General features: G+C 56.1%; 202 protein-coding genes, 1 tRNA gene and 2 pseudogenes (2 of these 205 cut by a window edge). 115 read left to right on the forward strand and 90 right to left on the reverse strand.

Translation table 11 applies throughout. The features are described 5' to 3' along the window. Positions 1-228, reverse strand: partial view of a LysR family transcriptional regulator gene (locus F3J29_RS16565; RefSeq protein WP_166867693.1) — the beginning only. It extends 741 nt beyond the left edge of the window; only the first 228 of its 969 coding nucleotides appear in the window; it begins with the start codon at positions 226-228; the stop codon falls past the left edge of the window. 155 nt (positions 229-383) lie between these two features. Here F3J29_RS16565 and F3J29_RS16570 point away from each other — a divergent pair, with 155 nt between their 5' ends. After that, positions 384-1,070: a glutathione S-transferase family protein gene (locus F3J29_RS16570; RefSeq protein ID WP_166867695.1), complete on the forward strand. Its 687-nt coding sequence runs from the start codon at positions 384-386 to the stop codon at positions 1,068-1,070. A 273-nt stretch (positions 1,071-1,343) separates the two neighbouring features. On the opposite strand, the gene eptB is transcribed toward F3J29_RS16570, so the two are convergent. From eptB to F3J29_RS16585, 3 genes are all read right to left on the reverse strand, one after another. Next, positions 1,344-3,026 (reverse strand): kdo(2)-lipid A phosphoethanolamine 7''-transferase, encoded by a 1,683-nt coding sequence (eptB, locus tag F3J29_RS16575; RefSeq protein ID WP_166867696.1) that lies wholly within the window; start codon positions 3,024-3,026, stop codon positions 1,344-1,346. Positions 3,027-3,214: 188 nt separating this feature from the next. Continuing rightward, a complete protein-coding gene (locus F3J29_RS16580; protein ID WP_166867698.1) occupies positions 3,215-4,891 on the reverse strand; it encodes an LTA synthase family protein in 1,677 nt (558 codons plus the stop codon). A 275-nt stretch (positions 4,892-5,166) separates the two neighbouring features. Continuing rightward, positions 5,167-6,375, reverse strand: a complete 1,209-nt coding sequence (locus F3J29_RS16585) for an L-lactate MFS transporter (protein WP_166867700.1) — start codon at positions 6,373-6,375, stop codon at positions 5,167-5,169. A gap of 359 nt (positions 6,376-6,734) precedes the next feature. Between F3J29_RS16585 and tag the strand changes: the two genes are divergently transcribed. Together tag and F3J29_RS16595 are read left to right on the forward strand one after the other, a co-directional pair. Then, positions 6,735-7,298, forward strand: coding sequence for a DNA-3-methyladenine glycosylase I (tag, locus tag F3J29_RS16590; RefSeq protein WP_166867702.1), 564 nt, complete (start codon positions 6,735-6,737; stop codon positions 7,296-7,298). Continuing rightward, a complete protein-coding gene (locus tag F3J29_RS16595; protein ID WP_166867704.1) occupies positions 7,295-7,756 on the forward strand; it encodes an N-acetyltransferase in 462 nt (153 codons plus the stop codon). The genes tag and F3J29_RS16595 overlap by 4 nt, the downstream gene beginning before the upstream one ends. Here F3J29_RS16595 and F3J29_RS16600 read toward each other — a convergent pair. Further along, on the reverse strand, positions 7,704-10,034 hold the full coding sequence (locus tag F3J29_RS16600; protein WP_166867706.1) for a molybdopterin guanine dinucleotide-containing S/N-oxide reductase: 2,331 nt from the start codon (positions 10,032-10,034) through the stop codon (positions 7,704-7,706). The two genes, F3J29_RS16595 and F3J29_RS16600, sit on opposite strands and share 53 nt — an antisense overlap. Positions 10,035-10,188: 154 nt before the next feature. Between F3J29_RS16600 and F3J29_RS16605 the strand changes: the two genes are divergently transcribed. After that, the gene (locus F3J29_RS16605; RefSeq protein ID WP_166867708.1) at positions 10,189-10,851 is read left to right on the forward strand and encodes an OmpA family lipoprotein; all 663 of its coding nucleotides are present in this window, start codon (positions 10,189-10,191) and stop codon (positions 10,849-10,851) included. Positions 10,852-11,021: 170 nt separating this feature from the next. On the opposite strand, the gene bcsG is transcribed toward F3J29_RS16605, so the two are convergent. From bcsG to bcsE, 3 genes are read right to left on the reverse strand one after another with little or no spacing between them, the layout of a single operon-like run. After that, positions 11,022-12,704: a cellulose biosynthesis protein BcsG gene (gene bcsG / locus F3J29_RS16610; protein ID WP_166867710.1), complete on the reverse strand. Its 1,683-nt coding sequence runs from the start codon at positions 12,702-12,704 to the stop codon at positions 11,022-11,024. Beyond that, entirely contained in the window at positions 12,697-12,891 is a 195-nt protein-coding gene (bcsF, locus tag F3J29_RS16615; RefSeq protein ID WP_166867712.1) for a cellulose biosynthesis protein BcsF, read from the reverse strand. Before bcsF ends, bcsG begins: the two co-directional genes overlap by 8 nt. Next, positions 12,888-14,450 (reverse strand): cellulose biosynthesis protein BcsE, encoded by a 1,563-nt coding sequence (gene bcsE, locus F3J29_RS16620; protein WP_166867714.1) that lies wholly within the window; start codon positions 14,448-14,450, stop codon positions 12,888-12,890. The genes bcsF and bcsE overlap by 4 nt, the downstream gene beginning before the upstream one ends. Positions 14,451-14,623: 173 nt before the next feature. Here bcsE and bcsR point away from each other — a divergent pair, with 173 nt between their 5' ends. From bcsR to F3J29_RS16665, 9 genes are all read left to right on the forward strand, one after another. Further along, positions 14,624-14,809 carry a cellulose biosynthesis protein BcsR gene (bcsR, locus tag F3J29_RS16625; RefSeq protein ID WP_038483072.1) on the forward strand — a complete coding sequence of 62 codons (186 nt, stop codon included), beginning with the start codon at positions 14,624-14,626 and terminating at the stop codon, positions 14,807-14,809. A 12-nt stretch (positions 14,810-14,821) separates the two neighbouring features. Beyond that, positions 14,822-15,556: a cellulose biosynthesis protein BcsQ gene (gene bcsQ, locus F3J29_RS16630; protein ID WP_166867716.1), complete on the forward strand. Its 735-nt coding sequence runs from the start codon at positions 14,822-14,824 to the stop codon at positions 15,554-15,556. After that, the gene (bcsA, locus tag F3J29_RS16635; RefSeq protein WP_166867717.1) at positions 15,553-18,162 is read left to right on the forward strand and encodes a UDP-forming cellulose synthase catalytic subunit; all 2,610 of its coding nucleotides are present in this window, start codon (positions 15,553-15,555) and stop codon (positions 18,160-18,162) included. The genes bcsQ and bcsA overlap by 4 nt, the downstream gene beginning before the upstream one ends. Before the next feature lie 139 nt (positions 18,163-18,301). Then, a complete protein-coding gene (bcsB, locus tag F3J29_RS16640; RefSeq protein WP_166867719.1) occupies positions 18,302-20,695 on the forward strand; it encodes a cellulose biosynthesis cyclic di-GMP-binding regulatory protein BcsB in 2,394 nt (797 codons plus the stop codon). Positions 20,696-20,700: 5 nt separating this feature from the next. Beyond that, positions 20,701-21,807, forward strand: a complete 1,107-nt coding sequence (gene bcsZ, locus F3J29_RS16645; RefSeq protein ID WP_166867721.1) for a cellulose synthase complex periplasmic endoglucanase BcsZ — start codon at positions 20,701-20,703, stop codon at positions 21,805-21,807. Beyond that, entirely contained in the window at positions 21,789-25,286 is a 3,498-nt protein-coding gene (bcsC, locus tag F3J29_RS16650; RefSeq protein ID WP_166867723.1) for a cellulose synthase complex outer membrane protein BcsC, read from the forward strand. Before bcsZ ends, bcsC begins: the two co-directional genes overlap by 19 nt. A gap of 202 nt (positions 25,287-25,488) precedes the next feature. Then, positions 25,489-27,474, forward strand: a complete 1,986-nt coding sequence (gene hmsP / locus F3J29_RS16655) for a biofilm formation regulator HmsP (RefSeq protein WP_205246824.1) — start codon at positions 25,489-25,491, stop codon at positions 27,472-27,474. Positions 27,475-27,655: 181 nt separating this feature from the next. Next, positions 27,656-28,942 (forward strand): dicarboxylate/amino acid:cation symporter, encoded by a 1,287-nt coding sequence (locus tag F3J29_RS16660; protein ID WP_166867728.1) that lies wholly within the window; start codon positions 27,656-27,658, stop codon positions 28,940-28,942. A gap of 217 nt (positions 28,943-29,159) precedes the next feature. Continuing rightward, positions 29,160-30,644, forward strand: coding sequence for a M16 family metallopeptidase (locus F3J29_RS16665; RefSeq protein ID WP_166867730.1), 1,485 nt, complete (start codon positions 29,160-29,162; stop codon positions 30,642-30,644). Positions 30,645-30,856: 212 nt separating this feature from the next. On the opposite strand, the gene kdgK is transcribed toward F3J29_RS16665, so the two are convergent. Beyond that, positions 30,857-31,789, reverse strand: coding sequence for a 2-dehydro-3-deoxygluconokinase (gene kdgK / locus F3J29_RS16670; RefSeq protein ID WP_166867732.1), 933 nt, complete (start codon positions 31,787-31,789; stop codon positions 30,857-30,859). A gap of 243 nt (positions 31,790-32,032) precedes the next feature. On the opposite strand from kdgK, the gene pdeH reads away from it, so the two are divergent. After that, entirely contained in the window at positions 32,033-32,806 is a 774-nt protein-coding gene (gene pdeH / locus F3J29_RS16675) for a cyclic-guanylate-specific phosphodiesterase (RefSeq protein WP_166867734.1), read from the forward strand. 65 nt (positions 32,807-32,871) lie between these two features. Continuing rightward, on the forward strand, positions 32,872-34,938 hold the full coding sequence (locus F3J29_RS16680; protein ID WP_166867736.1) for an AsmA family protein: 2,067 nt from the start codon (positions 32,872-32,874) through the stop codon (positions 34,936-34,938). A gap of 227 nt (positions 34,939-35,165) precedes the next feature. Here the strand turns inward: F3J29_RS16680 and F3J29_RS16685 are convergent, their stop codons facing one another. The 4 genes from F3J29_RS16685 to F3J29_RS16700 form a co-directional block, all read right to left on the reverse strand. Beyond that, positions 35,166-36,491, reverse strand: coding sequence for an MFS transporter (locus tag F3J29_RS16685; protein ID WP_039288941.1), 1,326 nt, complete (start codon positions 36,489-36,491; stop codon positions 35,166-35,168). Positions 36,492-36,687: 196 nt separating this feature from the next. Further along, positions 36,688-37,344: a DapH/DapD/GlmU-related protein gene (locus F3J29_RS16690; protein WP_166867738.1), complete on the reverse strand. Its 657-nt coding sequence runs from the start codon at positions 37,342-37,344 to the stop codon at positions 36,688-36,690. A gap of 90 nt (positions 37,345-37,434) precedes the next feature. Further along, complete coding sequence (yhjD, locus tag F3J29_RS16695; protein ID WP_166867740.1) at positions 37,435-38,493, reverse strand: inner membrane protein YhjD; 1,059 nt, start codon at positions 38,491-38,493, stop codon at positions 37,435-37,437. A 55-nt stretch (positions 38,494-38,548) separates the two neighbouring features. After that, positions 38,549-39,448: a LysR family transcriptional regulator gene (locus tag F3J29_RS16700; RefSeq protein WP_166867742.1), complete on the reverse strand. Its 900-nt coding sequence runs from the start codon at positions 39,446-39,448 to the stop codon at positions 38,549-38,551. 119 nt (positions 39,449-39,567) lie between these two features. On the opposite strand from F3J29_RS16700, the gene F3J29_RS16705 reads away from it, so the two are divergent. Then, a complete protein-coding gene (locus F3J29_RS16705; protein WP_166867744.1) occupies positions 39,568-40,326 on the forward strand; it encodes an SDR family NAD(P)-dependent oxidoreductase in 759 nt (252 codons plus the stop codon). A 94-nt stretch (positions 40,327-40,420) separates the two neighbouring features. Here F3J29_RS16705 and yieH read toward each other — a convergent pair whose 3' ends face one another. Further along, on the reverse strand, positions 40,421-41,086 hold the full coding sequence (yieH, locus tag F3J29_RS16710) for a 6-phosphogluconate phosphatase (protein WP_166867746.1): 666 nt from the start codon (positions 41,084-41,086) through the stop codon (positions 40,421-40,423). Positions 41,087-41,254: 168 nt separating this feature from the next. Between yieH and F3J29_RS16715 the strand changes: the two genes are divergently transcribed. Further along, entirely contained in the window at positions 41,255-42,586 is a 1,332-nt protein-coding gene (locus F3J29_RS16715; protein WP_166867748.1) for an NCS2 family permease, read from the forward strand. Positions 42,587-42,645: 59 nt separating this feature from the next. Here the strand turns inward: F3J29_RS16715 and F3J29_RS16720 are convergent, their stop codons facing one another. From F3J29_RS16720 to rpmH, 7 genes are all read right to left on the reverse strand, one after another. Continuing rightward, entirely contained in the window at positions 42,646-43,212 is a 567-nt protein-coding gene (locus F3J29_RS16720; RefSeq protein WP_166867750.1) for an NADPH-dependent FMN reductase, read from the reverse strand. A gap of 17 nt (positions 43,213-43,229) precedes the next feature. Further along, a complete protein-coding gene (locus tag F3J29_RS16725; RefSeq protein WP_166867751.1) occupies positions 43,230-43,988 on the reverse strand; it encodes a 4'-phosphopantetheinyl transferase family protein in 759 nt (252 codons plus the stop codon). 320 nt (positions 43,989-44,308) lie between these two features. Beyond that, positions 44,309-45,673 (reverse strand): tRNA uridine-5-carboxymethylaminomethyl(34) synthesis GTPase MnmE, encoded by a 1,365-nt coding sequence (gene mnmE / locus F3J29_RS16730; protein ID WP_166867753.1) that lies wholly within the window; start codon positions 45,671-45,673, stop codon positions 44,309-44,311. Positions 45,674-45,750: 77 nt separating this feature from the next. Continuing rightward, complete coding sequence (gene yidC, locus F3J29_RS16735; RefSeq protein WP_166867755.1) at positions 45,751-47,394, reverse strand: membrane protein insertase YidC; 1,644 nt, start codon at positions 47,392-47,394, stop codon at positions 45,751-45,753. A 2-nt stretch (positions 47,395-47,396) separates the two neighbouring features. Then, entirely contained in the window at positions 47,397-47,654 is a 258-nt protein-coding gene (yidD, locus tag F3J29_RS16740; protein ID WP_071530513.1) for a membrane protein insertion efficiency factor YidD, read from the reverse strand. Continuing rightward, positions 47,618-47,977 (reverse strand): ribonuclease P protein component, encoded by a 360-nt coding sequence (gene rnpA, locus F3J29_RS16745; protein ID WP_166867757.1) that lies wholly within the window; start codon positions 47,975-47,977, stop codon positions 47,618-47,620. Before rnpA ends, yidD begins: the two co-directional genes overlap by 37 nt. 17 nt (positions 47,978-47,994) lie before the next feature. Beyond that, positions 47,995-48,135 (reverse strand): 50S ribosomal protein L34, encoded by a 141-nt coding sequence (rpmH, locus tag F3J29_RS16750; protein WP_003849659.1) that lies wholly within the window; start codon positions 48,133-48,135, stop codon positions 47,995-47,997. Between the two features lie 592 nt (positions 48,136-48,727). Here rpmH and dnaA point away from each other — a divergent pair. The 13 genes and pseudogenes from dnaA (at position 48,728) to F3J29_RS16815 (ending at position 62,980) form a co-directional block, all read left to right on the forward strand. Next, positions 48,728-50,110 carry a chromosomal replication initiator protein DnaA gene (gene dnaA / locus F3J29_RS16755; RefSeq protein WP_166867759.1) on the forward strand — a complete coding sequence of 461 codons (1,383 nt, stop codon included), beginning with the start codon at positions 48,728-48,730 and terminating at the stop codon, positions 50,108-50,110. Between the two features lie 4 nt (positions 50,111-50,114). Further along, positions 50,115-51,215 carry a DNA polymerase III subunit beta gene (gene dnaN / locus F3J29_RS16760; protein ID WP_038477583.1) on the forward strand — a complete coding sequence of 367 codons (1,101 nt, stop codon included), beginning with the start codon at positions 50,115-50,117 and terminating at the stop codon, positions 51,213-51,215. Further along, positions 51,216-52,289 (forward strand): DNA replication/repair protein RecF, encoded by a 1,074-nt coding sequence (recF, locus tag F3J29_RS16765; protein ID WP_166867761.1) that lies wholly within the window; start codon positions 51,216-51,218, stop codon positions 52,287-52,289. A 28-nt stretch (positions 52,290-52,317) separates the two neighbouring features. Then, positions 52,318-54,732 (forward strand): DNA topoisomerase (ATP-hydrolyzing) subunit B, encoded by a 2,415-nt coding sequence (gene gyrB, locus F3J29_RS16770; protein WP_166867763.1) that lies wholly within the window; start codon positions 52,318-52,320, stop codon positions 54,730-54,732. A gap of 263 nt (positions 54,733-54,995) precedes the next feature. Beyond that, positions 54,996-55,394 (forward strand): YidB family protein, encoded by a 399-nt coding sequence (locus F3J29_RS16775; protein WP_166867765.1) that lies wholly within the window; start codon positions 54,996-54,998, stop codon positions 55,392-55,394. A gap of 148 nt (positions 55,395-55,542) precedes the next feature. Next, complete coding sequence (yidA, locus tag F3J29_RS16780; protein ID WP_166867767.1) at positions 55,543-56,355, forward strand: sugar-phosphatase; 813 nt, start codon at positions 55,543-55,545, stop codon at positions 56,353-56,355. Between the two features lie 227 nt (positions 56,356-56,582). Next, complete coding sequence (gene dgoR / locus F3J29_RS16785; protein ID WP_166867769.1) at positions 56,583-57,272, forward strand: D-galactonate utilization transcriptional regulator DgoR; 690 nt, start codon at positions 56,583-56,585, stop codon at positions 57,270-57,272. After that, positions 57,269-58,153, forward strand: coding sequence for a 2-dehydro-3-deoxygalactonokinase (locus F3J29_RS16790; protein WP_166867771.1), 885 nt, complete (start codon positions 57,269-57,271; stop codon positions 58,151-58,153). The genes dgoR and F3J29_RS16790 overlap by 4 nt, the downstream gene beginning before the upstream one ends. Continuing rightward, positions 58,137-58,754, forward strand: coding sequence for a 2-dehydro-3-deoxy-6-phosphogalactonate aldolase (locus F3J29_RS16795; RefSeq protein WP_166867773.1), 618 nt, complete (start codon positions 58,137-58,139; stop codon positions 58,752-58,754). The genes F3J29_RS16790 and F3J29_RS16795 overlap by 17 nt, the downstream gene beginning before the upstream one ends. Next, positions 58,751-59,899 carry a galactonate dehydratase gene (gene dgoD / locus F3J29_RS16800; RefSeq protein WP_166867775.1) on the forward strand — a complete coding sequence of 383 codons (1,149 nt, stop codon included), beginning with the start codon at positions 58,751-58,753 and terminating at the stop codon, positions 59,897-59,899. Before F3J29_RS16795 ends, dgoD begins: the two co-directional genes overlap by 4 nt. Before the next feature lie 65 nt (positions 59,900-59,964). Beyond that, positions 59,965-61,304, forward strand: a pseudogene (locus F3J29_RS16805) (MFS transporter). A 52-nt stretch (positions 61,305-61,356) separates the two neighbouring features. Further along, positions 61,357-61,443: pseudogene (locus F3J29_RS16810) on the forward strand (family 1 glycosylhydrolase); the annotation flags it as partial. Positions 61,444-61,714: 271 nt separating this feature from the next. Then, positions 61,715-62,980, forward strand: coding sequence for a YidR family protein (locus F3J29_RS16815; RefSeq protein WP_166868103.1), 1,266 nt, complete (start codon positions 61,715-61,717; stop codon positions 62,978-62,980). 5 nt (positions 62,981-62,985) lie between these two features. On the opposite strand, the gene F3J29_RS16820 is transcribed toward F3J29_RS16815, so the two are convergent. After that, the gene (locus F3J29_RS16820; RefSeq protein ID WP_166867779.1) at positions 62,986-63,318 is read right to left on the reverse strand and encodes a YceK/YidQ family lipoprotein; all 333 of its coding nucleotides are present in this window, start codon (positions 63,316-63,318) and stop codon (positions 62,986-62,988) included. Positions 63,319-63,632: 314 nt separating this feature from the next. On the opposite strand from F3J29_RS16820, the gene ibpA reads away from it, so the two are divergent. The 3 genes from ibpA to F3J29_RS16835 all read left to right on the forward strand — a co-directional run bounded on the left by ibpA (position 63,633) and on the right by F3J29_RS16835 (position 66,375). After that, positions 63,633-64,046 (forward strand): small heat shock chaperone IbpA, encoded by a 414-nt coding sequence (gene ibpA / locus F3J29_RS16825; protein WP_166867781.1) that lies wholly within the window; start codon positions 63,633-63,635, stop codon positions 64,044-64,046. Positions 64,047-64,159: 113 nt separating this feature from the next. Further along, a complete protein-coding gene (ibpB, locus tag F3J29_RS16830; protein ID WP_166867783.1) occupies positions 64,160-64,588 on the forward strand; it encodes a small heat shock chaperone IbpB in 429 nt (142 codons plus the stop codon). 128 nt (positions 64,589-64,716) lie between these two features. Beyond that, a complete protein-coding gene (locus F3J29_RS16835) occupies positions 64,717-66,375 on the forward strand; it encodes a putative transporter (RefSeq protein ID WP_166867784.1) in 1,659 nt (552 codons plus the stop codon). Here F3J29_RS16835 and F3J29_RS16840 read toward each other — a convergent pair. Continuing rightward, positions 66,370-67,113 carry a GntR family transcriptional regulator gene (locus F3J29_RS16840; protein ID WP_166867786.1) on the reverse strand — a complete coding sequence of 248 codons (744 nt, stop codon included), beginning with the start codon at positions 67,111-67,113 and terminating at the stop codon, positions 66,370-66,372. The two genes, F3J29_RS16835 and F3J29_RS16840, sit on opposite strands and share 6 nt — an antisense overlap. Positions 67,114-67,337: 224 nt before the next feature. On the opposite strand from F3J29_RS16840, the gene F3J29_RS16845 reads away from it, so the two are divergent. The 6 genes from F3J29_RS16845 to F3J29_RS16870 all read left to right on the forward strand — a co-directional run bounded on the left by F3J29_RS16845 (position 67,338) and on the right by F3J29_RS16870 (position 73,847). Then, positions 67,338-68,960 (forward strand): alpha-glucoside-specific PTS transporter subunit IIBC, encoded by a 1,623-nt coding sequence (locus tag F3J29_RS16845; protein ID WP_166867788.1) that lies wholly within the window; start codon positions 67,338-67,340, stop codon positions 68,958-68,960. Beyond that, complete coding sequence (locus tag F3J29_RS16850; RefSeq protein ID WP_166867790.1) at positions 68,957-70,279, forward strand: 6-phospho-alpha-glucosidase; 1,323 nt, start codon at positions 68,957-68,959, stop codon at positions 70,277-70,279. Before F3J29_RS16845 ends, F3J29_RS16850 begins: the two co-directional genes overlap by 4 nt. Before the next feature lie 208 nt (positions 70,280-70,487). After that, positions 70,488-71,456 (forward strand): cellulase family glycosylhydrolase, encoded by a 969-nt coding sequence (locus F3J29_RS16855; protein WP_166867791.1) that lies wholly within the window; start codon positions 70,488-70,490, stop codon positions 71,454-71,456. 113 nt (positions 71,457-71,569) lie between these two features. Next, positions 71,570-72,334, forward strand: a complete 765-nt coding sequence (locus F3J29_RS16860; RefSeq protein ID WP_166868105.1) for a basic amino acid ABC transporter substrate-binding protein — start codon at positions 71,570-71,572, stop codon at positions 72,332-72,334. Positions 72,335-72,373: 39 nt separating this feature from the next. Further along, positions 72,374-73,138: an amino acid ABC transporter permease gene (locus F3J29_RS16865; RefSeq protein ID WP_008460679.1), complete on the forward strand. Its 765-nt coding sequence runs from the start codon at positions 72,374-72,376 to the stop codon at positions 73,136-73,138. Beyond that, a complete protein-coding gene (locus F3J29_RS16870; protein WP_166868107.1) occupies positions 73,125-73,847 on the forward strand; it encodes an amino acid ABC transporter ATP-binding protein in 723 nt (240 codons plus the stop codon). The genes F3J29_RS16865 and F3J29_RS16870 overlap by 14 nt, the downstream gene beginning before the upstream one ends. 189 nt (positions 73,848-74,036) lie before the next feature. Here the strand turns inward: F3J29_RS16870 and F3J29_RS16875 are convergent, their stop codons facing one another. From F3J29_RS16875 to dsdX, 5 genes are all read right to left on the reverse strand, one after another. After that, positions 74,037-75,020: a nucleoside hydrolase gene (locus tag F3J29_RS16875; protein WP_166867793.1), complete on the reverse strand. Its 984-nt coding sequence runs from the start codon at positions 75,018-75,020 to the stop codon at positions 74,037-74,039. A gap of 1 nt (position 75,021) precedes the next feature. After that, positions 75,022-76,053 (reverse strand): LacI family DNA-binding transcriptional regulator, encoded by a 1,032-nt coding sequence (locus F3J29_RS16880; protein WP_166867794.1) that lies wholly within the window; start codon positions 76,051-76,053, stop codon positions 75,022-75,024. A 91-nt stretch (positions 76,054-76,144) separates the two neighbouring features. Beyond that, positions 76,145-77,539 (reverse strand): MFS transporter, encoded by a 1,395-nt coding sequence (locus F3J29_RS16885; RefSeq protein WP_166867796.1) that lies wholly within the window; start codon positions 77,537-77,539, stop codon positions 76,145-76,147. 314 nt (positions 77,540-77,853) lie between these two features. Then, positions 77,854-79,182: a D-serine ammonia-lyase gene (gene dsdA / locus F3J29_RS16890; RefSeq protein ID WP_166867798.1), complete on the reverse strand. Its 1,329-nt coding sequence runs from the start codon at positions 79,180-79,182 to the stop codon at positions 77,854-77,856. Positions 79,183-79,199: 17 nt separating this feature from the next. After that, positions 79,200-80,537 (reverse strand): D-serine transporter DsdX, encoded by a 1,338-nt coding sequence (dsdX, locus tag F3J29_RS16895; RefSeq protein WP_166867800.1) that lies wholly within the window; start codon positions 80,535-80,537, stop codon positions 79,200-79,202. A gap of 224 nt (positions 80,538-80,761) precedes the next feature. Between dsdX and dsdC the strand changes: the two genes are divergently transcribed. Beyond that, positions 80,762-81,697 (forward strand): DNA-binding transcriptional regulator DsdC, encoded by a 936-nt coding sequence (dsdC, locus tag F3J29_RS16900; RefSeq protein ID WP_166867802.1) that lies wholly within the window; start codon positions 80,762-80,764, stop codon positions 81,695-81,697. Position 81,698: 1 nt separating this feature from the next. Here dsdC and emrD read toward each other — a convergent pair whose 3' ends face one another. Next, positions 81,699-82,883 carry a multidrug efflux MFS transporter EmrD gene (emrD, locus tag F3J29_RS16905; protein WP_166867804.1) on the reverse strand — a complete coding sequence of 395 codons (1,185 nt, stop codon included), beginning with the start codon at positions 82,881-82,883 and terminating at the stop codon, positions 81,699-81,701. Between the two features lie 360 nt (positions 82,884-83,243). On the opposite strand from emrD, the gene fhuE reads away from it, so the two are divergent. After that, positions 83,244-85,409 (forward strand): ferric-rhodotorulic acid/ferric-coprogen receptor FhuE, encoded by a 2,166-nt coding sequence (fhuE, locus tag F3J29_RS16910; RefSeq protein ID WP_166867806.1) that lies wholly within the window; start codon positions 83,244-83,246, stop codon positions 85,407-85,409. Between the two features lie 14 nt (positions 85,410-85,423). Here the strand turns inward: fhuE and F3J29_RS16915 are convergent, their stop codons facing one another. Further along, positions 85,424-86,326: a LysR family transcriptional regulator gene (locus F3J29_RS16915; RefSeq protein WP_166867808.1), complete on the reverse strand. Its 903-nt coding sequence runs from the start codon at positions 86,324-86,326 to the stop codon at positions 85,424-85,426. Between the two features lie 109 nt (positions 86,327-86,435). On the opposite strand from F3J29_RS16915, the gene F3J29_RS16920 reads away from it, so the two are divergent. Further along, positions 86,436-87,215 (forward strand): SDR family oxidoreductase, encoded by a 780-nt coding sequence (locus F3J29_RS16920; protein ID WP_166867810.1) that lies wholly within the window; start codon positions 86,436-86,438, stop codon positions 87,213-87,215. Here the strand turns inward: F3J29_RS16920 and F3J29_RS16925 are convergent. From F3J29_RS16925 to F3J29_RS16935, 3 genes are all read right to left on the reverse strand, one after another. Continuing rightward, positions 87,212-87,490, reverse strand: a complete 279-nt coding sequence (locus F3J29_RS16925; protein WP_154187416.1) for a hypothetical protein — start codon at positions 87,488-87,490, stop codon at positions 87,212-87,214. The genes F3J29_RS16920 and F3J29_RS16925 overlap by 4 nt on opposite strands. Positions 87,491-87,602: 112 nt before the next feature. After that, the gene (locus tag F3J29_RS16930) at positions 87,603-88,385 is read right to left on the reverse strand and encodes a metallophosphoesterase family protein (protein ID WP_166867813.1); all 783 of its coding nucleotides are present in this window, start codon (positions 88,383-88,385) and stop codon (positions 87,603-87,605) included. Then, complete coding sequence (locus tag F3J29_RS16935; protein ID WP_166867815.1) at positions 88,375-89,913, reverse strand: MFS transporter; 1,539 nt, start codon at positions 89,911-89,913, stop codon at positions 88,375-88,377. The genes F3J29_RS16930 and F3J29_RS16935 overlap by 11 nt, the downstream gene beginning before the upstream one ends. A 114-nt stretch (positions 89,914-90,027) precedes the next feature. Here F3J29_RS16935 and F3J29_RS16940 point away from each other — a divergent pair, with 114 nt between their 5' ends. Together F3J29_RS16940 and F3J29_RS16945 are read left to right on the forward strand one after the other, a co-directional pair. Beyond that, a complete protein-coding gene (locus F3J29_RS16940; protein ID WP_166867817.1) occupies positions 90,028-90,921 on the forward strand; it encodes a LysR family transcriptional regulator in 894 nt (297 codons plus the stop codon). 85 nt (positions 90,922-91,006) lie between these two features. Next, positions 91,007-91,618, forward strand: coding sequence for a hypothetical protein (locus F3J29_RS16945; RefSeq protein ID WP_166867819.1), 612 nt, complete (start codon positions 91,007-91,009; stop codon positions 91,616-91,618). Here F3J29_RS16945 and F3J29_RS16950 read toward each other — a convergent pair. Next, positions 91,593-92,531, reverse strand: coding sequence for a LysR family transcriptional regulator (locus tag F3J29_RS16950; RefSeq protein WP_205246828.1), 939 nt, complete (start codon positions 92,529-92,531; stop codon positions 91,593-91,595). The genes F3J29_RS16945 and F3J29_RS16950 overlap by 26 nt on opposite strands. 93 nt (positions 92,532-92,624) lie before the next feature. Between F3J29_RS16950 and F3J29_RS16955 the strand changes: the two genes are divergently transcribed. The 6 genes from F3J29_RS16955 to idnR all read left to right on the forward strand — a co-directional run bounded on the left by F3J29_RS16955 (position 92,625) and on the right by idnR (position 98,694). Continuing rightward, positions 92,625-93,116 carry a GNAT family N-acetyltransferase gene (locus F3J29_RS16955; RefSeq protein WP_166867821.1) on the forward strand — a complete coding sequence of 164 codons (492 nt, stop codon included), beginning with the start codon at positions 92,625-92,627 and terminating at the stop codon, positions 93,114-93,116. A 77-nt stretch (positions 93,117-93,193) separates the two neighbouring features. Then, positions 93,194-93,874, forward strand: coding sequence for an HAD-IA family hydrolase (locus tag F3J29_RS16960; RefSeq protein WP_205246829.1), 681 nt, complete (start codon positions 93,194-93,196; stop codon positions 93,872-93,874). A 422-nt stretch (positions 93,875-94,296) separates the two neighbouring features. Beyond that, positions 94,297-95,328 carry an L-idonate 5-dehydrogenase gene (gene idnD, locus F3J29_RS16965; protein WP_166867823.1) on the forward strand — a complete coding sequence of 344 codons (1,032 nt, stop codon included), beginning with the start codon at positions 94,297-94,299 and terminating at the stop codon, positions 95,326-95,328. A 24-nt stretch (positions 95,329-95,352) separates the two neighbouring features. Further along, positions 95,353-96,117, forward strand: a complete 765-nt coding sequence (gene idnO / locus F3J29_RS16970) for a gluconate 5-dehydrogenase (protein WP_166867824.1) — start codon at positions 95,353-95,355, stop codon at positions 96,115-96,117. Positions 96,118-96,309: 192 nt separating this feature from the next. Next, positions 96,310-97,629: a gluconate:H+ symporter gene (locus F3J29_RS16975; RefSeq protein WP_166867826.1), complete on the forward strand. Its 1,320-nt coding sequence runs from the start codon at positions 96,310-96,312 to the stop codon at positions 97,627-97,629. 66 nt (positions 97,630-97,695) lie between these two features. Next, a complete protein-coding gene (idnR, locus tag F3J29_RS16980; RefSeq protein ID WP_166867828.1) occupies positions 97,696-98,694 on the forward strand; it encodes a DNA-binding transcriptional regulator IdnR in 999 nt (332 codons plus the stop codon). A 101-nt stretch (positions 98,695-98,795) separates the two neighbouring features. On the opposite strand, the gene F3J29_RS16985 is transcribed toward idnR, so the two are convergent. Further along, the gene (locus F3J29_RS16985) at positions 98,796-99,326 is read right to left on the reverse strand and encodes a hypothetical protein (protein ID WP_166867830.1); all 531 of its coding nucleotides are present in this window, start codon (positions 99,324-99,326) and stop codon (positions 98,796-98,798) included. Between the two features lie 132 nt (positions 99,327-99,458). Between F3J29_RS16985 and F3J29_RS16990 the strand changes: the two genes are divergently transcribed. After that, a complete protein-coding gene (locus F3J29_RS16990; RefSeq protein WP_166867832.1) occupies positions 99,459-99,671 on the forward strand; it encodes a toxin-antitoxin system HicB family antitoxin in 213 nt (70 codons plus the stop codon). Positions 99,672-99,901: 230 nt separating this feature from the next. Here F3J29_RS16990 and F3J29_RS16995 read toward each other — a convergent pair whose 3' ends face one another. From F3J29_RS16995 to F3J29_RS17005, 3 genes are all read right to left on the reverse strand, one after another. Further along, complete coding sequence (locus F3J29_RS16995) at positions 99,902-101,416, reverse strand: anti-phage dCTP deaminase (protein WP_166867834.1); 1,515 nt, start codon at positions 101,414-101,416, stop codon at positions 99,902-99,904. 204 nt (positions 101,417-101,620) lie between these two features. After that, positions 101,621-101,715, reverse strand: a tRNA-Sec gene (locus tag F3J29_RS17000). Positions 101,716-101,932: 217 nt separating this feature from the next. Beyond that, positions 101,933-102,268, reverse strand: a complete 336-nt coding sequence (locus tag F3J29_RS17005) for a nuclear transport factor 2 family protein (protein ID WP_166867836.1) — start codon at positions 102,266-102,268, stop codon at positions 101,933-101,935. A 202-nt stretch (positions 102,269-102,470) separates the two neighbouring features. On the opposite strand from F3J29_RS17005, the gene F3J29_RS17010 reads away from it, so the two are divergent. After that, positions 102,471-102,692, forward strand: coding sequence for a YgdI/YgdR family lipoprotein (locus tag F3J29_RS17010; protein WP_008458725.1), 222 nt, complete (start codon positions 102,471-102,473; stop codon positions 102,690-102,692). 51 nt (positions 102,693-102,743) lie between these two features. On the opposite strand, the gene fdhE is transcribed toward F3J29_RS17010, so the two are convergent. The 4 genes from fdhE to fdnG all read right to left on the reverse strand — a co-directional run bounded on the left by fdhE (position 102,744) and on the right by fdnG (position 108,390). After that, positions 102,744-103,673 carry a formate dehydrogenase accessory protein FdhE gene (gene fdhE, locus F3J29_RS17015; RefSeq protein ID WP_166867838.1) on the reverse strand — a complete coding sequence of 310 codons (930 nt, stop codon included), beginning with the start codon at positions 103,671-103,673 and terminating at the stop codon, positions 102,744-102,746. Next, positions 103,670-104,305, reverse strand: a complete 636-nt coding sequence (gene fdoI / locus F3J29_RS17020; RefSeq protein WP_008458721.1) for a formate dehydrogenase cytochrome b556 subunit — start codon at positions 104,303-104,305, stop codon at positions 103,670-103,672. Before fdoI ends, fdhE begins: the two co-directional genes overlap by 4 nt. Beyond that, on the reverse strand, positions 104,302-105,204 hold the full coding sequence (gene fdxH / locus F3J29_RS17025; RefSeq protein WP_166867840.1) for a formate dehydrogenase subunit beta: 903 nt from the start codon (positions 105,202-105,204) through the stop codon (positions 104,302-104,304). The genes fdoI and fdxH overlap by 4 nt, the downstream gene beginning before the upstream one ends. Positions 105,205-105,330: 126 nt before the next feature. Further along, entirely contained in the window at positions 105,331-108,390 is a 3,060-nt protein-coding gene (gene fdnG / locus F3J29_RS17030; protein WP_166867842.1) for a formate dehydrogenase-N subunit alpha, read from the reverse strand. 179 nt (positions 108,391-108,569) lie between these two features. On the opposite strand from fdnG, the gene fdhD reads away from it, so the two are divergent. After that, entirely contained in the window at positions 108,570-109,394 is an 825-nt protein-coding gene (gene fdhD / locus F3J29_RS17035) for a formate dehydrogenase accessory sulfurtransferase FdhD (RefSeq protein WP_166867844.1), read from the forward strand. Positions 109,395-109,397: 3 nt separating this feature from the next. Here fdhD and F3J29_RS17040 read toward each other — a convergent pair whose 3' ends face one another. Both F3J29_RS17040 and F3J29_RS17045 read right to left on the reverse strand, forming a co-directional pair. Next, complete coding sequence (locus F3J29_RS17040; RefSeq protein WP_166867846.1) at positions 109,398-109,694, reverse strand: type II toxin-antitoxin system RelE family toxin; 297 nt, start codon at positions 109,692-109,694, stop codon at positions 109,398-109,400. Next, positions 109,691-109,942 carry a type II toxin-antitoxin system Phd/YefM family antitoxin gene (locus F3J29_RS17045; protein ID WP_166867848.1) on the reverse strand — a complete coding sequence of 84 codons (252 nt, stop codon included), beginning with the start codon at positions 109,940-109,942 and terminating at the stop codon, positions 109,691-109,693. The genes F3J29_RS17040 and F3J29_RS17045 overlap by 4 nt, the downstream gene beginning before the upstream one ends. A gap of 249 nt (positions 109,943-110,191) precedes the next feature. On the opposite strand from F3J29_RS17045, the gene F3J29_RS17050 reads away from it, so the two are divergent. Next, positions 110,192-111,271, forward strand: coding sequence for a type I restriction endonuclease (locus F3J29_RS17050; RefSeq protein WP_166867850.1), 1,080 nt, complete (start codon positions 110,192-110,194; stop codon positions 111,269-111,271). Between the two features lie 90 nt (positions 111,272-111,361). Here F3J29_RS17050 and exaC read toward each other — a convergent pair whose 3' ends face one another. The 5 genes from exaC to F3J29_RS17075 all read right to left on the reverse strand — a co-directional run bounded on the left by exaC (position 111,362) and on the right by F3J29_RS17075 (position 117,893). After that, positions 111,362-112,900 (reverse strand): acetaldehyde dehydrogenase ExaC, encoded by a 1,539-nt coding sequence (gene exaC / locus F3J29_RS17055; RefSeq protein ID WP_166867852.1) that lies wholly within the window; start codon positions 112,898-112,900, stop codon positions 111,362-111,364. 137 nt (positions 112,901-113,037) lie between these two features. Next, entirely contained in the window at positions 113,038-114,873 is a 1,836-nt protein-coding gene (gene selB, locus F3J29_RS17060; RefSeq protein ID WP_166867853.1) for a selenocysteine-specific translation elongation factor, read from the reverse strand. Further along, positions 114,870-116,258, reverse strand: coding sequence for an L-seryl-tRNA(Sec) selenium transferase (gene selA, locus F3J29_RS17065; protein ID WP_166867855.1), 1,389 nt, complete (start codon positions 116,256-116,258; stop codon positions 114,870-114,872). The genes selB and selA overlap by 4 nt, the downstream gene beginning before the upstream one ends. A gap of 70 nt (positions 116,259-116,328) precedes the next feature. After that, a complete protein-coding gene (locus tag F3J29_RS17070; RefSeq protein WP_166867858.1) occupies positions 116,329-116,937 on the reverse strand; it encodes a glutathione S-transferase in 609 nt (202 codons plus the stop codon). Positions 116,938-117,002: 65 nt separating this feature from the next. Further along, on the reverse strand, positions 117,003-117,893 hold the full coding sequence (locus F3J29_RS17075) for a LysR family transcriptional regulator (RefSeq protein ID WP_166867860.1): 891 nt from the start codon (positions 117,891-117,893) through the stop codon (positions 117,003-117,005). A gap of 100 nt (positions 117,894-117,993) precedes the next feature. Here F3J29_RS17075 and F3J29_RS17080 point away from each other — a divergent pair, with 100 nt between their 5' ends. The 7 genes from F3J29_RS17080 (at position 117,994) to F3J29_RS17110 (ending at position 127,189) form a co-directional block, all read left to right on the forward strand. After that, a complete protein-coding gene (locus tag F3J29_RS17080; RefSeq protein ID WP_166867862.1) occupies positions 117,994-118,593 on the forward strand; it encodes an NAD(P)H oxidoreductase in 600 nt (199 codons plus the stop codon). A 466-nt stretch (positions 118,594-119,059) separates the two neighbouring features. Continuing rightward, entirely contained in the window at positions 119,060-120,979 is a 1,920-nt protein-coding gene (locus F3J29_RS17085; protein ID WP_008458694.1) for a PTS mannitol transporter subunit IICBA, read from the forward strand. 160 nt (positions 120,980-121,139) lie between these two features. Continuing rightward, a complete protein-coding gene (gene mtlD / locus F3J29_RS17090) occupies positions 121,140-122,288 on the forward strand; it encodes a mannitol-1-phosphate 5-dehydrogenase (protein WP_166867864.1) in 1,149 nt (382 codons plus the stop codon). A gap of 45 nt (positions 122,289-122,333) precedes the next feature. Continuing rightward, positions 122,334-122,873 carry a mannitol operon repressor MtlR gene (gene mtlR / locus F3J29_RS17095; protein WP_008458691.1) on the forward strand — a complete coding sequence of 180 codons (540 nt, stop codon included), beginning with the start codon at positions 122,334-122,336 and terminating at the stop codon, positions 122,871-122,873. A 71-nt stretch (positions 122,874-122,944) separates the two neighbouring features. Further along, the gene (locus F3J29_RS17100) at positions 122,945-123,307 is read left to right on the forward strand and encodes a YibL family ribosome-associated protein (RefSeq protein ID WP_008458687.1); all 363 of its coding nucleotides are present in this window, start codon (positions 122,945-122,947) and stop codon (positions 123,305-123,307) included. Positions 123,308-123,503: 196 nt separating this feature from the next. Beyond that, on the forward strand, positions 123,504-126,767 hold the full coding sequence (locus tag F3J29_RS17105; protein WP_205246830.1) for an autotransporter family protein: 3,264 nt from the start codon (positions 123,504-123,506) through the stop codon (positions 126,765-126,767). Positions 126,768-126,943: 176 nt separating this feature from the next. Continuing rightward, positions 126,944-127,189 (forward strand): YdgH/BhsA/McbA family protein, encoded by a 246-nt coding sequence (locus F3J29_RS17110; protein ID WP_008458685.1) that lies wholly within the window; start codon positions 126,944-126,946, stop codon positions 127,187-127,189. Positions 127,190-127,232: 43 nt separating this feature from the next. Here the strand turns inward: F3J29_RS17110 and F3J29_RS17115 are convergent, their stop codons facing one another. From F3J29_RS17115 to F3J29_RS17125, 3 genes are all read right to left on the reverse strand, one after another. Beyond that, positions 127,233-127,760, reverse strand: coding sequence for a GNAT family N-acetyltransferase (locus F3J29_RS17115; RefSeq protein WP_166867866.1), 528 nt, complete (start codon positions 127,758-127,760; stop codon positions 127,233-127,235). A gap of 4 nt (positions 127,761-127,764) precedes the next feature. Continuing rightward, the gene (locus F3J29_RS17120) at positions 127,765-128,094 is read right to left on the reverse strand and encodes a DHCW motif cupin fold protein (protein ID WP_166867868.1); all 330 of its coding nucleotides are present in this window, start codon (positions 128,092-128,094) and stop codon (positions 127,765-127,767) included. 89 nt (positions 128,095-128,183) lie between these two features. Beyond that, entirely contained in the window at positions 128,184-128,357 is a 174-nt protein-coding gene (locus tag F3J29_RS17125; protein WP_166867870.1) for a YjiS-like domain-containing protein, read from the reverse strand. 176 nt (positions 128,358-128,533) lie between these two features. On the opposite strand from F3J29_RS17125, the gene F3J29_RS17130 reads away from it, so the two are divergent. Together F3J29_RS17130 and F3J29_RS17135 are read left to right on the forward strand one after the other, a co-directional pair. Beyond that, positions 128,534-129,952, forward strand: coding sequence for an aminotransferase-like domain-containing protein (locus F3J29_RS17130; protein WP_166867872.1), 1,419 nt, complete (start codon positions 128,534-128,536; stop codon positions 129,950-129,952). Between the two features lie 173 nt (positions 129,953-130,125). After that, the gene (locus F3J29_RS17135) at positions 130,126-131,763 is read left to right on the forward strand and encodes an STY4199 family HEPN domain-containing protein (RefSeq protein WP_166867874.1); all 1,638 of its coding nucleotides are present in this window, start codon (positions 130,126-130,128) and stop codon (positions 131,761-131,763) included. 33 nt (positions 131,764-131,796) lie between these two features. Here F3J29_RS17135 and nudI read toward each other — a convergent pair whose 3' ends face one another. Then, positions 131,797-132,222, reverse strand: a complete 426-nt coding sequence (nudI, locus tag F3J29_RS17140) for a nucleoside triphosphatase NudI (protein WP_166867876.1) — start codon at positions 132,220-132,222, stop codon at positions 131,797-131,799. Positions 132,223-132,535: 313 nt separating this feature from the next. Between nudI and F3J29_RS17145 the strand changes: the two genes are divergently transcribed. From F3J29_RS17145 to F3J29_RS17155, 3 genes are read left to right on the forward strand one after another with little or no spacing between them, the layout of a single operon-like run. Further along, positions 132,536-133,387, forward strand: a complete 852-nt coding sequence (locus F3J29_RS17145) for a YPO3983 family protein (protein WP_166867878.1) — start codon at positions 132,536-132,538, stop codon at positions 133,385-133,387. Continuing rightward, positions 133,371-133,829, forward strand: coding sequence for a DUF943 family protein (locus F3J29_RS17150; RefSeq protein ID WP_166867880.1), 459 nt, complete (start codon positions 133,371-133,373; stop codon positions 133,827-133,829). Before F3J29_RS17145 ends, F3J29_RS17150 begins: the two co-directional genes overlap by 17 nt. A 57-nt stretch (positions 133,830-133,886) precedes the next feature. Next, positions 133,887-134,345 (forward strand): DUF943 family protein, encoded by a 459-nt coding sequence (locus F3J29_RS17155; protein WP_166867882.1) that lies wholly within the window; start codon positions 133,887-133,889, stop codon positions 134,343-134,345. Between the two features lie 170 nt (positions 134,346-134,515). On the opposite strand, the gene F3J29_RS17160 is transcribed toward F3J29_RS17155, so the two are convergent. Beyond that, positions 134,516-135,448, reverse strand: a complete 933-nt coding sequence (locus F3J29_RS17160) for an omptin family outer membrane protease (RefSeq protein WP_166867884.1) — start codon at positions 135,446-135,448, stop codon at positions 134,516-134,518. A 512-nt stretch (positions 135,449-135,960) separates the two neighbouring features. Here F3J29_RS17160 and F3J29_RS17165 point away from each other — a divergent pair. Both F3J29_RS17165 and kdoO read left to right on the forward strand, forming a co-directional pair. Beyond that, positions 135,961-136,497: a GNAT family N-acetyltransferase gene (locus F3J29_RS17165; RefSeq protein WP_166867886.1), complete on the forward strand. Its 537-nt coding sequence runs from the start codon at positions 135,961-135,963 to the stop codon at positions 136,495-136,497. Between the two features lie 305 nt (positions 136,498-136,802). Next, entirely contained in the window at positions 136,803-137,696 is an 894-nt protein-coding gene (gene kdoO, locus F3J29_RS17170) for a Kdo hydroxylase KdoO (protein WP_166867888.1), read from the forward strand. Positions 137,697-137,776: 80 nt separating this feature from the next. Here the strand turns inward: kdoO and F3J29_RS17175 are convergent, their stop codons facing one another. The 3 genes from F3J29_RS17175 to F3J29_RS17185 all read right to left on the reverse strand — a co-directional run bounded on the left by F3J29_RS17175 (position 137,777) and on the right by F3J29_RS17185 (position 140,626). Continuing rightward, a complete protein-coding gene (locus tag F3J29_RS17175) occupies positions 137,777-138,157 on the reverse strand; it encodes a hypothetical protein (protein WP_166867890.1) in 381 nt (126 codons plus the stop codon). Positions 138,158-138,289: 132 nt separating this feature from the next. Continuing rightward, positions 138,290-139,642, reverse strand: a complete 1,353-nt coding sequence (gene gorA / locus F3J29_RS17180; protein WP_166867892.1) for a glutathione-disulfide reductase — start codon at positions 139,640-139,642, stop codon at positions 138,290-138,292. Positions 139,643-139,783: 141 nt separating this feature from the next. Continuing rightward, positions 139,784-140,626: a 23S rRNA (adenine(2030)-N(6))-methyltransferase RlmJ gene (locus F3J29_RS17185; RefSeq protein WP_166867894.1), complete on the reverse strand. Its 843-nt coding sequence runs from the start codon at positions 140,624-140,626 to the stop codon at positions 139,784-139,786. Between the two features lie 195 nt (positions 140,627-140,821). Here F3J29_RS17185 and F3J29_RS17190 point away from each other — a divergent pair, with 195 nt between their 5' ends. The 4 genes from F3J29_RS17190 (at position 140,822) to F3J29_RS17205 (ending at position 145,470) form a co-directional block, all read left to right on the forward strand. Next, entirely contained in the window at positions 140,822-142,093 is a 1,272-nt protein-coding gene (locus F3J29_RS17190; RefSeq protein WP_166867896.1) for an acid phosphatase, read from the forward strand. A 153-nt stretch (positions 142,094-142,246) separates the two neighbouring features. Beyond that, on the forward strand, positions 142,247-144,289 hold the full coding sequence (gene prlC / locus F3J29_RS17195; protein ID WP_166867898.1) for an oligopeptidase A: 2,043 nt from the start codon (positions 142,247-142,249) through the stop codon (positions 144,287-144,289). An 8-nt stretch (positions 144,290-144,297) separates the two neighbouring features. Further along, on the forward strand, positions 144,298-145,050 hold the full coding sequence (rsmJ, locus tag F3J29_RS17200; protein ID WP_166867899.1) for a 16S rRNA (guanine(1516)-N(2))-methyltransferase RsmJ: 753 nt from the start codon (positions 144,298-144,300) through the stop codon (positions 145,048-145,050). Positions 145,051-145,131: 81 nt separating this feature from the next. Next, entirely contained in the window at positions 145,132-145,470 is a 339-nt protein-coding gene (locus F3J29_RS17205) for an endonuclease domain-containing protein (protein WP_166867901.1), read from the forward strand. Between the two features lie 114 nt (positions 145,471-145,584). Here the strand turns inward: F3J29_RS17205 and uspA are convergent, their stop codons facing one another. Continuing rightward, positions 145,585-146,022: a universal stress protein UspA gene (gene uspA / locus F3J29_RS17210; RefSeq protein ID WP_039298608.1), complete on the reverse strand. Its 438-nt coding sequence runs from the start codon at positions 146,020-146,022 to the stop codon at positions 145,585-145,587. Between the two features lie 366 nt (positions 146,023-146,388). Here uspA and uspB point away from each other — a divergent pair, with 366 nt between their 5' ends. Beyond that, positions 146,389-146,724 (forward strand): universal stress protein UspB, encoded by a 336-nt coding sequence (uspB, locus tag F3J29_RS17215; protein WP_008458643.1) that lies wholly within the window; start codon positions 146,389-146,391, stop codon positions 146,722-146,724. A gap of 75 nt (positions 146,725-146,799) precedes the next feature. Here uspB and pitA read toward each other — a convergent pair whose 3' ends face one another. Beyond that, positions 146,800-148,296: an inorganic phosphate transporter PitA gene (pitA, locus tag F3J29_RS17220; RefSeq protein WP_008458642.1), complete on the reverse strand. Its 1,497-nt coding sequence runs from the start codon at positions 148,294-148,296 to the stop codon at positions 146,800-146,802. A gap of 229 nt (positions 148,297-148,525) precedes the next feature. Here pitA and F3J29_RS17225 point away from each other — a divergent pair, with 229 nt between their 5' ends. After that, positions 148,526-149,719 (forward strand): BaiN/RdsA family NAD(P)/FAD-dependent oxidoreductase, encoded by a 1,194-nt coding sequence (locus tag F3J29_RS17225; protein ID WP_166867903.1) that lies wholly within the window; start codon positions 148,526-148,528, stop codon positions 149,717-149,719. 70 nt (positions 149,720-149,789) lie between these two features. Beyond that, positions 149,790-150,554, forward strand: coding sequence for a DeoR/GlpR family DNA-binding transcription regulator (locus tag F3J29_RS17230; RefSeq protein WP_166867905.1), 765 nt, complete (start codon positions 149,790-149,792; stop codon positions 150,552-150,554). Positions 150,555-150,584: 30 nt separating this feature from the next. Here F3J29_RS17230 and F3J29_RS17235 read toward each other — a convergent pair whose 3' ends face one another. The 9 genes from F3J29_RS17235 to F3J29_RS17275 form a co-directional block, all read right to left on the reverse strand. Beyond that, positions 150,585-151,391: an HAD-IIB family hydrolase gene (locus F3J29_RS17235; protein WP_166867907.1), complete on the reverse strand. Its 807-nt coding sequence runs from the start codon at positions 151,389-151,391 to the stop codon at positions 150,585-150,587. A 34-nt stretch (positions 151,392-151,425) separates the two neighbouring features. Beyond that, the gene (locus F3J29_RS17240; protein ID WP_353620559.1) at positions 151,426-151,944 is read right to left on the reverse strand and encodes a phosphoribosyltransferase; all 519 of its coding nucleotides are present in this window, start codon (positions 151,942-151,944) and stop codon (positions 151,426-151,428) included. A gap of 168 nt (positions 151,945-152,112) precedes the next feature. Further along, a complete protein-coding gene (locus tag F3J29_RS17245; protein WP_166867909.1) occupies positions 152,113-152,910 on the reverse strand; it encodes an energy transducer TonB in 798 nt (265 codons plus the stop codon). A gap of 133 nt (positions 152,911-153,043) precedes the next feature. Beyond that, on the reverse strand, positions 153,044-154,033 hold the full coding sequence (locus tag F3J29_RS17250) for a FecR domain-containing protein (RefSeq protein WP_166867911.1): 990 nt from the start codon (positions 154,031-154,033) through the stop codon (positions 153,044-153,046). After that, positions 154,033-154,527, reverse strand: coding sequence for a sigma-70 family RNA polymerase sigma factor (locus tag F3J29_RS17255; RefSeq protein ID WP_166867913.1), 495 nt, complete (start codon positions 154,525-154,527; stop codon positions 154,033-154,035). The genes F3J29_RS17250 and F3J29_RS17255 overlap by 1 nt, the downstream gene beginning before the upstream one ends. Before the next feature lie 161 nt (positions 154,528-154,688). Then, entirely contained in the window at positions 154,689-157,241 is a 2,553-nt protein-coding gene (locus F3J29_RS17260) for a TonB-dependent receptor (RefSeq protein WP_166867915.1), read from the reverse strand. Positions 157,242-157,345: 104 nt separating this feature from the next. Further along, positions 157,346-158,356, reverse strand: a complete 1,011-nt coding sequence (locus F3J29_RS17265) for an alcohol dehydrogenase catalytic domain-containing protein (protein ID WP_166867917.1) — start codon at positions 158,354-158,356, stop codon at positions 157,346-157,348. 52 nt (positions 158,357-158,408) lie between these two features. Further along, positions 158,409-158,753, reverse strand: a complete 345-nt coding sequence (locus F3J29_RS17270; RefSeq protein WP_166867919.1) for a carboxymuconolactone decarboxylase family protein — start codon at positions 158,751-158,753, stop codon at positions 158,409-158,411. A 19-nt stretch (positions 158,754-158,772) separates the two neighbouring features. Next, positions 158,773-159,054 carry a hypothetical protein gene (locus tag F3J29_RS17275; protein ID WP_166867921.1) on the reverse strand — a complete coding sequence of 94 codons (282 nt, stop codon included), beginning with the start codon at positions 159,052-159,054 and terminating at the stop codon, positions 158,773-158,775. Positions 159,055-159,340: 286 nt separating this feature from the next. On the opposite strand from F3J29_RS17275, the gene F3J29_RS17280 reads away from it, so the two are divergent. Beyond that, complete coding sequence (locus tag F3J29_RS17280; protein WP_166867923.1) at positions 159,341-160,243, forward strand: DMT family transporter; 903 nt, start codon at positions 159,341-159,343, stop codon at positions 160,241-160,243. 36 nt (positions 160,244-160,279) lie between these two features. On the opposite strand, the gene F3J29_RS17285 is transcribed toward F3J29_RS17280, so the two are convergent. Continuing rightward, entirely contained in the window at positions 160,280-160,885 is a 606-nt protein-coding gene (locus F3J29_RS17285) for an ATP-dependent Clp protease proteolytic subunit (RefSeq protein ID WP_008458618.1), read from the reverse strand. A gap of 19 nt (positions 160,886-160,904) precedes the next feature. Further along, positions 160,905-162,392, reverse strand: a complete 1,488-nt coding sequence (gene pdxR, locus F3J29_RS17290) for a MocR-like pyridoxine biosynthesis transcription factor PdxR (protein WP_166867925.1) — start codon at positions 162,390-162,392, stop codon at positions 160,905-160,907. A 96-nt stretch (positions 162,393-162,488) separates the two neighbouring features. On the opposite strand from pdxR (F3J29_RS17290), the gene F3J29_RS17295 reads away from it, so the two are divergent. After that, the gene (locus F3J29_RS17295; protein WP_166867927.1) at positions 162,489-163,130 is read left to right on the forward strand and encodes an FMN-binding negative transcriptional regulator; all 642 of its coding nucleotides are present in this window, start codon (positions 162,489-162,491) and stop codon (positions 163,128-163,130) included. Positions 163,131-163,136: 6 nt separating this feature from the next. Here the strand turns inward: F3J29_RS17295 and F3J29_RS17300 are convergent, their stop codons facing one another. The 3 genes from F3J29_RS17300 to F3J29_RS17310 all read right to left on the reverse strand — a co-directional run bounded on the left by F3J29_RS17300 (position 163,137) and on the right by F3J29_RS17310 (position 165,612). Further along, complete coding sequence (locus F3J29_RS17300; RefSeq protein WP_166867929.1) at positions 163,137-164,186, reverse strand: AI-2E family transporter; 1,050 nt, start codon at positions 164,184-164,186, stop codon at positions 163,137-163,139. Between the two features lie 130 nt (positions 164,187-164,316). Further along, positions 164,317-164,874: a DcrB family lipoprotein gene (locus tag F3J29_RS17305; protein WP_166867931.1), complete on the reverse strand. Its 558-nt coding sequence runs from the start codon at positions 164,872-164,874 to the stop codon at positions 164,317-164,319. A gap of 72 nt (positions 164,875-164,946) precedes the next feature. Continuing rightward, entirely contained in the window at positions 164,947-165,612 is a 666-nt protein-coding gene (locus F3J29_RS17310) for a 7-cyano-7-deazaguanine/7-aminomethyl-7-deazaguanine transporter (protein WP_034809192.1), read from the reverse strand. Between the two features lie 174 nt (positions 165,613-165,786). Between F3J29_RS17310 and tusA the strand changes: the two genes are divergently transcribed. Then, complete coding sequence (gene tusA, locus F3J29_RS17315; RefSeq protein WP_008458604.1) at positions 165,787-166,032, forward strand: sulfurtransferase TusA; 246 nt, start codon at positions 165,787-165,789, stop codon at positions 166,030-166,032. A 37-nt stretch (positions 166,033-166,069) separates the two neighbouring features. Here the strand turns inward: tusA and zntA are convergent, their stop codons facing one another. Continuing rightward, positions 166,070-168,313, reverse strand: coding sequence for a Zn(II)/Cd(II)/Pb(II) translocating P-type ATPase ZntA (gene zntA / locus F3J29_RS17320; protein WP_502706568.1), 2,244 nt, complete (start codon positions 168,311-168,313; stop codon positions 166,070-166,072). A 154-nt stretch (positions 168,314-168,467) separates the two neighbouring features. Here zntA and F3J29_RS17325 point away from each other — a divergent pair, with 154 nt between their 5' ends. The 3 genes from F3J29_RS17325 to F3J29_RS17335 all read left to right on the forward strand — a co-directional run bounded on the left by F3J29_RS17325 (position 168,468) and on the right by F3J29_RS17335 (position 172,174). Next, positions 168,468-169,514, forward strand: coding sequence for a LacI family DNA-binding transcriptional regulator (locus tag F3J29_RS17325; RefSeq protein WP_166867934.1), 1,047 nt, complete (start codon positions 168,468-168,470; stop codon positions 169,512-169,514). 162 nt (positions 169,515-169,676) lie between these two features. Further along, positions 169,677-170,747, forward strand: a complete 1,071-nt coding sequence (locus F3J29_RS17330; RefSeq protein ID WP_166867936.1) for an SIS domain-containing protein — start codon at positions 169,677-169,679, stop codon at positions 170,745-170,747. Between the two features lie 56 nt (positions 170,748-170,803). After that, positions 170,804-172,174: a PTS transporter subunit EIIC gene (locus tag F3J29_RS17335; RefSeq protein WP_286175425.1), complete on the forward strand. Its 1,371-nt coding sequence runs from the start codon at positions 170,804-170,806 to the stop codon at positions 172,172-172,174. A 2-nt stretch (positions 172,175-172,176) separates the two neighbouring features. Here F3J29_RS17335 and F3J29_RS17340 read toward each other — a convergent pair whose 3' ends face one another. Continuing rightward, positions 172,177-172,803, reverse strand: coding sequence for a lysoplasmalogenase (locus F3J29_RS17340; RefSeq protein WP_166867940.1), 627 nt, complete (start codon positions 172,801-172,803; stop codon positions 172,177-172,179). Positions 172,804-172,924: 121 nt separating this feature from the next. Here F3J29_RS17340 and F3J29_RS17345 point away from each other — a divergent pair, with 121 nt between their 5' ends. After that, complete coding sequence (locus F3J29_RS17345) at positions 172,925-173,296, forward strand: DUF2500 domain-containing protein (protein ID WP_166867942.1); 372 nt, start codon at positions 172,925-172,927, stop codon at positions 173,294-173,296. Here the strand turns inward: F3J29_RS17345 and F3J29_RS17350 are convergent. Both F3J29_RS17350 and rsmD read right to left on the reverse strand, forming a co-directional pair. Beyond that, a complete protein-coding gene (locus tag F3J29_RS17350; protein WP_353620560.1) occupies positions 173,284-173,553 on the reverse strand; it encodes a DUF1145 family protein in 270 nt (89 codons plus the stop codon). The genes F3J29_RS17345 and F3J29_RS17350 overlap by 13 nt on opposite strands. Before the next feature lie 5 nt (positions 173,554-173,558). Beyond that, the gene (rsmD, locus tag F3J29_RS17355) at positions 173,559-174,146 is read right to left on the reverse strand and encodes a 16S rRNA (guanine(966)-N(2))-methyltransferase (protein WP_166867947.1); all 588 of its coding nucleotides are present in this window, start codon (positions 174,144-174,146) and stop codon (positions 173,559-173,561) included. Between the two features lie 181 nt (positions 174,147-174,327). On the opposite strand from rsmD, the gene ftsY reads away from it, so the two are divergent. The 4 genes from ftsY (at position 174,328) to rpoH (ending at position 178,786) form a co-directional block, all read left to right on the forward strand. Beyond that, the gene (gene ftsY / locus F3J29_RS17360; protein WP_166867949.1) at positions 174,328-175,956 is read left to right on the forward strand and encodes a signal recognition particle-docking protein FtsY; all 1,629 of its coding nucleotides are present in this window, start codon (positions 174,328-174,330) and stop codon (positions 175,954-175,956) included. Positions 175,957-175,958: 2 nt separating this feature from the next. Beyond that, positions 175,959-176,627, forward strand: coding sequence for a cell division ATP-binding protein FtsE (gene ftsE, locus F3J29_RS17365; RefSeq protein WP_039288597.1), 669 nt, complete (start codon positions 175,959-175,961; stop codon positions 176,625-176,627). Further along, complete coding sequence (gene ftsX, locus F3J29_RS17370) at positions 176,620-177,675, forward strand: permease-like cell division protein FtsX (protein WP_045784745.1); 1,056 nt, start codon at positions 176,620-176,622, stop codon at positions 177,673-177,675. The genes ftsE and ftsX overlap by 8 nt, the downstream gene beginning before the upstream one ends. 256 nt (positions 177,676-177,931) lie before the next feature. Then, positions 177,932-178,786, forward strand: coding sequence for an RNA polymerase sigma factor RpoH (gene rpoH, locus F3J29_RS17375; RefSeq protein ID WP_008458573.1), 855 nt, complete (start codon positions 177,932-177,934; stop codon positions 178,784-178,786). Between the two features lie 36 nt (positions 178,787-178,822). Here rpoH and pdxR (F3J29_RS17380) read toward each other — a convergent pair whose 3' ends face one another. Further along, on the reverse strand, positions 178,823-180,313 hold the full coding sequence (pdxR, locus tag F3J29_RS17380) for a MocR-like pyridoxine biosynthesis transcription factor PdxR (RefSeq protein ID WP_166867951.1): 1,491 nt from the start codon (positions 180,311-180,313) through the stop codon (positions 178,823-178,825). Between the two features lie 118 nt (positions 180,314-180,431). Between pdxR (F3J29_RS17380) and F3J29_RS17385 the strand changes: the two genes are divergently transcribed. The 3 genes from F3J29_RS17385 to F3J29_RS17395 all read left to right on the forward strand — a co-directional run bounded on the left by F3J29_RS17385 (position 180,432) and on the right by F3J29_RS17395 (position 184,446). Further along, positions 180,432-181,697, forward strand: coding sequence for a 4-aminobutyrate--2-oxoglutarate transaminase (locus F3J29_RS17385; RefSeq protein ID WP_166867953.1), 1,266 nt, complete (start codon positions 180,432-180,434; stop codon positions 181,695-181,697). Positions 181,698-181,840: 143 nt separating this feature from the next. Further along, positions 181,841-183,085, forward strand: a complete 1,245-nt coding sequence (locus F3J29_RS17390; protein ID WP_166867955.1) for an aromatic amino acid transport family protein — start codon at positions 181,841-181,843, stop codon at positions 183,083-183,085. A gap of 257 nt (positions 183,086-183,342) precedes the next feature. Continuing rightward, positions 183,343-184,446, forward strand: coding sequence for a branched-chain amino acid ABC transporter substrate-binding protein (locus F3J29_RS17395; protein WP_071842810.1), 1,104 nt, complete (start codon positions 183,343-183,345; stop codon positions 184,444-184,446). A 413-nt stretch (positions 184,447-184,859) separates the two neighbouring features. Here F3J29_RS17395 and panM read toward each other — a convergent pair whose 3' ends face one another. Beyond that, the gene (gene panM, locus F3J29_RS17400) at positions 184,860-185,240 is read right to left on the reverse strand and encodes an aspartate 1-decarboxylase autocleavage activator PanM (protein WP_166867957.1); all 381 of its coding nucleotides are present in this window, start codon (positions 185,238-185,240) and stop codon (positions 184,860-184,862) included. A 398-nt stretch (positions 185,241-185,638) separates the two neighbouring features. On the opposite strand from panM, the gene livK reads away from it, so the two are divergent. From livK to ugpQ, 10 genes are all read left to right on the forward strand, one after another. Next, complete coding sequence (gene livK / locus F3J29_RS17405; protein WP_039288573.1) at positions 185,639-186,748, forward strand: high-affinity branched-chain amino acid ABC transporter substrate-binding protein LivK; 1,110 nt, start codon at positions 185,639-185,641, stop codon at positions 186,746-186,748. Between the two features lie 170 nt (positions 186,749-186,918). After that, positions 186,919-187,845, forward strand: a complete 927-nt coding sequence (livH, locus tag F3J29_RS17410) for a high-affinity branched-chain amino acid ABC transporter permease LivH (protein WP_166867959.1) — start codon at positions 186,919-186,921, stop codon at positions 187,843-187,845. Continuing rightward, on the forward strand, positions 187,842-189,119 hold the full coding sequence (locus F3J29_RS17415) for a high-affinity branched-chain amino acid ABC transporter permease LivM (protein ID WP_166867961.1): 1,278 nt from the start codon (positions 187,842-187,844) through the stop codon (positions 189,117-189,119). Before livH ends, F3J29_RS17415 begins: the two co-directional genes overlap by 4 nt. Then, positions 189,116-189,883: a high-affinity branched-chain amino acid ABC transporter ATP-binding protein LivG gene (livG, locus tag F3J29_RS17420; RefSeq protein ID WP_166867962.1), complete on the forward strand. Its 768-nt coding sequence runs from the start codon at positions 189,116-189,118 to the stop codon at positions 189,881-189,883. The genes F3J29_RS17415 and livG overlap by 4 nt, the downstream gene beginning before the upstream one ends. A gap of 1 nt (position 189,884) precedes the next feature. Beyond that, complete coding sequence (gene livF / locus F3J29_RS17425; protein ID WP_166867965.1) at positions 189,885-190,598, forward strand: high-affinity branched-chain amino acid ABC transporter ATP-binding protein LivF; 714 nt, start codon at positions 189,885-189,887, stop codon at positions 190,596-190,598. A 274-nt stretch (positions 190,599-190,872) separates the two neighbouring features. After that, positions 190,873-192,189 carry a sn-glycerol-3-phosphate ABC transporter substrate-binding protein UgpB gene (ugpB, locus tag F3J29_RS17430; RefSeq protein WP_166867967.1) on the forward strand — a complete coding sequence of 439 codons (1,317 nt, stop codon included), beginning with the start codon at positions 190,873-190,875 and terminating at the stop codon, positions 192,187-192,189. A gap of 117 nt (positions 192,190-192,306) precedes the next feature. Beyond that, complete coding sequence (gene ugpA / locus F3J29_RS17435) at positions 192,307-193,194, forward strand: sn-glycerol-3-phosphate ABC transporter permease UgpA (RefSeq protein ID WP_008457934.1); 888 nt, start codon at positions 192,307-192,309, stop codon at positions 193,192-193,194. Beyond that, on the forward strand, positions 193,191-194,036 hold the full coding sequence (gene ugpE / locus F3J29_RS17440; RefSeq protein ID WP_008457932.1) for a sn-glycerol-3-phosphate ABC transporter permease UgpE: 846 nt from the start codon (positions 193,191-193,193) through the stop codon (positions 194,034-194,036). Before ugpA ends, ugpE begins: the two co-directional genes overlap by 4 nt. A 9-nt stretch (positions 194,037-194,045) precedes the next feature. Then, positions 194,046-195,116 carry a sn-glycerol-3-phosphate import ATP-binding protein UgpC gene (locus F3J29_RS17445; protein ID WP_008457931.1) on the forward strand — a complete coding sequence of 357 codons (1,071 nt, stop codon included), beginning with the start codon at positions 194,046-194,048 and terminating at the stop codon, positions 195,114-195,116. Continuing rightward, the gene (gene ugpQ / locus F3J29_RS17450; protein WP_166867969.1) at positions 195,113-195,853 is read left to right on the forward strand and encodes a glycerophosphodiester phosphodiesterase; all 741 of its coding nucleotides are present in this window, start codon (positions 195,113-195,115) and stop codon (positions 195,851-195,853) included. The genes F3J29_RS17445 and ugpQ overlap by 4 nt, the downstream gene beginning before the upstream one ends. 4 nt (positions 195,854-195,857) lie before the next feature. Here ugpQ and F3J29_RS17455 read toward each other — a convergent pair whose 3' ends face one another. Then, a complete protein-coding gene (locus F3J29_RS17455; RefSeq protein WP_166867972.1) occupies positions 195,858-196,217 on the reverse strand; it encodes a DUF2756 domain-containing protein in 360 nt (119 codons plus the stop codon). Between the two features lie 121 nt (positions 196,218-196,338). Here F3J29_RS17455 and ggt point away from each other — a divergent pair, with 121 nt between their 5' ends. Beyond that, on the forward strand, positions 196,339-198,081 hold the full coding sequence (gene ggt / locus F3J29_RS17460; protein WP_166867974.1) for a gamma-glutamyltransferase: 1,743 nt from the start codon (positions 196,339-196,341) through the stop codon (positions 198,079-198,081). An 85-nt stretch (positions 198,082-198,166) separates the two neighbouring features. On the opposite strand, the gene F3J29_RS17465 is transcribed toward ggt, so the two are convergent. Then, on the reverse strand, positions 198,167-198,664 hold the full coding sequence (locus F3J29_RS17465; protein WP_166867976.1) for a GNAT family N-acetyltransferase: 498 nt from the start codon (positions 198,662-198,664) through the stop codon (positions 198,167-198,169). Between the two features lie 357 nt (positions 198,665-199,021). Here F3J29_RS17465 and F3J29_RS17470 point away from each other — a divergent pair, with 357 nt between their 5' ends. The 5 genes from F3J29_RS17470 (at position 199,022) to gntU (ending at position 203,989) form a co-directional block, all read left to right on the forward strand. Further along, positions 199,022-200,059 (forward strand): oxidoreductase, encoded by a 1,038-nt coding sequence (locus F3J29_RS17470; RefSeq protein WP_166867978.1) that lies wholly within the window; start codon positions 199,022-199,024, stop codon positions 200,057-200,059. 123 nt (positions 200,060-200,182) lie between these two features. Then, positions 200,183-200,878 carry a pirin family protein gene (locus F3J29_RS17475; RefSeq protein WP_166867980.1) on the forward strand — a complete coding sequence of 232 codons (696 nt, stop codon included), beginning with the start codon at positions 200,183-200,185 and terminating at the stop codon, positions 200,876-200,878. A 94-nt stretch (positions 200,879-200,972) separates the two neighbouring features. Further along, entirely contained in the window at positions 200,973-201,968 is a 996-nt protein-coding gene (gene gntR / locus F3J29_RS17480) for a gluconate operon transcriptional repressor GntR (protein ID WP_008457915.1), read from the forward strand. 150 nt (positions 201,969-202,118) lie between these two features. Continuing rightward, positions 202,119-202,652: a gluconokinase gene (gene gntK / locus F3J29_RS17485; RefSeq protein WP_008457913.1), complete on the forward strand. Its 534-nt coding sequence runs from the start codon at positions 202,119-202,121 to the stop codon at positions 202,650-202,652. Further along, positions 202,649-203,989: a gluconate transporter gene (gene gntU / locus F3J29_RS17490; RefSeq protein ID WP_166867982.1), complete on the forward strand. Its 1,341-nt coding sequence runs from the start codon at positions 202,649-202,651 to the stop codon at positions 203,987-203,989. Before gntK ends, gntU begins: the two co-directional genes overlap by 4 nt. A gap of 88 nt (positions 203,990-204,077) precedes the next feature. On the opposite strand, the gene F3J29_RS17495 is transcribed toward gntU, so the two are convergent. Further along, complete coding sequence (locus F3J29_RS17495) at positions 204,078-204,671, reverse strand: YhgN family NAAT transporter (RefSeq protein WP_008457909.1); 594 nt, start codon at positions 204,669-204,671, stop codon at positions 204,078-204,080. Between the two features lie 174 nt (positions 204,672-204,845). On the opposite strand from F3J29_RS17495, the gene asd reads away from it, so the two are divergent. The 6 genes from asd (at position 204,846) to glgP (ending at position 215,823) form a co-directional block, all read left to right on the forward strand. Beyond that, a complete protein-coding gene (gene asd, locus F3J29_RS17500) occupies positions 204,846-205,952 on the forward strand; it encodes an aspartate-semialdehyde dehydrogenase (protein WP_166867984.1) in 1,107 nt (368 codons plus the stop codon). Positions 205,953-206,213: 261 nt separating this feature from the next. Next, entirely contained in the window at positions 206,214-208,403 is a 2,190-nt protein-coding gene (glgB, locus tag F3J29_RS17505; protein WP_166867986.1) for a 1,4-alpha-glucan branching enzyme, read from the forward strand. Further along, positions 208,400-210,382 carry a glycogen debranching protein GlgX gene (gene glgX, locus F3J29_RS17510; RefSeq protein ID WP_166867987.1) on the forward strand — a complete coding sequence of 661 codons (1,983 nt, stop codon included), beginning with the start codon at positions 208,400-208,402 and terminating at the stop codon, positions 210,380-210,382. Before glgB ends, glgX begins: the two co-directional genes overlap by 4 nt. A 14-nt stretch (positions 210,383-210,396) precedes the next feature. Beyond that, entirely contained in the window at positions 210,397-211,680 is a 1,284-nt protein-coding gene (gene glgC / locus F3J29_RS17515; protein ID WP_166867989.1) for a glucose-1-phosphate adenylyltransferase, read from the forward strand. 111 nt (positions 211,681-211,791) lie between these two features. Next, positions 211,792-213,225, forward strand: coding sequence for a glycogen synthase GlgA (glgA, locus tag F3J29_RS17520; protein ID WP_166867992.1), 1,434 nt, complete (start codon positions 211,792-211,794; stop codon positions 213,223-213,225). Between the two features lie 150 nt (positions 213,226-213,375). Beyond that, positions 213,376-215,823 (forward strand): glycogen phosphorylase, encoded by a 2,448-nt coding sequence (gene glgP / locus F3J29_RS17525; RefSeq protein ID WP_166867994.1) that lies wholly within the window; start codon positions 213,376-213,378, stop codon positions 215,821-215,823. Between the two features lie 193 nt (positions 215,824-216,016). Here the strand turns inward: glgP and F3J29_RS17530 are convergent, their stop codons facing one another. From F3J29_RS17530 to glpE, 3 genes are all read right to left on the reverse strand, one after another. Next, on the reverse strand, positions 216,017-216,775 hold the full coding sequence (locus F3J29_RS17530) for a DeoR/GlpR family transcriptional regulator (protein WP_008457897.1): 759 nt from the start codon (positions 216,773-216,775) through the stop codon (positions 216,017-216,019). Between the two features lie 17 nt (positions 216,776-216,792). Further along, positions 216,793-217,614, reverse strand: coding sequence for a rhomboid family intramembrane serine protease GlpG (glpG, locus tag F3J29_RS17535; protein WP_008457895.1), 822 nt, complete (start codon positions 217,612-217,614; stop codon positions 216,793-216,795). 138 nt (positions 217,615-217,752) lie between these two features. Further along, complete coding sequence (gene glpE, locus F3J29_RS17540; RefSeq protein ID WP_166867995.1) at positions 217,753-218,079, reverse strand: thiosulfate sulfurtransferase GlpE; 327 nt, start codon at positions 218,077-218,079, stop codon at positions 217,753-217,755. Positions 218,080-218,274: 195 nt separating this feature from the next. Here glpE and glpD point away from each other — a divergent pair, with 195 nt between their 5' ends. Then, entirely contained in the window at positions 218,275-219,783 is a 1,509-nt protein-coding gene (glpD, locus tag F3J29_RS17545) for a glycerol-3-phosphate dehydrogenase (protein WP_166867997.1), read from the forward strand. Positions 219,784-219,911: 128 nt separating this feature from the next. Here the strand turns inward: glpD and malT are convergent, their stop codons facing one another. Next, the gene (gene malT / locus F3J29_RS17550) at positions 219,912-222,617 is read right to left on the reverse strand and encodes an HTH-type transcriptional regulator MalT (protein ID WP_166867999.1); all 2,706 of its coding nucleotides are present in this window, start codon (positions 222,615-222,617) and stop codon (positions 219,912-219,914) included. A gap of 421 nt (positions 222,618-223,038) precedes the next feature. On the opposite strand from malT, the gene malP reads away from it, so the two are divergent. Both malP and malQ read left to right on the forward strand, forming a co-directional pair. Further along, complete coding sequence (gene malP / locus F3J29_RS17555; protein WP_166868001.1) at positions 223,039-225,441, forward strand: maltodextrin phosphorylase; 2,403 nt, start codon at positions 223,039-223,041, stop codon at positions 225,439-225,441. Between the two features lie 9 nt (positions 225,442-225,450). Beyond that, entirely contained in the window at positions 225,451-227,529 is a 2,079-nt protein-coding gene (gene malQ / locus F3J29_RS17560; protein WP_166868003.1) for a 4-alpha-glucanotransferase, read from the forward strand. A gap of 66 nt (positions 227,530-227,595) precedes the next feature. Here the strand turns inward: malQ and nfuA are convergent, their stop codons facing one another. Both nfuA and gntX read right to left on the reverse strand, forming a co-directional pair. Next, positions 227,596-228,171 carry a Fe-S biogenesis protein NfuA gene (gene nfuA, locus F3J29_RS17565; protein ID WP_008457887.1) on the reverse strand — a complete coding sequence of 192 codons (576 nt, stop codon included), beginning with the start codon at positions 228,169-228,171 and terminating at the stop codon, positions 227,596-227,598. Between the two features lie 58 nt (positions 228,172-228,229). Continuing rightward, complete coding sequence (gntX, locus tag F3J29_RS17570) at positions 228,230-228,913, reverse strand: DNA utilization protein GntX (protein WP_166868005.1); 684 nt, start codon at positions 228,911-228,913, stop codon at positions 228,230-228,232. Positions 228,914-228,951: 38 nt separating this feature from the next. Between gntX and bioH the strand changes: the two genes are divergently transcribed. Next, entirely contained in the window at positions 228,952-229,725 is a 774-nt protein-coding gene (bioH, locus tag F3J29_RS17575) for a pimeloyl-ACP methyl ester esterase BioH (RefSeq protein ID WP_166868007.1), read from the forward strand. Positions 229,726-229,770: 45 nt separating this feature from the next. Here the strand turns inward: bioH and feoC are convergent, their stop codons facing one another. Then, positions 229,771-230,007 carry a [Fe-S]-dependent transcriptional repressor FeoC gene (gene feoC / locus F3J29_RS17580; RefSeq protein WP_166868009.1) on the reverse strand — a complete coding sequence of 79 codons (237 nt, stop codon included), beginning with the start codon at positions 230,005-230,007 and terminating at the stop codon, positions 229,771-229,773. A 9-nt stretch (positions 230,008-230,016) separates the two neighbouring features. Further along, a protein-coding gene (gene feoB / locus F3J29_RS17585) for a Fe(2+) transporter permease subunit FeoB (RefSeq protein WP_166868012.1) crosses the window boundary here: on the reverse strand, positions 230,017-230,686 show its final stretch. It continues 1,649 nt past the right edge of the window; the window shows 670 of its 2,319 coding nt (coding positions 1,650-2,319); the start codon falls outside the window, past its right edge; it ends in the stop codon at positions 230,017-230,019.

Here is a 230,686-nt window from a genome sequence, read left to right on the forward strand (position 1 = left end):
CCCGGCTGCAGGCTTCGCATGCTCAAACAAGCGCTGCCCGGCCTCAGTTAAGCCAACGCTGCGCGTCGTGCGGGAAAAAAGTGGGGCGCCGATACGCTTTTCCAGACGGCTGACCTGCTGGCTTACTGCAGAGGCCGTTAAGCCCAGGCTCCGAGCCGCTGAGCGAAAACCTTGATGCTCCGCCACGGCAAGAAAAACCGCGATACCGTCCAGTTCAGTTGGATCCATTGTTAAGCCCTGCTGCACAAGTTGAGTACATTGGGTCATATTATCAAACAGTCTGGCCGATGTAATACTCCTCTCGCCTACAGAAAGCGGGCCACTCGATGCGGTGTCTAATCCGTTCCGCGGCCTGTCGTTCAATATAAACAGAAGAGTAAACGATGAAACTATACGATCGCCCCGGTTTCCCTAATCCTGCCCGCATTCGCATTGTTATTGCCGCTAAGTCAATGGAACCTGCCATGGAGTTTGTTTCTGTTGATTTAATTGGCGCTGAACACAAGCAGCCAGTCTTTCTTCTGAAGAACCCCATGGGCGTCTTGCCGGTGCTTGAGCTTGATGATGGCACGCTAATCAGCGAGTGTACGGCTATCACCGAATATCTTGATAATTTTGACAACCAACCGTTATTAACCGGGAAAACGGCCAAGGAAAAAGCGGTTATTCATATGATGCAAAAAAGGGCTGAAGCCTGGGTCATGGATCCGGTTGGCGTTTTTTTCCACTACGCTACGCCGGGGCTGGGTGAAGTCCTTCAGGCTTTTAAAGAACCTGACTGGCATGCCCGCCAGGCATTGGGGCTACGCGCAGGGCAGCAGTTAAAAGCGGGGCTGGAATATTTCGAGCAGTTGCTAACCCGTCAGCCTTTTTTGACCAGCGACACGTTTTCAATGGCCGATATTACGCTTTATTGCGGCCTGACGTTTGCGGATGTGCTTGGTTTAATCGGGGAAGAATTTACGACGTTAAGGGCATGGATCAATCGCGTCGCGGAAATACCGTGCGTGCAGCAGCGCAGCGGCCAACAGTTTGTTTATGACGATCTCAAACGTATGGGATTGGTTTAATTACTTTCCTGAAAATGACCTGCTGCTTTGCCCGGTAGCGCCGCTCACTGTGTCGGTTTACCTGAGCAGTCTGTGCTTATCGGATGAGCGGAAACGCTGCACCGGTTAACGAGCAACTGATTGCTCGCAGGCGTGAGGAAGAGACACCGTTCAATATTGGCCGAGCGTTGGAGCGCGATAGTCAGGTGAATTTGGCCGATATTCATATTTAATTTTCTATTTATAAATAGAGTATCTATGTTAACGCGGCGACATGACGTCGCCGCGTTTTACTTAATTCACGGCTTTATCCGGCACGTGACACCAGTTGTTATTCTCGTTTATGCCGCCGTTGGGCGAGGTATAGCCCAGGCAGCCGAGAATGGTGTCGAACAGCTCAACGTGGCGATGCGGCACCTTCATTGCTGCCTGCTTTTGCAGATGTTTAAAGGCGTCGGCAGCCGTTGGGTTTTCCAGGTATTTATCCGAGGCCCAAACCAGCAGCGGGACGCGGAATTGCTCCGGCGGGGCCATTTTCCGCGGCGTGCCGTGCAGGTGCATGGAGTCGCTGATGGATTCACCGTGGTCGGCGGCGTAGAAGACTATCGCTTTCTTGTCGCGCAGCTGATCGAGCACGCTGTCGATCATCGTATCGACATAAAGCACCGAATTATCAAAGGCGTTAATCAGCATCTCCTTTGAACAGCCTTTGCCAAGATCAATACATTCGGGCGTCCATTTCGCATAGCTGCGCGGGTAGCGCTGGGCATAGGAGAAGTGGGATCCTTTGGTATGCAGAATAATCAGATGCTTGCCGTCAGGATTTTGCTCGAGGGATTGTTTCATTTCGTCCACCAGCAGCATGTCGTCTACCGTTCTGCCGCGATTGCGGGGCTCGGCGGCGATTTGTTCGCGGAAGGCAAGGGTGTCCGGCATGGCGTTTTTGTAGAACCAAATTTCGCTCTGCATGGCGTAAAGGTCGGCACTAAACCCCAGCTGTTTTAAGACCGCGAAAATGTTTTGCTCTTTCAGCGTACGCTGAGGGTTATCTTCTGCCCCGCCTTCACGGACGAACATACAGCGCAGCGAGAGTTTGGTGGCGGTGTCGCAGGACTCTCCGCGGAAGGCGACCAGATTTTTCTCTCTGGCGAGCTTTGGCGTGGTGTCGCGATCATAGCCAAATATCCCCATGTGATCCCAGCGCGTCGTTTCGCCAATAATAAACACCACATAAGCATCGTCCAGCCCAGGAGGCGTCACATAGGTGAACGTTTTCGTGGGATTCATCAGCGAGCCGTTGCCGGTGGATTCGTCGGCATTTGCCCAGGCAAAAAGCCCCAGGGAAGAGACCCAGTTGACCGGCACATACGAGCTGGCCACGACGCCGCCGTAGCTAGCCATATCCGTCGTTGAACCCCGTTCATCGTCGGACTGCATTTCGCCCAGTATGCGCAGCGGCGCCCAAACCAACAGCCCTGCGCAGAGCAGGATAGCAATGTTTTTAACGCGCTGGCCGGGGGTTTTTAACTGCTGAAGCAGCGTGTCTTGCGACCTGTTGACCCAGATAAGAAACAGCGGGATAGCGCTGACAAGCCCCATCCAGAGCGCAAAGTGATAACCCACCACCTCTTTCGAAAGGTCGATATCGGTGGTCATCACCGAGGCAATGATGCCGTAGCCGATCACCACGTTGAAGAAGGTCATGTAGTAGCTGGCCGCCACGGAACAAACCACCACGAAGGAGGCCAGGACTCGCCAGAGATGACGGCCAAAAAGCGACAGCAGGCGTAACAGGAAAAATGTCACCAGCAGGCAAGCGATAAACTCTGCGGCGGCGGCCATACCTTTCCAGGCGATAAAGATCTGGGCACGACTATCAAAACGTTGGTAGAAAACAGAGATATTCAAAAACCAGCCAATGTATACCCCAAGCAAAAGGCACAGCTTTTGCTGGGAGAGTGTTTTTATGTAATTCATTCAGGCATCCAGGCGATATAAAAATATAAGCGCTATTCAGACCGTGGAGTCGTCAGCTAGTTCGGAATGGTTGACGAAACGAAGAGAATTCCTGGGAAGAGGTCAATATTTGAAGGAAGTGGCCGCTTTTTAATAAAAAAACCCCCCTGGCTTGAAGGGGGCTTTTGCAGTCTGCTTAGCAATAAGGATCAGGGTTTCGATGCCGCATGCAGTTCATCGTAAACATAATGCCGGTAGCTATTAAACAGCGTTGTGTCCGGGCAATCATTCAGTCTGCCCTGGCATAAATGGCGCATATCGATATTGGCCTGATAGAACGGCGACACTTTTAGCTGGGCCTGTTCGAGCAACATCCCGCCAAGGAATGCTATGTCGGTGATGGTGCCCAGGTCTGCTACCGGCGGGGCATTATAATTATCCCGTAGGCTGAATTGCGACAGATGGGCCGGATCGTCCTGTTCTGTGGTGTAGCCATTAGCCCAGTCTATGGCTGGCTGGTGGTCGCCAAAGTACATAAACATTGTCGGGCGCTGGCGCTGGTCAACGAACTGGAAGAAGTCAGCCAGCGCGGTTTCTGATTTTTTGATCTTCTCAACATAATGGCTGAATTTCCCGGCGGCATCCTCGTTCTTCATCGCTGAAGTGAGCTGGTAATCATCGGCATGTCCAGCATCATAAGGGCCGTGTTCATACATCGTTAAGGCATAAACAAACACGGGTTTATCGGTGTGATCGGCAAGGAGCTTTTTAACATAGCCCAGGATATCCGCGGTGGGAATGTGCCAAAGGTTATCCGCCAAATCACCCGGGTAGCCCAGTTCCTGCGGCTGAATGATTTTATCCACGCCCATCATGGTGTAGGCGTGGCCGGCGTTATAGGCCGATTTGTTGAATGGCGTCAGAACCACGGTGTAATACCCGTTATCTTGCATTTGCTTGAACAGGCTGTCGTTGACGTGATCAACCGCTGAATAAAACACTGAGTTTTTCATCGCCCCAAAATCATCGCTGCGCATTCCCGTTAAGGCCGCGAACTCTGACAGCCAGGTGCCGCCCCCGAAAGTTTGCACGCGCATCAGCGTGTGGGCCTTCACCTTGCTGTCCTGCTCAAACATAGAAAAGTGCGGCAGGAGTTTAGGATCAGGCACCTTATACAGGCGGGGATCTACCGTCGACTCCTGCAGCAGCAGAACGATATCAGGCCGCACGCTTGCCGATGCGGTCGTCTTGTTATTCAGGGCCGCCGCGCGGGAAACAAATTCCTGAGACGTTGCCTGCGGGAAGGTCGGTGAGTCATAGCTGGCCTGGATGCCGGACAGCGCCAGGTTCGACAGCACGCCGGTGCCGCCAGGCAGTTTGGTGGCCCAGTCGTGCTGATTCTTCAGTACGCTGTGGCTAAGCGTCGACGCCGAACCCAGCATCACGCCGAGGGCAACCAGCGGGGCGATCATCCCTTTACGGCGAGGTACGGCGCGCCAGCTGATGATAAGCGTCAGGATAAGCAGCGCTATCATCGTCGCAACGGCAATGCCGGCGGAGGGATAATGCAGCAGCGTGCCCGCATTGGCCGGATCGGCCATCAGGAAAAAATCGCTAAACAGCAGCTGGTCTTTGTAATAGTGGACCTTAAGCTGGTTACAAAATTGCAGCAGGATCACCAGCAGGCTGCTGGTCCCGACGGCAAAAATGAATCTGGCGGAGAGTAAATACAGTAATCCGCAGGTAAAAATAAAGGCACTTGCCGCGATAACAAGGGGATAGATATCACGCGGTGTATTGCCCGCAATGATGATCAGCGCTGCAATAAGGAGCAATGTGACATAAAGGTATGTCCAGAGCGATTTTCGGCTGGTTTTTTTTACCATGATGCTCGTTTTCTCAGTGGGACTGTTCTGGATAGCAAATGCTGTCTCAGGAGAGACATCCCTCTGCTGGCCTGACGAGTGAAAAGAGGATAAGGCGATGAGAAGGGGGATTATCCTGGCCGGGATAATACCGCTTGTGGTGGAAAAGTCTCCCTAAAGACGGTTATTTCATTGCTACCGTTGTGGTTCTGTTTGAAGAGAGTCAAACGAGGCGGTGATGAACTGCGTTAAGGCCGCCCTGTTCGGCGGCCTTAATATGGAGGTTGCGAGGACTATCAGGCGTGGGCGTGCTGATGATTGAGTACGGTGCGTACCGGCTGGCGAATTGTGGTGGAAATCGCCAGCGACAGAATCAGCAGCGCGAAGATGACGCAGAAGGTCACGTAGAAGCCGCCGAACAGCGAGGCGATGATGGAGCCACAGATGCTGCCGATGCCGAAGCCCAGGTAAATCACGCCGTAGTTTTTGGTCAGGTTGTTCAGACCAAAGAATTCGCTGACCAGCGAAGGATAAACGGTGATGGTGCCGCCAAAGTTAAAGGCAACGCAGGCGATGGCCGCAAAGAAGGTCGCTTCGTTCAGCGGGGCAAACAGCAGGGCCGCCATACCGACCAGAGAAATCACCTGACCAAGGGTTATCACGCGAATACGGGCAATTTTATCGGACAGAATGCCGAGCACCAGGCGGCCGCTCAGGTTAGCAATGGAGATAACGGTTACCGCGTTGGCGGCGGACATAGCATCCAGGTGAACCATGCCCTGTGCGATATCTTTTGCAACGCCGATGACGTACAGGCCGCTCATGCAGGCGGTGAGGAACATCAGCGCCAGCATCCAGTATTGCGGCTGGCGCATTGATTCAGCGAGAGTGAAATCGGTTTTCGCCGCGCCGTTTGCGGATTTAGTTTCCTGCAGCGGAGCATCTTTCATCATGGTGGCGCCGAACAGCACCATCACCATCGCCAGGCCACCCCAAATCATAAAGGTGTTTTCCAGCCCGTAGGCCGCCAGCAGGTGGGTATCAATATATTTAAAACCGAGGCTGCCGAGGCCATAAGCCCCGATGGAGAAGGCAGAAATCAGGCCTTTACGCTCCGGGAACCACTTCACGCAGTTCGACAGCGTCAGCAGGTAGCCAGCGCCGTCCGCCAGGCCAACCAGCACGCCAGCCGTGAGCCAGAGCATCATCAGGTTGTTGGCGTGTGCGGTGAAGAATAACCCTGCACCGAGCAGCACACCCGCCGCCATGGTGACTTTACGCACGCCAAAGCGGTCCTGCAGTTTGCCCGCCACGGAAGAAGAGATGGCGAGGCCGAGGCTTAGCAGGCCAAAGGAGAAGGCGACCTGGCTGATTGGCGCGTCCAGTTTCTGGGACAGCGCGCTGTTGAACAGGCTCCAGGTATAAACGGATCCCAGCGCGAACTGAGTAATGATGGTTCCGATGAGGGTTAACCAGCGAGTACGGTTGTAGGTGGCAGTGTTCATGGCAGATGTCCTGCGAATCTAAGGGAAGTTATCTGCCGCCTACGATAGCGAAGCGCCGTTTATTCCAGGAAAAAACGGCATGAAATGCATGGAGAACGGAATGAAATGCCTCTGGGACGGTATGAATGGCCTTCCCGGTGCACTTTATGTTTTGTTGGTTAGTGCTTGCTATCATTGTGATGTGCGTGTTTGCTGTATATTAAATGTTAAATCATAAATGAGACATAGTTAACACTTTGCAAAATTACCGGTATTGAATGCCCTTTCTTTGATCTCATCCGGGGTTGCGAAATATCCCGGATTCACTATTGTCAGAGGGTAAAATTTCACCGCGTTCGGCAGGTTACAGGGAGAGCAAAATGGAACGTTGTGGCTGGGTCACTCAGGATCCGCTGTATCTGGAGTATCACGACAAAGAATGGGGCGTGCCGGTTACCGACGGGCAGAAGCTCTTTGAGATGATTTGCCTGGAAGGTCAGCAGGCCGGGCTGTCGTGGATTACCGTGTTGAAAAAACGCGAAAATTACCGCCAGCGTTTCAGGAATTTTGACCCCTATGCCGTCGCGTTGATTCAGCCGGAAGAGGTGGATGCGCTGATGCAGGATGCCGGCATTATTCGCCACCGGGGGAAAATCGAGGCGATTATCACCAACGCCCGGGCTTTTCTCGCGATGGAAGCCAACGGCGAGAGCTTCCCGGATTTTGTCTGGGGATTTGTCGACCATACACCTCAAGTGTCACATCCCGCCTTGCTTAGCGAAGTCCCGGCTTTTACGCCGACGTCAGATGCGCTGTCTAAGGCGCTAAAAAAGCGCGGGTTCAAGTTTGTGGGGTCGACAATCTGCTATTCGTTTATGCAAGCCTGCGGCCTGGTCAATGACCATGTAACCAGCTGCTTCTGCCACCCTGATTTTCGCCAATGATCCAGCCTTTTAACATTGGGGAAATGGATGCGCTCATGGCGCTCTGGCTGGAGAGCACTATCGGCGGCCATCCGTTTATCCCGGAAAGCTACTGGTACGAAAGCCTAAACCTGGTGCGCAATGTCTATATCCCTCAGTCAAAAACGTGGGTTTATCTGCACCAGCGGCAGACGGTGGGGTTTATCAGCGTGATGGATCGGCAGTTTATCGGCGCGCTGTTCGTGGCGCCTTCTTTTACCGGGCAGGGGATCGGCGGTGAATTGCTGGAGAAAGTGAAGGCGGAATACCCGGCCTTAAGTCTCGAGGTGTATCAAAAAAATCGCCGGGCGGTGCATTTCTACCACCGCCACGGCTTCCACATTGAGGAGAGCGCGTGGCAGGAAGAAACGCAGCACCCGACGTGGATTATGAACTGGCAGGCGGATCAAACGCCGTCACGACAGGCGCCGGGCCAATAAATTTCTCCGCCCAGACGAGGGAGTTATTTGCCGCGCAGCCGTTGGCCAACCGCGAAGACGGGATATCCATGGTGAGCACGTTCACCGCCCCGTTTTTACACAGTTGGTCTTCATCCAGATCGGGCCACGCGCCCTGATGGATACACACCACGCCAGGCCTGATGCCGTCGGTTACCTGAGCGCCAACCAGCACCTGTCCGCGAGCGTTCCATACCCGCACTAAATCACCGTGAGCGATGCCGCGCGCTTTGGCGTCCTCCGGATGCAGCGTAATAGGCTCTCGCCCGGCAATGGCGTACTGGTCGCGCAGTCCGGCATAGTTCAGCTGGCTGTGCAGGCGATGAGCCGGATGGGAGGAAAGCAGCTGTAGCTGGCCTGAGGCGGCATTGCCCTGCCATTCGTCCGGTGCCAGCCAGCTTGGGTGCGGCGGGCAGTCGTCATAACCAAAGCTGGCGATGCGCTCAGAGTAGATCTCAATCTTACCGCTCGGCGTTTTGAGTGGGTTTGCTGCAGGATCTTCCCGAAAAGCGGCAAAGCGAATAAATTCGGCGTTTTTCGCATTTTCTGGCATTTCTATCAGCTGGTTCGCTGCCCAGAACTCACTGAAATCCGGGAGCTCGATCTGCTGCGTAGCGCCGCGCTGACGGGCGATATCATAGAAAGACGCCAGCCATTCAAGCTCACTTTTCCCTTCGCTGAACCGTGCTTCACCGCCAGATTCCCATCGCTCGCTTAGCTCTGCAAAAATATCAAAGTCGTTCCTTGCTTCTCCCTGCGGGGCGACAACCTGTTTCATGGGGACCAGATGCTGATTGCTGTAATCACCGGTCATCGTCATGTCGTTCCGCTCGAACGAAGTGGTCACCGGCAGAACAATATCGGCGTGTTTTGCCGCTGCGGTCCAGAAGCATTCGGAGATAACGATCAGCTCAGGCTTTTGCCAGGCTGCGGCGAGGCGGTTGGTGTCCTGGTGATGGGTGAAGTTACTGCCGCCGGCCCACCACAGCATACGAATGTCCGGGAAGGTGTGCCGTTGCCCGTTGTGCTGGTAATCCATGCCGGGGTTTTCCAGCGCCTCGACGATGCGCGCCACGGGGATTTTCTCCACGGCATCGGTGCCGCCTTTAAGAGAGCCCTGCAGGGAACCGAGAACCGCTGCGCTGCGGGTCGGGTTGCCGCCGTTGGCAAAGTGGTAGGAAAGACCAAAGCCGCCGCCCGGGGTGCCAATCTGGCCCAGCATGGCGGCCAGCGTGACCAGCATCCAGTGTTTCTGTTCGCCGTACTGCTGGCGCTGCATACCCCAGCCCGCCATCAGCATGGTGCGCTTGCGGCTGAAAAGATCGGCCAGTTTCTCGATGGTTACCGCGGGGATACCGCAGATCTCAGCCGCCCAGGCCGCACTTTTAGGCGTCCCGTCCGTGTTGCCGAGCAGGTAAGCTTCAAATTTGTCGTAGCCATAGGTGCAGCGGGCGAGGAAAGCGGTATCGTGCCTGCCGCGAATGACCAGCGTATGGGCAATGCCGAGCATCAACGCTACGTCGGTCCCCATATGCGGCGCTACCCATTCGGCTCGTTCCCCAAAGAAATCCACTGTTTCAGAGCGCATCGGGTCGATGGCGACGATCGTTTTGCCGCTGTTTTTTAGCTGTTCGAAGAACTTCACGCCCTGTTCGTCGCTGGCATTCCACGCAATTTTTAGCGTGTTAAGCGGGTTCGCGCTCCACAGCACCACGACTTCGCTGTTCTCAAGCAGCAGCGGCCAGCTGGTCTGTTGCTGGTAAACCTCGTTAGAGCCCACTACGTAGGGCATGATCACCTGCGCAGCACCGGTGGAGTAGTCGCCGGAATGCCCGGTATAGCCGCCTGCGAGACTCATGTAGCGCTGAAGCAGCGTGGAGGCTTTGTGCAGCACGCCGTTGGAGCGCCAGCCGTAGGAGCCTGCAAAAATGGCCGACGGGCCGTGGCTCTCGCGAATGCGCTTGTGCTGCTGGTGGATAAGCGCTAGGGCGTCATCCCAGCTGATGCGAACGTAGTCATCTTTGCCGCGAATACCCTGCGGATTATTTGGGGAGGCCAGGAACCCTTTCCGGGCCATAGGAAACGCCACGCGAGCTTTGCTGTGAACCTGGTCGGGCACGGCGCTTTGTAGCGAGTTTTGATGACCGGTTTCAAGCGCGCCGCGAGAGTGGTAAACCCGCTGTCCGTCGGTTTCGACCAGCATGGGGCCCCAGTGTGCGGCAGTGAGGATCTGTTTACGTGCAGGCGATGTATTGGCCAATTTGGGCTCCGCGATGGCAGGTGCTGGGCTCTGTGCCCACGCATTTAGGTTCACTATTCAGAATTCTTACCGGAATTTTCTACACGATTTGCCGTCATAATCAATCGCCGGGCGCATATCCGGCAAAGGATGAATAAGGATAGAAGGAAATAAGATGAAAAAACGCGTCATGATTATGGCCGCCGTCGTGTGTGGCACCTTAGCGGTTTCTGGTTGCACGACCAATCCGTACACCGGCGAAAGCCAGGCTGGAAAATCTGGCATAGGCGCCGGGATTGGTTCGCTGGTTGGGGCGGGCGTGGGGGCACTTTCGTCATCGAAGAAGGATCGCGGCAAGGGCGCGCTGATTGGTGCCGCGGCTGGTGCAGCCCTCGGAGGCGGCGTCGGCTACTACATGGATGTGCAGGAAGCTAAGCTGCGCGACAAAATGCGCGGCACCGGCGTGAGCGTGACCCGCAGCGGCGACAACATCGTGCTGAACATGCCGAACAATGTCACTTTTGACAGCAGTAGCGCCACCCTGAAACCGGCGGGTGCCAATACCCTGACCGGCGTGGCGATGGTGTTGAAAGAGTACCCCAAAACGGCGGTTAACGTGGTCGGCTATACCGACAGCACCGGCAGTAATGCGCTGAATATGCGCCTGTCACAGCAGCGTGCAGACGGCGTAGGAAGTGCGCTGATTACTCAGGGCGTTGAGGCCAGCCGTATTCGCACCACCGGTGCAGGCCCGGCGAACCCGATCGCCAGCAACAGCACCGCGGATGGTAAAGCTCAGAATCGCCGCGTAGAAATTACCCTGAGTCCTTTGGGCTAACGTAATGTCCGGCGGTGGGCCTGGCAGCATCCCGATATGACGTCTTTTTCTTGCAGGGATCCCTCTCGCTGAGGAATTAGGCCTATTGCAGTTGTTGCACAGTATTTTCGATTTTCGCCATAAAAAAACCGGCGCACCAGGCACCGGTTTTTGGTTTTCTAAACACAGAGTTATTGCGGATACGGTACCCAGTCACCCCCGCTCAGGCGGACATAAGGCTTATCCTGGTACTTCAGTACCACGGCCGTTGAGTTTTCCGAAACCGGGGCGGTTTGTGGCAGATTGCTGGTGAGCGCGCTCCAGTCCACCTGGTCGGCAACAAAGTTTTTGCCGTCCACCGAGCGGGAAACCAGCTCTGAAATCGCCAGATAGCTGCTTGGCTGGTTGATTTCAATGGCATCGCCGCTATGCGGGGCTTTCATACCGATGAATTTCACGCCCGCCGGTACGTGGGTGATATCAGGACTCGGGATGTCGCGCAGCCCGGAAACCTGCATTTTATCCCCCTTCAGCGCCGCACCGTGTTCCGGCACAATCACCACCATGACTTTGCGGTTCGACTTCTCAAGCTCGGTCAGGAAGGAATCCAGCTCATCAAACAGCTTCTGCGCACGCGCTTTATAGTCGGCCGTTTTATTGTTGCCCGGGTAATGGTTACCGTCGTGTAGCGGCACCAGGTTGTAGAAGGTCGCCGTGCGCGGGTTCGCGCCGTCATTCTGCTCACCCTGCAGCCAGCGCTGCAGTACGGCGGTGTCGTCGTAGATTGGTGAATTATCAAATGCCAGCAGATCGCTCGGCAGCCCGCTTTGGTCCATCAGCGGAACCTGAATGCCGCCGTTTTCCCGTACTTCTTTCAGGAAGTTACCGAAGACGCCGTTGTGATCCATCATCAGCTGCTGTTTGAAGCCGAGACGCGCCAAATCATCAAACAGATAGCATTGATTGCCAGCAGGCTCATAAAGCCCTTTGTGAGACGACTGTCCGCAGCTTGCCCGGAGCAGGCGGATAGCCGCCGGGCCGCTGTATGACGTCGCTGAGTTGAAGTTTTTGAACAGAATATCAAAGTGTTTCCACAGCGGATGCGAGTCAAGGCCGACGGCCTCGATGTCGGACCATGAGAGGGAGCAAATATTGATAATCAGCAGTTCAAATGGCTGCGCGTCGGCCGGCAGCGCGTCCGGGAATTTGGTCTGCCGCTTGGCTTCGCTGGCGTAGAAGCTGTTCAGCCAGGCGGTAATATTGTCGCTTGTTGGCGGGGCTGTTTGCGCCGGGATATCGCCGGAAGCCGGGGCTGCCGTAGTGGCGGCAGTCGTTGACCCGGAGGTGCCGCTGGCACTGACGGAGGCCGTGGTTTGAGACGTGGAAGGCAGTAAAGAGATAGCCGGGCCGGCCACCGTCAACACGTTGAGCCAGACCAGGATAGCCACGACGAACACCGTGACGCGAAGCCACTGGGAAACAAAAAGCCAGGCAACCAGCAGGACAAACGCCGCGCCGATCATTTGCCAGTTAATAAAGCGGGTTACCAGGTCGAGAAGGTAGTCTGCGCTGAAGCCGACGACCTGCGAGCCCTGGCTCATCATGCTGTCGAGGCCGGGCAGCCAGGTATCGTGCCAGAAAAGGCCGATCCCCACGGGAAGGGCTATCCAGTTACGCAGTTTGTGCAGCTTCAGCGGCGGCAGCGGGAACAACAAAAAGGCAAGAAAGACCAGGTTCGCCAGCGGGTGAAAATTCAGATAGCCGGTCCACAGCAGCCCGAACTTCAGCAGAAAGTAGTAGTTCCAGCCACCCAGGCCACGCCAATACTGCAGAAAATGAGTCGGCGATTTTGCCGATTGAGAGTGATTAGTCATGTTGGTTGTCTGCCCTGGCGGAAGATCGGCGCAGCGTCCCGGCCGGTTTAACATAGCGTGGTTTTAAAAACATTAACCGTACCGCGGCGGTAAAACGGGGAAGCCAGCGGTGAGCGGTGTAGCCCAGCGGAAAAAAAACTATCGCGCAAAGCACGACGAGCTGAATGATGTCAGTGATGTTCATCATTGTGTCTGTTCCCTCGGGGTGTCATCCAGCAGCGTGACAGGCGTGGGCTGTCTGCGCCAGCTATGCCCTTCGCGGCTGGCGTGGCGAACGCTGTTCAGGTCGAGCGTGGCGGCCAGTGGTTTCACCCATTTTTCCGGACGCATGGCCTGCATTTGAAGGATTTCGGCGGCGATTTGGCTGTCTTCAAACCACACCATTCGGTTGGTAAAAATGTCGTTCACCGGCAGTGGGAAAATGTGGTTTAGCGCGGTATCGAGATCGTTAATGCGACAGAAAGAGAGAAACAGCATCAGCCGGTTTTCTCCGATGGTCACGATATCGCCCATGCGGTTTGGGCGGCATAACGTCAGCGCTTGCTCAACGCGCAGTCCCGGCACCGGGCGCAGTGCGACCATCACGCCTTTGCCATCTTCCGGCAGCAGGGCGTTGTTCATTAGCGCGCTGATACCGTTGCAGAAAACGTCCCATTTCTGGTAGCCGCGCAGTTTTAGCGGCTGCATCTGGTCGATCAACACGGTAATGTCTTCCGGGACATGGCGGGTAAACTTCGCACCCTGCACGCTTTCGATCATTGTCAGGCAGCGTGAAAGCGGCGCATTCCACGGAATAATTAGCGTGGCCCCGCAGCCCAGTAAAAGCCGTTCATCGGTGGCTCGCAGGCTGGCCTGGTTTTCTCGCACGATCAGTTTCAGCGCGCTGCCGCGCTGGCGGCGGAGGGCATGAATCTGGCGGGCGATACTGTTGATTTGGCTATTCTGGGTCAGCGAGAAAATAATGGTGGCGGCCTGTGCAGTTCGCGCGGCGTCAAACAGTTGCTCATTGTTTTCAAAGAGCTGCCAGTTTTCCGACAGGGCAGGAGCACCTTCCAGAACAGCAATGTGGCTGAGAACGCGTTTTTCATCGCTGCGCGGCTGAGGCGCGCTTTCGGCATCCTCTACAACCTGCCACGCCCCGTTTTGCCAGTGGACGTTGAGCTGTTGATCGGCAGTAACGCCTTTTTCATTACACCAAAAGGCAATGTCATAGCGATGGATATCGCTTTGCGCCCGCAGGCTGGCAAGCCCGGAAAGACTGCGATGCTCGCTGACTAATAATGAGAATTGTTTGTCATTGTTATTTCCAACATTAACAAAAAGCAGACTGCACTTATTGCGTTTAGTCCATTTTCCCATTAGGGCGAGCCAATGACGTAAGTCCTCTGGGGAAATATTTTCCCAGACGTTATCCGAGCTTAAGAGTATAAAAAAGTAGTTTTCAGGATTAATACTGCACATGAGATCGCGGCGCAGCGCGTTGAGCCCATTGATGGATGAGGGCATGGTAAAAAGGCGTACTTTTTCTGGCCCTTTAGTCGGATCGAGCTTTATGGCTTGCCCAGACTTTGCTGACATCGAAATGACGGCAACCTTTGCCGTCGATTGTTGGGAGGCAACTGTCTGATTAACAATACTTATTGCATCATCCTGACTTTCTGCGTTCAGCCACCACACGCCCCCTGCGGGCATATGATTCAATTCGTTCCATAATGAACGGATGCCAAGCGAAAATATGGGTTCCATGGCGTCCCCTGGAGATAAATTAGTATGTATGTCAGTTTACTAGCGTAAGCTGAGAAAGAAACCTACCATTGAAAATAAACAGCATCAGTTTTAGCATTGTAAAACATTTTTCGTTTTCCAGGCATTTGCCGTTATCACTGCTGACGAAATCTGACCAAGAGATGACAACTAAAATGCAAGATGAAGAGACTGGCAATGCTCAGGAAAACAAGCTTGTTTATGCCTTCCAAAATGATTTTCTGGCGCTGAGTAAAGCATTTTCATTGCCCGAAATAGATTACACCGATATATCGCAGCAGGAACAACTGGCGGCGGCAATTAAACGTTGGCCGTTGCTGGCTGAATTAACGCAACAATAGGGAGTAGGCCTGATGGCTGTCATTGGGTTGCAAGGGCTGCGTGGTGGCGTAGGGACGACGTCTATTACCGCAGCGCTTGGTTGGTCGTTGCAGCAACTTGGGGAATCGGTACTGGTGGTGGATATCTCGCCAGATAACCTGCTGCGCCTGTTTTATAATATTGATTTCGCAGAGCCGAGGGGCTGGGCGCGCGCCATGCTGGATAACGAAGACTGGCATAAATGCGCATGGCGCTATACCAGCCATCTCGACGTGCTACCGTTCGGCCAGCTTAGCCCGGCTGAGCAGGAAACGTTCGACGCGGTGGAAAAAGCCCTTGGCAACTTCAGCCATTTTCTTGCTGACCTGAAAGCGAGCCAGCGATACCAGTGGATATTACTGGACTTGCCCCACGGCTTTAACGCCCTGACCCGCCAGATTTTGGCACAAACCGACAGCGTGGTGACGGTGGTTAAACCGGACACCAACTGCCATATTCGTTTGCACCAGCAGGCTCTGCCTCAGGGGGCGCATCTCCTGGTGAACTATCTGCTGGTAGCCAGTCAGCTCCAGGATGATATTTACCAAATTTGGCTGCAAAGTCAGCGTACGATGATCCCTATTGTTCTTCACCGGGATGAGGCGATGGCCGAAAGTGCGGCGGTAAAACAGCCTCTGGGTGAATACCGTCCGGATTCATTGATTGCCGAGGAAATCATGACGCTTGCCAACTGGTGCCTGTTGAACCTTGCAGGGAAGAAGGCATGAGTCATCTGGCCTCCTGGCTGTTACTCCCTGCTGCCAGCCAGCGGCTGGGTGAGCGTTATCGGACTTTTCGCCGCAATGGGGCCCCGATGCTCAGTGCGATGCTGGGCTGTATCGTGTTGATTCTTGCCTGGGTTTTTCTGCCGCTTGAAGGCCCCCGCTGGCAGCGCATACGCGCCGGACATGACCACTTTTATCCGCATATTAACCCGGACAGGCCGCGTCCGCTGGACGTGGTGCGTTACGGTATTCAAAGCCTGTGGCTGCTGCTCCGCGCCGGCAAGCAAACCGGGCGCCCGCAGGTACGCTCTTTTGGCCGGATGCAGGCCTGGCGTGATAGCTGGCACGGCTGGCTTGATAAACTGCCGGAAAACATTAGCAACCGGACGCAGCATCTCGATGAAAAGAAAGAATTAAGCCATATCAACCACACAACCCGGCGCATCATTCTGGGCGTGATTGTTGTGTTTTCGGCCATTCTTGCTCTGCTTTGTATTACTCAGCCGTTTAACCCGCTGTCACAGTTTATTTTCCTGATGCTGTTGTGGGGCGTGGCCCTGATCGTTCGGCGTTTACCGGGGCGTTTCTCTGCCTTGATGCTGATTGTGCTGTCGCTCACCGTATCCTGTCGCTACATCTGGTGGCGCTACACCTCGACCCTGAACTGGAACGATCCGCTCAGCCTCGTCTTCGGTCTGGGGCTGCTGTTTGCCGAGACCTACGCCTGGCTGGTGCTGGTGATGGGGTATTTCCAGGTGGTGTGGCCGCTTAACCGCCAGCCGGTGCCGATGCCAAAAGACATAAGCACCTGGCCGGTGGTGGATATTTTTGTGCCGACCTACAACGAAGAGTTGCACGTCGTGAAGGGAACAATTTATGCCTCACTGGGCATTGACTGGCCAAAGGACAAGCTGAATATCTGGATTCTGGATGACGGCGGGCGCGACGAGTTTAAGCAGTTTGCCGATATGGTCGGGGTCAATTATATCGCCCGTCCGACGCACGAGCACGCAAAGGCGGGGAACATCAACAACGCGCTGAAGCACGCGAAGGGCGATTTTGTCGCTATCTTCGACTGCGACCACGTGCCCACGCGCTCCTTCCTGCAGCTCACCATGGGTTGGTTCTTCAAAGAACAATCGCTGGCAATGATGCAGACTCCGCACCATTTCTTCTCGCCTGACCCGTTCGAGCGCAACCTGGGGCGTTTCCGTAAAACGCCTAACGAAGGGACACTGTTCTACGGGCTGGTGCAGGACGGGAATGATATGTGGGATGCCACATTCTTCTGCGGCTCTTGTGCGGTGATTCGACGCGGGCCGCTGGATGAAATTGGCGGTATTGCCGTTGAAACCGTGACCGAAGATGCCCACACATCGCTGCGCCTGCACCGGCGGGGTTACACTTCGGCGTATCTGCGTATTCCCCAGGCTGCAGGGCTGGCAACGGAAAGCCTTTCCGCGCACATCGGGCAGCGTATTCGTTGGGCGCGCGGGATGACGCAGATATTCCGTCTCGATAACCCGTTTTTCGGCAAGGGGCTGAAGTTTGCCCAGCGGCTCTGTTATGCCAACGCGATGTTCCATTTCCTGTCGGGGATCCCGCGGCTTATCTTCCTGACGGCGCCGCTGGCGTTTCTGCTGTTACACGCCTATATCATTTACGCCCCGGCCATCATGATTGCGTTGTTTGTTTTGCCGCACATGATCCACGCCAGCCTGACCAACTCCAAAATTCAGGGCAAATATCGTCACTCTTTCTGGAGTGAGATTTACGAAACGGTGCTGGCCTGGTATATCGCTCAGCCTACGCTGGTGGCCTTGTTTAATCCGCACAAAGGGAAGTTCAACGTGACCGCAAAGGGCGGGCTGGTTGAAAACGAATATGTGGATTGGGTCATCACGCGTCCGTACCTGATTTTAGTGCTGATTAACCTGCTGGGCGTTGCCTTTGGGGCATGGCGCTTCTTCTACGGCCCGGAAAACGAAGCGTTAACGGTGGTGGTGAGCCTGCTATGGGTGTTCTACAACTTGATAATACTGGGCGGCGCGGTGGCCGTTTCCGTTGAGAGTAAACAGGTCCGGCGCGCGCATCGCGTTGAAATCGCCATGCCGGCGGCGCTGGCGCGTGAAGATGGCCACCTCTTCCCGTGCACCGTGCATGACTACTCAGACGGCGGGGTAGGGATCAAGATTCATGGCCCTACACAGGTGCTGGAAGGGCAGAAAGTGAATCTTTTGCTGAAGCGTGGGGCACAGGAGTTCTTCTTCCCGGCTCAGGTGATGCGCGTCTTTGGCGATGAAGTCGGCCTGCAGCTGGCGCAAATGACGACCAAACAGCACATCGACTTTATTCAGTGTACTTTTGCCCGCGCCGATACCTGGGCGCTGTGGCAGGACAGTTTCCCTGAGGATAAACCACTGGAAAGTCTGGTGGATATTCTCAAGCTTGGTTTCCGGGGTTACCGGCACCTTGCGGAGTTCGCTCCACCGTCTTTGAAGTTTGTTTTCCACGCGATCACCATGCTGGTGGACTGGATTGTGTCGTTTATTCCGCACAGCCCGACCGCCGAACCAGCAAAACGGCGGACCTTGTCTGCCCTGGCTTAACGAAATTGCTCACCAAAAGGGAAAAAGCGTGGTTTTTCCCTCTTTGTAGCCGGCAACTGAAATCACGAATTGATGTTCTCTGGTGTGTCTTCTTTCGCCTGAGGTTTGTCAACCGATTGATTAATTTGATGATAACGCGATGAAAAGAAAAATATCCTGGTTTTATGCAGCAGCGGTAGGCATCAGCGCCCTGCCTGTTACAGTGGCAAATTCGGCTGACTCGACGCCGGCTCCGACGGTTCCTGCTGTGGCAACAGCAAATCAGGCGGTAGTGACGCCTGCGCCGGGTTCAACCGAGGCGATCGTTCCGGCAACGCCAGCCGATGGTGTCTCTACGGTTGGACAAGTCTTACCGGGTGTTCCTGGTGCAAATGCGCCCATCGTCGCCGAAAATGCGCCTTCTCGCGATGTAAAACTGAATTTTGCACAAATTGCGCCACCGCCGGGCAGCATGGTGTTGACCGGCGTGAACCCGAATGGTGGGGTGGAGTTTGGGATGCGTCGGGATGAAATCGTCTCGAAAGCGCTGCTGAATCTCGAATATACCCCTTCGCCTTCGCTGCTGCCGGTGCAATCACAGCTAAAAGTCTATCTCAACGACGAACTGATGGGCGTTCTGCCGGTGACCAAAGAGCAATTGGGCAAAAAGACCTTCGCTCAGGTGCCGGTTGATCCGCTGTATATCACCGACTTTAACCGCGTGAGGCTGGAGTTTGTCGGCCACTACCGCGACATCTGTGAGAACCCGGCCAGCACTACGCTGTGGATGGACGTTGGGCGTAGCAGTTCGCTGGCGCTAACCTACCAGCGCTTGCCGGTCCAAAACGATCTGTCGCATTTCCCGGTGCCCTTCTTCGATTCGCGAGACGATCGCCCGCTGACGCTGCCTATCGTTTTTGCTGCCAGCCCGGATATTGAGCAGCAGCGTGCCGCTGGGATTGTCGCCTCGTGGTTCGGTTCCCGTACCGCATGGCGTGGGCAGAGTTTCCCGGTGCTCTTCAATCAGTTGCCGACCAGCAACGGGATCGTGTTTGCGACCAACGATAAGCGCCCGGATTTCCTGCGCGACCATCCTGCCGTGAAGGCGCCAACCGTTGAGATGATGAGCCATCCGGATAACCCGTACGTCAAACTGCTGGTGGTGATGGGCCGTGATGATAAAGACCTGGTGCAGGCTGCAAAAGGCATTGCCCAGGGGAATATCCTGTTCCGCGGCAGCAGCGTCACCGTGGATGACGTGAAGCCATTGTTGCCACGTGAACCTTACGATGCGCCAAACTGGGTGAGAACTGACCGTCCGGTGACGCTGGGCGAAATGAAAACTTACCAGGAGCAGCTGCAGTCCAGCGGCCAGGAACCGAGCGCCATTAGCGTGACGATGAATCTGCCGCCCGACCTCTATCTGTTGCGCAGTAACGGCATCGATCTCAATCTGAAATATCGCTACACCGCGCCGGCGATGAAAGACAGCTCGCGCATGGACATTAGCCTGAACAACCAGTTCTTGCAGTCGTTTAATCTGACGCCGAACGAAGAGAACAATAAGCTGCTGCTGCGCCTGCCGGTGCTGCAGGGCCTGCTGGACGGCAAAACGGACGTGTCGATTCCCGCGCTGCGTCTGGGCGCCGCCAACCAGCTGCGCTTTGACTTCTCGTATATGAACCCGATGCCGGGCGGCTCGATAGAGAACTGTATTACGTTCCAGCCGGTCCAAAACCACGTCGTGGTGGAAGATGAGTCAACCATCGACTTCTCGAACTACCACCACTTTATTGCCATGCCTGACCTGCGCACCTTTGCGAATGCGGGGTTCCCATTCAGCCGCATGGCCGATCTTTCGCAAACCATTGTGGTGGTCAACAAAGAGCCTAATCCGGCCCAGGTTACCGCGCTGCTGGATGCGCTCGGCACCATTGGCTCACAAACTGGCTTCCCGGCGCTAAGCGTGAACCTGACGGATGATGGCAGCACCATTCAGGGCAAAGATGCGGATATCATGATCATCGGCACGATTCCACCGACGATGAAAGATGACAAACGTATCGATCTGCTGGTTGAGGCCACGCAAAGCTGGGTGAAAACGCCGGTTCGCCAGACTCCGCTGCTGAACGGCGTTTCCGATCCAAAAGATCGCGCGGCGGATACGCAAACGGAGGTCACCTCCAAAGGTGCCATGGCCGCGATCGTCGGCTTCCAGTCGCCATACAACGACCAGCGCAGCGTTCTTGCTTTACTGGCCGACAGCCCGCGAGGTTACGAGCTGCTGAACAATGCGCTCAACGACAGCGGCAAACGGGCGGCGATTTCCGGGTCGGTAGCGGTGATTCGTGAATCCGGCGTGGATAGCCTGCGCGTCGGCGATATTTACTATGTGGGTCACCTGCCGTGGTTTGAGCGTATCTGGTACGCGCTGTCGAACCATCCGGTTCTGCTGGCTATCTTCGCCGCGATAAGCGTCGTGCTGTTGGCCTGGGTGCTGTGGCGTATCCTGCGCATCCTTAGCCGCCGTCGTATCGATCCGGAAGACGAGTAATTGCGATGAAAATCAGCGCCGCACTGCTGATGGTCGGGCTGATGCTGACAACCGTTTCCGGGCAGGCCGCCTGTAGCTGGCCTGCCTGGGAGCAGTTTAAAGCCAGCTATATCAGCGACCAGGGCCGGGTGATCGATCCCAGCGATGAGCGGAAAATCACCACTTCTGAAGGGCAGAGCTATGCGCTTTTCTTTGCGCTGGCGGCCAACGATCGGGCGATGTTCGACAAGCTGCTGCACTGGACGGAAAACAACCTCGCTCAGGGGGCGCTGAAAGACCATCTTCCCGCCTGGCTGTGGGGCAAAAACGACAAAGATGCGTGGACGGTTTTAGACAGTAACTCCGCCTCCGATGCCGATATGTGGATTGTCTGGAGCCTGCTTGAAGCGGGGCGTCTGTGGCATGAGCCTGCCTATAGCCGCCTCGGTGAAAAGCTGCTGAAGCGCGTGGCGAAAGAGGAAGTGATTAAAATCCCGGGGCTGGGATTTTCGCTGTTGCCGGGGCGAGTGGGGTTTAATCATTCTCCTGACTGGCGGCTGAACTCCAGCTATCTCCCGCCGCAGGTACTGCAGCGCATGGTGCGTTACCGCGGCCCCTGGTCGGCCATGCAGGTGGCAAACCAAAGATTACTGCTCGAAACCGCGCCTAAAGGATTTTCACCCAACTGGGCCGACTGGCATGAAGGCAAAGGCTGGCAGTACCAGACCGACGATGCCCGCTACGGTAGCTATGACTCGATACGCGTTTACCTGTGGGTTGGCATGATGGCCGACGATGACCCGCACAAAGCCGCGTTGCTGAAGGCCTTCCAGCCGATGGCGGATATCACCATCAAGCAAGGTTTCCCGCCGGAAAAAGTCGATGTGCAAACCGGCAGCGTGCAGGGCACTGGCCCGGTGGGGTTTTCCGCCGCCATGCTGCCCTTTTTACAGAATAGCGAAGCACGGGACGTGCAGCGTCAGCGGGTTCAGAGCAATTTCCCCCAGGCCGACGCCTATTACAGCTATGTTTTAACGCTCTTTGGTCAGGGATGGGATCAAAATCGTTTTCGCTTCAATTCTCGGGGTGAATTAATCCCTCGCTGGGGTCAGGTATGCGCAAGTTCTCATTAAGTTTAGTCACTCTCTCATTGGGCATGGCGCTGATGCCGGTGGCTCAGGCCGCGTTGACGCCCCAGCAGCAGCTGCTGGAGCAAGTGAGAATGGGGGAGGCCAGCAAACGCGAAGATATTGTGCGTCAGTCGCTGTCCAGGCTGGAGCTGATGGCGCCGGACGATCCGGACGTGATTGCGGCCCGAATGCGCTATCTGCTTCGACAGGGTGATAACGCAGGGGCGAAAGCACAGCTTGAGCGTCTGGCAAAACTGGCCCCCGGCTCTGCCGAATATAAACAATCCCAGGTTACGTTGATGCTGACCGGCGCGGATGGGCGCCAGCAGCTGCAGCAGGCGCGTTTATTAGCGACCAGCGGACATACCGAAGAGGCGATTGCCGCCTATGAAAAGCTGTTCGACGGCAACCCGCCTGAAGGTGATTTAGCGATCGAATACTGGATGCTGATGGCGAAGCGCCCGGCAACCACCAACCAGGCGATCGATAAACTGAAAGCGCTGAATGCCGCGGCACCGGGGAACGGCGAACTGCGTGGCAATCTGGTGCGGCTGATGTTTGCCAACGGCCGCAGCGCTGAGGCTTATCAGGTGCTTGAGCAAATGGCGAAATCCAACGGCAGCCGGGAAGATGCCGCTGCGTTATGGTATGGCCAAATCAGTAAGTTACCGACAGGGCCACAAAGCGTCGCGGCCCTGCAGCGTTTTCTTAATGTCTTCACCGAAGGTGATACGGTGGCCACCGCGCGTGACAGGCTTGCGCAACAGCAAAAACAGCTGGCGGATCCGGCTTTCCTCGCTCGGGCTAAAGGTCTGGAAGACGTGGGCGGTGGTCGTGGGAATCAGGCTATTCCGCAGCTGAAAGAGGCGTTAAGCTCGAAGCAAAACGACAGCGAAGTGGTTGGCGCGCTGGGGCAGGCTTATTCTCAGCAGGGAAAACGCGCCCTCGCGGTACAGCAGTTTGAGAAAGCCATTCAGATGGACCCGCAAAGCGACAACCGGGGCAAGTGGGACAGCCTGTTAAAAACCAACCGTTACTGGCTGCTGATTGAACAAGGCGATGCTCAGCTCAAAGCCAATAACCCGGATGCCGCGCTGCAAAAGTATCAGCAGGCGCAGAAGGTGGATAACACTGACAGCTACGCTGTGCTAGGATTTGGCGATGTGGCCGTGGCCAAAAAAGATGATGCCGGCGCAGAACGTTATTATCAGCAGGCGCTGCGTATGGATCGTGGTAACAGCAACGCGATTCGTGGCCTGGCGAACGTCTATCGCCGTCAGTCTCCGGCGCGTGCAACGGCGTATATTCAGAGCCTTTCGGCCAGCCAGCGCAAAAGTATTGATGATATTGAACGCAGCCTGACCGGCGAGCGTCTGGAACAGCAGGCTACCGCGCTGGAAAGTCAGGGGCAGTGGGCAAAAGCGGCGGAGATCCAGCGTCAGCGGCTCAAACTCGACCCGGACAGCGTGTGGATAACCTACCGCCTGTCGAACGATCTCTATGCCGCCGGAAAACACAGTGAGGCAGACAGCCTGATGCGTGGCCTGGCCCAGCGTAAGCCCGGCGACCCGGAGCAGGTCTTCGCTTACGGCCTGTATCTTTCAGGCAATAATCACGATGCGGCGGCGCTAAGCCACCTCAATACGCTGCCCAAAGCGCAGTGGACCGACAATATTCATGAGCTTGCTGACCGGCTGCAGTTTAACCAGGTGATGCAAACGGCTAACCGACTGCGGGACAGCGGCAAAGAAAAAGACGCCATTGCGTTGCTTCAGCAGCAGGCGCCGTCCGATCGCGTCGACTTAACGCTGGCCGACTGGGCCGCCGAACGTGGCGATCGCCCCACGGCGAAAGCGCAGTATCAGAAAGTCCTGCAGCGTTCACCCGGCAACGAAGATGCGCTGTTAGGGTTAACCGAGATGCTGATTGCCGAAGGGAATAAACCTCAGGCCCGCGATCTGCTGGCGAAGCTGCAGAAAGCACCGGCGGGTGAAACACCGTCCATCAACACCCAGCGCCGCGTGGCGAACGCCTGGGCGGCGCTGGGCGATAACGAAAAAGCCGCGCAAACCTACGCGCCAATTCTGGTCGCGGCCAAAACCCAGCCGCCGTCTATGGAAAGTGCGCTGGTGATGCGTGATGCCGCGCGTTTCCAGGCCGCAAGCGGCCAGCCGCAGCAGGCGCTGGAGACTTACAAAGACGCTATGGTCTCCTCGGGTATTACCCCGCAGCGCCCGCAGGATAACGACACCTTCACTCGGCTGACCCGCAACGATGAGAAAGATGACTGGCTGAAGCGCGGTGTGCGCAGCGATGCCGCCGATCTTTACCGCCAGCAGGATGTGAACGTGACGCTCGACCACGAATACTGGGGCTCAAGCGGCACGCCGGGTTACTCCGATCTGAAAGCGCATACCACGATGCTGCAAGTGGACGCTCCGCTTAGCGACGGACGCATGTGGTTCCGGACCGATATGGTGAATATGGATGCTGGCTCGTTCAAAGATAACGGGGCGGGCTACAACGAGCGCTGGGGAACCTGTGCGGAGCATACGTGTTTCGGCAGCACCAAACAGCGCGCCAGCGGGGCAAGCCTTGCCGTTGGCTGGAAAAATGATACCTGGCAAACGGATATTGGCACCACGCCGCTGGGCTTTGACGTCGTGGATGTTGTCGGCGGAGTCAGGTACAGCAACGATCTGGGGCCGATTGGCTACACGGTTAATGCGCATCGTCGCCCTATCTCCAGCTCGCTGCTCTCCTTCGGCGGGCAGCGGGATCCGAATACCAATACCGTGTGGGGCGGCGTTCGCGCGACCGGCGGTGGCGTGAGCCTGAGCTACGATAAGGGCGAGGCCAACGGCGTCTGGTCCAGCCTGGATGCAGACACGCTGACCGGTAAAAACGTGGCCGATAACTGGCGCGTACGCTGGATGACGGGCTACTACTACAAGCTGATTAACGAGAATAATCAGCGGCTAACCGTGGGCCTGACCAACATGGTCTGGCACTACCAAAAAGACCTTAGCGACTACTTCCTCGGCCAGGGCGGCTATTACAGCCCGCAAAAATATGTGTCGTTTGCCGTGCCGGTGACCTGGCGTAAACGTACCGAGAATTGGTCCTGGGAACTGGGCGCTTCCGGCTCTTGGTCTTACTCCCATAGCAATGCGGGCCAGCGCTATCCGCTGCGTAACCTCGTGCCAAATAACACTAACCCCTACCCGGAGGATCTCCAGGGCTATCCGGACCGCAACGATCCTTTCTCGGCCAGCAGCAGCAACGGTTTTGGCTACACGGCCAGAGCGCTGGTCGAGCGCCGAATCAGCTCGCACTGGTCAATCGGTGCCGGGATTGATATTCAGCAGGCCAAGGACTACACCCCAAGCCACGCGCTGATTTTCGTTCGCTACTCTATGGCGGGCTGGCAGGGCGATATGGATATGCCGCCGCAGCCGCTGGTGCCTTATGCGGACTTCTGATTAGCGGTGATGCAGGGCGGCGGGTTAGCCCGCCGTTTGCGGTTTTTTGCTCAGAATTCGGCGCAAAGTTGCCCATAAAAGCAGAATTAACCGATTCTCCAGAGGCCAGGATTAAAAAGAGCGGCAATGCAGTATACTCTGCGGGCATAAGAATATCCTGATGCCGGGCGTGGCGCAGGTTAAGCAAAAGCGGAGAGTCAGCTTGCGAGTCAGTCGTTCCCTAACGATAAAACAGATGGCGATGGTGTCAGCCGTGGCCCTGGGGTTTATTTTCATTTTTATCGTCATTCAGCTGTTCCATTTTGTGCAGCAAAACCGCTACGACACCGCCACGCAAATGGAGAAAATCGCCCACTCCGTGCGTCTTCCGCTGTCTGAGGCCATTCTGCGCGCAGACATCCCGCAGGCCGAGGCGATTCTTCATCAGATCCAGCCTTCGGGCATCATCAGCCGGGCCGATGTCGTGCTGCCCAATCAGTTCCAGGCGCTTCGCATTAGCTTTATGCCGGAGCACCAAATCCCGATGCTCATCGCCCGCGTGTTTGAGCTGCCGGTGCAGATTTCCCTGCCGCTTTATTCCCTCGAACGCCCGGCAAACCCGCAGCCGCTGGCTTACCTGGTGCTACAGGCTGATTCCTGGCGCATGTATCGGATTATCGTCAGCACGATTTCCACCCTGCTGACCACCTATTTGCTGCTGGCGCTGATTCTGACCGTGGCGATCAGCTGGTGTATTAACCGGCTGGTGGTGCATCCGATCCGTAAGATTAGCCGTGAGCTGGATAATCTGAATCCTCAGCAAGCGGGTGAGCACCAGCTCACGCTGCCGCCGCTGCACCATGACGATGAGATTGGCATGCTGGTACGCAGTTATAACCGTAATCAGCAGGTTACGCAGCGCCTCCAGCAGCAAATGAACGCATTGAGTACCCATCATCCAGTCACGGAGCTGCCAAATAAGGCGCTGCTGATGGCGCTGCTTGAACAGATGGTGGCGAACGAGAAGCGCGGCGCGTTGATGTTAATCGGGAGCGAAACGCTGCAGGATGCGGCCGGCGTCCTGAACGAAGAGCAGCGTGAGATGCTGCTGCTGACGCTGGTCGAGAAAGTTAAACTCGTGTTGCCGACCAACACAGTTCTGGCCCAGCTGAGTCAGAATGATTTTGGGCTGCTGCTCTATGGCGTCAGCGACCCGTGGAATGCCATGACGCTGGCGCAGAAAATCATGGAAACGCTCAACGCTCGTTTACCCATCCAGGCGCTGCAGCTGAAACCGACCGCCAGCATTGGTATTGCGATGTTCAGGGGAGGTCTCAGCGCTGAACAGATCTATCGCCGGGCAGCTTCGGCAACGCTTGCGGCTCGCCGCTTCGGGAAAAACCAGATTCAGTTCTTCGACCCCGATCAGATGGAAAAGGCCCAGCAGCGTCTGACCGAAGAGCACGATATTTTGAATGCGCTTGAGAAGCATCATTTTGCCGTCTGGCTACAGCCGCAGGTGGATATGCGTGACGGAAGCGTAGTCAGTGCTGAAGTTCTGCTGCGCCAGCGCCAGGCTGACGATAGCTGGAGCCTGCCGGAAGGACTGATTGAGCGCATTGAAGCCTGCGGGCTGATGATCACCGTTGGTAACTGGATCCTCGAGGAGTCCTGTCGCACGCTGTCTGCCTGGCAAAGTAGGGGCGTTACGCTGCCGCTGTGCGTCAATCTTTCTGCGCTCCAGCTGCTGCATGAAGCCATGGTGCCTTCGCTCCTGGAGCTACTCAGACGGTACAGAATCCAGCCCGGCACGCTGATTCTTGAAGTCACCGAGAGCCGCCGCATTGATGATCCGCAGGCGGCGGTCAATATTTTGCGGCCGCTTCGCCAGGCCGGGGTGCGTATTGCGCTGGATGATTTTGGTATGGGCTACGCCAGCCTGCACCATCTGCACCACATGAAAGCGCTGCCGATTGACGTGCTGAAGATAGATAAAAGCTTCATCGAAGGGCTGCCGGAAGATAACGCGATGGTGAGCGTGATTATTGCGATGGCCAGAGCGCTGGATCTGAAAGTGGTGGCTGAAGGCGTGGAGCAAGAAGCCCAGCGCGAGTGGCTGGTGCAGCAGGGCGTGATCTACGCGCAGGGGTTCCTGTATGCCAAAGCGCGCACCCTCGAGCAGTTTGAACGTGAATTTCTTACTGCATAAATGAAAAACAATAGTTACAAATGTTATAAGCTGGATCGGTTCAGTTCATGTTTTTAACAGTTCCGTTAACAAAATCGATCCAGGCCACTTCTGCGTTTTTTTTAGGGTGATATGTTGACTGCCGCAGTCGTACCGGTTCCTGAGCCGGGGCTGCGGTTACTCTCCGTTCAAGGATACTCTAATGAAAACCTCACTCTTCAAAAGTCTGTATTTTCAGGTGCTGACCGCAATTGCCATCGGCATTTTGCTGGGTCACTTTTACCCGGAATTGGGTGCCCAAATGAAACCGTTTGGCGACGCGTTCGTTAAACTGATTAAAATGATTATTGCGCCCGTCATCTTCTGTACCGTGGTGACCGGGATTGCTGGCATGGAAAGCATGAAAGCCGTAGGCCGTACCGGCGCGGTAGCGTTACTTTATTTTGAGATTGTCAGTACTATTGCGCTGATTATCGGGCTGGTTGTGGTCAACGTGCTGCAGCCTGGCGCCGGGATGAACGTGGACCCGGCGACGCTGGATGCCAAAGCGGTTGCGGTTTACGCTGAACAAGCGCAGCAGCAGGGCGTTATTGCCTTCTTGCTCGACGTTATCCCAGGTAGCGTGATTGGCGCGTTTGCCAGCGGTAACATTCTGCAGGTGCTGCTGTTTGCCGTTCTGTTTGGCTTTGCGCTGCATCGCCTGGGCCACAAGGGCCAGATGATCTTTAACGTCATCGAAAGCTTCTCTCAGGTTATCTTCGGCATCATCAATATGATCATGCGTCTGGCGCCAATCGGGGCGTTTGGGGCCATGGCGTTCACCATCGGTAAGTACGGCGTAGGTTCTCTGGTGCAGTTGGGACAGCTGATCGTCTGCTTCTACATTACCTGCCTGCTGTTTGTGATTCTGGTTCTGGGTTCTATCGCCCGCGCTACGGGCTTCAGCATCTTCAAGTTCATCCGCTACATCAAAGAAGAGCTGCTGATTGTGCTGGGGACATCTTCTTCCGAGTCTGTCCTGCCGCGTATGCTCGATAAGATGGAGAAGCTGGGCTGCCGTAAATCCGTTGTAGGCCTGGTCATTCCAACCGGTTACTCCTTCAACCTGGACGGCACCTCGATTTACCTGACTATGGCGGCGGTGTTTATCGCTCAGGCGACCAATAGCCACATGGATATTTTCCATCAGATCACGCTGTTGGTTGTGCTGTTGCTCTCTTCTAAAGGGGCGGCCGGGGTTACCGGCAGCGGCTTCATCGTGCTGGCGGCAACCATTTCTGCGGTAGGCCATTTGCCGGTTGCGGGCCTGGCGCTGATTCTGGGTATTGACCGCTTCATGTCCGAAGCGCGCGCGCTGACCAACCTGGTAGGTAACGGCGTGGCGACCGTCGTTGTCGCGAAATGGGTAAAACAGCTGGACGAAAAGCAGCTTCAGCAGCAGCTGGATAATCCACAATCTGACAAAAAAGTGACCGAAGTCTCTCACTAATCCGACCAATTGCCCGCAGCGACTTGCCCTCGCTGTGGGCGACTCTGCATAATTACCTTCCTAAACATTCAACATTCTCTATTTTTCACTTTCTTACGTGACGTTTTCGCAGAAATGCGGTCAAACGGATTGGTGAAACGTCACCTATGTCGGTCTGCGGACGTCGAATGCCGCGCCGATGTGCTACTTTTAACCAGGATTGTTTTTAGGGGTTCACATGCAGGGCACCAAGATTCGACTTTTAGCTGGCGGGTTGCTATTAGCCGCAACGGCCAGCAACGTGCAGGCAGAAGCGCTCCAGCCGGACCCGGCCTGGCAACAGGGAACGCTTTCTAACGGCTTCCAGTGGCAGGTTTTGGCCACCCCCCAGCGCCCAAGTGACCGCGTTGAAATTCGCCTGATGGTGAATAGCGGGTCGCTCACAGAAACCGCCCAACAAAGCGGTTACAGCCACTTTTTACCGCGCATGCTGCTGACGCAGACCGGCGGTCTGCCGACGAGCCAGGCGCGCTCGTTATGGCACCAAAGCAGCGACCCGGAGCGTCCACTTCCTCCGGCTATCGTCTCCTATGACTTCACGCTGTTTAACTTGAGCTTGCCTAATAACCGCAATGATTTGCTGAAAGAAGCGCTGACGTTTATGTCGACCAATATCGGGTCGCTGGCGGTGACGCCGGCAACCGTCACCGCGGCACTGCATGTGCCGGATATGGTGGCAACCTGGCCGATGAACACCAAAGACAGCTGGTGGCGCTATCGCCTGAAAGGCTCCACGCTGCTTGGCCACGATCCGGCTGATAATCTCAAGCGCCCGGTGGATGCCGCCCAGCTGAAAGCGTTTTACGACAAGTGGTACACCCCGGATGCCATGACCCTGATCGTGGTTGGCAACGTCGATAGCCGTAACGTAGCGGAACAAATCAACAAAACCTTCGGTGAGCTAAAAGGCAAACGCGACACGCCTGCGCCGGTGCCAACGCTTTCCCCGCTTAACCCTGAACCGGTCAGCCTGATGACCGACAGCGTGCGTCAGGACAGGTTGTCCCTGATGTGGGACAACGCCTGGCAGCCGATTCGGGAGTCCGCGGCGCTGCTGCGCTACTGGCGTGCCGATCTGGCCCGTGAAGCGCTATTCTGGAATGTGCAGCAAAGCCTGAGCAAAAACGGCGTTAAAGACCTCAATCTGAGCTTTGATTGCCGCGTGCTTTATCTGCGTGCCCAATGCGGGATCAACATTGAATCCCCGAACGATAAGCTGAACGCCAGTCTTACCAGCGTCGGGCGTGAGCTGTTGAGAGTCCGCGATAAGGGCCTCTCTCAGGAAGAATTCGACGCGCTGATCGCGCAGAAAAAGAATGAGCTGACGAAGCTGTTTGCCACCTACGCGCGCACCGACACCGACGTGCTGATCGGCCAGCGTTTACGTTCGCTGCAGAATCAGGTGGTTGATATTGCGCCGGAGCAGTACCAGAAACTCCGACAGGATTTCCTCGACAGCCTGACCGTGTCGATGCTCAATCAGGATCTGCGTCAGCAGCTGTCTCAGGAGATGTCTATGGTGCTGTTGCAGCCAAAAGGCGAACCTGAGTACAACATGAAGGAACTCAAAGAGACGTGGGATAAGGTGATGGTGCCAGCTGCGCCGCCGCCGGTGACCGACGATCCTAAGCAGGATGTTTCGGATATTCCTCCTGCTTCTTAGCGGTGGGATTGCCCCTCACCCCGACCCTCTCCCCACAGGGGAGAGGGGGAATTCTTGAAGATGTCTTATTGTCGGCCCCTCACCTTTAGTAAGAGGGGGAATTCGCCAGACGCTTTCTTTTTATTCCCCTCCTTTAGCAAGAGGGGAGTTCGTCAGGTGTTTTCTTTTCGTCCCCTCTCGCTTCCAGGGAGAGGGCTAGGGTGAGGGTCATCTTATTTGGGCATTGCATCCAGCGGGATAATCGCCCCGCGATATTGAATCACCGTGCCCGCCGTCAAATGACCGCGCTTCGCGGCTTCTTCCGCCGTACCCCCGGTTAACCGCACTGCCAGATAGCCCGCGCTAAAGGAATCTCCTGCTGCGGTAGTGTCCACGATTTTCTCTTTTGCCAGACGAATTGCCGGTACGTCGAGTAGATCCTCGCCACTCATCGAGACCAGGCAAGACTCAGCGCCTCGTTTGATGACCACTTCTTGTACGCCAGCAGCATGCGTCCGGCGAATCACTTCCTCTGCCGGAGCTGAGCCCCATAGCGCGTCTTCGTCGTCCAGCGTCAGGAACGCAATATCCGTGCAGGCCAGCATTTGCCGGTAAACACGCTGTGTCTCTTGCGGGCTGGCCCATAAGCGCGGCCGATAGTTATTGTCGAAAATGACTTTGCAGCCGTTCGCTCTGGCCTGCTTCAACATCGCGAAAAGCTTCTCCCGGCTGGTGTCATTGAGGATGGCCAGGCTAATGCCGCTCAGATAGAGGTAATCAAACCGGGCCAGCTCCGCGCATATTTCGTCTGAACGCTCGCTTTCCAGCCAGAACCGCGCCGCAGCTTCGTTACGCCAGTAGTAGAACGTCCGCTCGCCGTGGCTATCGGTTTCGATGTAATACAGGCCCGGAAGGCGATGCTCCAGCCGCTGAATCAATGTCGTGTGCAGGCGTTCCCGGCGCCAGGTGTCCAGCATTTGCTGACTAAAGCTGTCCTCGCCGAGCGCGGTGACATAATGCACTTCCAGTGCGCTTTCGCTGACCTGGCGGGCGAGATAAACCGAGGTATTTAACGTATCGCCTCCGAAACCTCGCTGAAGCTGGGCTCCGCTTTGAGACAGTTCGATCATGCATTCGCCGATCACGGCAATTTTCTGAGTGAGCATAAGAGACCCGGTGGTTAAATGAACAAAAACACTGTTTTTTTGCATTCTCCGCCGTGGCGAAAAGTGAGTCAAATATTTTAAAACAGCGTTTCGAAAATGTTTGATGTACGCCAGGTTATTGTGATTGTGACAAAAATCGTTCTGGCGCATTTTGCTGCGAAAGCGAGCATAAAGTTCTCTATTCCGACGCCGATAACCTTTCGACGAGCCATGTAGAGTTATCAGGGCAAACAGGATGTACAGATGAAGTTGAAGCAGATCACTCACCGGCTGCATACGCTTGAGGCGAGCGTTGAAAGTTTGCAGGAGCGACGATTTTGGCTGCAATGCCAGCGGCGCTACACCTTTCAGCCGATTTACAGAACAGACGGGAAATTGATGGCAGTTGAACTGCTGACGGTGGTCACGCATCCGGCTGAGGCAGACGTACGTATCCCGCCTGACCGCTATTTCTCTTCGATCCCCAGCCGCCAGCGTCTTGCGGTGGTGGAAGAACAACTGCGTCTGTTGGAAGCCTGGGAGCAGACCTTTATCGGTCACGGCATCCTGGCGTCGGTTAACGTTGATGGCCCAACTTTGATCGCCATGAAGCAGCATCAGCCGATTCTTGATTTGATCGCCAGGCTGCCGTGGGTACGTTTTGAACTTGTGGAGCATATTAACTTGCCACAGGCGGCAACGCTGGCCGGTATGCATGAGTTTGGCCCGCTCTGGCTTGATGATTTTGGCACTGGTCTGGCTAATTTCTCCGCGTTGAGCGAAGTCCGCTACGACTATATCAAAGTGGCGCGCGAGCTTTTTATCATGCTGCGTAAAAGCGATGAAGGGCGTAATTTGTTTACCATGCTGCTGCAGTTAATGAACCGGTATTGTAAGGGTGTAATTGTGGAAGGCATTGAAACAGTTGAAGAATGGCGAGATGTTCAGTCTTCACCTGCTTATGCTGCCCAGGGTTATTTCCTGTCTCGCCCAGTCCCTTTCGAAAACCTGGAAAACGTTCTGATTCGCCTTCCCTGATGTCGTTTCGGTCACGCTGGACTATCTTTTAGTCAGGCAGACCGGCATCAGGAGAGGTAAGAAGGATGACAAAAACGGGTAAAATTAGTAGCGCAATCGCCGGGATTTTCTTGTTGTTGGTTGTCGTAGCGATCGTGGCGATCGCCACGTTCGACTGGAACCGGCTGAAACCAACCATCAACCAAAAAGTCTCGACGGTGCTGAACCGCCCCTTTGCTATTCGCGGTGATTTAGGGGTGGTTTGGGAACGAAATAAAGACGAGCCCGGCTGGCGTAGTTGGGTGCCGTGGCCGCACGTTCATGCCGAAGATATTCTGCTTGGTAACCCGCCTGACATTCCCGAAGTCACCATGGTTCATCTGCCCGGCGTCGAGGCAACGCTTGCCCCGCTTTCGCTGCTAACCAAAACGGTTTATCTCCCCTGGATTCGCCTGGTTGAGCCGGATGTCCGTATTATCCGCCTGTCGGAAAAAAACAATAACTGGACCTTTAACCTTGCCAGCTCAGGCGACAAAGATCCGAATCAAAAGCCCTCCGGCTGGTCTTTCCGGCTAGACAATATCCTGTTCGATAAAGGCCGGATCGCGGTGGACGACAAGGTCACAAAAGCCGAGCTGACGGTCCTGGTTGATCCTTTGGGTAAGCCGCTGCCGTTCAGCGAAGTGTCCGGCCAGAAACCACAGGGTAAAGATGCGGCGAAAGCGGCAGATTACGTTTTCGGCCTGAAAGTGAATGGCCGCTACAACGGCCAGCCGGTTGAGGGCAGCGGTAAGATTGGCGGTATGCTGGCGCTACGTAGCGAAGGCGATAGCGCATTTCCGGTTCAGGCCGACGTGCGTTCCGGGACGTCGCGAGTGGTCCTGGTTGGCACCGTTAACGATCCGATGCAAATGGGCGGCGTCGATCTCCGGCTCAAGTTCTCCGGCGATTCCCTCGGTAATCTTTACGCGCTAACCGGCGTGCTGCTGCCGGATACGCCTCCGTTTGAAACGGACGGTCACCTGCTGGCAAAAATCGACACGGATAAAGGCTCCGTCTTCCGCTATCAGGATTTTAACGGGCGCATTGGCGACAGTGATATTCACGGCTCCCTGACCTACAGCCAGGGGAAACCCCGGCCTAAACTTGAGGGGGATTTGGTCTCTAAGCAGCTGCGGCTGGCCGATTTAGGGCCGCTGATTGGCGTTGATTCCGGGAAGGGTGCCGAAAAGACGAAAAAAGCCAGACAGCAGCGGGGCGACAGGACGGTGCAGCCAGCCGATAAAGTGCTGCCTTACGATCGCTTTGAAACGGACAAATGGAACGTGATGGACGCCGATGTGCGCTTTAAAGGGCAGCGCATTGAACACAGCGGCACGCTGCCGCTGAGCGACCTCACCACCCACGTGATCCTGAATAACGCTGACCTGCGCCTGCAGCCGCTGAAATTCGGCATGGCGGGCGGCTCCATCAATGCCAACATCCACCTTGAGGGCGATAAAAAGCCGATGCAGGGGAAAGCGGATATTCAGGCGCGTCGTCTGCAGCTGAAGCAGCTTATGCCGAAGGTTGAGTCGATGCAGAAAACGCTGGGCGAGCTGAACGGCGACGCCAATCTGAGCGGACGCGGTAACTCAGTCGCCGCGCTGCTGGGCACCAGTAACGGCAGCCTGAAGCTGTTGATGAACGACGGGCTTATCAGCCGTAACCTGATGGAAATCGTTGGCCTTAACGTGGGTAACTACATTGTCGGCAAGATTTTTGGTGACGATGAGGTGCGGATCAACTGCGCCGCCGCGAATCTGGATTTACGCAACGGGATCGCGACGCCGAGGATTTTTGCCTTCGATACTGAAAACGCGCTGATTAACGTCACCGGGAGCACAAACTTTGCCAGCGAGCGCCTGGATCTGACCATCGATCCGGAGAGCAAAGGGATTCGTATTATTACTCTGCGCTCCCCGCTCTATGTGCGTGGCACATTCAAGAACCCTGATGCGGGCGTGAAGCCGGGGCCATTGATTATCCGTGGTGCAGTGGCTGCCGCGCTTGCCACGCTGGTCGCTCCGGCGGCGGCGTTGGCCGCGCTGATATCGCCTTCTGAAGGGAGCGATAATCAGTGCCGGACGATTTTGGGGCAAATGAAGAAGTGAGTTTGCCCCTCACACCGGCCCTCTCCCCAAAGGGGCGAGGGGGAAAAGAGAAGGCAAAACTGATATTTCCTCTCCTTTTAGCCAGCCTTCCTCTTTCGTCCCAAAGGGGCGAAGGGGAAAAGAAAAGGTCACCAGGGAAGGCAAAACTGATATTCCCTTCCTGTTAGCCAGCTTTCTTCTTTCATCCCCTCTCCCTTTTAGGGAGAGGGTTAGGGTGAGGGTAAAAATTACAGCGACTGATGGCGGGTCTCTTTACTCAGCAGCAGAGCAATCAGCGTCAGTGCCGACATCGCCGCCAGATACACGCCGACATAGAACAGACCATAATTAGCCTGCAGCCATGTGGCGATATACGGTGCGACAGAGGCGCCAAGAATGGACGCGACGTTGTAAGAGAATGACGCGCCGGTGTAGCGGACTTCCGTCGGGAACATCTCCGGCAGCAGTGCACCCATCGGGCCAAAAGTCAGGCCCATCAGGCTCAGGCCAATCAGCAGGTAGGCCATCACCAACGCCTGGTTCCCGGAGCCCAGCAGCGGCGGGAAGACGAACAGCGCAAACAGAATCATCAGGCTGGTGATCACAATCATGCTCTTACGGCGGCCAAAAGCATCCGCCAGGTAACCCGCAATCGGCACCATCACGCCAAAGCCAATCACCGCCATCATCAGCATCCACAGCACCTCATTGCGCGAGAAACCGAGGCCAGCTGGCACAGGCGCGGTGCTGAAGGTCATGGAATAGACCGTCATGATATAGAACAGCGTATAGGTCGCCAGCATGATGAAAGTGCCGAGGATCGTCGCCTTCAAATGTTTGGTCAGCAGCGTGCCCAGCGGGACTTTAACCTGCTTCCCGGCTTTGGCAATCTTCGCGAAAACGGGCGTTTCATGCAGCGAAACGCGGACATAAAGCCCGATAATGACCAGCACCGCAGAGAGAATGAACGGCACGCGCCAGCCCCAGGACATAAATTGCTCGTCGGTCAGCAGCCATGAAAGCAGCAGGAAGGTGCCGTTGGCGAAGAAGAAGCCTATCGGCGCGCCCAACTGCGGGAATGAACCGTACAGCGCGCGTTTGCGCGGCGGGGCGTTCTCGGTCGCCAGCAATGCCGCACCACCCCATTCACCGCCCAGGCCAAGACCCTGGCCAAAACGGGCCAGCGCCAGCAGAAGCGGGGCGAAGATACCGATGCTGGCATAGCCCGGCAGCAGTCCGATGACGACGGTCGAGATCCCCATCGTGAGCAGGGAAGCGACCAGCGTGACTTTGCGACCGACGCGGTCGCCGAAGTGGCCGAAGAGCGCTGAACCAATCGGGCGAGCCACAAAGGCGATGGCGAAAGTGGCGAGGGACTGTAACGTGGCGGCCGTCGGGTCACCCTGCGGGAAGAAGATGTGCGGGAAGACAATCACCGCCGCGGTGGCATAAATGTAGAAGTCGAAGAATTCGATGGCCGTGCCGACCAGCGAAGCGACAACGACTTTTCCGCGTGAGTTTACGGGCGTAGCGTCAGCCCCGGTATCGAGAGTTGTGGCAACGGATGCTTGCATAGATTTTTCTTATTTATGGCGAACGAAAGTCCATTTACGCATAGCAAAAGAAGCATTTCAACGCGCCGCACCGGGCGAAATGGCTCAAAAAACGCGCATTAAGTGGATAATTTTTAAGCCAGCCCGTAATCTTCTATGAAATGCTTCACAAAATTTTCAAAATAGAGAATAAAACTGGTTTTAGGTTAAATAAAAGTTACCAGTTAGATTTATCTGCTGAGTTGGTCGGCTTGTCCCAGCGAGCGCAAAAACTGGCTATCTCACCGGACTGAAACTCCGGCAGGTGCGCCATTAATTTCTCCAGCGGCCAGTCCCACCAGGCGATGCGCCCCAGGCTTTCAGCCACCTCCTGCGGGAAACGGCTGCGAATAGGTTTGGCTGGCACGCCGCCAACGATGGTGTACGGCGGGACATCTTTGCTGACCACCGCGCCCGCGGCCAGTACAGCGCCGTCACCCACCGTCACGCCGGGCAGGACGATAACGCCGTGGCCAATCCACACATCGTTACCAATTATCACCCGGTCCTCGCGGCGATGCGCAAAGAATGAGGTATCCCGGCCAACATCAGTGGCGTAGTACTCGGGGCAGTAGGTAAAGCGGTGCTGTGAGGGGCGATCCATCGGGTGATTGGGGGCGCCAAGTCGAACGTGGTTGGCAATGGCGGTGAATTTACCGATCTCGCTGTCGGCTACGCAGCAGTGTTCCCCGAGGTAGGAGAAGTCGCCGAGGGTGCTGTACTCCAGCACGCTGTTGGCGAGTATTTCACACTGTTCGCCGACGTGTGTTTCGCGCAGGCGAACGCTGGGATCAATAACAGTTTTCTGAAGTTTGGGCACGGAGGCTGTGGTCATGGCATGTTCTCTGGTCGGAGGTTTAGACAAGTGGACCTGCTAACCTGAAGGTCGGCAGGCCACCTATCCTGACCGGAAATCATGACAGGATTATTTATGTGTTTTCCCCGGCATCCTCGGGTCGTCTTTGTATTCTGCGGTGGCAATCCAGGCCGCGCAAAATAGCGTCAGCCGGGCGAAGAAGTAGAAGAAGGCCATCAGCCCCAGCACCGAGCCAAAAGCGGCCCCGGAAGGCGAACTGACGAGCTTCGGCAGACTGTAGGTCATAATGATTTTAATCACCTCAAAGCCGATGGCCGCAATCAGCGTGCCGCGAATGAGCGCCTTACGGCGCGGGCGATGGCGCGGCAGACGCCAGAAGATCCAGAAGAACAGCAGGTAGTTAGCAAAAATCGAAATCGCCAGGCCGACCAGATGCCAGGCCGGCTTTAGCCATTCGATATCGCCCAGATGCAGCAGGCGTATCAGCAGCGTCTGGGCGGAGCCGGAAATAGAGGTGATAGACAGCGTGACGATCAGCGCAATCAGCAGACCAATCAATGAGATAAAATCACGCAGGTATTTTATCCAGAATTTTTCCTGATCCTGCGGGGTGCGTTCCCACTTATCCCGCGACTGAGCGCGCACCGCTTCGCGCAGGTTGCCCATCCAGTTAATGCCGGAGTAAAGCGCAACCAGCAGCCCGACCAGGCCAACGGTGGTGCGCTGTTGAACCGCGGTATTGATGGTGTTTTTCAGCGTGGCGGCAAGCGTCGGGTCGCTGACGTTCTCAAGGATTTTGGCAAAAATATCTTCAAGTAGCGTCGGGTGTGAGGCAAGCACGTAGCCGCCTGCCGCGAAGGCGACCATCATGATGGGGATCAGCGACAGAAACGAGAAGTAAGTAATGGCGGCACCAAACTGGTTTCCAAGCCGATCGTTAAAGCGTTCTGCGGCGCGGAGCAGGTGGGCAACTATCGGCTGCCTGACCGTTTTGTTGACCGCAGATATGGTGCTGTTCACCGCGGCGTTGCTGGTTTTCAGCTTCACCAGGGGTTCATTCTCTGTTGCTTCGCTGTGAGCTTCATCCTGCTGAGTATCGATATTCACTACAGGCTCGTACTCGAGCTCGTGGGTTGGGCGTTTTTCGCGGTTATCCGTCGTCGTCATCGGGTCAATTTTCCTTTTGCTGTGGCAGGATCTTAAGGAAATTATAGCCATAACGCTAATCGACATAGGCTTTGAGTACGCCGCTTAGCCATTCCATAAACAAATGTACCCGCCGGGAGAGGTTGCGGCGATGCGGATAAAGTAGCGAAATCGGCATTGGTTCGGCCCGATACTGGGGCAAAATTTCCACCAGGCTGCCCTCTTTGAGCTGGATTTTCACACCCGCGCGAGGAACCTGAATGATGCCCAGCCCGGCGGCACAGGCGGCCTGGTAGGTTTCCGTGCTGTTAACGGTTATCAGGCCACCGGTTTTCACCCACTGCGTTGTTTTATCCAGCCAGACTTCAAAGCCTTGTGGGCGGGTGCCGAGATTCTGCGCGTAATGCACCATTGCATGCGAAGCCAGGTCGTCCAGGCTTTCGGGATAGCCAAAGCGGCTGAGGTAGTCCGGGCTGGCGCAGTTGATCATGGTAAATTTCCCCAGCGGCCTTGCCACCAGGCCCGAGTCTTTGAGGTGGCCCACGCGCAGCACGCAGTCAAACCCTTCCCGAACAACATCCACCATTCTGTCGCTGCTGCTAAGCTCTAGTTCGATACCGGGGTACTGCTGCAGGAAACCTGGCAGTTTCGGCATGATCAAGCCGCGCGCCAGCGTAACGGGCATATCGACCCTGATGCGCCCGCTGACGCTGGCGGGATCGGTCTGGAACAGGCCGTCGAGTTCATCGAGATTACTTAACAGATCCCGGCAGCGTTCGTAATAGACCATGCCGTCCTGGGTGAGCTGAACCCGGCGAGTGGTGCGGTGCAGCAGGCGTGTGCCGAGTGACGTTTCCAGCGCCTGAACCTGGCGAGAAACGCTGCCCTTCGGCAGCCCAAGCGTGTCTGCGGCGCGGGTAAAGCTCTCCAGCTCCGCAACCCGCACGAAGAGCTGCATTGCGTGTATTTTATCCATCTTATCACCACATTGTTGTTATTAATGAAACAGTGATGCGCATCTGGCCGTATTTATTGATTTTGTATCAGCTAATAAGCTGTATCTCAATGTCCTGACAGCCAAATAAGGGGTTTATCATGAGTCAACGCATTGCTTTAGTGACCGGCGGCAGCCGCGGTTTAGGTAAAAATGCAGCGCTGAAGCTGGCCTCACGCGGCATCGGTATTCTGCTGACCTACAATAGCCAGCGTCAGGAAGCCGAAGATGTTGTGCGTGAAATTGAGCAAAAAGGCGTGAAAGCTGCAGCAATTCAGCTCAACGTCGGTGATTCTTCTACCTTTGCTGGATTTGTTGAGCAGGTGAAAGAAACGCTGCACCGCGTCTGGCAGCGAGATACGTTTGATTATTTATTGAACAATGCGGGGATCGGTCTTGAAGCGTCATTCGCCGAGACCACTGAAGCGCAGTTCGATGAAATAATGAACATCCACCTGAAAGGGCCTTTTTTCCTGACTCAGGGCCTGCTGCCACTGATTAAAGACGGCGGCCGCATTCTGAATGTCTCCACTGGCCTGACCCGCTTCTCGCTGCCGGGTAAAGCCGCCTACGCCACGATGAAAGGGGCGATGGAAGTACTGACTAAGTACCAGGCCAAAGAGCTGGGCTCGCGTGGGATTGCGGTGAATATCATTGCGCCGGGTGCTATCGCTACCGATTTCAGCGGCGGTATTGTGCGCGACAATGAGCATGTGTCTAAGGCGATTGCCGCGCAAACCGCACTGGGGCGCGTAGGGCAGCCGGATGATATCGGCGATGCGATTGCTGCCATTCTTAGCGATGAGACGGGCTGGATGAACGCGCAACGCATTGAAGTGTCCGGCGGGATGTTCCTTTAGTTTTTTGACCCTCTCCCTAAAAGGGAGAGGGGATCGACCGCAGCCTGCTTTCGTGCAGTCGGGCAGCCAGAAAGAAGGGGGTGAGGGGCTGTTCCTACGCCGTGATTTCCCAGCCGCGCGCTTTCCACAAGCCCGGTAGCTCGGCCAAATCGGTAAATGTCGTCACCTTTGGATGGTCGATCGGCTTGTTATGCGGATCGGCACAGAAGTAAAACACCTCCATTCCCGCAGCAATGCCCGACTGCGCCCCTGCCATAGAATCGTCCACCAGAATGCAGCGCTCTACGCCCACCTTCATCTGCTCCGCCGCGTGGAACATCAGAGCCGGGTCCGGCTTCCAGCGCTGAATGTCGTAGCCGCTGTAAAGGGTATCCGGAAAGTAGTTGAGCATTCCGGTTTTGCCGAGAGAGTGCTGCATTTTGCTGACCGGGCCGTTAGACACCACGCACATCGGCTTGTTGATTTGTGCCAGCAGCGTGTTCGCCCCGGCGATGGCCTGAAGTTCGCTGTCAAACAGGCGAGCAACTTCGGCGCGGTAAATCGCTTCCAGCTCGGGCTTAGGCAGGCTGGTGCCGTACTCAGCGTTGATTGTGTCGATAATTTCGTAGAGTTTGACGCCTTTGAATGTTTTGAACACATCATCCAGCGCAAGTTGAATGCCGTATTGCGCAAACATATGTACGTAGGCTTTGGAGCAGATGACCTCGCTGTCGACCAGCGTTCCATCGCAGTCAAAAAACACCGCTTCTATCCGGGACATGCCATTTCCTTTCTCTCAGGTTTAACGTTTACTCTATGCTTTTTGCGCAACGCAATCGATCCCGTTGCGGTAATTTCAGCGAAAAAAGTGGATGATTTGCGTTATCCCCCGCCAATTTTGGTATAGGATAGCGGCGTATTTTTTCCTCTTTTAGTTCGGAAACCGATAATGAGCCAACCACAGTCCACTCCGGAAACAACGCCGGGGCTGCTCGAACGCGCGTTCAAATTACGCGAACACGGTACTAACGCCCGCACCGAGGTGATCGCCGGGTTCACCACCTTCCTGACGATGGTGTACATCGTTTTTGTTAACCCACAGATCCTCGGCGCAGCCGGGATGGATACCCAGGCGGTCTTCGTCACTACCTGCCTGATAGCCGCCTTTGGCAGCATCCTGATGGGTATTTTCGCCAACTTGCCTGTGGCGCTGGCACCGGCGATGGGCCTGAATGCCTTCTTCGCCTTCGTGGTCGTCGGCGCGATGGGCCTGTCCTGGCAAGTCGGCATGGGCGCTATCTTCTGGGGCGCCGTGGGTCTGCTGCTGCTGACGATTTTCCGCGTTCGCTACTGGATGATCGCGAATATTCCGCTTGGTCTGCGTGTCGGCATTACCAGCGGTATCGGCCTGTTTATCGGCATGATGGGGCTGAAAAATGCCGGGATCATTGTCGCCAATAAAGAGACGCTGGTCAGCATCGGGAACCTGACCTCCCACAGCGTGCTGCTGGGGGCGCTGGGCTTCTTTATCATTGCGATTCTCGCTTCCCGTAATATTCACGCGGCGGTGCTGGTTTCTATCGTGGCGACCACGCTGCTGGGCTGGCTGCTGGGCGACGTGCAGTACCACGGCATCGTGTCTGCGCCGCCAAGCGTGAGCAGCGTTGTCGGGCAGGTGGATTTAGCCGGATCGCTGAATCTGGGTCTGGCAGGGGTGATCTTCTCCTTCATGTTGGTGAACCTGTTTGACTCCTCCGGCACCCTGATTGGCGTGACGGACAAAGCCGGATTAACCGACGAGAAGGGCAAGTTTCCGCGCATGAAGCAGGCGCTGTTCGTGGACAGTATCTCTTCCGTTACGGGTTCCTTTTTCGGCACCTCTTCGGTTACCGCCTACATCGAAAGCTCGTCCGGCGTTTCGGTCGGCGGCCGCACTGGCCTGACGGCTATCGTGGTCGGCCTGCTGTTCCTGCTGGTTATCTTCCTGTCACCGCTGGCGGGTATGGTGCCTGCGTATGCGGCCGCAGGGGCGCTGATTTACGTTGGCGTGCTGATGACCTCCAGCCTGGCCCGCGTGAAGTGGGATGACCTGACCGAAGCGGTACCGGCGTTTGTTACCGCCGTAATGATGCCGTTCAGCTTCTCCATTACCGAAGGCATCGCGCTGGGCTTTATTTCCTACTGCGTTATGAAGTTGGGCACCGGCCGCTGGCGCGAGCTGAGCCCGTGCGTGATCATCGTGGCGCTGCTGTTCGTGCTGAAAATTGTGTTCGTTGATTAAAGCCAGACGCTAAAAATAAAAACGCCAGTCATGTGACTGGCGTTTTTTTTGGCCTGGAATCAGGCTTTAACGCGCTTGATGTAATCGCCAAAGGCGGTGAGCTGCCCGGTCAGATGGTCGAGCGTGCTTTGATCCACCACTTCGCCGCTCTGCGGGTCGACTTTGTTCTGAATTACACCGCCCATAAACTCAGGCTTGTTCATCACCATCGCATCCAGGAAAACGAGGATCTGGCGCAGATGATACTGGCAGCGCGCGCCGCCGATAGCGCCCATGGAGCTGGTTTGAATAAGCACAGGCTTGCCGGCGAGCGGCTGCTCAGGCAGGCGAGAAAGCCAGTCGATAGCGTTTTTCAAGCCACCCGGCACGGAATAGTTATATTCAGGCGTCACAATCACTACGCCATCCGCCTGGCGGATTTGCTCAGCAATGGCTTCCACGCTCTGCGGGAAACCGTCTTCCTGCTGAATGTCGGCATCGTACAGCGGGATATCGCCGATGGAAGGCAGGGCATCTATCTGCATGCCTGCCGGGGCGATGTTCGGCAGCGTACGGGCGACCATCGCGTTAAATGAACCCTTACGCAGGCTCCCCAGTAAAGTCACTATCTTCAACGAATCAGACATTGGTACTCCTTTATGTGTCAGGACGTTCGGGAAAATGTGTTATGCGGCGTTGCTGCCTCTGATGATATACCCGTCAGGCGAATGATGCGCGCCTGAGCGCTTCGGCTGCGAGCTTCGGCATCCGGCAGGGCGTTCCAGCCCTGTTGGCCGTCGAATTCCCACAGCTTCAGGCGCTCCACGCCTGGCGCTACGGTACAGCCCCAGATAAGGATATCTTCCGCATCGCTGATAGCTTCAATATGCGGCTCGTTTATGACGCGCAGGCGACCAGAGCCCGGCAATAATTGTAGTGTGCTGAGGCTGGTCTGGGGATTGTCCGTCAATTTCAGAACGCTGCGGCGCAGCGTATGCAGCTGGGTTCGAGCTTCATTGGGATCGTTTTGGTTGTTGATCCAGGTAATTTCGCTGCTGCTGGACTGCGACGGCGGCACAACCGGGGACGGTGCCTGGAAACTGCGGCGGAGCTCCATGTCCAGCCCGCAGCGCCCTTCGGTTGCCAGCAGTACGCCCACCATGTTGCCGGCATAGGCGATGCTGAAATCCGGCAGCTCCGCGTCGGCAAAGCGCGGGCGTCCTGCCGTAGAGGTGATGATTTGCGGCAGGTGCTGGGTGCCATACAACATAAACATCATCTCTGCGACCAGCGTACGCGACGCGAGATAGCGCGTGCGGCGGTGCTCCGGCATCAGGCTGGCTGCGTTAAGAATTTCGTCGTTCAGTCGGGGTGAAGTGAGGTTGGGAGGGTTCAGAGCCCATCTTGCAAAATGCGTCGCCATTTGTCGCTCCTTGATAATGGTCTGTCGATGTCATGCTGCTTCGGGTGGCTGAAACAGCGCTCCGCTTCCGATTCTGAATCTTGTCAGGGATCGAATAGTAGTCTCTGGCTCAATGCGTTGTCATTGATGCTCTTCAATAGAGTGACCTATTTTTTGAGCAATATATTATATATTCAATTCTGGGAAAATTCTTAGTGGTTTGCGTAAGTTGAGCACTTAAAAATGTCGATATGAAGACATCGTCTTGAAATGATGAAGTATTTTAAATGTGAGGAAAATGCCCCGCATCCTGAAGTGTGACGCGGGGCGACGGCAGGGGATTATTTTCCGATACAGAAGCTCGAGAAGATACGCCCTAACAGATCGTCAGAGCTAAATTCGCCGGTGATTTCACTTAAGTTCTGCTGCGCCAGGCGCAGCTCTTCCGCCAGCAGTTCGCCGGCCCAGGCACCCAGCAGCTGGGCTTTGCCCTGTTGCAGGTGGGTCGCAGCTTGCTCAAGCGCCTGTAGATGACGGCGTCGGGCGAGGAAGCCGCCTTCCATATTAGTTTCGAAGCCCATGCTCTCTTTCAGATGCGCGCGCAGCACGTCGACACCTTCCCCGGTACGGGCGGAGAGCCTGACAAGTGAGTGACCATTCACTTCGCTCAGGCCAAGCGTCTCGCCGGTGACGTCGGCTTTGTTGCGCACCACGGTAATCGGCAAACGCTCAGGCAGGCGAGCGATGAAATCAGGCCAAATTGCCGCCGGGTCAACGGCGTCGGTGGTGGTGCCGTCCACCATGAACAACACACGATCGGCTTGCTCAATCTCTTTCCAGGCTCGTTCAATCCCGATGCGTTCAACTTCGTCACTGGCTTCGCGCAGGCCCGCGGTATCAATAATATGCAGCGGCATCCCGTCGATGTGGATATGTTCGCGGAGGACGTCACGCGTAGTGCCAGCAATGTCGGTGACGATAGCCGCCTCACGCCCGGCCAGGGCATTCAACAGGCTGGATTTACCGGCGTTTGGACGCCCGGCGATAACGACTTTCATGCCTTCACGCAGCAGGCTCCCCTGGCGGGCTTCGGCGCGTACCGCATCAAGATCGCCAATGACCTGATGCAGCTGAGCTTCGATTTTACCGTCGGAGAGGAAGTCGATCTCTTCGTCCGGGAAGTCGATAGCCGCCTCCACGTAAATACGCAGGTGAGTCAGCGCTTCCACCAGATGGTTAATACGCGCGGAGAAAGCCCCCTGCAGCGAATTAAGCGCTGAGCGAGCGGCCTGCTCGGAACTGGCATCGATCAGGTCGGCGATCGCCTCCGCCTGCGCCAGGTCGAGCTTATCGTTCAGGAAAGCGCGTTCCGAAAACTCACCGGGCCTGGCGATGCGCAAACCCGGCAGCGCCAGAATGCGTTTGAGCAGCAGGTCGAGGATGACCGGGCCGCCGTGCCCCTGCAGCTCGAGGACATCTTCACCGGTGAAGGAGTTCGGGCCAGGAAACCACAGCGCAATGCCCTGATCCAGCGCGCTACCGTCGGCATCGCGAAACGGAAGATAATCCGCGTAGCGCGGCTTCGGCAGCTTACCGAGCACCGCTTCTGCGACCTCGCGCGCCTGACGGCCGGAAATACGCAGGATACCTACGCCGCCACGCCCCGGCGGAGTAGCCTGGGCAATGATAGTGTCATGATTGCTCATCGTTTATCTCAGACCTTGAATCAAAAAGAAAAAGGCGGTCAACTGACCGCCTTTCGTAAGCTTAATGCCAAATATTATCAGGTCTTTTTCTTGTCGCGGCTATGCAGGCCACGCTTTTCCAGACCGCGATAAATCAGCTGCTGCTGAAGGATGGTCACCAGGTTGCTGACGATATAGTACAGCACCAGACCTGACGGGAACCACAGGAAGAACACGGTGAAGATGACCGGCATAAAGGTCATGATCTTCTGCTGCATCGGGTCGGTTACGGTGGTCGGCGACATCTTCTGGATGAAGAACATCGTGGCGCCCATCAGAATCGGCAGGATGTAGTACGGGTCCTGTGCAGACAGGTCGTGGATCCACAGTGCAAACGGCGCGTGGCGCAGTTCAACGGAGCCCATCAGCATGTAGTACAGCGCCAGGAAGATTGGCATCTGGATGATCAGCGGGAAGCAGCCGCCCAGCGGGTTAACCTTCTCAGCTTTGTACAGCGCCATCATTTCCTGGCTCATACGCTGCTTGTCGTCACCGATACGCTCACGCATGGCCGCCAGTTTTGGCTGCAGCATACGCATTTTGGCCATCGAGGTGTACTGCGCTTTGGTCAGCGGGTACATGATGCCACGAACGATAAAGGTGATAACGATAATGGAGAAGCCCCAGTTACCGATGAAGCTGTGGATAAATTTCAGCAGCTTAAACAGCGGCTGAGAGATGAACCACAGCCAGCCGTAATCTACGGTCAGGTCAAGGTGTGGCGCAACGGCCGCCATTTTGTCCTGAATTTCCGGGCCGACCCAAAGAGTGCTGCCCATCTGAGCCGTCTGGCCTGGCTGCACTACCTGAGAAGCAGATTTGTAGCCAATCGCCGCAACGTCGTTGTTCAGCTTGGTGGTGTAGAAGTTGTTCGCGCCCTGAGTATGCGGCACCCATGCGGTAGCAAAGTACTGCTGTAGCATCGCCACCCAACCGCTGTTGGCGTTGACGTTCAGGTTCTCACCGTCAGCGATGTTGTCGAACTTAACTTTTTCGTATTTCGCGTCCGGAGTGGAGTACGCCGCGCCACGGAAGGTATGCAGCGCAAAGTTGCTGCTGCCGGTATCGCGATGAGAAGGCAGATTGATGGACTGCTTCAGCTGACCAAAGGTTGCCAGCTCCAGCGGTTTCTCGCCCACGTTCTTCACGTTGTAGTCCACACCGACAGAGAACTCACCGCGTTTCAGGGTGAAGGTCTTGGTGAAGGTGTTGCCTGCCGCGTCGGTAAACGTCATCGGCACAACCAGTTCGTTCTGGCCATCCGCCAGGGCGAAGGTATCGGCAGTGACGTTATACAGTGGACGGTCACCGTTCGCCGGGTTATCCGGGCCATCACGACCGGTCAGGCCGCTCTGCGCCTGGTAGATAAATTCAGGCGTGGTTTCCAGCAGTTGGAACGGCTCTGCGGATTTCAGCTCTTTCGGGTAGGTTGGCAACAGCGCTTGTTCTACATCACCACCGCGGGTGTTGATGGTCAGTTCAAGAACGTCAGTTTTAACCGTAATGAGTTTTCCCTGGCCACTGGCCGGCACACCCTGATTAGCGGCGTTACCCTGGCTGTTCGTCGTCTGCGTGGTCTGCTGCACCTGAGGTTGAGGAGCGTGGTCCTGCTCCCAGGCTTGCCAGATCATGAAAGACACGAACAACAAAGCGATGAGAAAAAGATTGCGTTGCGAATCCATCGTTAGTGTTCTCTGGTATCAAAAGGTCCGGGCGGAACGGGATCGTCTCCACCAGGGTTCAAAGGGTGGCATTTTAGTACGCGTTTCATCGTTAACCAACTGCCTTTTAACACACCAAACCTGCGCAAGGCCTCAATTCCGTAGTGAGAACAGGTTGGGGTGAAACGGCAATGCGGCCCGAGAAGCGGACTAATCAGGCGTTGATAGACCCTGATAAGGGCTATCAGGACCCGCGAGCCTGGCGACAATGGCGGCGCCATAACTTTTCCAATGCTTCCGATAAAGCCCGGTTATCCAGGTCGGCAACCCCTTTTTTCGCTACTACCACGAAATCCATTGACGGCAGTTCGTGCTGACGCAGACGGAAGCTTTCACGCGTCAGACGTTTAATCCGATTGCGTTCATGGGCGCGTTTAACGTTTTTCTTAGCGACGGTGAGACCGATACGGGGATGCCCCAGCGTATTCAGGCGGCCGAGAATGGTGATTTGCGGCGTGCCAGCCCGTTGTGGCTGCTGGAAGACGAATGTGAAATGATGGGGAGTTAACAAACGTAACTCCCTGGGAAAAGCTAGCTTAACCACGCAGGGGTTAGCTTTTATTACTTAGAAACGGTCAGACGGGAGCGGCCTTTAGCACGACGACGTGCCAGAACCTGACGACCATTTTTAGTAGCCATACGAGCACGGAAGCCGTGAGAACGGTTGCGCTTCAGTACAGACGGTTGAAAAGTGCGTTTCATGGCGATTTCTACCTAAACTATTAAATTTCACTGGATTTGCGTAACGCCCTACAGGGTCTGCGAACGACTTACGCTTCAGTGTGGCTGATTAAAGAGGCCGGATTGTAATAATTGTACACTCCGGAGTCAATTCAATTCCCTTACTGCTGCGCCCTTTTTGACCCCGAAAAGAGGCCCGGATCTCCGCTGAAGTACAGCGGCATTACGCGACGGGTGGAGAATTATACGGGCTTGCGGCGAAAGCGCAAGGATCCGCGAGGATCTTCATCAGATCTCTTTAGCGATATTTGTGCGCTAGTCATTAAATTTTCCAATATGAGACGGTTATACGCTGCACGTGTGGCAGGATCGATTACACTTAACCCGCTAAAACCGCCCTGTGGATAATTCGTGAAGAATCTGTGAGAAACAGAAGATCTCTGCCGCGCTTTAGGCTATGATCCGCGGTCCCGATCGTGATCCAGCCTTCACCGGGGAAACCGCAAATAGCGGTTCGCGCGCCTCCCACAGCCTGAGAGCGTGTGTCAACAATCATGAATGTATAACTTTCAGTCTTCGTCTTTTTATCGACTTTGTTCGAGTGGAGTCCGCCGTGTCACTTTCGCTTTGGCAGCAGTGTCTTGCCCGATTGCAGGATGAGTTACCAGCCACAGAATTCAGTATGTGGATACGCCCCCTACAGGCGGAACTGAGCGATAACACGCTGGCTTTGTACGCGCCTAACCGTTTCGTGCTCGACTGGGTGCGTGATAAGTACCTTAATAATATCAATGGCCTGCTCAACGATTTCTGCGGCACCGATGCGCCTTTGCTGCGCTTCGAAGTCGGCAGTAAGCCCGTGACGCAGCCCGTTGCAGAGCTGGCTACTACCGCAGCCCCTGCCCAGGTTGCTCGCGCTGCGGCACCGATGCGCCCAAGCTGGGACAATGTGCCCGCACCGGCTGAACCTTCTTACCGTTCTAACGTTAACCTGAAACACACCTTTGATAACTTCGTTGAAGGTAAATCGAACCAGCTGGCCCGTGCAGCGGCACGCCAGGTGGCCGATAATCCAGGCGGCGCGTATAACCCGCTCTTCCTTTATGGCGGTACGGGTTTAGGTAAAACGCACCTTCTACATGCGGTGGGTAACGGCATCATGGCCCGCAAGCCGAATGCTAAAGTGGTGTACATGCATTCCGAGCGCTTTGTTCAGGACATGGTTAAAGCGCTGCAGAACAACGCTATCGAAGAGTTCAAACGCTACTACCGCTCGGTGGATGCGTTGCTTATCGATGACATCCAGTTTTTTGCCAATAAAGAACGTTCGCAGGAAGAGTTTTTCCACACCTTTAATGCCCTGCTGGAAGGGAATCAACAGATCATTCTGACGTCGGATCGCTATCCAAAAGAGATCAACGGCGTGGAGGATCGTTTGAAATCCCGTTTCGGATGGGGGCTGACGGTGGCGATCGAGCCGCCGGAGCTTGAAACCCGCGTGGCGATCCTGATGAAAAAGGCCGACGAGAACGATATCCGTCTGCCTGGAGAAGTGGCCTTCTTTATTGCCAAGCGACTGCGCTCCAACGTTCGAGAACTGGAAGGGGCGCTGAACCGCGTGATTGCCAACGCCAACTTTACAGGCCGGGCGATTACCATCGACTTCGTGCGTGAAGCGCTGCGCGATCTGCTTGCGCTTCAGGAGAAGCTGGTCACTATCGATAATATTCAGAAAACGGTGGCCGAGTATTATAAAATTAAGGTCGCTGACTTGCTGTCCAAGCGTCGCTCCCGTTCCGTTGCCCGCCCGCGCCAGATGGCGATGGCATTGGCAAAAGAGCTGACCAACCATAGCCTGCCGGAAATTGGCGATGCTTTTGGTGGACGCGATCACACCACGGTTTTACATGCCTGCCGCAAGATTGAGCAGCTGCGTGAAGAAAGCCACGATATCAAAGAAGATTTCTCCAATTTAATCAGAACATTATCTTCGTGACGCTATGAAATTTACCGTTGAACGTGAACATTTATTAAAACCGCTGCAGCAGGTAAGTGGTCCCCTCGGAGGCCGCCCGACTCTGCCTATCCTGGGCAACCTGCTGCTGCAGGTGGCTGAAGGTGCACTCTCTTTAACCGGTACCGATCTGGAAATGGAGATGGTGGCGCGCGTGGCGCTGGTACAGCCTCATGAACCTGGGGCCACGACCGTACCGGCACGTAAATTCTTCGATATCTGCCGTGGCCTGCCGGAAGGGGCGGAAATTGCGGTACAGCTGGAGGGTGACCGCATGCTGGTGCGCTCCGGGCGTAGCCGCTTCTCGCTTTCCACGCTGCCGGCGGCGGACTTCCCGAACCTGGACGACTGGCAAAGCGAGGTAGAATTTACCCTGCCGCAGGCGACCATGAAGCGCCTGATCGAAGCCACGCAGTTCTCTATGGCGCATCAGGACGTTCGCTATTATCTGAACGGCATGCTGTTCGAAACCGAAGGCGAAGACCTGCGTACCGTTGCAACGGACGGCCACCGCCTGGCGGTCTGTTCGATGCCGGTTGGGCAGCCTTTGCCAAATCATTCGGTCATCGTGCCGCGTAAAGGCGTGATTGAGCTGATGCGCATGCTCGACGGCGGAGAAACTCCGCTGCGCGTGCAGATCGGCAGCAATAACATTCGCGCCCACGTCGGCGACTTCATCTTTACCTCCAAGCTGGTGGATGGCCGCTTCCCGGACTATCGTCGCGTACTGCCGAAGAACCCGGATAAACACCTCGATGCGGGCTGCGACCTGCTGAAACAGGCGTTTGCCCGTGCGGCGATTCTGTCGAACGAGAAATTCCGCGGCGTGCGCCTGTTCGTCAGCGCAAACCAGCTGAAAATCACGGCAAACAACCCTGAGCAGGAAGAAGCAGAAGAAATTCTGGACGTTTCCTACGACGGTACCGAGATGGAAATCGGCTTCAACGTCAGCTATGTGCTGGACGTGCTGAACGCCCTGAAGTGCGAGAACGTCCGCATTCTGCTGACCGACTCCGTTTCCAGCGTGCAGATTGAAGACGCGGCCAGCCAGGCGGCGGCCTATGTTGTTATGCCAATGAGACTGTAGATGTCACTTACGCGTTTGCTGATTAAAGACTTTCGCAACATCGAAAACGCGGATCTCGCTCTTTCTCCTGGCTTTAATTTTCTGGTCGGTGCTAACGGCAGCGGCAAAACCAGCGTGCTTGAGGCGATTTATACTCTCGGGCACGGCCGCGCTTTTCGCAGCCTGAAAATTGAACGCGTGATCCGCCATGAGCAGGACGCTTTTGTTTTGCACGGGCGGCTTCAGGACGGTGAAAGGGAAACCGCTATCGGCCTGACCAAAGACCGTACCGGTGACAGCAAAGTACGTATTGACGGCAGCGACGGCCACAAAATCGCCGAACTGGCGATGATGATACCGATGCAGTTGATTACCCCTGAGGGGTTTACTTTGCTGGGCGGCGGCCCCAAATACCGTAGAGCTTTCCTTGATTGGGGCTGCTTTCATAATGAACCCGGCTTTTTTGTGGCCTGGAGCAACCTCAAACGCCTGCTGAAGCAACGTAACGCCGCGTTGCGCCAGGTGACACGCTACGCGCAGCTGCGCCCGTGGGATCAGGAGCTGATTCCGCTGGCCGAGCAAATCAGCCGCTGGCGCGCCGACTACAGCGCCGCCATTGCGGAAGATATGGCCGATACCTGCGCACAATTTTTACCGGAATTCGCCCTTAGCTTCTCCTTCCTGCGCGGCTGGGAGAAAGAGAGCGACTATAGCGAAGTGCTGGAGCGCAATTTCGAACGCGACCGGATGCTGACCTATACCGCACACGGCCCGCATAAAGCGGATTTCCGTATTCGCGCCGACGGTGCGCCGGTAGAAGATACGCTCTCGCGCGGGCAGCTTAAATTACTGATGTGCGCCTTACGACTGGCGCAGGGTGAGTTTCTCACCCGGCAGAACGGGCGGCGTTGCCTGTATCTGATAGATGATTTTGCCTCTGAACTGGATGATGCCAGGCGCGGCCTGTTGGCCAGCCGGTTAAAGGCCACGGAGTCACAAGTTTTTGTTAGCGCGATCAGCGCCGAACATGTGATGGATATGGCGGACAAAAATTCAAAGATGTTCGCCGTGGATCAGGGTAAAATAGCGGATTAACCCAAGATTAAATGAGCGAGAAACGTTGATGTCGAATTCTTATGACTCCTCCAGTATCAAAGTCCTTAAGGGACTGGATGCGGTACGTAAGCGCCCGGGCATGTATATCGGCGATACGGACGACGGCACCGGTCTGCACCACATGGTATTTGAGGTCGTGGATAACGCTATCGACGAAGCGCTCGCGGGCCACTGTAAAGACATCGTGGTCACTATCCACGCGGATAACTCCGTCTCGGTAACCGATGATGGCCGTGGTATTCCTACCGGTATTCACCCGGAAGAGGGTGTTTCTGCAGCGCAGGTTATCATGACCGTACTGCACGCTGGCGGTAAGTTTGATGACAACTCCTATAAGGTGTCCGGCGGCCTGCACGGCGTAGGCGTCTCGGTGGTTAACGCCCTGTCCCAGAAGCTTGAGCTGGTCATTCGCCGCGAAGGTAAAGTGCATCAGCAAACCTACATCCACGGTGAGCCTCAGGCTCCGCTGGCAGTGACCGGTGACGCCGATGTGACCGGGACTCAGGTGCGTTTCTGGCCGAGCCATGAAACCTTCACCAACGTAACCGAATTCGAATACGAAATCCTGGCTAAGCGCCTGCGCGAGCTGTCGTTCCTGAACTCTGGCGTGTCTATCCGCCTGATCGACAAGCGCGACGGCAAGCAGGATCACTTCCACTACGAAGGCGGTATCAAGGCGTTTGTTGAGTACCTCAATAAGAACAAAACCCCGATTCACCCGAATGTGTTCTATTTCAGCACTGAAAAAGACGGGATCGGCGTGGAAGTGGCGCTGCAGTGGAACGACGGTTTCCAGGAAAACATCTACTGCTTCACCAACAACATTCCTCAGCGCGACGGCGGGACTCACCTTGCGGGCTTCCGCGCGGCGATGACCCGTACCCTGAACGCCTACATGGACAAAGAAGGCTACAGCAAAAAAGCCAAAGTTAGCGCCACCGGTGACGATGCGCGTGAAGGCCTGATTGCCGTCGTTTCCGTGAAAGTGCCGGATCCGAAGTTCTCTTCCCAGACCAAAGACAAGCTGGTTTCTTCGGAAGTGAAATCCGCAGTTGAGCAGCAGATGAACGAACTGCTGGCCGAATACCTGCTGGAAAACCCGTCTGACGCGAAAATCGTTGTCGGCAAAATTATTGATGCGGCGCGCGCTCGTGAAGCTGCTCGTCGCGCACGTGAAATGACCCGCCGTAAAGGCGCGCTCGACCTGGCTGGCCTGCCTGGTAAGCTGGCGGACTGCCAGGAACGCGACCCGGCGCTGTCTGAACTGTACCTTGTGGAAGGGGACTCTGCGGGCGGCTCTGCAAAACAGGGGCGTAACCGTAAGAACCAGGCGATCCTGCCGCTGAAAGGTAAAATCCTGAACGTTGAGAAGGCGCGCTTTGACAAGATGCTCTCTTCTCAGGAAGTGGCAACGCTTATCACCGCGCTGGGCTGCGGCATTGGCCGTGACGAATACAACCCGGACAAGCTGCGCTACCACAGCATCATCATCATGACCGATGCCGACGTGGATGGTTCGCACATTCGTACGCTGCTGCTGACCTTCTTCTACCGTCAGATGCCGGAAATCGTAGAACGCGGTCACGTCTACATTGCACAGCCGCCGCTGTACAAAGTGAAGAAAGGCAAGCAGGAACAGTACATCAAAGACGATGAGGCGATGGACCAGTACCAGATCGCTATCGCCCTCGATGGTGCGACTCTGCACACCAACGCCAGTGCACCTGCTCTGGCTGGCGAACCACTTGAGAAGCTGGTGGCGGAATACAACACCGCACAGAAAATGATTGGTCGCATGGAGCGTCGTTATCCACGCAACCTGCTGAACAACCTGGTTTATCACCCGACGCTGCAGGTGGCTGACCTGGCCGATGAAGCGAAAGTGACGCAGTGGATTTCTGCACTGACCACGACGCTGAACGAAAAAGAGCAGCACGGCAGCACCTGGAAATACGACATTCACCATAACGGCGAGCTGAACGTGTTTGAGCCGATTGTACGCGTGCGTACTCATGGCGTGGACACCGACTACGTGCTGGAAAAAGAGTTTGTGGAAGGGGGCGAATATGGCCGTCTTTGCGCTCTCGGTGACAAGCTGCGTGGCCTGATTGAAGAAGATGCGTTTATCGAACGCGGCGAACGTCGTCAGCCGGTAACCAGCTTCGAGCAGGCGCTGGAGTGGCTGCAGAAAGAGTCCCGTCGTGGTCTGGCAATCCAGCGTTATAAAGGCCTGGGCGAGATGAACCCGGATCAGCTGTGGGAAACCACCATGGATCCGGACAGCCGCCGTATGCTTCGCGTTACCGTTAAAGACGCGATTGCCGCGGACCAGCTGTTCACCACCCTGATGGGCGATGCGGTTGAACCTCGTCGTGCGTTTATCGAAGAGAACGCCCTGAAAGCGGCGAACATCGATATCTAAGGTAAATTGTTCTAATCCAGGAGCCGTGCTTTTAGCACGGCTTTATCTTTTTGACAAAGAAGGAAAAAGCATGGTTTTTCCATCTTTGTGGTTAGCAGTCGAAAATCAATGAATTGATTTTCCTCGTTTATTTTTTGGTGCTCTCTGGTATCGCATCAATATTTTTGTATCACCATCGTGATGGAGCCGTGCTTTTAGCACGGCTTTTTTTATGGGCGCTATACTTTCCGGTGTCGAATTTCTACATCACAGAGGCAACTCCCATGGGACTTTTTGATCAGGTTGCGGGCTCGCTGCTGAACGGCGACGCCGGTAAATATCAGGCCATTCTAAGTTGGGTTGAGCAGCAGGGCGGGATTCAGGCACTGCTGGACAAGCTGCGTCAGGGCGGCTTAGGCGAAATCGTTTCCTCGTGGCTCAGCAGCAACAGTACAAACCAGTCGCTGAGCGGCGATCAGATAACCCAGGCGCTGGGTTCACCGTCCGTTGCGGCACTGGGGGAAAAACTGGGCGTGGATACCGACTCGGCTTCCGCTTTACTGGCGGAATATTTGCCGAAGGTGATCGACGCGCTGTCGCCAAACGGCGAAGTCACGCCGGAAGCCCATAACGACCTGCTAAGCGCGGGTGTTAACCTGTTGAAAGGTAAGTTGTTCAGCTGACCTTCTTGTTGGCCCCGGCATTCTGTCCGGGGCTTTTAAAAGAGGAGTTTGCCCGCCGCCTCTCATCCCCCTTTTCCCCGGCGTTTGCTGCTGTTTTTTGAGCGGAATCGCGTTAGCATGAGGTAAATCCATTACCTCTGAAGATCCCATGGCCATAAAACTGATTGCAATTGATATGGATGGCACGCTGCTGCTGCCAGACCACACCATTTCCCCGGCGGTAAAACAGGCCGTTGCGGCGGCACGCGAGCGCGGCGTGAACGTCGTCATCTGTACCGGTCGCCCGTTTGCAGGCGTTGAAAGCTACCTGCGTGAGCTGCAGATGGATAAGCCCGGCGACTACTGCATCACCTACAACGGGGCGCTGGTGCAGAAGGCGAGCGACGGCAGCACCGTCGCCCAGACGGCGCTGAACTATGACGACTATCGTTTCCTGGAAAGCCTGTCCCGCGAAGTGGGTTCGCACTTCCACGCGCTGGATCGCCATACCCTTTACACTGCGAACCGCGATATCAGTTACTACACGGTGCATGAGTCCTTTATCGCCAGCATTCCATTGGTGTTCTGCGAAGCGGAAAACATGGATAAAAACGGCGAGTTCCTGAAAGTCATGATGATTGACGAGCCGGCTATTCTCGATGAGGCCATCGCCCGAATCCCGGCCGACGTCTTTGAGCGTTATACGCTGCTGAAAAGCTCCCCTTACTTTCTGGAAATCCTCGACAAGCGCGTCAATAAAGGCACCGGCGTGAAGTCACTGGCGGAGAAACTGGGCATTAAGCCGGAAGAAGTGATGACCATTGGCGACCAGGAAAACGACATCGCAATGCTGGAATACGCCGGCATGGGTGTGGCAATGGACAACGCGACCGACAAAGTGAAAGCCGTCAGCAACTTCGTCACCAAATCTAACCTGGAAGACGGCGTGGCCTACGCTATTGAGAAGTTTGTACTGAACTAACGCGTTCTTCTCTCGCCTGCTGCCCTGGCTCTGCCGGGGCTTTTTTTTATCTTTTCGTTTATGGGTTGTCTATTATGTGATCCATATTGTAGTACAGCATTGATATATTGTACTACATTGGGCGTCATGAAACGGCAGCGGGTTTCACATTTGTACTTCAAAAATGCGGTGAAATTCGGCGGGAGCGGTAAAGTAGCGGGTAAGACTTTGTGAACAAGGAACCCGTCATGACCCTTAATAAAACCGACCGCATCATCGTCACGCTGGGCCAGCAAATCGTTAGTGGTAAATACGCGCCGGGAGCGGCATTACCGGCAGAAGCCGACCTGTGCGAAGAGTTTGAAACTTCGCGCAACATCATTCGGGAAGTGTTTCGCTCGCTAATGGCAAAGCGGCTGATTGAAATGAAACGCTATCGTGGCGCATTTGTTCAGCCCCGTAATCAGTGGAATTACCTCGATACCGAGGTGTTGCAGTGGGTGCTGGCGAACGATTACGACCCGCGCCTTATCGCCGCGATGAGCGAAGTGCGAAATCTGGTTGAACCTGCCATTGCCCGCTGGGCGGCCGAGCGGGCTACATCGAATGACCTGGCGCGGATAGAAGGCGCCCTGAACGATATGGTGGCGAATAACCAAAGCCGCGATGCGTTTAACGAGGCGGATATTCGCTACCACGAAGCGGTCCTGGAGTCCGTGCATAACCCGGTTTTGCAGCAGTTGAGTATTGCTATCAGCTCCCTGCAGCGGGCCGTTTTTGAGCGAACCTGGATGGGGGATGAGGCCAATATGCCGAGGACCCTGCAGGAACATAAAGCGCTGTATGACGCGATCCGTCACCAGGACAGCGCGGCAGCGGAGCAGGCGGCGCTCACCATGATCGCCAGCTCCACTAAACGACTAAAGGACATTACATGACAACTCGCTACATCGCCATTGACTGGGGATCGACCAACCTTCGCGCCTGGCTTTACCAGGGTGAAGCGTGCATCGACAGCCGCAAAAGTACTTCAGGCGTTACGCGCCTGGGCGGCAGATCCCCGGAGGCGGTGTTTAGTGAGATTGTTGCAGGCTGGCGAGACACGCCCACGCCTGTGCTGATGGCCGGTATGGTCGGCAGCAACGCAGGCTGGAAAATTGCTCCGTATCTGCCGTGCCCTGCGCGTTTTGCTACTTTCAGCGAGCAGATGACCGCCGCGGCTGAGCAGGTGTGGATAGTCCCTGGCCTGTGCGTTCAGCGCGAAGACAACCAAAACGTGATGCGCGGCGAAGAAACCCAACTGCTGGGCGCCCGCTCGCTGCAGCCTGCTCCGCTTTACATTATGCCCGGCACCCACTGCAAATGGGTGCAAACAGATGAAGAGTCGGTGCTCGATTTCCGCACCGTCTTGACCGGCGAACTGCATCATCTGCTACTTCAGCATTCCCTGATTGGTACCGGTCTGCCGGAACAGCAGGCCAGCCCCGAGGCGTTTAACGCCGGGCTCGAGCGTGGGATCAATGATGACAACCTGCTGCCGCAGCTCTTTGAGATCCGCGCCGCGCACGTCCTGGGCCAGCTTCCGCGAGAGCAGGTAAGCGACTTCCTTTCCGGGCTGTTGATTGGCAGCGAAGTGGCGACAATGACGCGCCGTTTCGCTTGTCCGGTCGGGCAGCCTGTCACTATTGTTGCCAACCCGGCGCTTAGCGCTCGCTACCAGGTGGCTTTATCTCAGCTCGGCTTTAGCAGCCAGGTGATAGATGGCGACAATGCTTTCCAGGCAGGAATAAGGAGTATTGCAAATGCAGTGGCAAACTAAGCTTCCGCTGATCGCGATTTTACGCGGTATCACCCCGCAGGAGGTTAAGGCGCACGTGGCTGCGCTGCTGGACGCCGGGTTTGATGCGGTGGAAATTCCCCTCAACTCACCGCAGTGGCAGCAAAGCATCGCTTCGATGGTCGCAGAGTTCGGCGATAAAGCGCTGATCGGGGCGGGCACGGTGCTCAAGACGGAGCAAGTGGATGAGCTGGCGGCGATGGGCAGCAAGCTGATGGTCACACCCAACACACAGCCGGATGTGATTCGCCGTGCCGTGGCAAACGGTATGACGGTTTGTGCGGGCTGCGCGACGGCCTCTGAAGCTTTTTCCGCACTGGATGCGGGCGCTCAGACGCTGAAAATTTTCCCTTCTTCTGCCTTCGGGCCGGACTATATCAAGGCGCTGAAAGCCGTGCTTCCGCCGGAGGTGCCGGTGTTTGCCGTCGGGGGCGTCACCCCGGAAAACCTGCACATCTGGCTGCAGGCCGGCTGTGCAGGTGCGGGTCTGGGGAGTGATTTATACCGCGCCGGGCAGCCGGTGAGCCGCACCAGCGAAAGGGCAAAAGCATTTGTTAAAGCGTATCAAGAGGCCGTGCAATGAAAATTACCAAACTGACGACGTACCGTTTACCGCCCCGCTGGATGTTCCTGAAAATTGAAACAGACGAAGGCGTAGTGGGCTGGGGGGAACCGGTTATTGAAGGCCGCGCCCGCAGCGTTGAGGCGGCGGTGCATGAGTTAAGCGAATACCTGATTGGCCAGGATCCTGCCCGCATTAACGACCTGTGGCAGGTGATGTATCGCGGTGGATTTTACCGCGGCGGACCGATTTTGATGAGCGCTATTGCCGGTATCGACCAGGCGCTGTGGGATATTAAAGGTAAGGTGCTCAACGCGCCGGTATGGCAGCTGATGGGCGGCCTGGTACGGGATAAAATTAAAGCCTACAGCTGGGTCGGCGGCGATCGCCCGGCGGATGTGATCGACGGGATTAAATCTTTACGTAAAATTGGTTTTGATACCTTTAAGTTAAACGGCTGCGAGGAGATGGGCATTATTGATAATTCCCGCGCCGTTGATTCTGCGGTAAATACTGTCGCGAAAATTCGAGAAGCCTTCGGCAATGAAATTGAATTTGGTCTTGATTTTCATGGGCGAGTTAGCGCCCCAATGGCGAAAGTATTAATTAAAGAGCTGGAGCCGTATCGCCCCCTGTTTATTGAAGAGCCGGTTCTGGCTGAACAGGCAGAATATTACCCACGGCTGGCCGCACAGACGCATATTCCTATTGCGGCGGGTGAACGTATGTTTTCTCGATTTGAATTCAAACGCGTACTGGAGGCAGGTGGGATTGCTATTCTGCAGCCGGATCTCTCGCATGCAGGTGGCATCACTGAGTGTTACAAAATTGCAGGCATGGCAGAGGCTTACGATGTTTCTCTGGCACCGCACTGCCCGCTGGGGCCGATTGCGCTGGCCGCCTGTTTACACATCGACTTTGTTTCCCACAATGCGGTATTCCAGGAGCAAAGCATGGGCATCCACTATAACAAAGGCGCCGAGCTGCTTGATTTTGTAAAAAATAAAGAAGACTTCAAAATGGACGGCGGTTATTTCCTGCCGTTGATGAAGCCGGGTCTTGGCGTTGAAATTGATGAAGAGCAGGTGATTGCCCGCAGTAAAAACGTTACCGACTGGCGCAACCCTTTATGGCGTCACGCCGACGGTTCCGTGGCTGAATGGTAAAGAAATAACGCCAGACGTCAGCAGTAAACAATAAAACATTATAAACACCCTCTGTATAACAGGGCATGGTGATGAGATTCCCCATGCCATATTTTGGAGACGAAATATCATGGATATTTCTGCAACTGCGGCGAAACCTACGCGCCGCCGTTATTTAACGTTGGTGATGATCTTTATTACGGTGGTGATTTGCTACGTTGACCGCGCCAACCTCGCGGTCGCGTCGGCCCATATTCAGGAAGAGTTTGGCATCACCAAAACGGAAATGGGTTATATCTTCTCGGCCTTTGCCTGGCTTTATACCCTGTGCCAGATCCCGGGCGGCTGGTTTCTCGACCGCGTGGGTTCCCGACTGACCTACTTTATTGCCATCATGGGGTGGTCCGTTGCCACGTTATTCCAGGGGTTTGCGACCGGCCTGATGTCGCTGATTGGCCTGCGTGCGATCACGGGTATTTTTGAAGCGCCGGCGTTCCCGACCAATAACCGTATGGTGACCAGCTGGTTCCCCGAGCGTGAGCGTGCCTCTGCCGTGGGCTTTTACACCTCCGGGCAGTTTGTTGGCCTGGCGTTCCTGACGCCGCTGCTGATCTGGATCCAGGAGATGCTCAGCTGGCACTGGGTGTTTATCGTTACCGGCGGCATTGGCATTATTTGGGCGTTGATCTGGATAAAGGTTTATCAGCCGCCGCGTAAAAGTAAAGGTATTAACGCCGCTGAGCTGGAGTATATCCGTGAGGGTGGTGGTCTGATAGACGGCGATGCGCCGGTTGAGAAAAAGGAGCGCAAGCCGCTGAGTGCCGCCGACTGGAAGCTAGTGTTCCACCGCAAACTGGTGGGCGTCTATCTGGGCCAGTTCGCGGTTGCCTCTACGCTGTGGTTCTTCCTGACCTGGTTCCCTAACTACCTGACGCAGGAAAAAGGCATCACCGCGTTGAAAGCAGGTTTTATGACGACGGTGCCGTTCCTGGCCGCTTTCTTTGGCGTGCTGCTGTCCGGATGGGTTGCCGACCGCCTGGTACGTAAAGGATATTCGCTGGGGATTGCGCGTAAAACGCCGATCATCTGCGGTCTGCTGCTTTCTACCTGCATTATGGCCGCCAACTACACTGAAGATCCGATGTGGATCATGATCCTGATGGCGATTGCCTTCTTCGGCAACGGCTTTGCCTCTATCACGTGGTCACTGGTGTCTTCCCTGGCACCGATGCGCCTGATTGGACTGACGGGAGGCGTGTTTAACTTTGTGGGCGGCCTGGGTGGGATTACCGTGCCACTGGTCGTCGGTTATCTGGCTCAGGGCTACGGATTTGCCCCGGCGCTGGTGTATATCGCGGCGGTTGCTCTGCTGGGCGCACTTTCCTACATCCTGCTGGTGGGAAAAGTGGAAAGGGTTGGTCAATAAGAAAGTCGGGGGCGCCGGGCGCGCTCCCGAACTGTCGGATGCAGGGGGATGTATGAAAGACTGCTTTCCCGAAAAATTTTGGTGGGGTACGGCGACCAGCGCCACGCAGTCAGAGGGGCGAGCTGAGGGCGATGGTAAGGGGGTGTCGCGCCCGGCGAGATCAAAGCGGTGATGGTACCGGATGAGTTTGTCGGTGAGGTTAGCAAGCTGCTGGGGCAGCACGCTGATACCTCTCACATTCGAGTGCTGCCACATTCCGCGATTACGACGTAGGTTTTAAACGGTTCAATCTCCGCCGCGAAAACGATCTGTTCCTTAGCCCGTTTGATATGCGGCAGCCTGGCAAAGTGGAAAGGGCGGGCCAATTCTTTTACCCTGAGGCGTACTCAGCGCTTCAGGGCAAAACCGTGATCAAACAACTCACCTTCGCACCGCGTCATCATCAGCTGACGAACATTAACACTTGGACGCCGGACGGCCAGTGGCTGGCCTTTGACGTACGGCCCTCGGGTGCGTCTTTCACCGGCTCAACTATTGAACGGGTCAATGTTCTGACCGGCGACGTGGAGGTGGTCTATCGCGCCCCTGAAGGCGCGCACGTTGGCGTGGTGACCGTGAACCCACGGCAGCCGGAACGCTATGTCTTTATTCACGGCCCGGAGAACCCGGATGCCGACTGGCACTATGACTTCCACCACCGCCGCGGGGTGGTTGTAGAGCAGGGTCAGGCCAGCAATCTTGATGCAATGGATATCACCTCACCCTATACCCCAGGCGCGCTGCGCGGCGGCAGCCATGTTCACGTCTGGAGTCCGGACGGCAGCCGCCTGAGCTTCACCTACAACGACCACGTTATGCATGAGCTTGATGCGCGTCTCGACCTGCGTAACGTCGGCGTCGCGCTGCCTTTTGGCTCCGTGACGCCAGCCAAACAGCATCCTCGAGAATACGACGGAAGTCATTATTGCGTGCTGGTGAGCCGCACAACGGCAGAGCCTCAGCCCTGCAGCGATGAGATTAACCGCGCCTACGAAGAAGGCTGGGTTGGGGAGCACGGTTACCGGAAGCCAGACGGGCGCATTCAGCGCTGGGCGCTGGCGTTTATCGGCGATACCCGGTCGCTGAGCGGTGAAAAAGTGCCAGAGCTGTTTATCGTAGATCTGCCAGACGAAGCACAGGCTTATCAGCTTGCCGGAGGCGAACCGCTGTGCGGCACCGATACCACGCTGCCCGCACCGCCAAAAGGCGTGATGCAGCGCAGGCTGACCTATACCCACGAGCGCCGTTATCCGGGCCTGGTGAATCAGCCCCGGCACTGGATCCGCAGCAGCCCGGACGGCAGCCAGCTTGCCTTCCTGATGCGCGATGACGGCGGCGTGGTGCAACTCTGGGTTATTTCCCCGAACGGCGGTGAGCCCCGGCAGGTGACCGAGGGGCAACATGGTATTCAGTCGGCCTTTAACTGGCACCCTTCAGGTAAAGCTCTTGGGTTTGTGCAGCAGGGACATGTGGTGCTGTGTGACGCGCAAAGCGGAGCGATGACAACATTAGGTGCAACTGAAGGGGAAGCGCCTTCCGGGGACGCTATCGTCTTTTCCCCAGACGGCAAGCAGGTTGCCTGGATGCAGGACATCGATGGTTTCCGCCAGCTATGGTGTGCGGAAACCGGTCTTTAAGTGGCTCAGTGAGGCAGTTCTGCCGGTGGGATAACGGCGTTGGTGGCCAGATTCTGTTGCTCGCTGGCTTCAACGCGCGATCTCACCGAGTTGTCCTTACGGAACATATCCCACGGTAAAAGCACCGTATCCAGCACGGCAGTAAACGGTAGATCAAGCGCAACCAGTGGTTTTATCGCCCAGCTTGTTTCATCGTCGCCAAGCGTTGCCGCGCTGGCTCGTGTGCCCGGATACAAACCTTCTTTGCCGCCGCTGTGTGACATCATGCTGGAGCAGCCGGTCAGTAATAACAGCCCGCTGCTAAGCACCAGAGTTGGAAACCAGTTTCTCATTATCATTTTGCTGTCATCTTCAATGGTTGGCGGAGTACCAGCCCCAGCGGAGTTATAACACTCGCCTGTGATTTAAAAATGCCCATCGTTCCGCTCTGCGGCGGCTATCGCATATTTTTAACCTTTTATGCTGTTTGCCAGTCTAAGTAAGGAAAGCCGTTCACGCAAAAAATTTGCGTTCAGGCGCCTTGAAAAATTTTAGGCAAGCCACATTTTAATAAGGCAACCAGAGAGAGTACGCCGATTGGGTACTCAGGTTCATGGCCTGTCCAAAGGGAAGGCTTTTACATCTTACTCGCTGATTTCAGGAGCTTTTTATTATGCGTAATTTCGATCTTTCTCCGTTGTACCGTTCCGCCATCGGTTTTGACCGTCTGTTTAATTTGCTGGAAAGCAATCAGAGCCAAAGTAACGGCGGTTACCCTCCGTACAACGTTGAATTAGTGGACGAAAACCACTATCGCATTGCTATCGCCGTTGCCGGTTTCGCCGAAAGCGAACTTGAGATCACTGCCCAGGATAACTTGCTTATCGTCAAAGGGGCACACGCGGGCGAGGAGCAGGAGCGGACTTACCTCTACCAGGGCATTGCCGAACGCAACTTCGAGCGTAAATTCCAGCTGGCGGAAAATATCCACGTCCGTGGCGCAAACCTGGTCAACGGCCTGCTGTACATCAGCCTGGAACGTGAAATTCCAGAATCGATGAAGCCTCGCCGCATCGAAATCAACTAATTCATCGGGTCGCGCCGCGCGCGGCCCGTCATCAAGCTGGCTTGCCGTCAGGGAGCCAATGCCCGTTCGCATGCGGGCAGGTTATTTCTTGCTTCAAAGAAGGAGAAAACACGATGCGTAACTACGATTTATCCCCACTTCTGCGTCAATGGATCGGCTTCGATAAACTGGCCAACGCGCTGCAGTCCAGCGGTGAAAGCCAGGGCTTCCCGCCGTACAACATCGAAAAAAGCGACGATAACCATTACCGCATCACGCTGGCTTTGGCCGGTTTCCGCCAGGAAGATCTTGATATTGAACTGGAAGGTACCCGCCTGAGCGTAAAGGGCACGCCGGTTAAACCGGAAAAAGAGATCAACTGGCTGCATCAGGGGTTGGTCACTCAGCCATTCAGTCTGAGTTTCACCCTGGCCGAGCATATGCAGGTCTCAGGGGCGACGTTCACCAACGGTTTGCTGCACATTGACCTGGTGCGTGAAATTCCTGAAGACGTTGCTCCGCAGCGGATCGCCATTAGCGAACGCCCGGCGCTGAATAGCTAAATAATTTTCTTATATTAAGTATTAAGGCCCCTGAAAATGGGGCCTTTTTTGTGCTCCGCACCCCATTATCCTCCCCGTAGCTCTGCCAGAATCCTTAGTAATAATAATGTTATTCACAGGGATTATATATGAGTGGAATAGCGTTAACCGTCAGCATGCTGGCGCTGGTCGCCGTCGTGGGACTGTGGATCGGCAATATCAAGATCCGCGGAGTGGGGTTCGGTATCGGAGGCGTGCTGTTTGGCGGCATCATTGTCGGCCACTTTGTCAATCAGGCCGGGATTGGCCTGAACGGTGACATGCTGCACTTTATCCAGGAGTTTGGGCTGATCCTGTTTGTTTACACAATAGGCATCCAGGTGGGTCCAGGCTTCTTCTCATCCCTGCGCGTTTCCGGCCTGCGGCTAAATCTGTTCGCTATTTTGATCGTCGTGCTTGGCGCGTTGGTCACCGCCGTGGTCTACAAGCTGTTTGATGTGCCGCTGCCGGTGGTGTTGGGGATCTTCTCCGGTGCCGTCACAAATACTCCGGCGCTGGGCGCCGGGCAGCAGATCCTCACCGATCTCGGTACGCCCGGGCAATTGGTTGACCAAATGGGGATGAGCTACGCGATGGCCTACCCGTTTGGGATTTGCGGCATCCTGCTGACCATGTGGCTGTTACGCATGGCCTTTCGCGTCAGCGTTGACAAAGAAGCGCAGCAGTTTGAGGCCAGCAGCGGCCAAAATCACGCCCGGCTGCACACCATGAATATCTGCATCGCCAACCCAAACCTGAACGGGCTGGCGATTCAGGATGTCCCAGGCCTCAACAGCGACGAGATTATCTGCTCCCGGCTCAAGCGCGGAGAGCTGCTAATGGTGCCTTCCCCGGGGACGATAGTTCAGACCGGCGACCTGTTACACCTGGTTGGGGCAGAAAAGGATCTGCACAAAGCGCTGCTGGTGATCGGCAACGAAGTGGATACCTCGCTTTCCACGCGAGGCACGGATCTGCGCGTGGAGCGCGTCGTGGTAACCAACGAAAAGGTTCTGGGCAAGAAGATCCGCGATCTGCACCTGAAGCAGAAATACGACGTGGTGATTTCGCGCCTTAACCGCGCCGGGGTTGAGCTGGTGGCCAGCAGCAACGCCAGCCTGCAGTTCGGCGACATCCTCAACCTGGTCGGACGCCCCCAATCGATAGACGCGGTTGCGGCAGAAGTCGGTAACGCGCAACACAAGCTGCAGCAGGTGCAAATGCTGCCGGTGTTTATCGGTATCGGGCTTGGCGTGCTGCTGGGATCCATTCCGCTGTTTATCCCCGGTTTCCCGGCGGCGCTGCGCCTTGGGCTGGCCGGCGGGCCGCTGATTATGGCGCTGATCCTCGGGCGCATCGGCAGCATCGGCAAGCTTTACTGGTTTATGCCGCCGAGCGCGAATCTGGCGCTGCGCGAGCTGGGCATCGTCCTGTTTCTGGCGGTGGTCGGGCTTAAGTCCGGCGGAGATTTTATTGACACGCTGCTGGTGGGCGACGGGGTCAGCTGGATTGGCTACGGCATTCTGATCACTGCGGTGCCGCTGATTACCGTCGGCCTGCTTGCTCGCCTGCTGGTGAAGATGAACTACCTGACGCTGTGCGGCATGCTGGCGGGCTCGATGACAGACCCGCCTGCGCTGGCCTTTGCCAACGGGCTACATGCTACCAGCGGAGCCGCCGCGCTTTCTTATGCCACGGTTTACCCGCTGGTGATGTTCCTGCGCATCATTACACCTCAACTGCTGGCGCTGCTGTTCTGGGGGCTATAGCTGACTGCCGTCCGGCTGGCCGGGCGGCACCCTCGAATGATCCCTGCGTAAGTGGTAATCCACCTGATATTCGCTGGCATTTCTGAACATCACCGAATAGTTAAGAAACTCGCCTTTGTCGCTGTAGGAGAGCGAGGTGATGCGCAAAATCGGTGTCGCCTCCGCGATGTTCAGCAGTTTTGCCGTTTTGGCGTCGGCGAGCACCGGCGTCAGCGTTTCATAGTTGCCGCTGATGACAACCTGGCATTCATCTTCGATATAACTGAATTTTGACCCCTCAAGATGGGCCAGGGACAGGTTACGAAAGAGTTTGACCGGCATATAGCTGTCTTCCACCATCAGCGGCTTGCCGCCCACGGCGCGCACGCGGCGGGAGTAATAAATTTTTTCGTCGATCTTAATGCGCAGCAGGCTGGCTATCGCCGGGGGCGCGGGCATCACGTTAAACTCCAGCACCTCGCTCAGAACCTCTTTTCCCTGGCTGCGCATCACTTCCACAAAACCCGTGAGGTTAGTGGTTTCGTGGTGAACATCTTTTTTGGTGACCCAGGTGCCGCTGCCCTGGCGGCGATTAACCAGACCCCAGCCCACAAGCAAATCCACCGCTTTACGAATCGTCATGCGCGACACGCCAAATTCTTCAGCCAGCTTCTTTTCCCCAGGGAGCGGGCTGCCGATGGTGTAGTCGGCGGAGTTAAGCCGCAGCCGTAGCCTGTCGGCAATTGATTTGTAGATCATAGCTGGACATCTCCAGGCATTATCACGCCGTTATATGTCGGTTAATTGTCTAGTTTTAACTCTAAAAGTAGACAACTTTGATCAAATAAAAACCATGAATACGATCACGAATCGCGGCGCCTGACGCGGCGAGCCACCGCCCGCGCTCATATCCTCAGCTTCAGGCCAACTAAAAAAATAAGGCCGCCTCTTACTCTACGAAGTTGTTACATGAGGATTTAAAAATGCTCAGTCAAATACAACGCTTTGGTGGTGCAATGTTTACCCCGGTTTTGCTGTTCCCCTTTGCCGGGATCGTGGTCGGACTTGCCATTATGCTGCGCAACCCGCTGTTTGTTGGCGAAGCACTCACTGCACCTGACACTCTGTTTGCTCAAATTGTTCATATCATCGAGGAAGGCGGCTGGACGGTGTTCCGCAATATGCCGCTGATTTTTGCCGTGGGTTTGCCCATCGGCCTGGCAAAACAGGCTCAGGGACGCGCCTGCCTGGCGGTGCTGGTGAGCTTCTTAACCTGGAACTACTTCATCAACGCGATGGGGATGACGTGGGGGCACTACTTCGGCGTCGACTTTAGCCTCGAACCCACGGCGGGCAGCGGCCTGACGATGATGGCCGGAATTAAAACGCTCGATACCAGCATCATCGGGGCGATCGTTATCTCCGGTATTGTCACCGCGATTCATAACCGCTATTTCGATAAGCCGCTGCCGGTGTTCCTCGGTATTTTTCAGGGCAGCTCTTTTGTGGTGATAGTGGCCTTCCTGGTGATGATCCCCTGCGCCTGGCTGACGCTGCTCGGCTGGCCAAAAGTGCAGCTCGGCATCGAATCGCTGCAGGCGTTTTTACGCGGTGCCGGAGCGCTCGGCGTCTGGGTATACACCTTCCTCGAGCGCATTCTGATCCCCACCGGGCTGCACCACTTCGTCTATGGCCCGTTCATCTTCGGCCCGGCGGCGGTTGAAGGCGGCATTCAGGTGTACTGGGCGCAGCACCTGCAGGCGTTCAGCCAGAGCACCGCTTCGCTAAAATCTCTGTTCCCGGAAGGCGGCTTCGCCCTGCACGGCAACTCGAAGGTGTTTGGTTCGGTGGGTATCGCGCTGGCGCTCTATTACACCGCCTCGCCGCAGAACCGCGTGAAGGTTGCCGGACTGCTGATACCCGCGACGCTGACAGCCATGCTGGTCGGCATCACTGAACCGCTGGAATTTACCTTCCTGTTTATCTCTCCGCTGCTGTTCGCTGTTCACGCCTTCCTGGCCGCCTCGATGGCAACGGTAATGTACATGGCGGGCGTGGTGGGCAACATGGGCGGCGGCCTGCTTGATCAGTTCCTGCCGCAAAACTGGATCCCCATGTTCCATAACCACGCCTCGATGGTCTTTACCCAGATAGGCATCGGCATCGCCTTTACCGGCGCCTACTTCGTGGTTTTCCGCGCCCTGATCCTGCGCTTCAACCTGAAAACGCCGGGTCGGGAAGACAGCGAGATCAAACTCTACAGCAAGGCAGACTACCAGGCCGCACGGCAGCAAACCAGCGCGGCAGTCAGCCAGGATGCAAAACACGGACAGGCGCATGGCTTCCTGCAGGCGCTCGGCGGCGCGGCAAATATTTCCAGCCTGAACAACTGTGCCACCCGACTGCGTATCACGCTCGGCGATATGGCCTTGACCGAAGCCGACGAAGTGTTCAAAGCCCTTGGCGCCCACGGCGTGGTGCGCAGCGGCAACGGTATTCAGGTGATTGTCGGACTGCATGTCCCGCAAATCCGCGACCAGATTGAAACCCTTATCAAAGAGCAAACTTCAGACGAACACCCATCCATGACGGAGGCAGTATCATGAAAAAATTCTCGGTAGTTGTAGCAGGCGGCGGCAGTACTTTTACTCCAGGCATCGTGCTGATGCTGTTGGCTAACCAGAACCGCTTCCCGCTGCGGGCGCTGAAGTTCTACGATAACGACGGCGCGCGTCAGGAAACGATCGCCGAAGCCTGTAAAATCATCCTGAAAGAGCAGGCCCCGGATATCGACTTCAGCTATACCACCGACCCGCAGGAAGCGTTCAGTGACGTGGATTTTGTGATGGCGCACATTCGCGTGGGCAAATATCCGATGCGTGAAAAAGACGAGAAAATCCCGCTGCGCCACGGCGTGCTCGGCCAGGAAACCTGCGGCCCGGGAGGGATAGCTTACGGCATGCGCTCCATCGGTGGCGTGCTGGAGCTGGTGGATTACATGGAAAAATATTCGCCGAATGCCTGGATGCTGAACTACTCCAATCCGGCGGCGATTGTGGCGGAAGCGACCCGGCGCCTGCGCCCAAACTCAAAAATCCTCAATATCTGCGATATGCCTATCGGCATCGAAAGCCGCATGGCGCAGATTGTGGGCCTGAAGGATCGCAAAGAGATGAAGGTGCGTTATTACGGCCTGAATCACTTTGGCTGGTGGACCCACGTTGAAGATAAAGACGGCAATGACTTGATGCCGAAAATTCGCGAATATGTGGCTAAATATGGCTATGTGCCGCCAAAAGACGAGCATGGCACCGAAGCCAGCTGGAACGACACGTTTGCCAAAGCAAAAGACGTCTGGGCGCTTGATCCGGACACGCTGCCGAACACCTACCTGAAATACTACCTGTATCCGGATTACGTGGTGCAGCACTCCAACCCAGAGCGTACCCGGGCGAACGAAGTGATGGATCACCGTGAGAAGCACGTGTTTGGTTCCTGTAACGCCATTATCAGCGCCGGAAAATCCTCCGCGGGCGAGCTGGAAATTGATGAGCATGCTTCTTACATCGTTGACCTTGCTACCGCGATTGCCTTTAACACCCAGGAGCGGATGCTGCTGATTGTGCCGAATAACGGGGCAATCAATAACTTCGATCCGGAGGCGATGGTGGAAATCCCTTGCCTGGTGGGCAAAGACGGACCGGAACCGCTGGTGGTGGGGAACATCCCTCAGTTCCAGAAAGGGTTGATGAGCCAGCAGGTTGCCGTCGAAAAACTGGTGGTGGATGCCTGGGAACACCGCTCTTATCAGAAACTGTGGCAGGCGATCGCGCTGTCGAAAACCGTGCCGAGCGCCTCCGTCGCCAAAGCGATTCTTGATGATTTGATCGAAGCGAATAAAGACTACTGGCCTGAATTGAAATAAGTTTTCTTAGGCTCTTACGGAGCGCGGCGGAGGCGTCGCGCTTTTTTTATGGCAAACGGTCCCGGCATTCTGTTAAAAGAAGCACGATCCTTTCAGGTAATCCTTCACACTCGGCATCACGATTAATTTTTTATTGCAATCCTCACTCCCCGCAAACGGGAAAAGCATGCTAAATATTAGTTTTCCTTCGCTAAGTAACGTGTCGCCGATGTTAAAGCCAACTCTTATTCTGGTTGCCCTCTCTTTCTGTGCCAGTTCGTTTGCTGCGCAGCAGGACGTCTTACCGCCCACCTGGACCAGCCAGCTTGGGGTGGGAATGAACGTTGACTGGGCGGTGACGGAGCGAGGCATTCGTGAATTTGACCCCCTCACGGTGCGTGACTTTCAGCAGCGAGGCTTTGGCCATGTTCGTATTCGCGTGGCGGGGCCGATAACCCATCAGAAACTGGTACATTTACGCCGCATCGTTGATGCCTGCGAGCAGTACCATATCGTACCGGTGATCAGCTACCGGGCAGCGGAGCTGAAAGCGAAGCCGACCGCTGAAAATGCAGAAGATATTGTTGAGTGGTGGACGACCGTGGCGCGCTTTTTTGCCAAAAATGACGACTCGCTGGTGTTCGATATTATCGGGCAGCCGGAGGAGAAGCTCAGCGCCAACCCTCAGTTGCTCAACCAGATTTACGACAAGACCGTGAAGGCGATTCATAAAATCAGCCCTCAGCGCCATATCTTTGTGGCGCCGCGCAACCACGCCTCTCCGGAGGCGCTGGCTACGCTTAAAATTCCCGAATCCCGCCACGGACTGGTCATGGCTGACTGGCACCTGATGCCGGGAGGCCCAAAAAACTGGAACGGCAAGACCTGGAACGGAAAAAACCAGTGGACGACGGGTACGGATGCGGAAAAAGAGGCTATCCACGCCCGCATCGAAACGGCCGTGCACTGGCAGCAGAAAACCGGCCATCTTTCCTGGGTCGGCAACTGGTCTCCTGGCAGTAAACTGCCGGTCGATCAGCAGGTTGCGATGGCGACGTTTGTCGCCTGCGAATTGCAAAAAGCGCAGATTCCGTATGCAGTCAACGGTGATGAAAAATACTACGATGGGGAAGAGGGCGCCTGGCGGCCTGATATGGCGCCAGTGCTGGACGCTATTCTGAAGCCTCAGTGTCAGTAATTATCACTCAGCGCGAATTATCTGTTGCTGCATTTCGGGTAATTATGTATTTTTATGCAAATTAATTGCATAAAAACATCATATATCCAGGGGCTTCTATGTTAACTAAAGCGATGAAATCAGTAGTGGCTGGCGGGTGTTTGCTCGCGGCATTGTTCAGTTCTGCTCAGGCGCTGGCGCAGACCTACGTTGTGGGATCCGGCGGCACTTACCGTCCGTTTGAATACGAAAACAGCCAGAAACAGCTGGAAGGTTTCGATATCGACATCATCAAAGCCATCGCTAAAGCCGAAGGGTTTGATATCAAGCTGGTTAACACGCCGTGGGAAGGTATTTTCGCCACGCTGAACTCCGGCGATCGCGACATCATCATTTCCGGTATCACCATCACCGACAAGCGTAAAGCGATGGTCGATTTCTCCACGCCGTACTTCCCGGCAGAGCAATCCATCGTGGTGCCGACCGACTCTAAAGTCGATTCCGTTACCTCCCTGAAAGGCAAAAAAGTGGGCGTGGTTAACTCCAGCACCGGCGACATTGTTGTGTCCGACGTTTTGGGTAAAAACAGCACCGACATCAAGCGCTTTGACAACACGCCGCTGATGCTGCAGGAACTGACTGAAGACGGTATCGACGCCGCCGTAGGCGACGTGGGCGTGGTGAAATACTACATCAAATCCCACCCGGAAAAACCGCTGAAGCTGGTGCCGGACAGCAAGTTTGAGCGCCAGTACTTCGGCATCGCGGTTGCCAAAGGCAACGCCGAGCTGAAAGGCAAAATCGACGCCGGCCTGAAGAAAATCATCGCCGACGGCACCTACGCTAAAATTTACGCCACCTGGTTCGACAACAACGTTCCAACCCTCCCGGCAGAGTAATTATCAATCGGGGCCGCTCCGGCCCCAAAAAGGACAGGTATGACCGGATTTCGCTGGGAGATAATCTCAGAATACGCGCCGTTGTTTATGCAGGGCGCGCTGATGACCATCAAGTGCACCATTATCTGCGTGATTTTAGGCACCACTTGGGGACTATTGCTGGGGCTTGGCCGTATGGCTCACGCCGATGACGGTCCGTGGAAGCACGTGCTGCGTTATGCCGTGCAGTGGCCGGTGCGCGTTTACGTCAGCGCGTTTCGCGGCACGCCTCTGTTCGTGCAGATCATGGTGGTTCACTTTGCGCTGGTGCCGCTGTTTATCAACCCGCGCGACGGGATTATGATCACCAGCGGAATGATGTCCGTGGACTTTGCCCGCGACCTTCGCTCCGAATACGGCGCATTTCTCTCCTGCGTGGTGGCGATCACCCTCAACGCCGGGGCCTATGTGTCCGAGATTTTCCGCGCCGGTATTCAGTCCATCGACAAAGGGCAGATGGAAGCGTCACGCGCGCTGGGTATGGGCTGGGGCAAAACGATGCGTAAGGTTATCCTGCCGCAGGCGTTCCGCCGCATCCTGCCGCCGCTGGGCAACAACGCGATTGCCATTGTGAAAGACTCGTCGCTGGCGTCCGCCATCGGCCTTGCCGACCTGGCCTACGCGGCGCGTACCGTTTCCGGCGCTTACGCGACTTACTGGGAACCGTACCTGACCATCTCCGTGGTGTACTGGGTGCTGACGTTCCTGCTTTCGCTGCTGGTGCAACATATGGAAAAGAGGTTTGGCAAAAGTGATTCACGTTAAGGATTTACAGAAACAGTTTGGCAAAACCCACGTGCTGCGCGGCATCTCCTGCGATATTGCACCTCAGGAAGTGGTTTGTGTGATTGGCCCTTCCGGCTCCGGCAAAAGTACGTTTTTGCGCTGCCTGAACGCGCTGGAAAAACCGGACGGCGGCGAAGTCGTGGTTAACGGTTTTGCGGTACACGACCCAAAAACTAACCTCAACACGCTGCGCGAAGGCGTGGGCATGGTGTTCCAGCGTTTTAACCTGTTCCCGCACATGACGGTGCTGGAAAACCTGACTATGGCGCCCATGTCACTGAAAGGGCTCTCCAAAGCGGAAGCGGTAAACCGTGCCGAAAAGCTGCTGCAAAAGGTGGGGCTGCTGGACAAAATCGACGCCTGGCCTTCGAGCCTCTCCGGCGGCCAACAGCAGCGCGTGGCGATTGCCCGTGCGCTGGCGATGGAGCCGTCGATTATTCTGTTCGACGAGCCGACGTCGGCGCTGGATCCTGAGCTGGTTGGCGAAGTGCTGGCGGTGATGAAACAGCTGGCGCAGGAGGGGATGACGATGATCATCGTGACCCACGAAATGGGCTTTGCCCGCGAAGTGGCGGACCGGGTGATCTTCATTGACCAGGGCGTGATTCAGGAACAGGGCGTGCCTGCACAGATCTTTAGCGCGCCGCAAAACCCGCGAACTCAGGCCTTCCTCAGCAAAGTACTGTAATAAAGGGCGCTTAAGCGCCCTTTGACGTTGCTGACAAAGAGTGAAAAAGCGTGGTTTTTCCCTCTTTGTGGTTATCAGCCGAAAATCAACGAATTGATTTTCCTGTTTTTTAACGAGTCGTCTGGTGTTTCTTCTATCACCAGAGTTTGTTAGCAGTAATAAAGGGCGCTTAAGCGCCCTTGTTTTTTTTTATGCAAACTGGCGGATATGCCGGTCAATAAGCGCCAGCAGTTTGTGGTTATCCACGGATTGCAGCAGCTTCACCGGCTTGCCCTGCGGCGCGTCAACGTTCACCGCCAGCCGCAAATGTTCCGGGCCATAGCGCAGGGTTCTGCCGCGGCTCAGTCCGTTCAGGCTTACATCCACGTAATCCTCCGTCCAGCTCACCAGCTCCGGCTCAAGCAGCCAGGCGACGGTCAGCACGTCGTGGATCCAGCAGCCCGGCAGGTGACGGGTCTGCATGGAAAAATCCATCCACGGGCGAATGGTATCCACGAGAAAACGGCTCAGGCGGTTATCGCAGGTAGCCAGCGCATCCAAATCGCTATGGGTCATCATGGTTTGGGTCGTCACGTCCATCGGCACCAGAACGATGTTTGCGCCGCTGGTTAGCACGGCGTGTGCGGCTTCCGGATCGACGCCAAAATTAGTGTCCTTCAGGTAGCCGTCAACGTTAAACACGCCGCCCATAATCACAATCTCTTTTACCGCGCTCGCCATCCGCGGATAAAGCTGCAAAGCCAGCGCCACGTTGGTCAGCGGGCCGATGGCAATCAGCGTGATTTCACCGGGATTCGCGCAGATAAGCTCACCCATCTTATGCACCGCCAGCGGGGCCACTTCGGCCAGCATTTTTGGGGCATTAACGTCCTTCCACAGGTGGCGCAGACCCACTTTATCGACTTTGTGATCCAGGTGCTCGCGCCACGGGGCAGAAGGCTCAATCAGCGCACGTGAAGCGCCGCGGGCGACCTCAACGGGCATACCCAGGCGAGCGACTAAATCTGACGCAACGGCGTAGCCCACTTCGCTTGGGGTATTGCCGGACACGGTGGTAATCAGCTCCAGAGAAATCTCCGGCGCCGCCAGCGCCAGGGCAAGGGCCAGACCGTCGTCTACGTTAGCCCCGGCAACGCCGTTACCCGGATCGCAATCGATAATTAAACGCGTCATGTTACTTATCACTTCCTGCTGTCGTGAGGGAGCGGCAGCCGCAGGACTCGCCAATCTCCAGCTCAAAATCGAATTCGTGTTTATGCGGCTGTCCGTCCCACTTTTTCAGCATTTCGATGGCCTTCTTAGCCATCTGCGTGACGGGCTGGCGAACCGTCGTCAAAGAGGGAACGTTGAAGGCCGATTCCAGTGTGCCGTTGAAGCACACCAGGGCCAGGTCTTTCGGCGCGGAGAGCCCGTGTTCAGACAGCGCTCTCAGGCAGCCAAAGGCCTGTTGCTCATTGGTGGCAAACAGCGCCCGAGGCAATTCGCCAGCCAGCATTTTCTTTGTTGCGTCGTAGCCGCCCCGGCGGGTGTAGTCCGTTGAAAAAATCCATTCAGGGCGAACGGCAAGGCCCGCTTCTTCCAGCGCCAGCCGCCAGCCGCTGATACGATCCTGAGTGTTCAGCATCTCCTGCGGCCCGCAAATAATGGCGATATCGCGATAGCCGTGCTCAATCAGATGGCGGGTTGCACGCCGCGCGGCATGCTGCTCATTAACCTGAATTGAGCAAACGTTCAGCTCCGGCTCAACTCTGTCCAGCATCACGCACGGCGTACCGCTGGCCTGGATAAGATCGATGTAAGGGTGCCTGTCGACGCTGGTATAAATCAGCCCGTCAACCTGACGATGTAGCAGGTTATTGATAAGCTCCAGCTCGCGGGCGCGGTCATCGCCGGAGTCGCCCAGCAAGAGCACCCGGCCATCGGCAAAAGCCTCCTGCTGGAGCGCGTGCGCCATGGACGAGATAAACGGGTTGGCAATATTGGGAACGACTAAACCATAGGTGCGCGTGGTGCCGCTGGCCAAAGCCCTGGCAATGCCGTTCGGGCGGTAGCCCGTTTTCTTGATGGCGGCGAGCACGCGCTCACGCGTGGCCTGCGCGACCGGACGCGGGCCGTTGTTAATCACGTAGCTGACGACCGCGACGGAAGTCCCTGCTTCTTTGGCGACTTCAGCGCGGGTAACGCGGTGTACTTGAGGCTTAGTCACTGAATACCTGCTTTATTTGGCTGGCGGGCGATAAACGGAGCCACAGCATAAAGCTTTGCTCCGTAAAAATCGCCGTCAACTCTGTGACAAATCAAATAGCGTCTTCCGGCAGATTGAGGTCGCGACCTCGGGTCTCCGGCGCAAAGAAGGTGGTCACCAGCCCGATGCCCGCCATCACCGCGAAGTAAAGCGCGATTGGCCACCAGTGCCCGGTCCAGGAGAGCAGCGCGGCGGCAATCAGCGGCGCCGTTCCGCCGGAAAGCATCGACCCAAGCTCTTTGGCAAACGCCATCTTGGTATAGCGGTTCGTCACGCCGAAAAGCTCCACGCCCCAGGCGGCCTGTACGCCAAAAATGCCCAGCGAAGCCAGTCCCATGCCGACGACGATGGTTGGAATAACGATCATCGGCTCGCGAGAGTCCAGCAGCATAAAGGCCGGGAAAGCGTAGAGAATCAGCAGCAGGCAGAACCAGCGATAAACGATACGGCGGCCAAAGCGGTCGGAGAGCCAGCCGGCAAAAGGAATAATGGCGAAGCCCAGCACCGAGGCAATCAGCACCGCCAGCGTGGGGACAGATTTATCTACCGCCAGCACTTTGGCGACGTAGCCAATGATAAAACCCTGGGCGAGATAAGAAGGGCCGTTTTCACCAATGCGTAGCCCGACCATGGTCCAGAAGGCGCGGGTCCGCTGCCAGAAGCTGCGCGGATCTTTCTGCTGCCGGGCCAGCCCCTTTTCCAGCACCTGTTTACGCTCGGCTTCCAGCAGCGCTTTTTGACGCTCAAAAACAGGCGTTTCACGCAGATGCTGGCGAATAATCAGGGCAACAGCGGCAATCAACATGCTGCACAGGAACGGAATACGCCAGCCCCAGGCAAGCAGCGTCTCTTTATCCATCTGCAGCACCAGCAGCCAGGTCAGAGAAGCCAGCAGCGTGCCGCTGTTGGAGCCCAGCCCGATAATGGATGACACCAGGCCGCGGCGTTTTACCGGCGCATATTCACCCAGCATCACGGTGCCGCCGGACAGCTCTGCACCCGCACCAAGCCCCTGGGCAAAACGTAGAATAACGAGACAGGTTGGCGCCCAGACGCCAATTTGCGCGTAGCTCGGGATCAGGCCAATCAACGTGGTGGAGCAGCCCATCAGCGCAATCGTTATGACCATCACCATTTTTCTACCGTAGCGGTCGCCAAGCCAGCCAAACAGCAGGGCGCCAATTGGCCGGGCAACAAAGCCCACTGAGTAAGCGGCAAAGCTGGAGAGCAGCGCCATGACGGGCGTGGCATCCGGGAAGAATACATCGCCAAAGATGATCCCGGCCGCCAGGCCATAAAGCGCGAAGTCCGCGTATTCCATCGTGGTACCGAGCCAGCAGGAGAAGGTGGCGCGAATAAAATCACGTTTACCTTCCGGCGTGGCCAGGCGTTCTTCCGCCGCGTGCTGCGCATCGCTCGGGGGAGGGGAAAAAGTGCTTGTCGTCATTAGAGTTCTCACAGAGATCGAACGTTATCTGTTGGCGAAGATGCCATTTTTAATCATTTCCCGCAGTGTATCTACGCGCGTAGATTGATCAAATAATTAAACCGGAAGTGAGAGTAAGGTAACTAAATGACAAAAATATGACGGAAGAAGTGACCCTAACCCTCCCCCGGGAAGGGAGAGGGGACAGAACAGCACTCAGGCCAAAGATGCGGGTTTTCTTCCGCCCCTTATTAGGTGAGGGGCCGATCGGGAGCAAAATATGCCGGGATTTTCTCCCTCGCCCCTTTGGGGAGAGGGTCGGGGTAAGGGGCTAATCAGCGAGCCTTCGCTAAATACTGCGCCATCTCAGCCTCTGGAACCATACCGCCCCCTGTGGCCCAGACCAGGTGCGTCGCGTTATCAAGCTGTTGGGCGCTGAAGCCCTGCAGCTCATGGTAAGACGTCGTCGCGCACACGCGCTGCGGTCCGGCCATTCCCGCCAGGGCCGACGGCTCCAGGCGAATATTTTCTTCTTCCGCCAGCCAGCCGAGCATGTCGTAAAGCGATTGATCGTCCACGGTATAGAAGCCGTCCAGCAGCCTTTGCATTGCTCTGCCGACAAAGCCGGAAGCCCGCCCCACGGCCAGACCGTCGGCGGCAGTCAGGTTATCGATGCCGATATCCTGCACGGAAACCGCATCATGCAGGCCGGTGTAAACGCCCAACAGCATGCAGGGAGAGTGGGTTGGCTCGGCAAAAATACAATGAACGTGGTCGCCGAAGGCCAGCTTCAGCCCAAACGCCACGCCACCGGGGCCGCCGCCAACGCCGCAGGGCAGATAGACGAACAAGGGATGCTGCTCATCAACGGGAATAGCCTGTCGTGAGAATTGGTCTTTCAGCCGTTGCCCGGCGACGGCGTAACCAAGGAACAGCGTGCGGGAATTTTCATCATCGATAAAGAAACAGTTGGCGTTCGCCTCAGCGGCTTTTCGCCCTTGCTCAACGGCGACGCCGTAGTCTTCGGCGTATTCAACCACCTCAACCCCGTGGCTACGCAGTTTGGCTTTTTTCCATTCGCGGGCGTCGGCGGACATATGCACCGTGACGCGGAAGCCAATTCGGGCGCTGATGATCCCAATCGACAGACCCAGGTTGCCGGTAGAACCAACGGCGATGCTGTAGCGGCTGAAAAACTCGCGTAATTCAGGAGAAAGTAACTTGCTGTAGTCATCTTCAGGACTCAGTAGCCCTGCCTCGGTAGCCAGTTTTTCCGCGTGAGTCAGGACTTCATAAATGCCCCCGCGAGCCTTAATTGAGCCAGAAATAGGCAGATGGCTGTCTTTTTTCAGCCACAGTTTGCCGTAGATTTTCTGCCCATTTTCTTTTTCCAGCCGTTTTTGCATTGCCGGAATGGCGGCCAGCTCTGACTCGATAATACCGCTGGTTGCTGCGGTTTCCGGGAAGGCTTGAGCCAGGTAAGGCGCAAAGCGATCCAGCCGGGCGTGCGCTTCTTTCACGTCCTGCTCAGTCAGGTCAACATGCGGTAAGCCCTCGGCAAGGGAGGTTGCTCCCGGGTTAAACCAGGTCGTTTCGTTCAGGGCGATAAGCTCGCTGAGCAGCGGGAATTTTTCGGTTAACGCGTGTAATTCTGTCGATTTCATAACGAGCCTCCTGGCGCTCAGATGATAAAGGAAAGCAGGAATGTGCCAGCCAGTGCAACTAAAGAAGCGATGAATGTCGCCGTGGTGTAGTACTTAAAGGTTTCATGGAGCGTGGCACCGCAATATTGCTTCACCAGCCAGAACAGCGAGTCGGTCACAATGGTGCAGCCGATGGCGCCGGAGCCGATGGCGAGCGTAACAATCTCGGGGCTGACGTTGGGATAGAGCGGCAGCAGCGGGGCAACAATAGCGGTAGCACCCATCATCGCCACCGTGGCGGAACCGACGGCGGCGTGAAGAATAAGGGCAACCAGCCAGGCGAGCAGGATCGGGTGCAGATGCAGGCCGGAAAGACTCAGCGCGAGGCTGTCGGCCATGCCGCTGGCCTTGAGAATGGCGTTAAACGCGCCGCCGGCCCCGATGATCATCAGGATATTCGCAATGGAGCCAAAGCCGGTTTCGGTATGGCTCAGCAGCGTAGTGATACTCATGTTCTGTCGCAGGCCCAGCAGATAATAGGCCACGAAAACGGCGATAAACATGGCGGTAATCGGGTTGCCGATGAACTCCAGCGCGGTATACGCCGTGCTGCCCGGCGTCATATTCAGTTCCGCGAGCGTCTTCGCCAGCATCAGGACAATAGGCAACAGCACGGTAAACAGCGTGGCGCTCAAAGACGGGAGAGAAGCCGCGTCGCGTGTTCGCAGATCCGAAAATTCGGCGGGAACGGATTTAAACGGCAGGCGATTGCCCAGACACTTCAGGAAAAGCGGACCACCCACCAGAGACGCCAGCAGGCCAACCGCTAAGCCATACACAATCACGGTGCCTACGTCGGCGCCGAGTTTATTGGTCACGAACAGCGCCGCCGGGTGCGGCGGCACCACGCAATGAACCGCCATCAGCGCGGTACACAGCGGGATCGCCAGTTTCAGCAAAGAAATGTGGGTCTTTTTGGCGATGGAAAAGGCCAGCGGGATGAGCAGCACCACGCCAACCTCAACGAACAGCGTAATGCCGCAAATCAGGCCGACCAGCACCATAATCACGTCGGCGGAAAGCCAGCGGCAGCGCTGCAGCGCCAGGCCAATGCGCTCGGCGGCACCGGAAACTTCCATCATTTTTCCCAAAATGGTGCCCAGCCCGATGACCGCGGCTAAAAAGCCCAGCGTGCCGCCGATGCCGTTTTCCACCGCGTTAACCATCTCCAGCGGCCCCATTCCCATCATTACGCCGACGAAAAAGCTCGCCAGCAGCAGCGCGAGGAAAGGATGAAGCTTCAGTTTTACGATGGTCAACACGATTAACACGATGCTGGCAAGCAGCGTACCCACCACCCAGATTTGCGATCCCATTAGCCCTTCTCCTGTGCATCATTTGCGGGCTATTGGATAAAAATCCATCCGGGCTGACAAACGATAAAACTGGCCTTTCGCATGAGATGGATTGAATCAAAAGAGTGATTTGTGTCGAAATAAGGCGATGAATTGTGTTTCAGATTCGGTTTTATTCAACTAAATGCTGCTGGTTAGCGGCAGATTTTTTAAACTTGGCCGCGGGAAATGAGAAAGAGGTCACGATGGAAACGTCACGCGAAGGGCGCAATCGGTTATTAAACGGCTGGCAGCTGTCGAAGCTGTACACCTTTGAGGTGGCGGCGCGCCATCAATCTTTTGCGCTAGCGGCGGATGAACTGTCGCTGAGCCCCAGCGCGGTTAGCCACCGGATAAACCAGCTGGAAGACGAGCTGGGGATCCAGCTTTTTGTTCGCTCGCACCGTAAAGTGGAACTGACGCACGAAGGCAAGCGGGTGTTCTGGGCGCTGAAATCTTCTCTGGATACGCTGAATCAGGAGATTTTGGATATCAAAAACCAGGAACTCTCCGGCACGCTGACCGTGTACTCAAGGCCGTCGATTGCCCAGTGCTGGCTGGTGCCCGCGCTGGAGGATTTTACCCAGCGCTACCCCTCTATCTCGCTAACCATTCTGACCGGGAACGACAACCTGAATTTACAGCGCGCAGGTATCGATCTGGCACTCTATTTTGACGATGCGCCTTCCTCGCAGCTGAGCCACCATTTTCTGATGGACGAGGCGATTCTGCCGGTTTGCAGCCCGGAATATGCCCGCCGTTTTGAACTTCATTCCCGGCCTTCTCAACTGCGCCACTGCACTTTGCTGCATGACCGGCAGGCATGGAGCAACGATTCCGGCACCGACGAGTGGTACAGCTGGGCGCAGCAGTTTGGCGTTGAGCTGCCTGCCTCAACGGGCATAGGCTTCGATCGCTCTGACCTGGCGGTGATTGCCGCGATGAACCACGTTGGCGTGGCGATGGGGCGAAAAAGGCTGGTGCAGAAGCGGCTGGCGCGGGGCGAGCTTATCGCCCCCTTTGGGGATAAAGCGTTAAAATGCCATCAGCATTACTACATTTCGACCCTTGCTGGCCGACAATGGCCGAAGATTGATGCTTTTATCAGCTGGCTTAAGGCCCTGGCCGAAGAGGCGAAATAATTTACACCGCCTCGCCATGATGCTGGAAACGCTGCGCCAGCGGCAGCCAGCAGCACAGGATCAGCACGCCCATTGCGGTCATCAGCATGCCGATGCTGTATTGCCCGGTTTGCGGCATCAGCGCGGAGAACCAGGCCATCACGCCGGAGCCGATGTTTTGCAGGCCGCCAACCAGCGCCCCTGCGGTACCGGCGAGGAACGGGAACGGCTCCATCGCGCCGCTGGTCGCCAGCGGGAACAGCATGCCCGCGCCGAAGAAGAACAGCGCCGCAGGCACCAGCAGCGTCCAGATATTCATGATGCCGAACCAGCCGGGGATCCACATCAAAATCCCGGCGAACAGGCAGCTTAATACCGCCTGCCACATCAGGCTGGAAAAACGTACATTCTGGCGGCCCGCGTACCAGGAGCCAAAAAACGCCGCCGGAATGGGCAGAATAAACAGAATGCTGACCACCACGCCATTCAGGCCGAGTACGCCGCCCATCAGTACGCCGGAGCAGGCTTCAAACACCGCCACGCCCGCCAGCCCGCCGACCAGCATCAGCAGATAGCAGTTGAAGGAGATATTGCCGAGCAGCATTTTGTAGCTGCGCATCAGGCGAGGCGGCGCTGCGTTCGCCGGGCGGGTTTCGGGCAGCCAGCGCCACATCGAGAAGGCGACAATGGCACACAACAACAGCAGGAAACCGTAACAGGCCCGCCAGCCCCAGACGCTGTCCAGCATCCCACCAATAACCGGTGCCAGCAGCGGACTTACCAGAATGCCCATGTTCAGCAGGCTGTTGGCCTGGCGTAAATCACCGCCTTCGTAGAGATCGCGCGGCATGGTTCTCGCCATCACGCCCGCGACCCCGGTGCCCATGCCCTGCAGGGCGCTTGCCAGCACCAGAATATGCAAATTCGTAGTAAACAGCGCGCCGAGCGTTGCCAGCATAAAAATCACCATGCCGGCGAGGATCACCGGGCGGCGGCCAATGCGATCGGAAAGCGGGCCATAAAACAGCTGCGACACGCCGTAGGTAAACAAATAGGCCGCCATCACGCGCTGAATCGCGCCGCTGCGCACGCCCATTTCATGAGCCATATCGGGAATAGAAGGAATATAAATCGTCTGTGTCATCTGCCCGACAGCAACCAGCAGAATCAACATCATCAGCAGGTGGATATTGGCTAACTTTCTCATGGCGTCCGATCGTTTACCTGAAAAAAGAGAGAGGCTTCGCAGCGTATTTTGCTGTGTATGTTTTGAAAGCGAGAGGAATCTATCACAACCTATGCAATAAGCCAGATGATGAGGCTGTTTTAACAACAAATTTACGTGTTGGTTTGTAAAGCGAAAGCGGCAATTTTTATTGCCACCAAACGCCCTTTTTTGCCCCGTAACGGTGCAATCTTCGTTAACCCTCAGAGAATTACATTTGTTTACAGGTTAAATACAAATGCGTATATTTCTCATCCGCATTTAATGATGCGCGTCTTTATAAAAATCAAAAAAGTGCCGGCCAGGGAAACCGCCGCAGCACTGCAAAAATGAGGGTTTAACATGGCATTTGTTAACTTCTCCAGGGATCGGTTCACGTTACGGGCAGGCGGCCCATCACTCCTGGCGGCGGCCATTGCGCTGGCGCTGCTGCCTTCTGCGCAGGCAGAAGATACCATCACGGTGAATACTCAGGCGGATAACCCGCTGGCGGGACAGGAACAGGATTACAGCGTCAAAACCACCACCACCGGCACGAAGCTGCTGCTGGTTCCGCGCGATATCCCGCAATCCGTCAGCGTCATCAGCCAGCAGCGTATTCAGGATCAGGATCTGCAAACCATCGGCGAGGTGCTGGATAACACCACCGGCATCAGCACCAGGCTGGTGGACAGCAGCCGGGCGACCTACTTTGCGCGCGGTTTCTTCATCAGCAACTATGCCTATGACGACATGCCCACGCAGGTTAGCGACGTCTGGGACTTCGGCGACACCGGCTCGGATACCGCCGTGTTTGAAAATATTGAAGTGGTGCGCGGCGCGGCGGGGCTGATGAGCGGCAGCGGCAACCCTTCGGCGTACATCAATATGGTGCGCAAGCACGCCGACAGCCGCGAGTTTAAAGGCAACGTGTCCGCCAGCTACGGCAGCTGGGACAAGCAGCGCTATGTGGCCGATCTCTCCGCGCCGCTGAGCGAGTCCGGCAACGTGCGGGGCCGCGTGGTCACCGGCTACCAGGACAACGATACCTGGCTGGATAAAAGCCATTACCGCAAGAAATTTATCTACGGCGTAGTGGATGCCGATTTGACCGATTCCACCACGCTTTCCGTTGGCTACGACTACCAGGAAAGCAATGACGACAGCCCGACCTGGGGCGGCCTGCCCACCTGGTATGCCGACGGCAGCCGGACGCACTTTAGCCGCAGCGCCACCACCGCGCCGGACTGGGCTTACTCCAACAAAGACGCCACCAAAGTGTTCGCCAACCTGGTCCAGCGCTTTGATAACGGCTGGGAAGCGCGTATCAACACGCTGCACGCCGAAACCAACTTCGACTCCAAGCTGATGTACGTCACCGGTTTCCCGGATAAAGTGACCGGCGCGGGCACCAGCGCCTACGGCGGCTGGAACCGGGGCGAGCGTAAACAGGATTCGGTGGATGCGTTTGTGCGCGGCGGCTTTGACCTGTTTGGCCGCCAGCACGAGCTGATGTTCGGCGGCAGCTACAGCCGCCAGCGTAACCACTACGACAACGCCATGCCGAACACCGGCTTGCCTTACGGCGGCATCGCGATGGACAGCTTCTACAGCAGCGTCGCAGACCCGAGCTGGTCAGCCTTCTCGCTGTACAGCAAAGATGTGGTGCGCCAGCAGGCCGCTTACACCGCAGCGCGTTTCTCACTGGCTGACCCGCTGCACCTGATTGTGGGCGCCCGCTATAGCGAATGGGATGCGGACTACAATCCGTCCACCGCGCCGCAAACCAGCCTGAGCAGCAAAAAACACGACGTCACGCCCTATGCGGGGCTGGTTTACGACATCAACGACACCTGGTCGGCCTACACCAGCTACACCTCCATCTTCCAGCCAACCGACAAGCGCGACGTCAACGGTAATTACCTCGACCCAACCACCGGGAAGAGCTACGAAGCGGGCGTGAAAGCGGACTGGTTTAACACGCGCCTGACGACCTCGCTGGCGGTGTTCCGCATCGAACAGGACAACGTTGCCCAGTCGCTCGGCACGCCGGTTAACGGCAACCCTGGTGAAACGGCGTATAAATCCGTGGACGGTACCGTGAGCCGCGGCGTGGAGTTTGAGCTGAACGGCGCGCTGACCGATAACTGGCAGCTGACCTTCGGGGCTTCCCGCTATGTGGCAGACGACAATAACGGCGACGCGGTAAACCCGGACCAGCCGCGCACCACGCTGAAGCTGTTTACCCGCTACCAGCTGCCGATGCTGCCGGAAGTGACCGTGGGCGGCGGTGTGAACTGGCAGAGTAAAACCTGGCAGGATGCCTACGGCCCGAACGGCAACACCCGCATCAAACAGGGCAGCTACGCGCTGGTGGATCTCTTCACCCGTTACCAGGTAACAAAAAACTTCGCCGTGCAGGGCAACATCAACAACCTGTTCGACAAAGAATATGAATCCTGGCTTTCCGACTATGTGGTTTATGGCGCCCCGCGCAGCTTCTCGCTGACGGCAAACTACAGCTTCTAAGCGTTATGGGGAGGTCATTGGCCTCCCTGACTGCTTTCCCGCGCCAGCGCCAGGAAAGCGGCAAGCCCGGCAGAAGGATACCGCCTGCCGGAATAGTAAAGGCAAAGCCCCGGGAAGGGCGGGGTCCATGCTTCCAGCAGGCGCACCAGTTTGCCGGCGCGAATATCATCGGCGACGTTTTGCTCCATGAAAAAGCCCAGTCCGATACCTTCCAGAACCGCCTCCCGCGCCAGCGAGGCTTCGTCCAGCGTCAGCGGTCCCTGCACATCGATTTGCGCGATTTCGCCCTGCTTTTCCAGATGCCAGCGGTAGAGCGAGCCATCCGGCAACCGGACGCGAATACAGGCGTGATTCAGCAAGTCGCCCGGCGTTAACGGCGCGCCGTGCGCCGCCAGATAAACCGGAGACGCGACAACGGCGAAGCGCTGCGGCTGGCCGAGAGAAAGCGCAATCATATCGGCAGGTACCAGCCCGGCTACGCGCACGCCAAGATCGAACCCTTCCGCAACGATATCGACCAGCTTTCCTTCGGTCACCATATCGACCTGCATCTCCGGATAGCGGCGTAAAAACTCAAACACCAGCGACGAAAGTACCTGGCGAGCGGCAAAAGGCGGCGCGTTGATGCGCAGCAGGCCGGACGGCGTATCGCGGTGCGCCCGCACGCTTTCAAGAGCGTCGTTCAGCCCCTGAAGAGACGGGCTAACTCTCTCAATAAACAGCCTCCCGGCCTCCGTCAGCGACACGCTACGGGTGGTGCGGTTAAACAGGCGCACGCCAAGTTCGGCCTCAAACTTTGCCAGCGTATGGCTGAGCGCCGTAGTTGAAACGCCCAGGTCGATAGCCGCCGCGCGGAAAGATCCCCGGCGGGCGATGGCCTGTACGGCTTCGATATCGCCGAGGGCTATGCGCGACATTGTCCCGATTCCTTCATCATTTCATCCCGGTTTGTCCCAATTGTTTAAATTATACCGCGTTCTTAGAGTAGTGATCCGACAGGTAAATCGACTTTCTGGAGAACGTAAAATGACTGACTTTTTGACGCTGAAGGGCAAGAGAGCGCTGGTGACGTCCGGCACGAAGGGCGCAGGCGCGGCGACCGTAGCGCTGTTCCGCGAGCTGGGCGCGCGGGTGATGACCGTGGCTCGGCATGCGGCTGATAATATTCACAACGATGAGTTTGTCGCGGCGGATCTCGCCACGCGTGAGGGCTGCGAGGAGCTGGTAAACGCCGTGCAGGCGCGACTCGGTGGCGTGGATATCATTGTGCATATGCTCGGCGGCTCATCGTCCCCCGCCGGCGGCTACGCGGTGCTGGACGATGAACAGTGGCAGCGCGAGCTGGCGCTTAACCTCTTCCCGGCGGTGCGGCTGGACAGGGCGCTGCTGCCTGGCATGACGGCGCAGGGCTCAGGTGTGATTATCCATGTTTCATCCATTCAGCGGATTTTACCGCTGCCGGAGGCTACGACGGCCTACGCGGCGGCCAAAGCGGCGCTTTCCGCCTACAGCAAAAGCCTGTCGAAAGAGGTTTCTCCGCAGGGCGTGCGAGTGCTGCGCGTGGCGCCGGGCTGGATTGAAACTGAGGCGTCTGTTCGCCTGGCGGAGCGGCTGGCGCTGCAGGCTGGCACGGATTACGAGGGTGGGAAGCAAATCATTATGGATTCGCTGGGCGGGATCCCGCTGGGTCGCCCGGCAAAACCAGAAGAAGTGGCTAATCTGATAGCCTTCCTGGCCTCAGACCGTGCCGCCGCGATCACCGGCACGGAGTACATCATTGACGGCGGAACGGTGCCGACCGTTTAGAAATGCACCGGCTGGCCAAAGCCGTCGCCGCTGTCGGTACTGTTATCCCTGCGCCCTCTGGCTTCGAGCTGGTCGGCGCGGATGCGGTCGCGAATGTCCTGGCGCTGTTCCGGCGTCAGATAGCGGCTGTTGTAGTAGGGATCGGGCCACGGCGAGCGCATAAAGCTGTCGTCCAGCCGCTGCCTGTCCTGGCGATCCATCCCTGAATTGTCCGATGACGAACAGGCGGCCAGCAGCAGCGGAGCCAGCAGAACGAGTGCATATTTAGAGGCCATTTTTCTTCCTGAAGCGGCAAGCAATGAAAGTGAGGCAGTATCGCGCATCCATCTGGTGATGTGCGTTATCTGTCGCCAATATTGCACAGCTTATCACGAAATAGTGAACCGCTCAGAATGCCGACAGCGCCCGCGAACAGGCCATGCCGTGCTGATAAAGCTCGTCTGCGTAAAAGTCAGGTACCTGGCTCTCTTTAATCGCCTGGGCCACGGCGGCGACGTCATAATTTACCGTTTGGATAGCCAGTTTTAACTTCCCGTGATGGTAATGTCCCATCAGCCAGGTGGCCTGCGGTTCGCCGGGTTTTATTCGCCCGACTGCGCCGGTGTTGGCGACGGTAAACCTGCGGCCATCGCTGCGGACCAGCTCGCGAACATCCGCGTAGTGCGTATGCCCGGAAACCATCACGTCGAACTGATGTGCGGTTTGCCACTTCATTAGCTGGCTGCAGGAGAACTGGCGATGCACGTACTCGGACAGCGAATCCGGGCTGGCGTGAACCAGCAGAATTCTGAGCGGCCCGGCGTGAAACGCTCTCGACCGTGGCAGGGCACTGAGCCAGCGGCGATTCTCCTCCGTCAGCGTGCGTTTGCTCAAGGCAATGGCCTGTTCACGAGCCTGTTGCTCTGTCGTGGAGTGTTTGGCGAGCGGCGTGACCGGCTCGTCCATTGCCACGCGGCGGTCGTGGTTGCCCATGACTACCGGAATCGCGCGGTGGCGAAGCAGCGTTATCACTTCGTTGGGCCATGGCGCGAAATCAACCAGATCGCCCAGGCACCAGATTTGCTTGATGTGGTGACGGTCAATGTCCTGCAAAACGGCCTCAAGTGCCGGTAAGTTGGCATGAACATCGCTGAAAAGTGCAAAACGGAAATCAATATCTTTAGCGTTCATTGGGCTGACTCCCGGTGCGGTCCCGCACGGTGAGAACGACAATTAGCGCAACGAAGAAAGCGAACAGCGCGGCGCAAACCAGCATCAGCGAGAAGCCGCTGGCGTAGCTGTGGCGGATGAGCGTGCTTAGCGTCTGAGCCTGTTGCTCCGGCCATAGCGCCAGGGCGCGCTGCACATCTCCGGCCACGACCTGAGTCAAAAAATCGTCCCGTACCGGCAGGTTGTTAGCCTGCATTACGGAGGTCAGCGTATGGCGCGTATGCCCGGCCAGAATCGCCCCCAGCAGCGCAAAACCTTGCAAAATGCCGGAGAACCGCGCCGTGGTGCTGATCCCCGAAGCCATCCCCGCCCGTTCGTGAGGCACGGTGCCCATAATCGCCTTCTGCGTTTCGCCGTTGAGGATGCCGCCACCGCTGCCCAGCACGGCCATACCGGCGATAACCAGCCAGGGCCACTGCGCCAGCACGCCGCCGGCGATAATCAGGTTGCCGACGCCAACCAGCGCTAATCCAGCGGCTAAGATCCAGCGGGCAGCCATACGATGTGCCATCCAGCGAGCCACCATCGGGAAGAACAACATGGCGAGGGCGAACGGCAGCATGCCGACCCCGGACGCCAGCGCGGTTTTCCCCTCGACGTTTTGCAGCATCAGCGGCAGCAGGGAGGTCATCACCTGTGCCGTCGCCGCGTAGGTAAACATGGCCAGCACCGCACCAATAAACGGCAGTGAACGGAACAGGCGAAGATCGAGCATCGGCTGAGTTTTGTAACGTTCGACCAGCGCAAAGAACAGAAAGAACCAGGCTGAGGCGATAAAGCGCCCCATCACTTCGGGGCTTCCCCAGCCGTGCTCCGGGGCGAGGATCAGCGCCCAGGTGAGCGAAAACATGGCGGCGATAAACAGTGAAATACCGTGCACGTCCGGCTTACCGGCGGCTGGATTACGGGACTCTTCTATGGTGCGCAGCACCGCCATCGCCAGTAGCAGGCAAATGGGGATGTTGATGTAGAACGCCCAGCGCCAGCCAAAATAAGCGCTGATGATCCCGCCGGCCAAAGGCGCGAGCACCATGGTGATGCCCATCATGCCGCCCCAGATGGCCCAGGCGCGACCTCTGGCCTGCGGCTCACGGAAAGTGTGGCCGATGATCGCCAGCGCCGGAGCCAGTAAAAAGGCCGAGCCTACGCCCTGCAGCGCGCGGGCAATGTTTAGCATCAGAATGGTGGTAGCCGCCCCGCAGGCGAGCGACGCCAGGGCAAACAAGGCGATGCCGAATAAAAAGATCCGCCGCCTGCCGAAGCGGTCCGCCAGCGAACCGGCGGGCAGCAACAGGGAAGAGAAGCACAGCACGTACGCGCCAATCACCCACTCCATATCGGCAAACGTGGCGTCCAGCCCGCGGGCGATGGTCGGCAGCACGACACCTACGATATTTGTGTCGATGACCGTCATCGCGCAGCCCATGGAGGCAACCAGCAGCACGGTGGTGTCGTTTTTGGCCACGGGCGCGGCCAGCACAGTAGACATAAAAGCTCCGAAAACGCGGGAAAAACACGCTTTAAGCTTCGCGATCCGGGGCGCGGTATTCAATTTCTACGTTCGGCATTATTATTAGTTAATACCTAATAATCAGGAGTAAGCATGGAGCTTCGCCACCTGCGCTATTTTCTCGAAGTTGCCCGAACGCTCCATTTTGGCGCGGCGGCGGAAACGCTGAACATCTCCACGCCGACGCTGTCGGTGCAAATCAGCCAGCTCGAGCGGGAGTTTGGCACGCCGCTATTTTTACGTACCAAAAGGCGCGTGCAGCTGACCCAGGCCGGGGAGATTTTCCGCGAAGAAGCCGAAGCCACGCTGCGGCAGGCTGAATTGACGCGTGAGCGGGTGCTTAGCGCCGCACGCGGCGAGCAGGGCTACATTCGCGTCGGCTACGTGGCGTCTTCGCTTTGGTCGGGCACGCTCAGCGCGGTGATGGGGGCGTTTCGGGGGCGATATCCGGATATCTCTCTTGGCGCACGAGAAGTGCTGATGGACAGCATGGCGGCGGCGCTGGTGGAGGGCAAAATCGACGTTGGGTTTGTGCGCGCCCCGGTTGCGCTGCCATCGGAAGTCGGGCATTTGCTGGTGCAAAGCGACTGTTTTTGCCTGGCGCTCCCCGCTTGCCATCGTCTGGCTTCCCGCACGGAAGCTATCGACCCCGCCGTTCTGGCCGGGGAAAGTTTTATTCTGCCGGAGCAGACTTCCGGCTCACATGAAGTCGCCCGCCGGGGCGGATTTGTGCTCAGCGATGCCATCCGCTCCAGCACGCTGACCGAAGTGCTGGCGCATATCGCGCTGGGCAACGGCATCGCGGTAATCCCGGAGATCATGGCGAAAACCATCGGCGTGCCGGACGTGGTCTACCGCCCGATTGCCGGGGCAGAAATCCCTTCGGCTATCTGGATGCTGTACCGCAAGCGGGAGCGCACGCCGCTGATTAAACGTCTTATCCGCTTTGCAAAAGAGCACGTTTCGGGTGGGTCAGGAAACGTTTGAACACACTCTTTCACCCCTGGGATGCATTTGGCGGTTACGCTTGATCCAGAGCAGTCCTTAATCTGACCTGAATCCTGGAGAAAGCATGATCAAGCCTCGTTTGTTTATCCCGGCCTTAAGCCTCCTGCTGCTGAGCGTTGGCGCTGCGGCGGCGGACAATGTCATCACCCCGGTGCGCGGCACCATTGATACAGTCAATGATTCCTCGCTGCAAATCACCACCCGGCAGGGGGAAAAGCTTTCCGTTGGCCTGACGGACAACACCCGAATCAACGGCGTGAGCGAAGCGAAGATGAGCGATATCAAGCCCGATAGCTTTATCGGCACCGCCGCCGTGCCGCAGGCAGACGGCACGCTGAAGGCGCTGGAAGTGCACGTTTTTGCCCCGAGCCTGCGCGGTTCCGGGGAAGGGTTTAATCCGTTTGAATCCGCCAACGGCCAGGTGAATACCATGACCAACGGCACCGTCGGCACCCTCGTGAACAGCCACGGACGCACGATGACGGTGAAATTCCACGGCCAGCAGAAAACCGTGCAAGTGCCGGACGACGTGCCGGTGGTGCTGATCAGCCCCGCCGACAAATCCGTGCTGAAGCCGGGCGCGAAAGTGGTGCTGTTCGCCACCAAAGACGACAAAGGCCAGGCCGTCGCGCGCGGAATTTCCGCCGGGGTTAACGGGCTGACGCCGCCGATGTAGCAGGGTTCAGCGCGTTAATCTGCTCCCGCATCCAAAGGTGCCCGGGCGTTTGACTTAACGCTGGGCCGAAGTAAACCTTCAGGGTGTAGCTGGGCATTGGGAACGGCGGGGTGAAGACCGCGAGATTTTGCATGTCGAACAGCGTGCTAATGCCCCTTTGCGGCAGGGTGATCGCCAGGTCTGTCTGCGAGACAATCGGCGGGGCGATCATCAGGCTCGGTAGCTCCACGGCGATGTGCCGCCTGAGCCCCTGACTTTCCAGATAGCGATCTATCGCGCCGCGCTGGCCCGGCCACGGCCTGACCACCACATGTCCCGCACTCAGATAAAGCTCTGGCGTTAGTCGTTGGTTTATCGTCGGATGTTGGCGGCGCACGGCAACCCTGTAGTCGTCGGTAAAGCAGGTAAAGGACTCAATGCCCCTTCGGGCTGGAACTTCCCCCTCCTCAAATCCCAGTGCAAAATCCACCTTGCCGGAAAGCAAATCCTCATCGGCGTTGAATCCTTTCGAATACACTAGCCGAATGGCGATTCCCGGGGCCAGGCGATTCACTCGGGCGATCAACCCCGGCATTACCACTGCTGCCGTATAGTCCGTTACCGCAAACGTGAACGTCTGGCTGCTGCTTCGCGGCTCAAAAACATGTTTTGTCGCCAGGCTTGCGGAGAGTGCGGAAAGGGCGGCTGAGATCCCGGCGGCAATGCTTTCGGCCTTTGCCGTTGGCGCCATTTGTTTGCCGCTGCGCACGAACAGAGGATCGCCGAGTGACTCCCGCAGGCGGTTAAGCGCATGGCTCAAGGCAGAAGGGCTGAGGGCCAGTTCGCCGGCAGCCTCGGTGACGCTGCGATAGCGATAGAGCGCGTCAAAGACCAGCAGCAGGTTCATGTCCAGCCTGCGCAAAATGGAATGCATACTGTTCATCCTGTATGTGAAGAAAATGCAGCGTAAGCATCAGTCTAAGAAGCTACTATGACGACGTCCAGATGATTACGAAGAGGTTCAAAAATGCCCGCACCGCTGTTCCGCCAGGCCACGCTCGCCGACGTTGACCGCTGCTACGAGATTGAAATCACCGCCTACGAAGGGGATGAGGCCGCCACGCGGGAGAAAATCACCACCCGCATCAGCCAGTACCCGCAGGGCTTTATGTGCCTGGAATTAAGCGGGGAAGTGATAGGTTTTATCAACGCCGGGTGCGCGCATCACGTGGTGATGTCCGACGAAGAATTTAAAGAGCTTATCGGCCACGACCCGGACGCACCCAACGTCGTGATTATGTCAGTCGTGCTCGACCCGGCTCAGCAGGGAAAAGGCTATGCCTCGCTGATGATGCGTGAGTTCGTTGCGCGTATGAGCGCCATGCACAAGCAGACCATTCACCTGATGTGCAAAGAGCGCCACGTCCCGCTCTACGCCCATTTTGGTTTCGACTATGTGCAGCCCTCCGCCTCCGATCACGGCGGCATGGCGTGGCATGAAATGGTGATGATGCTGTAGGGATCTTGCCTGAGGTTTGCCATCAGTCTCATGTATGATGCTCTGCAGACCATCAGATTCCTGCGGAGAGCACGTCATTGACAGCACAAACGGGCGATATTCTTTTTAACGGCCAGCGCTTTGCGGCCTTCTTCTTTGATATGGACGGCACCATTCTGACCTCCATTCGCGTGGCAGAGCGCATTTGGGGGGAGTGGGCCGTGCGTCACGGCCTCGATCCGGCCACTTTCTTGCCAACCATTCACGGCGTGCGTGCGGTGGAGACGATTGCCCGTCAAAATCTGCCCGGCGTGGATGCTGAGGCCGAAGCGCAGCTGATCACTGAAGCTGAAATTGCCGATGTGGATGGTGTGGAAGCCATCGACGGTGCCCGAGAGTTTTTACAGGCGCTGCCGCCTGAACGTTGGGCGATCGTCACTTCAGCCCCAAGAGCCCTGGCGCTGCGCCGTATTCAGGCCGCCGGTTTGCCTGAACCCAAAGTCATTATTGCTGCGGAAGACGTCAGCCGCGGTAAACCGGCCCCGGATGGTTATTTCCTGGCAGCTGAAAAGCTGGGCGTGAACGCGGGCGATTGCCTGGTGTTTGAAGATGCTCTGGCCGGCGTGCAGGCCGGTGAGGCGGCAGGTGCGCAGATTTTTGTTATTTCCGGCACCAACGGCCACCATGCCGGGGAACTCTCTCGCTATACCAGCGCGGAAAATTACCATGCTTTGCGGGTTGAGATGCAGGGCGCGGGTATTTCTCTGCGGCGGAAGTAATTTATTCAGGCTCTCTCTTTCGGGGGAGAGCCAGACGAAGACTCTGTCCGGATTTAGCGTTGATTATTGCCAGTTTTTTTCTTGAATTCGCCTCAGGAAAATAAAAAAAGCCTGATTTTTAAATTTTAACATCCCTTTTTATTTATGGTGATTATTATATATTTTATTACGCATTTCTTTATTTAAAATGAAATTAATCCCGGCTATTCCTTCCCGATTTTAATCATAGTTAGACGTTATTTATTTGCGATTTGTCTGCCCAAAATGCCCTCACGGGCACCCGCATGCAGAAGTAGAAGGCGCGTCACGTTATGCGTAACATCCTTCTGTAACAGCCATTAAGTGTGACATTCATCACGATTCAGGCTCGGTAAAAGCCGTTAAATAGCGCTCAGTTTCACCCGCTGACTATTGAGGCATTGATGAAAATTAACACCGAATCCTGCGTGATCTCAGGGAAGCAAACTGTTTCCGTTAGCCACCAGGAGATTGAATGGAATAATAAAGGGACGTTGCTGAAAATTTCCCGGGGAGGCATTTGCGGGTCTGATTTACATTATTATCAGGACGGTAAGGTCGGTAACTTTGCCGTAAAAGCCCCAATGATTCTGGGCCATGAAGTTATTGGCACGGTGGTACATACCGATTCCCCTGAATTACATGAAGGCCAGACGGTCGCTATTAATCCATCCAAACCCTGTGGACATTGTAAATATTGTCTTAGCCAGCACGAAAATCAATGCACAACCATGCGTTTCTTCGGCAGCGCCATGTATTTTCCGCACGTTGACGGGGGGTTTACCCGCTTTAAAACCGTGGATAGCGCCCAGTGCATCCCTTACCCCGCTGATGCGGATGAAAAAGTGATGGTGTTCGCCGAGCCGCTGGCGGTAGCGATTCACGCCGCGCACGAGGCGGGCGACCTGCAGGGAAAACGCGTGTTTATCTCTGGCGTAGGGCCGATAGGCTGCCTGATTGCCAGCGCGGTCAAAACGCTTGGGGCGGCGGAAATTGTGTGCGCCGACGTCAGCCCACGTTCGCTGTCGCTGGCTGCGCAAATGGGCGCCGACACGCTGGTGAACCCGCTGCACGACAGCTTTGAGAGCTGGAAACAGGAGAAAGGCTACTTCGACATCAGCTTTGAAGCCTCCGGCCACCCTTCGTCAGTAACCACCTGCCTGGAAGTGACCCGCGCAAAAGGCACCATGGTGCAAGTGGGGATGGGCGGCGCGGTGCCTGAGTTCCCGATGATGATGCTTATTGCCAAAGAAATTTCCCTGAAAGGCTCCTTCCGTTTCACCACGGAGTTCAACACCGCCGTCTCGTGGCTGGCGAACAAGGTCATTAACCCGCTGCCGCTGCTGAGCGCGGAGTATGCCTTTACCGACCTGGAGCAGGCGCTGATCTTTGCCGGGGATAAAACCCAGGCCGCGAAAGTCCAGCTGGTTTTCTGAAGCCTGTTAATAAGGAAAAAGGCAATGAACGATCTCTTTTCACTCAAAGGTAAAAATATCCTCATTACCGGTTCCGCGCAGGGGATCGGCTACTTACTGGCGACCGGACTGGGTAAATACGGCGCGCACATTATCGTGAATGCCAGCACGCCAGCGAAGGTCGAGGTTGCGGTGCAAAGCCTGCGAAATGCGGGAATAAAAGCCGTGGCCGCACCGTTCGACGTCACGCAGAAGCAGGAGGTGGATGCCGCCGTCGAGCGTATTGAGCAGGAGACCGGCCCGATCGATGTGCTGGTGAATAACGCAGGGATCCAGCGCCGTCACCCCTTCACTGAGTTCCCCGAGCAGGACTGGAATGATGTGATTGCGGTGAACCAGACCGGCGTCTTCCTGGTTTCGCAGGCGGTGACCCGCCGGATGGTGGCTCGCCAGGCCGGGAAAGTAATCAATATTTGCTCCATGCAAAGCGAGCTGGGGCGGGACACTATTACGCCTTACGCCGCTTCCAAAGGCGCGGTGAAAATGCTCACCCGCGGCATGTGCGTTGAACTGGCTCGCTACAACATTCAGGTCAACGGCATCGCGCCGGGCTACTTCAAAACGGAAATGACCCAGGCGCTGGTGGACGATGAAGCGTTCAGCGCCTGGCTGTGCAAAAGGACGCCCGCCGCGCGATGGGGCGATCCGCAGGAGCTGATTGGTGCCGCGGTGTTTCTCTCTTCAAAAGCGTCTGATTTCGTTAACGGACACCTGCTGTTTGTGGATGGCGGCATGCTGGCCGCGGTTTAACCCTGCCAGGCGGTTGCTGGAAAATAAAGGCAGGGAACGGTAAGGGCGGAGGGACGGTTTTTTCCCGCCGCCGAAAGCTGAAAATCAAGGGATTGGTTTTCAGCTTTTTTTAACGGTGCCGCGCGTCCCGGGATGACCATAAACCTGCGGCGCTACGCGCTGCTTTTTTTGCACTGATTAAGAGATAAGCGTATGCCATTACTCATTATTGCCGCAGGCGTCGCCCTGCTGCTGGTCCTGATGATCGGTTTTAAAGTGAACGGCTTTATCGCGCTGGTTCTGGTGGCGGCGGTGGTTGGGTTTGCGGAGGGGATGGATCCCCAGGCGATTCTGCACTCCATTCAAAACGGGATTGGCGGCACCCTCGGCGGGCTGGCGATGATCCTTGGCTTTGGGGCGATGCTCGGGAAGCTGATTTCGGATACCGGGGCGGCGCAGCGCATCGCCACCACCCTGATCGAGGCCTTCGGCGCGAAGCGCGTACAGTGGGCGCTGATGATTGCCGGGCTGGTGGTTGGGATGGCGATGTTCTTTGAGGTCGGCTTTGTGCTGCTTTTGCCGCTGGTGTTCACCGTTGTCGTCTCGTCCGGACTGCCGCTGCTGTATGTTGGGGTGCCGATGGTGGCCGCGTTGTCGGTCACGCACTGCTTTCTGCCGCCGCACCCGGGGCCGACCGCGATTGCCACCATGTATAACGCCAACCTTGGCACCACCTTGCTGTATGGGCTGATTATCAGCCTGCCGACGATTATCGTTGCCGGGCCGCTGTTCTCCCGTTTGTTAACCCGGTTTGAAAAGCAGCCGCCGGAAGGACTGTTCAGCTCGCGGGTGTTCAGCGAGGCGGAAATGCCTTCGTTCTGGAACAGCCTGCTGGTGTCCATCACGCCCGTGCTGCTGATGGCCATTGCCGCGCTTTGTAACGTGGTGCTGCCTGAAAAAAGCGGGCTCAGATCTTTCCTCGACTTTATTGGTAATCCGGCGGTCGCGCTGTTTATTGCCCTGACTATCGCCACCTTTACCCTCGGCTGGCGTAAGGGACGCAGCATGGAGCAGGTGATGAACATCGCCGGAGATTCCATCGGCGCTATCGCGATGATTGTGTTTATCATCGCCGGCGGCGGCGCCTTTAAGCAGGTGCTGGTCGACAGCGGCGTAGGGCAGTACATCGCGCACCTGATGAACGGCGCGCCGCTCTCCCCGCTGCTGATGTGCTGGACGGTAGCCGCTCTGCTGCGTATTGCGCTGGGTTCGGCAACCGTGGCGGCGATCACTACCGCAGGCGTGGTGCTGCCGATCATCAGCGTGACCCACGCCGACCCGGCATTGATGGTGCTGGCGACCGGGGCGGGGAGCGTGATTGCCTCCCACGTTAATGACCCAGGGTTCTGGCTCTTTAAGGGCTACTTTAACCTGAGCGTAGGGGAAACGCTGCGCACCTGGACGGTGATGGAAACGCTAATCTCAGTCATGGGGCTGCTGGGCGTATTGACGATAAATGCCGTTTTGCATTAAATCGTTGTATGACCCGCCGACAGGCCACCGGAGGCGCGTATTGCGCCGCCGGTATTGAGAGAGCCGATGAGAAACCACAGAATTTCTTTGCAGGATATCGCCACGCTGGCTGGGGTGACGAAAATGACCGTCAGCCGCTATATCCGTTCGCCTAAAACGGTCGCAAAGGACACCGGGCAGCGCATTGCCAGAATCATGGCAGAGATTGATTACGTGCCCAATCGCGCGCCCGGCATGCTGCTCAATGCCAGAAGCTATACGCTCGGCGTGTTAATTCCTTCCTTTCAAAACCAGCTCTTCGCCGACATCCTGGCGGGGATTGAGTCCGTCACCTCCGGGCAGAATTACCAGACGCTGATCGCCAACTACAACTACAACCGCGAGTCGGAAGAGGAGTCGGTGATTAACCTGCTCTCTTACAACATCGACGGCATTATCCTCTGCGAGAAGTACCACACCTTCCGCACCGTGAAGGTCTTGCGCTCCGCGGCGATCCCGATCGTTGAGTTGATGGATATTCAGGGCGACCGGTTGGATATGGAAGTGGGGTTTGATAACCGCCAGGCCGCGTTCGATATGGTCGGCACCATGCTGGACAAACGCCAGCGGCGCAGGATTATCTACCTCGGTTCAAAAGATGACGTGCGCGACGAGCAGCGCTTCCGGGGTTACTGCGAAGCGATGACGCTGCGCGGGCTGGCGCCCCAGCGCATCAATCCGAAAGCCATTTCATCCATCCATCTGGGTATGCAGCTAATGCGCGACGCCCTGGCCGCTTACCCTGACCTGGACGGCGTATTCTGCACGAACGACGATATTGCCATGGGGGCACTGCTGCTATGCCGCGAGCGCGGCCTGCCCGTGCCTGAACAAATCTCGATTGCCGGCTTTCACGGGCTGGAAATGGGCCGGCAGATGATCCCCAGCCTGGCCAGCGTGATAACCCCGAGGTTCGATATTGGCCGGGTGGCGGCCAGAATGCTGCTGGATAAGATCGGCAATGAAGACCTGAACCACAACACCATCGATTTGGGCTACCAGATTTACCACGGACAGACGCTGTGAGTGGCGTTCGCGGATGTTGAGGGGGAAAGCGCGGCGTGCCGAAGCACCGAATTTTTCCCCTCTCCCTTCCAGGGAGAGGGTGAGGGTGAGGGTCATAATGTCTAATGAATATTATTTCCGGACTGGCTATCGATCATTGCGAGGCCGGAATCTGTGCGAACAAAGCGGGGCGCTCGCAGGCTGTCGTTCAGGACGTTAATCAGCTCGAATAACAGGCCGGTAATCGTGTCCTCTTGCTCGGTGGACTCCTGCTGGTTCAGCAGCACGAGCGTCAGGGCGCTGCAATATTCCCGCAGCAGGTCAGACTCTGTCGTAAGGGGAAAGTCATAGCTCTTAATATCGCTATTTTCCGCGGTGATAGATGCAATCAGATGTTCCGGCAGCGGTTTATCCAGCACGACTTTCAACACTTCCAGCCCGGCATACAGGCGGCCACACAGCGCCATGCGCTCTGTAATATCGTTATTTTCAATCAGGGCGTCAGTGTATCGCTCGCAAATATCCAGCACCTGAAAAAGATCGTTGGAGGTACCGAGCGGGGTTTTTAAAAGCGTTGAGATCTCAGATTGGGTAACTGGTTGAAAGCCCAGGCTTTGGGGATTAGCGGTTGTGGTACTATCGTGGTTAGCCATGGCGTTAACTCCTTTAACGTTGTGGTCAGCCCTCGTCTGGTACTCGTAATACCTTTCGGGGGCGCTTCTTTGTTTTAACACTCTATGATAGGGTGTCACTTGACAACTCAACATTAAAGCTGAGGTATGGACATGTCAACAGTGAAAAGGGATGTAAGACCGCCAAAATCCGGTAAATCTCCGGCATTTCAGATGCGTATCACACCGGAACTGAAAGCTCAGTTTGAAGTTGCAGCGAAAGACGCTGGCATGAGCCTTGGGAATTGGTTGAAGACCTTGGGAAGGAAGGAGTTGGCGCGGTTGAAGCGTGGTATACATAAAGGTAAAGATAGCGTTACTCTTTGATTATTAGTTATTTCTTACCTTTATAAGGTAGGGTGATGCCCCTACCTTATGAATATGAAACTTACTTAGCATTGCCAGATTGAAATGAGATCATGTCTGAGTGAGGGGCTTTAACCAATTCGTGTGCGGGTTGAGAATTTCTGGCTGGAGCATTCAAGCCACTTTTTTTCCAGTCAGGCCATTTGTCAACTGTCTCGCTTGCTTGCTTAAGAAAAGCTAAAAATTCCTCTTTATTGTTCACTTTGCAACCTCTCTGCTAGTCTCGCTACAATATTAGCCGAGACAGATTCTCTTTCGATATAGGATGATGGTAGCATCTGCATACGCAATCTTCCATCCTTTCTTGACCAGTTAAGTTTATTACCATCTTTATCCTTTCTCTTTATTTTATACCCAATTCCTTGGTTTATTGAGAATAAATTAAAGAAACATCTTGGCCCAACACCAACAAATGGTTCAAATACTACACGAGTTTTACAGTTTTCAGTGTCTGCTGTAGAAATGGAATCGGGATGAAAATCAAAGGCTTTACTTTTAGGATAGGGTTCAATGTAAAAAACGCGATTAATACCACTGGCAACAATATGTTTCGCACAGTTATGACAAGGAAATGTTGTACAATACAACACACCATTATTTGTACTAATGTTACTTCGCGCGCATGCTAAAATGGCCTCCATTTCTGCATGAACTACTCTACCATACTCAGTGATATATTTTAATTTGCTATTCTCTAATATTTCTCTTAGACGTTCTTTTTGATCATCTTCTATATTACTAAGTATGTCATTAATAATTTCTTTTCTCTCCTTTACATTTGAATCTTGTCCTAATGTGTAATCTCTACCATTTTCATGATCTTGTATTTTTCCATTGATATACTCTGGCCAATATAACCCTCCGCCATAGGCAGGAACGTCGTTTGCGCCTGTAGATACTATGTTTTTATTTTTAGTGAGTACTGCACCGACCTGACGTGATAAGTCAGCTGACCTGAGAGATGCGGAAAATGCCATAAACATAGCATATTCATCAAATGTGGGAGTGATATACGGATTGCCGAAGATTAAATCGAGAATTCTCCATAAATCATGATTTATTTTATCTATGCTGCCAGTATAATTTATGAAAAAATCAGAAAGTTCATAGGTGTCACGTGTGTGCTGTCCCCAGTCATCTAATTCTTCTGAATCCCTGGCTATCAATTTTTTTGCATTTTTAAATTCAATAAGTTTGTTATCTACAAGATAATCAGTTCGTCGATCTTCATCTGCATAAATGCCTATGAGGTAAAAGCCATTCGTATAAATATCTCTGAGCATTTTAACTTCATCAGGATGCTTTAATGAACTTATTATATATGCTTTTCTTGGGGAAGGTTGCGAAATTATATTCTCCCCTTCAGTAATTTTTACTCTTCGTTGATTTATTTTGGCGGCAACAACTCGTGCTAATATCGAGTTGTCATTGCTTATTTTTCTAAGTTCATTCCCGGCAGTCATTAAACTACTTATTTTTTCGAAGTTATCGTTGGTTTCTGGAGGATCTCTAAATATAGATATTATATCTGATGATATTCTTATTTCTTCGGTGGTATATCTGAACGCATTTAGCCTTTCTTTTATTGCATTTCTGATATTATCCATATCGGTGCCAACTGCACCAACTAAACCAATAACTAGCTCCGAATTTCCCTCATTATTGGAAATGTTATCTTCAAGTCTTTTAATTATTTTTAGTGACATCTGAATTCCTTTTAGAAGAGTTTTGGGAAATTTTCATTATATAATATTGAGCATTAATGCTTAAGTTTCAAGTGATTTTACTGAATGGAATGGGATTATTATGAGCTAGATCCCATATTTATTATGAATGCTTAATTTAAATATAGCTGATGAGTTTGTGATTAATATAACGAAATCTTGAGCTGATTGCTAAGAGATATTAGTTGGCGGAAAGTCACAGGAGTCGAACCTGCCCGGCGCCGCTGGCGGCACCAACTGGAGTTGAAGTCCAGTCGCCTCACCGGAGACGACGACCTTCCGCGCCTGCATTGCTACATGGAGGCGGGCGCAGTATACCGGGTTTCATGCTGCCGCCCAATGGGTCAGTAAGAATATATCCTGCGTCCAAAGTGAAATTATTCACCAAATCAATATAACGGCTCATAAGCTGCTCGTCCCGGCAGGGTTTGCCGGGCTTCATTTTGTACAGCTTACCCCAGAAACCCGCCTGGCAAACATGGGCGCGGCAGCGGTGATTCAGCCAAAAAAGAACCACGCCGTTTTTATCAGCCCGTTTTCTACTTCGAAAACTGCCATGCTTTCAATCGGTTCATCGCTCAGGCCGTGGATCTTCTCATGATCGAACACTTTGTTGCCCATTGCGGTGCGGGAAATGATTTCTGCTCGCAGGGCCGGGTTATTGAAGCGGTGCTCTTTATAGAAGGCATAGAGAGCGTCTCGACCTTGCAGAGAAGGCGTCACGGCTGGCGGGCGGTAAGCGGTGAAGTCTTCGCTAAAGCAGGCGGCAAAGGCCTCGAGGTCGTGGGCGTTGTACGCCTCGAACTGACGGATGACGGGGTCTGTGACTGGCATAAAAGTATCCTGATGGAGAATTAGGCTGGCTGCCAAAGTGTTGTTGTGTGCCGGGACAGCGTCTCTTACCGGAGGGAAAATGTCCAACGAAAGGAATGGTGCCGTGGCTAAACCCAGTCTCCCTTAGCAATACTCGTTAACAACAGGTTGCATTTCCACCAGCTACAATCCAGCGTCTAAAAACAACAAAGGGTTAGCAAACATGAAAAAACTGTTCGGGATGATGTTGGTTGGCGCGGTGGCGTTCTCGGTTGTGGCCTGCTCCAGCAGCTACGTAATGGCGACTAAAAACGGGGAAATGATCGTCACCAAAGGTAAACCAGAGGTGGATAAGCAAACCGGACTGACGCGCTACTATGACGCGCAGGGCGTGGAGCATCAGATCCAAAACGATCAAATTACCCAGCTGATTAAGCGCGGCTGATCGTTAGAAAAGAAAACTACCGGCCAGCGCAAGCTGGCCGGTAGGGTAGTTTTATTCCCCTTCGCCAGGGAATAAGAACGGATTGATGCTGCTGCGGGCGAAGCCTTCCTGCTCCATGCGGGCGTCAAGCACCAGCGAGGCCAGGTCGTCGGCGACGGCTTCCACTTTCGGGTCCTTTTCCTGATAGAGAATTTTCAGGTAGGTACCGCAGTCGCCGCAGCTTTCGGCTTTGATGGCCGCCTGTTCGCTGTCCAGCGACCAGTAGTTTAAGTCGCGGGTCTGCTCGCAGTTGCTGCACTTCACGCGCACTACATGCCATTCAGTTTCGCACAGGTTGCAGTGCAGATAACGCAGGCCGTTCGTGGTGCCGATATGCACCATGCTGGAGACCGGAATCGAGCCGCAAACCGGGCAAAACTGCCGCTGTTCGCCGTATTCAGCTTTGGCTTTACCGGGGATAAGCGTCGCCATTTGCGCCCAGTAGAGCGACAGCGCGGCCCAGATAAACGGCGCCTTGTCGCTGCTGACGAGCGAAAAGTCGGCGTTGAACAGCGCGGTGGCCATCTCTTCCAGCTCCTGCGAAGACGCCTTTTCAAGATTTTCAATCACCGCTAACGCCGGGCCGTCCATCTCTGGCTTCAGCTCGGCAATCAGCGACTGCAGCAGGCGCTGCCAGTGCGGGTCGCGCGGCAGAACGTGAATATCCAGCGGCGGCTTGCCGGTTTTGGCTGCTTCTGCAATCAGGGCGGTTAAATCCATCTCCAGCGGGTGGTCGTACAGCACCACTTCCTGCGCGTGGGCAATCAGCGCGGCAAAGCGCAGATAGTCACCCAGCGGGTTGCTGGCAGCCAGCTCGCGCAGGCGTTCAGCGCGGCGGTTGTAGAGATTTTTGAGCCTGGGGAATAATAACGGCGGAATCACTTCCGCCGTGCGTTTCTCGCTCTTCTCCAGCTGATCTTGCGGGATTATGCGAATACTCATTCAGATGACTTTTCCTGTTTCCGACGGACTTCGCGGTACCATTTCGGGTGATGTTTCTTCGCCCACGTCGTGGTAACCCAGCCCTCCACCATCGCGGTGATGGTGCCTTTTACCCAAAGGGCGGCGTAAATATGCACCATGATAACCACAATTAACGCTACCGCGGCAAATGAATGCAGCATTAACGCAAATCGAATAACCGGAATTGGGAAGGCTGGCGCAAAGTAAGGACGCCAGATAATCACGCCGCTCGCCAGCAACAGCACCAGGAAAATAATCGCCGCCCAGAACACGCATTTCTGGCCGAAGTTATAGCGCCCGGTGTCTCCCACTTCCTCGTTGACGACGATCTTACGAATATTCTTCGCCCAAAAGATATCATCCCGATTGATTAGGTTGTGGTGCCAGTAACGGAAAAACATGATGATGAAGGAGGCGAACATTACCACCCCAACGAACGGGTGGAGGATGCGCGCCAGCTGCGGCGTGCCGAGAATGCCCATCAGCCAGTTGAAGGACGGGAAGAAAAAGCCCAGTCCGCTCACCGCCGCCAGCACGAAGCAGAAGGCGGTGATCCAGTGGTTGATGCGCTCCGGCGCGCTGTAGCGCTGAATGGTCGGTTGCTTTTTCATTTACGCACCTCGTCGTCGTCATGGTGCAGATTATCGTCCTCTTCATCGGCACGGTTCGGGCCGACCCCAACGTAGTGGAAGACGCTGGCGGCGAAGGTCGCCGCAAAGCCGATGGCGGCCAGCGGTTTCCAGACGCCTTTCCAGAACTTCACGGTTGGGCTGATGGACGGGTTCTCCGGCAGGCCGTGATACAGCGTCGGCTTGTCCGCATGGTGCAGCACGTACATTACGTGCGTCCCGCCAACGCCTGCCGGATCGTACAAACCTGCGTTGTCATAACCACGGGTTTTCAGTTCCGCCACGCGCTCGCCGGCGAGGGTCTTCATATCCTCTTTCGAGCCGAAATGAATCGCCCCGGTCGGGCAGGTTTTCACGCATGCTGGCTCCTGACCTACGGTGACGCGGTCTACGCACAGGGTGCATTTGTAGACGCGGTTGTCTTCCGGGTTCAGGCGCGGTACGTCGAACGGGCAGCCCGCAATACAATAGCCGCAGCCGATGCACTGCTCGGACTGGAAGTCGACAATGCCGTTGGCATACTGAATAATCGCCCCTTCCGACGGGCACGCCTTCAGGCAGCCCGGATCCGCGCAGTGCATACAGCCGTCTTTGCGAATCAGCCATTCCAGTTTGTCGTTCTGCTCCACTTCCGAGAAGCGCATCACCGTCCAGGATTTGGCGGTCAGGTCCGCCGGGTTGTCGTACACCCCGACGTTGTGCCCCACTTCATCACGGATGTCGTTCCACTCCGAGCACGCCACCTGGCAGGCCTTACAGCCGATGCAGGTGGTGACGTCGATAAGCTTGGCGACCTCTTGCTGGTGATCCCGCGCCTGAGGCGCGGGCGTGAAGCCGTTAGTCGCGGAACGGCGGATCACATCCTGAGATTGATAAGTCATAATTCGTCTCCGTTTACCCCTCATCTTTCTACTTGCAGGTTCGTTGGTTGCCTTATTCATCCCGGTCACGTAGTGCCGCTACGCTCCCGGTATTCATGGCGTTACCGTCTGCCTGCAATCAGAAATCTATTGGGTATCCACCTTTTCCACGTTGACCAGGAACGCCTTAAATTCCGGCGTTTGCGTGTTGGCATCCCCGACAAACGGCGTCAGGGTGTTGGCGATAAAGCCTTTCTTCGCCACGCCCTCGTAACCCCAGTGAATCGGGATCCCGATGGTGTCCACTTTCTGGCCGTGAACGTCCAGCGTGCGGATACGCTTGGTCACCACCGCTTTGGCCTTGATATAGCCGCGGTTGGAGGAGACCTTCACCGTATCGCCGTGGGCGATGCCGAGTTTGTTGGCCAGCTTCTCGCCAATCTCGACAAACTGCTCCGGCTGCGCGATGGCGTTCAGCAGCGCGTGCTTGGTCCAGTAGTGGAAGTGCTCCGTCAGGCGATAGGTAGTGCCGACATACGGGAATTTGTCGTGCTTGCCCATCGCGTCCAGGTCATCTTTAAACACGCGTGCTGCCGGGTTGGAGACCACGTTCGGGTGCAGCGGGTTGGTGCCCAGCGGCGTTTCAAACGGCTCGTAGTGTTCCGGGAACGGCCCTTCTGCCATCTTGTCGAGGGCAAACAGGCGACCCAGTCCTTCCGGCTGCATGATAAACGGCCCGACGCCGCTGTCCGGCGCAGCGGTGCTGTAGTCCGGCACGTCGATGCCGCCCCATTTCGCGCCATCCCAGGAGATCAGGCGGCGTTTTTCATCCCACGGTTTCCCCGACGGGTCGGCGGAGGCACGGTTATACAGAATGCGGCGGTTGAGCGGCCACGCCCATGCCCAGCCGAGCGTGTTGCCCAGGCCTGACGGGTCGGCGTTGTCGCGGCGTGCCATCTGGTTGCCGTCCGGTGTCCAGCTCCCGGCGAAGATCCAGCAGCCACTGGACGTTGTCCCGTCGTCGCGCAGTTGCGCAAAGGAGCTGAGCTGCTGCCCTTTTTTCACCAGCACCGCGCCGGTGGCCGGGTCAATCAGGTCTGCCAGCGCTTTGCCGTTGCTTTCCATGGCCACTTCTTCCGGCGCGGGGTTATCCGGCGTCAGGTACTGCCAGGTCATGTTCAGCACCTGCTCAGGCACTTTACCGCCGTCGCGCTCGTACATGCGGCGCAGGCGGGTGAAGATGCCGGAGAGGATTTCGCCGTCGTTCAGCGCTTCCCCCGGCGCATCCGCCCCTTTCCAGTGCCACTGCAGCCAGCGCCCGGAGTTAACGATGGATCCGTTCTCTTCCGCGAAGCAGGTGGACGGCAGACGGAACACCTCGGTCTGGATTTGCGACGGATCGACGTCGTTCATCTCGCCGTGGTTCTGCCAGAAGGTGGACGTTTCGGTGTTCAGTGGGTCAATGGTGACCAGGAACTTCAGCTTCGAAAGCGAGGCCACGACCTTGTTCTTGTTAGGGAACGAGGCCACCGGGTTAAAGCCCTGGCACAGATAGCCGTTGACCTTGCCCTGGCTCATCATCTCGAAGTACTGCAGCACGTCGTAGCCTTTGTCCCACTTCGGCAGCCAGTCGTAGCCCCAGCCGTTTTCTTTCGTCGCTTTGTCGCCAAAGAAGGCTTTCATCATCGAGACGAAGAATTTCGGGTAGTTGCCCCAGTAGTTCACCTGGCCTTTCAGCAGCGGTTTCGGCGTGTTGGCCGCCAGATAGCTGTCGATATCCACCTGTTTTTCGCTCGGCAGGTTCATGTAACCCGGCAGGCTGGTGGAAAGCAGGCCGAGGTCGGTCAGACCCTGAATGTTGGAGTGGCCACGCAGGGCGTTAACGCCGCCGCCCGCCATCCCCATGTTGCCGAGCAGCAGCTGGATCATCGCCATGGTACGGATGTTCTGCGCGCCGATGGAGTGCTGTGTCCAGCCCAGGGCGTACAGGAACGATGCGGTTTTGTCCGCCACGCTGGTTTCGGCGATGTACTCGCAGACCTTCAGGAAGTCTTCCTTCGGCGTCCCGCAGATGCTGGTGACCACATCCGGCGTGTAGCGGGAAATATGCTCTTTCAGCAGGTTCCACACGCAGCGCGGGTGCTGAAGCGTCAGGTCGCGTTTGGCGAAGCCTTCTTCATCCAGCTCGTAGTTCCAGGTGGTTTTGTCGTACTTGCGGTTTGCCGCGTCGTAGCCGGTGAACAGGCCGTCGTCGAAGCCGAAGTCCTCACGCACAATCAGGTTGGCGTTGGTGTAAGACTCGACGTACTCGCGGTTGAATTTGTTGTTGTTTATCAGGTACAGCAGGACGCCCGACAGGAATGCAATGTCGGTCCCGGAACGGATAGGCGTGTAGAAATCCGCCACCGAAGCGGTTCGCGTAAAGCGGGGATCGATCACAATCAGCTTCGCACCGTTGTGAATTTTGGCTTCCATCGCCCAGCGGAATCCCACCGGATGCGCTTCTGCCGCGTTCCCACCCATTACCACGACGAGGTTGGCGTTTTTGATATCAACCCAGTGGTTGGTCATCGCACCGCGACCAAATGTTGGAGCAAGACTTGCTACCGTTGGTCCGTGTCAGACACGCGCCTGGTTATCCACGGCAAGCATGCCGAGGGCGCGGGTAAATTTCTGGGTTAAATAGCCGGTTTCGTTGCTGGACGCGGAGGCGCACAGCATCCCCGTGGAGAGCCAGCGGTTGACCGTGGTACCCTGTTCGTTCTTTTCGATGAAGTTGGCGTCGCGGTCTTCTTTCATCAGCTTCGCGATGCGGTTAAAGGCATCGTCCCAGCTGATGGGCTGCCACTTATCGGAGCCTGGCGCGCGGTAAGAAGGCGTTTTCAGGCGGCTTTCGGAGTGGATGAAGTCCACCAGACCGGCCCCTTTCGGGCACAGCGCGCCGCGGTTTACCGGGTGGTCCGGGTCACCTTCGATATGGAAAATTGAGGCTTTTGCGTTTTTTGCGCCGTCGCCGAGGCTATACATCAATAGCCCACAGCCCACGGAGCAGTATGTGCAGGTGTTACGGGTTTCACGGGTGCGCAGCAGCTTGTACTGCCGGGTTTCCGCTAGCGCAGCGCCGGGGGCAAAACCCAGTGCTGCTGCCGTGGTGCCTGCCATACCGCCAGCGCAGATCTTAAAGAACTGCCTTCTGCTGACCTGCATGGATCGCTCCTTACATTTCGACATTTCACATTGCTTAGGATTTATTTTGCGGGGTAACCCGCAAAGGTTCACAATGAGAACCAGTATAGATTTTGATGGCTTTCTTCCCTTCATCCGGAAGGGGTATTAAGTAGAATACCACAATGGTCCTGAGGGTGTTCTCGAATGGTTAAAACTAAGTGAACAAATTTCGCTACTCTGAAAAAGAAACCGTGGCGCAGATCGCAGGTGCCAGCACCGTTGAGCTTTGGCACCGGGGCAATCTCTCCGTGGCAGAAACCGACTGGCTGGCGGAGGAAGTGCCCGTGGCGCTGGTTTACAACGGCATTTCACACGTTGTGATGATGGCTTCCCCCAAAGACCTCGAAGCGTTTGCCCTCGGGTTTTCGCTCTCCGAAGGCATCATTGAAAGCCCCGCGGAGATTTATGGGATGGATGTCTCTCCGTCCTGTAACGGTATTGAAGTGCAAATTGAGCTGTCCAGCCGCCGCTTTATGGGGCTGAAAGAGCGCCGGCGAGCGCTGGCCGGGCGAACCGGCTGCGGCGTTTGCGGCGTCGAGCAGTTAAACGATATTGGCCGCCCGGTACCGCCGCTGCCGTTTACCCAGACATTTGCTCTGGAAAACCTGGATGCAGCGCTGAAGAAAATGCGTGACTACCAGCCCGTCGGCGAGCTGACCGGCTGTACCCATGCGGCACTTTGGCTAGATCCAGAGGGCCACATCCTCGACGGAAGGGAAGATATTGGCCGCCACGTAGCGCTGGATAAAATGCTCGGCGTTCGCAGCCGTAATCCGTGGCAAAACGGTGCCGCGCTGGTGTCGAGCCGGGCTAGCTACGAAATGGTGCAGAAGGCCGCGATGTGCGGCATTGAAATCCTGTTCGCGGTGTCTGCGGCCACCTCATTAGCCGTTGAAGTTGCGCAGCGGACAAATCTCACGCTGGTGGGCTTTAACCGGCCCGGGCGGGCAACGGTTTATACGCATCCTCAGCGGCTGCGTTAGATTTTAGCGGACGGATTTCATCCGTTCGCTGGCAAGATTATAAACCTGGCTTCTTTCGCGTTTCCCAACGGCAACGACGGCGATCACCAACACTTCATCAATAACCTGATAGACCAGCCGGAACCCGCTGGATTTCAGTTTGATTTTGTAGCAATCCTTCATGCCACGAAGTTTTGCGGCCGGGATGTGTGGGTCCTCGCAGCATTTCTTTAGCTTTTTGGCGAACTGCTGTTGGATGGCTTTATCAAGTTTGTGCCATTCTTTCAACGCGTCTTCCCTGAACTTCACCGTATAGCTCATAAATAACTGTCCAAATCCACGTCAATCAGTGGCTGGTTGTTACGTTCATTGACCAGCTTCACCAACTCATGGTCATCCAGCGCATCAAGCATTTTTTCATAAAGCTCGGCTGGTACGCAGTAAAACGCCGGCTGGTTGCGATTTAGTATTGCAACCGGGAAGCCGTCTCCAGCGCTAACCGTCGCCATCGGATTTTTTTTCAGTTCGCTAACGCTGGCGCTGGTGTCGCTCAGGATGATGCTAGGCATAAGTCACCTCTTAAGACTGTTTAACGGGTCTTTATTATAGATCTAAGAGACCTGTTAACAAGTCTTTTGGGCGTTTTTTGTTCTTTTTTAGATAGCGGCTATAGTTACTGCGAGTGATAAGGGATAAAAATTAACGATGTTTTTCTTCCCTAACTAAAACTTAGTAGTATCTTTATAAACCCTATTTGGTTTTAAATAAATTATGTCTCTACATCTCAGCAAATATCAATTATCTGGGAGCTCCATGCCATGGAATTTATAGAAAAATTAAATACACTTTCAGCAAAAATAAAACAGCAAGCTGGCGCTATACAGACGGAGGAGGCAACAAAAACGGCCTTTGTTATGCCATTTATCCACAGCGTGCTTGGTTATGATGTTTTTGATCCGACTGAAGTTGTGCCTGAATTTATATGTGATGTTGGAACGAAAAAGGGCGAGAAAATCGATTATGCCATTCTTAAAAATGGAGAAGTGCAGATATTAATTGAATGTAAGAAGATTGGTGAACCACTTAATATTAATCATGCATCGCAACTTTTCCGTTACTTCCATGTTACTAATGCACGCATCTCTATTTTAACCAATGGGCAGCTTTATAAGTTTTACACCGATCTCGACTCACCTAACAAGATGGATGAAAAACCCTTCCTTGAGTTTGATTTGCTGGATATCGACGAGTACGTTCTGCCTGAGCTGCTAAAGCTAACAAAGTCTGCATTTGACGTTGAGTCGATTATCAATGCAGCGGGTGAATTGAAATATGTAAGTCATATTAAAAAATTGATAGCACTGCAGTTTTCTGAGCCAGAAGATGACTTTGTGAAATTTTTCGCTTCCAGAGTTTATGATGGCATGATCACGCAGAAAGTCAGGGAGTCATTTACCGAACTTACGCGTAAGGCCGCTAGTCAATTTTTAAATGACCAGGTCAATGAGCGACTAAAGTCAGCAATGAGTGGCATACAGCCTTCGGGTGTGAAAGATGTTCAGCTATCTGTTAATGACGTGGAGACAGAGGAAAAAACAGAAGACAGTGAAATCGTCACCACGGTTGAAGAGTTGGAGGGCTACCATATTGTCAAAGCGATTGTTCGCACCGTTGTTGAAGCTAATCGTATAAATCATCGTGATACAAAAAGCTACTTTGGTATTTTGCTGGATGATAACAACCGCAAGCCTATATGCCGTCTGCATTTTAATCGCGCGCAAAAATATATTGGTATTTTTGACGAGGCTAAAGCTGAGACACGACATCCTATATCAAGCCTTGATGATATTTATCTCCATGCAGAAATATTGAAAGCTACCGCTTGTTCCTACAATTAAAGAGCATACTCTTCGTTCCTGAAGGATAAGGCGAAAAACAGGGAGAGGAGAGTGTGTATCCCCTCTCCCCGCCAGGGAGAGGGTCATTCCTCAGAACAGGCCCAGCGGCTTATCGGAATAGCTCACCAGCAGGCACTTCGTCTGCTGGTAATGCTCCAGCATCATCTTATGGGTCTCGCGCCCAATCCCGGACTGTTTGTAGCCCCCGAATGCCGCATGCGCCGGGTAGGCGTGGTAACAGTTGGTCCACACGCGCCCGGCCTGAATGCCGCGCCCCATTTTGTACGCCAGGCTGCCGTTGCGGCTCCACACGCCCGCGCCCAGGCCGTATTCGGTGTCGTTCGCCAGCTCCAGCGCCTCTTCCACGGTTTTAAACGTAGTGACGGCGAGCACCGGGCCGAAAATTTCCTCCTGGAACACACGCATGTTGTTTTTACCGAACAGGATGGTCGGCTCAAGGTAGTAGCCCGCCTGCAGGTCGCCCGTCAGCGCTTTTCTGCGCCCGCCGGTGAGTACATCCGCGCCTTCTTTCTTGCCGATGTCGATATAGTTGAGGATGGTTTCCATCTGCCCCTGAGACACCTGCGCGCCCATCTGGGTGCGGCTGTCCAAAGGGTTGCCGCTGCGGATGGCTTCTACCCGGCGAATGGCCCGCTCGATAAAGCGCTCGTAGATAGATTCCTGCACCAGCGCGCGGCTTGGGCAGGTACAGACCTCACCCTGGTTGAAGGCGAATAGCGCAAAGCCTTCCAGTGCCTTGTCAAAGAAGGCGTCTTCCTCTTCCATCACGTCGGCAAAGAAAATGTTCGGGGATTTGCCGCCTAACTCCAGCGTGACCGGGATAATGTTCTGGGTGGCGTACTGCATGATCTGCTGGCCGACTTCGGTGGAGCCGGTAAACGCCACTTTAGCGATGCGTTTAGACGTCGCCAGGTATTCACCAATGTCACCGCCCGCGCCGTTGACCACGTTAACCACGCCCGGCGGCAGCAGGTCGCCAACCAGCTCCATCAGCAGCAGCACGGAGAGCGGGGTCAGCCGCGCGGGTTTAAGTACGATGCAGTTGCCCGCCGCCAGCGCTGGCGCCATTTTCCAGCTCGCCATCAGCAGCGGGAAGTTCCACGGGATAATCTGCGCCACCACGCCCAGCGGTTCGTGGAAGTGATAGGCGACGGTATCTTTATCCACCTCGCTGATGCCGCCTTCCTGGGCACGAATGCAGGAGGCAAAGTAGCGGAAGTGGTCGATAGCCAGCGGCACGTCGGCGGCGCTGGTTTCGCGAATCGGTTTGCCGTTGTCCCAGGTTTCTGCCGTCGCCAGCAGCTCAATGTTTTGCTCCATGCGATCGGCAATTTTCAGCAGAAGGGTGGCGCGCTCCTGCACGGACATTTGCCCCCAGCCTTTTTTGGCTGCGTGGGCGGCATCCAGCGCCAGGTCGATGTCGGCCTTGCCGGAGCTGGCGATTTCGCACAGCGGTTGGCCGGTCACCGGGGTGAGGTTTTCATAATATTGACCGCCAACCGGGGCAACCCACTGGCCGCCGATATAGTTGTCATAACGAGGTTTAAGCTTGAGCGGGAAACCATACTCGCCGGGGATAATACGGGTATCGGGAGGATTGTTTGTCATGGCCGTCTCCTTGTGATGGTTCACTCACAAGGGTAGTTCGGGCTGCCTGTTTCTTCGCCATTTCACGCCGGCTTTACGACATGCTTCACGGATTCCTTATGGAGAAGAGGCAAAACCTCTTCTCGCTCAAAGGGGAATTACGCAGCTAAAAACAGGGCCCTGTCGCGCAGCAGATGGTCGTTGCCGCGCCGACGGGTGAAGCCAATTTTGTCGAAATACTCCAGAATCTGAATCGCCAGTTTGCGGCCCACGCCTAATCTGTCGCGGAAGTCGGCGGCGTTGGTCGCGCCGTGGGTTTGATCCAGCTCGCGGATCAGATTGGCAAACGCCTGCAGGCGATCGTTGCGGTAATAACGATCTTTCAGGATCGCGGTGACCAGCCCCTGCTGGGCGGCGGATCTTAGCAGCTGACGCATGGCCTGCTCTTCCTCACCGGTTTCTTTGGCCAGGTCGCGCACCCACCACGGCTCGTCGCCAAACAGGGTGTCGACTTTATCCCACACGGCCTGCTGTGCTGTGGAAAATCCAGGCTCATGCCCCGGCAGATGCAGCCAGCCCTGGCGGCTCATCAGCAGGCCTTCGCCGCGCATTTTTTCGATGAGCGACAGCACCAGGCCTTCGTCCTCTGCGGGCAACGCCATACGGCGCAGGCGTTCTCGCCCCGGCCCCGGCTGATCGTCATGCTGCTGGTGATAGCGTGCCAGCGCGTCGAGCAGTTTCTGCTGCCAGAGAGCGGCCACGTCTGGGCTTAACAGCGCGTTGCCCGCCTGCAAATAGCCCGGCTTCGCAAGTAAGGCCTGAAGCCCTTGCGTTGTTAACTGACGCGCCCAGCTAAATTCGTTGAGCAAAACGGCGCCTCGCGCCAGGTGAGATTCCAGCGCCTGCTGGTCATCGGTGGCTTCTGCCAGCTCACCCAGCCAGCTCAGGAAGGCAGGCTGGCGTTTACCGCGGCGTGGCGCATGAAGCAGCACGGCACGGGCACCGGCGAGCGTGGTACGGGCGCTAATATCGCGCAGCACCAGGCGGTCGTTGTCCGCCAGCCACAGCGGCACATCCAGCACCAGCTCGGCCAGATTGCCTGCAAGCAGGGAAATTCTCCCGGTTACGTGGCGGGCTGCATGATGAATGTGCAGCGGCTGCCACTGCTGGAGCGGCTGCAGCGTTTGCAGCTCGACGATGACGCGTTCAACCGGCTGCAGCGGTTTGTCGCTCAGCAGCCAGTCGCCCCGGCTGATGTCGGTTTTTTCCGCGTCACCGCTGATGTTCAGCGCAATGCGCTGCCCGGCCATCGCGTGGGTTACCGGCTGGTTTTGAGCGTGGAGGCCGCGCACGCGCATCGGTTTTTCTGCGCCCGTCAGCCAGAGTGAATCGCCGATATTGACTTCGCCGCTCAGCGCCGTGCCGGTCACCACCAGTCCTGCGCCTTTGACCGTAAAGGCGCGGTCGATGGCGAGGCGGAAGCGGTGCGCAGTGGCATGAGGGCGTTCGCTCAGCGCTTTGAGGTGCTGCTGTAGCGCCTCGATACCTTCTCCGCTGGTGGCGGCGGTCACAAAGATTGCGGCCTGGGTATCACCCAGGAGTGCAGTAACTTCATCGCGGACTTCCGCAATGCGGCTGTCGCTCACGCGGTCGGCTTTGGTCAGCGCGACGGTAATCTTCGGGCTGCCCGTCAGCTGTAAAATCGCCAGGTGCTCGCGGGTTTGCGCCATCACGCCGTCGTCACAGGCGATGACCAGCAGGGCATGATCGATGCCGCCGACGCCCGCCAGCATGTTGGCCAGAAATTTTTCGTGCCCGGGCACGTCGATAAAGCCGATAACCCGCCCATCAGGCTGCGGCCAATAGGCGTAGCCCAGGTCGATGGTCATGCCGCGTTTTTTCTCTTCCGGCAGACGGTCCGCATTCACGCCGGTAAGAGCCTGAAGCAGAGTAGTTTTGCCGTGGTCGACGTGCCCGGCGGTGGCGATAATCACTGAGCGATCCCCTCCAGCAGCAGAGCTTCGTTTTCGAGGCAGCGTAAATCCAGCCACAGGCGGCCCTCGGCCACGCGGCCAATCACCGGCCTTTCCAGCTCGCGCAGGGTTTGCGTCAGCGCGGCGAGCGTTGTGCCACGTCCGTCTTTTGGCGTGAAGGTCAGAGCGGCACCTGGCAGGCGGTCAACGGGCAAAGAGCCGCTGCCGATTTGCGACAGGCATGCTTCAACGCGCACGTCGAATAGCTCGCCAAAGCGCTGCTCAAACGCGGGCAGCAGGCGGGTTGCCTGCCGGTGGATATCTTCGGCGCTGCGGGTCAGCAGGCGCAGGGTTGGCAGGCGTTCAACCAGCGTTTCCGGGTGCTGGTACAGCCGCAATGTGGCTTCCAGCGCCGCCAGCGTCATTTTATCGGCGCGCAGCGCGCGCTTCAGCGGGTGGCTCTGAATACGCTCGATCAGCGCCTTTTTGCCGACGATGATCCCGGCCTGCGGGCCACCGAGCAGTTTGTCGCCGGAGAAGCTCACCAGGCTCACGCCATCGGCAATCAGCTGCTGCGGCATTGGCTCAGGCGGCAGGCCCCACTGGCTTAAATCCACCAGCGAGCCGCTGCCCAGATCGGTGACGACCGGCAGGTCGAGTTCGTTGCCCAGCGTAACCAGCTCGGCCTCGCTGACGGCTTTGGTGAAGCCTTCAATGTGGTAGTTACTGGTGTGAACCTTCATCAGCAGCGAGGTGTTTTCCCCCGCTGCCGCGCGGTAATCTTTCAGGTGCGTGCGGTTGGTGGTGCCAACTTCAACCAGTGTGCAGCCGGCCTGGCGCATGACGTCGGGGATGCGAAACGCGCCGCCAATCTCCACCAGTTCACCGCGCGAAACCACCACTTCACCGCCGTTTGCACAGGCCGCCAGCATTAACAGGACCGCCGCCGCATTGTTATTGACGATGCAGGCGTCTTCCGCCCCGGTCAGCTCACAAAGCAGGTCGGCGATGGCGCGATCCCGGTGGCCGCGCCCGGCATCGTCCAGCGAATATTCCAGCGTGACGGCGGAGCGCATGGCCTCCGTCACAGCCGCAATAGCCTCTTCTGCCTGTAATGCCCGGCCAAGATTGGTGTGTAGCACGGTGCCGGTCAGGTTGAACACGGGCTGAAGAGCGCTGCGCTGGCTGGCTTCGAGCACGCTCCGCGTTTTCTTCGCCCAGTCCTCGCTCCAGTCCGGCAGCTTGCTTGCTGAGCGGATGTGCTCGCGCGCTTCGTTTTGCAGCATTCTCAGCGTGGCAACCACGCGGGTGTGGCCGAACTCGGCAAGCAGGGCGGTAAAGGCGGCGTCGCGCAGCAGGCGATCGGTCGCCGGAAGATGGCTAAAAAGTGTTTGAGCTGTCGTCATGGCAGGGACTGAATGTAAGAAGTTTGTGGACGATATTACAGGGGACAGCGTCCCCTGTCCTGGCCGCAGATCATGCCGCGGGCGGTTCGGTACGGGCAAAACTCTCGCGCTGGAACAGCTGTTCCACCAGCTTGACCAGGTGAGGGCGGTTCACGCACCAGCCCGGCGAAACGCGGCGGAAATTAAGATAGCCCACGGCGCAGGCTGCAGAAATACTGGCCAGATTGAGCGGTTCTGCGGTCAGCGTGCCGTCGGCGGCGTATTCTTCCAGCAGGTCGAGGGCGCGGCCTATCTTCTCGCGCTGGCGTACCAGGACCTCTTCAGACTGCTGTTCCGCCGGGCGCAGTTTCTCACGCACCGATGTTAACGCCGCGTCCAGAATGCCGTCGGAAAGCGCCTCAAGCTGCCGCACTTTCAGCGCGGCTTTCGGATCGTGCGGGATTAGCTCTGGCGCAATGTTCAGCAGCTCAAGATATTGGGCAATGACCGGTGAATCAAACCAGCGCTCGCCTTCATCGGTGATGAGCGTAGGGACTTTGCCTAGCGGGTTGTACTGCGGGGCCGGACTATCGCCAACCCACGGGTTGACGTTAATAAATTCAAAACTGAGGCCTTTTTCAAGCAGAATAACCGAGATCTTTCGTACATAGGGGCTGGTGTAATTACCGATCAGTTTCATGACATTATCCGTTTTTGCCAACTTGAGGTAAGTATGAAACAGATACCCAACATTGGTGAAAAAGTCTACGCCTGCGGCGCTTTTATATAATCGACAAAGGTGCGCAGTGCGCTGGGCATGTACTGTCGATTGGGGTAATAGAACTGGAACGGCGGCAGCTCTGGCAGCCAGTCTTCGAGCATAGAAATCAGCCTGCCGCTTGCCAGATGTTCTTCTACCTGCTGCTTATAGAGATAGCCGATGCCTGCGCCGCACAGCACCGCCGACAGTTCGGAGTCGAGATCGTCCACAACGATGTTGCCGCACGGCGTCACCTCCAGCTTGCCTTCCGGCCCGTAAAACTCCCAGCAATAGGGGCGCCCGCTGTGAAAACGAAAGATGACGCTGCAGTGATTAACCAGCTCGCGAGGGTGCATTGGCGCAGGGTTTTGCGCCAGGTATTCCGGCGTGGCGACGACGCAAATCCTCGCTTTTGGGCCGATGGGAACGGCAATCATATCTTTTTCCACCGTGGTGCTGAGGCGTATGCCTGCGTCGTACTCCTGCTTCACGATATCCACCAGCCTGTCGTCGGTGGTCACTTCGACTTTGATGTCCGGATAACGAGCGGTAAATCCGGCGACCAGCGGCATGAGTACAAGGCGTGAAGCCAGCCGCGAACTGTTGATTTTGAGGGTGCCCATCGGGGTATCACGAAACGAATTCACCTCATCAAGAATGGTATGAATTTCGTCGCAGGCCGGGCGCAGGCGCTCGTAGAGGTTGCTGCCCGCCTCGGTCAGCGAGACGCTGCGGGTGGTGCGGTTGAACAGCCGGATTTTCAGCCGCTGCTCGAGCTGCTTGATGCCGTGGCTAATCGCCGAAGGAGACAGCCCCAGCTCGTCCCCGGCGGCGCGAAAGCTTTTGTGCCGCGCCACGGCAATAAAGGTTGCGAAGTCGGTAAAATTCAGCGGCATTAGTGAAAATCCTTCATTAACCCATATCAAATACTACGTTTTACAGAATTATTCAGCGGTCGTAAAGTGAACGCACATTCCCACTGACTGAGATAACTCCATGAAATCAGAGAATATGTATATTGTTTGGGCGCACCCGCGCAGTGAGTCGCTAACCGCGCAGGTGGTGCAGGAAATTCAGGGCGAGGCGACCGAGCGCGGCATTAACGTCTCCTCCCTGGATCTGTACCGCAGCGGCTTTAACCCGGCGCTGGGCGTGGAAGACGAGCCGGACTGGAACAACCCACAGAAGCAGTACTCCCCGGACGTTCACCGTCTGTTTGGCGAGTTAGAAGATAAAGACACCCTGGTGGTGGTCTTTCCTGTGTGGTGGTACAGCTTCCCGGCCATGCTCAAAGGTTATCTGGATCGCGTGTGGAATTACGGCCTGGGCTACGGGCCAGGCAGCACGCTGGGAAATAAGAAAATCCGCTGGGTGGCGCTGGTCGGCGGTTCACAGGCCGGTTTTGTGAAATATGGCTGGGAAGAAAACATGGCCGATTATATTCACGGCTCAATGGGGTATCTGGGCGTGGAAGATGCAAAAATCGACTTTCTTTATAACACCATCGGCGTGGAAGAGGGGATTGGCGACAGCGACGCACATTACCAGCAGCTGTTTGCTCAGGCGCGCGGCATTGTCGCGGATTTAGATAACTAACTTTTCATTCCAGCGCGGCATTCAACGTCGCGCTTTCTGCCAGCCGCTTCGCTGTAATTTACTTTCATCCCTTTCTTGCCCGCCGTTTATTGTCAACGCCCAGATTTTAACTGGATCACATTAGGGTTAATCTGCTTAAAAATACTTTGTGAGTTAGATCACAAATAAATAACAAAGATGTCATAACTAAATGTGATGTTGGTCACATTAAAGGGTCAATCAGGGTTAAAAATTCCACGGTGTACTTTTTTTACACTGCAGTTGTGTGATCGTGATCACTCAATGCGGATGGGTTATCCCTGAATATTAGTGATCTAAATCACATAATTGGGCGGCTGCTGGACAGCTTAACGATTCAGTGCCAGATTCGCGTCACTTTACTGCATAAGGCCGGCGACCCTGCCGCTACGTTAACAATAAACCTCGGGCTGCTTTTCAGCGCGGAACACCAACAAGGGGTATGTGTATGTCATCCGATATCAAGATCAAAGTGCAAAGCTTTGGTCGTTTCCTCAGCAATATGGTTATGCCAAATATCGGGGCGTTTATCGCCTGGGGTATTATCACGGCCTTATTTATTCCTACCGGATGGTTGCCAAACGAAACGCTGGCGAAGCTGGTAGGCCCGATGATCACTTACCTGCTGCCGCTGCTGATCGGCTTTACCGGTGGTCGCCTGATTGGCGGTGACCGCGGCGGCGTGGTGGGTGCGATTACGACTATGGGCGTTATCGTCGGGGCTGATATGCCGATGTTCCTCGGCGCAATGATTGCGGGTCCTCTGGGCGGCTGGGCAATCAAGCACTTCGACAAATGGGTCGACGGTAAAATCAAATCCGGCTTTGAAATGCTGGTGAACAACTTCTCTGCCGGTATCATCGGGATGATCCTGGCGATTCTGGCGTTCCTCGGCATCGGCCCTGCGGTTGAAGTCCTGTCCAAAGTTCTGGCGGCAGGCGTTAACTTCATGGTTGTGCACGACATGCTGCCGCTGGCATCTATCTTCGTAGAACCAGCCAAAATCCTGTTCCTGAACAACGCCATCAACCACGGTATCTTCTCCCCGCTGGGTATTCAGCAGTCCCACGAGCTGGGCAAATCCATCTTCTTCCTGATTGAAGCGAACCCGGGTCCGGGTATGGGTGTTCTGCTGGCGTACATGTTCTTCGGGCGCGGTAACGCCAAGCAGTCTGCGGGCGGCGCGGCTATCATTCACTTCCTGGGCGGTATCCACGAAATTTACTTCCCGTATGTGCTGATGAACCCACGTTTGATCCTGGCCGTTATCCTCGGCGGCATGACCGGCGTGTTCACCCTGACCGTGCTGAACGGCGGCCTGGTATCTCCGGCGTCCCCAGGTTCCATCCTGGCGGTGCTGGCGATGACCCCGAAAGGCGCGTACTTCGCTAACATCGCGGCCATCTGTGCGGCAATGGTTGTCTCCTTCGTGGTCTCCGCCATCCTGCTGAAAACCAGCAAGGTGAAAGAAGAAGACGACATCGAAGCTGCGGCTCGCCGTATGCAGGAAATGAAAGCAGAATCTAAAGGTGGTGCAGCGCCGCTGGCGGTAGGTGCAGGCCTGTCTAATGATCTGAGCCACGTGCGTAAAATCATCGTAGCCTGCGACGCAGGGATGGGCTCCAGCGCCATGGGCGCAGGCGTGCTGCGTAAGAAAGTGAACGATGCTGGCCTGAAAAACATCTCCGTGACTAACTGCGCGATCAACAGCCTGCCGGACGACGTTGACCTGGTGATTACCCACCGCGACCTGACCGAGCGTGCGATGCGCCAGGTGCCGCAGGCGCAGCATATCTCCCTGACCAACTTCCTCGACAGCAGCCTCTACGCCAACCTGGTTGAGCGTCTGGTGGCTTCCCAGAACCTGAGTCAGAAAGAAGAAAAAGTCATGCACAGCCTGGAAGACAGCTTTGTTTCCAGCGAAGACGCGGTGTTCAAGCTGGGCGCGGGTAACGTGTTCCTGGGCCTGAAAGCCAGCAACAAAGAAGAAGCGATTCGCTTTGCCGGTGAGCAGCTGGTGAACGGCGGCTACGTGCAGCCGGAATACGTGGACGCGATGTTTGAGCGCGAAAAACTGACCCCGACCTACCTGGGCGAAGGTATTGCGGTTCCTCACGGCACCGTGGAAGCGAAAGACCGCGTGCTGAAAACCGGCGTGGTGTTCTGCCAGTACCCTGAAGGCGTTCACTTCGGTGAAGAGCCGGAAGACGTGGCCCGCCTGGTGATCGGTATTGCTGCCCGCAATAACGAACACATCCAGGTGATCACCAGCCTGACCAACGCGCTGGATGATGAGTCGGTGATTGAGCGCCTGGCGCACACCACCAGCGTCCAGGAAGTGCTGGATTTGCTGGCCGGTAAGAAATAAGAGCCTCACCCCGATCCTCTCCCTAAAAGGGAGAGGAAGTAAAAAGGGGCGGTTCTGGATGTACCCTCTCCCCAAAGGGGAGAGGGCTAGGGTGAGGGGATTCGCATACAGTATCCTTACCCCAGCCCTCACGGGTGAAATAATCAGGAAGGTTAACGCAATGAAAGCATTACATTTTGGTGCAGGTAATATCGGTCGTGGCTTTATCGGTAAACTGCTGGCGGACGCCGGTCTGCAGCTGACTTTTGCCGACGTAAACCAGGTGGTTCTGGATGCCCTGAACGCGCGTCACAGCTACCAGGTTCACGTAGTCGGCGAGCAGCAGCAGATTGATACCGTCTCCAACGTGAATGCCGTCAGCAGCATCGGTGACGACGTTGTGGCCCTTATCGCTCAGGTCGACCTGGTAACCACCGCCGTCGGCCCGGTTGTGCTGGAGCGCATCGCGCCAACGCTTGCCAAAGGCCTGGAGCTGCGCCGCGCGAACGGCAACGAAACGCCGCTGAACATCATCGCCTGTGAAAACATGGTGCGTGGCACCAGCCAGCTGAAAGAGCACGTCAAGAAAGCGCTGTCTGCTGACGCGTGGGCGTGGGTAGAGCAGCACGTTGGCTTTGTCGATTCTGCGGTTGACCGCATCGTTCCGCCGTCTGAATCCGCCACTCACGATCCGCTGGAAGTGACCGTGGAGACTTTCAGCGAGTGGATTGTCGATAAAACCCAGTTTAAAGGTGACCTGCCGAACATTCCTGGTATGGAACTTACTGATAATCTTATGGCGTTTGTCGAGCGCAAGCTCTTCACGCTGAATACCGGGCATGCTATAACCGCGTACCTCGGTCAGCTGGCCGGGCACCAGACTATCCGCGATGCCATTCTTGATGAGAAAGTGCGCGCCGTAGTGAAAGGGGCGATGGAAGAGAGCGGCGCGGTACTGATTAAGCGCTACGGCTTTGAAGCCGACAAACATGCCGCGTACATCAAGAAAATCCTCGGTCGTTTCGAAAACCCGTATCTGAAGGATGACGTGGAACGCGTTGGCCGCCAGCCGCTGCGTAAACTCAGCGCGGGTGACCGCCTGGTTAAGCCGCTGCTTGGGACGATTGAGTACGGTTTGCCTCACGCTAACCTGATCAAAGGGATTGCGGCGGCAATGCACTACCACAGCGAGCAGGATCCGCAGGCGCAGGAGCTGAAGCAGCTTCTGGCAGATAAAGGCCCGCAGGCGGCGCTGGCGGAAGTGTCCGGTCTGGATGCGAACAGCGAAGCCGTGACTGAGGCGGTGAAGGCGTATAACGCCATAGCATAACCCTATGCAGGCGCGGTGGATGCCGCGCCTGAAACATGTTTAGTGATGCAGGCAAAAATGGAAGAAACCCAGGCCTTTGAAAACCGCGTGCTTGAGCGACTGAATGCCGGCAAAACCGTACGAAGCCTGCTGATTGCTGCCGTCGAGCTGTTAACCGAAGCGGTAAATATCCTGGTGCTGCAGGTGTTCCGCAAGGACGACTACGCGGTGAAATATGCGGTTGAGCCACTGCTGGACGGCGACGGCCCGCTGGGCGACCTGTCGGTACGCCTGAAGCTTATCTACGGGCTGGGCGTACTGAATCGCGCTGAGTACGAAGACTGCGAGCTGCTCATGGCGCTCCGGGAAGAGCTGAACCACGACGGCAACGAATACAGCTTCACCGATGATGAAATGCTTGGCCCGTTTGGCGAACTGCACTGCGTGACGGCGCTGCCGCCGACGCCGACCTTCGTGGACGGCAGCGATCCTGAACTGCTGGCGATGCAGCGTCAGCGCTACATGCAAATAGTCCGGTCCACGATGGTACTTTCTCTGACAGAGCTGATCTCAAGGATCAGCTTAAAAAAAGCCTTCCAAAAATAGCCGCCTTTCGCCCTGTCCCTCAGGATCGTGTATCCTTGCCAGCAAGCCATCTTTATTCACGGTAAGTCAAAATGAAAGAAATCGAAAAAGCAGAAATTAAACGCCTTAGCGACCGTCTGGACGCTATCCGCCACGAAATGCCAGGCCTGCACCTGATCAACGAAGCGGAAAAATATGCCGAACTGGAAAAAGAGCGGCAGAAGCTGGAAATCGAAATCGCTCGCCTGCAGGCGGTGCGTAACCAGAAGCTGAGCAAAGAAGCGCAGAAGCTGGTAGCGCTGCCGTACAAGCGTGCGATTACCAAAAAAGAGCAGGCCGATATGGGCAAGCTCAAGAAAAGCGTGCGTGGCCTGGTGATTGTCCACCCGATGACCGCCCTGGGTCGCGAGATGGAACTGACCGAAATGACCGGTTTTTCCCGCACGGAATTCTGACCGCGCTCTCTTTTCGGTGAAATAAGCCGATAAAATCTGCCTCATCAGCCTGTTAAATCCACACCTGGCTCTATAGTTAAGTGCCGGGTGTAGATTTCTTCTGCCCCAGACCCACCACTGGACAATTTGCCCGCTTCACCGCGAAGCCGCAGGGATCGCCCACCCGTTGTTTATCTTTCTTGCTGCGAGAGTAAACATGAAAAATAAGGCTTTGACTCTGGTTCCTGTCTTTCTGGCCGGTTTAACCGGCGCGCTCCCCTTTTCCGCCATTGCCGCCTGTTCGTCGTCAGCGCCGAATAGCGGAGACACCGTGACCTGTAGCGGCTCGGGTATTCCGCCCGTGGTAGCCACCACCGGCAGCAATAACGTCACGATTAACCTCGACTCAACCACCGCTGGAAGCTATTCGCTGCCCGCTCAGGCGACGCCGTTTTCGGTGGACAGCGGCAGCGCGATGACTAACGGTGGGGCGCTCACTCTGTCTGGGAACGGTACTGGCGTGGCGAACCGTGGGGCGCTGCTGCTTGGCGTGAACAACGGTAACACGCTGACCAACGGCGTGACGGGCACGCTGACCACTACCGGCGCCTACAACGACGGTATGGCGGCCAACGGCAATAACAACACGCTGATCAACAACGGCACCATCACCACCAGCGGCAGCAATTCATACGGCATGACCGCCGCCTGGGGGCAAAGCAATCCAGGGGCGGCGGGGAATACCATCACGAATACCGGGACGGTCTCGACATCGGGGAATAACGCCAGGGCTATTTCGCTGCTGGGCGGCAGCGGCACGGTGAACAACAGTGGGACGCTGACCACGTCCGGGCGGGACGCGCCCACGGTGTTTTTGCAGGGCAACAACGCCACGCTAAATAACAGCGGCCTGATTCAGACCACGGGAACCGCGTCCTCCAGCGGCAGCGTGGACGGCGTGGTAGCCAACACGCTCGGCAGCAGCTTTAACACCACGATCAATAACCTGGCCGGCGGGCAGATCGTCAGCAATAACGGCATCGGTATTCGTTCGACTAACGGTAATATCACCATCACCAACGCCGGGCTGATTCAGGGCGGAAGCGGCACGGCAATTCTGAGCGGCAACGGCAGCATTTCGCTGATCCTCCAGACCGGCTCACAAATTGTTGGCCTGGCGGACGGCGGACGGGGAAACAACAGCGTGACGCTGGAAGGATCGGGAACGGCCTCCAACGCCTTCACCAATTTCCAGACGCTGACCATGACCGGCAGCGACTGGACCTGGGCGGGTTCCGGCGCGTTTACCACCGCCCTGGTGCAGAGCGGTACGCTGGATCTTACCGGCACGCTCGGCACCAGCCTCGCTTCAGTGACGGCCTCGGTCAGCAACGGCGCGACGCTGCAGGCAAACTCAACCAACCTGCCGCTGTCGGTCACTAACGACGGGCTGGTGCGTTTCCTGCAAAACAGCGACGGCAGCTATTCCGGGGCGATGACTGGCCGTGGAGCCGTTGAGAAAAGCGGCAGCGGCCTGCTGCAGGTGACGGGCACTAACAGCTACAGCGGGGGAACGACGCTGAGCGGCGGCACGCTGCAGGCCGCCGCAGACAGTGCGCTCGGTGCGGCTGCAGGTGGGCTTATCTTTAACGGGGGCATGCTTCAGCTCGGCAGTTCGTTCGATCTTGCGCCATCCCGGGCGGTATCAGTCACCGCCAGCAATGGGACGTTCGATACGCAGGGGTTCACCTCCGTTGTCGGGCAGGGCATTACGGGGGCCGGGGCGTTAACCAAACTGGGCAGCGGGACGCTGGTGCTCAACGGCCTTAATCGCTATGCGGGCGGTACGGCAATTAAGGCGGGTACGCTGGTTGTGGGTGACAGCCCTCAAGCTTCTGCGGCAGCGGCAGGCGGAGCAAAGGTTGCCGCAGGCGCCACGCTGGGTGGCTACGGCACGGTAAACGGAGACGTGACGAACAGCGGCACGCTGGCAGTGGCCAATGCGCTACCGTTTCTCTCCGCTGGCCCACAGGGCAATTTCCAGATCAACGGCAATCTGACCAACGCGGGGCTTGTGCAGCTCGGTGGCAGCGGGGTGGGGAACAGCCTGACCGTCGCGGGCAACTACAGCGGCCAGAATGGCGTGATTGCGCTGAATACGGTGCTGGCAGGCGATGGAGCCGCGTCTGACAAGCTTATCCTTAGCGGCGGCAGCGCTTCGGGCAACAGCACGCTGAAAGTCACCAATATCGGCGGCGCCGGGGCGCAAACTCTGTCCGATGGTATTCAGGTCGTTCAGGTCACTAACGGCGCGACCAGCACGGTGAATGCCTTCAGTCTCTCGGGGGGCACCGTCAGCGCCGGGGCATATTCTTATTATCTCGCCAAAGGCGGCGTCTCTGACGCCAGCGGCGGGAGCTGGTATCTGCGCAACACGGTTGTGCCGGACTCGACAACATCGGTCACTCCGGCGGAAGAAACGCCTGAGTCCATCGTGAATGCCTCTCACGGTGACGAGACGCTGAACGTCTACCGGCCAGAGGTTGCGCTGTATGCCGAAGCGCCAGCCGTTGCCCGCCAGCTTAACCTGCAGCAGATAGACACCTTCCACGATCGTCAGGGCGAGCAGAGTTTGCTGAGCGGCAATAACAAAGCGCCAGCTTTCTGGGCCAGAAGCTGGGGCAGCCACGCGGATATTCATCAAAGCGGGGATGTGAACCCGTCCTTCAACGGCACATTGTGGGGGCTCCAGCTGGGGCAGGATTTGTATACCGCCACAGAGGATAGCGGGGCGACGCATCATTTCGGCATCCTGTTCGGATTCTCCAGAGCGACCGGGGATGTCGACGGCTTTGCGCTGGCAAAACAGGGCATGCGCGTTGGTAAACTACAGCTGAATAACTACACCTACGGCGGCTACTGGACACGGGTTGCAGCCTCCGGCTGGTATACGGACGCAGTATTGATGGGCAGTGCGCTGCGGCTGACGACTAACTCGGTCAACGAGGTGAATGCTTCTTCCAGCGGCAAGGCGGTGACCGGCTCTGTAGAGACGGGGCTGCCCGTTTCCCTCGGCGAAGGGGTGACGCTTGAACCTCAGGCACAGCTGGTCTGGCAAAGAACCTCCCTGGATTCGCTGAATGACGGCGTCTCCGATGTCCGCTGGAACAAGGGCAATACCTGGCAGGGGCGGGTTGGGGCTCGGCTGCAGTGGGCGTTTGAGGCGAGCGGCGTGAGCTGGAAGCCTTATCTGCGCGCTAACGTACTGCGGTCATTCGGCCAGGATGATGAAACAGCTTTCGATGGCAGCACAACGATCGCCAGCAATGTCGGGCAAACGGCCGGGCAGATTGGCGCGGGACTGGTGGCACAGGTTAGCCAGAACAGCAGCCTTTATGCCACGACGGGCTACCTGACTAACTTTGGCGGCGAGCGTCAGCGCGTAGTGACCGGCAATGTCGGCGTGCGCTGGCATTGGTGACTACCCGGCGGCGCCCGGGCTTTGCCGGCGCCGCTTTTAATCGGGTTACTTTGTTTTCAGTTTTTTTGAAAGAGATGAGCGAATTGTTCCGCTAACAAACAAAACGCTGCGGCGCTATTCTTATCTCATCGAAGGCAGTCAGCCTTCCAACTAAACAAAATGCAAAGGTAACCATCATGAAAAGCATCAAATATTTTGCCGTAGTTATGACTCTCGCTGCTTCCTTCTCCGGCTTTGCGGCGGAAACCCAGCCAGCTGTCAGCCAGAAAATGGGCACCGTATCGGTAAGCGGCGCTTCTAACCTCGACAGCCTGCAACACCAGCTGCAGCAGAAAGCCGAGCAGGCAGGCGCGAAGTCTATCCGCATTGTTTCCGCCGGCGGTGATAACAAAATGTACGGCGTGGCTGAAATCTACAACTAAGTCTTGAATCACGCAGTATGGGCCGCCTCGAGCGGCCCGTGTTTTATCTGAACTCTCGCGCCAACAGGCCAAAAATCCAGTCATCCTGCCAGCGCTTATGCAGCCAGTAGTTTTCCCGCAGCGTACCTTCCTGCTGAAACCCCACTTTCTCCAGCACTTTCTTTGACGGAATATTTCCGGCGGTGACCGTGGCCACAAGCTTGCGGATGCCAACCTCCGCAAATGCAAAGGCGCACACCTCGTACAGCGATTCATAACCGTAGCCCTGACCGTGAAACGACGGGTCGAGTAAAAAACCGACTTCCGCAATGTCGTCCTCGCGCAGGATAAAGCCGGTGACGCCAATCGGCACGCCGGTTTTGCGGTGGCGCATCGTCATGCAGAGCCAGTGGTTGCTGCCCGGCTGCCATTCGGGAAGACGGGCGTCGAAAGCGTGACGGATCTCATCCTCGGTTCGGTTTTCCGCGACGTAGCGCATAACGTCCGGCTGCTGTTGCAGGTAGCGGAATAATGGCCAGTCGGCCTCAACGATCTGATCGAGCGCCAGGCGCGGCGTCAAAAGCGTCGGCATGACGTTAATCCACAATAAACAGGACGGCACCGGATGCCGTTGAGGAGCGGTGAGGCTCCGCGCCGTCGGCCACCTGGTAGCTCATGCCCGGGGTCAGCGTAAACTGGCGACCATCTTCCAGCTCAGTTTGCAGCTCGCCCTTCAGGCACAGCAGAACGTGCCCTTTTTGACACCAGTGATCGGCCAGATAGCCTGCGGTGTATTCCACCATGCGCACGCGGATCGGGCCAAACTGCTGCGTGCGCCATAGCGCTTTGCCGGTAATGCCGGGGTGTTCGGTGGGGATTATCGCTGCCCAGTCGGTGGTATTAAAAGGCAGATCGGTGATGTTCATACGGCTCCTGCTCATTGTTGCGGTTGTGTTGTTCTCCTTTTGATAGCAGTAAATAAAAAACGGTGCCAGCGTGTGGCACCGCTTATGTGCTAATCCCAGCGTGATAAATCATCCCTCGTCAGCCCCATATCCCTGAGTTGGTTCGGACTCAGCTCGCGCAATGCCCGTAAAGCCCGGCGGCGCTGCCGGCTGCGGCGAAAATACTGGTAAAGCATCACCAGGCCATAAAACGGCCTGCAGGAGTGGTTCTCTTCAAAGCCCATGACGTTATTCCTCGCTGTTTTCCTGGGCTTATCATGCGGCGAGCGGGCAAAAGCAGACAGATTCAAAAATTACTTTTCTTTAACATACAGAAGGGCTAAAACATGAAGTGAATGGCATTTATAGCACCATTCTGTATTGGTTTTTCCTTCTGTATGGTTCCCGGTGAGGATACAGCATGACGCGTTACCAACAGCTCGCCACTCTGCTGGCAGAGCGTATTGAACAAGGCTTATATCAAAGCGGAGAACGCCTGCCTTCGGTGCGTAGTCTGAGTAGCGAACATGGCGTCAGCATCAGCACCGTACAGCAGGCTTATCACGTGCTTGAGGACCGGCAGCTAATCTCCCCTCAACCCCGCTCTGGTTACTACGTTACGCCCCGTAAAGCGGTCCCACCGCTGCCTCGCCTGACCCGCCCGGCGCGCTGGCCGGTGGAAGTCAAACAATGGAGCGAGGTGCTGGAGTTGATCAATTCCCGCCACAGCGAATGTACACCGGGATTTTTCAGCGGTGCGCCGGATCTCACCCAAAGTACCGTCAAGCCACTTTGGCGTGAGATGGGGAGGTTGAGTCAGCATCAGGCCGCCGAGATGCTGGGCTATGACCAAATTCAGGGCACACGAATTTTGCGTGAGCAAATCGCTCGCCTGCTGCTGGACAGCAACTGTGTGGTGAATCCCGAAGATATTGTGATCACTAATGGCTGCCATGAGGCTCTGTCGATTGCCATTCGTGCGGTGTGTGAGCCGGGAGATATCGTTGCGGTTGAGTCGCCGTCGTTTCACGGCACGATGCAGATGCTGCGAGGTTATGGGCTAAAGGTCGTAGAGATTCCTACCGATTCCGCCACAGGGATGAGTCTGGAGGCGCTGGAACTGGTCCTGGAACAGTGGCCGATTAAAGCGATCTTTTTAGTCCCTAATTGCAATAATCCTCAGGGCTTTATCATGCCTGACGCACGTAAAAAAGCGGTGCTCAATCTGGCAAAACGCTATGACATTGCCATCATCGAGGATGATGTTTATGGCGAACTTGCCTACGAGTATCCGCGTCCGATGGCGATTAAATCACTGGATGTAGGGGACTGCGTTTTACTCTGTGGCTCATTTTCCAAAACCCTTGCGCCAGGGTTGCGTATTGGCTGGATTGTCCCCGGCCGCTATCTCGATCGCGTCCTGCATATGAAGTACATCGGCACCGGAAGTACTCCGGTCTTTACACAGCGTGCCATTGCCGGCTTCATTCGCGAAGGTCACTATCACCGCCACCTGAGGCGAATGCGGCAGTATTATCAGCGTAACCTTGAACATTTTACCTGTCGTGTTCGGCAGTATTTTCCCTGCGGGATTTGCGTGAGCCGGCCCCAGGGCGGCTTTCTGCTTTGGGTTGAATTGCCGGAAAGTATCGATGTGGCGCGTTTCAATCGCTTGTTACGTGAGGAAAATATCTACGTTGCTAACGGCTCGCTTTTTTCCGCCTCTGGAAAATATAGCCATTGTATGCGGCTGAACTATGCTTTGCCTCTGGATCCCGCCGCAGAGGCTGTGTTGAGAAAGGTCGGCGAAATCGCCGAACAAGCGCTAGAAAATACCTGACAAAATCGCTCTTTTTATCGCCATTGATTCCCGCCGGGCTGCTTTACACTCGGCTGTAATGGCGAATTTTGGCCTTGGCATTAATAAACATAAAAAAATAGCCGCCTGGGGCGGAAAAAAGCCGTTTTTTCTGCGTTCGGTAGCGTGAAGCCGGACATCGACAAAGGACTATCATGAGCAGCGCAACATTGCAGATGCGGGAGCACTTTGAGACGTGTCTGGGGATTATTCGGCAGGCCTCGCTCCAGATCCTGCCTCTACTGAATATTCGTGCCGCCGAAGGCAAAGATCCGCAATGGTTTTTCCAGCAGCTGGAGCAGGCCCGGATGGCGCTGGGCAGTTGGGGAGCGGTGGCAAAGCGGCTGAACCTTAACGACTCTGAGATTTCACAATTCACGCTGTTGCTGCGCCATTTGCAGCAGCTGGTGCCGCAGTATGAAAGCGGGCAGGAGGTTAGCCAGAATCAGCTCCTCGCCGCCTTGCGCTTCACCAGCTACCTTGAGCATGTGCGGTTCAAGCAGCCGCTGCTGGGCTATTCCACCGAATTATCCTCTGATGTTGATGGCCTGCAGAAAGGCGCCCAGCAGCAAATGCGCGCCATCGAACTGATGCTAAAAGGGCTGGTCAATCAGGCATGGGCAAGCCAGGCGGACCTGGTCAATCAGCTAAAAAGCCAGTTTGGGGCTGACAAAGTTCGCCGCTGGCTGAAGCGGGGTGAGCGGGGCGACGTGCTGAGCGGCATGAAGTTCAGTGAACTGGCGTTGATGCTGGTGGATAAGAAAGAATTCGCCCACCACTACGCAAAAATTTACCAAAACTCGCCTCAGCTGGGTTTTCTTATCGATCAGCGTAAAACCCTGCAAATTTTCCTCGATGGCACCCGTCAAATCCGCAACGATCTGATGCACAAACAGCCGCTGACGACCGTGCAGGTGGCTTTGCTGGATAGCTATTTCGGTGAAATCAGTGGCCCGGTACAGAAAGCCTTCAGTGAAGGCCGCACCAAAGTGAATCCAGCCTCGCTGTTAGACGCGGATGATGCCGCGCTGCAAAGCTACCTTGAGCAGGCCCGTAAAAATCATGGGGCTCAGGGCGGTGACCCGGAAGAGATCAGAGAATCCATTGAGCGTTATGACCCCCGCACGGCCAAAAAACAGCATGATACTACCGACATGATCTCCACCGCGCTGTGGGCATCGGTAGGGATTGTGGTGGTGGCAGTGGCGGTGATTGGTCTCTATCTGTTAAGTGATGCCACTTCAAAACCTGAGGTGACGGCGGCTCCGCCAATAGTGACTACGCCGGTGCAGCAGAAAGAGCGGCCGGAATCCAACAGCCCGCGGGATATGCTTGCCAATATGGGCATCACCTGGGACGAAAATAACCTGCGGGCGGCGATTAACCGTAATGACGCGCGTATTGTGCGCCTGTTTATGCAGGGTGGGATGAACTGGAAAGTCTATTTTGCCGAGCAGGCGCTGGCGGCGGATGACCGCGATGTGCTGACCATTTTGCTGCAATACCGCCCGCAAATGGACGAAACCCGGCCCTGCCGCAGGCTGATTGGCTCCACCGAGTTAGGCATGAAGAAAGGGCAAAAGCTGACTTCGCTGAGAAAGCAATTCCTCGCCAGCTTCTGCAGTTCAGCCCCGGCAGTACAGCGCCAGAAAGAGGAAGTAGAGCGCGCTCAGCTGCGCCTGGCGGCGCAGAAGCAGCGCTATGAAGATGCGACCGCCCAGGGGCTGGAGCCAGAGCCGGTGGATGAGCAGACCGTCAAAATTCAGCAGGCGATATACAACGCGATGCGCTAGGCGTGCCGGGCAGCCTTCGGGCTGCCCAATGCATTACAGCAGCCCTTTATCACGGAACGTCGCGGCGGTGGCTTCATTCAGATCGTAGCTCGCCAGATCCTGTGGGCTGACCCACGCGTACTGCTCAAATTCTTCGTTAAGGATTATCTCGCGGTTTTCGCTGATGCAGTCGAACATCAGGTAAATCATGTACACCTGCTCCTGGCTGCCGTCGGCGTAGGTTTTCACCCGCACGTCATCGCGGAAGGTCCACGGCTCAATGTGCGAGATAATCAGCGCTTCACCCAGCTCTTCCCGGATCTCACGCCGTAGCCCTTCTGCCATGGTTTCACCCGGCTCAATGCCGCCGCCGGAGAGCGCCCACTGGCCGGGAAACACCCCGCGATCTTGTGGCATTTTGCACAGCAAATATTGGCCCTGGTTCTGGATAATCGGACAGGCAATCACTCTTTGTCGCATGGTCATCTCCCTGAAAATAAGCGGCTGAGTTATAGCACAGATACGAAAGAGGGTCTGTGCCGTGACAGACACCTGGGGGAGAATTTTATCCGTTAATACAATAATATTTTTATAATAATTTCATTCAATATATTAATTAGATGAATGCATAAAGATAAATAAAGTAATTTTGTTTTATGTTGTGAGTGAAAATAATGATTGAGGTCTAAGTTTTACTGCAAATATAAAAAATGTGACGCGCCATATGTATCTGCCGCTTATCATAAGTGACGCTCAAGATGAGTCTCGTTAACAATATACCAGGAAGGTCTTTATGCCGGCACTTCAGTTTCCCTGTACGATATTCAAAACCCAGAAAAAGATGGATGACTATACCGCCAGCGATATGCACTGCGGCGATCTGTCCGAAATTGATTTGAGGGCGCGGTTTCATCTGTTAGACGTTTCCACCAGAGTGAACCCTTACACGTTAACGGCAATCAGCCCCTTCAGCCAGCCGCACTCAATGTTCCATGGCTCCCGAGGAGAAGGTAAAAAACTGACCCAGAGGGAGTGTGCAGAGATCCTTTTTGATGAGTTTCGGCACCTATCCCGTCCGTTTGCGTGTCACCCCCCTTACAACATGCTGATTAAGCTGATGATTTCCCATATGCAGAAAAATAGCGACAAATCGTTCTGCCATCCATTACTGGATAGCGCCTTGAAGGCGCATATTTTAAGTGATAGTTCGTCTGAAAACAGTACAAGGCTCCGTTTGCAGAAAGTTTTCGGACGGTATATTGACTGGGAGAAAGGCTGTTATCCTGCAGAGAATCTGGGGCAACTGACTGAAGCGATTATGTTTGCACGTCTACCAAAATTTGACCGCTTTCAGGATAACTTTAACGGACTGGGCATCACCGTGCACGATACCTGGGCAACACATATCACGATTAAGTCTCTGGTGGTTGGTAAAGCGCGCTATCGTGCCGTTGTGCATTATAAAGTCCAGGACCATTTTGGGCTGGATGATGAGGATATTTCAAAGGTGAAATTTAACCAGTTCCGGTTTTTCCGGATCTGGTTTGTCCTCCAGCGCTACAGCGAGTTTGCCTTTAAACCCTTTATGACCAATATGCAAGCTAGCATTGACATTACCGGGGGGCGAAATGACATTCAAAAATAAGAAAGCACTTTCCTTGCTAGTTTTTGCGAGCTGTGTGTTAGCAGGTTACCTGCTATGGGAGTCACTTCGCCCGGTGGAGATTGTCGCCGTGCATCAGAGAAATTCCTATAGCAGTGTTTTAGTTAAAAATTTCCCTTTTACGAGTAGAGGTAAAATAAACTGGTGGCTGGAAAATAAAGAGATGCTTAAAGCGAAGTATGATATCCCAAGACCTGCATCTTACGGTGGCTATACGATTGATTTTTGGCTATTCGGTGAGGGCTATAAAGAAGAGGGGAAGTATGACCGACTCTGTTTCGATGATATGAAAACAAAAGTTAACTGCATTGATAAGGATGTGGTTTTCATTGTTGACTACAGTAAAAATATGGGGTTAGAGCTCACTGTTAATGGCAGTGTCTACAGGCTGGAAGAAAATGGCAATCTTATAAAAATATATTGAGAGCACTTTTTATTGATGATTAATGTCACGGGGATAATTGATATCACAGGGGGCGCAATGAAATTAAAAAATAAGAAATCACTTTCCTTGCTAGTTGTGGCGAGCTGTGTGTTAGCAGGTTACCTGCTATTGCAGTCATTTCGCCCGGTGGAGATTGTCGCTGTTCATCAGAGAAATACCTATAGCAGTGTTTTAGTTAAAAATTTCCCTTTTACGAAAAAAGGGAAAATAAACTGGTGGCTGGAAAACAAGGATATGCTGAAAGCCAGGTATGATATCCCCAGACCTGCATCCTACGGTGGCTACACTATTATTTTTTGGCTGTTCGGTGAGGGATATAAAGAGGAGGGAAAGTATGATCGACTCTGTTTCGATGATATGGAAACAAAAGTCAACTGCATTGATAAAGATTCAGTTTTTAGAATCAGCAACAGCAAAAATAGAGGGGTTACGTTCACGTTTGATGATGGTATTTATAGGCTGGAAGAAAATGGCAATCTTATAAAGATATATTGATGACCTCTTTTTTATTAATGACTACTGTGGCGGGCGTCATTAAATATGCAGAAAGGAAAAAAATAATGAAGTACTTTCTCTGCTATTCAAGCATAAGAACATCTCTCAGCCCGGCTGGTGAAAATCACACAATCCGGGCTGAGTTTCCTCAACTTGATCTGCAAAACCCTTTAGAAGCGATACTGAATTCCGACGCCATAGGTGTAGCTGTCGTTACTCAGGCCCGCTGACCCGCTGCCCTGGGTCCAGGTTTCCCCGGTATTATTATCGTGGGTTTTGGTTGAAGCTTTTGCTTCAGCAAAACGTGTCCAGGTTAATTCCGTGTACAGCCGGGTATTTGGTGTGACGTAATAACCGGCCGAGACGGTTGCAGCGTAATAATTGGAATGGCTACTTTTTTCGCTAAAGCTCAGCTGACGCATATAGTGCTCGTCATTATCCTGCGCGTTAACCAGCGGGCTGAATTTAAATTGCCCTGCAATATCAAAATCCTGATAGCGATAGCTGCTGGTCAGCCCAATATACGGCACGCTGAATTTCTGGCTATAACCAATCCCCGGTTTCCCGGCAGGGAATTCACCGACAAGTGCACCGTTGAAATAATTATATGAGCCGCCTCTGGCCGTCCAGCTATAGCGTGTTTCCTGGTAACCGGTGACGATGCCGAGATTATAAGTCGGTTCCTTCAACAGCCAGCCGGTCAGGTTGAGATCGAACTGATTGGCGTAATTCAGGCTGGTATCAGGGTGGGTGGATTTGTCACTCCAGCGGCTCTGGCCAGGCGTTTGCCAGTCATAGTCGGACATATGTGAGCCGCGAGAGGCGAAGGTTGTCCAGCCGTTAGCATTGAGGGTGATGTAGCGCTGTGCGTCCCAGCTAATACCGCCTTTAATAATAGGGGTATTTTTTATTTTCCATTTTAGTTCACTTAATTTACTGCCATCGCCTTGATTATAAACGAGCTCTTTAGATTCTCCGTTTAAAACGCTGGTGGAAATATTCGTGGTAACTGCATCGGGTGAAAAATTAAAGCTGGTTGAAGCGAGCAGCGCCGGGCTAAACAGCAATGCGGCGGCTACAGGCAGGTATTTTTGCTTGTGCATGATGTATCGTTCTGTTTTCTATCACATTGGTTTGGTGTTGCAAAAAATAAACCTGTACGGACAGGTATAAGGCCGTAAGGATTTATTGTTGCGCGATAAATTATGTTGTTGAAAATTATTATTAGTTTGTCTTGCCAGGCAAAACGGAAGCTATTTTATGGACCGTTCCTTGACAGGGGAAAGATTATTTTCTACCGGCTAATATTTGAGCGGTGAATCGTTTGATTTTAAAGAAAATTAAAATTGTAGCTTTTTGTTACAAGGATATATCATAACTATTCATATGTATTTATTGAAGAAATTTAACTTAAGTCGCGTTTAGTGAATTTAAATATGTAAGCGAACTAATAATTATTTGGCGATGAAAGCTCTGCTGCCCGTAGCATATTCATTTCATTCTCTTTTTTACAGGGTACGCGCTACCGTGCGGCTGAGCACTCGGCGTAATATCGATAAAACGTTAAGCTGCTACCCTGCAGACCGACACTACACACTTTGACCAGGAATGACTTATGGAGCCGTTACTGACCACCCCGCGCCTGACGCTGCGCAAGTTTACCCGTGCCGATTTACCCGTTTTTATTGAATACCGCAACCAGCCGGAAGTCGCTCGCTACCAAAGCTGGGACGACTTCAGCCAGGCCGATGCCGAGGCGTTCTATGCCCAGCAAGAGCCGCTGGACTTTAATACCGACGAAAGCTGGTTCCAGATTGCGGTGGTGCGCAGTGAAGACCAGCGTTTATTGGGTGACGTTGCCGTGCACTTTTTTGATGAAGGCCAGCAGGCAGAGTTAGGGATGACCTTTGACGAACGCCATCAGCGTCAGGGCTTTGCTTTTGAAGCTTTGCGCGGCACGATTGATCTGTTGTTCACCACCTTCAACAAGCATCGCCTGGTGGCGACGGTTGATGCCAGGAATGACGCCGCCGCTGGCCTGCTGGAAAAGCTAGGTTTTCGTCGCGAAGCACATTTTCACAAGAATATTTTCTTTAAAGGTGAGTGGGGGGATGAATATGCCTATGCGCTATTGCGCAGCGAGTGGAAATAAACAATGGCCTGCTTAGCGGGCCATTATTGTTATTTCACAGCAATAATAGCCAAAATAGTCGTGAGCTACTGCAATATTCACCGATCGTTATTTTATGATTTTGTGCGTTTTAATTTAGCACCCAAGGCGATGTTTAGCTTTTGTTTAACTTTTAATTTACATTCTTACTATACTCGCTCTAATCCCTTTCAGGTATGTATTCGCTGTCTTCCGGCGGCGTGGTTCTATTCGTCTTTCAAAAAATAACATGTTCCGGAAATTCATCTGTTAAAGACATTGTCCGGAGCAGTGGCAAGGACATCAATATGTCAGATTTAAACATCACTCTTGATACCGCGGCCCTGACGCATCCGCTTTCTCAATGGGGCAATACGGCGGCTGAATCCGTTGTGAGCGAGCTGGAGCAGGGCAAAGTTGTCTTTCTGCCGCAGCTGGCGTTTGCGCTGACCGAACAGGAAACCGCGCTGCTGAACCCGGCTGTTGTTGACCCGAAACGTAAAAACATTAGCTACCAGCCCCTAAAGGATAAACTGACCGGCGTGGCTGTAGCCGAGCAGGAGCCAGAAGTTCGCGCCCTGCTAAAACGGCATTACGAATCTTGCCTGCAGCTGATTGCCACTCTTCTGCCGGAATACCAGCAGGTGCTACATTCGCCGACCAACAGCCTGCGCCTGCACCCCGTTAAGCAGTGGACGCAGAACACTTCCTGGCGTAAGGACGACAGCCGCCTGCACGTGGACGCGTTCCCGTCCCGGCCTAACTATGGCGAGCGCATCCTGCGTATTTTCACCAATATCAATCCGGCCGGTGAGAGCCGTAGCTGGCGCGTAGGCGAAGCGTTCCCGACGCTGGCCGAGCGCTTCCTGCCGCGCCTGAAAAGCTATTCCCCGGCCAGCAGCTGGCTGCAGAACGCCGTCGGCATCACCAAAACTCGCCGCAGCCACTACGATCACCTGATGCTGCAGATGCACGACGCCATGAAGGCCGATGCGGATTATCAGAAGCAGGGCCCGCAGGTGGCCATTGATTTCCCACCGGGCAGCAGCTGGATCTGTTTCTCCGACCAGACGCCGCATGCCGCGATGGGCGGGCAGTTTATGCTGGAGCAGACGTTTTTACTGCCGGTAGACGCCATGCAAAATCCACAGCATTCCCCGCTGAAGGTGCTGGAAGGGCTGCTGCGTCAGCCGCTGATTTAGTCATAATGATCGCGTGCAAAAAGCCGCTGTTGCGGCTTTTTTATTGGTAATCCGTAGAGGCAAGACTAAGACTGCGCTATTTATTTTCTGAAGTAAGTCATGATTTTCTGTAGAAATGACGGTAATACTTCTTTCTTTGCCCATGATGGATTAAGTAAATCATCGGACGACAAATATAAGTTGCCCTCATCGTCCAGGACTTTTGCATTGAGCGCGGCGGCGATATCCAGCATTTTGCAATACAACCCCTGAGCAGGCGATTTTGCAGAAATATTCCCTGTATGCCAGTCCAGCCAGTTAATTTCATCCCCTCGCCAGATGACATGATAGGGTCCATTTATGGGCGAAAAACTGAGCTCAGGATCGTTATTTACATACTGAACCCATTCTTCTGCAAGAATAGAATTACTCTCCCCATCCCATGCATGTTCCGTCCTGGTGATATGCATTTCCCAGCCCATAATATATCTCCGCTTTGTACATTATTTTTGATATCAGTTTATGCAAAGATAAATATCATGGCTGGGTGTTTTTCCACAGATATAAAAAAGGCCAGAGTGACCTCCAGCCTTTTTTGTCTATCCCGAGAGGGATTAACGCATGGTGACAAACTCTTCCGCTGCGGTTGGGTGGATCGCCACGGTGTTGTCGAAGTCTTTCTTGGTCGCGCCCATTTTCAGCGCCACGGCGAAGCCCTGCAGGATTTCATCCATGCCGAAGCCAATGCCGTGGATCCCGACGATTTTCTCGTCCGGGCCCGCACAGACCAGCTTCATGCGGCACGGCTGGCGGTGAGAGGTCACGGCGGTGTACATGGCGGTGAAGGAGGATTTATAGACCTTCACGTTGTCGTCGCCGTACTGCTCGCGCGCCTGGGGTTCGGTCAGGCCAACTGTACCGATTGGCGGGTGGCTGAACACCACGGTTGGCACATTGCTGTAGTCCAGATGCTCGTCCGGCTTGTTGTTAAACAGGCGCTCAGACAGGCGACGACCGGCGGCAACGGCAACCGGGGTCAGCTCAACCGCACCGGTGTTATCGCCCACGGCATAAATGCCCGGCACGTTGGTGTTCTGGAACTTATCTACCTTGATGTAGCCTTTGGCGTCCAGCTCAACGCCGGTTACCTGCAGGTTGAAGTTATCGTTAGCCGGTTCGCGGCCGATCGCCCAAATCAGGGTGTCGACGGTTTCCGCCCGGCCATCTTCCAGCTCAAGCGTCAGGCTGCCGTCTGCATTCTTCACGACCGCTTTCGGAATCGCGTGGGTGTGCAGGGTTGGGCCTTCTGCTTCGATGACTTCCAGCAGTGTTTCAACGATCAGCGGGTCGAAGGTGCGCAGCGGCGCATGTTTGCGCACGAACAGGTGCGTTTCTGAACCCAGCGCGTTAATCACGCCCGCGATTTCCACCGCGATGTAGCCCGCGCCAACAACCGCCACGCGTTTTGGCAGGCCCGGCAGCTCAAAGAAGCCGTCGGAGTCGATGCCGTACTCAGCGCCAGGGATGTTCGGGTGGCTTGGGCGGCCGCCGGTAGCGATCAGAATATGGTCTGCGGTGATGGTTTCGCCGTTAACTTCCACGGTGTGGGCATCAACGAACTTCGCAAAGCCGCGGATCACGTCCACTTTATTCTTGCCCAGTACGTTGTCGTAAGAGGTATGAATACGGTCGATATAGGCGGTGCGGCTGGCGATCAGCTTGTCCCAGTCGAAGTGGTTCAGCGTGGTGTCAAAGCCGTAGTCCGGGCCGTAGTTGTGGATCGCTTCGGCGATCTGCGCCGCATGCCACATCACTTTTTTAGGCACACAGCCGACGTTCACGCAGGTACCGCCCAGATCTTTCGCCTCAATCAGGGCGCATTTCTGCCCATACATGGCCGCACGGTTAATCGAGGCGATACCGCCGCTGCCGCCGCCAATGGCGAGGTAGTCATAATGTTTGGTCATGATGTTTCCCTTTTGAGTCGAAAATTAGGCGCGATTGTAACGCGCCGGGATAAAGGTTCTACCGATTACTGTAATAGCCACGTCATACTTCAAGCTGTAGCGCGGTTGGCTGCAGCTCGAATTATCGGGGGGCTAGCGTTCTTATTCCGGCACAATCCAGCTCAGCGTGGTGGAACCGGTGCCCGCTGGCACCAGCTTTTTGTGCAGCCACGGCAGCACGTTCGCCATTTGCTGTTCCAGCTTCCACGGCGGGTTAATCACAATCATGCCTGAAGCCGTCATGCCCCGCTGGTCGCTGTCCGGGCGAACCGCCAGCTCGATCTGCAGGATGCGGCGGATGCCGGTCTCTTCCAGGTCGCGGATCATGCGTTTGATTTGCTGACGCAGCACCACCGGGTACCACAGCGCGTAGGTGCCTGTGGCAAAGCGCTTATAACCTTCGGCAATCCCTTTCACCACGTCCTGGTAGTCGGTTTTGATCTCATACGGTGGGTCGATGAGGATCAGGCCGCGACGGGAAACCGGCGGCAGCTTGGCTTTCAGCTGCTGGTAGCCGTCGGCGCGCTCGACGCGGGCCCGGTCGTCTTTCTGGAACTCAGAGCGCAGCAGCGGGAAGTCGGACGGATGCAGTTCGGTCAGCTGCAGGCTATCCTGCTCGCGCAGCAGGTGGCGGGCAATCAACGGAGAGCCAGGGTAATAACGCAGGTTGCCGCTGCGGTTCAGATGCTTCACCGCGCCAATATAGGCTTCCAGTTCGGCAGGCAAATCGTCCTGCTGCCAGATGCGGGAGATACCTTCCAGATACTCGCCGGTGCGCTCCGCATGTTCGCTGCTCAGCTGGTAACGACCGGCGCCTGCGTGAGTGTCGAGATAGAGAAACGGTTTCTCCTTCTCTTTAAGCGATTCAATAATCAGGCTTTGAACGGTGTGTTTTAGTACGTCGGCATGGTTACCGGCGTGAAAGCTGTGGCGATAGCTGAGCATGAGGGATGGTGTTCCGCAAATAAGAAAACAAATTTCCCACAGTTTACCGCAGATTGCGGCGGATTACCGCCCGGGCGCGGCGCTGTTTCAGTTGGGGAGAAAGCGTTTCAAAACATAACGGTGTCATAAAAATGTCAAATCACCAGGATAGCGTCGCTGCCAGGCAAGGTAATCGTTTGAATAAAAGGAAAAATAATGAAACTTCGTATTTCTGTGCTGGCCGCCGCGTTAGCCGTCTCTCTGCCCGCGCTGGCGAAAGATGTGTCTCTTCCTCAGGCCGCGGCGATAGCCAATAGCGTCACGCCGGCAAACAGCAGCCAGGCGTTTGATGAGATTGAAATGCAGTCTCTGGCGGGGCTGCGCGCTGCCCTGAAAGGCGATGCGGATAAACTGACCCGCGACCAGCTGGATAAAGCGAAGCAAAGCAAAAAGCTGGCGGATACCGCCTGGCTGAAAGCGAGCGGCTATGACTTCCAGACCAAAGCCAACCAGAAAGCGGGCATCGAGCTGCTTTCCGCGTTCAGCAAACTGCCGGAGCCTGTGATTAAGCAGAACCTGGACACGGTCACCAACATCAACCTGAATGCCGTACAGACGACCCGCCATCAGGCGCTGGCGGATGCCGAGGGCATCAACCACCTTTATTTCCTGAGCGATGCCATGGGGCCGCGTCTGGGGAAAGCCTTCCTGGCCGCCTACGATAAAGGTGAGCTGAGCAAAGCCGCGGCGCTGATTAAAGCCTCCGAAGTCAGCACCAGCGCAGCGAAGAAGCACTTCAATAACCCGCGTCCGTTCCTGATCCAGGGCAACACCATTCACCTCGTGCCGGACGATGTGGTGATTAAAGACAACAAACCGTACACCGCAGACGGCGGCTCCTTCCCAAGCGGCCACACCAACACCGGCTACACCGACGCGCTGCTGATGGCCGAAATGGTGCCGGAGCGCTTTGAAGCTCTGGTTGAGCGCGGCGCGCGTTACGGTTACTCGCGCATTGTGCTGGGCGTGCATTACCCGCTGGACGTGATGGGCTCCCGCATGGTGGCGCAGCGCAATGTCGCCAACTACCTGAACGACCCGAAATACCGCGCGTTGTTTAACGAAGCTCGCGATCAGCTGCGTACCGCGCTGGAAAAAGAGTGCGGCACTACTTTGGCTGAATGTGCGAAATCTTCCGCGAAAGACGATCCTTATCGCGCCCCGGCGATGAAAGAACTTTACCGCTTCACCATGACTTACGACCTGCCGCAGCAGAAGGGCGAGAAGCAAGCCCTGAAAGTGCCGCAAGGGGCGGAAGTTCTGCTGGAAGCCGCGCTGCCTAAGCTTTCCGCCGCCCAGCGCCGCGACCTGATGGTGAAAACCGCGCTGCCTGCGGGCTACCCGCTGTCCGGCACGACGGCAGATCAGCAGTTCTGGCAGCGTCTGAACCTGCCCGCGGCCTACGCAATGGCCGCGAAATCCCACTGATTGACCGCCCGGGGCAGCACCTGCTGCCCCCTTTCCCGGCGACCACAGCGCAACGCCCGGGATTGAAATTCGCTACACTTAACCCCATGCTAGACTCCATGCACAAAGCGCCGCTTGAGCGCTTCTCTCTCCCTTTTAATCAGGAACGCGCTTATGACCAATCCTTTACTGACCTCTTTTGAGCTGCCGCCGTTTTCCGCCATCAAACCTGAGCATGTTGTTCCGGCCGTGACTAAAGCGCTGGCCGACTGCCGGGCGGCGGTAGAAAGCGTGGTTGCGCAGGGCGCGCCTTATAGCTGGCAGAACCTGGTGCAGCCGCTGGCGGAAGTGGACGATCGCCTGGGCCGCCTGTTCTCCCCGGTCAGCCATCTGAACTCGGTACAGAACAGCCCGGAGCTGCGTGAGGCCTATGAGCAGACGCTGCCGCTGCTGTCCGAATACAGCACCTGGGTTGGCCAGCACGAAGGGCTCTATAACGCCTACCGCGACCTGCGCGACGGGGCGAACTATGCCAGCCTGAGCGTCGCCGAGAAGAAAGCGGTGGATAACGCGCTGCGCGACTTCGAGCTGTCCGGGATTGGTCTGCCAAAAGACAAACAGCAGCGCTACGGGGAGATCTCCGCCCGCCTCTCCGAGCTGGGGTCCACCTACAGCAACAACGTGCTCGATGCCACCATGGGCTGGAGCAAACTGATTACTGACGAAGCCGAGCTTGCCGGAATGCCGGAAAGCGCCTTAGCCGCAGCGCGCGCTCAGGCGGAAGCCAAAGAGCAAGACGGCTGGCTGCTGACCCTGGATATCCCAAGCTACCTGCCGGTGCTGACCTACTGCGACAACCGTGCGCTGCGGGAAGAGATGTACCGCGCCTATTCCACGCGCGCTTCTGACCAGGGCCCGAATGCCGGGAAGTGGGATAACACCCCGGTGATGGAAGAGATTCTGGCGCTGCGCCACGAGCTGGCTCAGCTGCTGGGCTTTGACAACTACGCGGAAAAATCGCTGGCCACCAAAATGGCGGAAAATCCGCAGCAGGTGCTGGAGTTTCTGTCCGATCTGGCCAAACGTGCCCGCCCGCAGGGTGAAGCCGAGCTGGCTCAGCTGCGCGCCTATGCGAAAGAGCATTACGGCGTGGAAGCGCTGGAGCCGTGGGACATCACCTGGTACAGCGAAAAACAGAAACAGCATCTCTACAGCATCAGCGACGAACAGCTGCGCCCGTACTTCCCGGAAGAGCGCGCGGTGAACGGCCTGTTCGAAGTCGTGAAGCGCATCTACGGCATCACCGCCAAAGAGCGGAAAGATATCGACGTCTGGCACCCGGACGTGCGCTTCTTCGAGCTGTATGACGACCAGGGCGAACTGCGCGGTAGCTTCTATCTTGACCTTTACGCTCGCGAGCACAAACGCGGCGGGGCGTGGATGGATGATTGCGTGGGCAAAATGCGCCGCGCCGATGGCTCGCTGCAAAAACCGGTGGCCTATCTGACCTGTAACTTCAACCGCCCGGTGAACGGCAAACCTGCGCTGTTTACCCACGATGAAGTGATCACCCTGTTCCATGAGTTCGGTCACGGTCTGCACCATATGCTGACCAAAATCGAAACCGCAGGCGTGTCCGGTATTAACGGTGTGCCGTGGGATGCGGTCGAGCTGCCGAGCCAGTTTATGGAAAACTGGTGCTGGGAACCGGAAGCGCTGGCGTTTATCTCCGGCCACTATGAAACCGGTGAATCTCTGCCTGTTGAGCTGCTGGAAAAAATGCTGGCGGCGAAAAACTACCAGGCGGCGCTGTTTATTCTGCGTCAGCTGGAGTTCGGCCTGTTCGACTTCCGCCTGCACGCGGAATTCAACCCTGAGCAGGGGGCGAAAGTGCTGCAGACGCTGGCCGAAATTAAGAAACAGGTTGCCGTAGTGCCTGGACCGAGCTGGGGCCGCTTCCCGCACGCCTTCAGCCACATCTTTGCCGGCGGTTACGCGGCGGGTTACTACAGCTACCTGTGGGCCGACGTGCTGGCGGCGGACGCGTTCTCTCGCTTCGAAGAAGAAGGCATTTTCAACCGTGAAACCGGCCAGTCGTTCCTCGACAACATCCTGACCCGTGGCGGTTCGGAAGAGCCGATGGAGCTGTTCAAACGCTTCCGTGGGCGCGAGCCGCAGCTGGACGCGATGCTGGATCACTACGGTATTCAGGGTTAAGCCACCACGTGAAAATCTGTTTACTGACTGAAGCAGGCGCCGACTCCGGCGCCTTATCTGTTTTGAGCAGCCGCTGGCAGCTCGAGCATGATGCAGAGGCGCAGATGGCGCTGGTGCTGACGCCTGAGAGGCTGGAACTACGCAAACGCGACGAGCCAAAATTAGGCGGTATTTTTGTTGATTTTGCCTCCGGCGCGATGGCGCACCGCCGTAAGTTTGGCGGCGGGCGTGGCGAAGCGGTAGCAAAAGCCGTGGGCGTGAAGGGCAGCTATCTGCCGGATGTGGTTGACGCGACGGCTGGGTTAGGGCGAGATGCCTTTGTGCTGGCGTCCGTCGGCTGCCGCGTGCGGATGCTGGAGCGCAATCCGGTGGTTGCCGCGTTGCTGGATGACGGCCTGCGGCGTGGCTACGAAGATCCTGAAATCGGCGGCTGGCTGCAGGAGCGATTACAGCTGATTCATGCCTCAAGCCTGACGGCGCTCAGCGATATTACGCCGAGGCCGGATGTGGTGTATCTCGACCCGATGTTCCCCCATAAACAAAAGAGCGCGCTGGTGAAGAAAGAGATGCGCGTTTTCCAGTCGCTGGTGGGGCCGGATCAAGATGCGGACGGGCTGCTTGCCCCGGCCAGATCGCTCGCGAAGAAAAGAGTCGTTGTGAAGCGCCCGGACTACGCGCCGCCGCTGGCCGACGTCGCCACGCAGAATGCGGTGGTGACCAAAGGGCATCGGTTTGATATTTATGCCGGGACGCCGGAGTAATTACGAAAACGCTGGAAAGTGCCTCGCAGAAGAGATTGCTTCCCCTCGCAACTTTACGGCTGCATTGGCATGTTGTATGCCATGCAGCCGATCCGACGTTATGCCCGCCAGCTCAGGCACCAGATGACTCCCGAAGAGAACTTGCTGTGGTATCAACTCCGCAGCAGGCGTTTTGCCGCGTATAAGTTTAGCCGTCAGCATCCTGTTGGCGCTTATATCGTTGATTTTGCCTGCTGTGCTGCGCGGCTGGTGATCGAACTGGACGGTGGGCAGCATGAGGTGCAAAGAGGTTACGATGAGCGAAGAACGAAGTACCTCAATGAGCAAGGGTGGCGAGTGAGGCGGTTCTGGAATAACGAGCTGCGAGAGAATCAGGAGGGGGTGTTGATGGTGATTCTGCAGGATTTGAGTGAGCTGTGACCCTCACCCCGGCCCTCTCCCTGGAAGGGAGAGGGGGGAAATCAAAGGATTGTGCACTATCGAGTCCCCTCTCCCCTTTGGGGAGAGGGCTAGGGTGAGGGGCAATAAAGACGGTTACTCGTCTTCGTCATCACGCAGCGGAACAATCAGCATATCCACATGCACGGTATTGATCAGCTGGCGCGCAGAGGACATCAGCTTGCTCCAGAAATCCTGGTGATGACCACAAACCACTAAATCCATATCGTATTTTTTAATGGCATCAACCAGCACCTGGCCCAGATCGCCGCTGCCGCTAAGGGTTTCGGTAATCGGGTAACCTGCCCCGGTAGACAGTTCGGTGAGCGCGTGGTGAGTCTCTTCGGAAATGCGTTTCTGCATATCGCCCAGATTGACATCAATCAGCCCGGTATACAGATCGGAGTAATTCACATCGACATGAATCAGGGAAACTTTCGCGTTGTAAGGCCGAGCCATGGAGACGGCTTTTTCTACCAGGACTTTACTCTCAGGGGAGAGGTCAACCGCGATCAGAATGTGTTTATAAGCCATAATGTTACTCCTTCCATAAGTTATCGATGACTCTCGCCGTCATCTTTTAAACCGTAGCGGCATGAGCGACGGTTACCCGATCTAAAGACTTCAATTGTAGATGGTATTTCGCTGTTATCGAGCATTTCTCTGCCCGACAATGCGCTATCCCTTAATCACATTCAAGCGAAAAATGAATGCGGCCACTTTGATAAAGATTAACGCGGTGGTAAAAAAATTAAGGGATCTCCTACACTATTAAATGAGCCGGGCGGGAAGAGATCTGTGACCTGTATCGGTTATTCGTTGCAGTATTGTCTGACAGGGTTTTCGGGGAGAGCGGTTGTCCCGAAGCAAAGGCTTCGAGGGCTTCGCCGGGAGGGGTACATGATCAGCACCGTCGCGCTGTTCTGGGCGCTTTGTGTAGTTTGTGTCGTGAATATGGCGCGCTATTACTCTTCACTGCGCGCGTTACTGGTGGTGCTGCGCGGGTGCGATCCGCTGCTGTATCAATACGTTGATGGCGGCGGTTTTTTCACCTCACATGGTCAACCCAGCAAGCAGGTCAGGCTGGTACGTTATATCTACGGCCAGCGCTATGTCGATCATCATGATGAAGAGTTTATTCGCCGCTGTGAGCGTCTTCGCCGCCAGTTTATTCTGACGAGCTCGCTGTGTGGTCTGGTGGTGATTAGCCTGATTGGATTAATTATCTGGCACTAGTTTGTAGGGCAGCATTATGGATAAGCATAAAAAAAGCGGGCCAGTTTCCTGACCCGCTTTTTCTTTGGCTGCCGCTTACACGAAGCGCAGCGCAATCCAGTACAGCCCGCCGGAGAGCAGAATCGAAGCCGGTAGGGTAAATATCCACGCCATCAGGATATTGGTTACCGTCTTACGCTGCAGGCCGCCGCCGTCCACGATCATTGTCCCCGCCACGGAGGAAGAGAGCACGTGGGTGGTGGAAACCGGCATCCCGGTGTAGCTCGCCAGACCGATAGAAACAGCGGCCGTCATCTGCGCGGACATCCCTTGCGCATAGGTCATGCCTTTCTTACCGATCTTCTCACCGATGGTGGTCGCCACGCGACGCCAGCCGATCATTGTACCCAGACCAAGAGCCAGAGCCACCGCCAGAATAATCCAGACCGGCGCGTACTCGATGGTGCTAAGCATGTCGCCTTTCAGTTTCTTCAGCAGGCGCTGGTCGTCCGCGCTCACTTCCGGCAGCTTCGCCACTTTATCGGTGGTGTCGGAGATGCACAGCATAATGCGACGCAGCTGGCTACGCTGCTCAATGCTGAGCTTGTCGTAGCTTTCGATATCCGTCAGCATCAGCTTCGCGCGATCCAGCGCGTTAATCGCGTTGGCCGGGTGGCAGTGGAACTGAGCCGGTTCAGTTGCGCCCGCTTCCGGAGAAGGGATCAGCTGTTCCGAGCCGGTGGCTTTCTTCAGCAGGTCAGGACGTTGCTGGAAGAACGTTTCGACGTTGTTCACCGCATCGCGAGTACGGGTGATTTCGTAGCCGGAAGCATTCATGTTAACCACGAAGCCCGCCGGCGCGACGCCAATCAGCACCAGCATAATCAGACCGATGCCTTTCTGGCCGTCGTTAGCGCCGTGAGAGAAACTCACGCCGATAGCGGACAGAATCAGCGCGATACGCGTCCAGAAAGGCGGTTTTTTCTTGCCGTCTTGCTTTTCACGTTCCGCAGGCGTCAGGTGAATACGCTGCTTTTTCTTGGTGTTGCTCCAGTAACGGCGCAGCAGGAAAATCAACCCACCGGCAATTACCAGCCCGACAATCGGGGACAGAATTAAGGAAGCGAAGATCCCAATCACTTTCGGGATATTCAGCGCGTCGACAACCGAGGTGCCGGTCAGCAGCGCGTTGGTCAAACCGATACCGATGATGGCACCGATAAGCGTATGGGAGCTGGAGGCCGGCAGACCAAAATACCAGGTGCCGAGGTTCCAGATAATAGCGGCCAGTAACATAGAGAAGACCATGGCGAGACCATGAGAAGACCCTACGTTTAACAGCAGATCTGTAGGCAGCATATGCACAATGGCATAGGCTACGCTCAGCCCACCGAGCAGAACGCCGAAGAAGTTAAACAACGCAGCCATTGCCACCGCAAGTTGCGATCGCATAGCGCGGGTATAAATTACCGTTGCTACTGCGTTGGCCGTATCGTGGAAACCATTAATAGCTTCGTAGAACAGCACAAATGCCAGAGCAAGCAAAAGTAAAAGCCCGGTGTGAAGATCCAGGCCGGCAAACAAATGTAGCATAGACGTTACGCCATTTTGAGGACATGAACGCGGCGCATTATGTAAGACAACCTCTACCGCGGCAAAGTGAAATCTGGACTTTTTTTGATTTTAGTCGCCATCTGGCGCACGGGTGGAATGATTTACATTTTGTTTATCAATCACCTGCATTTGTTATCCACCTTAAAGCTGGTGCGACCAGCCTCAGGTCTTTACAATCCGTTGCCTTAAGCATAGTCGGGAGTCGGTCGTGGAAAAGTTTGATGCCATTATTATAGGTGCGGGTGCAGCGGGAATGTTTTGTGCGGCGGTTGCCGGGCAGGCGGGCAGCCGCGTATTGCTGATTGATAATGGCAAAAAACCGGGCCGTAAAATCCTGATGTCAGGCGGCGGACGCTGCAACTTTACCAACCTTTATGTCGAGCCTGCGGCGTATCTGAGCCAGAACCCGCATTTCTGTAAATCTGCGCTGGCGCGTTACACCCAGTGGGACTTTATCGACATGGTGGGCAAGCACGGCATCGCCTGGCACGAGAAAACGCTTGGCCAGCTGTTCTGCGACGATTCTGCCCAGCAGGTAGTCGATATGCTGGTGGCTGAATGCGAGAAAGGCAAAGTAACAATGCGCCTACGCAGCGAAGTGCTGAGTATTGAACGCGACGAGCAGGGTTACACCCTGCAGCTAAACGGCGGCAGCGTGCAGGGCGCGAAACTGGTTATCGCCAGCGGCGGTCTGTCGATGCCGGGGCTGGGTGCGACGCCATTCGGCTATAAAGTCGCCGAACAGTTTGGCCTGAAGGTATTGCCGACCCGCGCGGGTCTAGTGCCGTTCACGCTGCATAAGCCTTTGCTCGAACAGCTGCAGGTGCTGTCCGGCGTCTCGGTGCCGTCCGTCATTACGGCAGAAAACGGCGTCAGCTTCCGTGAAAGCCTGCTGTTTACCCATCGCGGCCTGTCCGGCCCCGCCGTTCTGCAGCTTTCCAGCTACTGGCAGCCGGGTGAATTCGTCAGCGTCAACCTGCTCCCGGACACCGATCTGGACGGTTTTATTCACGAGCAGCGTAACGCGCATCCAAATCAGAGCCTGAAAAACACGCTGGCGATGGTACTGCCCAAGCGGCTGGTGGAATGCCTGCAGCAGCTGCAGCAAATCCCGGACGTGACGCTGAAGCAGCTCAACAGCCGCCAGCAAAGCGAGCTGGTAGACACCCTACAATGCTGGCGCGTTCAGCCCAACGGCACCGAAGGCTATCGCACGGCGGAAGTGACCCTCGGCGGCGTGGATACCAACGAACTTTCCTCCCGCACCATGGAAGCCAAAAAAGCCCCTGGCCTCTATTTTATCGGCGAAGTGATGGACGTCAGCGGCTGGCTGGGCGGCTATAACTTCCAGTGGGCCTGGAGCTCCGCCTGGGCGTGCGCGCAGGCGCTGGTTGAGGGCTAGCCCGCGCTTTTCGGCTGCGATGATAGATTGTGATATGTTATGCACTATTGCAGCTATTTGAGGGCTAAACGTGACAGATTATGACGCATTGCCTGAACAGCGCCAGGCGATGATCCACCAGATCCTGACCGAAACGGGCAGGGTGATCGGGGCCGATGTGGCGCGGAAGCTGGGCGTGTCCGAACATACCATTCGCCGGGATCTGCAGGAGCTGGCGCGTCGCGGCCTGTGCAAAAAGGTCTATGGTGGTGCCATCAGCCAGTTCCAGCAGTCCGCCAGCTTCGAAACCCGCGTATCGCAGGATGTAGGTGAGAAGTCTCAGGTGGCGCGAAAGTGCGCCGGGATGCTCAAAGCCAACACCTGCGTGTTTCTCGATGCCGGCTCAACCTATCTGGCGATGGTGGAGTTTATCCCCGAAGAGCTGGATCTCACGATTGTCACCAATTCCCCGCAGATTGCTGCCGCGCTAAGCGGGCGCACGCGCGGCGAGCTTATTCTCTTGGGCGGAAAAGTTAACCCGCTGACCGGCAGCACGCTGGGTTCCGACACGGTAAATCAGCTGCGCGGCATGGTTTTCGACCAGACCTTTATCGGCGTGTGCGGGCTGGATCCGCAGGCCGGCCTGAGCGCGGTGTATTACGAAGATGCCTGTTTTAAGCGCGAAGTGCTGAGCCAGAGTAATGAGGTGATCGCCGCCGTGACGGCCAATAAGATGTCCCAGGTGGCTCGCTATAAAGTAGCACCCTGCGAAGATATTGATATTGCGGTGGTGAGCGCCGAAACCAAAATTGCTGATTTCGGCGGCGTTAACCTGCGGATTGAAATCGCGGGCTAGCGAAACGGGCGGCGACGATCCCGCCCTACTTCAGACTTTACTTTGCAGCGCCATCAGGCTTTTTATCGTGTGCTGGACCGCGCTTTCATCATTGCTGCCGGTAATAAATCGGGCCGCGGCCTTTGTCTCTTCAAACGCATTACGCATCGCGAAGCTGTATTCCGCCTGAGCCAGCAGTTCCAGATCATTATAGCCGTCGCCAAAGGCGAGAGTCTCCGCCGGGCTGACGTTCAGTAGCTGCTGGAGCCTTTGTACCGTTGTCCCTTTATGCACGCCATAGTTCGCAATATCTATCCACGCCGCTTCGGACACCACGATGTAGACATCCTGCTCAAACGGCTTAAGCACCGGGCGAGTCCGGGGGCAGTTTCCGGCTTCGTCATAGACGCTGATCTTCACGAAATCACATTCGAGTTCGGCAAAAGAGTCCACCTGCGCCAGGCTGGCGTAGGACTGGCGCATTTTGTCCTGCAGCCGCTGCGGCACGTCTTTGCGAATAAACGCGCTTTCGCTGCCGCAGGCAACAATCACGTGGCTGTGGCTGGCGGCCTCCAGCGTGTCGATAATGCGTAATCCAAGCGCATTATTGATAAGCGATTCGTAGACATATTCGCCGTTCCTTTTAATGCGCGTGGCGCTGTCGCCGACGATCCATAAATCCTCGCGGTAATCGGCGAACAGCTCTTCCACCCGCTGGCACTGCTTGCCGGTACAGGCGGCAAAATGAACGCCTTGCTCGGCCATTAAGCGGTGAGTCTGGGCAAATAATTTACGGTCATAGTCGCCGTGGCTATTGAGAAAAGTGCCGTCCAGGTCGGTAATAATTAGCTTTATCATGTTGTTATCCCATCGGTAAGTGTTCTGTAGGCGTTTATGTTTTTAGTTTTGAAACGAAGGGCAGGTTGCGATACTTGTTTTGCCAGGGCATGCCGTAGCCAATGAGCAGATCGTCGTTGTCCATGATCCAGGCATAACATTGCTCGACGGGGATCTCCACGCGGCCAGGCTTCACAAATAAGGTGGCGATGGAGAGCGATTTCGGGGCGTAATGTTCGATTAAATGCTCGACCAGACGCTTCATGGTGCCGCCTGACTCAATGGCGTCATCCACCAGGATAACGTCTTTCCCCCTGATGCCAATATTGTCGTGGTAAACGATGGTGGAGCAGTTATTTCTGTCGCCGGGCGTGTGCGGGCAGGAAATATAGTCCATTGAAATATCGAAAGTTAACTGCCTGACCAGGTCGGCGGTAAACAGGATCCCACCGGGTACGACCGCGATCACCACCGCTTCGTGATAGCGACAATTCAACTGCCTGGCGACTTTGGTGACGCCATCGGCAATCGTCGACTCATTCAGCACGATCTGTCCTACATGATTGTTTTCCACTGCTGCGTCCTCGCTAAAATGTCACTGCTCGTTGTTGCTCGGTTAAAATAAGATCGAATGCTCGATTGTGCAACATTAGCGTGATGATAGCGTGTTTTTTGTGATCTAAAACGATCGTGCAGGCGGGATATGCTCAATGCTGCATTACCGAGCATTGAGCAAAGGGATCTACTGGCGGAGATCGAAGCGGATCGGCAGCGTGAGGGTGATTTGCGACTGGCCTGGCGCGATATCGTCCGTGGGAGCGGGTAGCGGTACCGCGCGAGCCGGTAGGGCAAGGGCTTCCCGATCCAGCGTTGACGTGCCGCTGCTTCTTTCCAGCGTTACGCTGAGGACCTGACCCTCTCTGTTCAGCGTCAGGCTCAGGTAAACCACACCTTGTGCCTGCTGACGCAAAGCCTGAGCCGGGTAACGTTTGAAGCGGTCGAGCCGCTGGCGCAACAGGCCGACCCAGTTCACTTCACCTGGGCTGGGAGCGCTTACCGCACTGCTTCCTGCTCTGCCGGCGCTTTGCTGCGGGTGGCTGGCTGGGGCGTGAGTTTCGGGTGCAGGTGGCGCAGGGGCTGGCGGCGCTTCCGCGTCGTGCGGCTTAACCGGCTGAGATTTGGCGATGACCTTATGGCGCATTTTTTTAGCCACAACGATCTCCGGATTCGGTGCCTCCACGCTTTTCACCTCTTCTTTCGACTCGGCCTTTTCCTGAGGTGCCGCCGACCGGATTTGTTTGATCGTGTCGGGCTGCTTTTCTGGCGTGGCAACAGAGGCTGGATCGTCTGTAGGGAGGATCATCAGCGCAATGGGCGGCGGCGCGGTGGCCGGCTGCTCCTGCGCGGGTCGGTTAGTTAGCCAGAGGAAAACGCCCGCGTGCAGCAAGAGCGCCAGAACCAGTCCGATGCTGCGGCGTGAGGGAGGCAGGCCGTCGGACCAGGCAGGAAATGGCTCTCTTATCGGCAGGGTAGAAGGCATGACAAAATACTCCGCAGCCGGGCTAAAGGCTGTTGTTCCAGTGGGGATAAGAAAGAGGACACGCGAAACGCCCAGACGGGCAGCTTGTCATGAATAACGAGACAACTGACATGGATTACTCAATCAAGAAGCATTATTCACTGCGTGAAAGGCTAACCCAGTAACGCGACAGCGTATTTATTCTGACAGGCAGAACGCGGGGTAACGCAGCCAGAATCCGATCGGTATCCGCCAGCGGGAAAACGCCGGACAGCCTCAGAGCCGCAATATTCTCGTCGCAGCGCAGGATGCCGGGGCGGTACCGGTTAACTTCCCGCAGAAAATCGCCCAGCGGCATATTGTCGGCCAGCAGTTTGCCGTGCACCCAGCCTGGCTCCTTTTCACCGCCGTGCAGGCCTCCTGATTCAGCCTCGCTAAGCCATGCGCCCTGGCCCGCCGCGAGCTGCATTCCGGCGAGACCCGAACTGTGCGGATACAGGCGAACCGCGCCGTGGTAAACCGCCACGCGGGTGAGCCCCGGCTCCAGCTTTACCCGGAATTGGGTGCCCAGCGCGAGCACTTTGCCCTGTGGCGTCGTCACGCTAAAAGGCCGGGGCCATGCCGCCAGCTTTTCCTTTTGCCCGGTCGTAATCAGCAGGTCGCCGCCGAGCAGCTCAATCTGGCGCTGTTGCCCGGTAAAATGCACGTTCAGTGCGGTTTGGGTGTCCAGCAGCAGCCGGCTTCCTTCACTGAGCTCAACCTGTCGCTGCTCGCCCGTCCCGGTGCGGTAATCGGCTATGAGCGATTCCCAGCCGTGCTGCTGTCGCCCCCATTCCAGCGATCCACCGACCAGCAGCAGAGCACCTAATCCTTTTAGCGCCCGACGTCTGCCGCTGTTTTTTAACGAAGAGAGACTCTGCCGCGCCAGTTTGCCGTCAACCTGCCGGAAACTGGCGCAAACGGCCTCAACGTGCTGCCAGGCGCGTTGATTTTCGGCGCTGGCCGCCAGCCACTTTTGCCAGTTGATTTTATCCTGCTCGCTAACGTCGTCCGACATCATCAGCGTCAGCCATGAGGCGGCGGCCCAGGCGCTGTCCCGGTCGATCGCTTGCCCGTTTTGGTCAATAAAAGGATGGGAGGTCATTAGCTTAGCGCGAAGAAACAGTGCAGGTTGGCGCGCTGGAGATACTGCTTCACGGAGCTGCTGGAAACGCGCAGGCGCTCGGCGATATCGCAATAGCGCATCCCCTGCAGGTGGGCCAGCAAAAAGGCTTCCCTTACCTGCGGCGGCAGGCCGTCCAGCGCCGCATCAATCTGTTCCAGCACTTCCAGAATCAGCAGCCGGGTTTCAGGGGACGGATGCTCCATTTCCGGCTGAGCCGCCAGCGCATCCAGCCAGGCCTCTTCGATTTTCTTGCGGCGGTAATGATTGGCAATCAGCCGTCTGGCGACCGTGGCAAGAAAAGGGCGCGGCTGGCGAATGGAGGCCAGGTCTGGGCTGACCAGAATATTAATAAAAGTGTCCTGAGTCAGATCCTGCGCCTGTTCCGGGCAGCCGACTTTATTGCGAAGCCAGTGGTAAAGCCAGCGCTGATGGTCGCAGTAAAGTTGCTGCGCAACCTGTTGGGAACGGGACATGATGTGACTCACCATTGATCGGTATCAGGGCGTGATGATATTTAAATGATAATCATTATTATTTTCATTTCTGTATTTTTATGTCAAGAGATTGCGAGGTATTAATGTATTTTTGCGGGCAGTCATAATGCAGCGCCAGGGCTGGCGCTGCGGGTAAGGTATTAGAATTTCTGTGAAATGCTCAGCTTAACGTTGCGGCCGATACCGGAGACGGATTCACCCAGGTACGGGTAGTAATCGGTGTTAAACAGGTTGTCGACGGCAATGCGGGCTTCCATGCCTTTCACCTGCTCCGGCTGCCAGGAGGCAAACAGGCCCTGTAGCGCGTAGCCGCTGGTTTTTGGCAGCGCCCAGATGCCCGCTAACGGGTCGCCATCCTGCGGGGAGCGATCCTGTTTCCGTACCATGTCCATGGTCCAGCCGAACGTCATGTTCCACTCCGGGGCTTTTACGCCCAGCGTAGTGTGGGCGGTGACCGGTGGAATTTCTGCAATCCAGGTTTGGTTGCCCCAGGGATCGCGCGGTGAGGCGTCACGCTGACCCCGAATGGTAGAGAAGGAGAAGCTGCCAAAGATGCGGCGGCTGTCGTAAAACGACTCGATCTCAAGGCCCTGAATGGTGTAGCCCGGCAGATTACGGTAGTTCGACAGTGGAGAGCCGCAGTTCGCGCCACTTTTCACCGACTGCGCCTCGCACAGCACGCCGCGACGGTAGAATATTTCGTCTTTACCGCGGTTGCGGAATAGCGTGGTGCGGATTTGTACGCTGTCGTCGTCCGCCAGCAGATTATTGAAGTTCAGGATCATCCCGCCGCGAACGCTGTTGATGGTTTCCACTTTCAGGTCGCGGCTTGAGCCGGACACGTTAGACAGCGCGTACTGCACGGTGTACTGCTCATCAATGGTTGGTGCTCGCCATGTGCGGGTCACATCGGCAAACAGCGACACATTCGGCGTGGCCTTCCAGACCAGACCAAGCGCAGGCGTAAAGCCGTGATAACTTTTGTTGCTGTAGTCGTGGCCGACTTTAGGATCGCTGCTGTTGTACATCCGGGCGATGTTTGGCTCGCCGGTATTGGTGACGCTGTCGTAGCGCACGCCCGGCGTTACGGTGACGCTGCCGAGCGTCATGCTGTCCTGCAGATACAGGCCACGCGTTTGCTGCTCCCCGGCGGGCATGTAATACGGCTGGAAGTAGCCGTAGTTGTAGGCGGCGTTCTTCTTGTAGCCCGGATAGTACATCAGCGCATTACGCTGGTTTTTATGCCAGCTTGCGCCAATTTCTACCAGATGATCCACCGGCCCGGTACTGAAGCGGCTCTTGTTGCTGACCTCCACCAGGTTGTCTTTGTAATCCACCCAGCTCTCATTGCCGAGCGAGCCCAGGAAGCTGGAGGCCCCGGCGGAGTTGGGGCGGGTATCATGCTGTTTGGTTTTGGAGTAAGCGTAGCTCAGCGTCAGATCCAGCCACGGCTTGTCCGCCGGGGCCAGGTTCCACTTCACGGAGTAGTTTTCGTCGGTCTGGTTACGGTACACCAGTTTCCTGCGCCAGGCCTCGTCTAACCCGTATTTGTCGACATCCGCCTGGCTCGGGGCGGCGATGTCGTCCCGCTTGGCGGCGAAGGGCTGCCAGCCGGTGGATTCCGAATGCATGGCTGAAAGCGTCAGCGTCTGTGCGTCGGTCAGGTAAAGGTTGGTTTTGGCCAGCCAGGTGCCCTGGCGGTTGGCGGAATAATCAAAATGCGTGCCGTCCGGGCGGGTAATATTGCCGCCGTCGCGTTTGCTGGCGTAGATCATGCCGTCGGCAAACCCTTCCGGCGTTCTGCCGTACAGCGCGCCGCTGTAGATATTCTGGTTGTCGTTGGTGTGGAAACCGTACTTCAGCATGCCGCCAAAGTTTTCGCCGGGCTGCAAGAGGTCGGCCGCGTCTTTGGTGACGATTTTGATGCTGCCGCCGAAGCCGCCGTTGCCGTTGGCCAGGTTAAACGGGCCTTTATCCACGTCGATTTGTTTGATGAGTTCGGGTTCGATAAACACCGAGCCCTGACGGTACTTTTCAAACCCTTTGGGCGCGCCGTCCAGCGTCACTTTAATATCTTCCATGCCGCCCATGCCCCAGATATTCAGGCTTTGCCCGCCCGGACGCGGTGAACCAGCGGAAGAAACACCCGGCAGTTTATCCAGCAGGGCGGCGACGTTATCGGCCTGAATACGCTCGATATTCTCTTTTTTCAGCGTTGAGCGCCCGGCCACGACGCTGTCATCCAGGCCGCTGAGCACGGAAAGCTCCGGCACAACAATCGGCGCGGTCTCTCCGGTGGCTGCCGGAAGAGAAACAAGCCGATAGCTATTGCCATCGCGTACGGCTTGCAGGCCGCTGCCCGCCAGCAGATGATCGAACGCGCTTTGTACGGAATAAGTCCCTTTGAGGCCTGAAGTCGTTTTGTTGGACGTCTGATCCGGGGTGAAGACCAGCAGCACGTTGGCGTCATTCGCCAGCGTTTGCAGGGCGCCGCTCAAAGGCCCGGCAGGCACGGAAAATGCCTGGCTGGCGGCTGAGGAGGCTTCTGCCGCCCAGGATAATGTCGGTAAACCAGTTGCCAGCGCCAGCAGGCCGGATAAGGCGATGCCGGACGCAAGCGGGGCGCGAGGGAGCTGTGCAGGTTGGCTCGCGTCGGAAATGGCCGTAGCCTTTCCGTTATTTTTTATCGTCATGATGTATCCCTGAAGGTGAGTCACAAGAAGTACTGCTTCAGAGAGGTCACGCGAGACTGAAAATCAGGCAGAAAATTTTTTAAATTAAAAACGGCCGCCGGGTTCTACATCGTGAGCACTATGCGGAATCGTGCCTTGCCGGACTTCATTTTTTGCCACGCTTCGTTGGCCTGTGCCAGCGGGAATATTTCCGTCATCGGCTGCACGTTATGCCGCAGGCTAAAACGCAGGGCGCTTTCGGTTTCGTAGGGCGTGCCGGTAAGCGAACCTTCAACGGACAGCTCCCGGCCAACCAGCATTCCCGGAGAAAGCACGAGCGGTTGCTGACCGACGCCGAGCACCATCAGCTTGCCTTTGGGCTGCAGGGCGGGCAGCAGAGAGGACGCGATAGCGTTGTCCGTCACCGTGGTGACGATCGCGGTTACACCGCCGAGCTTTTTCAGCGCTTCGGCAGGGTTGCCCGCGGTGCTATCGAGGTAATCACTGGCTCCCAGCGCCAGGGCAGCTGGTGCTTTATCGTTCCCACGCCCGATGGCGATAACCCGGAGCCCCATTTTGGCGGCATATTGCACTGCCAGGTGGCCTAAGCCGCCGATGCCGAGGACTGCGATGCTGTCACCGGGCCGTGCGCCTGATTTACGCCCCGCGTTAAAGGTGGCTATTCCGGCGCAAAGCAGCGGCGCGGCGGTCACTGTGCTTAGCGCATCCGGGATAGCCACAAGGCCGGTCGCCTTCGTCAGCATCATTTCGGCATAGCCGCCGTCCTGCGAACTGCCGACGATCGGTTGATGATTGCAAAGCGTGAACTCGCCGCGACGGCAGGCATCACATTCATGGCAATGTCCGCCAAGCCTGCCCACCCCAACCCTTTGCCCAACACGCAGGCCAGACGGTACGCCGCTGCCGAGTTTGACCAGCGTGCCGACAACCTCATGCCCCGGCACGCGCGGGTAAGTCACGTTCTTTTCTTGGCCGTCGATAACGCCGCCGTCAGCGCCACAGATGCCGCAGGCTTCTATTTTTATCAGCACTTCGCCTGCGCCAGGCTCAGGTATAGGGCGTTCAACAAGCTCCAGGCTGCCGTTGCCGCTGGCCTGCATCGCTTTGTAGGTCATTTGCTTTCTCCGGTGAAAAAAACGGCACCCTCAGGAAGGATGCCGCTTAGGCTCAGGCTTTTGGCAGCGCGTCGAACGCGTCCAGGGCGTGAGCGGTGTAGGTCAGCGCCGCTCCGGTGTTCAGCGAAATGGCGACCGCCAGCGCTTCGGCAATTTCTTCCCGGGTTGCGCCGTGTTTTGCGGCGGCTTTTACGTGCACCGACAGGCAGCCGTCGCAGCGGGTGGTTACCGCCACCGCCAGCGCAATCAGCTCGTGGGTTTTGGCGTCCAGGTGGCCCATGGCGGAAGCGCCCGCGTCCATCTTCATCAGCCCTTTCATAAACTCCGGCTGCAGCTTCGCGTAATCGCCCACCACACCCAGTAATTCTTCGCGATGTTCATTCCAGTTCAGCAACATACAAGCCTCTCAGTTAATTTCAGCCGACGCTATAAATGCGGACTTCCGGGGCGGCGTTCAGGAACGGTTTCAGCGCTTCAACCACGTCGCGGGTAAACAGTTCCGAACTCAAATAGGCTTCGGCCTGAGCGGCGGTGTTAAAGCCGTGCAGTACCTGGACGTCCTGCTCGCGGATCAGCAGTTCCTTGGAAACTGCACCGTCGATGGTGGTCAGGAAGGCCGCTTTGTACTGCTGGTAAACGCCCGCGGCTGCGGCGCGATTTTGCGCGCTGATATCAAGGGTGATTTGCAAATAAGCCATGGTTTACTGCCTCTTGTTGTGTGGCTCATGCCGTTGCACGAGCGGAGATGAGGGAGGAAAAGCGACAGAGCGAAGAAGAAAAAGGCTGCCGCTTGCCTCTCCGTGTTGGCGCATTATGTGAATCAGCGTGAGGGTTAACAAATGACTTAATCTTGACTGTCGAGATAGATTTTCTTCTTTGCTGGGCGGGATTTTTGCTGGCCTGGTGATTCTTGTTCATTGTGGATCTGTTGGCCGCGCGGCGATTGCGCAGAATGGAAAACCAATCTGAAGACCCGGAGTTGCTATGCACATCAAAAACACGTTGCCGCTAAGTCAGCCGACAACTCACCCGCAAACCCGAGGCTGGATCAGCGGCTTTTTGGGGATGCTTATTTTTAGCGGTTCGCTGCCTGCGACGCGCGTTGCGGTGCTGGAGCTTGATCCTCTTTTTCTGACGGCGATCCGGGCCACTCTTGCGGCGCTGCTGGCGGCCGGCACGCTGCTGATTTTGCGGCAGCCGCGGCCGCTGCGGAAAGATTGGTTGCCGCTTTGCCTGGTGGCTGTCGGCGTGGTGCTGGGTTTCCCGCTGCTGACTGCCCTGGCTTTGCAGCACACGACCTCTGCGCATTCGCTGGTTTATGTCGGCCTGCTGCCGCTGGCGACCGCCTGTTTTGGCGTGCTGCGCGGAGGAGAAAGGCCAAAAGCGGCTTTCTGGCTATTTTCTCTGGTAGGGGCCGCGCTGGTGGCGGGTTTTGCTTTGCGCCACGGGACAGCGAGTAGCTGGCAGGGCGATGCGCTGATGCTGGGCGCCATTGCGCTGTGCGGGCTGGGTTATGCCGAAGGAGCGGTGCTAACCCGGCGGTTGGGCGACTGGCAGGTGATTTCGTGGGCTTTGGTGATTTCTCTGCCGCTTAGCGCCGTGGCTGCTGCTTTTACCGTCCCATCGGCGGAGACTTCCATCAGCGCTCAGGCGTGGTTCGCGCTGGGTTACGTGTCGCTGTTCAGTATGTGGATAGGGTTTATTTTCTGGTATCGCGGCCTGGCGCTGGGCGGGATTGCCGCCGTCGGGCAACTGCAATTGTTACAGCCCTTTTTTGGTCTGTTGCTTGCAGGACTGCTGCTGCATGAAGAAGTACATACATCGATGATCGCCGTGATGCTTGGCGTGCTGGTTTGCGTGTTCGGCGCGAAGCGCTTTTCCCGCTAAAAAGAAAAACCGCCGGTGAAGGCGGTTTCTCAGAGGTTAGTCGATATTCAGCTCGGAGAAGCTGGTAATGACTTTGCCGACAATCCCGTAGTCGATAGCTTCTTTCGGCGACATCCAGTAGTTACGGTCGGTGTCCTGCTTCACCTTCTCCAGCGGCTGGCCGGTAGCTTCTGAGATCATCTTGTTCACGCGGTCGTGCATGCGAATAATCTCTCTGGCTTCGATCTCAATGTCCGTGGCCTGGCCGCGCACGCCGCCCAGCGGCTGGTGGATCATAAAGCGCGTGTTTGGTAACGAATAGCGGTGCTTTTTGTCCGCCGCGAGGAAGATGGTGATCCCGGCGCTGGCAACCCAGCCGGTGCCGATGATATGGACTTCCGGCTTGATGAATTTGATCACGTCATGAATGGTGTCCGCCGCCTCAACGTGGCCGCCCTGGCTGTTGAGGTACAGCTTGATTGGCTTGTCGTTAATGCTTTGCAGTAGCAGAAGTTGGGCAACCACCTCTTTGGTGATCGCCTGAGTGATTTCGCCGGAGATAATAATTGAGCGGGAATCCAGCATTTTTTGCTGCATCAGCCCCGACGCATTGGCAGGGGTGGCGCTTTCTTCAGGTTCATCTTTTTCTAAATAGGTCAGCATAATCAGGCTCCTGCCAGTTTCATTGTGTAATCAGGGATGCACTTGAGCATAGCACTTCATTCAGACGCTGCACGGCGCGAACGATCTCTTCGTCGCTGTAGCCGCCGAGGCCAAGCAGAATGCCGGATTTCTGCTTTTCTGGGGTAAACATGTGCGACACCGCGCGAACGGCGATTCCGGCCCGCATTGCCCGCTCCACAACATGATGATCGTCCAGGCCCTGACGCAGCCAAAGCACCATGTGCATGCCCTGGTCGCAGGGCTGAAGCCAGGCCACGTCCGGGGAAATGTATTGTTCTACCGCCGCCATTAATACGCGGCGTTTTTCAGCATAAACACCGCGCATTTTGCGCAGGTGGCGATCGAGGTGCCCCTCCGAAATAAAGCTCGCCAGCACGTGCTGGTCGGCCCCTGGCGGCTGCCTGTCCATCAGAATTCGCGCCCCGCAGAAGGCAGAAACCAGCTGCTTTGGCACTACGGCGTAGCCAAGGCGCAGCGACGGGAAGAGGATTTTGCTGAAGGTGCCGAGGTAGATAACGTTCTCCGGCCCCAGGCCCTGCAGCGCCGGGAACGGGTGGCCCGCGTAGCGCATCTCGCTGTCGTAGTCGTCTTCAATGATCCAGGCCTGGCTTGCCTGCGCCCATTCCAGCAATGCGGCGCGGCGCGACATGCTGAGCGGCATGCCTAACGGGTACTGGTGCGAGGGCGTGACAAACGCAGCGCGGGCATTGGGAGCCAGCTTTTTCCCCAGTTCAACGTCCAGTCCTTCGTCGTCCACGGCGACTCTGACCATTGTCCGATCGCGGAACATCGTCTCAAACAGCGAGGTGGCCCCAGGGTAGCCAGGCTCCTCCATCCAGACGGCATCGCCCGCTTCCAGCAGGATTTGCAGCGTCAGATACAGGCCGTGCTGGTTGCCGGAGGTGATAATGACCTGCTCCGGGGTGCAGCGCACCGAGCGCGACTTTCTGACGTATTCACAGATAGCTTCACGTAAAACCAGAACGCCTTGCGGGTCGGCATAGCCCGACGGGGCACCTGCGCCTCGTGCCCGAATGCGGTTGCCTAACCTGCGCCACACGTCGTCCGGAGCCGTGTCCCCAACCGGAACGGAAACGGCAAACGGCTTCGGCGCCAGCGTTTTAAGCTGCTCGCCAACTCTGGCAAAGGCCTGAGCCTGGGCAGACAGCGGGATGGCTGCCGCTGTACGAGCCGCCGGTTCGGGTTGCGGGCTTTCCGGGGCGTAGGCCACGCGGGTGCCAGAGCCGTGTTTCGACTCCAGAAACCCTTCTGCAACCAGCTGCTCGAACGCTTCCAGTACGGTGCCACGCGCCACGCTAAGGGCGCCCGACAAGACGCGGGTGGAGGGCAGCAGATCGCCGCTTTTCAGTTCACCTTTGTGAATGGCGTTTTTCAGCGCTTTGGCCAGCTGCAAACTAAGCTGCCCGCTGCGGCGGTCAAGCTCGCCAATGGCGGGGATATCTACGGCTCGGGCTTTACGTGACATGAATTGTGGCTCGGTCATATTGCTTTAATCTGGTTCTTTATCATAAACCACTTCGAACATAAGCTGGGCAAAATTAGCGCAAATAAAGGTCTGTCCATGTATATTCCTCGCCCTTTTCAGGAGCCCGATATTGCTGTGCTGCGGCGGCTAATTCAGGCCAATCCTCTGGGTCTGCTCATCGTGCCAATTGAAGGCGTGCTGGAAGCGTTTGATATTCCCTTTGAGCTTTGCCCTGATGCGGGTGAATTCGGCACGCTCCGCGCGCATATCGCCCGCGCGAATCCCTTATGGCGCGGCCTTCAACCCGAGCAGGACGTGCTGGTGGTGTTCCGTGGCGCACAAGGTTATATCTCCCCGAGCTGGTATCCGGGTAAGCAGGAGCATCACAAAGAGGTGCCGACCTGGAACTACCAGACCGCGCAGGCGCGGGGGAGGATTGCGGTGCGGGACGATGCGGATTTTGTTCTTCGGCAGATAACCAGTCTGACACAGCAGCAGGAAGCGCGGATGAACCTCCCGTGGCAGGTAAGCGATGCGCCTCCGGCGTTTATCGGCGCTATGCTGAAAGCGATTGTCGGCATAGAAATCCCGCTGACCTCGCTTGTCGGCAAGAACAAGCTCGGGCAGAACAAGAAGCGGGAGGATCAGGCCGGGGCGGCAAAGGGGTTGATGGCAAACGGCGAACTGGGTATTGGCGAGGCCATGCTGGACAGCCTCGCCGGGCGCGAGAAAGAGTAACCGGCATTATCCCGGCAGGCGTTTTTTCGGCCTGCCGGGGCCCAGCAGAATTGCCAGCTTCGCTCCGCCCTGGGTCGATTCCATGAGGATCTTACACACGCTGGTGAGTGGCACCGAGAGCAGCATGCCTACCGGACCGAGCAGCCAGCCCCAGAAGAGCAGGGAGAGAAATACCACAAAGGTCGACATCCCCAGCCCACGCCCCATCATGCGGGGCTCCAGAATATTCCCCAGCACCATATGCACCACCAGGAACAGCGCCCCGACCATCAGCATCTCATAGGTGCCGTTGAGCAGCAGAGCCTGAATCATCGGCGGCACGGCGGAGATAACCGACCCAATGTTGGGAATGTAGTTGAGCAAGAAGCCCAGCACGCCCCACATCAGCGCAAACTGCACGCCCAGCAGCTTTAGCCCCAGCCAGATAACGATCCCGGTCAGTAAACTGATAAAGGTTTTCAGCGCCAGATAGTGGGTAACGCCTTTCAGCGCGCGGTGCATGCCGGCGATATGCAGCTTAGGGTTTGCCAGGGCAAAACGGAGTTTATAAGGCACATGGCGCACCTCAAACAGCATAAAAATCACCGTCATTGCCAGTAAAAGAACGCTGGCCATTGCCCCGGAAAGCCCGGTCATCAGCGCTGTGGCAAAGGTCATTAGTTTGTCGGAGTCCAGCTTTTGCAGCAGGCGTTCCGGCGACAGCGGCAGGTGTAAAAACGGCATCGCGTGCTCGATTTCACGCACTTTCTGCGTCAGCAGTTTGTTGAACTGCGGCATCTGTTCCATGAAGTCATTCATCGATGTTGCCAGGACGCCGACCAGCAGCGTGAGCATCACCAGCATGACCAGCACCACGATGCCGATCGCCAGCGGGCGATTAACGCCGCGGCGCATAAACCAGGTCACCAGCGGATTGAGAACAATGGCGAAAAATACGGCCAGCAGCAGCTGAACGATGATGTCAGCCGCGGCGTGAATACCGGCGAGAATGATCACCAGTGCCGCGAGCTTGAGCAAAATATGCAGGCCGGTCTTATCAGGTTGTGGGGCTGTCATGCAGACGTCCGATCGGGAAAAGGTGCTTTTAGTGTAGTGCTTCCTGGCGGGGTGGCGGTGGCATTCTGTCTGAAAATGAAGGAAAAAAATGGCCCCGCGAAGGCGGAGCCATTGATGTATCGTGCGGCGATTATTTGATGGCGATGGTGTTGATGATGTTTTCCGCGTTGGTCTGTGCCAGCTGCTGGTTATCCGCAGGCAGGGTGATCTGCATGGTCAGCAGTTTATCGTCCACTTTGCCAATGATGATGGAAGAGTAGGCGGTCTGCCCTTTGGCGGAGATCACGCTGTCCAGCTGCTGCAGCGTGTGGCCTTTAATCTCGATGGATTTGTTGGTCACAACCTGAAGCTGCGGGTCGCGCGCGCGCTGCTGCTCTTCCAGGCCTTTTGCCAGCGTGGCAAGGTCGCTAGTAGGGTTGTCGCTGACAATCACGATCACCGCTTTCTGGCCGGTTGCGTCAGAATAAACGTGCATGTTGTTGGACTGGGTGCCCACCTTGCCGCTCTGATCGCTCATGTCCGCTGGCAGAGCAAAGCTCAGCTTGCCGTCCAGCAGTTCAACAGGCTGACCGCTGGCGCTGCTGGCTTCCGGCGCGCCGGCGGTGGCGGTTTTGCTGTCGTTATTATCACAGGCGGCAAGACCCACTACCAGCAGGCCAATACCGACATATTTTACCAGTTTGCGCATCGCGTTCTTCCTTTCCGTTAGCAAGCCAAAAGGCTAATCCTTGCATCTTAACACAAGATATTCAGCCCGCGTTTAACCAGGCTGCAGCGCGGAGATTTCAGATTTATCTGCGAGGCGTTTCAACAGCATATTCAGCAGAACGCCGTACATCGGCAGGAAGAATACCAGGCTGATAAGCACTTTGAAGCAGTAATCGACCACGGCGATTTCTACCCAGTGCTGGGCCATAAAGGCGTCCGGGCTGCGCCAGAAAGCGATAAAGAAAAACGACAGCGTATCGCTCACGTTACCGAACAGCGTGGATACCGTAGGCGCCAGCCACCAGCAGTGATTCTGGCGCAGGCGGTTAAAGACGTGCACGTCCAGAATCTGGCCGAGCGCGTAAGCCATGAAGCTGGCAACCGCGATACGGGCAACAAACAGGTTGAAGTGGGTTAGCGCTTCAAAGCCCTGCCAGCTTCCCATGTAAAACAGCGAGGAGATGCCGTAGGAAATCACCAGCGCCGGGATCATCACCGCGAAAATAATCCGCCGCGCCAGCGGAGCGCCAAAAATACGCACCGTGAGGTCGGTCGCGAGGAAGATAAACGGGAAGCTGAAGGCGCCCCAGGTGGTATGAAACCCGAAGACGGAGACCGGAAGCTGAACCAGATAGTTGCTGGAGGTGATCACCAGCAAATGAAAAAGCGATAGCCAAAACAGCGCATTAGTGCGCTGGCGAGTGCTGAACTGCATCATGTTGTAGCCTTTTTAGTAGTGGGGTGAGGGAACCCAGTCAAAAATGTAAAGCACGGGGATGATACTGCTTTAGTTTCTCAATGCAATGGTTAATTTTAACGCAATCGTTCACGCGGCTTGCGCCAGATTTTACCCGGCGTAAACTAGCGCGGTTTTTGACGACCTGAGAGTACTATGACCGATTTGTTCGCAACCCCTGACCACACGCTGGATGCTCTTGGCCTGCGCTGCCCGGAGCCGGTGATGATGGTGCGCAAAACCGTGCGCAATATGCCCGTCGGTGAAACGCTGTTGGTGATCGCCGATGACCCGGCCACTACGCGCGATATCCCCGGTTTCTGCCGCTTTATGGAGCACGAACTGGTGGCCAGCGAAACCGACGCGCTGCCTTACCGCTATTTGCTGCGTAAAAGTCATTAAACGAGGCGCATGTTCGCGCCCCGTTATCTCTCGAAAACTATTTCTTCCGCAGCAGGCGAATGGCGTTCACCGTGACCAGTGCGGTAGCGCCTGAGTCTGCCAGCACCGCCAGCCACAGGCCGGTCAGGCCGAGCAGGGTGGTGACGAGGAAAATTCCCTTCAGCCCCAGCGCAATCGTCACGTTCTGACGAATGTTGTTATGGGTCGCTCTGGCGAGCCGCACCATACCGGCCAGTTCGGTCAGGCGATTGTGGGTCAGGGCGGCATCTGCCGTTTCCAGCGCGACGTCGGTACCACTGCCCATCGCGATGCCGATGGTGGCCGCTTTCATCGCCGGAGCATCGTTGATGCCGTCGCCGACCATCGCCAGCGGTGCGGTAGCGTTCAGTTTGTTCACCGCCGCCACTTTGTCTGCCGGGAGCAGGCTGGCACGGTACTCAATACCCAGTTCATTGGCTATTGCCGCCGCCGCGCGTGGGTTATCCCCCGTCAGCATCACGCCCTGAATGCCCAACTGATGGAGTGCCAAAACAGCTTCACGGGCATCGCTGCGCAGAGTATCGCGCATGGCGATGGTACCCAGCAGTTGCCCCGAACGCAGTATCACGATAACCGTCTGGCCTTCTTCTTCCTGCTTCGCGATACGTCTTTGCCAGGTTTCGCTGAGTGTCTGGCCGTCCAGTTTAGACGGTGAACTGAGCAACAGCGTTTCGCCCTGAATGCTCGCTTCTACGCCAACCCCGGCGAGCGCGCGGTGGTTTTCTGCGGCGACAGGAGGCAAGTTGCGCTGCTGCGCCGCGTTGACAATGGCCTGCGCCAGCGGGTGGGTGGAGCCTTGTTCAACCGCCGCAGCAAGCGCCAGAAGCTGGTCTTCTTCTATCCCTTCTTCCACCGCAATGGCCGTAACCTGAGGCTTACCTGCCGTCAGGGTGCCGGTTTTGTCGAACGCGACCTGCTGGATTTGACCGAGACGCTCCAGCGCGGCCCCGCCTTTAATCAACGCGCCTCGGCGAGCCGCTGCGGCAAGACCTGAAGTAATGGCCGCAGGCGTGGAGATAACCAGCGCGCATGGGCAGCCGATCAGCAGTAGCGTCAGGCCCTTATAGATCCACGGCTCCCAGCCCTGGCCGAAGAACAGCGGCGGGATCACGGCGGTCAGCAGCGCGAGCAGCATGATGATCGGCGTGTAAATCCGGCTAAAACGATCGATAAAGCGTTCGATAGGCGCGCGGCGTTCCTCGGCTTCTTCAATCAGCCGCAAAATGCGGTCGATAGCGCTGTCGCCGGGTTCGGAAATGACCTCCAGCTGAACAAGGCGATCCACGCTGGTGCTGCCCGCAGCGACCTTTTCACCTTGCTGGCGCTCTACCGGTACGGATTCCCCGGTTAAGGCGCTTTCGTCGAAGCTGGCAAAACCGCTGAGCAGGCGTCCGTCGGCGGGCAGTCTGCCTCCGGCGGCAACTTCAATCACGTCGCCTGGGCGAAGATCGGCCTGCGCGACGGTTTCGCGCTCGCCGTCCCGGAGGCGAATAGCGACGTCCGGCTTTAGCGCCATCAAGGCGCTTACCCCGCGGCGTGCGCGGCTGGCGGCATAGGATTCCAGACGCTCGCCGATGAGGAACAGCAGCAGGACCATCGCCGCCTCGGCGGTGGCGCCAATGAACAGCGCGCCAACGGCGGCGACGCTCATCAGCGTTTCAATGGCGAACCAGTTACCGCTGCGGATCAGGCGCACGGCCTGACGTGCTATCGGCCACAGGCCAACCAGGGTGGTAGCGATAAACGCCAGGTTGCCGAGCGGATGGTTGAATTGCTCGAGCCCCCAGCTGATCGCCATCAGGACGATGAGCAGGATCAGCGGCAGGTTCTCTTGCAGGCTGCTGCTTTTTTCCTGTTTCGGTGCATTGCCTGCATTTAAGGTGTAGCCTGCGGCCTTGACCGCTTTTTCAACGTCACTGCGAACATCGCGCGGAGCGCTGACCAGCAGTTTTTCGGTAGAAAATACCACCTGAACTTGCTGCACATCTCTCACCTGTTTCACCGCATTTTCCACTTTGCGTGCGCAGGCCGCGCAGTCCATGCCCGCGACGTGCCAGCTGTAGCGGCTGCCGTTGTCGGCAATTTCTGGCTCTGGTTTTTGTGCAGAGCAGGCGTCATCGGCGCAGCAGGAGGGGCCTTCCGCCTGCAGTGGGCTAAGTTTGGCAAACGCAAACTGCGGTGGCTTTTTGCCGTCTTGAGGTGTGTTGAGCATGGCGCCCTCCGGTAATGATAATTTTCTCATTACCGATGTTACTCTCTGGAGTTGACTCCAGAGTCAAGCGTCTTTTTTAGCGCCGGATGTTTCTGGCTGGCCAACGGCAGTTTTCAGGATTGGTCTTTGCTTCCCCACGGCGCTTCCCCTAGTATTATCCGCAGGTCGGGATGAGAATGAATAGATGAAAAAACCACTGACAATCAAGGATATTGCGGAGCTGGCGCAGGTGTCTATCGCCACAGTCTCCCGGGTGCTCAACAATAACAGCTGGGTGGCGGACAAAACGCGTAGCCGGGTTGAAAAAGTGATTCAGGAGCATAACTTCAGCCCGAATCTGCTGGCGCGGGGGATGATTTCCAAGAAAACCCAGACGCTGGCGATTGTCGTTTCCGATATCAGCAACCCCTACTTTGTGATGCTGGTGGCGCAGATTGAGCACGAAAGTTTACGGCTGGGCTACAAGGTCACGCTGTACGACACCCAATCGGCAAACAGGACCTCCCGCGAAGCGCCGGTGGTGCCCGAAGAGCATATTTTTAATTCCATTACCGACAGCCAGATAGACGGCGTGATTATTCTCGGCGGTAATATCGACTACAACGACATTGCCGCAACCTATCTGCAGGAGCTGAAAAAGCTGATTGCTGCCGTGCCCGTTGTGGTGGTGGGTCGCCAGCTGCCGGGGGTGGAATATGCCTGCGTTGAACGCGATCAGGCGGGGTGCGTGCGCTTAGCCACTCGCCAGCTGATTGAGAAAGGTTACCGGCGCATTGGTTTTATCGGCGGGTCAAAGAATGTGTATATTACTCGCGAGCGAGAAGCTATATTTCGGGCAGAGCTGGAAGCTGCGAAATTACCGATAGAAAATAGTTTTATTGTCCTGAATAACTTTTATTTACAGCATGGCTATGAGGCGATTGAAACACTGATTTCAACGAATGAAGTCTTGCCGGAAGCCATTGTGGCAATTAACGATCATGTCGCTAAAGGCGCGATCCGTGCGCTGAAAGATCACAATCTTTCTGTGCCAGATAATATCGCCATAGTGAGCTGTGAATATTTCCCTGGCAGCGAGTATTTTATTCCCCGCATTACCACCGTTGACCACCAGAATGCGTTAATTGGCAAAGAGGTGATGGCAAGGTTAATGGCTATTTTGAATGAAAATGCTGCCGGTACCGCAGCAGAAAAAATCCCTCTTACCCTGCTTAACGGCGAATCCTGTTAGTTTTCAACGGCGGATCTCTTTTCCAGGCATCCGCCCGTTTCTTTCCTTCTCGTTATTTTTTGATCCCGCTAACAGTTGCGCGATCTGGCGTTGACAAGCCTTGCCTGACTCCTCTAGCCTAAAACCTGAAAACGTTTTCAGGTTTTGATTACAGGAGAGCCGATGAAACCGACAATGATGACTTACATCCATGAAGAGCAGGCGACGTTAAGCGCCATGTTGTCTCGCTATCCGTCCGATCTTCCGGTGCTCGGTGGGCAGAAAGAGTGGCTGGTACTGGCCACGGGCTCCAGCATTAATGCGATCAATAGCGCGAAATACTACGTGGAAAAACTGACGGATGTGCGTATCACCGTCGAGGAGCCGTTCCACTTTCAGCATTACGAAAAATTCAGTGAAGCTACCGATCTGGTGATAGGCGTTTCCCAGAGCGGGGAGAGCACTTCCACCATCAACGCGATTCAGCATATTCGCCAGACTCATTCGGTCAAAACGCTGGGCATCACCGGTAAAATTGCGAGCGAGCTTGCCCGTGCCGTGGACCACGTTATTGATATCGACATCGGCGAGGAACGCGTGGGCTACGTCACTAAAGGCTACGTTGCTACGATCCTGAAATTTATGCTGCTGGGTGTGTTTGTCGCACGCCGCAGCGGGAAGATCGACGCCGAACAGGAAGCGGCTGAATTGCATAAGCTGGACGTTGCGGTGAAATCTATTCCGGACGTGATTGCCGGTACCGAAGCTTTCTTCACCAAATGGCAGGACGAACTGGTCGCTTCCCCGCGCTTCACCTCAATTGGCTACGGGCCGAGCGTCGGCGTTATCAAAGAGATGGAAACCAAGTTTGCCGAGACGATCCGCGTGCCGTCCCAGGGCATTGAGCTGGAAGCGTTTATGCATGGGCCGTATTTCGAAGTGAACGGCAACCACCGAATGTTCTTTATTGATACGCCGGGCGTGGCTCGTGAACGCTTATTACTGCTAAAGGCTTATGAGCAAAAATATACCGACTACGTATACACCATCAAATTAGGTGAGGATAACGATCCGCGTACGCTGTCGATTAAAGCTGATGTTGATGAATTTATTGCTCCGCTGATCGTGGTTATTCCTTTCCAGATATTGGCTCATCATATTGCTGAGGCAAAGGGTAATAATCTGCCGCAGCGAATCTTTACCGATTTTGGCGTGTCCGTAAAAAGCAAAACTAAGCCAGGCGATTACGCCTGAGGTTCAGTATTCCCTACACAATAATAATGTCCCTACCTTGCTACTGAGGAATGATTATGGCTACCTTCAGTCAACTTGCCCGACAGATAATTCAGCATGTCGGCGAGGCAGAAAATATAGAGCATCTTACCCACTGCGCAACCCGTTTGCGTTTTACTATCAAAGATAAAAGTAAGATCAATAAAGACGCGCTTTATAAGCTGCCGGAGGTGGTCAAACTGGTTGAAAACCCGGGACAATTCCAGATTGTTATCGGGCCGAAAGTTGAAAAGGTCTTTCAGGCAATCACGGCGCAGATGGGAGAACCATCCTCAGAAGCAGAGTCTGTGCCGCAGGGCTCGATGATTAACCGCCTGCTGGCCACGCTTTCCGCTATCTTCACGCCTTATATCGGCGTGCTGGCGGGCGTGGGTGTGGTGAAAGGGATTGTGGTTTTACTGCAAACAATGAATCTGGTGGATACCCATTCGTATGTATTCACCGTGTTCAATGCGCTTTCCAGCGGCGTTTTCGTCATGCTGCCGCTGTTTATCGCGGTAACGGCCGCGGAGCGTTTTAAGGCCAATAAATTTAGTGCCCTGGCGCTGACGGCGGCGATGATTTTTCCGCTGACGGATGCCAGCGTGCCCGGCGCCTTCCACGTTATGGGTCTGGCGCTGAACGTGAAAATCTACGGCGGGGCGGTGATCCCGGCGGTGTTTGCCGTGCTCTTCCTGAGCCACGTCGAGCGCTGGCTGAAGAAGGTGATCCCGGAGATCGCCGCGCTGGTGTTTGTGCCCTGCTTGTCGCTGATCGTCAGCGGCTTTGTGGTGTTTACGGTGATTGGCCCGGTGGCTGACTATGTTGGTGTTGGCATTGCTAACGGCTACGCGTGGCTGTACAACCTCAGCCCGGTGATTTCCGGCGCGCTGCTGGCGGGGATCGGGCAGCTGTTCGTGGTGTTTGGCGTGCACTGGGGCATTATTCCGCTGGCGCTGATTAACATTCAGGTCAACGGCTACGACACTATTATGGCGATGTTTATGTCGGCGGTGATGGGGCAGTTTGGGGCGGTGTTTGGCGCCATCTTTATTGCCCGTAACCTGAAAGATAAGCAGATTGCGATTTCCGCTTCGCTCTCCGCTTTCTTCGGTATTACCGAACCGGCGCTGTACGGTGTGAACCTGAAATACCGCATGCTGTTTGTTTTCGGCTGCATTGGTGCGGCGCTGGGCGGCGGGATTACCGGGCTGCTGGGCGTGAAAACCTACAGCTTCCTGCCGGTGCTAAATGTGTTCGAACTGGGTCTGTTTAGCGGGCCGGAATCGAAGATGATTTATGAGGTGATTGCTATCGCGGTGGCGTTTACGGTGCCTGCGGTGTTGACCATTATCTATGGCAAAACCCGCAGGCTGGAACCTGCCTCCCTGGCGGAAGACAGGCGTTAACTTCAGATATACAGGGCGCGAACGATCATAAAGTGCCCGGCAAAGTAGCAGGCGGCGGCAATGGCGCTGTCGCCTCTGAAGCGGTGACGATAGTGGCTGACCAGCCAGACGATATTGCCCAGCAGCAGCAGGCTGGCCCCCACAAACCCGGAGAAGCTGGGATCCGTCGGGCGGAAGAAATAAAGCTCGGCGGCAAGCCAGACCATCACCAGCGTCATGCCGATAAACGTCAGAATGGGAACGCGCAGTGCGTCCAGCCGTGTCCAGATAGTGGCAACCAGCAACGCGCCAACGATCAGCAGAGCCAGCGGCAGCGGCCAGAAGATGGCTAAGGTCATCTGACTGGCAAAATAGATGGTGTACAGCAGGTGCGAAAGGAAGAAAGCGCCCACGGCGTACAGCAGACGCTGGGTAGGCAGTAGCGTGAGCGCATCACCAACCAGCGTTGCCAGGAGACCCGCCACAATCAGGTAGCCCGTCGCTTCAAACATCGGTGCCTGCCAGGCCAACAGCAGCAGGAGCAGCAGGGTGAGCGGCTTGAAAAGCCAGCGCTGCCAGGTGGAGCCGCGCCAGGAAGCATCAATGTAAATCCAGGCCGATAACGCAACAGCAATAAATGACCAAAGCATGGCATATCCTTATTTTAATTGTTGGCGTAACACCGTTCAGTCTAGTGGCTAAGCGGCACAGATGACAACGGCGCGGTGCCAGGGTTATGCTGAAAAGTGTCTGACAATTAGAGAAAAAGCCATGAGCAAGCCCCCTGTTTTTATTATCGCCATCGTCGTCGTTATCGTGCTGGCCGCCTCTTTTCGCTATTTTCAGCAGCGCCGCGAGACCAGGGAAAACGATGCCGCGCCGCTCAGCGTGAAAAAAGTGGTGGTGGCGACCAAGCGTGAAAAACCATCCAACGACCGACGTTCTCGCCAGCGTGAAGTCACTCCGCCGGAAGACTCAATCCGCTATGAGGTTTGGTTTGCGCCGCAGAGCGGCGGGATGGAAATGAAAATGCGCGTTGAAGCGGCGGAATACCATGCGGTGACGGTGGGGGATAAAGGTACGTTGAGTTACAAGGGGACGCGCTTTGTCAGCTTCGTCCCCGAAGAGACTCACTTGCCCTGACGCAGCTTTTTCTGCCAGACCAGCAGCTCAAACACGCCAAAAACAAAAATCTTAATCTGTTCACCACGGGCAAGCGCCGGGCCGTCTTTGGGCTGCGTGGCTTTCAGCAGACTGAGCTGCAGGCCGTGCATAATCACCATGAAGATCAGCGCAACGTTAACAAAAATGTTCAGCGGGCGAGGATAAGGGTGAATCAGGTTAAAGATCAGAAAGCCCCAGACGCAAAGCATCAGCAGGCGGCCAAAGTTAATCAGAATCGGCATTATGCGGCTCCTTGAGCTTCACGAATAAACAGGCGATAAGCCACCTGACCGGCGACTTTTTCTCGGTGCAGTGCCCAGCTGGCAGGCACCGCTGGCAGACCATTTTCTACTTCACTCTCTACGTAGATTAGCGCGTCATCTGCGAGCCAGCCGTTTTTCTCGAGCAGGTTGAGCGTTTCATCCAGCAACCCCTTACGGAACGGCGGATCGACGAAGACGACGTTGTGCTGCGTGCCGGGCTGCGCGAGCACATTCAGCGTATTGGCGTTGAGCACCTTGCCATTGCTGGCTTTTAAGGTCGCGAGGTTCTTTTGCAGCTGCTGGGAGACAGCGCGATCCATTTCAATCAGCGTCGCGCTGGCGGCATAGCGAGAGAGCGCCTCCAGACCAAGCGCGCCACTGCCGGCAAAACAGTCGAGGCAATGAGCGTCCACCATCGACGGTGCCAGCCAGTTGAAAAGCGTTTCGCGCACGCGGTCGGTCGTCGGGCGCAGGCCGGGGCTGTCCGGGACCGGGAGTTTTCTGCCGCGCCATTGGCCGCCGATGATGCGGATCTGGCCGGAACCAGAGGATTGGGGTTTCTTCATTGCTCTCACTGCGATGCTAAATTTTGCGGCTATTCTAGCGGCGCTCGCCCGGCCAGGAAACCTTAATCCACTGGCGTGATGCCGCGCCGGGAAAGTGATAGACTAACGCACTATTTTTTATGCCCGTGGCAAGCAGAATCGGGTCTGTGCCATGAATTAACAGCGAGGAGTGTAGTCGCAAATGGCGAAAGAGAAAAAACGTGGCTTTTTTTCCTGGCTGGGATTTGGTCAGAAAGAGCAGCAGCCGGACGTCGAAGCAGAACAAAAAGTAATAGAAGAACAACCGGTTACTGAACAGGCTCCCGCGCAGGATGAACCTCAGCAGCCTCAGGCTGTGGAGCAGGAACAGCAGGATTTAGTAAGTGAGCACTCACTGGAGGAGTCCGAAAAGTTTGCTGAGCAGGTCGTGGACGTTAACGCCCAGCTTGCAGAAGAAGCGGAAGAAAAAGCGCTGGCTGCCGGGCCGGAAATGATTCCTGAACCGGAAGCGATTGTTGAGCCCGGGATCGTGGCTGAACCAGAGCCTGTGGCGGTTATCGAGCCAGAACCCGCTGTTGAACCTGAGGCCGTTGTCGAGCCTGAGGTGATTGAGCCTGCGGCTGTCGTCGCAGAGCCGGAAGTCATTGAGCCGCCTGCCGCGGCCGTAGAGCACGAAACGCTGCCGTTGCCGGAAGAGGTCGCCGAAAATGTAGGGAAGCCTGACGAGTGGCAGGCCGAGCAGGACGAAATCGTCAACGAAGAAGTGGCTGAAGCCGAAGCGCTGTTCGCGCACGAAGCGGCCGTTGAAGATGAAGCCGTGGCTGAAGAAGCTGTTGATGAAGAGCCGGAAGAAGAGGCTGTCGAAGAGACTGCTCCGGTTGCCGTGCAGCAAGAGCAGGAAAAACCAACCAAAGAGGGCTTCTTTGCTCGCCTGAAGCGTAGCCTGGTCAAAACCAAACAAAACCTCGGTTCCGGATTTATCAGTCTTTTCCGCGGCAAGAAAATCGATGATGATCTGTTTGAAGAGCTGGAAGAGCAGCTGCTGATTGCCGACGTTGGGGTTGAGACAACCCGGAAAATCATCACCAACCTGACCGAAGGCGCAAGCCGCAAGCAGCTTCGTGATGCGGAAGCGCTGTACGGCCTGCTGAAAGAAGAGATGAGTGAAATCCTCGCTAAAGTGGACGAGCCGCTGAGCGTGGAAGGTAAAACGCCGTTTGTTATCCTGATGGTGGGCGTGAACGGCGTGGGTAAAACCACCACCATCGGCAAGCTCGCGCGTCAGTTCGAGCAGCAGGGCAAATCCGTGATGCTGGCGGCGGGCGATACTTTCCGTGCGGCAGCCGTTGAGCAGTTGCAGGTTTGGGGCCAGCGCAACAATATTCCGGTTGTGGCACAACACACCGGCGCGGACTCCGCTTCGGTTATCTTCGATGCTATTCAGGCGGCGAAGGCGCGTAATATTGATGTGCTGATTGCCGATACCGCAGGGCGTTTGCAGAATAAATCGCACCTGATGGAAGAATTGAAGAAAATTGTCAGGGTTATGAAAAAGCTGGACGAAGATGCCCCGCATGAGGTTATGCTCACCATCGATGCCAGCACCGGTCAGAATGCCATAAGCCAGGCTAAACTGTTCCACGAAGCGGTGGGGCTGACGGGCATCACCCTGACCAAACTGGATGGTACCGCCAAGGGTGGCGTAATCTTCTCTGTGGCTGACCAGTTCGGCATTCCGATTCGCTACATTGGCGTCGGCGAACAAATTTCTGATTTACGACCGTTTAATGCGGGCGACTTTATAGAGGCACTTTTTGCCCGAGAGGATTAACAATGATTCGCTTTGAACACGTCAGTAAAGCCTATCTCGGTGGGAGACAAGCGTTGCAGGGAGTGACCTTCCATATGCAACCGGGCGAGATGGCCTTTCTGACCGGCCATTCTGGCGCAGGGAAGAGTACTCTGCTCAAGCTTATCTGCGGTATTGAACGGCCCAGCGATGGGAAGATTTTTTTCAGCGGCCATGATATTAGCCGGCTGAAGAGCCGTGAAGTGCCGTTCCTGCGTCGTCAGATTGGGATGATCTTTCAGGATCACCATCTGTTGATGGACAGAACCGTGTACGACAACGTGGCCATTCCGCTGATCATCGCGGGGGCCAGCGGCGAAGATATTCGCCGCCGCGTGTCTGCGGCATTAGATAAGGTCGGCCTGCTGGACAAAGCGAAGAACTTTCCTATCCAACTCTCCGGCGGTGAACAGCAGCGCGTGGGCATCGCTCGCGCCGTGGTGAACAAGCCTGCGGTGCTGCTCGCCGATGAACCGACCGGTAACCTTGATGATGCGCTGTCGGAAGGTATTCTGCGCCTGTTCGAAGAGTTTAACCGCGTGGGCGTAACGGTGCTGATGGCGACCCACGACATGGGGCTTATCTCACGTCGCAATTACCGTATGTTGACCCTCAGCGACGGCCATTTGCATGGAGGCCTGGCAGGTGAATAAACACAGTGCGCTCAACCATATCAAACGCTTCAGCAACAAGCTGGATAAAATCAACCAACTGAATAAGTTAGGCGATCTTGGCCGTTCGGTGAAAAAACGTGGCAAAGGGCCGCAGTCTAAAAGTAAAGCCCTGAAAGGCGGCGTGAATGAGCAGTTCCGCTACGCCTGGGAAGGGGCGCTTCAGGATCTGAAGAGCAAGCCGCTGGCGACCTTCCTGACGGTAATGGTGATTGCCATCTCCCTGACGCTGCCTAGCGTTTGCTATATGGTTTACAAGAACGTAAACCAGGCGGCGACCCAATATTATCCGTCCCCGCAAATCACCGTTTACCTCGATAAGGCGCTGGACGATAACGCCGCGCAGCAGGTGGTGGGCGCGATTCAGGCGGAGGAGGGCGTGGATAAAGTTAACTACCTCTCGCGCGAAGAGGCGCTGGGCGAGTTCCGTAACTGGTCGGGCTTTGGCGGTGCGCTGGATATGCTGGAAGAGAACCCGCTACCCGCGGTGGCCGTGGTAAATCCTAAACTGGATTTCCAGAGCACGGATCACCTGAATACGCTTCGTGACCGCGTGGCGAAGATTCATGGCGTTGATGAAGTGCGCATGGATGACAGCTGGTTTGCCCGTCTTGCGGCGCTCACCGGGCTGGTCGGGCGCGTAGCGGCGATGATCGGTATTCTGATGGTCGCCGCGGTGTTCCTCGTCATTGGTAACTCGGTGCGTCTGAGCATCTTTGCCCGCCGTGACACTATTAATGTGCAGAAGCTTATCGGGGCGACCGACGGCTTTATTCTGCGTCCGTTCCTTTATGGCGGTGCTCTATTGGGCTTTAGCGGTGCATTCTTGTCGCTGATCCTGTCTGAGATTCTGGTGATGCGCCTCTCTTCGGCGGTGACGGAGGTGGCGCAGGTGTTCGGGACTAAGTTTGATATCAGCGGCCTGGGCTTTGACGAATGCCTGCTGCTGTTGCTGGTCTCGTCGATGATCGGCTGGCTGGCAGCCTGGCTTGCCACTGTGCAACATTTACGCCGTTTTACGCCGGAGTAAAAAGTTTTTGATATACTCATTCCCTGCTACGATAACGTCGTCCGCAGGGAGTGCGTTTTACACCGTAGTGACCCCTGCGATGCTGCAATAACCGTCACACTTTGTGTGTAATCTATTCACAGCTTTACATTGAACTTGTGGATAACATCACTGTCTGAGAGTACAGTGAATGGTACGGTCTGGCCTCTGACGTGTTGTCGGTGCGCCTCAGCCACTTGAATGGCAAGCCGTACGTAGTCTCTAAGAGAGGGTTTGAATGACCAAAGAAATGCAAAATTTAGCTTTAGCCCCTGTTGGTAACCTGGAGTCGTATATCCGGGCTGCAAACGCCTGGCCGATGTTAACGGCTGAGGAAGAGAAGGAGCTGGCTGAAAAGCTGCATTACCAGGGCGATCTGGAAGCAGCGAAAAAGCTGATCCTGTCTCACCTGCGCTTTGTTGTTCATGTTGCGCGTAACTATTCCGGCTACGGCCTGCCGCAGGCAGACCTTATCCAGGAAGGCAACATCGGCCTGATGAAAGCAGTACGCCGTTTTAACCCGGAAGTGGGTGTCCGCCTGGTCTCCTTTGCGGTGCACTGGATCAAGGCTGAAATTCATGAATACGTGCTGCGTAACTGGCGTATTGTGAAAGTCGCAACCACCAAAGCACAGCGTAAGCTGTTCTTTAACCTGCGTAAAACCAAGCAGCGCCTGGGCTGGTTTAATCAGGACGAAGTCGAAATGGTGGCCAACGAGCTTGGCGTGTCCAGCAAAGACGTGCTCGAGATGGAGTCACGCATGGCGGCGCAGGATATGACTTTCGACATGTCGAATGACGACGACGCTGACGGCCAGCCGATGGCGCCGGTGCTCTTCCTGCAGGATAAGTCTTCCAATTTTGCCGACGGCATTGAGGACGATAACTGGGAATCTCACGCCGCAGACAAACTGAGCGATGCGATGCAGGGCCTGGATGAGCGCAGCCAGCAGATCATTCGCGCACGCTGGTTAGATGAAGACAACAAAAGCACGCTGCAGGAACTTGCCGACCGCTATGGCGTCTCCGCCGAGCGCGTTCGTCAGCTTGAAAAGAACGCGATGAAAAAACTGCGCGCCGCGATCGAAGCTTAACGTCGATACGCACGTCGTACCCGAAGGCGCCCCACTTTATGTTGGGGCGTTTTGCTTTTTATGCTCCGGCATACACCCCAGCAGCACGGCAAACGCCGCTTCCATTTCGCTTTCCGGCAGGCTGGCAAATCCCATCAGTAATCCTTTCTTGCGCCGTTCGGTCAGGTAGTAACGCGACAATGGCCGTACCAGAATATTGCGGGCGTTGGCGCGCTCAGCAATCGCCACATCATCGGCCTCATCCGGCAGGTTCAAAATCAAATGCAGCCCGGCGTTATCGCTGAAGTCTGACAGCGCCTCTGGCCCAAAGTGGCGGGATATCAGCTCGGTCAGGAAGGCGCGACGGCGGCCATAAAGCAGGCGCATTCGGCGAATATGGGCCGAATAGTGCCCGGCGGTAATAAACTCGGCCAGCGCCTGCTGAATAAGCGAATGACCGCCGCGATACAGTTCCGCATGGGCGGTTTTCAGATCACTGACCAGCGGGCGCGGCAGCACGACGTAGCCGAGCCTGAGCCCTGGATAAAGCGTTTTACTGAACGTGCCGATATAAACCACCGGCGCTTCGGTAACCAGTCCCTGCAATGCCGGAATAGGCTGGCCGGAAAAGCGAAATTCGCTGTCGTAGTCATCTTCAATAATCCAGCTGCCGTGCTGGCGGGCGAGTGCCAGCAGCCTCTGGCGGCGCTCCAGGCTCATCACCGCACCAAGCGGGTACTGATGAGACGGCGTGACGAAAATTAAGCGAGGTGCTTCGGCGACGTTCTCTGGTGGGCAAAGCCCGCTCCCATCGACGGTGAGCGGTGTGACCCGAACGTCATTCATCGTCAGTACGTGACGGATACCCCAGTAAGAAGGTTCTTCGATCCATGCCAGTTCGTCTCTGTCGCACAGCATCCGGGTGACCAGATCGATAGCCTGGTGGATCCCCTCGGTGATCAAAATTTGGTCGACCTGGCAGCTTACTCCCCGCGAGACACGCAGATAGTCGACCAGCGCATGCTGTAGTTCAGGTGTGCCGCCGTTACAGCTATAGCTCAGGCGCTCCGGTTTAGGGCGGCGGCTGATGCGCGCCTGGATCTTACTGAATAGCGGATGAGGGAAGGCGTTGACGTCCGGCACGCCAGGAATAAAAGCTCCCCACTGGCGCGGGCTGGCGCTCACCTGTGAAAGAAGATGCTGGCCGCGGCGGGAAATCGGCACCTCGGGGGCAGGCACCACGCCACCTTCACCAGTGCTGCCCGTGGAGGTGAAGCGATCCGGCAGCGTTTTTTCAACAAAAGTGCCGCTGCCCTGGCGGGATGAAACGTATCCCTCGGTCATAAGCTGCTCGTAAACTGTTAATACAGTGTTACGGGAAATACTGAGTTCGCTGGCTAAATCGCGGGAGGCGGGCAGGCGGCTGTGGGGCGGCAATGAGCCATCCAGAATGGAACGGCGCAGCGCGTTATAAAGACGTTTATGCAGCAGGATATCGGTCTCTGCCTGCAGCCTGACAAGAATCAAATCACCCACTAAGTCTCGCAATTGGATCCCTCAGATAAACTGAATTGGCACTCGATTATAGAGCCAATACCTGTGTAAATAAACGACATTGTTTCTGATTTGTTGCGATAAAGTGACTGACTTAACAGGAGAGACCAAGGTGAAAAGTGCAGAGCTGAATCAGCGTCGTTTACAGGCCACGCCGCGCGGCGTGGGGGTAATGTGTAACTACTTCGCAGAGAAGGCGGAGAACGCCACCCTGTGGGATGTGGAAGGCAATGAAGTGATCGACTTCGCTGCCGGGATCGCGGTGCTGAACACCGGGCATCGTCATCCGAAGGTGATTGCCGCCGTGGAGAAACAGCTGCAGGCCTTTACCCACACGGCTTACCAGATTGTCCCTTATGAAAGCTATGTTTCGCTGGCCGAACGTATTAACGAGCTGGCGCCGATTGCCGGCCCGGCGAAAACCGCGTTCTTCACCACCGGTGCAGAAGCGGTTGAGAATGCGGTGAAAATCGCCCGCGCTTATACCAAACGTCCCGGCCTGATCACCTTCGGCGGCGGCTTCCATGGCCGTACCTTTATGACCATGGCGCTGACCGGCAAAGTGGCACCGTACAAAATCGGTTTTGGCCCGTTCCCTGGCTCTGTCTACCACGCGGTTTACCCGAATGCCGCTCACGGCGTGACGACGGATGATGCGCTGAAAAGCCTGGATCGCATCTTTAAAGCCGATATCGCCGCGGACCAGGTGGCGGCCATCATACTGGAGCCGGTTCAGGGAGAAGGCGGTTTCAATGTGGCACCGCCTGAATTTATGCAGGCGCTGCGCCAGCTGTGCGACACCCACGGCATTTTGCTGATTGCCGATGAAGTACAGACCGGCTTCGCGCGTACCGGCAAGCTGTTTGCGATGGACTATTACGACGTCAAAGCCGACCTGATGACGATGGCGAAAAGCCTGGCCGGTGGTTTCCCGCTGTCCGGCGTTGTGGGCCGTGCTGAAGTGATGGATGCCCCTGCGCCCGGCGGGCTGGGCGGGACCTATGCGGGCAACCCGCTGGCGGTTGCGGCGGCGCATGCGGTGCTGGATGTGATCAAAGAAGAGCAGCTGTGCAAGCGTGCCACCCAGCTTGGTGAACACCTGAAAGAAGTCCTGAATCAGGCGCGCCAAAGCTGCCCGGCGATTGTTGACGTGCGTGGACAGGGCTCGATGGTGGCGGTGGAGTTTAACGATCCGCAGACCGGGAAACCTTCGCCAGAATACACGCGTGAAGTTCAGCTGAAAGCGCAGGAACAAGGGCTGCTACTGCTGAGCTGCGGCGTCTACGGCAACGTTATCCGCTTCCTTTATCCGCTGACCATTCCTGATGCTCAGTTCACTAAAGCGCTGGCCATTCTGTCCCTGGTGCTTAAGGGCTAATCCCTCTGTAGTTTGCGGCGGCAGGGAAGCCCGCCATGACACGAGGCGGCCGCAGCGCTTTTTGCCCAGCGTGAAGTGGTTTATCACCCTGATATCCCCTGTTTTCCGGCGGGCGTTGCCGCCGGAGTAATACGGAAAATATTATGTCTGAAAACTCCACCTTCTCTCCCGCCGTTGCGCGCGGGGAGCGGATAGCTGTCCCCGGAAAATCTCTGAGTTTCGTTGAAGGCGTGTCGATGATTGTCGGCACTAACATTGGCGCGGGCGTGCTTTCTATCGCCTATGCCTCGAGCAAAGCGGGCTTCTGGCCGCTGCTATTCTGGCTGGTGCTGGTGGGCAGCCTGACCACCGTGACGATGCTTTACGTCGCTGAATCCACTTTGCGTACCCGCCAGCATTTGCAGCTCAGCGGGCTGTCGCTGCGCTACGTCGGGCGCTTTGGCGCGTTGATGATGTTCCTTTCCGTCTGCGTAAACAGCGTTGGGGCGTTGACCGCCTATATGACCGGCAGCGGTAAGCTACTGCACTCTTTGTTTGGTCTCTCTCCGGCCCTGGGCAGCGTGCTGTTTTTCATCCCGGCGGCGGGCGTGCTGTACATGGGCCTGAAAGCCATCGGGCGCGGGGAAAAGTTTATTAGCGTCGGCATGGTGGTGATGATCGCGGTGCTGGTGATTGCCACTTTGCTGAAAGAGACGACCAGCGTCGGCTACCTGCTGGAAGGCAACTGGCTTTATATGGTGCCAGTGTTCAACGTGGTGGTGTTCTGCTTCTCGGCGCAGTATATCGTGCCGGAAATGGCGCGTGGTTTTGCCGACAAGCCCGAAAAGTTACCGAAAGCCATCATCGTTGGCATGGTGGTGACCTTCGCGCTGCTGGCTCTGGTGCCGATGTCGGTCATCATGCTTAACGGGCTGGACGATATCTCTGAGGTGGCGACGATTTCCTGGGGAAAAGCGCTGGGAGAGTGGGCATTCTTCTCGGCGAACCTGTTCGCACTCTGCGCCATGCTGACGTCGTACTGGGGGCTGGGCGGGAGTTTCCTGACCAATATCTTTGACCGCTTCCGCCTGGGCAGCGATGAGCCTTCTCTGAAGCGTTTTCTGGTACTGCTGGTGGTCGCGATCCCGCCGTTTGTGCTGGCCTACAGCGGGCTGGTGTCGTTCGTGAATGCGCTCTATTTTGCCGGCGTGTTCAGCGGCGTGATTTTATCGATTATGCCGATCCTGATGATTAAAGGCGCCCGCCGCAGCGGCGATGTCACGCCAGGCTGGACCTGCCCGGCGTTCATGACCCACCCGCTGATCCAGATTTTTATCGTGTTGCTTTACCTCTGCAGTGCCGTTTATGCGGTTGCTTCCGCTCTGGGATATTTGCCGGCAGGTTGGTGATTCCGAGGCTTGCTCCCCCGCGCCCGGAGGCTTTCCGGCGCGGTTGTTTTTTTGTCACATTCCCGTTATCTAACCTTCAAATATGTCTTTCCAAATTATCGCAAATGGCGCTATGTTTAGCATAGTGTGCTGCCGTAGCGCCGGCTGTCGCCCTTAAGTTAGCTATCATATGCTTTTCTTATGCCTACAAACAGAATAATGCGCTAACAAACAACAACACAACAAATTCAATAACCATAACAATGGGGACTCTCAGGATGAAAATGACGGGTAAAGCCTTACTGGCAGGATGCATTGCACTGGCAATGAGCCACGCGGCGATGGCAAAAGATATTAAGGTCGCGGTAGTAGGGGCAATGTCTGGGCCGGTCGCGCAATATGGCGATCAGGAATTTACCGGTGCCGAGCAGGCGGTGGCTGACATTAACGCCAAAGGCGGGATCAAAGGCGACAAACTGGTTATCACCAAATATGACGATGCCTGCGATCCGAAACAAGCGGTAGCGGTAGCGAACAAAGTGGTGAACGACGGCATCAAGTATGTTATCGGGCACCTGTGCTCTTCTTCTACTCAGCCAGCGTCTGACATCTACGAAGACGAAGGTATTCTGATGATCACCCCGGCGGCTACTGCTCCGGAACTGACCGCGCGTGGCTATAAGCTGACTCTGCGTACCACCGGTCTGGACTCCGACCAGGGCCCAACCGCGGCGAAGTACATTCTTGACCACGTCAAACCTAAGCGCATTGCCGTTATCCACGATAAGCAGCAGTACGGCGAAGGCCTGGCGCGTTCCGTGCAGGACGGCCTGAAAAAAGGCGGCGCTAATGTGGTGTTCTTTGACGGGATCACTGCCGGTGAGAAAGATTTCTCCACCCTGGTTGCTCGCCTGAAGAAAGAAAATATCGACTTCGTTTACTACGGTGGCTACCACCCGGAAATGGGGCAGATCCTGCGTCAGTCCCGCGCGGCTGGCCTGAAAACGCAGTTCATGGGGCCGGAAGGCGTGGCGAACGTTTCCCTGTCTAACATCGCCGGCGATTCCGCAGAAGGCCTGCTGGTGACCAAGCCGAAGAACTACGATCAGGTTCCGGCCAACAAACCGATTGTGGACGCGATCAAAGCGAAGAAACAGGATCCAAGCGGCGCATTCGTCTGGACCACCTACGCAGCCCTGCAGTCGCTGGCTGCTGGCCTGAACCAGAGCGCAGACCCGGCGGCAATCTCTAAATACCTGAAAGGGGCGACCGTGGATACCGTGATGGGGCCGCTGTCTTGGGATGAGAAAGGCGACCTGAAAGGCTTTGAGTTTGGCGTGTTCACCTGGCATGCCAACGGCACAGCCACTGACGCAAAATAAACTGCAAACGGCAACCAAAGGGTTGCCGTTTTAGTGTTTTCGCGGGCGATGAGCGCCGGGTTACAATTTAACCCTCACCCCGGCCCTCTCCCAGAGGGAGAGGGGGAAAACGGCTGACGGGGAACATTGTTTATTCCCTGTCCCAGAGGGAGAGGGGGAAAACGGCTGACGGGGAACATTGTTTATTCCCTGTCCCAGAGGGAGAGGGGGAAAATGGCCGACGGGGAACATTGTTTATTCCCTGTCCCAGAGGGAGAGGGGGAAAATGGCCGACGGGAATATTGTTTATTCCCTCTCCCTTGTAGGGAGAGGGTTAGGGTGAGGGTAAACAAGCAGCGACGTTGTGGATGAGGGAAAAGCCGTACCTTCATAGAGCGACTTATCTGCTGCAAGGATGCAGGTGGGAAACCCGCTTACTTCCCCCAACCGCCGCTCTGCTCGCGGAACCCGGAAGCCTGCATAAACGCCGTCATCACGGCATGATCCTCTACGCCGACATCCGCCAGCCACCAGCGTGCGATAGTCGGGTTATCCCGCATAACCTCTTCCAGCAAATACTGCCCCACGCCTCTGCGGCGGGTAATTTCGCGAACTCGCAGAGAATCCAGCGCTCCGGCATCCCCTGTGAGCGTGACGCGCACCGCGCCGAGCAGGCGCTCGTTAAATTTTGCGGCGTAAATCCTTTCATTGTCGCTAAGCGTCAGCGAACTGCTGGAGTATTCCGGCCAGATCTTGCCGAGGTCAATTTTATCCTGAGCGCTAAACTCAAACAGACGAATGATAGTGAGTTTCATAAGTGACCTAACCAAAAAGCGGGAAAACCTCGAGTGTAACCAATTTATTTGCCTCAGACGCTTTATCTTTTTTATGTCGTTCAGCAGTTGATTACTTTTTGGCGTAAAGATAAGCCAGCCTTTAACGCGGCAGATTGAATCCTGACCAGGATAAAGCACTGAAATCCAGTGAATTGTTCGGCTCTTTGTACCGCTATTTTATGCTGGTTTTGGTGCTTTTTTTTGTTTAACTATGGCGAAATACAGAATATTATCTCTACTTAATCGCCTGAAAAATAGAGAGTTTAGCCTGATAAATTGTAAAATTTACCGCTAACTCCTTAAAGGCACTGATAAAAATGGTCATTGATTATAAAAGGTACTGAGTGCTTTTTAACCAAGTTATGGGGATGGAACGAATGAAGATGAACGCGAAGACATTACTGGCCGGGCTGGTGGCGTTGGCCGTGTCTCACGCGGCAACCGCGGGTGATATCAAAGTGGCTGTTGTCGGGGCAATGTCAGGCCCGGTCGCGCAGTGGGGCGACATGGAATTTAACGGCGCTCGCCAGGCTATCAAAGACATCAACGCCAAAGGCGGAATCAAAGGCGACAAGCTGGTTGGCGTCGAATATGACGATGCCTGCGATCCAAAACAGGCCGTGGCGGTTGCCAACAAAATCGTTAACGATGGCGTGAAGTACGTTATCGGCCACCTTTGCTCCTCCTCCACTCAGCCGGCTTCCGACATCTATGAAGATGAAGGCATCCTGATGATCACCCCGGGTGCGACCAACCCTGAGCTGACCCAGCGCGGCTACGGCATGATCATGCGTACCGCTGGCCTTGACTCTTCCCAGGGCCCAACGGCGTCCAAATATATTCTGGAACACGTTAAGCCGCAGCGCATCGCGATCATCCACGATAAGCAGCAGTACGGCGAAGGTCTGGCGCGCTCCGTGCAGGATGGCCTGAAAAAAGGCGGCGCTAACATCGTGTTCTTCGACGGGATCACCGCCGGTGACAAAGATTTCTCCACCCTGGTGGCGCGCCTGCAGAAAGAAAATATCGACTTTGTTTACTACGGTGGCTATTACCCGGAAATGGGGCAGATCCTGCGCCAGGCACGCGCCGTTGGTCTGAAAACTCAGTTTATGGGGCCAGAAGGCGTAGGTAACGCTTCTCTGTCCAACATCGCTGGCCCTGCGGGCGAAGGGATGCTGGTCACCATGCCTAAGCGCTATGACCAGGATCCAGCCAACAAAGCTATCGTTGATGAGCTGAAAGCGGCGAAGAAAGACCCGAGCGGCCCGTACGTGTGGATCACCTACGCGGCAGTTCAGTCTCTGGCAACCGCCATGGACCGCACCGGCAGCAAAGATCCTGCTGCGCTGGTGAAAGATTTAAAAGCGCACGGTGCGAACACCGTCATTGGGCCGCTGAACTGGGATGAGAAAGGCGATTTGAAAGGATTTGAATTCGGTGTCTTCCAGTGGCACGCCGATGGGTCGTCCTCCGTCGCCAAATAAGGCGACCACTCGTCATACTTCGAGCCGCAGGTTTGTTGGCTGCACATGTCCACCTCAGTCACATACTTATGTATGCTCCTGAGGATGAGCAAGCTTGCCGCCTTCCTGCGACTCGAATTATTTAGAGTGGATTCAATATCCCGTCCATACGGGTTTGGAAAGGTTAAGTTATGTCCGAGCAGTTTCTCTACTTCCTGCAGCAGATGTTTAACGGCGTCACGCTGGGCAGTACCTACGCGCTGATCGCCATCGGTTATACGATGGTGTACGGCATTATTGGCATGATCAACTTCGCCCACGGTGAAGTGTATATGATCGGCAGCTACGTCTCTTTTATGATCATCGCCGCGTTAATGATGCTCGGAATTGATGTGGGCTGGATGCTGGTGGGCGCAGGCTTTATTGGCGCCATTATCATCGCCAGCGCCTACGGCTGGAGCATTGAGCGCGTCGCCTACAGGCCTGTCCGCAACTCCAAGCGCCTGATCGCCCTGATTTCCGCCATCGGGATGTCCATCTTCCTGCAAAACTACGTCAGCCTGACGGAAGGTTCGCGCGACATCGCGCTGCCAAGCCTGTTTAACGGGCAGTGGATTGTGGGGGCGAGCGATAACTTCACCGCCACCATCACCACCATGCAGCTGGTTATCTGGGTGGTGACCTTCCTGGCTATGCTGGCGCTGACGCTGTTCATCCGTTATTCCCGCATGGGGCGCGCCTGTCGTGCCTGTGCTGAAGACCTGAAAATGGCCAGCCTGCTCGGGATTAATACCGACCGCGTCATCTCTCTCACCTTCGTCATTGGTGCCGCAATGGCGGCGGTAGCCGGCGTGCTGCTGGGCCAGTTCTACGGCGTAATCAACCCGTACATTGGCTTTATGGCAGGGATGAAAGCCTTTACCGCGGCGGTACTTGGCGGCATCGGCAGTATTCCTGGCGCAATGATTGGCGGCCTGATCCTCGGCGTGGCCGAAGCGCTGACCTCAGCCTATCTGAGTACGGAATATAAAGACGTCGTCTCCTTCGCGCTGCTGATCGTGGTGCTGCTGGTGATGCCTACCGGGATCCTCGGTCGTCCGGAGGTTGAGAAAGTATGAAACCGATGCACTTTGTTTTTTCGCTGCTCTCTGCGGCCATGTTCTTTGTTTTAGCATCGGTATTTATGGGCGTTCAGCTGAGCCTGGACGGCACCAAACTGGTGGTGAACAGCGCGCCTTCCGTGCGCTGGGAATGGGTCTTCATCGGCACCGCTGCAGTGCTGGTGTTCCAACTGCTGCGCCCGCTGTTCCAGAAGGGCATGAAGAAAGTGTCCGGACCGAAGTTTGTGCTGCCGGCGCTGGATGGTTCCACGGCTAAGCAGAAGCTGTTCCTGGTGGCGCTGCTGGTTGCTGCGGTGGCGTGGCCGTTCCTGGTGTCGCGCGGCACCGTGGACATTGCCACGTTAACCATGATTTACATCATCCTCGGCCTGGGGCTGAACGTGGTGGTGGGGCTGTCTGGCCTGCTGGTTCTGGGCTACGGCGGCTTCTACGCTATCGGCGCTTACACCTTTGCGTTACTGAATCACTATTACGGCCTGGGATTCTGGACCTGCCTGCCGCTGGCGGGGCTGGTGGCTGCTGCCGCAGGCTTCCTGCTTGGCTTCCCGGTGCTGCGCCTGCGCGGTGACTACCTGGCGATTGTGACGCTGGGCTTCGGGGAAATCGTCCGCATCCTGCTGCTGAACAACACCGATATTACCGGCGGCCCGAACGGCATCAGCCAGATCCCAAAACCGACCTTCTTCGGCCTGGAGTTTAGCCGTACCGCCCGCGAAGGCGGCTGGGATACCTTCAGTAATTTCTTTAACGTGGCCTACGACCCGAGCGACAGGATTATTTTCCTGTACCTGGTAGCGTTGCTGCTGGTGGTGCTGTCGCTGTTCGTGATTAACCGCCTGCTGCGTATGCCGCTTGGCCGCGCCTGGGAAGCGCTGCGTGAAGATGAAATCGCCTGCCGTTCACTGGGCCTGAACCCAACCCGTATCAAGCTGACTGCGTTCACCATCAGCGCAGCTTTTGCGGGCTTTGCCGGGACGTTGTTCGCCGCACGCCAGGGTTTTGTCAGCCCGGAATCCTTCACCTTCGCTGAGTCGGCATTTGTGCTGGCCATTGTGGTCCTGGGTGGGATGGGCTCGCAGTTCGCGGTCATCCTGGCCGCTATTCTGCTGGTGGTTTCCCGCGAACTGATGCGTGACCTGAACGAGTACAGCATGCTGGTGCTCGGTGGCCTGATGGTGCTGATGATGATTTGGCGTCCACAAGGCTTGCTGCCGATGACGCGTCCGCATCTGAAGCTGAAGAAAGAGCAAGTGAAAGGAGAGCAGGCATGAGTCAGCCATTGTTATCCGTAAGCGGTCTGATGATGCGTTTCGGCGGCCTGCTGGCCGTCAACAATGTCTCGCTTGAGCTGCATCCACAGGAAATTGTTTCACTTATCGGCCCGAACGGCGCCGGTAAAACCACGGTGTTTAACTGCCTGACCGGCTTCTATAAGCCTACCGGCGGCACCATTTTGCTGCGCGACCAACACCTGGAAGGCTTACCCGGCCAGCAGATTGCGCGCATGGGCGTGGTGCGTACCTTCCAGCACGTTCGCCTGTTCCGTGAAATGACGGTGATTGAGAACCTGCTGGTGGCGCAACATCAACAGCTGAAAACCGGTATTTTCTCTGGGCTGCTGAAAACCCCAGGTTTCCGTCGCGCCCAGAGCGAAGCGCTGGACAGGGCGGCCACCTGGCTCGAACGTATCGGGCTGCTGGAGCAGGCTAACCGCCAGGCAAGCAACCTGGCCTATGGCGATCAGCGTCGCCTTGAAATCGCTCGCTGCATGGTGACCCAGCCGGAAATTCTGATGCTGGATGAACCTGCCGCCGGCCTTAACCCAAAAGAAACCCATGAGCTGGATGAGCTGATCATGGAGCTGCGCAATCACCACAACACCACGGTGTTGCTGATTGAGCATGACATGAAGCTCGTCATGGGCATTTCTGACCGTATCTACGTGGTGAACCAGGGAACGCCGTTAGCCAACGGTACGCCGGAGCAAATCCGCAACAACCCTGACGTCATTCGCGCCTATCTGGGTGAGGCTTAAGATGGAAAATATAATGCTGTCGTTTGACAAGGTGAGCGCCCACTACGGCAAAATTCAGGCGCTGCACGACGTCAGTCTGCATATTAAACAGGGCGAAATCGTGACGCTCATCGGTGCCAACGGCGCGGGGAAAACGACGCTGCTGGGCACGCTTTGCGGTGACCCACGTGCGACCAGCGGCCGCATCGTGTTTGATGGCAAAGATATTACAGACTGGCATACCGCACGCATCATGCGTGAAGCCGTGGCAATTGTGCCGGAAGGGCGGCGCGTTTTCTCCCGCATGACGGTGGAAGAGAACCTGGCGATGGGCGGCTTTTTTGCCGAGCGTGACCAGTTCCAGTCGCGCATTAAGCGCGTCTACGATCTGTTCCCACGCCTGCATGAACGTCGTATCCAGCGGGCGGGCACCATGTCCGGCGGTGAGCAGCAGATGCTGGCGATTGGCCGTGCACTCATGAGCCAGCCGCGTCTGTTACTGTTAGATGAACCGTCGCTGGGGTTAGCGCCGATCATCATCCAGCAAATCTTCGACACCATTGAGCAACTGCGTAGCGAAGGGATGACCATCTTCCTCGTAGAGCAAAACGCCAACCAGGCGCTGAAGCTTGCCGACCGGGGCTACGTGCTGGAAAACGGCCACGTGGTGCTGGAAGATACCGGCGATGCGCTGCTGGCGAACGAGGCTGTAAGAAGCGCCTATCTGGGCGGCTAATAAAAAGCAAAACGGCAACCTCGGTTGCCGTTTTTTTTGTTTGTACCCTCTCCTCAAAGGGGAGAGGGTACAGCATGGGTTGAGTTTGAATTATTCAGGGAATACACGGGGAAAGAAAAATATATCTCCCGTCGACAAAGAAACATTTCATTCACTCAGCTGTAACTATTCTGTCATCCAGCCGTTATTTTTCTGTCATTCGAGCGTGTCATGTTACCTCGCGAGCATAAAACGCGTGATTTCGCGCATCCGGCACAACAAGAGAGATAACCGAATGACATCGTTACGACACACAGCTTTAGCGCTGACGCTTGGTCTGGCATTTGCCTCCCAGGCGATGGCCGTTACCACGATTCCTTTCTGGCATTCAATGGACGGGGAACTGGGTAAAGAAGTGGATTCTCTGGCAAACCGTTTCAATGAAACGCACCCTGATTACAAAATTGTGCCGGTTTATAAAGGCAACTACGACCAAAGCCTGGCGGCGGGTATCGCGGCCTACCGTTCCGGTAACGCTCCGGCCATCCTGCAGGTGTATGAAGTTGGCACCGCGACCATGATGGCTTCCAAGGCGATCAAACCGGTCTATGAAGTATTTAAAGACGCAGGTATCAAGTTCGACGAATCTCAGTTCGTCCCGACCGTGGCCGGGTACTACACCGACTCTAAAACGGGCCACCTGCTGTCCCAGCCTTTCAACAGCTCCACCCCGGTGCTGTATTACAACAAAGACGCTTTCAAGAAAGCCGGCCTGAACCCGGATCAGCCACCTAAAACCTGGCAGGACGTGGCGGCATACAGCGCCAAACTGCGTGCAGCGGGCATGAAGTGTGGCTACGCCAGCGGCTGGCAGGGTTGGATCCAGCTGGAGAACTTCAGCGCCTGGCACGGCCTGCCGTTCGCCACCAAAAACAACGGTTTTGACGGCACTGACGCGGTTCTGGAGTTCAACAAACCTGAGCAGGTGAAACACATCGCGCTGCTGGAAGAGATGAACAAGAAGGGCGACTTTACCTACTTCGGGCGTAAAGACGAGTCCACCGAGAAGTTCTACAACGGTGACTGCGCGATCACTACCGCGTCTTCCGGCTCCCTGGCTGACATTCGTCAGTACGCGAAATTCAACTACGGCGTAGGCATGATGCCTTACGACGCAGACGTGAAAGATGCGCCACAGAACGCCATCATCGGCGGGGCAAGCCTGTGGGTAATGCAGGGTAAAGACAAGCCAACTTACAAAGGCGTGGCCGAGTTCATGCAGTTCCTGGCTAAGCCAGAAATCGCCGCTGAATGGCACCAGAAAACCGGCTACCTGCCAATCACCACCGCCGCTTACGAACTGACTCGCAAAGACGGTTTCTACGATAAGAACCCGGGTGCAGATACCGCTACTCGCCAGATGCTGAACAAGCCACCGTTGCCGTTCACCAAAGGCCTGCGTCTGGGCAACATGCCGCAGATCCGTACCGTGGTTGACGAAGAGCTGGAATCCGTCTGGACCGGGAAGAAAACGCCACAGCAGGCGCTGGACGCTTCCGTCGAGCGTGGTAACCAGCTGCTGCGCCGCTTCGAGCAGTCTACCAAGTCTTAAGTTCTACCCTCGTCCCCTCCCGAAAGGGAGGGGACTGAGTACCGCGCTCTCTGTCACAGGAGAGCGTTGTGCTAAGGGGCAAAGCATCGCCTGTTCTAACATTAACCGAGTAACCCTATGTCATCATCTCGCCCGGTGTTCCGTTCAAGTTGGCTACCTTATGCGCTGGTTCTGCCGCAGCTGATCATCACCGTCATTTTCTTTATCTGGCCGGCGGGTGAAGCCCTCTGGTACTCGCTGCAAAACCTTGACCCGTTTGGTCTGTCCAGCCATTTCGTTGGCCTGGATAACTTCGTGCAGCTTTTCCACGATAGTTACTATCTGGACTCTTTCTACACCACCATGATCTTCAGCGGGCTGGTGGCGGGCTGCGGGCTACTGGCTTCGCTGTTCTTCGCCGCGCTGGTGGATTATGTGGTGCGCGGCAGCCGTTTTTATCAAACGCTGATGCTGCTGCCTTATGCCGTCGCACCCGCCATTGCCGCGGTGCTGTGGATCTTCCTGTTCAACCCAGGGCGCGGGCTGATTACCCACACGCTGGAAGAGTTTGGCTACAACTGGAACCACGCGCAGAACAGCGGGCAGGCCATGTTCCTGGTCGTGTTCGCGTCCGTGTGGAAGCAGATTAGCTACAACTTCCTGTTCTTCTTTGCCGCTTTGCAGTCGATTCCGCGTTCGCTGGTGGAAGCCGCAGCCATTGACGGAGCTGGCCCCGTGCGCCGCTTCTTCTTTATCTCGCTGCCGCTGATTGCCCCGGTGAGCTTCTTCCTGCTGGTGGTGAACCTGGTGTATGCCTTCTTCGACACCTTCCCGGTGATTGACGCGGCAACCGGCGGTGGCCCGGTGCAGGCAACGACCACGCTTATCTACAAGATTTATCGCGAAGGGTTTACCGGGCTGGATCTCTCTTCCTCGGCGGCGCAATCCGTGGTGCTGATGCTGCTGGTGATTGTCCTGACGGTGGTTCAGTTCCGCTTCGTTGAACGTAAGGTGCGCTACCAATGATTGAGAACCGTCGCGGGCTGACTATCTTCAGCCACACCATGCTGATTCTGGGCATTATCGTCATTCTGTTCCCGCTGTACGTGGCGTTTGTTGCCGCGACGCTGGACAACAAAGCCGTCTTCGATACGCCGATGACGCTGATCCCCGGTACTCACCTGTGGGAAAACATCAGCTACATCTGGACCAATGGCGTGGCGGTCAACAGCGCCCCGTTCGGCCGGATGCTGTTTAACAGCACGGTGATGGCGCTGGTGATCACTATCGGCAAAATTGCCGTGTCTATGCTGTCGGCCTTCGCCATCGTCTGGTTCCGTTTCCCGCTACGTAACCTGTTCTTCTGGATGATTTTTATCACCCTGATGCTGCCGGTCGAAGTGCGTATTTTCCCGACGGTTGAGGTTATCTCTAACCTGAAAATGCTCGACAGCTACACCGGCCTGACGCTGCCGCTGATGGCGTCGGCCACGGCCACGTTCCTGTTTCGCCAGTTTTTCATGACGCTGCCAGACGAGCTGATGGAAGCGGCCCGCATCGACGGCGCCTCGCCGATGCGCTTTTTCTTTGACATCGTGCTGCCGCTGTCCAAAACCAACCTGGCGGCGCTGTTCGTGATCACCTTTATCTATGGCTGGAACCAGTATCTCTGGCCGCTGCTGATTATCACCGATGCCGATTTGGGCACCGCCGTGGCGGGTATCAAGAGCATGATTGCCAGCGGTGATGGCGTGACGCAGTGGAACCAGGTGATGGCAGCGATGCTGCTCACGCTTGTTCCACCGGTTGTTATTGTTTTAGTTATGCAGCGCGCCTTTGTGCGTGGTCTGGTTGATAGCGAGAAGTAGGAACCTTTCATGGCTGGTTTAAAATTACAGGCAGTAACCAAGAGCTGGGACGGTAAAACCCAGGTGATTCAGCCGCTGACCGTGGACGTCGCGGATGGCGAATTCATCGTGATGGTCGGGCCTTCTGGCTGCGGGAAATCTACGCTGCTGCGTATGGTCGCCGGGCTGGAGCAGGTGACCAGCGGGGATATCTGGATCGACAGCCAGCGCGTCACCGACATGGAGCCCAAAGAGCGTGGCATCGCCATGGTGTTCCAGAACTATGCGCTCTATCCGCACATGACGGTGGAAGAGAACATGGCCTGGGGCCTGAAAATTCGCGGTCTGGGCAAAGAACAGATCCGCCAGAAAGTGCTGGAAGCCGCCCGTATTCTGGAGCTGGACGCGCTGTTAACTCGCCGCCCGCGCGAACTTTCTGGCGGCCAGCGCCAGCGCGTTGCCATGGGCCGCGCCATCGTGCGCGATCCGGCGGTATTCCTGTTTGACGAACCGCTATCCAACCTTGATGCCAAGCTGCGCGTGCAGATGCGTCTTGAGCTTCAACAGCTTCATCGCCGCCTGAAAACCACCAGCCTGTACGTGACGCACGACCAGGTTGAGGCTATGACCCTCGCCCAACGCGTGATGGTGATGAACAAAGGCGTGGCGGAGCAGATTGGTACACCCGTCGAGGTTTACGAGCGCCCGGCGAGCCGCTTTGTGGCAAGTTTTATTGGCTCTCCGGCAATGAACCTGCTGGATGGCAACATCAGTATCGACGGCTCACGCTTTGAGCTGGACGGCGGCGATGCGTTGCCGACCGGCAGCCAGCGTCTGCAGTGGGTTGGCCGCCCGATGACCTTGGGTATCCGCCCGGAACATATTGCGCTAAGCTCACAGGCGGCAGGTGGCATCCCGATTGTGGTGGAAACCCTTGAAATGCTGGGGGCTGATAACCTGGTTCACGGCCGCTGGGGCGGTCAAAAAGTGGTGATTCGCCTTGGGCATCAGGAACGCCCGCAGCCGGGCACCACGCTTTGGGTCCACCTGCCGGAAGAACATCTGCACTTCTTTGATGGCAAAAACGGACAACGTTTATGAGCAACTGGCCTTACCCAAAAATCGTCGCCCACCGCGGTGGCGGTAAACTTGCGCCGGAAAACACCCTCGCGGCAATCGACGTCGGGGCTCGTTACGGCCACACCATGATTGAGTTTGACGCCAAGCTCTCGCGCGACGGGCAAATCTTCCTGCTCCACGACGACACGCTCGAGCGTACCAGCAACGGCTGGGGCATTGCCGGTGAGCTAACCTGGGACAATCTGCTGAAAGTTGACGCGGGAAGCTGGTTCAGCCGTGACTATGCGGGCGAGCCGCTGCCGCTGCTTTCTCAGGTGGCTGAACGCTGCAAAAAGCACGGCATGATGGCCAACATTGAGATCAAGCCAACCACCGGCCTGGAAACCGAAACCGGCAAAGTGGTTGCGCTGGCCGCCCGTGAGCTGTGGGCCGGGCAAACGGCACCGCTGCTTTCTTCCTTTGAGATCGAGGCTCTGGAAGCCGCACAGCTTGCTGCTCCTGAACTGCCTCGCGGTCTGCTGCTGGATGAATGGCGTGATGACTGGCAGGAACTGACGACCCGGTTAGAGTGCGTGTCTATTCACCTGAATCATCAACTGCTTGATGAAGCTCGGGTGAAAGCGTTGAAAGCCGCTGGACTCTATATTCTGGTTTATACCGTAAACGTTCCCCATCGCGCGGCCGTGCTGCTGCAGTGGGGCGTCGATGCCATCTGTACCGACCGCATCGACGAGATAGGCCCGGACTTCTCCGCATAACGCCTTACGGCGTGACTGGCGGCGGCAGCGTTGAACCGTTTGGCTTCAACATGCCGCCGTTATTTCCTTTTAGCATCCCACCATTGGTGTTCGCCAGCGGGTTCATGCCCGGCTGCGACTGCAGGACACGCTGCTGATTGTTGTTGAGCTGCGTCTGAAGCTGCTGTTGTTGAAGCTGATTTTGCGATTGTCTCTGCTGCTTTAACATCCCCTGCTGCTGAGACTGCTGCGTTTGCATCTGCGTCAGCATCCGCTGCTGGCTCGGGTTCTGATAGTCCGGCAGATTAGGGTTGTTGGTGTTGTTAAGCGGCTGTGCGAGCGCGGTTAGCGGCAGCAAGGCTGCCAGAAGCCATACCTTTTTCATCGTTATCTCCTCCCATCAGGGGTTGCTTAAGTTTACTCCGTTTCCTTTATCACGGTGATTATTTCGGATTTGTGAACCAGGCTTAAGCGGGGAATTTCCCCGGGTAAATGAGGATATAACGATGATAAAGCAGTGGAAAACTTTGCGTTGGGTAGCGATTCCAGCCATGACAATCGGGCTGTGTTTGACGGTTATAGCCGCTCCTCCGCCGGTCTCTTATGGCGTGGAAATGGACGTTTACCATCCGGTGCGCGCGGAGCACGGCATGGTGGCTTCGGTGGACGCAGCTGCGACTCAGGTGGGCGTCGATATTTTAAAGCAGGGCGGTAATGCGGTAGATGCCGCGGTCGCCGTGGGTTATGCCCTTGCGGTCACGCACCCGCAGGCGGGCAATATCGGCGGCGGTGGTTTTATGATGCTGAGCACCAAAGACGGCAAAACAACCGCGATAGACTTCCGGGAAATGGCGCCAGAAAAAGCCAGCCGGGATATGTTCCTCGATGATAAAGGCAATGCGGACAGCAAGAAGTCGTTGACCTCTCATCTCGCTTCCGGCACCCCAGGCACGGTGGCCGGGTTTAGCCTGGCGCTGGAAAAGTACGGCACCCTGCCGCTGAATAAAGTCGTGCAACCGGCTATCAAACTGGCGCGGGACGGCATCATTGTGAACGACGCGCTGGCGGACGATCTGAAGCAGTACGGCGCGGAAGTGATCCCGAATCACGCCAACAGCAAGGCTATCTTCTGGAAAGCGGACGGAGAGCCGCTGCAGAAAGGTGACAGGCTGGTGCAGGCCAACCTGGCGAAAAGTCTGGAGATGATTGCCGAACAGGGGCCGGATGCTTTCTACAAAGGGGCGATTGCCGACCAGATTAGCGAAGAGATGGCGAAGCACGGCGGGCTGATAAGCAAGGCGGATTTGGCCAACTACAAGGCGATTGAGCGTAAGCCCGTCAGCGGCGAATACCGTGGCTACGAAGTCTATTCCATGCCGCCGCCGTCCTCCGGCGGGATCCACATCGTGCAGATCCTCAATATTCTCGAAAACTTCGATCTGGCGAAATACGGCTTTGGCAGCGCGGATACCCTGCAAATCATGGCCGAGGCGGAAAAATATGCCTACGCCGACCGCTCGGAGTACCTCGGCGATCCGGACTTTGTGAAGGTGCCGTGGCAGGCGCTGACCAGCAAGGCTTATGCGAAATCGCTGGCGGAGAAAATTGATATCAACAAGGCTCGCCCGTCGAGCGAAATCAAGCCGGGTAACCTGGCCCCGTACGAAAGTAACCAGACCACGCATTTTTCCGTGGTGGATAAAGACGGTAACGCCGTGGCGGTGACTTATACGCTGAATACCACCTTCGGCACCGGGATCGTGGCCGGTAATACCGGCATTCTGATGAACAACCAGATGGATGACTTCTCCGCTAAGCCGGGCGTGCCGAACGTCTACGGGCTGGTCGGTGGGGAGGCCAACGCAGTGGGGCCGCACAAGCGTCCGTTATCTTCGATGTCGCCAACCATCGTCGTGAAGGACGGAAAAACCTGGCTGGTCACGGGCAGCCCTGGCGGGAGCCGAATTATTACCACAGTACTGCAAATGGTGGTCAACAGCATCGATTTTGGCATGAACGTGGCAGAAGCGACCCATGCGCCGCGCTTCCATCACCAATGGCTGCCGGATGAACTGCGGGTGGAGAAAGGCTTTAGCCCGGATACGCTGAGGTTGCTGAAAGAGAAGGGGCAAAACGTCGAGGTAAAGGCTGCGATGGGCAGCACGCAGAGCATTATGATTGCGCCGGACGGGAAGCTGTATGGCGCGTCTGATCCACGTTCGGTGGATGATTTAACCGCGGGGTATTGATTGCCCCCTCACCGAGAGGGCGGCAATAAACACGCTTGTTTTCCCCCTCTCCCTAAAAGGGAGAGGGTCGGAGTGAGTTTTACCCTCATTCCGGCTTAAAACGCGCCATAAAATACGCATCCACATACTCTCCGTCGCGCAGCGCAAATCGCTTCCCGGTGCCTTCAACTTCGAAGCCAAACTTGCGGTACACCGCCAGCGCAGCCGCGTTATCGGTATACACCGTCAGCTCGATGCGCTCGACGCGCAGCCACTTATCGCACAGGTCAACCATTTCTTTAAGCAAAGCCGAAGCGATGCCTTTCCCTTGATGATCGTAATGCACGCCCATGCCGAAAGTGGCGACGTGGCTGCGGCGCGGGGACTGTTCCACCGTGACCGTTAGCTGCCCCACAATCTCATCGTCGATACATGCCACCAAATGTCGGCTCCCCGGTCTGGGGTCGGTAATTCGGTCCAGCCAGGCTTTTAGAGGAGGATGAGGTAGCTGCAGCGTGTCGCGGTAAAGCGCCGGATGGGCATACATTCTCTGTAAAGCTTCCGCATCGCCGGGTTCGGCGTGACGCACAACAACTGATTTCATCCTTTTCTCCTCAATGAGTTATAGAAAACCTTTTAAACATCATTGACTTTGAACAACAAGTCAACGCTATTTTTTTCAAAAAACACTTTACAAGTGCGAATGATAATGATTATTATTGCCATGCGTTCAGGGGAGACCCCTACGGAGACATCCTGAAAGCACGACATTGCTCACATTGCTTCCAGTATTACTTTAGCCAGCCGGGTGCTGGCTTTTTTTTTGCCCTTCTTATTTGAACCCGTAGCCGCGTTGGCTACGCCCGACCTTTAAAATTAAAGATGGTTTGAAGTCTGCGGCTATAACGTGGCGCGGCTTTGCAGTAAGGTACAGTCAGCTCAAATCAAAAAGGATAATGAAATGACTCTGCACTGTGCCTTCATCGGCTTTGGTAAAAGTACTACCCGCTACCACCTTCCGTTCGTTCTGGTTCGTAAAGACAAACTCAACGTGGCCCATATCTTCCGCCGCAGCGAAAAGCCGGAACTGGAACAACAGCCGCAGTACGCGGGCATTCACTTCACCAGCCAGCTCGATGACATTCTCAATGACCCGTTGGTCAAACTGGTGGTGATTTGCACCCACGTTGACAGCCATTTTGAGTACGCGAAAAAAGCGCTCGAAGCGGGTAAAAACGTGCTCGTGGAAAAACCTTTCACCCCGACGCTTGCCGAAGCGCGCGAGCTGTTTGCGCTGGCAAAAGAGAAGGGCCTGGTCGTGACGCCTTACCAGAACCGTCGCTTTGACGCCTGCTTCCTGACGATGAAAAAAGCCATCGAGAGCGGCAAGCTCGGCAAGATTGTGGAAATTGAAAGCCACTTCGATATGTATCGCCCGGATGCGCCTGCGAATCCTGGTAAACCGGCGGACGGCGCTTTCTACGGCCTGGGCGTGCACACCATGGACCAAATCATCTCCCTGTTTGGTCGCCCGGACCATGTCGCCTATGACATCCGCAGCCTGCGCAACAAAGCTAATCCGGACGATACCTTTGAAGCCCAGCTGTTCTACGGCGACCTGAAAGCGATCGTGAAAACCAGCCATCTGGTGAAAATCGATTACCCGAAATTTATCGTGCACGGGACCAAAGGTTCGTTTGTGAAGTACGGCATCGACCAGCAGGAAACCAGCCTGAAAGCCTACATCATGCCGGGTGAGCCAGGATTCGGGGCAGACAGCAGCGTGGCGACGCTGGAGTACGTTAACGAAGCCGGGGAAACGGTGCGCGAGGAGTGGAAACCGGAAGTGGGCGACTATGGCCGCGTCTATGATGCGCTGTACGACACGCTGATCGGCGGCAAGCCTAATTACGTCAGAGAAATTGAAGCTCTCACCAATCTGGAAATCCTCGAGCGCGGTTTCGAACAGCCTTCTCCTGCGACAATAAGCCTCGGCTAATAGCATTTGGGCTCCTCTGACTCGTTCATTTTTTTTGAACAGAGGAGTCAATTTTCACCCTCTATGATCCTCCGCGAAATGGGTCCACACTTATCCCATCAAACGAATTGCGGAGGACATACCATGATCTACTTAAGAAAAGCACAGGACCGCGGCCATGCGAACCACGGCTGGCTGGACAGCTGGCATACCTTCTCTTTTGCCGACTATTATGACGCCAACTTTATGGGCTTCTCGGCGCTGCGGGTCATTAACGAAGACGTGATCGACGCGGGCCAGGGTTTTGGGACCCATCCGCACAAAGACATGGAAATCCTGACCTATGTGCTGGAAGGTGCGGTTGAGCACCAGGACAGCATGGGCAACAAAGAACGTGTACCTGCGGGTGAGTTTCAGATTATGAGCGCCGGAACTGGGATCCGCCACTCTGAGTACAACGCCAGCCAGACCGAGCCGCTGCGTCTGTACCAGATTTGGATTATTCCAGAAAAAACCGGGATTACGCCGCGCTACGATCAGCGCCGTTTTGATGCGCCTCAGGGGCGCCAGCTGGTGCTTTCCCCGGATGCACGCGACGGTTCGCTGAAGGTTTACCAGGATATGGAACTGTCCCGCTGGGCGCTGGCTAAAGACGAGCAGTCGGTTTATCAAATTCCGGCCGACCGCCGCGTCTGGATCCAGGTCGTAAAAGGCGATGTGTCCATTAACGGTACGCAGGCAAAAACCAGCGACGCGATCGCCGTATGGGATGAACAGGCGATTTCCGTTCACGCCAACGAAGCGAGCGAGATCCTGCTGTTCGATCTGCCTCCGGTATAACGTTACCCGTCACAACCTGCCCCTGAAAAAGGGGCGGGTTTTCTTTTGTCCGTGCTAAACTCGGCTGTCGAAACTTCACAAGTCGCGCAGGACAATGAAAAAGAAAAGACCGGTACTACAGGATGTTGCAGATCGCGTTGGGGTGACCAAAATGACGGTCAGCCGTTTCTTACGCAACCCGGATCAGGTGTCTGCCGCGCTGCAGGTTAAAATTGCCGCCGCGTTAGATGAACTGGGCTACATTCCGAACCGTGCGCCGGATATTCTTTCTAATTCAACCAGCCGGGCCATTGGCGTCCTGCTGCCATCCCTGACTAACCAGGTATTCGCCGAAGTGCTGCGCGGCATTGAAAACGTCATTGATGCCCACGGTTACCAGACCATGCTGGCTCACTACGGCTATAAGCCGGAACTGGAGCAGGAGCGTCTGGAATCCATGCTGTCCTGGAATATCGACGGCCTGATCCTGACCGAGCGCAACCACACGCCCAGAACGCTGAAAATGATTGAAGTTGCCGGTATTCCGGTGGTGGAGCTGATGGACAGCGTTTCTCCTTGCCTGGATATCGCCGTAGGTTTTGATAACTTCGAGGCGGCTCGTCAAATGACGGCCAGCATTATTGCCCGTGGTCATAAACACGTGGCCTACCTGGGCGCGCGCCTCGACGAACGTACCCTCATCAAGCAAAAAGGCTACGAGCAGGCGATGCTCGACGCCGGTCTGACGCCGTACAGCGTGATGATTGAAAACTCCTCGTCTTATTCCACCGGCATTGAACTGCTGCGCCAGGCAAAACGCGAATATCCGCAGCTCGACAGTATCTTCTGCACCAACGATGACTTAGCGATTGGTGCGGCATTTGAATGCCAGCGCCAGGGGCTGCGTATCCCGGAAGATATGGCGATTGCCGGTTTCCACGGCCACGATATCGGGCAGGTGATGGAGCCGCGCCTGGCGAGCGTGCTGACCCCGCGAGAGCGCATGGGGCGTATCGGGGCGGAGCGTCTGTTGGCGCGTATTCGCGGCGAAATCATTACCCCGAAAATGCTCGATTTAGGCTTTACGCTGTCGCCTGGTGGCTCGATCTAGGCCAAAATTTTTATTTGATGCAGCTCACACTTATACACTTTGCAAGCTAATGGTTATTGCTTAATGCTCAGCCAGGCTGGAAAATGTTATCGGTAACAGTTACCCGTAACAAAACCAGGCGCATTGCTTTGTGTCAGAGTCGGAGCCATCATGAGCACTACTAACCACGACCACCACATTTACGTCCTGATGGGCGTCTCCGGCAGCGGTAAATCCGCCGTTGCCAGCGAAGTTGCCCATCAGTTAAACGCCGCGTTTCTTGACGGCGATTTCCTGCATCCCCGCAGCAACATTCTGAAAATGGCCTCCGGCGAGCCGCTGAACGACGACGACCGTACCCCGTGGCTGAAAGCGTTGAACGATGCCGCGTTTGCGATGCAGCGCACCAACAAGGTTTCGCTGATCGTCTGCTCGGCGCTGAAAAAGCACTATCGCGACCTGCTGCGTGACGGTAACCCGAACCTCTCCTTCATCTACATGAAAGGTGATTTTGAAGTGATCGAAAACCGCCTGAAGGCGCGGAAAGGCCACTTCTTCAAAACCCAGATGCTGGTGACCCAATTTGAAACCCTGCAAGAACCGCAGGCGGATGAAAAAGATGTGCTGATCGTGGATATCGATCAGCCGCTGGACGGCGTCGTCGCCAGCACCCTCGCATTGATCAACCAAGGCAGCGCAGAGTGAGTACATTAACGCTTGTTTTAACCGCGGTCGGCTCCGTGCTGCTTCTGCTGTTTTTAGTGATGAAGGCGCGTATGCACGCCTTCGTGGCTTTGATGGTGGTTTCTATTGGTGCCGGGCTTTTCTCCGGCATGCCGCTCGACAAAATCGCCGACACCATGCAGAAAGGTATGGGCGGGACGCTGGGCTTCCTGGCGATTGTGGTGGCCCTCGGCGCCATGTTCGGCAAAATTCTGCATGAAACCGGCGCGGTAGATCAGATTGCCGTCAAAATGCTGAAATCCTTCGGCCACAGCCGTGCGCACTATGCGATTGGCCTGGCCGGCCTGATTTGCGCGCTGCCGCTGTTCTTTGAAGTGGCTATCGTGCTGCTGATTAGCGTGGCATTTTCAATGGCGCGCCACACCGGGACGAACCTGGTGAAGCTGGTGATTCCTTTGTTTGCTGGCGTCGCTGCCGCTGCGGCGTTCCTGCTGCCGGGGCCTGCGCCAATGCTGCTGGCCTCCCAGATGCACGCTGACTTTGGCTGGATGATCCTGATTGGCCTGTGCGCCGCGATCCCGGGCATGATTATTGCCGGGCCGCTATTCGGTAATTTCATCAGCAAATTTGTTTCGCTGGAAATTCCGGAAGACATCTCCGAGCCGCATCTGGGGGAAGGCAAGCTGCCGTCCTTTGGCTTCAGTCTGTCGCTGATCCTGTTGCCGCTGGTGCTGGTTGGCCTGAAAACTATCGCCGCTCGCTTTACCACGCCGGGCTCTACGCTGTATGAATGGCTGGAATTCATCGGCCACCCGTTCACCGCGATTCTGGTGGCTTGCCTGGTGGCTATTTATGGCCTGGCGTATCGTCAGGGCATGGATAAAGAAAAAGTGATGGCGGTGTGTGGCCAGGCGCTGCAGCCGGCGGGCATTATCCTGCTGGTTATCGGTGCCGGGGGCGTGTTCAAACAGGTGCTGGTTGACTCCGGCGTGGGTCCGGCACTGGGCGAAGCGCTGACCGGGATGGGCCTGCCTATCGCGATTACCTGCTTCGTACTGGCGGCGGCGGTGCGTATCATTCAGGGTTCCGCTACCGTGGCCTGTCTGACGGCGGTTGGCCTGGTGATGCCGGTTATCGAGCAGCTGAATTATAACGGCGCTCAAATGGCGGCTCTGTCGATTTGTATCGCCGGCGGTTCTATTGTGGTGAGCCACGTGAACGACGCGGGCTTCTGGCTGTTCGGTAAGTTTACCGGCGCAACTGAAGCGCAAACGCTGAAGACATGGACAATGATGGAAACCATCCTCGGTACCACCGGGGCGATTGTCGGGATGATTGCGTTCAGCCTGCTGAGCTAAAGTATTCTGACCAAAAAAAGGCAGCGCTCTTCGGAGGCTGCCTTTTTTATTACTCCTGACCAGACTTTCTCCCAGAGGGAGGGATGTGCTAGCCCCGCATCCAGGCGCGGATGCCGTCCAGGAACATCTGGGTGGAAATCATCACCAGCACCAGCCCCATCAGGCGCTCCAGGGCGTTTACCCCTTTCTCACCCAACAGGCGCAGGAACAGCGAAGATTGCAGCAGAATCGCCACGGTACCGCCCCAGGCCAGCATCAGCGCGGCCACTAAATGCCCCATTTGATTTGGGTACTGGTGCGACAGCAGCATCAGCGTCGCCAACAGAGAAGGGCCGGCAACCAGCGGAATCGCCAGCGGCACGATAAACGGTTCTTCACCCGCAGGCAGACCGGATGAACTGCCTTCCTGGCCCGGGAAAATCATCTTAATGGCGATCAGGAACAGGATAATGCCGCCTGAAATCGACACGGTTTCAGCGCGTAAATTCAGGAAACCAAGAATTTTTTCCCCGGCAAACAGGAAGATAAGCATCAGCAGCAGAGCAATAAGCAGCTCGCGGATCATAATGGCCCGGCGGCGCTTTGGCTCCGTGTGTTTCAGTACCGACATAAAGATCGGCAGGTTACCCAGCGGGTCCATAATCAGGATCAGGAGTACCGCGGCGGATATGATTTCAGTCATCTGTTTTCCCCAAAATCTGGCAAGTTGTTTCTGGTAATAAGCTTTGTTTCTGACACGGTGGATATCATTGATTAATTTCACTTGCGACTTTGGCTGCATTTTGTAAGGTGGAGTGATGTTCTGGCCCACGGCCAGCGCTTACACACGCAATCATCTCTGCAGGATTAAGTCGCTATGAAAAATGTTGGTTTTATTGGCTGGCGCGGTATGGTCGGCTCTGTACTCATGCAACGCATGGTGGAAGAGCGCGATTTTGACGCCATTCGTCCGGTTTTCTTCTCCACTTCCCAGCTTGGGCAGGCAGCCCCTACGTTCGCCGGCACCACCGGCGGTACACTGCAGGACGCATTTGATCTGGAAGCGCTGAAGGCGCTGGATATCATCGTGACCTGCCAGGGCGGCGATTATACCAACGAAATCTATCCAAAGCTCCGTGAAAGCGGCTGGCAGGGTTACTGGATCGACGCAGCTTCTTCTCTACGCATGAAAGATGACGCGATTATTATCCTCGACCCGGTAAACCAGCACGTTATCCAGGAAGGGCTGAACAAAGGCGTGAAAACCTTCGTCGGCGGTAACTGCACCGTCAGCCTGATGCTGATGTCCCTCGGCGGCCTGTTTGCCAACGACCTGGTTGACTGGGTTTCTGTGGCAACTTACCAGGCGGCGTCCGGCGGCGGCGCGCGTCACATGCGCGAGCTGCTGAACCAAATGGGCCAGCTGTATGGCGAAGTTTCTACCGAGCTGGCAAATCCAGCCTCCGCCATTCTCGATATCGAACGTAAGGTCACCGAACTTGGCCGCAGCGGCAAACTGCCGGTGGATAACTTTGGCGTGCCGCTGGCCGGGAGCCTGATCCCGTGGATCGATAAGCAACTCGACAACGGTCAGAGCCGTGAAGAGTGGAAAGGCCAGGCGGAAACCAACAAAATTCTTGCGACCTCTGCGGTGATCCCGGTTGACGGTCTGTGCGTGCGCGTAGGCGCGCTGCGCTGCCATAGCCAGGCGTTCACCATCAAGCTGAAGAAAGACGTGTCTATTCCTACCGTAGAAGAGCTGCTGGCCGCGCATAACCCGTGGGCGAAAGTGGTGCCAAACGACCGTGATATCACCATGCGTGAACTGACGCCTGCCGCGGTAACCGGTACGCTGTCGACGCCGGTTGGCCGCCTGCGCAAGCTGAACATGGGGCCGGAGTATCTCTCCGCCTTCACCGTTGGCGACCAGCTGCTGTGGGGCGCCGCCGAACCGTTGCGCAGAATGCTGCGGTCGCTCGCATAATTACACTTATTTACCAGAGGGGCTTTGTGGCCCCTCTTTTTTTGCCTGCAATTTAAGGTACAACGGAAGTCATTAATTAATTTCACGAGGAGTTAATAAAGCGTTGGCTATGCTTAAGTCATCACGCGCAAGCGTTTTGGCGAGTATTGGGCGAACTGGCTTACAGGAGTTGCGCGCCGTTCGTCAGGGTCAATGATAAGTGTCGTATCCGCACGCAGGCGTAGGGCGGGTCATCGGTGACACATAAAAAAGGAAAATGCCATGTCTGTTCTGCCGGAAAAAGACGTGATTAATGCGCTAATTGCGGGTCATTTTGCCGATCCGTTTTCCCTACTGGGAATGCACCAAACTGACGCCGGGCTTGAAGTTCGGGCGCTATTGCCTGATGCCACTGAAGTGTGGGTGATTGAGTCTAAGACCGGCCGTAAAATTGCCCAGCTCGACTGCTTCGATTCCCGTGGCTTCTTCCGCGGGCTAATTCCTCGCCGTAAAAACGCTTTTCGCTACCAGCTGGCGGTTGTCTGGCACGGCCAGGAAAATCTGATTGACGATCCCTACCGTTTTGGCCCTTTAATTCAGGAGCTGGATAGCTGGCTGCTCTCGGAAGGCACGCACTTACGCCCTTACGAAACGCTTGGTGCACATGCAGATACCATGGACGGCGTGACCGGCACACGTTTCTCACTTTGGGCCCCCAACGCCCGTCGCGTTTCCGTGGTGGGGCAGTTTAACTATTGGGATGGCCGCCGCCATCCGATGCGGCTGCGGCGCGAAAGCGGCATTTGGGAGCTGTTTATCCCCGGAGCACACAACGGCCAGCTTTATAAATTTGAGCTGCTGGACGCCGAAGGGCGGCTGCGTATTAAAGCCGACCCTTACGCCTTTGAAGCGCAAATGCGCCCGGAAACGGCTTCGCTGATTTGCGGCCTGCCGGAAAAAACCTCCCTCGGCCCAGAACGGCAAAAAGCTAACGGCTTTGACCAGCCCATCTCAATTTATGAGGTGCATCTTGGCTCCTGGCGTCGCCACACCGACAATAATTTCTGGCTTAGCTACCGTGAACTGGCGGATCAGCTGATTCCCTACGTGAAAGAGATGGGCTTTACCCATCTTGAACTGCTGCCGGTTAACGAACATCCGTTTGACGGCAGCTGGGGTTATCAGCCGCAGGGGCTTTACGCGCCGACGCGCCGTTTCGGCACCCGCGATGACTTCCTCTATTTAATCCGAACCGCCCACGAAGCCGGGCTTAATGTTCTGCTGGACTGGGTACCAGGGCATTTCCCGACGGATGACGCCGGGCTGGCGAAGTTCGACGGCACCGCGCTGTATGAGCACGGCAATCCGCAAGAGGGCTACCATCAGGACTGGAACACGCTGATCTACAATTATGGCCGCCGGGAAGTCAGCAACTATCTGGTGGGCAACGCGCTCTACTGGATTGAGCGGTTTGGCATTGACGGCCTGCGTGTGGATGCCGTGGCTTCGATGATTTACCGCGACTATAGCCGGGAACGCGGCCAATGGGTGCCAAATGAGTACGGCGGGCGTGAGAACCTGGAAGCCATTGAGTTTCTGCGTAGCACCAACCGTATCATCGGAGAGCAAACGCCGGGCGCGGTGACCATGGCGGAAGAGTCCACCGACTTTGCCGGGGTCTCTCGCCCACCGAGTATGGGGGGGCTGGGGTTCTGGTTTAAGTGGAACCTGGGCTGGATGCACGACACGCTCGACTACATGAAGCTCGACCCGGTTCACAGGCAATATCATCACGACAAAATGACCTTTGGCATGTTGTACAACGGCACCGAAAACTTTGTATTGCCGCTGTCGCACGATGAAGTCGTACACGGCAAAAAATCGATTCTCGACCGTATGCCGGGAGACGCCTGGCAGAAGTTTGCCAATCTTCGCGCTTACTATGGCTGGATGTGGGCATTTCCGGGCAAAAAGCTGCTGTTTATGGGTAACGAATTTGCCCAAGGGCGCGAGTGGAACCATGACAGCAGCCTCGACTGGCACCTGCTGCAGGGGGGCGACAACTGGCACCACGGCGTGCAGCGCCTCGTGCGCGACCTGAATCATACCTACCGGCGTCACGCGGCCTTGCATCAGCTGGATTTCGACGTCTACGGTTTTGAATGGCTGGTGGTGGAAGATAAGGCCAATTCCGTCTTTATTTTCGTGCGGCGTGATGCCGAGGGCAATGAGGTGATTGTCGCCAGCAACTTTACGCCGGTGCCGCGCTACCATTATCGCTTCGGGGTCAATCAGCCGGGGCGCTGGCGTGAAGAGCTGAATACCGATTCCATGCACTACCACGGCAGCAATGCCGGTAATAGCGGTACGGTGCGCAGTGAGGCAGTGCCGAGCCACGGTCGTGACCATTCGCTGTGTATTACGCTGCCGCCGCTGTCCACGCTCTGGTTGATCCGCGAGGGGGATGCATGACGCAGCTTACCCAAGGCAGCCCGGCCCCCTTCGGGGCGTATTTCGACGGCAAAGGCGTTAACTTCACGCTCTATTCCGTGCATGCGGAAAAGGTCGAACTGTGCCTGTTCGACGAGCATGGCCACGAGCGCCGCTACGACATGCCTTCGCGTTCTGGGGATATCTGGCATGGCTATTTGCCGGATGGCAAGCCGGGGCAGCTGTACGGCTACCGGGTTCATGGCCCCTGGGCGCCGGAACAGGGCCACCGCTTCAACCCTGCGAAGCTGCTGCTCGATCCCTGTGCTCGCGTGGTCGTCGGCGGGGCAGAAGATCATCCGCATTTTCACTGCGGCTACGATGAGCCCAACCTCGAAGACAGCGCGCCGCACATGGCGAAGTGTGTGGTGGTCAGAGAGAAATTTGACTGGGAGGACGACCGGCCGCTCCGAACGCCGTGGGGCAACACGGTTATCTATGAAGCCCACGTTCGCGGGCTGACGCTGCTTCACCCCGGCATCCCGGAAGAGCAGCGTGGCACCTATGCGGCGCTGGGGCACCCGGTGATGCTCGACTACTTCAAGCGCCTGGGCATCACGGCGCTTGAGCTGCTGCCCGTGGCGCATTTTGTTACCGAGCCCCGCATTTCACAGCTTGGGCTGAGTAACTATTGGGGTTACAACCCGCGCGCTTTCTATGCCGTTGAAAGCTATTACGCGATAGATCAAAACCCTCACACCGCCGCCAATGAGCTTCGAGGCGCGATTAAAGCGCTGCATCAGGCCGGTATAGAAGTGATCCTCGACATTGTGCTTAACCACAGCGCGGAGCTGGACAAGGACGGCCCAACCCTGTCGCTGAGCGGAATCGACAACCGTAGCTATTATTGGTTAATGGACAACGGCGATTACCAGAACTGGACCGGCTGCGGGAACACCCTGAATCTCAGCACGCCGGGCGTGGTTGCCCTGATGATCGACTGCCTGCGCTACTGGGTAGACAGTTTTCACGTGGACGGTTTCCGGTTCGATCTGGCTTCGGTGATGGGGCGCACGCCCGAATTTCGGCAGGATGCCCCGCTGTTTGAGGCGATCAAAAACGATCCCCACCTGTCGCAGGTAAAGCTGATTGCTGAACCCTGGGACATCGGGCAGGGCGGCTACCAGGTCGGCAACTTCCCGCCTCTGTTTGCCGAATGGAACGATCATTTCAGGGATGGGATGCGCCGCTTCTGGCTCCAGCAGGATCTCTCCTTAGGCGGCTTTGCCTGTCGCTTTGCCGGCTCAAGCGACGTTTATCGCCACGGTGAAAGACTCCCCTCCACCAGCATTAATTTAATCACCGCTCATGATGGTTTTACGCTGCGGGATTGCGTAAGTTTTAACCAGAAGCATAACGAAGCCAACGGCGAAGATAACCGCGACGGCACCAACAGCAATTTTAGCAATAACTATGGGTTTGAAGGGCTCGAAGCCAGCCTGATTATCAAGGAACGGCGTCGCGACAGCGTGCACGCCCTACTCACCACGCTGCTGCTCTCGCAGGGCACGCCGATGCTGCTTGCCGGGGATGAACACGGGCATAGCCAGCACGGCAACAACAACGCCTACTGCCAGGACAACGTGCTGACCTGGCTTGACTGGGAGCAGGGAAACGACGGCCTGACCGCCTTTACTGCGGCGCTGCTCCACCTGCGGCAGGCTATCCCGGCGCTGACCGCCAATCGCTGGTGGGAGGAGGGCGATGGCAACGTTCGCTGGCTGAACAAAGAGGCGCAGCCCCTGAGCGTCGACGAGTGGCAAAACGGCGTACACCGCCTGCAAATCCAGCTGTCTGACCGCTGGCTTATCGCAATTAACGCGACCGAAGAAGTTGCGGACATCGTTCTACCTGAGGGGGAATGGCGCGCCGTTCCTCCGTTTGCCGGAGAGGACAACCCGGTCGTGATGGTTGTATGGCATGGTCCTGCGCACGGAGTTTGCGTGTTCCACAAGTCATGAAAAAGGAGTTCGTTATGGTCAGGTTTGAGAAAAACGATCCGCTGATGCTGGCCCGCCAGTTGCCCATTAAATCCGTTGCATTAATTTTGGCCGGCGGCCGCGGGACTCGACTGAAGGATCTCACGTCGACGCGCGCGAAGCCTGCTGTTCACTTTGGCGGCAAGTTCCGCATTATTGATTTTGCGCTATCCAACTGCATTAACTCCGGCATTCGCCGCATTGGGGTGATTACTCAATATCAATCGCACACCCTGGTGCAGCATATTCAGCGCGGCTGGTCTTTCTTTAGCGAAGAGATGAACGAGTTTGTGGATTTGCTGCCCGCCCAACAGCGTGTGCACGGCGAGAACTGGTATCGCGGCACGGCGGACGCCGTAACCCAGAACCTCGACATTATTCGCCGCTACGACGCCGAATATGTGGTTATCCTGGCCGGCGATCACATCTACAAGCAGGACTATTCGCGCATGCTTATCGATCACGTCGAGAAGGGCGCGCGCTGCACCGTTGCCTGTATGCCGGTGCCGGTGCATGAAGCGTCCGCGTTTGGCGTTATGGCGGTGGATGTCGACGAAAAAATCATTGATTTCGTGGAGAAGCCGGAAAACCCGCCGACGATTCCCAACGACAGCAGTAAGTCTCTGGCCAGCATGGGTATTTACGTTTTTGATGCGGATTACCTGTTCAGGCTTCTGGAAGAAGATGACCTGGATGAAAACTCCAGCCACGACTTTGGCAAAGACATTATCCCGAAAATTACCCGCGCGGGAGAAGCCTACGCCCATCCGTTCCCGCTCTCCTGCGTGCAGTCCGACCCTAACGCCGAACCTTACTGGCGCGATGTGGGCACATTAGAAGCCTACTGGAAGGCAAACCTTGACCTGGCCTCGGTGATGCCAGAACTGGATATGTATGACCAGGCCTGGCCGATCCGAACCCATATGGAGCCGCTGCCGCCCGCTAAATTCGTTCAGGATCGTTCCGGCAGCCACGGCATGACGCTGAACTCGCTGGTGTCCGGCGGCTGCATTATTTCGGGCTCGGTCGTGGTGCAGTCGGTGCTGTTTCCTCGCGTGCGTATCAACTCGTTTTGCAACATTGATTCGTCCGTCCTGCTGCCGGACGTCATTGTTGGGCGCTCCTGCCGATTACGCCGCTGCATCATCGACCGCGCCTGTGTGATCCCCGAGGGAATGGTGGTTGGCGAAAATGCTGAAGAGGACGCGCGCCGTTTTTATCGCTCTGAAGAGGGCATTGTACTGGTCACGCGTGAGATGCTGGCGAAGCTGCAGGGCTGAAACGCGTAGAAGATTGGCCTGCGCACGGTGATGCCGTGCGCGGTTATTTTATCGTTCGGCGTTGCCTGGTGATTAAGACACAGCGCCGCGACTTTCCATATGGGAGCGATAATGCAGGTCTTACATGTCTGTTCCGAGATGTTTCCTTTGCTGAAAACGGGCGGCCTTGCGGATGTGCTGGGCGCTTTACCCGCGGCACAGATTGCCGGCGGCGTTGATACGCGCGTCCTGCTGCCCGCCTTTCCTGATGTCAGGCGAGGAATCGAAGATACTCAGGTGGTTGCCCACCGACAGACGTTCGCAGGGCCAATGCGCTTGCTCTACGGACACTACAACGGCGTTGGTATTTATCTGATTGATGCCCCCCATCTTTATGAACGCCCGGGCAGCCCATACCACGATACAAACCAGTTCGCTTACCAGGACAATGTGCTGCGCTTTGCACTCCTTGGCTGGGTTGGCGCGGAAATGGCCTGTGGCCTGGATCCTTTCTGGCATCCCGATGTGGTGCATGCCCACGACTGGCACGCCGGGCTGACGCCGGCCTACCTCGAGGTTCGCGGTCGGCCAGCCAGGTCGGTATTTACCGTCCATAACCTTGCCTACCAGGGAATGTTCTATGCTCATCACTTAAGTGAAATTGATTTGCCGTGGTGGGTCTACGACATGAATGGGCTGGAATTCCACGGCCAAATTTCGTACCTGAAGGCCGGGCTTTACTATGCCGACCACATTACCGCCGTCAGCCCAACCTATGCCCGGGAGATTACCGACCCGCATTTTGCCTATGGCATGGAAGGGCTGCTGCGTCAGCGCCAGCGTGAAGGGCGGCTGTCGGGCATTTTAAACGGCGTGGACGACAAGATCTGGAACCCGGAAAGCGACCTGCTGCTGGCCTCACGGTATAACCGCGATTCGCTGGAGGAGAAAGCCGAAAATAAACGCCAACTTCAGGTGGCGATGGGGCTAAAAGTTAACGATAAAGTCCCGCTGTTTGCGGTAGTCAGTCGATTAACCAATCAAAAAGGGCTAGATCTGGTGCTTGAGGCGCTGCCAGGGCTACTGGAGCAGGGCGGGCAGCTCGCGCTGCTCGGCGCCGGGGACTCCGTGCTTCAGGAAGGATTCCTGGCGGCAGCGGCTGAGCATCCTGGTCAGGTCGGGGTCCAGATTGGCTATCACGAGGCATTTTCCCACCGCATTATGGGCGGTGCCGACGTGATTTTAGTCCCGAGCCGTTTTGAGCCCTGCGGCTTAACGCAGCTCTATGGTCTGAAATATGGCACCTTGCCGCTGGTGCGGCGAACCGGCGGCCTGGCCGACACCGTGTCTGATACATCGCTAGAGAATCTGGCCGACGGTGTGGCTACCGGTTTTGTGTTTGAAGACAGTAATGCCTGGTCGCTGCTCCGCGCGATCCGGCGTGCTTTCGTGCTGTGGTCCCGCCCGTCGCTGTGGCGTTTTGTGCAGCGGCAGGCAATGAATATGGATTTTAGCTGGCAGGTAGCGGCGCAGGCATACCGCGACCTTTATCAACGCTTGATGTAATTACCCATATGCCCGTCATACTTCAAGCTGCATGTGCGTTGGCTGCACCCGTTCACCCCAGTTACATAGTAAGCTATGCGCCTGGGGATTCCGGTCTTGCCGCCTGCCTGCAACTCGAATTATTTAGGGTATTCACCAGGAATCACTGATATGAACGCACCCTTTTCCTATGCATCACCCACGCTGAGCGTCGAGGCGCTTAAACACTCGATTGCCTATAAGCTGATGTTTACGGTGGGGAAAGACCCTGCTATCGCCAATAAACACGAGTGGCTTAACGCGACGCTTTTTGCCGTGCGCGACAGGCTGGTGGAGCGCTGGCTACGTTCCAACCGCGCCCAGCTTTCGCAGGAAGTACGCCAGGTTTACTACCTGTCGATGGAGTTTCTGATCGGGCGCACGCTGTCGAACGCGCTGCTTTCTCTCGGTATCTATGACGATGTGAAAAATGCCCTCGAAGAGATGGGCCTTGACCTCGAAGAGTTGATTGACGAGGAGAACGACCCCGGCCTTGGCAACGGCGGTTTGGGGCGTCTCGCCGCCTGTTTCCTCGATTCGCTGGCGACCCTGGGGCTGCCTGGGCGTGGCTACGGGATTCGTTACGACTACGGGATGTTCAAGCAAAACATCGTCGATGGCCGCCAGAAAGAATCGCCGGATTACTGGCTTGAGTACGGCAACCCGTGGGAGTTTAAGCGCCATAATACGCGCTACAAAGTGCGTTTCGGCGGGCGTACTCAGCAGGAAGGGAAAAAGTCTCGCTGGGTCGAAACCGAAGAGATTCTGGCGGTCGCCTATGACCAGATTATTCCGGGCTATGACACCGACGCGACCAACACGCTGCGGCTGTGGAACGCCCAGGCGAGCAGCGAGATCAACCTCGGTAAGTTTAATCAGGGTGATTACTTCGCGGCGGTGGAGGACAAAAACCACTCCGAAAACGTCTCCCGCGTACTGTATCCCGATGACTCCACCTACTCGGGGCGTGAGCTTCGCCTGCGTCAGGAGTATTTCCTGGTTTCGGCCACCATGCAGGACATCCTTAGCCGCCATTATCAGCTGCATAAAACCTACGCCAACCTTGCGGATAAAATTGCGATTCACCTGAATGATACCCACCCGGTGCTGTCGATTCCGGAGCTGATGCGGCTGCTGATTGACGAGCATAAGTTTGAATGGGAGGAAGCGTTCGAGGTGACCTGCCAGGTCTTCTCGTACACCAACCACACGCTGATGAGCGAGGCGCTGGAAACCTGGCCGGTAGACATGCTCGGCAAGATCCTGCCGCGCCATCTGCAGATAATCTTTGAGATTAACGACTACTTCCTGAAAACCTTGCAGGAGCAGTACCCGAACGACACGGGGCTGCTGGGCAGGGCATCTATTATCGACGAATCCAACGGCAGGCGAGTGCGGATGGCCTGGCTCGCGGTGGTGGTCAGCCATAAGGTTAACGGCGTGTCTGAACTGCACTCTAACCTGATGGTGCAATCTCTGTTTGCCGACTTCGCCAGTATCTTCCCGATGCGTTTTAGCAACAAAACGAACGGCGTAACGCCGCGCCGCTGGCTGGCGCTTGCCAACCCGGCGCTGTCTGAAGTGCTGGATGAGAATATTGGGCAGACCTGGCGGACGGACTTAAGCCAGCTGAACGATCTGAAGCAGCACATTGACTACCCGACGGTGCATCAGGCGGTGCGTAAAGCCAAGCTCGCGAATAAAAAACGGCTGGCGACCTACATCGGGCAGCAGCTCAACGTCGTGGTGAGCCCGGATGCCTTGTTCGACGTGCAGATTAAGCGCATTCATGAATATAAGCGCCAGCTAATGAATGTGCTGCATGTGATCGCCCGCTATAACCGCATCAAGGCCGATCCGGAGGCGGAGTGGGTTCCACGCGTGAATATTTTTGCGGGTAAGGCCGCATCGGCCTACTACATGGCGAAGCATATTATCCACCTCATCAACGATGTTGCGGAGGTCATCAACAACGACCTGCAGGTTAAAGATAAGCTGAAGGTGGTGTTTATCCCGAACTACAGCGTCAGCCTCGCCCAGTTGATTATCCCGGCGGCAGATCTCTCCGAGCAAATTTCGCTGGCGGGAACCGAAGCTTCCGGCACCAGTAACATGAAGTTTGCGCTTAACGGGGCGTTGACCATCGGGACCCTGGACGGCGCCAACGTTGAGATGCTCGACCACGTCGGTAAAGACAACATCTTTATCTTCGGCAACACCGCAGAAGAGGTGGAGACACTCCGCAGCAAAGGCTACAACCCTCGGGAGTATTACGAGAAGGATGAAGAGCTGCGCCAGGTACTGACGCAAATCGCGACGGGGGCATTCAGCCCCGGAGAGCCAGGGCGCTATCGGGACTTAGTCGACTCGCTGATTAACTTTGGCGATCACTACCAGGTGCTGGCGGATTACCGCAGCTATGTGGACTGCCAGGACAAGGTGGATGAGGTTTACCTGCAGCCGGAGGAGTGGACTATCCGCACTATGCACAATATCGCCAATATGGGCTATTTCTCGTCCGACAGGACGATTCAGGAGTATGCCGACGAGATTTGGCATATTAAGCCGGTAAGACTGTAGTTTGCTCCTCACCCTAATCCTCTCCCCACGGGGGAGAGGGGATCAGAATAGCGGTGCTTTTTCATCCTCGATCTTCACGGGGGAAACGGGCTCGGAATAGTGGTGCTTCTTCCTCCCCCTGCTTAGTCGGGAGAAAGGAGCAGATTCTTTCCCCCTCTCCCTTTTAGGGAGAGGGCCGGGGTGAGGGTAAAACTCAGCACAGCTCCAGCTGCACGTTATTCTCTTTAATCACCTGCATCACTCCCGCCGGCGGCACCACGTCGGTGTATACGGTATCCACCAGGCTGATGCTGCCCAGGTTCACCATCGCATTACGGCCAAACTTCGAATGATCAACGACCAGCAATACGCTGCGAGAGTTTTCGATAATTGCGCGCTTGGTGCGGACCTCGTGGTAATCAAACTCAAGCAGCGAGCCGTCGCTGTCGATGCCGCTGATGCCGAGAATGCCGAAATCGAGGCGGAACTGGGAAATAAAGTCCAGCGTTGCCTCACCGATAATGCCGCCATCGCGGCTGCGCAACTCTCCGCCGGCCAGAATGATACGGAAATCTTCTTTGGCCATCAGCGTGTTCGCCACGTTGAGGTTGTTGGTCACAATGCGCAGATTGCTATGATTAAGCAGAGCATGTGCCACAGCTTCCGGCGTCGTGCCGATGTCGATAAACAGCGTGGCGCCATTAGGAATTTGGCTGGCAACCTTCTGCGCAATGCGCTCTTTTTCTGCGGTTTGCGTTGCTTTTCGGTCATGCCACGGCGTGTTGACCGAGCTGGAAGGCAGAGCCGCCCCGCCGTGATGGCGTAGGATCATGTTCTGATCGGCCAGGTCGTTTAAATCCCGGCGGATGGTTTGCGGGCTGACGGCAAACTGTTCCACCAACTCTTCGGTACTGACGTATCCCTGCTGCTTAACCAGCTCAATAATCGCGTCATGACGTTGTGTCTGCTTCACAAGCTACTCCAGCATTGTTATGTTCGTTTTCGCGCATTCAGGGTATCTACCAGCGCCATTGCCAGGCCGACCAGCATGCCGGTCAGGTGTGCTGGAATGACAGCGGACTGAGTAAAGACCTCAATAACCAACCAAATCACCGCAAACGCCAGCAGCCCGCGCTGCATCTGAATGCCGCTGTCGGGATCGCGCTCTCCACGCAGCCAGACATAGCCCATCAGCGCAAACACCGTGCCTGAAAGGCCGCCAAACAGCGGGCCGGTAAATTTTGCCTGCATAAAACCGCTCAGCAGGGTGGAGATAAGCGTCAGCGTCAGCAGTTTGCCGGTGCCGAGGCGTTTTTCCAGCGCGCCGCCTAAATACCACCACCATAGTAGGTTAAAGAGGATATGCAGCAAGGAAAAATGCAGCAATCCGTGCGTGAAATAACGCCAAAACTCAAAGCGCTGCTCGGGTACGAGCGGCCAGCCAAGCACGGAGATCACCGGGCCGAAGCCCACGATATTGAGCAGGACAAACAGCGCGATACACACGCCGATGACGATAAGCGTCAGCGGGCCGGCGCGCTCTTTGATGGTGGCGAAAAATGGATAGCGTTTATAGCTGAAACCCACGCCGCTGTGGCCGGTGCTCCAGCTGGCGGCCTGGTAGCGCGGGTCGCCAGGGTTTGCGACGAACTTTTCCAGCTCGGCGCGGACATACTGTACCTGGTTCTCATCCGCCAGCCAGACATCGCTTTGCGTATGTTGCTGAATCGTAAGAATAACGCCCTGAGTTGCCATGTAATCGACAAAAGCCTGCGCCACGCGCGGGTTGGCGAAAGAGGTAATCATGATCATGAAAGTTTAACCAACTTCGTCTATTTACCCGTCATACTTCGAGCCGTAGGCGTCAGGTTTCCTACGACTGAAATTATTTAGGGTAAAGCTTTTATTAAGGCAAGCAGTATACCTGCAGGGAGCGACAAGGGCTGAACTTTACGCGCCGTGAGCGACTTCAGCCGGGAAATGGCGGTGCCAGGCATCAAAGCCCCCATCGATGCTGTAGACCTGGTCATAGCCTTGCTGCAGCAGATATTGAGCGGCGCCTTTGCTGCTGTTGCCGTGGTAGCACATCACCATGACCGGCGTGTCGAAGTCGGTTTGCTGCATAAAATTCACCAGCGTGTCGTTGGTGAGGTGGTAAGCCTCCGGCGTGTGTCCCATGGCAAAGCTCTGCGGATCGCGGATATCCACCAATACCGCCTGCTGCTGCTGGAGTTTCTGGTGTGCTTCTTCCACACCAATACATTCAAATTGATCCATGGTTTTACTCGTCGAGAAAGAAAGGAAACAAGGGGCATGTTAAGGCATCGCGCCCCGCTGGCGCTGATATTAACGCCAATATGTTATCCATATCACGTAGAAATGTTTTTATTTCGTTACCAAAGCGAGCGAACACTTGCTATCATGAGCGATATCGAACATTTTTGAGCTTTAACGAAAGTGCGTGAGGGCAACATGGAAACCAAAGATCTGATTGTTATTGGCGGTGGAATCAACGGCGCCGGTATTGCGGCGGACGCCGCTGGCCGCGGGTTATCCGTGTTGATGCTGGAGGGACAGGATCTGGCCTGCGCGACCTCTTCCGCCAGCTCGAAGCTGATTCACGGCGGCCTGCGCTACCTGGAACATTACGAGTTTCGTCTGGTAAGTGAGGCGCTGGCCGAGCGTGAAGTGCTGTTGAAAATGGCGCCGCACATTGCCTTCCCTATGCGCTTTCGTTTACCGCACCGGCCGCACCTGCGCCCGGCGTGGATGATTCGCACCGGTCTGTTCATGTACGACCATCTGGGGAAACGCACCAGTTTGCCTGCCTCTACCGGCTTGCGTTTTGGCGCAGATTCAGTGCTGAAGCCTGAGATTGTGCGCGGTTTCGAATATTCGGACTGCTGGGTGGATGATGCTCGCCTGGTGCTGGCCAATGCCCAAATGGTGACCCGAAAGGGGGGTGAAGTGAAAACGCGTACCCGCGCCACCAAAGCTACCCGCGAAAACGGGCTGTGGGTCGTTGAAGCGCAGGATATTGATACCGGCGAAACCTTTACCTGGCGCGCGAAAGGCCTGGTGAACGCCACAGGTCCGTGGGTGAAAACCTTCTTTGATGAAGGGCTGCACCTGCCTTCGCCTTACGGTATCCGCCTGATCAAAGGCAGCCACATCGTGGTGCCGCGCGTGCATACCCAGAAGCAGGCCTACATCCTGCAAAACGAAGATAAGCGCATTGTGTTCGTGATCCCCTGGATGGATGAGTTCTCCATCATCGGCACCACCGACGTGGAATACCACGGCGATCCTAAAGCGGTGCAGATTGATGACAAAGAAGTGAGCTACCTGCTGAACGTTTATAACGCGCATTTCAAAAAGACGCTGACCAAAGACGATATCGTCTGGACCTACTCTGGCGTGCGTCCGCTGTGTGATGACGAGTCTGATTCTCCGCAGGCGGTGACCCGTGATTACACTCTCGATATTCATGACGAAAATGGCCAGGCACCGCTGCTGTCTGTCTTCGGCGGTAAGCTGACGACATACCGTAAGCTGGCCGAGCATGCGCTGGATAAGCTGGAGCGTTACTACCCGAATATCGGCCCGGCCTGGACCAAAGATTGCCGCCTGCCCGGCGGTGATATCGGTGGCGATCGCGATGATTATGCGGCAAAACTGCGTCGTCGGTACGGTTTCCTGACCGAAAGCCTTGCCCGCCACCTGGCCCGCACCTATGGCAGCAACAGCGATCTGGTGCTGGGCGATGCCAAGAGCTTGAGCGACCTGGGCGAAGATTTTGGCCATGAGTTTTATGAAGCCGAGCTTCGCTACCTGGTTGAACATGAATGGGTCAGATGTGCGGAAGATGCGCTGTGGCGCCGCACTAAACTGGGCATGTGGCTGGATGAAGAGCAGCAGGCGCGGGTGGCGCAGTGGCTGGTAAAGCAGGCGGCTAAAGCGGGATTGTCGCTGGCGTCTTAAAGAGAGTTGAACCCTTTTCAGTCCGAGTGTTGGCAGGTTCCGCTCATCTTCAGATTTTTATCCCCCCTCTCCCCTATGGGGAGAGGGCCGGGGTGAGGGGCTGAAACTAGCCTTCAGAACATTTTCGGCTAAACCCCATACCCCATCATCTTCAGCAATTTCTGTGCATGCAACACCGCGTCCTGGCGGTGCGCCACGCCCAATTTCTGATACAGATTCCGGATATGCGTTTTGATCGTGGTGGCCGCGACATCCAGCTCCCCGGCGATCTGCTCGTTGCTATAGCCGGAATAAATCAGCCCCAACACCTGCCATTCTCGCTGCGTCAGTGGACTGGTGCGGATAAGCTCGGGCACTTCCGGGTGATTCAGCAGGCGGTTCACAAAGCTTTCATCAAAGTGAGCAAACTTATGGCGGTGATGCTGGTTTATCTCTCGCAGGATACGCTGAGCGCGGTGCTGATCCAGCTCCGGCAAGGTGTTGAGCTGAATAAGCTGGCGCAGCTGCTGCGCCATCGCTTCGCCTTCAATCACAAAGTGGCTGATAAACCCGGTGCGGTTTGCCAGCGCCAGAGCTTCCAGCAGCACGCGCTGAGCGTCACTCTTTCTGCCCGCCTGCCAGTAAAGCTGGTTGAGCAGCAGCAGGTTGCGGTTAAGGTCGCTCATCAGACGCAGGCTACGGGCGTTTTCGTTAAGTTCTTCCAGCACTATTTCCGCCGGTTCGTATTCACCCAGCAGGATTTGTACGCGGGCGATATTACGCCATTGGCTTTGCAGGAAATGATTATTGGCAAATTCAGGCTTCGGCGTCTGGCGCAGCCAGTTTGCTGCCGATTTTTTATCGCCAGTCATCTGCCAATAAATCACCCGCACCTTGTCGGCATTGGAAACCCAGTCGCTGTGCCAGGGACCGTTCCCAAGCAAATTTTCGAGGCGGTTAAGGTGATTGCGAGCATTATCCAGGTCACCGCGCGCCAGAGAGCATTGTACCAGCAGCGCCAGGCACTGGAGCTGTTGCTGCGGCTGGAAGCTGGAAAGTACCTCCATCCCGCTGCGGGCTGCCGCTTCGGCCTCATCCAGCCGGGCCCAGGCCCAAAGCAGCTGAGCGCGGATACGCTGTAAAAACTCATGCAGAGGCAATTGCTCGAGGTGCTGTTCGCGGATCAGCACAAAGGCTTTTTCCTGGGTTTCCCAGGCGGCCTGTAAGAACCCCTGAGCCAGCAGAATTTCGCTTTGCTGTATCAGGCTCCACAGCGCGTAGTGCCAGACATCGTGGCGGCGGGCCATTTGCTCTGTCTGCTGCATAACGGAGAGCGACTTCGTAAGATCGCCTTTGCAGTGCAGCACTTCGCCGTGAACCGAAGTCGCCACGATGCGGCTGTAAAAATTGGCCAGCGGCAGCATTTCCAGCGCGACCATGGCAAGGCGCTCGGCTTCCGCCGGATCGCCGGCGTTGATGGCAACCTGGGCTCTCAGGGCGTTGAATTCGCCGTGCAGCGTGTCGTCGATAACCAGGTTCATTTCCTGTTCGGCGCGAGCCAGCAGGGTATTTACTTCGCCATAGCGGTGCTGGCTTTGCATCAGCCAGGCCTGCAGCAGCACAAGTTTTGGGTTTTCCAGCAGGCTTTCCCAGGGCAGCGCCTTAAGCGACTCCTCGAGGAGCGTCAGTTCGCTGTGGTTAAACAGCGCCCAGGCGTGGCCCAGCAAAATATCGCGCAGCATATTGGCGTCGCCTGCCGCCAGCGCGTGGTGAATAGCCTCGCTGGGGAAGCCTTGCGTCATCCAGCTTTCGGCGGCCGCCCGATGAATATCCGGCAGCTCTGCGGCCAGTTCCCACTGGCAGCGCTGGCGAAGGAAGCTGCCAAACAGCGGATGGAAGCAGAACCATTCGCCGGAATCGTCCATTCGCTGCAGGAACAGGCCCTGACGCTCAATCTCTTCCAGCCGCATCTGGCCATTTTCTTCGCCGGTGACCTGGATTATCAATGCGTCATTCATTGAGCGCAGGATGGAGCTTCTCAGCAGGAAGTTGCGGGTATCGGCATCAACGTTGTTCAGAACTTCATCCACCAGGTAATCTGAAAGATGGCTGGCGTTAATGCCTGACAAACGGCGGGCAGAATGTTGAGCCGGGGTATTGCTCTGACGTGCGGACAGGGCAATTAACTGGAGCGCCGTCACCCAGCCTGCAACGTCATCACACAGGCGACTGCTGTCCGCTTGTTCAATCGGCGTTGTCAGGCGGTTGTCGAAGAACTGTTTGGCTTCCTGATGCGTAAAGGCGAGCTGCTGACTCCCTATTTCCAGCAACTGGTCGCGCACCCGGAGATTGGCAATGCCAAGCTGTGGGAGATTGCGCGACAGAATCACCAGCGTCAGGTTTTCTGGCTGGTGACGAATGAAAAAGCGCATGGCTTCATGAATAACCGGGTTGGCAATCAGATGATAATCATCAATTACCAGGTACAGCGGTTTGTCCCATCCCGCCAGCTCAATGAACAGCTGAGAAAAGAGCGAAGACAGGCTGGCATATTGCCGCTTTTGCGCCATGATTTCGCTACTGGCGCAGTGGCCGCCGGTGGCGTGCTGCACGGCGGCAATCAGGTAGCTGGCAAAGCGCTCCTGCTGGTTATCTCCCTCATCAAGGGAATACCAGCCCAGCTCTTTTCGCCCCGCCGCCCACTGCGAGACGAGGGTTGTTTTACCATAACCGGCCGGGCTGGCGATCAGTGCTAACCGATAGTTGGCGGCAGTTGAAAGCTTCACCAACAGGCGGTCGCGAACCACAGTGTTTTCCAGCCGAGCGGGGCGACTTAATTTGGATGGGATTAACATAGTTGATCACTTCACTGTGTATAAATTTCCCCGACGTATTCCGCGCCGCAAGGCGGTCTAACCGCACTGCAGAAGGAATCATGGAGGGAAATATTCAAGGATGCGATTTTTTTTACGCTTCGTAATTAATGCTTACGGATAAGGTCTGCCAGAATGCTTTTTATTGCAAGGTTGTTGAACTTTCCGTGCTCGGTAAGTTGCACCCTGTCACAGTTCCATTTTTTTCATGAATACGTTTGCTCACTCCCTATGGCAACACGGCTGAAACCTGTTACATCGCCGCATCGAGTGGCAGAGATCACATTTTTCACTCATCCTCGCTACTCCTCCCCGCGTAATCCGCGCCGGGAGGAGGAAGTCCCCCAGGCTGCCCGGCACACTAGCGGGTAATGATTTTCGAACATTACAGGACCGATTTCCTATGTCACAGCCGATTTTCAGTAAAGAACAGTTCCAGTCCGCTCTGACGCGCCAGTGGCAGCGTTACGGCCTCCATGATGCCAGTGAAATGACTCAGCATCAGTGGTGGCAGGCGGTTAGCGGGGCGCTTGCAGAGCTTTTAGCGGCTCAGCCAGCGGCAAAACCTGAAGCCAGACAGCGCCACGTAAACTACATCTCGATGGAGTTTCTGATAGGCCGTCTGACGGGGAATAACCTGCTTAATCTTGGCTGGTTCACTGAAGTGGGCGATGTGCTGAAGGATTACCAGATAAACCTCACCGATTTACTGGAAGAAGAGACGGATCCGGCCTTAGGCAACGGCGGGCTGGGCAGGCTCGCGGCCTGCTTCCTGGACTCAATGGCCACGGTCGGGCAATCGGCCATCGGCTACGGCCTCAACTATCAGTACGGATTGTTCCGCCAGTCCTTTAAGTACGGCAAACAGCTGGAAGCCCCGGATGACTGGCAGCGCGGGAGTTACCCCTGGTTTCGCCACAACAGCGCGCTTGATGTGCAGGTGGGCATTGGCGGGAAGCTCGTGAAGGACGGTAAGCATTCGCGCTGGGAGCCAGCCTTTATTTTTCAGGGCGAGGCGTGGGATTTACCGGTGCTGGGCTACAGAAACGGCGTGGCTCAGCCGCTGCGCCTGTGGCAGGCAAAGCATGCCCATCCGTTTGATCTGACGAAATTTAATGACGGCGAGTTTCTTAAGGCCGAGCAGCAGGGCATTGACGCTGAAAAGCTAACCAAGGTGCTCTATCCGAATGACAATCACCTGAACGGCAAAAAGCTACGTCTGATGCAGCAGTATTTCCAGTGTGCCTGTTCGGTGGCTGACATTCTACGCCGCCATCATCTGGCAGGCCGCAAGCTCGCCGAGCTGCCGGACTACGAAGTGATTCAACTGAACGATACCCATCCAACTATCGCTATCCCTGAGCTGCTTCGCGTGCTGATTGACGAGCATCAGCTGAGCTGGGACGACGCCTGGGCGATGACCAGTAAAACCTTCGCTTACACAAACCACACTCTGATGCCTGAAGCTCTGGAGTGCTGGGACGAGAAGCTGGTGAAGGCACTGCTGCCGCGTCATATGCAAATCATCAATGAGATTAACAAACGCTTTAAGCTGCTGGTCGACAAAACCTGGCCAGGAGATGAAGCCGTTTGGGCGAAGCTTGCCGTGGTGCATAGCAAGCAGGTTCGTATGGCTAACCTGTGCGTGGTCGGCGGCTTTGCGGTGAATGGCGTTGCAGCGCTTCACTCTGAGCTGGTGGTCAAAGACCTGTTCCCGGAATACCACCTGCTGTGGCCCAATAAATTCCATAACGTAACGAACGGCATAACGCCGCGCCGTTGGATCAAACAGTGTAACCCGGCGCTTGCCGCGCTGTTCGACAAGACGCTGAAGAAAGAGTGGGCGAATAACCTCGATGTGCTGGAAGGGCTGGAAAAGCACGCTGACAACGCCAAATTCCGCCAGACCTGGCGTGACATCAAGTATCAGAACAAAGTGAAGCTGGCTGCATTTGTGAAGGCTCGTACCGGTATCGTGATTAACCCGGATGCGTTGTTCGACGTGCAAATCAAACGTCTGCACGAATACAAACGTCAGCACCTGAATCTGTTGCATATCCTGGCGCAGTACAAAGAGATTCGTGAGAATCCGAAAGCAGACCGCGTGCCGCGCGTTTACCTGTTTGGCGCGAAGGCGGCTCCGGGCTATTACCTGGCCAAAAATATTATTTTTGCGATCAACAAAGTGGCCGAGGCGATCAACAGCGATCCGCTGGTAGGTGACAAACTGAAGGTCGTTTTCCTGCCGGACTATTGCGTCTCTGCGGCGGAGATCATGATCCCGGCGGCAGATATTTCCGAACAGATTTCGACTGCCGGGAAAGAGGCATCCGGCACCGGCAACATGAAGCTGGCGCTGAACGGCGCGCTGACGGTGGGGACGCTGGACGGTGCTAACGTTGAAATTGCGGAGAAAGTGGGTGAAGAGAATATCTTTATTTTCGGCCACACCGTCGAACAGGTTAAAGCCCTGAAAGCCAAAGGTTATGATCCGGTGAAATGGCGCAAAAAAGATAAAGTGCTGGATGCCGTGCTTAAAGAGCTTGAGCAGGGCAAATACAGCGAAGGAGATAAACACGCCTTCGATCAGATGCTGCACAGCATCGGCAAAGAGGGCGGCGACCCTTATCTGTTGATGGCGGACTTCAGCGCCTATGTCGACGCGCAGAAGCTGGCCGACAAACTTTATCTGGACCAGGAAGCCTGGACGCGCGCGGCAATTCTGAACAGCGCTCGCTGCGGCATGTTCAGCTCCGATCGCTCAATCCGCGATTATCAACAACGTATCTGGCAGGCAAAACGCTAAGGGAGCGCCATGGAGAGCAAACGTCTTGATAACGCCGCTCTGGCGGCGGGTATCAGCCCGAACTACATCAACGCCCATGGCAAACCGCAGGCTATTCCCGCGGAGACAAAACAGCGTCTGCTGGAGGCTATGAACCGTACCGCTGTGCCAAAAAAGTCTGCCGATCCTGTGCCAGCGGTTCAGGTTTTCACTGCCGGGCAGCGGATGCAGCTGGCGCTGGACGGTGAGGGTGAATTTAGCTGGGTGCTGACAACTGAAGAAGGCTATGTTCATCACGGACAGATCTCCGGTGGGAAGAAACTCACGCTGCCGGCTAAGCTGTCGGAGGGCTATCACTCTCTGGTGGTAACCCGACAAAAGCAGAGCTGGACGAGCCGAATTATCGTCGCCCCGCCGCGCTGCTATGAGCCGGACGCGTTACTGCAGGGCAAAAAGCTGTGGGGGGCATGTGTGCAGCTTTACACGCTGCGCTCGGCGGCTAACTGGGGCATCGGCGACTTTGGCGATCTGAAGCAGATGCTGGGGGATGTGGCGAAGCGGGGCGGCGCGTTTATTGGCCTCAACCCGATTCATTCGCTTTACCCGGCTAACCCGGAGAGCGCCAGCCCGTACAGCCCTTCGTCACGCCGCTGGTTGAATGTCATCTATATCGACGTCAACGCGGTAGAAGATTTCCAGAACAGCAAAGCGGCGCAGGCGTGGTGGAAAAAATCCACCGTGCAGAAACAGCTCCAGGACGCGAGAGATACTGAGTGGGTGGATTATTCCACCGTTACGGCCCTTAAAGTTGCGGCGCTGCGTTTAGCGTGGCGGCAGTTCTCGCTGCGTAAAGTCAGTGATGAACAGGTTGTCGCGTTTGGTCGGTTTGTTGCGGAAGGAGGAGAAGGGCTGTTCTACCAGGCCGCCTACGATGCGCTTCATGCCAGCCAGGTTAACGAAGATCCTCTGCGCTGGGGCTGGCCGGTTTGGCCGGAAGGCTATCGCGACGCCCATAGCCCAGAAGTGAAGCAGTTTTGCGAGCAACATCATGATGAGGTTAACTTCTGGCTGTGGCTGCAGTATCTCGCCTGGCGTCAGTTTAAGGCCTGCTGGGATGCCAGCCAGCAAGATGGGATGCCGATTGGTCTTTATCGCGACCTTGCGGTGGGCGTGGCGGAAGGTGGCTCTGAAACATGGTGTGACCGTGAACTCTATTGCCTGAAAGCCTCCGTTGGCGCACCGCCGGATATTCTTGGCCCGTTAGGCCAAAACTGGGGGCTGCCACCGATGGATCCCCACGTGATGGCCGCTCGCGGCTATCAGCCGTTTATCGAACTGCTGCGCGCGAATATGACCCACTGCGGCGCCCTGCGCATTGACCACGTTATGTCGATGCTGCGGCTGTGGTGGATCCCCTACGGCGAGACGGCGGATAAAGGCGCCTATGTGCAGTACCCGGTGGACGATCTGCTTTCGATTCTGGCCCTGGAAAGCCAGCGTCACCGCTGCATGGTGATTGGTGAGGACCTCGGTACCGTACCGGTTGAAATCGTCGGCAAGCTTCGCGACAGCGGCGTTTATTCTTACAAAGTGTTGTACTTCGAGCACGACGGAGAGAAGCAATTCAGAGCCCCGGCAACATGGCCAAAGCAGTCGATGGCGGTCGCTACAACGCATGACTTGCCTACGCTGCGTGGCTACTGGAATAGCGGAGATTTAACGCTGGGCAAAACGCTGGGGCTTTATCCTGATGAAGAGGTGCTCGCGGGGCTGTATGAAGACCGCGAAAGGGCCAAACAGGGATTGCTGGACGGGCTGCATCAATACGGCTGCTTGCCGAAACGGGCGGGGCATAAGGCCGCGTTAATGACGATGACCGACACGCTCAACCGTGGCATGCAGCGTTATATCGCCGACAGCCATAGCGCGCTGCTGGGGCTGCAGCCGGAGGACTGGCTGGATATGGCTGAGCCGGTGAATATTCCTGGTACCAGCTCCCAGTATAAGAACTGGCGGCGCAAGCTAACCGTCTCGCTGGAAGCGATGTTTGCCGATGAGCGAGTGAATAAGTTGCTGAAGGATTTGGATAGGCGGCGTAAGAAGACGTAGTTTCGTCTCACGTTTCTCGGTCTATTCCCTCTCCCTTTTAGGGAGAGGGTTAGGGTGAGGGTCAAACTAATAGTAAGAGTGCTCACCGCGCTGGTGTTCGGTCAGGTCGCGAACGCCTTTCAGCTCAGGGAACTCAGCCAGAAGCTGTTTCTCGATCCCTTCTTTCAGCGTCACATCCACCATAGAACAGCCGTTGCAGCCGCCGCCAAACTGCAGAATGGCATAGCCTTCGTCGGTAATTTCCATCAGCGTGACGCGGCCACCGTGACCAGCCAGCTGTGGGTTAACGGTTGCCTGCAGCATATACTCAACGCGCTCCATCAGCGGCGCGTCGTCAGAAACCTTACGCATTTTTGCGTTAGGGGCTTTCAGCGTCAGCTGGGAACCGAGCTGGTCGGTGACGAAGTCGATTTCGGCATCTTCCAGGTAAGGTGCGCTCAGCTCATCAACATAAGCCGTTAACTGCTCGAACGGCAGCGCCGTGTCGGTCGCTTCAACCGCATCCGGCGGACAATAAGACACACCACACTCCGCATTCGGGGTGCCAGGATTGATTACGAATACGCGGATTTGCGTCCCTTCTTCCTGATTTGCCAGCAGCTTGGCAAAGTGGGATTGTGCAGCATCGGAAATACGGATCATAACGATTGCTCAATAGTTGACTATTTTAGTCGGTTATAATACGCCCATCGTCGAGGGTCTACAAGGTTCGACACAGGCACCATACCTGGACAGTCGCCGCGCCCTGCCTTTTCAGCAATCGCGCTATCTCCGCAACAGTACTACCCGTCGTCACGACATCATCCACAATCGCCATATGGCGACCCGCGACGGGAATTTCAACCCTAAAGATGCCTTTCAAATTCCTCTGTCGCTCCTTTGCCGTCAGCGTGTGCTGGGCTGGCGTAGAGCGTATGCGTTTGATTGCAGAGGGATAATGCTCCCGGCCCAACCAGTGTGAGAGTGGGGTAGCAATTAGTGCGCTTTGGTTATAGCCGCGCCGCCACGCTCGGGTGTGGTGCAGCGGGACACTCAAAATAGTATCTGGCAAATGAAGCCTGCCCTCTCGCCTGGCAGCCAGAATACGCAGCAGCAAAAGACGGGCTAAGGCCGGTGCCAGCGAGGGCGTTCCGGTAAATTTCAGGTGATGAATCAGCGTGCTTAACGGCGGCAGGTAGTCTGTTACAAAGGCCATTTCGTCCCACTCAGGCGCGCTTCGCAGACAGCGTCCGCAGGGCAAATGACCGCTCAACGCCGGTAAACCGCACTGCAAACAGCAGGCCAGGGGCTGAAGCAATGAGGTAGTGCAGCATGAGCAAATGCCCCATTTCGGGCAGGCAAGCGGTAACCGGCATAGCCAACAGCGGCCAGGGATTGTTAGCATAGCGTTCTCCTTGCTGATGAAAATGAGAACGGTAACTGATGAGTGAGCTGTGGTGGCAAACAAAAGGTGAAGGAAAAAACGATCTTGTGCTGCTGCACGGATGGGGGCTGAATGCGGAGGTCTGGCACAACATCGAAGCAGAACTCGGCTCGCAATTTCGGCTGCATCTGGTCGACTTGCCGGGGTATGGCCGGAGCAAGGGGTTTGGTGCGTTAACGCTGGAGCAAATGGCCGACATCGTGCTGACTAAAGCCCCTGAACAAGCCATTTGGCTTGGCTGGAGCCTTGGCGGGCTGGTGGCAAGTCAGGTAGCACTCGTCAGGCCTGAGCGTGTTAAGGCGCTGGTGACGGTGGCTTCCTCACCCAGTTTTACCGCCTCAGAAAACTGGCCGGGTATTAAACCTGACGTGCTGACCGGGTTCCAGCGGCAGCTAAGCGAAGACTTTCAGCGTACGGTGGAACGCTTTCTGGCGCTGCAAACCCTCGGCACGGAAACCGCGCGCCAGGATGCTCGCCTGCTGAAAACCGTTGTGCTGGGGCAGCCGATGCCGGAGGTGGCCGTGCTTAATGGCGGGCTTGAGATCCTGCGAACCGCCGATCTGCGAGAGGAACTTTCGCATTCTGCAATACCGCATTTACGCCTGTATGGCCGACTTGACGGGCTTGTACCACGTAAAGTGGTTCCGCTGCTGGACGCCCTGTGGCCACAGTCCAGTTCGGTAATCTTCGACAAGGCTGCCCACGCGCCGTTTATCTCTCATCCGGCTGAATTTTGCCAGACGTTGCTAGCCTGGGAACAACAACTTTTTTAGCGGCCGGGCAGTAAAAAGGCGGAATAATCCGCCTTTCATTTTAGCTTAACGCAGCGCCCACAGTTCCCGGGCGCACTGTTTTCCTTCCGGACAGCTTTTGCAGCTTCCCGTCAGGCAACTGCTCGGGTCTTCGCTGATGCGTATGGCTTTGCCCATTGCTTCCAGGCGATCGAGCATGGCGGCGACCAGCGGCAGAGGTGTGGCAAGCTGCTGGCTAATCTGCTTCGCTTCCAGGCGGCCCTGAAGCGCCAGGGCGTTACGGATATCAATCAGGCTTGCCATCATCGCACCTTAGTGGCAGTCGCCGGCGCTGCTCTGGCAGCAGGACGACGGCGTTTTTCTGGTGGACAGCAGGGATACATCTACGCGGCTTCTTGCCCGGCGCAGCCCGCCAAGCAGCAGGACGTTGAACAATACCACCGCGAGGATGCAAACCAGGCTGAACTGCGGGTGCTCGCGGAAGGTGACGCTCTGGTAGTAAAGCGTGGAGAGCGAATAGGCAATGTTCAGCCCCCAAAGCACGGAAAATGTCATCCAGCCCCGGCTCGATTCGCGGGCGATGGCCCCCATCACCGAGATGCACGGAATATAGAGCAAAACGAAAATTAGATAGCTGTAGGCGGCGGCTTCGCTGCCGAATTTTGTGCTCATCACGCCCATCGGCCCGGAAGACATTTCGCCGTCGCCTTTGCTTGCCTCAATCGGGTTCGCCAGCACGCTCAGGCTGAAGGTGTTTTTTAGCCCCTGCCAGGTTTCATCGGCGGCAGCGCCCAGTTCATCAAGCAGGTTAAAGCTTGCGGCATCAAACTCTTCATTATGAATATCTTCGGCGGTATAGAGGGTATTTAACGTACCGACCACAACTTCTTTGGCCATCGCACCGGTGAACAGCCCAACGGTAGCCTGCCAGTTGTCATCATGGACACCAATCGGCTTAAGCAGCGGCGTTAATACGCGGCTG

The sequence above is a fragment of the Enterobacter sp. Cy-643 genome (assembly GCF_011752815.1).
In the GTDB taxonomy this organism is placed as follows: domain Bacteria; phylum Pseudomonadota; class Gammaproteobacteria; order Enterobacterales; family Enterobacteriaceae; genus Cedecea.

Excerpts from the sequence above, each read along its gene's own strand:
- yidD (WP_071530513.1), bottom strand. The coding sequence starts at position 47,654 with ATGGCGCCGCCATTGTCGCCAGGCTCGCGGGTCCTGATAGCCCTTATC.
- fhuE (WP_166867806.1), top strand. The coding sequence starts at position 83,244 with ATGGCATTTGTTAACTTCTCCAGGGATCGGTTCACGTTACGGGCAGGC.
- F3J29_RS16945 (WP_166867819.1), top strand. The coding sequence starts at position 91,007 with ATGATCAAGCCTCGTTTGTTTATCCCGGCCTTAAGCCTCCTGCTGCTG.
- F3J29_RS16605 (WP_166867708.1), top strand. The coding sequence starts at position 10,189 with ATGAAAAAACGCGTCATGATTATGGCCGCCGTCGTGTGTGGCACCTTA.
- malP (WP_166868001.1), top strand. The coding sequence starts at position 223,039 with ATGTCACAGCCGATTTTCAGTAAAGAACAGTTCCAGTCCGCTCTGACG.
- glgA (WP_166867992.1), top strand. The coding sequence starts at position 211,792 with ATGCAGGTCTTACATGTCTGTTCCGAGATGTTTCCTTTGCTGAAAACG.
- glpE (WP_166867995.1), bottom strand. The coding sequence starts at position 218,079 with ATGGATCAATTTGAATGTATTGGTGTGGAAGAAGCACACCAGAAACTC.
- feoC (WP_166868009.1), bottom strand. The coding sequence starts at position 230,007 with ATGGCAAGCCTGATTGATATCCGTAACGCCCTGGCGCTTCAGGGCCGC.
- F3J29_RS17130 (WP_166867872.1), top strand. The coding sequence starts at position 128,534 with ATGACGCGTTACCAACAGCTCGCCACTCTGCTGGCAGAGCGTATTGAA.
- F3J29_RS16950 (WP_205246828.1), bottom strand. The coding sequence starts at position 92,531 with ATGCATTCCATTTTGCGCAGGCTGGACATGAACCTGCTGCTGGTCTTT.
- F3J29_RS17100 (WP_008458687.1), top strand. The coding sequence starts at position 122,945 with ATGAAAGAAATCGAAAAAGCAGAAATTAAACGCCTTAGCGACCGTCTG.
- F3J29_RS16925 (WP_154187416.1), bottom strand. The coding sequence starts at position 87,490 with ATGGCCTCTAAATATGCACTCGTTCTGCTGGCTCCGCTGCTGCTGGCC.
- F3J29_RS17455 (WP_166867972.1), bottom strand. The coding sequence starts at position 196,217 with ATGAAAAAGGTATGGCTTCTGGCAGCCTTGCTGCCGCTAACCGCGCTC.
- F3J29_RS16705 (WP_166867744.1), top strand. The coding sequence starts at position 39,568 with ATGAGTCAACGCATTGCTTTAGTGACCGGCGGCAGCCGCGGTTTAGGT.
- ugpQ (WP_166867969.1), top strand. The coding sequence starts at position 195,113 with ATGAGCAACTGGCCTTACCCAAAAATCGTCGCCCACCGCGGTGGCGGT.
- F3J29_RS17135 (WP_166867874.1), top strand. The coding sequence starts at position 130,126 with ATGAGCAGCGCAACATTGCAGATGCGGGAGCACTTTGAGACGTGTCTG.
- F3J29_RS17495 (WP_008457909.1), bottom strand. The coding sequence starts at position 204,671 with ATGACTGAAATCATATCCGCCGCGGTACTCCTGATCCTGATTATGGAC.
- F3J29_RS17445 (WP_008457931.1), top strand. The coding sequence starts at position 194,046 with ATGGCTGGTTTAAAATTACAGGCAGTAACCAAGAGCTGGGACGGTAAA.
- ggt (WP_166867974.1), top strand. The coding sequence starts at position 196,339 with ATGATAAAGCAGTGGAAAACTTTGCGTTGGGTAGCGATTCCAGCCATG.
- livF (WP_166867965.1), top strand. The coding sequence starts at position 189,885 with ATGGAAAATATAATGCTGTCGTTTGACAAGGTGAGCGCCCACTACGGC.
- bcsZ (WP_166867721.1), top strand. The coding sequence starts at position 20,701 with ATGAAAATCAGCGCCGCACTGCTGATGGTCGGGCTGATGCTGACAACC.
- mtlD (WP_166867864.1), top strand. The coding sequence starts at position 121,140 with ATGAAAGCATTACATTTTGGTGCAGGTAATATCGGTCGTGGCTTTATC.
- dsdA (WP_166867798.1), bottom strand. The coding sequence starts at position 79,182 with ATGAAATCGACAGAATTACACGCGTTAACCGAAAAATTCCCGCTGCTC.
- F3J29_RS16715 (WP_166867748.1), top strand. The coding sequence starts at position 41,255 with ATGAGCCAACCACAGTCCACTCCGGAAACAACGCCGGGGCTGCTCGAA.
- pdeH (WP_166867734.1), top strand. The coding sequence starts at position 32,033 with ATGAAGTTGAAGCAGATCACTCACCGGCTGCATACGCTTGAGGCGAGC.
- F3J29_RS16680 (WP_166867736.1), top strand. The coding sequence starts at position 32,872 with ATGACAAAAACGGGTAAAATTAGTAGCGCAATCGCCGGGATTTTCTTG.
- nfuA (WP_008457887.1), bottom strand. The coding sequence starts at position 228,171 with ATGATCCGTATTTCCGATGCTGCACAATCCCACTTTGCCAAGCTGCTG.
- idnD (WP_166867823.1), top strand. The coding sequence starts at position 94,297 with ATGAAAATTAACACCGAATCCTGCGTGATCTCAGGGAAGCAAACTGTT.
- rpoH (WP_008458573.1), top strand. The coding sequence starts at position 177,932 with ATGACCAAAGAAATGCAAAATTTAGCTTTAGCCCCTGTTGGTAACCTG.
- glgB (WP_166867986.1), top strand. The coding sequence starts at position 206,214 with ATGTCTGTTCTGCCGGAAAAAGACGTGATTAATGCGCTAATTGCGGGT.
- F3J29_RS16855 (WP_166867791.1), top strand. The coding sequence starts at position 70,488 with ATGTTAAAGCCAACTCTTATTCTGGTTGCCCTCTCTTTCTGTGCCAGT.
- F3J29_RS16595 (WP_166867704.1), top strand. The coding sequence starts at position 7,295 with ATGATCCAGCCTTTTAACATTGGGGAAATGGATGCGCTCATGGCGCTC.
- F3J29_RS16725 (WP_166867751.1), bottom strand. The coding sequence starts at position 43,988 with ATGGCGACGCATTTTGCAAGATGGGCTCTGAACCCTCCCAACCTCACT.
- F3J29_RS17395 (WP_071842810.1), top strand. The coding sequence starts at position 183,343 with ATGAAAATGACGGGTAAAGCCTTACTGGCAGGATGCATTGCACTGGCA.
- F3J29_RS16995 (WP_166867834.1), bottom strand. The coding sequence starts at position 101,416 with ATGTCACTAAAAATAATTAAAAGACTTGAAGATAACATTTCCAATAAT.
- F3J29_RS17415 (WP_166867961.1), top strand. The coding sequence starts at position 187,842 with ATGAAACCGATGCACTTTGTTTTTTCGCTGCTCTCTGCGGCCATGTTC.
- recF (WP_166867761.1), top strand. The coding sequence starts at position 51,216 with ATGTCACTTACGCGTTTGCTGATTAAAGACTTTCGCAACATCGAAAAC.
- F3J29_RS16720 (WP_166867750.1), bottom strand. The coding sequence starts at position 43,212 with ATGTCTGATTCGTTGAAGATAGTGACTTTACTGGGGAGCCTGCGTAAG.
- F3J29_RS17165 (WP_166867886.1), top strand. The coding sequence starts at position 135,961 with ATGGAGCCGTTACTGACCACCCCGCGCCTGACGCTGCGCAAGTTTACC.
- F3J29_RS17245 (WP_166867909.1), bottom strand. The coding sequence starts at position 152,910 with ATGCCTTCTACCCTGCCGATAAGAGAGCCATTTCCTGCCTGGTCCGAC.
- F3J29_RS16865 (WP_008460679.1), top strand. The coding sequence starts at position 72,374 with ATGACCGGATTTCGCTGGGAGATAATCTCAGAATACGCGCCGTTGTTT.
- fdhE (WP_166867838.1), bottom strand. The coding sequence starts at position 103,673 with ATGAGTATTCGCATAATCCCGCAAGATCAGCTGGAGAAGAGCGAGAAA.
- F3J29_RS17105 (WP_205246830.1), top strand. The coding sequence starts at position 123,504 with ATGAAAAATAAGGCTTTGACTCTGGTTCCTGTCTTTCTGGCCGGTTTA.
- F3J29_RS16990 (WP_166867832.1), top strand. The coding sequence starts at position 99,459 with ATGTCAACAGTGAAAAGGGATGTAAGACCGCCAAAATCCGGTAAATCT.
- asd (WP_166867984.1), top strand. The coding sequence starts at position 204,846 with ATGAAAAATGTTGGTTTTATTGGCTGGCGCGGTATGGTCGGCTCTGTA.
- gorA (WP_166867892.1), bottom strand. The coding sequence starts at position 139,642 with ATGACCAAACATTATGACTACCTCGCCATTGGCGGCGGCAGCGGCGGT.
- fdxH (WP_166867840.1), bottom strand. The coding sequence starts at position 105,204 with ATGACTTATCAATCTCAGGATGTGATCCGCCGTTCCGCGACTAACGGC.
- bioH (WP_166868007.1), top strand. The coding sequence starts at position 228,952 with ATGAGTGAGCTGTGGTGGCAAACAAAAGGTGAAGGAAAAAACGATCTT.
- F3J29_RS16580 (WP_166867698.1), bottom strand. The coding sequence starts at position 4,891 with ATGGTAAAAAAAACCAGCCGAAAATCGCTCTGGACATACCTTTATGTC.
- F3J29_RS17275 (WP_166867921.1), bottom strand. The coding sequence starts at position 159,054 with ATGGCTTATTTGCAAATCACCCTTGATATCAGCGCGCAAAATCGCGCC.
- F3J29_RS17145 (WP_166867878.1), top strand. The coding sequence starts at position 132,536 with ATGCCGGCACTTCAGTTTCCCTGTACGATATTCAAAACCCAGAAAAAG.
- tag (WP_166867702.1), top strand. The coding sequence starts at position 6,735 with ATGGAACGTTGTGGCTGGGTCACTCAGGATCCGCTGTATCTGGAGTAT.
- dgoR (WP_166867769.1), top strand. The coding sequence starts at position 56,583 with ATGACCCTTAATAAAACCGACCGCATCATCGTCACGCTGGGCCAGCAA.
- F3J29_RS17120 (WP_166867868.1), bottom strand. The coding sequence starts at position 128,094 with ATGAACATCACCGATCTGCCTTTTAATACCACCGACTGGGCAGCGATA.
- rsmD (WP_166867947.1), bottom strand. The coding sequence starts at position 174,146 with ATGAAGAAACCCCAATCCTCTGGTTCCGGCCAGATCCGCATCATCGGC.
- F3J29_RS17270 (WP_166867919.1), bottom strand. The coding sequence starts at position 158,753 with ATGTTGCTGAACTGGAATGAACATCGCGAAGAATTACTGGGTGTGGTG.
- F3J29_RS17475 (WP_166867980.1), top strand. The coding sequence starts at position 200,183 with ATGATCTACTTAAGAAAAGCACAGGACCGCGGCCATGCGAACCACGGC.
- F3J29_RS17470 (WP_166867978.1), top strand. The coding sequence starts at position 199,022 with ATGACTCTGCACTGTGCCTTCATCGGCTTTGGTAAAAGTACTACCCGC.
- F3J29_RS17075 (WP_166867860.1), bottom strand. The coding sequence starts at position 117,893 with ATGCCGCTGAATTTTACCGACTTCGCAACCTTTATTGCCGTGGCGCGG.
- bcsF (WP_166867712.1), bottom strand. The coding sequence starts at position 12,891 with ATGATGAACATCACTGACATCATTCAGCTCGTCGTGCTTTGCGCGATA.
- livK (WP_039288573.1), top strand. The coding sequence starts at position 185,639 with ATGAAGATGAACGCGAAGACATTACTGGCCGGGCTGGTGGCGTTGGCC.
- F3J29_RS16820 (WP_166867779.1), bottom strand. The coding sequence starts at position 63,318 with ATGATAATGAGAAACTGGTTTCCAACTCTGGTGCTTAGCAGCGGGCTG.
- F3J29_RS17300 (WP_166867929.1), bottom strand. The coding sequence starts at position 164,186 with ATGACAGCCCCACAACCTGATAAGACCGGCCTGCATATTTTGCTCAAG.
- pdxR (WP_166867925.1), bottom strand. The coding sequence starts at position 162,392 with ATGTCACGTAAAGCCCGAGCCGTAGATATCCCCGCCATTGGCGAGCTT.
- F3J29_RS17340 (WP_166867940.1), bottom strand. The coding sequence starts at position 172,803 with ATGCTTTGGTCATTTATTGCTGTTGCGTTATCGGCCTGGATTTACATT.
- nudI (WP_166867876.1), bottom strand. The coding sequence starts at position 132,222 with ATGCGACAAAGAGTGATTGCCTGTCCGATTATCCAGAACCAGGGCCAA.
- F3J29_RS17285 (WP_008458618.1), bottom strand. The coding sequence starts at position 160,885 with ATGCTGACCTATTTAGAAAAAGATGAACCTGAAGAAAGCGCCACCCCT.
- yieH (WP_166867746.1), bottom strand. The coding sequence starts at position 41,086 with ATGTCCCGGATAGAAGCGGTGTTTTTTGACTGCGATGGAACGCTGGTC.
- F3J29_RS16660 (WP_166867728.1), top strand. The coding sequence starts at position 27,656 with ATGAAAACCTCACTCTTCAAAAGTCTGTATTTTCAGGTGCTGACCGCA.
- tusA (WP_008458604.1), top strand. The coding sequence starts at position 165,787 with ATGACCGATTTGTTCGCAACCCCTGACCACACGCTGGATGCTCTTGGC.
- emrD (WP_166867804.1), bottom strand. The coding sequence starts at position 82,883 with ATGAGAAAGTTAGCCAATATCCACCTGCTGATGATGTTGATTCTGCTG.
- rpmH (WP_003849659.1), bottom strand. The coding sequence starts at position 48,135 with ATGAAACGCACTTTTCAACCGTCTGTACTGAAGCGCAACCGTTCTCAC.
- F3J29_RS16840 (WP_166867786.1), bottom strand. The coding sequence starts at position 67,113 with ATGATCTACAAATCAATTGCCGACAGGCTACGGCTGCGGCTTAACTCC.
- glpG (WP_008457895.1), bottom strand. The coding sequence starts at position 217,614 with ATGATCATGATTACCTCTTTCGCCAACCCGCGCGTGGCGCAGGCTTTT.
- F3J29_RS16885 (WP_166867796.1), bottom strand. The coding sequence starts at position 77,539 with ATGACGACAAGCACTTTTTCCCCTCCCCCGAGCGATGCGCAGCACGCG.
- F3J29_RS16985 (WP_166867830.1), bottom strand. The coding sequence starts at position 99,326 with ATGGCTAACCACGATAGTACCACAACCGCTAATCCCCAAAGCCTGGGC.
- F3J29_RS17085 (WP_008458694.1), top strand. The coding sequence starts at position 119,060 with ATGTCATCCGATATCAAGATCAAAGTGCAAAGCTTTGGTCGTTTCCTC.
- F3J29_RS16860 (WP_166868105.1), top strand. The coding sequence starts at position 71,570 with ATGAAATCAGTAGTGGCTGGCGGGTGTTTGCTCGCGGCATTGTTCAGT.
- gntX (WP_166868005.1), bottom strand. The coding sequence starts at position 228,913 with ATGCTAACAATCCCTGGCCGCTGTTGGCTATGCCGGTTACCGCTTGCC.
- F3J29_RS17040 (WP_166867846.1), bottom strand. The coding sequence starts at position 109,694 with ATGAGCTATACGGTGAAGTTCAGGGAAGACGCGTTGAAAGAATGGCAC.
- yhjD (WP_166867740.1), bottom strand. The coding sequence starts at position 38,493 with ATGACGACGACGGATAACCGCGAAAAACGCCCAACCCACGAGCTCGAG.
- idnR (WP_166867828.1), top strand. The coding sequence starts at position 97,696 with ATGAGAAACCACAGAATTTCTTTGCAGGATATCGCCACGCTGGCTGGG.
- bcsG (WP_166867710.1), bottom strand. The coding sequence starts at position 12,704 with ATGACTAATCACTCTCAATCGGCAAAATCGCCGACTCATTTTCTGCAG.
- F3J29_RS17010 (WP_008458725.1), top strand. The coding sequence starts at position 102,471 with ATGAAAAAACTGTTCGGGATGATGTTGGTTGGCGCGGTGGCGTTCTCG.
- F3J29_RS16955 (WP_166867821.1), top strand. The coding sequence starts at position 92,625 with ATGCCCGCACCGCTGTTCCGCCAGGCCACGCTCGCCGACGTTGACCGC.
- F3J29_RS16935 (WP_166867815.1), bottom strand. The coding sequence starts at position 89,913 with ATGTCTACTGTGCTGGCCGCGCCCGTGGCCAAAAACGACACCACCGTG.
- F3J29_RS17390 (WP_166867955.1), top strand. The coding sequence starts at position 181,841 with ATGTCTGAAAACTCCACCTTCTCTCCCGCCGTTGCGCGCGGGGAGCGG.
- F3J29_RS16700 (WP_166867742.1), bottom strand. The coding sequence starts at position 39,448 with ATGGATAAAATACACGCAATGCAGCTCTTCGTGCGGGTTGCGGAGCTG.
- dsdX (WP_166867800.1), bottom strand. The coding sequence starts at position 80,537 with ATGGGATCGCAAATCTGGGTGGTGGGTACGCTGCTTGCCAGCATCGTG.
- ftsE (WP_039288597.1), top strand. The coding sequence starts at position 175,959 with ATGATTCGCTTTGAACACGTCAGTAAAGCCTATCTCGGTGGGAGACAA.
- ugpE (WP_008457932.1), top strand. The coding sequence starts at position 193,191 with ATGATTGAGAACCGTCGCGGGCTGACTATCTTCAGCCACACCATGCTG.
- F3J29_RS17125 (WP_166867870.1), bottom strand. The coding sequence starts at position 128,357 with ATGGGCTTTGAAGAGAACCACTCCTGCAGGCCGTTTTATGGCCTGGTG.
- bcsE (WP_166867714.1), bottom strand. The coding sequence starts at position 14,450 with ATGGAACCCATATTTTCGCTTGGCATCCGTTCATTATGGAACGAATTG.
- F3J29_RS16585 (WP_166867700.1), bottom strand. The coding sequence starts at position 6,375 with ATGAACACTGCCACCTACAACCGTACTCGCTGGTTAACCCTCATCGGA.
- F3J29_RS17235 (WP_166867907.1), bottom strand. The coding sequence starts at position 151,391 with ATGATAAAGCTAATTATTACCGACCTGGACGGCACTTTTCTCAATAGC.
- gntK (WP_008457913.1), top strand. The coding sequence starts at position 202,119 with ATGAGCACTACTAACCACGACCACCACATTTACGTCCTGATGGGCGTC.
- F3J29_RS17345 (WP_166867942.1), top strand. The coding sequence starts at position 172,925 with ATGAGCAAGCCCCCTGTTTTTATTATCGCCATCGTCGTCGTTATCGTG.
- F3J29_RS17175 (WP_166867890.1), bottom strand. The coding sequence starts at position 138,157 with ATGGGCTGGGAAATGCATATCACCAGGACGGAACATGCATGGGATGGG.
- F3J29_RS17050 (WP_166867850.1), top strand. The coding sequence starts at position 110,192 with ATGGAATTTATAGAAAAATTAAATACACTTTCAGCAAAAATAAAACAG.
- kdgK (WP_166867732.1), bottom strand. The coding sequence starts at position 31,789 with ATGCTCACTCAGAAAATTGCCGTGATCGGCGAATGCATGATCGAACTG.
- glgP (WP_166867994.1), top strand. The coding sequence starts at position 213,376 with ATGAACGCACCCTTTTCCTATGCATCACCCACGCTGAGCGTCGAGGCG.
- gntR (WP_008457915.1), top strand. The coding sequence starts at position 200,973 with ATGAAAAAGAAAAGACCGGTACTACAGGATGTTGCAGATCGCGTTGGG.
- F3J29_RS17255 (WP_166867913.1), bottom strand. The coding sequence starts at position 154,527 with ATGTCCCGTTCCCAACAGGTTGCGCAGCAACTTTACTGCGACCATCAG.
- F3J29_RS17070 (WP_166867858.1), bottom strand. The coding sequence starts at position 116,937 with ATGAAACTGATCGGTAATTACACCAGCCCCTATGTACGAAAGATCTCG.
- F3J29_RS17310 (WP_034809192.1), bottom strand. The coding sequence starts at position 165,612 with ATGATGCAGTTCAGCACTCGCCAGCGCACTAATGCGCTGTTTTGGCTA.
- bcsB (WP_166867719.1), top strand. The coding sequence starts at position 18,302 with ATGAAAAGAAAAATATCCTGGTTTTATGCAGCAGCGGTAGGCATCAGC.
- livH (WP_166867959.1), top strand. The coding sequence starts at position 186,919 with ATGTCCGAGCAGTTTCTCTACTTCCTGCAGCAGATGTTTAACGGCGTC.
- dsdC (WP_166867802.1), top strand. The coding sequence starts at position 80,762 with ATGGAAACGTCACGCGAAGGGCGCAATCGGTTATTAAACGGCTGGCAG.
- idnO (WP_166867824.1), top strand. The coding sequence starts at position 95,353 with ATGAACGATCTCTTTTCACTCAAAGGTAAAAATATCCTCATTACCGGT.
- bcsR (WP_038483072.1), top strand. The coding sequence starts at position 14,624 with ATGCAAGATGAAGAGACTGGCAATGCTCAGGAAAACAAGCTTGTTTAT.
- F3J29_RS17280 (WP_166867923.1), top strand. The coding sequence starts at position 159,341 with ATGCACATCAAAAACACGTTGCCGCTAAGTCAGCCGACAACTCACCCG.
- kdoO (WP_166867888.1), top strand. The coding sequence starts at position 136,803 with ATGTCAGATTTAAACATCACTCTTGATACCGCGGCCCTGACGCATCCG.
- F3J29_RS17150 (WP_166867880.1), top strand. The coding sequence starts at position 133,371 with ATGACATTCAAAAATAAGAAAGCACTTTCCTTGCTAGTTTTTGCGAGC.
- F3J29_RS16915 (WP_166867808.1), bottom strand. The coding sequence starts at position 86,326 with ATGTCGCGCATAGCCCTCGGCGATATCGAAGCCGTACAGGCCATCGCC.
- F3J29_RS17295 (WP_166867927.1), top strand. The coding sequence starts at position 162,489 with ATGTATATTCCTCGCCCTTTTCAGGAGCCCGATATTGCTGTGCTGCGG.
- F3J29_RS16795 (WP_166867773.1), top strand. The coding sequence starts at position 58,137 with ATGCAGTGGCAAACTAAGCTTCCGCTGATCGCGATTTTACGCGGTATC.
- F3J29_RS16940 (WP_166867817.1), top strand. The coding sequence starts at position 90,028 with ATGGAGCTTCGCCACCTGCGCTATTTTCTCGAAGTTGCCCGAACGCTC.
- F3J29_RS17465 (WP_166867976.1), bottom strand. The coding sequence starts at position 198,664 with ATGAAATCAGTTGTTGTGCGTCACGCCGAACCCGGCGATGCGGAAGCT.
- malQ (WP_166868003.1), top strand. The coding sequence starts at position 225,451 with ATGGAGAGCAAACGTCTTGATAACGCCGCTCTGGCGGCGGGTATCAGC.
- zntA (WP_502706568.1), bottom strand. The coding sequence starts at position 168,313 with ATGAGAAAATTATCATTACCGGAGGGCGCCATGCTCAACACACCTCAA.
- dnaN (WP_038477583.1), top strand. The coding sequence starts at position 50,115 with ATGAAATTTACCGTTGAACGTGAACATTTATTAAAACCGCTGCAGCAG.
- F3J29_RS17080 (WP_166867862.1), top strand. The coding sequence starts at position 117,994 with ATGAAATCAGAGAATATGTATATTGTTTGGGCGCACCCGCGCAGTGAG.
- dgoD (WP_166867775.1), top strand. The coding sequence starts at position 58,751 with ATGAAAATTACCAAACTGACGACGTACCGTTTACCGCCCCGCTGGATG.
- F3J29_RS17155 (WP_166867882.1), top strand. The coding sequence starts at position 133,887 with ATGAAATTAAAAAATAAGAAATCACTTTCCTTGCTAGTTGTGGCGAGC.
- F3J29_RS17190 (WP_166867896.1), top strand. The coding sequence starts at position 140,822 with ATGAAACTTCGTATTTCTGTGCTGGCCGCCGCGTTAGCCGTCTCTCTG.
- mnmE (WP_166867753.1), bottom strand. The coding sequence starts at position 45,673 with ATGAGCAATCATGACACTATCATTGCCCAGGCTACTCCGCCGGGGCGT.
- F3J29_RS17185 (WP_166867894.1), bottom strand. The coding sequence starts at position 140,626 with ATGCTCAGCTATCGCCACAGCTTTCACGCCGGTAACCATGCCGACGTA.
- eptB (WP_166867696.1), bottom strand. The coding sequence starts at position 3,026 with ATGAATTACATAAAAACACTCTCCCAGCAAAAGCTGTGCCTTTTGCTT.
- livG (WP_166867962.1), top strand. The coding sequence starts at position 189,116 with ATGAGTCAGCCATTGTTATCCGTAAGCGGTCTGATGATGCGTTTCGGC.
- ugpA (WP_008457934.1), top strand. The coding sequence starts at position 192,307 with ATGTCATCATCTCGCCCGGTGTTCCGTTCAAGTTGGCTACCTTATGCG.
- F3J29_RS16690 (WP_166867738.1), bottom strand. The coding sequence starts at position 37,344 with ATGACCACAGCCTCCGTGCCCAAACTTCAGAAAACTGTTATTGATCCC.
- F3J29_RS16685 (WP_039288941.1), bottom strand. The coding sequence starts at position 36,491 with ATGCAAGCATCCGTTGCCACAACTCTCGATACCGGGGCTGACGCTACG.
- yidA (WP_166867767.1), top strand. The coding sequence starts at position 55,543 with ATGGCCATAAAACTGATTGCAATTGATATGGATGGCACGCTGCTGCTG.
- F3J29_RS16845 (WP_166867788.1), top strand. The coding sequence starts at position 67,338 with ATGCTCAGTCAAATACAACGCTTTGGTGGTGCAATGTTTACCCCGGTT.
- gyrB (WP_166867763.1), top strand. The coding sequence starts at position 52,318 with ATGTCGAATTCTTATGACTCCTCCAGTATCAAAGTCCTTAAGGGACTG.
- bcsC (WP_166867723.1), top strand. The coding sequence starts at position 21,789 with ATGCGCAAGTTCTCATTAAGTTTAGTCACTCTCTCATTGGGCATGGCG.
- bcsQ (WP_166867716.1), top strand. The coding sequence starts at position 14,822 with ATGGCTGTCATTGGGTTGCAAGGGCTGCGTGGTGGCGTAGGGACGACG.
- F3J29_RS16975 (WP_166867826.1), top strand. The coding sequence starts at position 96,310 with ATGCCATTACTCATTATTGCCGCAGGCGTCGCCCTGCTGCTGGTCCTG.
- mtlR (WP_008458691.1), top strand. The coding sequence starts at position 122,334 with ATGCAGGCAAAAATGGAAGAAACCCAGGCCTTTGAAAACCGCGTGCTT.
- bcsA (WP_166867717.1), top strand. The coding sequence starts at position 15,553 with ATGAGTCATCTGGCCTCCTGGCTGTTACTCCCTGCTGCCAGCCAGCGG.
- ftsY (WP_166867949.1), top strand. The coding sequence starts at position 174,328 with ATGGCGAAAGAGAAAAAACGTGGCTTTTTTTCCTGGCTGGGATTTGGT.
- F3J29_RS17205 (WP_166867901.1), top strand. The coding sequence starts at position 145,132 with ATGCAGCCGATCCGACGTTATGCCCGCCAGCTCAGGCACCAGATGACT.
- F3J29_RS16775 (WP_166867765.1), top strand. The coding sequence starts at position 54,996 with ATGGGACTTTTTGATCAGGTTGCGGGCTCGCTGCTGAACGGCGACGCC.
- selA (WP_166867855.1), bottom strand. The coding sequence starts at position 116,258 with ATGACGACAGCTCAAACACTTTTTAGCCATCTTCCGGCGACCGATCGC.
- F3J29_RS16835 (WP_166867784.1), top strand. The coding sequence starts at position 64,717 with ATGAGTGGAATAGCGTTAACCGTCAGCATGCTGGCGCTGGTCGCCGTC.
- prlC (WP_166867898.1), top strand. The coding sequence starts at position 142,247 with ATGACCAATCCTTTACTGACCTCTTTTGAGCTGCCGCCGTTTTCCGCC.
- ugpB (WP_166867967.1), top strand. The coding sequence starts at position 190,873 with ATGACATCGTTACGACACACAGCTTTAGCGCTGACGCTTGGTCTGGCA.
- F3J29_RS17325 (WP_166867934.1), top strand. The coding sequence starts at position 168,468 with ATGAAAAAACCACTGACAATCAAGGATATTGCGGAGCTGGCGCAGGTG.
- F3J29_RS16570 (WP_166867695.1), top strand. The coding sequence starts at position 384 with ATGAAACTATACGATCGCCCCGGTTTCCCTAATCCTGCCCGCATTCGC.
- F3J29_RS17305 (WP_166867931.1), bottom strand. The coding sequence starts at position 164,874 with ATGCGCAAACTGGTAAAATATGTCGGTATTGGCCTGCTGGTAGTGGGT.
- F3J29_RS17110 (WP_008458685.1), top strand. The coding sequence starts at position 126,944 with ATGAAAAGCATCAAATATTTTGCCGTAGTTATGACTCTCGCTGCTTCC.
- F3J29_RS17045 (WP_166867848.1), bottom strand. The coding sequence starts at position 109,942 with ATGCCTAGCATCATCCTGAGCGACACCAGCGCCAGCGTTAGCGAACTG.
- exaC (WP_166867852.1), bottom strand. The coding sequence starts at position 112,900 with ATGACAAACAATCCTCCCGATACCCGTATTATCCCCGGCGAGTATGGT.
- F3J29_RS16790 (WP_166867771.1), top strand. The coding sequence starts at position 57,269 with ATGACAACTCGCTACATCGCCATTGACTGGGGATCGACCAACCTTCGC.
- F3J29_RS17265 (WP_166867917.1), bottom strand. The coding sequence starts at position 158,356 with ATGACCTACAAAGCGATGCAGGCCAGCGGCAACGGCAGCCTGGAGCTT.
- uspB (WP_008458643.1), top strand. The coding sequence starts at position 146,389 with ATGATCAGCACCGTCGCGCTGTTCTGGGCGCTTTGTGTAGTTTGTGTC.
- F3J29_RS16930 (WP_166867813.1), bottom strand. The coding sequence starts at position 88,385 with ATGAACGCTAAAGATATTGATTTCCGTTTTGCACTTTTCAGCGATGTT.
- ibpB (WP_166867783.1), top strand. The coding sequence starts at position 64,160 with ATGCGTAACTACGATTTATCCCCACTTCTGCGTCAATGGATCGGCTTC.
- F3J29_RS17115 (WP_166867866.1), bottom strand. The coding sequence starts at position 127,760 with ATGCCGACGCTTTTGACGCCGCGCCTGGCGCTCGATCAGATCGTTGAG.
- glpD (WP_166867997.1), top strand. The coding sequence starts at position 218,275 with ATGGAAACCAAAGATCTGATTGTTATTGGCGGTGGAATCAACGGCGCC.
- glgC (WP_166867989.1), top strand. The coding sequence starts at position 210,397 with ATGGTCAGGTTTGAGAAAAACGATCCGCTGATGCTGGCCCGCCAGTTG.
- F3J29_RS16850 (WP_166867790.1), top strand. The coding sequence starts at position 68,957 with ATGAAAAAATTCTCGGTAGTTGTAGCAGGCGGCGGCAGTACTTTTACT.
- pitA (WP_008458642.1), bottom strand. The coding sequence starts at position 148,296 with ATGCTACATTTGTTTGCCGGCCTGGATCTTCACACCGGGCTTTTACTT.
- F3J29_RS17005 (WP_166867836.1), bottom strand. The coding sequence starts at position 102,268 with ATGCCAGTCACAGACCCCGTCATCCGTCAGTTCGAGGCGTACAACGCC.
- glgX (WP_166867987.1), top strand. The coding sequence starts at position 208,400 with ATGACGCAGCTTACCCAAGGCAGCCCGGCCCCCTTCGGGGCGTATTTC.
- F3J29_RS17250 (WP_166867911.1), bottom strand. The coding sequence starts at position 154,033 with ATGACCTCCCATCCTTTTATTGACCAAAACGGGCAAGCGATCGACCGG.
- F3J29_RS17160 (WP_166867884.1), bottom strand. The coding sequence starts at position 135,448 with ATGCACAAGCAAAAATACCTGCCTGTAGCCGCCGCATTGCTGTTTAGC.
- panM (WP_166867957.1), bottom strand. The coding sequence starts at position 185,240 with ATGAAACTCACTATCATTCGTCTGTTTGAGTTTAGCGCTCAGGATAAA.
- fdoI (WP_008458721.1), bottom strand. The coding sequence starts at position 104,305 with ATGAAAAAGCAACCGACCATTCAGCGCTACAGCGCGCCGGAGCGCATC.
- F3J29_RS16875 (WP_166867793.1), bottom strand. The coding sequence starts at position 75,020 with ATGACGCGTTTAATTATCGATTGCGATCCGGGTAACGGCGTTGCCGGG.
- F3J29_RS16920 (WP_166867810.1), top strand. The coding sequence starts at position 86,436 with ATGACTGACTTTTTGACGCTGAAGGGCAAGAGAGCGCTGGTGACGTCC.
- F3J29_RS17335 (WP_286175425.1), top strand. The coding sequence starts at position 170,804 with ATGGCTACCTTCAGTCAACTTGCCCGACAGATAATTCAGCATGTCGGC.
- F3J29_RS17330 (WP_166867936.1), top strand. The coding sequence starts at position 169,677 with ATGAAACCGACAATGATGACTTACATCCATGAAGAGCAGGCGACGTTA.
- yidC (WP_166867755.1), bottom strand. The coding sequence starts at position 47,394 with ATGGATTCGCAACGCAATCTTTTTCTCATCGCTTTGTTGTTCGTGTCT.
- uspA (WP_039298608.1), bottom strand. The coding sequence starts at position 146,022 with ATGGCTTATAAACACATTCTGATCGCGGTTGACCTCTCCCCTGAGAGT.
- F3J29_RS16665 (WP_166867730.1), top strand. The coding sequence starts at position 29,160 with ATGCAGGGCACCAAGATTCGACTTTTAGCTGGCGGGTTGCTATTAGCC.
- F3J29_RS17260 (WP_166867915.1), bottom strand. The coding sequence starts at position 157,241 with ATGACGATAAAAAATAACGGAAAGGCTACGGCCATTTCCGACGCGAGC.
- ibpA (WP_166867781.1), top strand. The coding sequence starts at position 63,633 with ATGCGTAATTTCGATCTTTCTCCGTTGTACCGTTCCGCCATCGGTTTT.
- malT (WP_166867999.1), bottom strand. The coding sequence starts at position 222,617 with ATGTTAATCCCATCCAAATTAAGTCGCCCCGCTCGGCTGGAAAACACT.